Origin of the sequence: Pseudomonas sp., from assembly GCF_030698175.1 — a bacterium.
In the GTDB taxonomy this organism is placed as follows: Bacteria; Pseudomonadota; Gammaproteobacteria; order Pseudomonadales; family Pseudomonadaceae; genus Aquipseudomonas.
Map to the genome: position 1 here is coordinate 1 of NZ_JAUYNT010000028.1, position 227089 is coordinate 227089.

Genomic DNA, 227089 nt, shown 5'->3' on the forward strand with positions numbered 1-227089 from the left:
GATACAGCGCAATGGGGCTGAAGCCGTCATCCCCTCAAGAGGGAGTCGTCTGAAGCCTCGAAAGCTGGATCGACATATCTACAAGGCACGTAATCTGGTGGAGCGTTTTTTCCAGAAACTGAAGCAGTACCGCCGTATCGCTACTAGGTATGAACGACCGGCAAGAAACTACCAGTCGATGCTGAGCCTTGTATCAGTCGTCATATGGCTGGCCTGATTGAGAACGCCCCCTAGGGTCGATTCAGGCATATCGTTTTGATGAGTCAGTGTCGGCGATACACCTAATTAAATGTGACATTCAAGGCGGCTAAATAAATTGACTGCGCCGGCAGTTATTGCCAAGTCATCGCGGAACTCCGCTACCATGGAGATCGATTCAAGCCGACCAGGGTCGGCCAGCGGTAGATCAAGCATATGGGCGTCCGCCAAGCTTCATTTAATACCCGATCCAACAGGCAACTCGACGAACGGCACCCTGTCCTCAATGTCCTGCAACTAACTTGACTTGTATCCTGCGGCCCCTTGATGGGGCGAGCCTGCTCGTTGGACGTGTCTCCGAGGCTGTTGCGGCGCTTACCGCCGAAACGTTACGTCCTTATTCGCGAATGAATTATTGAACTGTGAGGGGGAGCGTTATGCGCTATCCAAAGGAACATAAGGAAGAAACTAGGAACAAGATCCTCAATGCCGCGCTGTCTAGCTTCAGAGCATCTGGCTACAACGGTATTGGCGTTGACAGCATAGCGAAAGCGGCCAACGTAACTTCAGGAGCTTTTTATGGGCATTTCAATTCCAAATCAGAAGCTTTCCGCATGGTCCTCTCCGAGGGCCTTGGCATACTGCGTAACGCTATTGGAGAAAGCCAGCGCGCGAACGGCAATAAGTGGCTAGGCATATTCACAGGCTGGTACTTCAGCTTGCCAAAGCCTACCGCTGAGCCCGAATGCAGCTCCTTACTCCCGATGCAAGGTGGTTGCGCTCTGCCAACGCTGTCATCCGAGGTTCCTCGTACAGATGAAGAAACTCAGCAGCTCTACGAAGTCGAAATACTCAAAATCGTCGACACAATTTCCGACGGTCTGCAAACTCATGGACGGACACGCCGTCGGCTGTCATGGGCGATCATCGCGTTGATGATTGGTGGAGTCGTTTTAGCGAGGTCTGCTCGATCCGAGAAAACCGCGGCAGAGATATCAAAATCCATCCTGGCTAGTATCAAGCAGCTCAGTCATCAGTGAACGTATCCCAAGGCTCACAAAAATCTGAAGGGGAAGGGGAAGGGGGAGATCAAGGACGGGGGCTGTGCAGTCAATAAAGTAATCACATTGTTATGTCTCCGCCCCGGCACTAACTTAGTGTCAACCCAATCCCAGGGCGGGACATATCTCTACTCGGCCAAGTGCATCAGCCCTGAGAGATGGCAACTTTCAGCTGGTCATTGGTCATAGCCTGGCCGGAAATGCCCCAGGCACCATCAACAGCGTGCAACACGTTCACCCAGATGTTTTCCTTGGGCAGCTTACCTTCAGAAATTTCGTGCAAAAGGTCAGTCGCTTCCGAGACATAGCCCTCTTGGATTTCACGGTTCGCAAAAGCGAAGCCCGGTACTTTCCACTCAACGAAAGCCACATGGCTTTGCTCGCCACCGGCGTATGAAAACCCTTGAGGCACGACGTTCAGAGTCCCAACAACGTTTGGGGTCATCACCTTATTGCCGGTCAGACCATGCCATTTCAGCATAGAGTCGCAGAGACCTTTGAAAACCTCGTTCTCTTTGCCTTTCGGAATAACACCTTCAGATACTGTCAATGTAAGCGGCATGGCATATCTCCATTCATGCGTGTGTGTTCGGAACCATTAAGATAGCGATCGTTATCTTAATGGTCAAGCATTCATTCTCGCTGAGGTTCCCTGTTGGTTTTCAGTCGTGATCTACCATCTAGCCTAGAAGAAAGAATGATCAAAAATCACAGAAAATATCTGTCGTCAGGATCTAATCAAGCCTTGGCAAAGAAACTGCCAGCCCTCAATCCTCACTCAATCTTGAAGCCGCTGCGCTTCAGAGAAACCAATCTGCGGATCGTTGAATGAACTCGATGAGGTTTCCATCGGGGTCCTGGACGAAGGCGATAAATTCCTCCCCCCCCTCCAAGGGTCCAGGCTCTCTCACCACAGCCCCCTGACAGTCTCTAACTTGTTCGCAAGCTTTGGCGCAGTCATCTACACCGATGGCTATGTGCCCAAAAACTCGGCCTTTCTCGTAATGAGAAACCCCATAGTTGTAGGTAAGCTCAATCACTGTATTTCGCTCTTCTGGACCGAAGCCCATGAAGGTAAGTTGATACTCTTTCTCAGGGTTGTCGAACTGTCGAATGAGAGACATACCCAGAGCTCGCGTGTAGAAATCAATCGATGCCTGCATATCGCCGACCCGCAACATGGTGTGCAGAATTCGTCGCTTAGCAGTCACCTCATTGGTCGATTGCCTGTCAGTTGTCGTCATACTGCCCCCGTACTTTAGGCACAGGTAGGCATGCTTGGTGCGTGCCTACCTGCGATCAATCACATCGGCTGAACGGCTACCGTCGTGGTGGCAATGGCACTCATGCCATCCTTGTTAAACGCTCGATAGGTAATCGTGTACTTTTGCTCAACGCCACTGAGGTTCTTGAAGTCGAGCTTGAAGTGGTAGTCCTCCTTCCCGTAGTGAGCACCTTTGACTGCGTGCTCGATGATCACACTAGGATCAGAGGAAACGATGGATTCCAGCTTGATTTTCGGTGATGAGTCGCGGAAATCCTTCACGCGCATCTCAACATCGATAGGCACATAAATATGCCGGCGACGGTAGGCCTCCTCGGGCAATAGAGCCTCATCATTACGTTTGACGACATTTGCGTATACGAAGAGTTCAGGACGCGGAGTGAACGTGAGGCCGCGTGACTTGTACATTCCGCTGTCCTTAGCAGTCGCTACAGCACGGACGAAAGCACCTGTCTCGCGGTCAAACTGAAGGACTTCGTTAGTGTTCAGGCTGATTACATAGAGATCGGTATTTGCCCCACCGAAGCGGATCGCCCTAGGACTGCTCATGCCCCCGCTCCCTGCAGGTGCAAACTTGTCTATGAACTCACCGGTCTTGCCATTGAAACGCAAGATCTCATTAGAGTTAGCGCTACTTGCATAGAGGTTGCCGTCAGGCCCAAATTCAAGCCCCACCGGGAGATTCAGCCCACCGCTGCCCGGCTTGGCGAAAGCCCCCATGAACTCCTTTGTTTTCAAGTCATAGCGCAGAATGCTGTTCGTGTAGCCACTAGCAATGAACATCGTATTGGCATCGAACGACATCATGAACGGCCCGTTCAGGTCGCTGGTTGTCCCATCAGCGAATACATCCAAAAACTTACCGTTACTGTCGTACCGCAAGACTCGGTTGGTGGCCAAGTCACCCACATAAACCTTGCCATCAGGGCCGAAGTTTGGGGCTGTAGGGTTCGTCAGACCACCTTCATGGGCCTTGATGAAAACGCCTTTTGACTGACCAGTGATGCTGTCGAAACGTAGTACCTCACCAGTATTGTGGCTAGATAAATAGAGATCGCCTTTAAAGCCAATCTGCGATGCAAACGGACCATTGACGTTCGCAACTACGCCTAGAAACGCGCCGCTGTTTTCGTCAAAGCGCATCAGTTCATTAGTGCCGAAGCTGCTGATGTAAAAGTCAGCGTGACTAGATGCTGCGAATAAAATAGCGCTAGCAGCTGTTAGCGCAAGAACTGCAGAGCGAGAAGCGTGACTCCATGAACGTGCTAGCTGCACGTGCTGGCCTATCAGATTTTTCGACATTCTTGATTCCTTTCTTAGGGGCTGAAAACCGTGAGTCCTAAGCGATTACTACCGCTTAGCCTGTGATAGCGCCTAGAAGGGAATCCCAATAGGTAACGATAGCTATCCAATTTAGACTAATAGTGCCGGACGAAAGAAGTCAATTACAGTCGGGTGACATGCAAGGCCAGGCTGGCCGAAAGTGAACCACTACTCAGTCATCCCCCCCTGTGTGAGTCTCACTCCAGCCCATAGAGAGTCCACACCCTAAACATAGTGACAAGGCCCCTCCTTGTACCTGTCTACGAATAAGCTAATCGCCACTCAATCTGGAATCACACCAAAGGTGTGTCCTGAGAGATTGATCACGGGCTGGACTCCCCTGGTGACTTGAATGTTCACAGAAGATTCATTGACATAGACAAGAGCAATACAGCATGATTGGATAACGATCGATATCTAAAGAGTGAAATGCAGCTTTTTTTGGTTGATGCGGAACGATTGTTAGCTCGGCTGTTGTCGATGCAGCGTGAGCTTCAATGGATGTAAGACTGTTACCCAAATAATCAGGAAGATTATCCATGCCCGTGCACGTACCCCCTCGGAACAAAAGCCACAAATCAGTTTTTTGGTTACCGGTCTGCGCAGTTTTGGCAGCATCAATCTCCACGGTCAGCTCGGCCGCGCAAGATGTCGATACTGGCGATACTTCTGCCAAAGAACCTAGCGACCAGATCGCCTCATACAGTGAGTCAACTAGATCTAGCCCAATCGCTCTAACCGCAGACAACAAGCTACTGTGGGTTGTCAGCCCGGACAACGACTCCGTAACCGTCATTCGCACTGACATCAACCAAGTAGTTTCCAAGCTTAAGGTCGGAGACGAACCACGAAGTCTCGCCATTTCCCCTGATGGAAAGCATGTTTTCGTCGCGAATGCGATTAGCAACTCGGTGTCAGTGATCAAAGTTGATAACAAGAACCCTGATAAGTTCTCAGCGACTCTCGACTCTCAGCTAGGTCGCAAAGGCCAGATCGTGACGGGAGCAGAGCCACGTAGCGTGGTGATCTCGCCCGACGGGAAGCGTGTATTTGTCTCCAATCGAAGCCAGGACACGATCACGGTCATCAATGCACGAAACAGAAAGCTCATAGGGTCTTTCGACCTGAGAAATAGCGCTTGCAACGTGGGCGATAGAGAGCGGCATTTCCAACCAGGTACCCTGGCGGTTTCTTCCGACAGTACGACTCTCTTAGTCACTCGCATGTTCTCGTTCACCACTACGAACGGGGTTCAGCGTGACGATCGAGGAAAAGAGGGGATCGTCTGTAGCCTCGATATCGACACCCGTGTAGCAGGCAGCGTTGGTCTGTTCAATGCCAGGGTTACTCATATTCAGTCTCAAGAGACCGGGGTGACAGATATCAAGGGGCGAACCACCTATGCGTTTCCCAACCAGCTGGAAAACATCAGTATTCGTGACGGCAAGGCTTACCTTCCTAATATCGCGGCATCGCCGACTGGCCCATCGAAGTTCAATACCACTACCCAGGCCTTCGTGAACGTCATCAATGATGTTAGTGGCCAAGGCCAGGACGGGAGCTATATAAACCTTCATTTGGGCGGCCGAAATCCGGAAGACGGAAAGCCAGAGCTCTACTTCGCGAACCCTAGTGCAATTGATTTCACTACCCCAACTGGGGCTGGATACGCATATGTCGCTTCAGCCGGTAGTGACATATTGGTGAAGCTTAAAGTCAACTCCGAGGGCGGCCTCGAATTCACCGTCGACCAAGACACTACCCGCTACATCGATTTGAACGACCCTGACAATCCCGGAACCAGCGGTAAGAGTGCGGGCAAAAACCCCATTGGCATGGTTATCAACAACGCCGGTAACAAGGCATATGTTTACAACTACGTCTCACGGAACGTATCGGTTGTCGATTTACTGAAAGACCGTGTTGCTACCGTAGTCCAGGCCGAAGATTTGCCAGTGCCGAACTCAAAGGAAGAGCGAGTCCTGATCGGGGCCGAGATGTTCTTCTCTTCACGTGGGAATTTCGTTGCTGTCCCTGGAAGCCTGGGATCTAGTCGTAACCGACTTTCAGATAAGGGCCGGCAGAACTGTGCGAGCTGTCATTCCGAGGGCCTGACCGACGGAGTCGTTTGGCAATTCGCTACAGGACCTCGCAAGACGCTTCCAATCAACGGGACATTTGCACACAACAATCCTAAGGATCAGCGAATCATCAACGCCTCCGCGATTTTCGATGAGGTTGAGGACGCTGACTTCAACACGCGACTTGTCTCCAGTGCTGGGCCACTACCGTCACCACAGCCATGTGTGATCACTGAACCTTTCGTGGAAATTCGAGAAAGCACTGTCGACCCTGGTCACGGCTTGATCCTCGGTGAATGGGACAATTTCGAAACGGCTGCATGCGTCCTGACCGCATTCATCATGCCTAATGCACGCCGCCCACAGCCATTCGTTCAGCTTCCAGGCAGCAACGTGAAAGTAAAAGCCCATGATGCCCTGATTGAGTGGCAGCAAAGCGCCGTTCGAACCCCGAACCGCCCAATGACCCGCAACAAACTGTTAGCCGTAGGGGCCGATCCCACCGGTGGAGTTGACGACCAACAGGTCACTGCAGGAAAGCTGATTTTCGAGAATGCAGGCTGCATAAACTGTCATGGCGGTGCGAAGTGGACGACCAGCCGTAAGGACTTCGTGTCGCCCCCAATGCTCGAAGAGATCGCCTCCGAGTTCGGAGCTGCTGGAGTAAACCAAGCACAGTATCTGGCTCGATTCCTTAAGGACATCGGATCCTACAGTCTGAATGTCGATGGCTCAGGCAATTCGATTCCGGGATATCCGCAAATAGGCGGGATCGAACGAGACAATAACGAATTGAAGGCGCTTGGTATTGATCACAACGGTGACGGCAGAGGTAACGGATATAACGTTTCCTCAATCTTGGGTACCTACAGCGTGCAACCTTACTACCACAATGGGGCTTGCGAGACTCTGAGGTGTGTATTGCATGACGAGAAGCATCGTCGTGCAGGGTTAACAGATCAGCCCGACGCGCTTACCTCCGAATACGACAGAACAGCTCTGGTTAAGTACCTAGAGTCCATCGACCTCAAAACCAAAACATTCTGATTTCAATCAGAGTCTCAATCCGGTCAATGACCACTTGGAGATCAAACATGAAATATCCAGTCCTCGTTGCTTCTCTTCTTTTGAGCTCAGTCGCATTGGCAGAAGGGAAAAATCTATCCCTCGAACTTGCTGAGCGAGCAGCTCAAAGCGCGGTCCAACATTGCGAAGCAAGTGGATATCACGTCACCGCTGCAGTGGTTGATGGCGCTGGTGAAATGAAAGTTCTTCTCAAGGGCGATGACAGCACCGTACACACCAAAGATACAGCCTTCCGCAAGGCCTATACCGTGGTAACACTAGGGCCGATCTTCGGCTTCAATACGAGCTCTGAAATTGCCAAAAACTTCAACGGTAAGCCCGCTGAGGCATCATTTCTTACCGTCCCGAATATCGCCCTACTCCCAGGTGCAGCAGCAATCAAAATCGGCGGGGAAATCGTCGGTTCGCTGGGTGTTGGCGGCGCACCAGGTGGTGATAAGGACGAGGCTTGTGCAATTCATGGCGTGGAGTCGATATCTGAACAACTTGCCAAGTCCTGATTCGCGACTGAGTTGACTTGAAAGACCACGATCCAAAGGGACCTGGATATTCGAATGAACAATTCGCACTGCTTTACCAACCTATCACCACTCACCTTCCTCGAAAGGGCTGGACGTTATCGGCCGGGAATGCCGGCTGTAGTCCTGTCAAATCGAACCGTGAGTTTTGGGGAGATGTTGCACCGGTCGCGGCGCATGGCAAGCATGCTCCGTAGCCTGGGCGTCTCCTCCGGAGATCGAGTTGGTTTGTTGGCACATAACTCGTTGCTATCAATCGAAGCTCACTACGGAATCCCGGCTACGGGGGCAATGATTGTCGCTTTCAACCCGTGGTTGCCCAGCAGCGATATTGCCAAGCAAATTACCTTCAGTGGCACTCAAGTCTTGCTGGTGAATACGGATACTTACCAGCAAGCCAGAAGAATCGTAAAGGGCACGAACTGTCGTACGGTACTTATCTTGGACGATGGCAATGAGCCGCTCATCGTTGATCCAGAGACCTTCATCTTTGAATCGACCCAGAATCAGTTCGACTCTGACTTGGCTCTGGATCTATCGATCACTGATGAAAACGCCGGCATTGCGATCAACTTCACCTCTGGAACCACAGGTGAGCCAAAAGGCGTGATGTACAGCCACAGAGCGGCCTACCTGCACGCAATGGGGCAGACCGCAATGCTTGGGCTAACCCGTAAGTCGAGGTATTTCTGGTCACTACCGATGTTCCACGTCAATGGTTGGGGCCATATGTGGGCTGCTGTCGCAGCATCAGCACCACAGGTGGTTGATATCGCCTCAGCTGGACTAGATTACGAAGGTCTTGCTAAACGTGTTGCTGAAGCGGGAGCTACTCACATAGCAGGTGCACCAAGAATACTGCGCCATATTATTGGCCCGGGGCACGAGGATAGTGTGCTCAATGGGCTCACAGTTCTGACCGGTGGATCGGCCCCCACGCCTGACTTGGTTAAATTTGCGATCAAACAAGGCGTAGACCTTATCCACCAGTACGGATTAAGCGAAACATGTGGCCCCTTTGTCGTCTGCGAGCCTGCGGACGAATGGGATGACATCAGTCTTGATCAGCAGGCTGAGAAACGGCTCCGCCAAGGAATACCCGCTCTTCATGCCGGTGTGGGCTTACGCGTTGTTGATGACAACTTTGACGACGTCGGATGGGATGGTCGTTCGCTTGGCGAGGTTGTCATGAGCGGGAACTCAGTAGCACTCGGATACTTCAACAACCCCGAGGCAACAGCCAAGGCCTTCAAACATGGGTGGTTCTGCAGCGGTGATATCGCTGTAATTCACCCAGATGGATACCTTGAGATAAAAGACCGAATCAAGGACCTCATTTTTGTTGAAACCGCGTATGGATGGGAAAACATATCATCAATTGAAATCGAGAACGTGATAGCTCAATTTCCTGGTATTCGGGATATAGCTGTTGTCGGCAAACGTGGGGCTAACCCTGCAATCATTGCTTTCTACGAGAAGGACTCTGCAGCGCTAATCAACCAAGAGGATGTTTCAGCATTCTGTAGAAAAACTCTTCCGGAGTTTAAAGTGCCAGCCTTTTACTTTGAAACTACACTGCCTAAAACTGCGACTGGAAAAGTTAAGAAAAACGTATTGGAAGCAGAAATTCACAAGTTAATATCTGAAATTTAAACCGTCTGCAGGTTGGGAATTTTTGTTGAGCCATGACTTGGCACGTAAGTACCACGAGACTAGCGCTCAATCAACATATGTAATTATCTAACCCCACAACAACAGCCTGAATCGTCCCGGATATCCTAGACATTTTCCAAGTTCAATAAATGTCGCTTCTCAAACTCTACCGGGGATAGCTGGTTGTTGAAACCGTGCCGGCGTTTCGGGTTGTAAAACATCTCGATGTAATCGAACACATCGGCCCGTGCATCCTGCAGTGTGCAGTGTGCAGTGTGCAGTGTGCAGTAGATTTTCCACTCTAGTTTATAGCCTGGAGGGGGTGTACTTATTGTTATATCTACTTACCTTGGATTTAAGTTTCATGCCGAGCAATATATTAAGAAAGTTAATACCTAAAAGTAATGCAGCTAATAAGTAATTCTCTTTTGGTAATTCACCCTAAAATCAGCACTTGTCCGAAGTGGAATTTTCTTCTAATCCACAATCGCTGCTGTTAGTTTTCGTACCACCGGTAAAATCAACAGCAACGTCGGGAAGGCAGCAACCCATGAGAGACCCCATGCCCCCATCCAGATCCGGAAGAACTTGCTAGTAATCTCGACAGTACTCAGCGTACAAATTAACGACACAATGCACGTCATAAATATCGAAAGGATCAGCGGCATTACAAAACCGACGAATCTAGATGGAACCTTAGGTAGCCCAAAAATGCTATGTGAAGTGGTCTTTGTTCGCATTCAAATCTCCAGATAATCAGTGTCGATTTTAGCAGCATAAAAGATATTGCTGCGCCGGCTCACGCAAACGGAAAGAACCAGTTTGAATAAATCAACGTTTTAGCCTGGTGTTCTGTGGAAATAGTGCCTGCAAGGCCTCACTATCCATTTCTTTCTTGAGTGCCGTGCTGTTTGCCAATGCAGTTACTCGTGCAACCGCAGGGCGCTGGTTGATTTCATCAAACAACCGCTTCACATTGGGAAGCAAATTCCAGGCCTCGTCACCGAGGGCAAACGTCGCCGCTCGGCACCAGCCCCATAGAGCTATGTCGACAAAACTATAAGTAGTGCCAATCATATAAGTGCTCTTTGAAAGGCGCTCATCGAGGATCTTCCAATGCCTCCACGCCTCAAAGTCATATCGATTTATCGAGTACTCACACTTTTCTGGCGCGAAGTGCTTGAAGTGAATCGCCTGACCAGTGAACGGGCCGACTCCACTTGCGATGAACATTAGCCAAGAAAGTGCTTCGCCCCGTAATACGGCTGTGTTATCAGGCAGGAACAGACCAGTTTTTTCGGCCAAATACAACAGGATAGCGTTGCTATCGAAAATCGTCACATCGCCATCAATCAACGCAGGAACCTTCGCATTAGGGTTGATGCTTTTGTAATCAAGGGTATGTTGCTCACCTTTACGGGTATCAATCGGTACAGGTAAATAATCAAGACCGCTTTCTTCAAGGAATAGCGCGACCTTCATCGGATTTGGAGCGAGGTTATAATAGAAAGTTAACATTCTGCGACTCCTGCTTTACAGGGAATGATTGGTTATCAGGACAAACAAGATGAATCCACACGAAGAGCCCGCCGCGCGTAATAAGAAAATGTCGCGTTGACACGGTTTTCCTGTAGTAGCCAGTCATGGGCCTCAGCGGCAGGTGTTGATTCGATAGGTACTATCTGTCCGGCGGACATAGCCATTAGCTGGAGTCGTGCGGCTCGCTCGAACTGCAGTGCAAGAATGCAAGCCTCCTCTACATTACGGGCGACAGTAACCAACCCATGATGACCCAGAAGTAGAGCCTTCTTGCTGCCCAGCGCCTTCGTGATTGTCTCTCCCTCAGAATTGCCGACTGGAATGCCATCCCATTTGGGCAGGAAATTGACCTCATCGAACAACACACAGCTATCCGTATGTCCTACGATAAGTGGCACCTCAAGCATGGAGAGCGCAGCGGTATAGATCGGATGGGTGTGGACGATACAATTGACATCAGGTCTTGCCGCATAAATCCAGCTATGAAATCGGTTCGCAGGATTTGGCATGCCTTTGCCTGAAACCACGTTGAGTTCACTGGATACGGTTAACAGATTGGAAACCGAAACCTCATCGAAGCCAACGCCCAAGCTTTGCGTAATGAACTCAGCATTATTCACTCGAGCACTGATCTGTCCAGATAAGCCACTGTCATGACCAGCTTCAAATAAAATCCGACAGACAAGAGCGACCTTTTCGAGGAGACTCCAGTCGCAGCAGGAAATTTCAGTCGCCATTTTGGCTAATTCGAACTGCTTGATTTCATCTTTACTCAAAATCGACTCCATCACTACCTCGTTTTGTCTCACACGCATCTGAATTCATTGCGCAATACATAGAGAAAATCTCGGGAACAAACAAGGCCGTATCTATTATCTTAATAGAACGGCCCCATTCCTTAAAAGATAAACGTCACCCCAATTTCGCAACTAAGTTTGAATCTCTTGCGATCTTGGGGGCAACCATTGGCACTGTGAGCATTGTGCTCGCAACAGCCATGATCAACAGTGCAGTGAAGGTATCCGCCGTGATTATGTTCTTATCGAGAAGAACATTGGAGAAAATGATCATGATCAGTGCCTTGGTCTGCAGCAGCCATCCAATGACCGAAGCCTCCCCTTTTCCCCATCGCAGTATTTTCCCAGCGATACGAACGCCCAGTAGTTTTCCGGATACCGAAGCAATCAGGAGAATCGCTGAAACGAGGAATACAGACATACCACCAACGCCCCAGTGAGTTTTCAGCCCAGTACTGAGGAAGAAAACCGGCATGATGATTAGTAAGACGTTGTGACGCAGGAAGTCCATACGCTTTTGATCGAACATGTGTGCATCAATCACCGCGCCGGCCATGAAAGCTCCTACCATGTAGTGCAATCCTGACCAGTCCGCGGCGAGGGCAACAGCTACCAGCCACATAAGGGAGAAGTACCAACGGTCCGTCTCCTGCATAGATGCCAGAAACTTACGGAACCCCCAAGCAACAACAGCGAAAGTACTAAGAAACATAGCCTGACGACCAATACGCTCCCAGTCGAGTAGTACTACAGCCAAGACGGCCCAAATCAGTATGTCGTCCAGACTGGCGTAGCGCATAATGCGCTGGCCAATCGGCTCTCGAAGCAAATCGAGCTTTTCTAGTAGCAGAATCAGGATGGGCAATGCAGTTACTGCACAAGACATACCAATCCCAACGACGAACTGCCAATCCTTTGCTCCCGAACCAATCCAGCCTGAATACTGGAGCAGTAGCAGCCCAACACCACAACCAAATATAAGCGGCGTGCCCAGAGCGAAACCTGCGGTAATGCCACTTTCGCGACGATATTGCCAAGCCTTCGTTAAGTCCAACTCTAGACCCGCTATGAAGACAAACAGCATAACTGCCCACCAGGCAATTCCATTCAGGCTCTGAAGGATGGTTGGACTAAAAACAAAATTGTAATACTCCGGAAAATGCGCGCCAAGAAGGCCAGGTCCCAGCAAAATCCCCATCACAATCTGCACAACAACCATTGGGGCAAAATAATCAGTTTTAAGGTATCGCCAAACTAGAAAGGGTAAACTTAGGATGATAAGCATCGCTATTAAGAATATTTCTGTTGTTCCCATTGTTTGCATGATCTATACATCCTTATAGTTAATTAGTCGACAATTGTAGAAAGCATGGCTCAGATACAGGCTGAATATTTTCCCACAGAAGATATAACGTCACCATTAGTGACGAACACCTTCACTGTCAAAGCCTATATCAACAAGAGCGAACGATAGTTTCCTTCGAAGAAAACTAAAGGCTCATTTTGCTCTCCGCTTACAAATCGATCTACGCTGCTAACGAAGATGTCGTGATCGCCAGCTTCGTATTTCTGCCACGGCCTACATTCGAAGTGCGCAATCGAACCTCGAATAAACGGAACACCATTCGCTGAAGTTTCATAGTCAGCCTCGCCCAGAAAATGATCTCCAGGTTTTGCATATTGACGTGAAATTTCAAGTTGATTTTCCGAAAGGACGCTGATTGAAAATTCTCGTAAATCCGAGAAAAGTCTATATGCAATGCACTCCTTCCTCAGGCTCCACTGAACTAACGATGGAGACAACGACGCCGAGGAAAACGAATTAATCGTCATCCCGATTGGTTTCCTGTGTTCGCCTACAGCTGCTACGACACAGACCCCTGTTGCAAATCGACCCAGCAGATTCCGAAACAACCGCTGATCTTGAGACATGTCGCTCTTCCCATATTTGAAGTTGATGGCCAAATAATCGACCGCATTGAAAATGAGGCCGATTCGAGAAATTAGCTGACAGCCAGTCCGACCTTGGCTCGAATCTTTGTTTCGTCCATGACTCGGCGAGGATGAACACCGTGCATTTCAGGACGTCCGAAACCACGAAAATTGTAAGGCGCCATATCTTCACGAATGAAAATATTCAGAGCGTCAATTTCAGTTTCGGGAACAGCATCGAGCGTTGAGTACTCGATTACTTTCGAATACACAGCATCAAATTTCTCGACAAATGCAGGGTCGCCAGCACTCAGAAGCAGGAAGTCCATATCCATACCTCGGTAAATTCCGCCATGCTCTAGGTAGTGTTCAGAGCCCATAAAGCACAGGAAGCCGTAGTGCTTGAAAACATCGAAGTGTTTGAAGCTCTTGTATATGCCATGGACCATCTTGGACACATGATTGAACTCTTTCTTCAGAGCTTCTTCATAGTTAATCAGAACGTTGCGTTCAAACCGACGTTTTGGGAAAACATCGTTGTGAAGTATCTCCGCAAGACGATGAATCGCTATGAATGAAACAGCTAGTCCGGTACTGAACCAGGCATCTAAGCCATACGCGGAGGCTGGCAACATCGCCCAACGATCGCCAACCATTTGTTCGTTGAGGAACTGAAGACGTCCTGTCTTGACGAACGGCCTTACAACTTCGCGCCCCTTCAAAAGCTCATGAACGATTGGGTATCGACTCACGATCTCCCAGAACTCTTCAGAAGCATCCTTGGTGTTCATAGGGAACAGGTCCATATCGAGATTGATCCCGACACTGGTGACCCCATCATCAAATGGAATGAACCAAAGCCAACCACCTTCAAAGCAATGATGCTGGGTTGCACGGCAACGCGGAACTGGAGATCTGTCTACGAAAGAAGGACTCGCCTTCAGAACCTCCTCGAAGTCTCCGATATCACGGAAGTGAGTGAAGATACTCCGGCTCTTAAGAGGGGTAGCCAGTTGGTCACCCTGTATTTTCAGATTGAACTTGTTACCGATTATCGAATTGAAACCAGTTCCATCGATCACGAAGTCACAGAAAAAATCCAGAGGTTGCTGATTTCGCAGGCATTTGATGGATACTCCATCATCGCTGAACTCGATATCTTCAACACTTGTGTGATCTAGATAGGTGACACCGTAGCGCTGAGAGACATCAACGAAATACTTATCTGAGTCCGCGCGGAAATATTGGACATCGATCTCCGGTGTTTGCACGATGACTTCAGGTACAGTGCCAAACTGATCTGGCGTGACCTGACCAGCCTTATGCACAAAGTAGTGGAACAGCTCTTTAGGCCCGCAAAGCATTGCGTTGCCCGATTTTTTTATTTTGTCGTAGGTCGAAAGCTCGTCGAACTCCGGAATCCCATAGGCTTCGCCCAGGTAACGGATTTTTTTGCTCATCAGAGGCGTTGCTGACTCACCAATTGCGAATCGGGGGTGACTCCCTCGCTCCAGCATCAGCACTGTGTATCCAAGCTTCGCCAGAACCGTTGCACAGGCACTTCCACCCATGCCGCTTCCAATCACCGCTATATCGTACTTCTCCATACCACGAATCCTTTCTTTCATGAGCCTTTGAGGTCTTTTTGAAGTCCAGGCTGATTAAGAGAATTGTCTGTCGAGGGCCAATATCAGCCTCAACAGACGCCTCCCTATCGGATGCCCTAACCAGGGAACGCTTTATGCTGGGACGGCAACGCTTTGCGGACGGGATTGTTTCTCAAGTTCCAATTTCAGGTTGTTGTTCCGCCGGCGCTTCATGATGCCGTTAAGGATGCCGTCATAGACGCCAGCGCGAGCATCCAGCATGCGAATGGCTGCGATGTAGACTTTCTCGAAATCGTCTCGGGTATTGATGTGTGGCAGGCCCGCTGCAAACCAACCGTCGCCATGAGCTTCGTCCAGCTCGCAATGCACCACAAAGAAATTCACCATCGTCTCGCTCAAGCCACAGCGACGGAGGTGTGCCAAGATGCGGCGCTGCTGAGCGGGGATTGTAAGTTCGAGCGCGCCCATACCACCCAGGCCATATTGCAGCCCATCAGCGAACCAGCACAGGCTCATCTTGGTGTTCAACAGATTGAAAGTTTCTGGATTCCAGTCTTCTTCTTTAGCACCACCGTAATGCTTCATGAGCGGTTCGAAGAGATTCGGATGTGCTTGCGAGAAGTCGCCTTGGCCGAACTCGTCATGCAGATTCTCGTAAAGTTCCTCACGCATTTCGAATGGGACGAACAGGCTGTAGGCCGCTACATGTAGGTGGAAACGCTGCATATTTACTCGGTAGTTCGACAAAAAGTAACGAACTTCTTCATTGCTAAGATCGTCATTATCGAACAGGTAAAACAGCTCATGACTGTTTACACGATGCTCATTGATATGGCCTTTTAGCCAATCAACAAACACTTCAGCCGTTGTGAGATGCTCTGGAATTTGGACTTTTGGCAGATTCAGCTGCTCTGCCTGCTCGACAATATTACGGACCTTCCATTCCAACTCAGCTCGTGACGAACCCAGCGCAAAACCGTTGGTCATTAGGCGGGTGTTCAAACCAAAGATACTTTCTTGGAGAACCTGCCAGAGCGGAGAGCTCTTGCTAGAACAGGCTTCCTTGACGACATCCTCTAGGTTACCGAGGTGTCTAATCGACTTCAGCAAATCCACTTTACTCTGCTGAGACATGTTGTGGTACGTGTTCGAACTTTGCATGGGAACCTCCATATTGTTAACCCTTAACGCAACTCTGTGTGCGGCTATCGATACCTTCAGTCTTGGAGGTAGCATCGCTCGCGCTCATTGATAACGATCGTTATCAATGAGCGCGAATTTATGTGCGGAACCCACGCTCGTCAAGAGGTTTTCCATGAATTTTAATTTTATTATCCGATACTGACTAACGCATCAAGAACACAGGTTGGAGCTGAGTCACTGGACACTCATACGCTATGAATGCGAGCTTTTCATGACTGTTCTGCAACCGAAGTAGTATTCAGCAATGAAGCGGATGGCTTGAAGGGAGGTCTATTTAGCAAGCGAATCAATTTGTCTGATTGGCTCACGGTCTCTCACCTATTCGGTAGATTCCACTGGTGGTCATCAACTTGCCGGCACCACAGAGTTTCCTTTGCGCGACGACCTAATGCTGTTGCTGATAAATGGATTGGGCGGTTGTTGCCTGCCCCTCGTAATCAGTTCACTTCTCACGATATAAAGCTCCTGAGCTGCGCGGATCCGGATGCGAACCTGATTGCTCTTGATCTCCGCAATTTCCAACTCGATGCGGTGATTACGAAGGGCTAAAACTGCCTCGTCTGGAGCATACGAGCCCCTTCGCAGGATTGTGATTTCATCTCCTGCTCGGCGGGACAGTGCAAGGCAGCAGTGTTCTCTATCACTTGAATACGGTACTGCCAGCAGTTCGGCTCGGCTCGCGAGTATGCCCTCTGGGGTACGAATAACGATTCGTGCAAGGTGTCGCCCCACACTGAGAACTCGTATGCGAATTCCCTCGGCCAAGAGGCATCGCATTATTAATTCCGGAGATGCATCTTTCCATTCGAGGACAATTTTTTGTCCCGGCTTTCTAGTTGTGTCAAGAAGCTTCATTTTTCATCCTTAATCCCGAAAATCTTCGATCATCCATGATCATTTCGGCCCATCAGAGGCCTGTATGTGAATCTGACTCGAATGACTACAACCCTCATCCTAAGCGCCAAACCTCCTTAATAACGAAATCACCCGCTTATTTGTTACCCAGCCCGGTCTGATGCAAATGACCTAGTCAGAAATTTTCTGAGAAAGAATCCGCTCGGTTGCCTCTACTATTTTGTTCACGATGATTGGGTCATTAACTGCTCGGCAAAGCGTCACAGCCCCCGCCAAGGTCGCCAGAGCCATAAGGGCCATCTCGACATTTTTAGGTGCCCCCGTCGAAACGGGTCCAGACACTATGATCTCGACCACCTCGCTTAAACTGCTCTCAAAATCAGCCCGTGATGACTCATCAGATCTGGCCATCTCAGGCGCTAGACTTTGCAACCCACAGCTCTCTGAAAGCGCGCACTGTCGCTTCTCACCTAGGTAAAACCTCACAAACTCTGGCCACCAGGCAGAGCCATGAATTGCTTGAAATTGGCGAATCCCCTCCTTGAGATCCTCCATCCCTAAGGTGACAGCGGCGCGAAAAGCTTCAGCTTTGGATGCGAAATGGGTATAGAAAGCACCTGAAGTCACCCCTGCCTCCTTTGCCATGCCATCAACACCAGAACCAGCGAATCCGCCCACCCGAAAACCTCGGCCAGCTGCATCAAGGATTCGCTGGCGGGTATAGATCTTTTGTTCAATACGCTTCATGGGCCTCTCCAGGTCGAGCGAGCTCGATCTTGCATAGACAACGATCGTTACGTACCATAGCATAACGGTCGTTATCTTAACCTTAAAAACCCTTCGACTACGACTGTGTTTTCGCTGACCCCGAACTACCCACTAGCGCTTGCTAAAGCGCTCTTGACCTATTTCATAAGCACAGGAACCCTCCCAGCTTATGGAAGAGGTTTATTCTTGAGGAGATCGTTCATGAAAGACCAAATGACCACACGTAACTTGAGCTACTCGTTATTGCTGCTCTTGATCTCACTGACCGCGACCCAGGTTAGTGCTGGTCAGATGCGTCTAGTTAGTGACTTCGGTAGTGAGCACCTGGGAGGACAGCTCCGTATTGACAGGGCAACAATCGTCAACTCCATAGCTGAGAACGGTAGTGAACGAAGGATCGAACAAACCCGAATAGAAACTCAGAAACGAAGAAGCAAAGTTGCTGAAGGCGGCTCAGATCGTTCAATTAAATCTAAGCGTCGAGCCTAAAAAACGGTGAAGTAAGGTACCTATAGACACATTGTCGATAGGTACTTTTTACACAAAAACCCACTGGTAGTGATCCACTTGTGCCAGAGGTTGTGAGCCACCGGGAGGTGTCCACGCTTCACAAGGAGCATCGCTGACTGAGTGGGAGTACCCCGCGAAACGGACTCGCATTGCGGGGTATAGCGGAGACAGCATTACAACCTCGTAGAGAGATTGTGGACGAGGAAAATCGCCACAAGTACTTACTCGGCGCAGAAAAAGCACCCGTGACAATCTTTATTTATCGTAGGTGATCAGCTGTGGACTTTAGTTCGCCTTATTCCACCGTCACCGACTTGGCCAAGTTGCGTGGCTGGTCGACGTCGGTGCCCTTGAGGATGGCGACGTAGTAGGACAGCAACTGCAGCGGGATGGTGTACAGAATCGGCGCCAGGGCATCGTGGATGTGCGGCATGTTCACCACGTGGGTGCCCTCGCCATTGCGCATGCCGGCCTGCTGGTCGGCAAACACAATCAACTCACCGCCACGGGCGCGCACTTCCTGCAGGTTGGACTTGAGCTTCTCCAGCAACTCGTTGTTTGGCGCCACTGTGACCACCGGCATATCGCTGTCGACCAGGGCCAAGGGGCCATGCTTGAGCTCGCCGGCCGGGTAAGCCTCGGCGTGGATATAGGAGATTTCCTTGAGCTTCAGCGCGCCTTCCATCGCCACCGGGTATTGTGCGCCGCGGCCGAGGAACAGCGTGTGGTGCTTCTCGGCGAACAGCTCGGCGAGCTTCTCGATGGTCTTGTCCATCGCCAGCGCTTCACCCAGACGGGTTGGCAGGCGGCGCAGTTCGGCCACCAGTTCGGCTTCAAGCGCTTTGCTCAGAGTGCCACGCACTTGACCCAGCGACAGGGTCAACAGCATCAACGCCACCAGCTGGGTGGTGAAGGCTTTGGTCGAAGCCACGCCAATTTCCGGGCCGGCTTGGGTCAGCAAAGTGAGAGCCGACTCGCGCACCAAGGAGCTGGTGCCGACGTTGCAAATCGCCAGGCTGCTGAGAAACCCCAGCTCTTTAGCGTTGCGCAGGGCGGCCAAGGTATCGGCGGTTTCGCCGGACTGGGAGATGCTGACGAACAGGCTGTCTGGATGCACCACCACCTTGCGGTAGCGGAACTCGCTGGCCACTTCGATCTGGCAGGGAATCCCGGCCAGTTCTTCCAGCCAGTAACGGGCGACCATGCCGGCGTGATAACTGGTGCCGCAGGCAACTATCTGTACATTCTTGACCTGGGCAAACAGCTCGGCGGCTTGCGGGCCGAAGGCTTGTACGAGCACATGGTCCGCGCCTAAACGGCCTTCCAGCGCGCGTTGCACGACCTTGGGCTGTTCGTGAATTTCCTTGAGCATAAAGTGCCGGAACTCGCCCTTGTCGGCGGCTTCGGCACCTTCGTGGTATTGCACCTGCTCGCGTTGCACGGACTGCCCAGCGGCGTCCCAAATCTGCAGGCTGTCGCGGCGGATTTCGGCGATGTCGCCTTCTTCCAGGTAGACGAACCTGTCGGTCACTTGCCGTAGCGCCAGCTGGTCGGAGGCCAAGAAGTTTTCGCCCATGCCCAAACCAATCACCAGCGGGCTGCCACTGCGGGCCGCCAGCAAGCGGTCCGGCTGCTTGGCGCTGATCACCGCCAGGCCATAAGCGCCGTGCAACTCGGGAATCGCCGCCTTCAGTGCATCGGCCAGATCGGCGTGCGCTTTGAGCTTGTGGTGCAACAAGTGAACGATGGTTTCGGTGTCGGTATCCGAGCTGAACACATAGCCGAGACCTTGCAGGCGCTCGCGCAAGGCTTCGTGGTTTTCGATGATGCCGTTGTGCACCACCGCCAACTCATCGCCGGGCTCTTTACCTGAGAAGTGCGGGTGGGCATTGCGCTCGCAGGGCGCGCCATGGGTGGCCCAGCGGGTGTGGGCAATGCCCAGACGGCCGATCAGCGGTTCGCCGGCCAGGGCTTGCTCCAGCTCGGCGACCTTGCCCGAACGGCGGAGACGCTGCAGCCCATCCTCGGTGAATACCGCCACACCGGCGCTGTCATAACCGCGGTACTCCAGGCGCTTGAGACCTTCGACCAAAATTGCAGTGATATTACGTTCGGCGACTGCGCCAACAATGCCACACATAGCGTTACTCCTTACTTAGCTGGGACTGCGGCGCAGATCAAAATGATCCCGCGCGCGGTTATCTGTGCACGAGCCTCGGGGGCGAGGCGCTCGTCGGTTATCAGGGTATGGATGCTGCTCCAGGGCAGCTCCAGATTAGGAATCTTGCGGCCGATTTTATCCGACTCCAGCAGCACTATGACCTCGCGGGCCACCTCGGCCATCACCCGGCTCAGGCCGAGCAGTTCATTGAAGGTGGTGGTACCACGGGCCAGATCGATACCATCGGCGCCGATAAACAACTGGTCAAAATCGTAGGAGCGCAGCACTTGTTCGGCCACCTGACCTTGGAACGACTCGGAATGCGGGTCCCAAGTGCCGCCAGTCATCAGCAATACCGGCTCATGTTCAAGTTCACTCAGGGCGCGGGCCACATTCAGTGAGTTGGTCATCACCACTAGGCCGGGCTTATGGCCCAGTTGCGGGATCATCGCAGCAGTGGTGCTGCCGCTATCGATAATGATCCGCGCGTGTTCGCGGATACAACCGGCAGCCGCAGTGGCGATTGCTTGCTTATAGGGTGAGAGGGGCTGAGTCGGCTCGCTGATTAACTCGTGCGGCATCGGCACTGCGCCACCGTAGCGGCGCAGCAACAGACCGCTTTTTTCCAGCGCGGTGAGGTCCTTGCGGATGGTGACTTCCGAGGTGTCGAAAGCCTTGGCCAGCTGATCGACACTCACTTCGCCCTGCTCGGCGAGCAGAGCCAAAATGGCATGACGACGTTGCGGTGTGTTGCGCTTGGACATCAGATAGTTTCGATTCGAAAGATAACTGTGCGAATCAAAACCTAATGAAGCTTTTGCGTCAAGCCTGAAAACGACAAAAGGCCGTAGGATTGGTTGAGCGCAGCGATACCCATGCTGTTTGAGCGATCTCGGTGGCCAACAACGCTTCGCGGTTGACCACCCTACCGGCCTATTTCTTGGTTGGGCGCTTCCAGCCTTCGATATTGCGTTGCTTGGCGCGGCCGACGGCCAGGGTGTTGGCCGGCACATCGGCGGTAATCACCGAGCCGGCGCCGGTGGTGGTTTTGTCGCCCAACATCAGGGGCGCAACCAGCGAGCTGTTGGAGCCGATAAACACGTCCTCACCCATAACGGTCTTGAACTTGTTGGCACCGTCATAGTTGCAGGTGATGGTGCCGGCGCCGATGTTAGTTCGCGCGCCTATCACCGCATCGCCGAGATAACTCAGGTGGCCAGCCTTGGCGCCGTCACCTAACTGAGCGTTCTTCAATTCGACGAAGTTACCCACATGGGCCTTGGCGCCCAGCACTGTGCCAGGACGCAAGCGCGCGAAGGGACCGCAATCACTGCCCGCGCCCAGCTCGGCGCCATCCAGATGACTGTTGGCTTTAACCTGCGCACCCTGGCGCAGAATGCTGTCCTTGATCACGCAGTTGGGGCCGATTTGCACATTGTCTTCGATGATGACCCGGCCTTCGAGAATCACGTTCACATCGATCAGCACATCGCGACCGACAGTCACCTCGCCACGCACATCGAAACGCGCCGGATCGCGCAGGGTCACGCCTTGCGCCATCAAGCGCCGTGCCGCGCGGTATTGGTAATGCCGCTCCAACTGCGCCAGTTGCATACGGTCGTTGGCACCCAGCACTTCCATTTCGTCGTTGGCTTGTTCGGTGGCAACCACTAGGCCGTCGGCCACCGCCATGGCGATCACGTCGGTTAAATAGTATTCGCCCTGGGCATTGCTGTTCGACAGCCGGCCCAGCCAGTCGGCCAACAACTTGCCAGGCACCGCCAGAATGCCGGTGTTGCCTTCACAGATGGCGCGCTGCGCGGGCGTGGCATCCTTATGCTCGACTATGGCCAGGACCACAGCCTGATCGTCACGGACGATGCGCCCGTAGCCTGTCGGGTCGAGCAGATCGACCGTCAGCAGCCCAAGCTGTCGTGGCCCGACTTGCTGCAATAAACGCTGCAGGGTTTCCACCTCAATCAGCGGCACGTCACCATAGAGAATCAATACCCGCTCGGCACTCAAGGCCGGCAAGGCTTGCGCCACCGCGTGGCCAGTGCCCAGCTGCTCGCTCTGCAGGACAAAATTCAAATCATCAGCGGCTAAGCGCTCCCGCACCGCCTCGGCGCCGTGGCCAATCACCACTTGAATGCTCTGTGGTTGCAGTTGCCGCGCCGTATCTATCACGTGCCCGAGCATCGATTTACCCGCCACCGGATGCAATACCTTGGGCAGAGCCGAGCGCATGCGAGTGCCTTGGCCGGCGGCGAGAATGATGATATCGAGCGACATTAGGGGCTTCCTGCGGGTGGTTGGCGTTGATGGTGTGATGATTTCGGGCAAAAAATACGGGCAAAAAAAAGGGTAGCCAAGGCTACCCTTTTTCTCTATTGCGCTGAAGCCGTTGGTGATTAACCGCCGAACTTCTTACGCAACTGCTGAACAGTACGCAGCTGGGCTGCAACTTCAGCCAGATGAGCGGCAGCGGAGCCGTAATCGAACTCCGCGCTATGCTCATGCAGAGCCTTTTCAGCGGCCTTAAGGGCCGTCTGAGCAGCTGCTTCATCGATGTCTGCAGCGCGCAACACGGTATCGGCCAAGACCTTAATCATGTTCGGCTGAACTTCCAGGAAGCCACCGGAGATGTAGAACACCTCGGTTTCGCCGCCCTGCTTGATCACCCGAATCGGGCCCGGCTTCAGGTCAGTAATCAGTGGCGCGTGACCCAAAGCAATACCCAGATCACCCAGGTTGCCGTGTGCAACGACCATTTCTACCAGACCGGAAAAAATCTCCGCTTCCGCACTGACGATATCGCAATGGACTGTCATAGACATGTGCTTGCCTCACGAGTCGGGCAGTTGGCAGCTACTGCGCTCGGTCAAGCCGCGTTGAAAGCCGGTTCGGACTGCTCATTTACCGACGTAAACTCCGCGTCCTCACCGACTTTCGCCTTGCCTGTCCGTCGCTCGCGACGCTGTCAACAGCCCTTGACGCGCCCGTTGCCGGGCGCTCGGATTACAGTTTCTTGGCTTTCTCGACGGCTTCTTCGATACCACCAACCATGTAGAACGCTTGTTCTGGCAGATGGTCGTAGTCACCGTTAAGAATGCCTTTGAAGCCTGCGATGGTGTCTTTCAGGGAAACGTATTTGCCCGATGCACCGGTGAAGACTTCAGCCACGAAGAACGGCTGCGACAAGAAGCGCTGGATTTTACGCGCACGGGATACCAACTGCTTGTCGGTTTCCGACAGCTCATCCATACCCAGGATCGCGATGATGTCCTTCAGCTCTTTGTAGCGCTGCAGTACGTACTGAACGCTACGAGCGGTGTCGTAGTGCTCCTGGCCAATCACCATTGGATCCAGCTGACGCGAAGTCGAATCGAGTGGATCGACCGCTGGGTAGATACCCAGAGAGGCGATGTCACGCGACAGAACAACGGTAGCGTCCAAGTGGGCGAAGGTGGTCGCCGGGGACGGGTCAGTCAAGTCATCCGCAGGTACGTAAACGGCCTGGATCGAGGTGATCGAACCATTCTTGGTCGAAGTGATGCGCTCTTGCAGAGTGCCCATTTCTTCGGCCAGAGTCGGCTGATAACCCACGGCAGACGGCATACGGCCGAGCAGTGCAGATACTTCAGTACCGGCCAAGGTGTAACGGTAGATGTTGTCAACGAACAACAGTACGTCGTTACCTTCGTCACGGAACTTCTCGGCCATGGTCAGACCGGTCAAGGCTACGCGCAGACGGTTACCCGGCGGCTCGTTCATCTGACCGTAAACCAGTGCCACTTTGTCCAGAACGTTGGAGTCCTTCATCTCGTGGTAGAAGTCGTTACCCTCACGAGTACGCTCACCCACACCGGCGAACACGGAATAACCGCTGTGCTCGATGGCGATGTTACGGATCAGTTCCATCATGTTTACGGTTTTGCCTACACCGGCACCACCGAACAGACCAACCTTACCGCCTTTGGCGAACGGGCAGATCAGGTCGATAACCTTGATGCCAGTTTCCAACAGGTCGTTGCCGCCGGCTTGTTCAGCGAAAGTTGGCGCAGGACGGTGAATGCCCCAACGCTCTTCTTCGCCAATCGGGCCAGCTTCGTCGATTGGGTTGCCCAGTACGTCCATGATCCGGCCCAGGGTCGCTTTACCGACCGGTACGGAGATGGCTGCGCCAGTGTTTGCAACGTCCAGACCGCGCTTCAAGCCTTCGGTCGAACCCATTGCAATGGTACGTACCACGCCGTCACCCAGCTGTTGCTGAACTTCGAGAGTGGTTTCGGCGCCTTGAACTTTCAGGGCGTCATAAATGCTCGGAACCTGATCGCGCGGAAATTCCACGTCGATCACGGCGCCGATGATTTGAACGATACGTCCGCTACTCATAGCTGGTTCCTCTAAATTAGACCGCGGCTGCGCCGCCGACGATTTCCGAGATCTCTTGGGTGATCGCAGCCTGACGCGCCTTGTTGTAGATCAGCTGCAAATCGCTGATCAGGTCACCGGCGTTATCAGTAGCGTTCTTCATCGCGATCATCCGCGCTGCTTGTTCAGCGGCGTTGTTCTCGATCACCGCCTGGTACACCTGCGACTCCACGTAGCGAACCATCAAGCCGTCCAGCAGCTGTTTGGCGTCGGGTTCGTAGAGATAGTCCCAGTGATGCTTGAGTTCTTGATCAGCGGTAGCTACCAACGGAATCAACTGCTCAACTGTTGGTTGCTGCGTCATGGTGTTAACAAACTTGTTGGAGACTACCGAGAGACGATCAATACGGCTCTCTAAGTAAGCATCCAGCATCACCTTAACGCTACCGATCAGATCATTGATCGACGGTTCTTCACCAAGTTGGCTGATAGCTGCAACGACGTTACCGCCGTAGTTGCGGAAGAATGCCGCACCTTTGCTACCGACCACGCAGAGATCAATCTCCACGCCTTGTTCGCGGTTTACCGCCATGTCACGGACCAATGCCTTGAACAGGTTGGTGTTCAAGCCACCACACAGACCACGGTCACTGCTCACCACTACATAACCAACCCGCTTTACAGCGCGTTCGATCATGAAGCTATGGCGATATTCCGGGTTTGCGTTAGCCAAGTGACCAATCACCTGACGAATCCGCTCAGCATAGGGGCGGCCAGCAGCCATGCGCATTTGTGCCTTGCGCATTTTGCTGACAGCCACCTTTTCCATGGCGCTGGTGATCTTTTGCGTGCTTTTGATGCTCGCAATTTTACTGCGAATCTCTTTTGCGCCTGCCATGTAACACCTATCGGTTTAGCAGGCGGAGGTCTTGCGACCCCCGCTGCGGCTTACCAGGTTTGGGTGGCCTTGAACTTCTCGATACCGGCTTTCATGCCAGCGTCGATTTCGTCATTGAAGTCACCCTTCACGTTGATCTTCGCCATCAAATCGGCGAGATCGCGGTTGAAATAACCAATCAAGGCCTGCTCGAAGCTGCCGATCTTGGTGATTTCGATATCCACCAGGAAGCCGCGTTCTGCGGCGTACAGGGACAACGACATGTCAGCGATCGACATCGGCGCGTATTGCTTCTGCTTCATCAGCTCGGTAACGCGCTGACCATGCTCAAGCTGCTTACGAGTGGCTTCGTCCAGGTCAGAAGCGAACTGGGCGAAAGCCGCCAATTCACGGTACTGAGCCAGAGCGGTACGGATACCACCGGAAAGCTTCTTGATAATCTTGGTCTGCGCAGCGCCACCAACACGCGATACCGAAACACCAGCGTTCACAGCCGGACGAATACCGGAGTTGAACATCGCCGATTCCAGGAAGATCTGACCGTCGGTGATCGAAATCACGTTGGTCGGAACGAACGCGGAAACGTCGCCAGCTTGAGTTTCGATGATCGGCAATGCGGTCAAGGAACCGGTTTTACCAGTCACAGCACCGTTGGTGAACTTCTCAACGTACTCTTCGGATACACGCGATGCGCGCTCCAATAGACGGCTATGGAGATAGAACACGTCGCCTGGGTAAGCTTCACGGCCTGGTGGACGGCGCAGCAGCAGGGAAATCTGGCGATAAGCCACTGCTTGCTTGGACAGATCGTCATAAACGATCAGCGCGTCTTCACCGCGGTCACGGAAGTACTCGCCCATGGTGCAACCGGCGTACGGTGCAATAAATTGCAGCGCAGCAGATTCGGAAGCACTGGCGGCAACGATGATGGTGTTAGCCAAAGCGCCGTTTTCTTCGAGCTTGCGCACTACGTTAGCGATGGTCGATTGCTTCTGACCAATAGCTACGTAAACGCAGTAAATCCCGCTGTTCTTCTGGTTGATGATCGCATCGATCGCCAGAGCGGTTTTACCGATCTGACGGTCGCCGATGATCAATTCACGCTGACCACGGCCAACCGGGATCATGGCATCAACGGCCTTGTAACCTGTTTGCACAGGTTGGTCGACCGACTTACGCCAGATCACGCCCGGAGCAACCTTCTCAACCGCGTCGGTAGCGACGTTGTTCAGAGGGCCTTTACCGTCGACAGGGTTACCCAGAGCATCGACTACGCGACCCAGCAGTTCCGGACCAACCGGTACTTCTAGAACGCGGCCGGTGCACTTGGCACTCATGCCTTCAGCCAGCGACTGGTAAGCACCTAGAACCACGGCGCCGACAGAGTCGCGCTCAAGGTTCATGGCCATACCGTAGACGCCACCCGGGAACTCGATCATTTCGCCGTACATTACGTCGGCGAGACCGTGAATCCGCACAATACCGTCAGACACGCTGACGATAGTGCCTTCGTTGCGGGCTTGGGAACTTACATCGAGTTTCTCGATGCGAGCCTTGATGATTTCACTTATTTCGGAAGGATTGAGTTGCTGCATTGCTCTGCTGCCCCTTCAAACTCAAGATTTCAATGCTTCGGCCAATTTCGCGAGTTTGCCGCGAACTGAGCCATCGATAACCAAGTCGCCAGCGCGGATTACGACGCCACCTATCAGGCTGGCATCCTCCGCAGCGTGCAGACGCACTTCACGACCGAGTCGTGCACTGAGAACCTTGGCGAGTTTGTCTTGCTGTTCATCGTTCAGCGCAAAGGCACTGGTAACGTCCACATCTACCGAGCGTTCTTGTTCTGCTTTATACAGATCGAACAAGGCGGCGATTTCCGGCAACAACTCCAAACGGTTGTTTTCCGAAACGATGATTAGGAAGTTACGCACCTGGGCGCTGAACTTGTCACCACACACCTCAATAAAGGTGGTGGCCTTATCTGTACTCGTCAAACGCGGTGCTTTGAGTACGCGCTGAACCGTGGCGTCTTGCGACACCGCGCCAGCCAAGCCAAGCAACTCAGACCATTGGGTCAATTGCTGATTGGCTTGAGCGTACTCAAAAGCAGCTTTAGCGTAAGGTCGGGCCAACGTGGTCAATTCTGCCATGATAGCCCTCGCTTAAATTTCGGCTGCCAGTTTCGCAACTAGCTCCGCATGAGCGTTTTGGTCGATAGTCGCGCTCAGAATCTTCTCAGCACCGCTGACTGCCAGGCTACCCAATTGGGCGCGCAGCGCATCTTTGACACTGTTAATTTCCTGCTCGATTTCGGCCTGAGCCTGAGCCTTCACACGTTCAGCTTCAACGCGAGCCTGATCACGGGCTTCGTCTACTAACTGAGTGCCGCGTTTCTTGGCTTGCTCGATGATTTCAGCTGCCTGCGTTTTTGCTTCGCGCAGTTGCTGACCCACTTTCTCGTGGGCCAGTTCCAGATCACGAGTAGCTCGGCTGGCAGCGTCCAGACCATCGGCGATCTTCTTTTGCCGTTCACGCATTGCTGTAATGACCGGAGGCCATACAAACTTCATGCAGAACATGACAAAGATGAAGAACGCAACGGACTGACCAATCAGGGTTGCATTAATGTTCACGCCAACACCTCACTCGTTCGTTGTCAGTAACTCTCAAAACGAGATTTACTGGGTAACTTGTGCCAAGAACGGGTTAGCAAAGGTGAAGAACAATGCGATACCAACACCGATCATGGTTACGGCGTCGAGCAGACCGGCAACGATGAACATTTTAACTTGCAGCATTGGAACCATTTCTGGTTGACGCGCGGCGCCTTCCAAGAACTTGCCACCCAACAGGCCAAAGCCAATAGCGGTACCCAAGGCACCCAGGCCAATCAGCAGTGCAACGGCGATCGCGGTTAGACCAACTACAGTTTCCATCTTTCCTCCCGACTTTTTACGTCGTATTGGTTAAAGGTTTTGATAAAGCGGTAAAACGGTGCAGCAAATTCAGTCTCTCGGCCCTTGCGGGCCCCTCTCCCAAGGAGAGGTCATTAACGGCGTTAGACGCTATTAATGGTTATCTTCGTGAGCCATGGCCAAGTAAACGATGGTCAGCATCATGAAGATGAACGCTTGCAGGGTGATGATCAGGATGTGGAACACAGCCCACGCCCATTGCAGCACTACGCCAAGGCCACTCAGCCAAAGCAAGCCACTGCCGAACATCACCGCAATCAAGATAAACACCAGCTCGCCGGCATACATGTTGCCGAACAGTCGCAGTGCCAGGGAAATTGGCTTGGCAACCAGGGTCACGAACTCAAGCAAGAAGTTCAGCGGAATCAGAATAATCTTGACCGCCAAGTTGTTGCTGCTGAACGGGTGCAGGGTGAGTTCGCCGATGAAGCCGCCGATGCCCTTGACCTTGATGCTGTAGAAAATGATCAGTGCAAACACCGACAGGGCCATGCCCAAGGTCGCGTTTGGATCTGTGGTCGGCACGGCGCGGAAGGGTATGTGTTCGTTGCCGGTAAGCAGAATCGCCAATTGAGGAATCCAGTCAACCGGAATCAGGTCGATGGTATTCATCATGAAGATCCAGACAAAAATCGTCAGGGCCAAGGGGGCAATCAGTGGGTTGCGGGCATGGAAGGTATCTTTGACGCTGCCGTCAACGAAATCGACCATCACCTCAACAAAGTTTTGCAGCGCCCCAGGTTGGCCGGAAGTGGCTTTCCTTGCGGCGAGGCGGAAAATCAGGATAAAGATCAGACCCAATGCAACAGACCAGCCGAGGGTATCGACGTGGAATGCCCAAAAGCCCATTTCTTTTGCTTGTGCGGCGGTGTGGGCGAAGCCCCAATCACCACTGGCCAGACGCCCGAAAGTCAGGTTCTGTAAGTGATGCTGGATATAGCCCGAAGCGGTTTCTGCTGCCATGGTTGCCTCAAACGCTCTAAGGTCTCGAATGTTTTGCTCTGATCAACAAGGGTGAAAACCAGCTGACCGACTGGGTCAACACAAACACGCCAAAAACGGCCAGCGCACTGAGTGGTTTTACCCCTGCAAACGTCAATGCAAAAAGCACTGCCGTCAGAATTAACTTGCCCGCTTCACCGGCATAAAAAGACCGGATAATCGCTTGGGCCGCCCGTGCTCCGCTAAAGCGAAACGCCTTGTGGGCGAAATACATATTCGGGAGCCAGGCAATCAAGCCCCCGCACAAACCTGAATAACTTTCTACCGCGCCACGCCAGCCAAACAATATGGCAGCAGCTAACAGTAGTACAACTAATTGAGTCAGCAAGACCGGGAACACCGGTAACTTATGAAATGCTATGCGGTGTGACGTGCGCGCATTCATCTTGCTTACCTCTGGCGTCGGCCGCCTTAACTCAAAAAACTTGGCATATTTTGTGCCGACAAAAAGCGCGCGAATTATAGGGTCCGAGGCTTTTGGGTTCAACCTCTAGCTAGGGATTTCCGACCATACGTCGCCACCCTATGGGATTCAACGTATGTGTGCCAAAACACCCTGTAATTCATCCAGCGAACTGTACTTGATCACCAACTGACCACGGCCTTTCTGACCATGCTTAATCTGTACTGCAGCCCCCAGTTTCTCGGCCAGACGCTGCTCTAAGCGACTGATATCCGGGTCTATTTTTGCCTCAACCGGCGGCTGCTCTTTAGTGTTCAGCCACTGGCGGACCAGGGCCTCGGTTTGCCGCACGGTCAGGCCGCGTGCGACAACGTGTCGCGCCCCCTCAACCTGTTGCGCCGCCGGTAAACCGAGCAAGGCCCGGGCATGGCCCATTTCCAGATCACCGTGGGACAGCAGGGTTTTGATCTCTTCGGGCAGGGCGATCAAACGCAGTAAATTGGTAATGGTGACCCGTGACTTACCAACCGCCTCAGCCACCTGTTGCTGGGTCAGCTGAAACTCTTGCTGCAAACGCTGCAAGGCGACCGCTTCTTCGATCGGATTAAGGTCTTCGCGCTGGATGTTCTCGATCAAGGCCATCGCTATCGCGGCTTGATCGGGCACTTCGCGGACCATCGCCGGGATAGTCTCAAGTCCGGCTTGCTGACTGGCACGCCAGCGCCGCTCACCGGCAATAATTTCGAAACGGCCATTGGCAATCGGGCGCACCACAATCGGCTGCATGACCCCTTGGGCCTTGATCGATTGGGCTAACTCTTCCAATGCCGCCGGGTCCATGTCACGGCGCGGCTGGTATTTGCCGCGCTGGACCAAGTCCAACGGCAGGTACTGAAATTCACGGCTGTCAGCCTTTTGTGCCTGCTCTTCCAGACTCGCGACACTGGTGCTCCCCAACAGGGCATCCAAGCCTCGTCCCAGACCTCGTTTTTTCACGGCCATGCGAATTCCTTAGACGGTTGCGGGTTTAGCGCTGGCACGCTGGCGACGAACCAGTTCGCCAGCCAGGGCCAGATAGGCGATAGCACCACGCGACTGCTTGTCGTAGACCAATGCCGGCATGCCGAAGCTGGGCGCTTCAGCTAAACGCACATTGCGCGGGATAACGGTCTGATACAGCTGATCGGCGAAATGCTCTTTCAGCTGGTTGGAAACATCGTTGGTCAGGCTAATGCGCGGGTCGTACATAGTCCGCAACAAGCCCTCGATTTTCAGCGTCGGGTTGAGCAGCGCGGTAATCCGCTGCACGGTATTGACCAAATCGGACAGGCCCTCGAGCGCGTAGTACTCGCACTGCATGGGGATAATCACGCCATCGGCAGCCACCAAGGCATTCACCGTCAACATGCTCAGGGCCGGTGGGCAGTCGATCAGGATGTAATCGTAATTGTCGCGGATCGGCGCCAAAGCATTACGCAGGCGACTTTCCTTCATGTTCATTTCCAGCAAGCCGACTTCGGCTGCGGTCAGGTCACGGTTGGCCGGCAGCAACTTGTAGCCGCCGTGCTCCGAGACCTGCATGGCATCGGCGATGGTGCATTCACCGATCAGCACATCGTAAATCGAGTGCTCCAGCCCATGCTTGTCGATGCCACTGCCCATGGTGGCGTTGCCTTGCGGGTCAAGGTCTATCAGCAAGACACGGCGCTTGGTCGCCACCAAGGAGGCGGCCAAGTTGATGCAGGTGGTGGTCTTGCCGACCCCGCCCTTCTGATTGGCGATTGCAAATACCTTAGCCATGGCTGCCTGCTTCCCCGGTCATAACGTGCGGCGCAGTATCAGCAGATGACGCTGGCCTTGGCAACCTGGAACCGCCAGGGCGTGCTCACCCTGCAGACTGAAATCACTGGGCAGAACTTGTAATTCATCGCTCGGATGCAGACCTTTCATCGCCAGCCACTGGCTGTGCTGGTTGCCCAGGTGCCGCGTCCAGTTGGCAAAGTCGGCCAAACTGCTGAATGCCCGGGAAACGATGCCGGCAAACGGCTGCTCTGGCTGCAGTGATTCAACCCGCGCGTTAATCACCTGAACATTGCCCAGCTTGAGTTCGAGCTTCACTTGGGTCAGGAAGCGGGTTTTTTTGCCGTTACTGTCGAGCAAGGTGAAGTGTTTGTCTGGAAACACAATCGCCAGCGGAATGCCCGGCATGCCGCCGCCGCTGCCCACATCCAGCCAGCTGTCCCCCTCGATAAAGGGTGCCAGGCTCAGACTGTCGAGCAAATGCCGGGACACCATCTCATCGGGATTGCGCACTGCGGTCAGGTTATAGGCCTTGTTCCACTTGATCAGCAAGGCCAGATACGCCAGCAACTGGCTGTGCTGCAGCGGGCTTAGGCTGACGCCGAGCTGGATTGCACCTTGGCTGAGTTCATCGGCGTGTTGCTGGGTGACCGCAGACATCAGGAACTCTGCTCCAACTGCCGGCCGGCGCCGCGTTTTTTCAGATGAATCAGCAACAGCGAAATCGCCGCCGGCGTAACGCCTGGGATTCTTGAGGCCTGACCCAGAGTCTGCGGGCGGCTCTGACTGAGCTTGTGTTGAATCTCTTTGGACAGCCCGGAAATCCCGACGTAGTCAATATCGTCTGGCAACTGAGTATTTTCACTGGCGCGCAAGCGGACAATTTCGTCCTGCTGGCGGTCGATGTAACCGGCGTATTTGGTCTTGATTTCGACCTGTTCGGCGACTTGCGGGTCGAGTGCCGGGCTGCCGGTCACTGCACTGAGGCCGGCATAATCAATTTCTGGCCGGGTCAGCAAGTTGAGCAAATTGTATTCGTGGGTCAGTGGCGTGCCGAAACGTTCGGCAATCGCATCGCCCTCTGGCGTGCCGGGGCGCACCCAAGTGGATTTCAGCCGTTGCTCTTCCAGCTCGATGGCTTCGCGCTTGGTGCAGAAGGCCGCCCAACGCACGTCATCGACCAGGCCCAGTTCACGGCCTTTCTCGGTCAGACGCAAGTCGGCGTTGTCTTCACGCAGAATCAGCCGGTATTCGGCCCGCGACGTGAACATTCGGTACGGTTCTTGGGTCCCGAGGGTAATCAAGTCGTCGACCAATACGCCTATGTAGGCCTCGTCGCGACGTGGACACCAGCTGTCTTTGCCTTGCGCCCGCAGTGCTGCGTTAGCGCCGGCGAGCAAACCTTGGGCCGCCGCTTCTTCGTAACCGGTGGTGCCGTTGATTTGCCCAGCAAAGAACAAGCCACCGATGACCTTGGTTTCCAGGCTGTACTTCAGATCCCGTGGGTCGAAGTAATCGTATTCGATGGCGTAACCGGGCCGAACGATATGGGCGTTTTCCATGCCAACTATCGAGCGCACAAGTTGCAACTGCACATCGAATGGCAGCGAGGTGGAAATGCCGTTCGGGTACAGCTCGTGGGTGGTCAGGCCCTCGGGCTCGATAAACACCTGATGGCTGTCTTTGTCGGCAAAGCGATGGATTTTGTCTTCAATCGACGGGCAGTAACGCGGGCCAATCCCTTCGATCACGCCCGAGTACATCGGCGAGCGATCGAGATTGGCGGCAATGATCTCGTGGGTACGGGCATTGGTGTGGGTGATCCAGCAACTCACCTGGCGTGGATGCTGAGCATGGTTGCCCAGAAACGACATCACTGGAATAGGTGTATCACCCGGTTGCTCGGTCATCTTGGAAAAATCCACCGAACGACCGTCGATGCGTGGCGGCGTGCCGGTTTTTAAGCGACCCACCCGCAGCGGTAATTCACGCAGCCGTTGCGCCAAGGCAATCGACGGCGGATCACCGGCGCGACCACCGGAGTAGTTCTGCATGCCTATGTGGATAAGTCCACCGAGGAAGGTACCGGTGGTCAGCACTACCGAGTTGGCGTAGATGCGCAGCCCCATCTGGGTGACGACGCCCTTGACCTCGGCATTCTCGACAATCAGGTCATCGCAGGCCTGTTGAAATATCCACAGGTTAGGCTGGTTTTCGATTATTTCCCGCACCGCCGCCTTGTACAGCAAGCGATCCGCCTGAGCACGGGTGGCCCGCACGGCTGGGCCTTTACGACCGTTGAGCACGCGAAACTGAATACCACCCAGGTCGGTGGCGGTGGCCATGGCACCACCGAGTGCATCGATTTCTTTGACCAGATGACTCTTGCCAATACCACCAATGGCCGGATTGCAGCTCATTTGCCCAAGGGTTTCGACGTTATGGGTCAGCAACAGGGTTTTCACCCCCATGCGGGCAGCCGCTAGCGCAGCCTCGGTACCGGCATGGCCACCGCCGATTACGATCACATCAAAACGGGAAGGAAAATCCACCACGCACCTTGTGCCTGTTAGCAAAGAGGGCTTGTGCCGTTAAGCCAAGCTCAGAGCCGATCAGTATAGGGTCTAAGACAGTCTGAAAGAAGCCTTGTGGACAAAATGCCCTGCGCTCTGGCTTGAGCGCTTTGGGCTGTTGATTAATAGAAAATATAAGTATGAATTTATTTAAATCTTTATTTTTATGTTTATAACTACTGAGCCTGTTTTCTGTGGATAGATGGCTACAGCCCTTTAAAATCAATGGACAAAAGCCTGTACAAAACTGTGGCTATGGGCCATTGGGGCTTTTGGATAAGCGCCCTAAGCTTGTGGATGAAATGCCTAGTTATCCACAGAGGCGGTTTTCAACAGCTTCCAAGGCGCTTTATCGACCGCTTTTAAGGCCGCTTTTCCACAGAGCTTAGGGGCGAAAAATAGCGGTTTTGGTCCTTATAACAGGCAGGCAAAAACCTACCGCAGCGGGTTAGCTGCAGCATTATTTTTGCTTTAAGTCGGTTGTGAGGGGCTAGCGGCCGCGCAGATTTACGCGGAGAGAGTTATTTGCCGATGCAAAAGCTGGAGAAAATCCGTCCGAGCAAATCGTCGGAGCTGAAGGCGCCGGTGATCTCGCCCAGCACCTGCTGAGCCTGGCGTAAGTCTTCGGCCAGCAGCTCACCGGCGCCGGCCAGGGTCAGTTGTGCGTGGCCATGCTCGAGGGCCGTGCTGGCTTGTTTTAACGCATCCAGGTGGCGGCGACGGGCACTGAAGCTGCCCTCCAGGGTTTGTTCATAACTCATGCAGGCTTTCAGGTGCTCACGGAGTAAATCCAGGCCCTCGGTGGATTTAGCCGAGAGGCTGATGGTCACATGGCCATCCTCACACACCTGCATTGCCACCGGCTCATTGCTCAGATCGGCCTTGTTGCGGATCAGCGTGAGCTTGGCCGGATCTGGCCGCTGTTGCAGAAACTCCGGCCACAGAGCAAAGGGATCTAGCGCTTCCGGCGCGGTTGCATCGACTACTAATAGGACTCGGTCGGCCTCATGAATGGCTTTGAGGGCGCGTTCGACGCCGATTTTTTCCACCTGGTCATCGGTGTCGCGCAGGCCCGCGGTATCCACCACATGCAGCGGCATGCCATCGATATGAATGTGCTCGCGCAGCACATCGCGGGTGGTGCCTGCGATGGCCGTGACAATCGCCGCCTCGCGCCCGGCCAAGGCATTCAGCAGGCTGGATTTACCGGCGTTCGGCCGCCCGGCAATCACCACGGTCATGCCCTCGCGCAGCAACGCTCCTTGGCCAGCTTGTTTGATCACCCCGGTTAAATCCGCGCGCACCGCATCCAACAGCTTGAGCACGTGACCGTCGGCGAGAAAGTCGATCTCTTCCTCGGGGAAATCAATCGCCGCTTCCACATAGATGCGTAAATTGATCAGGCGCTCGGTCAGCCCATGCACGCGCTTGGAAAACTCGCCCTGCAGCGAGCGCAAGGCATTGCGCGCGGCCTGCTCGGAGCTGGCTTCGATCAGGTCGGCAATCGCCTCGGCTTGGGCCAGGTCGAGCTTGTCGTTAAGAAAGGCTCGCTCACTGAATTCACCTGGGCGAGCCAGTCGCGCGCCCAGTTGTACACAGCGGCGCAGCAGTAAATCCAGTACCACCGGGCCGCCATGGCCTTGCAACTCCAGTACGTCTTCGCCAGTAAAGGAATGCGGCCCTGGGAAGTACAGTGCCAAACCCTGATCCAGCACCTGACCATCGCCATCGTTAAACGGGCCGTAGTGGGCATAGCGAGGTTTTAACTCACGACCACTGACGGCCAGCGCAATACTCTGCGCCAAAGGCCCTGACACCCGCACAATGCCGACCCCACCTCGGCCCTGAGCGGTAGCTACGGCGGCAATGGTCTCGGTGTTTAGGTGCATGGCGGCATTCTCGAGAGGTTTTCTGGCGGCTAAATGGCAGGTAGCAAAACGCCCCACGAGGGGGCGTCTTGTTCAAGCTAAGCGCAAATTAGCGGGCTTAAGCCTTGGCCATCTGAGCTTCGATCTTGCGGGTAATGTACCACTGCTGGGCAATCGACAAGCAGTTGTTGACCACCCAGTACAGCACCAGACCGGCAGGGAACCAGAGGAAGAAGAAGGTGAAGATGATTGGCATCAGCTTCATCACCTTGGCCTGCATCGGGTCCGGCGGCGTTGGGTTGAGCTGCTGCTGAATAAACATGGTGGCGCCCATGATAATCGGCAACAGGAAGAATGGATCTTTAGTCGACAGGTCGGTCAGCCAGAACAGCCAGGGTGCCTGACGCATCTCTACGCTTTCCAGCAGCACCCAATAGAGCGAGAGGAATACCGGCATCTGCACCAGAATTGGCAGGCAGCCGCCAAGGGGATTGATCTTCTCCTTCTTGTACAGCTCCATCATCGCTTGCGACATTTTCTGCCGATCATCACCAAACTGCTCTTTCAGCGCAGCCAGTTTTGGCGACACGGCCCGCATGCGCGCCATCGACTTATAGCTGGCGGCCGATAGTGGGAAAAATGCCAGCTTGATCAGGATGGTCAGAACAATGATCGACCAGCCCCAGTTGCCCAGCAAGTTGTGGATATGTTCCAGCAACCAGAAAATCGGTTCAGCAATAAACCAAAGTACTCCGTAGTCGATGGTTTTATCCAGGCCGGGGGATAGCACCTTCAGGGCTTCCTGGATTTTTGGGCCGGCGTACAGGGTCGCGCTGGTTTCAACGCTGGCACCTGCGGGAATGTTTAGTGCAGGGCCGGTAAAGCCAACGATGTAATTGCCTTGGCTGTCTTTGCGGGTTTGCACCAGATTGCTGGCGTCTTTAGCCGGAATCCAGGCCGTCACGAAGTAGTGCTGCAGCCAGGCAACCCAGCCACCCTGCACGGTTTCCTTGAATGGACCTTTGTCGATATCAGACATCGACACCTTGGTGTAAGGCTTTGCAGCGGTCCAGAGTGCCGCGCCCAAATAGGTCGCCGAGCCCGTTGCGGTGCTTGAGGATGGATCGGCACTGGCATCACGCTTGAGCTGGGCAAACAGGTTGCCGCTCCACGCCTGGCTGCTTTGGTTGTCGATGCGGTAACTCACGGCCAAGTCGTAGATGCCGCGCTTGAAGCTAAAGCTTTTAACGTAGTTGATCCCAGCTTCGCTGAACTTCAACTCGACCACTAACTCGTCTTGACCTTCAGCCAGCTGGTAGCTGGCTTGGCTAGCGCTGTACAGCGGGCGGCCATTGGCGCGGGCATCTGGGCCATTGGCACCGGTCAGGCCACTTTGGGCCATGTATACATGGTTAGCGGAGTTATCAAACAGCGGAAAGGCCACATCAGGCCGATCCTGACGCAGTGGGTATTTGGGCAGACTGAGCTGCACAACATCGCCACCCTTAGGGTCGATGGCCAGATCAAACACATCGGTCTGCACGCGAATCAGCTTGTCGCTGCTGGCTGGCACGGAGCTGATCGCTTCAACGTGTTCACTGCTGCTGGTTGGGACGTCTTCGCTGGTTTTGCTGCTAGCCGGGCTGTCGGTCAAGGTTGACGAAGCTTGGCTACTGGCGGCAGTTGTTGCGGGAGGCAATTGCGCCATGCCGTAGTCAGCGTTCCACTGATAAACCATCAGGTAGGACACGATTGCCAGGGCGACGATCGGGATCGAGCGATGAATTTTCATGATTACTCGGCCAGCGAAGAGGGATGGGGATGTTTAGCCAGGGGTACCGGATCGTAGCCACCGGCGTGCCACGGATGACAGCGACCAAGCCGACGTGCAGTCAGCCAGCCGCCGCGGATAAAACCATGTTGTTCGATGGCTTCATACGCGTAGCAGGAGCAGCTTGGATAGAAACGACAGTGATTTGCCATCATTGGGCTGATGGCAAAGCGGTAGAACTGGATCGACACGAGGGCCAGTTTACGCATTGGGACTGTCTGCCACCCCTGCTTGGCTCTTGCTTTCAGAAACTGTGGTTTCAGGTGCAGTGGTTTCAGGCACAGCTTTACTGCGCGCTAGGCGTTTCCAGAGCTTACCGAACTGCTGAGCGAGTTCAGTGTTTTCCAGATCGCCAAGGCCCTTGCGCGCCACTACGACGATATCCCAACCACTCAAAGCCGCTTGGCTGTGGCGATAGGATTCGCGAATTTGGCGTTTAAGACGATTACGTTCAACGGAGAGCTTGACGCTCTTTTTACCGATCACCAAGCCCAGACGGGGATGATCAAGATTGTTGAGACGAGCAAGGAGTAGAACGTTTTTACCTGGAACCTTACCGCTGGGAGAGTCGAAGACTGCCTTAAATTGCCTGGGAGTTAGCAGACGCTTTTCCCGACAGAAGTCTCGACTCATCACCCGTACCGGGTTTATCAGACTGCCAGACGCTTACGGCCCTTGGCGCGACGACGCGACAGGACGGCACGGCCGTTCTTGGTGGCCATGCGAGCACGGAAACCGTGGGTGCGAGCGCGCTTGATTGTGCTTGGTTGGAATGTACGTTTCATCGTGCGTATACCTGGTGGTCGACTACGGGCCGGAATGGCCCCCGTTTAAAGAGACCGGCAATTCTAGAGAAACTGCAGCCGTAGGTCAATTTCCAACCAGCTTTTTCTTAGAGGTTAATAATATAAAAAAGAAAGAGATTTTAAGAATCTTTATTTTGTTTATAACTATTACTCAGCCGTTTTCCTGTGGAAAACTCGCTGTAGCCCTTTACTTGCAAGGCTTTCAGCGGTTTGAAATGGTGTCAGTAAGACGTGGTTTGACTGTGCGCTGCCTGCGCACAAGCTGGGGATAGAAAGGCTAGTTATCAACAGTTGAGTTATCCGACCGGTTATCCCATGGGTTTTACCCCGGCTTTATGGCTTGTTATGCACAGGCCTCCTGTCGACCTGGGTGAGTTGTGCACTTTCCTCCTTTAGTAGCAGATTATTTTTTGGTTAGGCCTGCTTGTTGTGGATAACACCGGCGCAGATCGTTACAATTGCGCCTGATTTTTGACCTTGTCGCGCCGCGACTTTAGGGGATTTACGTGTCCTTGGACCTTTGGCAGCAGTGTGTCGAGCTGCTTCGCGATGAGCTGCCTGCCCAGCAATTTAATACCTGGATCCGCCCACTACAGATCGAAGCCGAAGGCGATGAGCTGCGCATCTATGCACCCAATCGATTTGTCCTCGATTGGGTCAATGAAAAGTACCTCGGCCGTCTGCTTGAGCTACTCGATGAACGCGGTAATGGCCAAGCACCGGCGCTGTCGCTATTAATAGGCAGTAAGCGCAGTGCTGCGGCTGCCAGACCCGCGCCGAGCCAATCAGTAGTGTTACCGAGCGTAGCTGTAGCTAGCCCTGCGCCTGCTGCCGCGCTGCCGTCGACGGCGCAGATGAACGTGGTCTCATCGGTGGATGAACCGTCGCGCGCCAGCTTCGATCCGATGCGCGGAGCCAGCGGCCAATTACCGCCCGCCCGCACCGAGCGTATGGTGCAGGTTGAGGGCGCGTTAAAGCACACCAGTTATTTGAATCGCACCTTCACCTTCGACAACTTTGTGGAAGGCAAGTCGAACCAGCTGGCCCGCGCGGCGGCTTGGCAGGTCGCGGACAATCCCAAGCATGGCTACAACCCGCTGTTTCTTTATGGTGGGGTTGGCTTGGGTAAGACCCACTTGATGCACGCCGTGGGTAATCACCTATTAAAGAAGAATCCGAATGCCAAGGTGGTTTACCTGCATTCCGAGCGTTTCGTAGCTGACATGGTCAAGGCCCTGCAGCTGAATGCCATCAACGAGTTCAAACGCTTCTACCGCTCGGTGGATGCACTGCTGATCGATGACATTCAGTTCTTCGCCAAGAAGGAACGCTCCCAGGAAGAGTTTTTCCACACCTTCAACGCGCTGCTCGAAGGTGGCCAGCAGGTAATTCTCACCAGCGACCGTTACCCGAAAGAAATCGATGGTCTGGAAGAACGACTGAAATCGCGCTTTGGCTGGGGCCTGACGGTGGCTGTCGAGCCACCGGAGCTGGAAACCCGGGTGGCGATCTTGATGAAGAAGGCTGATCAAGCCAAGGTTGATTTGCCTCACGACGCGGCGTTCTTTATTGCCCAGCGGATTCGCTCCAACGTGCGCGAGCTGGAAGGCGCCCTTAAGCGGGTGATTGCCCATGCACACTTTATGGGCCGCGACATCACCATCGAGCTGATTCGTGAATCGCTAAAAGACCTGCTGGCGTTACAGGACAAACTGGTTAGCATCGACAATATTCAGCGCACCGTGGCTGAGTATTACAAGATCAAAATTTCCGATTTGCTCTCCAAGCGCCGCTCGCGCTCGGTGGCCCGACCCCGTCAGGTGGCCATGGCCTTGTCGAAAGAATTAACCAACCACAGCCTGCCGGAAATCGGCGATGCTTTTGGTGGACGAGACCACACCACTGTTTTGCATGGCTGTCGTAAGATTGCGCAACTGCGCGAGTCTGACGCGGACATCTGTGAAGACTATAAAAACCTGCTGCGCACACTCACTACCTAAGGTTTGCCCGCCGAGGGCAGCAACGCAAACTGATAAGACAAGGACAGACCATGCATTTCACTATTCAACGCGAAGCTCTGTTGAAACCGCTGCAACTGGTCGCCGGCGTTGTCGAGCGGCGTCAAACTTTGCCCGTACTCTCCAACGTGTTGCTGGTGGTGCAAGGCCAGCAGTTGTCCCTGACCGGCACCGACCTCGAAGTTGAACTGGTCGGCCGGGTGACGTTGGAAGAAGCAGCGGAGCCTGGTGAAATTACTGTGCCGGCGCGCAAGTTGATGGATATTTGCAAGAGCCTGCCAAGTGACGCGCTGATCGATATCCGCGTGGATGAGCAAAAACTCATCGTCAAAGCTGGCCGTAGTCGTTTCACCCTGTCGACCTTGCCGGCCAATGATTTCCCCTCGGTTGAAGAGGGTCAGGGTTCACTGACTTTCGTTTTGTCACAGCAAAAATTGCGTCGCCTAATTGAGCGCACCAGTTTCGCCATGGCCCAGCAGGATGTGCGTTATTACCTGAATGGCATGCTGCTGGAAGTCAGCGCCAATGTGCTGCGCGCCGTGGCCACCGACGGCCACCGCCTGGCGATGTGTGCCATGGAAGCCGGCATCGAACACGCCGACAAGCATCAGGTGATAGTGCCGCGTAAAGGCATTCTCGAACTGGCGCGCCTGCTCACCGAGCAAGATGGCACCGTCAGCATCGTACTGGGTCAGCACCATATTCGTGCCACTACCGGCGAGTTCACCTTCACCTCGAAACTGGTCGACGGCAAGTTCCCCGACTACGAACGTGTGCTGCCACGCGGCGGTGACAAGCTGGTATTGGCTGACCGCCAAGGTCTGCGTGAAGCCTTCAGCCGCACCGCGATTTTGTCCAACGAGAAGTACCGTGGTATTCGTCTGCAACTGGCTTCGGGTTTGCTGAAAATGCAGGCCAACAACCCAGAGCAAGAAGAAGCCGAAGAAGAAGTGGCAGTTGATTACAACGGCGGCAGTCTGGAGATTGGCTTCAACGTCAGCTATCTGCTGGATGTGTTGGGCGTGATGAGCACCGATCAAGTACGGCTGATTTTGTCCGACTCCAACAGCAGCGCCCTGGTGCAAGAAGCAGGCAACGACGATTCCTCCTACGTGGTTATGCCGATGCGTCTGTAACCGACAGACCGTTGAATAACTACTACGCTCGGCCATGCCGCGTTGGGATCAGTTTCGGAGTGCTCATGTACTACCCGTACACTGCGCTTCCTCAACAGATCCTGCCTTGCCTGACCTTCGCTCGCTACGTTCTGCAACGGTCTGTTAGCTAATGTCTTTAACCCGCTTTACCGTCACCGCGGTGCGTAATCTGCACCCGGTGACCCTCTCCCCTTCCCCGCGCATTAATATTCTTTCCGGCGACAATGGCAGCGGCAAAACCAGTTTGCTCGAAGCCATTCACCTTCTCGGCCTCGCCCGATCTTTTCGCAGTACCCGCTTGCTGCCGGTTATTCAGTACGAGCAGGCCGAGTGCACGATTTTTGGCCAGGTGCAGTTGACCCAAGGTGGCCAACGCAATCTGGGTATTTCCCGTGATCGGCTGGGACAATTTCAAATTCGCATCGACGGGCAGAATGCACGCAGCGCGGCCCAGCTTGCCGAGACCTTACCGCTGCAGTTGATTAACCCAGACAGCTTTCGTTTGCTCGAAGGGGTGCCTAAGGTGCGTCGGCAGTTTTTGGATTGGGGTGTGTTCCACGTGGAACCACGCTTTCTGCCGGCCTGGCAGCGCCTGCAGAAGGCCTTGCGCCAGCGAAACTCATGGTTGCGCCGTGGTACACTGGACAGTGCTTCACAAGCCGCCTGGGACCGCGAGCTATGCCTTGCCAGCGATGAAATCGATGGCTACCGGCGTAGCTACATACAGGCGCTTAAACCCGAGTTTGAACGGGTATTGCGCGAGCTGTTGGAGTTGCCTGAGCTTAGCCTCAGCTACTCACGTGGCTGGGACAAGGATAGTGCGTTGAGTGATGTACTCAGTGCATCACTGTTGCGCGATCAACAACTCGGACATACCCAAGCAGGACCGCAGCGCGCTGATTTGCGTATTCGTATCGGCGCTCACAATGCAGTGGATATTTTGTCCCGTGGCCAACAGAAGTTGGTGGTCTGTGCCTTGAAGATTGCCCAAGGGCATTTGGTGAATCAGACCAAGCGTGGACAGTGTATTTATCTGGTGGATGACCTGCCGTCCGAGCTCGATCAGCAACATCGTTTGGCGCTGTGCCGTTTATTGGAAGACCTAGACTGCCAGGTATTTATCACCTGTGTAGACCATGAATTATTGAGGGATGGCTGGCAGACGGATACGCCAGTTGCCATGTTCCACGTGGAACATGGCCGCATCACCCAGACCACGACTACCGGGAGCAATGCATGAGCGAGAACAACACGTACGACTCCAACAGTATCAAAGTGCTGAAAGGTCTAGATGCCGTACGCAAACGTCCTGGTATGTACATCGGCGACACCGACGATGGCAGTGGTCTGCACCATATGGTTTTTGAAGTGGTCGATAACTCCATCGACGAAGCCTTGGCCGGTCATTGCAACGACATCACCATCACCATCCACCCGGATGAGTCGATTACCGTGCGTGACAACGGTCGCGGCATTCCGGTGGATGTGCACAAGGAAGAAGGCGTCTCAGCCGCCGAAGTGATCATGACCGTGCTGCACGCCGGCGGTAAGTTCGACGACAACTCCTATAAGGTTTCCGGCGGCCTGCACGGTGTGGGCGTCTCGGTGGTCAACGCCCTCTCCGAGTTACTGCTGCTGACCGTGCGTCGTAGCGGGCATATTTGGGAACAGACTTACGTCCACGGCGTACCCCAAGAACCGATGCGCATCGTTGGCGACAGCGATAGCACCGGCACCCAGATTCACTTCAAGCCGTCACCGGAGACTTTCAAGAACATCCACTTCAGCTGGGAAATTCTGGCTAAGCGGCTGCGTGAATTATCCTTCCTCAACTCCGGTGTCGGCATCGTCCTCAAGGATGAGCGCAGCGGTAAGGAAGAGTTGTTCAAGTACGAAGGCGGCCTGCGGGCTTTCGTTGAATACCTGAACACCAACAAGACCGTGGTTAACCAGATTTTCCACTTCAACGTGCAGCGCGATGATGGCGTCGGCGTTGAGGTTGCCCTGCAGTGGAACGACAGCTTCAACGAGAACCTGTTGTGCTTCACCAACAACATTCCGCAGCGGGATGGCGGCGCGCACTTGGCCGGTTTCCGTTCGGCGTTGACCCGCAACCTGAACAACTACATCGAGCAGGAAGGTCTGGCCAAGAAGCACAAGATCGCCACCACCGGTGACGATGCTCGTGAAGGTTTGACCGCGATCATCTCGGTCAAAGTGCCGGACCCTAAGTTCAGCTCGCAGACCAAAGACAAGCTGGTATCAAGCGAAGTGAAAACTGCGGTCGAGCAGGAGATGGGCAAGTTCTTCTCCGACTTCCTGCTGGAGAATCCCAACGAAGCCAAGGCCATCGTCGGCAAGATGATCGACGCTGCTCGCGCCCGTGAAGCGGCGCGTAAAGCCCGCGAAATGACCCGCCGCAAAGGCGCCTTGGACATTGCCGGGTTGCCGGGCAAATTGGCCGACTGCCAAGAGAAAGACCCTGCCCTTTCCGAGCTTTACCTAGTGGAAGGGGACTCTGCTGGCGGTTCCGCCAAGCAGGGTCGTAACCGCAAAACTCAGGCGATTCTGCCGCTCAAGGGTAAGATTCTTAACGTCGAGCGCGCCCGCTTCGACCGCATGATCTCTTCCCAGGAAGTCGGTACCCTGATCACCGCGTTGGGCTGCGGCATTGGCCGCGATGAATACAACATCGACAAACTGCGTTACCACAACATCATCATCATGACCGACGCCGACGTCGACGGTTCGCACATCCGCACCCTGCTGCTGACCTTCTTCTTCCGCCAGTTGCCGGAGCTGATCGAGCGCGGCTACATCTATATCGCCCAGCCACCGCTGTACAAGGTCAAGAAGGGCAAGCAAGAGCAGTACATCAAGGACGACGAGGCCATGGAGGAATACATGACCCAATCGGCCCTGGAAGACGCCAGCCTGCACGTCAACGAGAACGCCCCAGGCATCTCCGGCGAGGCCTTGGAACGCCTGGTTAACGACTTCCGTATGGTGATGAAGACCCTCAAGCGTTTGTCGCGTCTGTACCCGCTGGAGCTGACCGAGCACTTCGTCTACCTGCCCGCCGTTAGCCTGGCTAACTTGGCCGATGAAGCCTCGATGCAAGGTTGGTTGGAGCTGTTCAACGAGCGCCTGCGGGTCGTTGAGAAGTCCGGTCTGGGCTACAAAACCCGCCTGCGCGAAGACACCGAGCGGCACCTGTGGCTGCCGGAAGTCGAGTTGATTTCCCACGGGGTTTCCAGCTACGTCACTTTCAACCGCGATTTCTTCGGCAGTAACGACTACAAGACCGTGACCAGCCTGGGCGATCAACTCAACAGCCTGCTGGAAGACACCGCCTACGTGAAACGCGGCGAGCGCAAGAAGCCGGTCACCACCTTCAAGGAAGCCTTGAACTGGTTACTGACCGAAAGCACCAAGCGCCACAGCATCCAGCGCTACAAAGGACTGGGCGAAATGAACCCGAGCCAACTGTGGGAAACCACCATGGACCCGGATGCCCGCCGCATGCTCAAGGTCACCATCGAAGACGCCATCAGCGCCGACCAAATCTTCAACTGCCTCATGGGCGATGAAGTAGAGCCGCGCCGTGAGTTCATCGAACGTAATGCCTTGGCGGTTTCCAACCTGGACTTCTGATCAGGTTGTCGATGGGCAGGTTAATTGCCATGGTCGCGCAAGTTATTGTCATGGCAAAAAGCGTCACTACCCCGGCCTAGCGCCGGGGTTTTTCTTTCTGGTTCAGTAGGTTAGAAACAGCTGAGTAGTGTCCTGTAGGTGGTGTATGTAGTGAAGCTACAGGGACAGCCGCAAAATCTCGTTTTGGATGATGCAAAAATCTGGGAGATTTGCGGGGGAAATGCTGTGATGCAATTTACGCCAATCAAAACAGCATCGCCCATCAGCCCTCTCAAAACACCGCTGATGGGTAGGCAGTGCGAGATGCTTCCAAACCCTGTGCTCGCGCAATCCTTCGATTAATAAAGGAATGATGATGACTGACAAACGCATCGCTCAACAGCACCATGAAACCTTTGCAGGCATACGTCAGCTGGATGCCGATGGCAATGAGTTCTGGCTGGCCCGCCAACTGGCCAAGGTGTTGGACTACTCGCAATACCGCCATTTTTTGCCGGTAATTGAGCGTGCAAAAGAGGCCTGCCTCAACAGTGGTCAGCCTGTGATAGACCATATTGAGGATGTCCTCACAATGGTTGATATCGGTTCTGGTGCCAAACGTCAGGTAGAGGACTTCCGCCTTTCCCGCTATGCCTGCTACCTCATCGTGCAAAACGGCGATCCCGGCAAACCGGTGATCGCTAACGGGCAAACCTACTTTGCTATGCAAACGCGGCGACAAGAATTGGCCGATGACGCCAAGTTCAGGCAACTGAGTGAAGATGAAAAACGCATAGCCATTCGCAATGAACTGGCAGCCCACAATAAGTACCTGGCAGCCGCCGCCAAGGAAGCAGGCGTGGAAACCGGTATCGACTTCGCCATCTTCCAAGATCATGGATACAAGGGGCTTTATGGTGGCTTGGGTAATAAGGAAATTCATGCGCGCAAGGGCTTGAAGAAAAGCCAGAAAATCCTCGATCACATGGGCAGTACCGAGCTGGCCGCCAATCTGTTCCGCGCCACGCAAACTGAAGAAAAATTGCGTCGGGATGACGTGAGCGCTAAGTCTCAGGCCAACAAAACTCACTTCGAGGTTGGGCGTAAGGTGCGCGAAACCATTGCTGAGTTGGGCGGCACTATGCCGGAGAGTCTACCTACACCAGATAGCAGCATTCAGCAGCTTGAGTCAGCCAAAAAGAAACTGGCTAAGAATGAAGATGGAAAACTGAACGGATAGCTTGTCCAGGGGAAGATGGTGATAGCACTGATTCAACGCTTTCGATCAATGCGTGGCCGCCCTGCCACTGGTAGGTGGCCAAAGTTAATCGCCACTTCGGTCAAAGTTAAGCGGTTCGGCCAAAGTTAATTGCTACTGCCATGCTGATATAACCCCGTCAGATCGTGAGATCTGGCGGGGTTTTGTCTTTTAGGCGGGGCCGATTTATGGCGGGCTTGGACGGCGCTGTTGGTACAATCGAGGCCAGCTAATTTCTCAGATCGACCACGCTGCCAATACTCCAGCGCTAGCTGTTTAGAGTCGGCAAGCCTGGCGCACCCTTCACAAGGATTGACCCTCGCATGGCGCAGCAACTTTCTCTCGAAACCCTCGAATCTTGGCTTTGGGAATCCGCCAATATCCTGCGTGGCTCCATCGACTCGTCGGACTTCAAGAACTACATCTTTGGCCTGTTATTTCTTAAGCGCTTCAACGATGTGTTCGATGAGCGTGTTGCTCAGCTGATCGAGGCTGATGGGCTTAGCTACGCGGATGCGCAGGAAGAGATTGAAGATAAATGGGGTAGCTTTCCGCAGAGTGCCCGCTGGTTTGAGCTGATTGCCCGTACCGAAAACATTGGTGAGGCGCTGGATAAAGCCTTCGCCACCATCGAAGCGAACAACACCGAGTTGCAACACGTGCTCACCGCCACCCAGTACGGTGACAAGCGCGTGCTGTCGGATGGCACCTTGCAGCGCCTGCTGCGGCACTTCAACCAATACAAGCTGGGCAATGCCGACCTGTACAAGGCCGACATGCTCGGCGATGCCTACGAATACCTGATCAAGCAGTTCGCCGACGACGCCGGCAAAAAAGGCGGCGAGTTCTATACACCCAAGGCGGTGGTACAACTGGTGGTCGAGCTGATCGACCCGCAACCCGGCCACAGCGTGTACGACCCCACCTGCGGCAGCGGCGGCATGTTGGTGGAGAGCGCCCATCACGTTGCCGGCTTAGCCAACGGCACCCTGATGGGCGGCAAGCCGAATGTGCTGCTGTATGGGCAGGAAAAGAACCTCGGCACCTGGGCCATCGCCAAGCTCAACCTGTACCTGCACAACATGCGTGCCGAGATCGAGCGCGGCGATACTTTGGTCGAACCCAGGCATCTCGATGGCGATTACCTGAAAACTTTTGACCGGGTGATTGCCAACCCGCCTTTCTCGGCCAAGTCCTGGTGGACGCCGCTGGAACTGTCCAATGAGTCCGAGCAAGACAGCGACAAGAAGCCCAAAGCGCCGAACTACAAACAGGTCAGTGACCCCTATGGCCGCTTCGTTTATGGCATCCCGCCACGTGGCTATGCCGACCTCGCCTTCGCCCAGCATATGCTGGCCAGTCTCAAGGCCGATGGGCGCATGGGCATTATCCTGCCCCATGGCGTGCTGTTCCGTAGTGGTGAAGAAGGCAAGATTCGCCAGGGCCTGCTGTTCGGCACCGATGCCGCCAGCGGCAACCAGCCCGGCGACCTGATCGAAGCCATAGTCGGCCTGCCCTCGGCGCTGTTCTACAACACCGGCATTCCGGCCTGCGTGCTGATTCTTAACAAGCAGAAACCGGCGAGCCTCAAGGGCAAGGTCATCATCATCGATGCCAGCCGCGACTACCTGGTCGGCAAGGCCCAGAACAGTCTGCGCCCCGAAGACCTCGTGCAGGTTGTCGCTACCCATAAAGCCGCCTTCGAGACCCAGGCCGAAGTCGATAACTACTGCCGAGTGGTCAGCCTGGACGAAATTCGCGGTAACGATGGCAACCTGAATATCTCTCGCTATATCGATAATGGTGAGACCGAAGAAACCGTGGATGTTGCGGCGACCTTGGCGCAACTGGCCACGCTGGCCGAAGAGGAATTGCAGATTGATGCGCGGCTGAATGGCTATCTGGCGGAGCTGGGGTTGCTGGGGTTGCTGGGGACTGAGGCATGAGCTTGGATGGCAAGCCGGGGTATCGCGAAACTGAAGCAGGATGGATACCGTCGGAGTGGAAAGCCAGCAAACTTGGCGAGCATGTTATTAAGGTCGGGAGCGGTATAACCCCTAAAGGAGGAAGCGAATCCTATTTGTCTTCAGGAGTTCCGCTAATTCGAAGCCAGAACGTGTTGTGGGGAAAATTCAGCCTAAAGGAAGTGGCGCATATTTCGAATGACCAGCATGAACGCATGGCTAACTCTGCTCTCCAGCCATTAGATGTACTTTTAAATATCACTGGAGCATCCATTGGTCGTTGTGCTGTATTGCCGGTTGGATTTGGCGAAGGCAATGTCAATCAGCACGTTTGTATTATTCGGCCTACCGACTCATTGAATTCGATGTTCCTTTCTTACTGCTTGAACTCCCCGTTTGGGCAAGGGCAAATCAGCAAACTTCAAGCTGGCGGTAACCGCGAAGGACTTAACTTTCAGCAAATTCGCGGCTTTACAGTTGCACTTCCGTCGCTCCCCGAGCAACAAAAAATCGCCAGCATCCTCACGGCCGTGGACGACAAGCTGGATGTGATTGCTCGCCAGATTGCTGCCACCCAAAGCCTCAAGCAAGGCCTGATGCAAACTCTGTTTAGCCGTGGTGTTGGCACCCAAGACGCCACAGGTCGTTGGCAGGCGCATACCGAGTTCAAGGACAGTGAGTTTGGTGAGATTCCAATCGGATGGGAGTGTCGCCCAATTGGTTCCATCGCGAAAATCGTCAATGGGAACGCTTTCAAAAGTAACTTATTTAACGATACAGGCATTCCAATAATCAGGATCTCAAACATAAAACCAGACTTCACTGTAAGAATAGAAAGTTCTGTTTGTTATGAAGAAGACTTGAAATTAAAGCGATTCATGGTGATGTCTGGTGATGTATTAATTGCAATGTCAGGGGCTACAACAGGGAAAGTTGGGCGGTATTACGGGGAAGAGTTTTGCTATCTAAATCAGCGCGTGGGAAGGTTTGATGTAGACCCGCAGCATGCCTCTAGTGATTTTTTGTTCCATTTTCTTAGAGAGAGCACGACGCAAACCTTACTTCTTGCAACTGCCGCTGGCGGGGCACAGCCAAACATTAGTTCTGGAAATATTGAGTCAATTAGACTGCGAGTTCCACCCCTGAACGAGCAGACGAAAATTGCAGAAATACTAAACGCCTTAGACTCAAAGCTGGAGTGCTTTAAGTCTAAGGAAATGCACTACAAAAATCTAAAGCGCGGCCTGATGCAAAAGCTGCTAACCGGCGAATGGCGGGTCAAACTCGATAGTGCCGCCAGTGCCGCCTGAGTCGTTATTTATGGCTCTGTACCAGTTAGGTGTTGGGTGCGAAACCTAGGGTGGGCTTTAACGCGGTAATTCGTAGGGTGGGTTAGGCGCATGACCACGGGCTATTGGCTGATGCTTATTCAGTTGCGCCGTAACCCACCAGATGGGATCGGCCGATTACCGCTTGGTGGGTTACGTGGCGCACATATTTCGCAGTTGATGTTCTGACTCTGCTCTGCGCCACTAACCCACCCTACAAAAGCTGCGTGCAACACATAACTGGAACAGAACCTTATTTATGGCCGAAACCTCCCCTCAGACGATTTGCCTGTGGCAGTTGGCAAGCTGATACGCGAGTCCAAGCAGTTCGAAATACCTAAGCAAAGCCAAGCAGATCAAGCCGGCTCGATCATTTGCTATCGCAGTCGCCCCGAGGGAAACCTCCAAGGAACAGGAGTAGAACGTGAGACTGTCGCCAGAAAAAATCGGAGTAGAGCTGCCGGCCATCGAGTGGCTGGTGAAGTTGGGCTACACCCATCTTCCCGGCAGCTTGGTGAAGGTTGAGCACCGCCACCTCGCGCCGATGCTGCTGGAGGTTTTGCAGGCACGGCTGCTGGATCTAAATCCATGGCTGGCCAGTGCTCCCGGTGGCGTCGATGCCGCGCTTATCGAGCTGCGCAAAAGGGTTACCGATAAGCTATTGCCTGCGAACAAAGCGTTTTGGGAGCAGGTGGTACATCGCTCGGATATCCAGGTGAAGGATGTCGAGGGCAAGTTGCGCAGCGTGCGGTTTTTCGATGCCAGCACTGCCGGCAACAACGACTTCCATGTGGTCGACCAATACGTGGGCCGCAATGCCGATGGCGGTATATTCCGGCCCGACCTGCTGCTGTTCGTAAATGGTCTGCCGCTGGCCATTATCGAATGCAAGGCCAGCCACCACCGGCTGGATGAAGCCTTGGGTCAGTTGGACGGTTATCAGCGCACTTTCCCGGATCAGTTTGTTTTTAATCAGCTCTGTGTGGGCCTTAATCGACGTGATGGGTTGTATGGGGCCATCCTCAGCAAACCAGCCTTCTATGCACGCTATCGGTTGCAAGACGGCGACCGTGCCACTGTGGCCAGCTTGTTGGGTAATGAGCCAAGCGAGCAAGACCAACTGCTGTGGGCGTTGTTTGAGCCGAATCGCTTCCTAGAGCTAATCACCCATTTCGTATTGTTCGAAACCCGCGACGCTAAGACGGTGAAAAAACTGCCGCGTTATCAGCAATGGCGTGCAGTGCGTAAAGCGGTGGCCAGGTTGTCGGCCCCTAAGCCAATGGGCGGCGTGGTTTGGCACACTCAGGGCAGCGGTAAATCGCTGACCATGGCGCTGCTGGCACGCATGCTAAGGGCTGACAGCACCGGGCTAAATAACCCCACGGTACTGGTGCTAACCGACCGTAAAGACCTCGATAAGCAGATTTTCGATACCTTTCACGCGGTGGGAATCAAGGCCATTCAAGCGGTATCGGTCGAAGGTTTGCTGAAGATGCTATCCAATGATTACGGCAGCATCTTCACCAGCACGGTGCAAAAATTCCAAGAGAATGAACAACCTCAGGCCACGCTGGATAGCACTCCAGATGATGAGGAAGATGACGTCTTGCAAGCAACTCGGCATCGACGGGTGCGTGAGGAGAAAGACTTCTTCATCCTTGAAGAGCGCAATGTTCACTATCGGCAAATGAACGAGCACGGCGTACTGCGCAAACCCAAGTGGGAAGAAGTTAGTCGCGAGAAGGTGAACTTCCGAGTGCTCAGCACTAAGCCGAATTTCTATGTGCTGGTGGATGAAGCGCATCGTAGCCAATACGACTTCTTGGCGGCGTTTATGCGGGCCAGCTTGCCGAATGCCAAGTTCATCGCCTTTACCGGCACCCCGCTGCTGCAAGACGACAAACACACCTTGGGCGAGTTTGGCGGCGGCGAGTACATCGACGAATACCGGCTGCACGAAGCCGTGGCCGATGGCGCTACCCTGCCGATTAAATACCAGGATGCTTGGGTGGCGCTGTCGGCCAATGCCGCGCTGGATCAGGCCTTCAAAAAGCAGTTTGGCGATGCCAGCGAGGGCAAGCAGCTCGCGCTGAAACGCGAACTGCTGTCGAGATGGCGCCAGGCCGGCGACCGCATGGAACAGGTTGCCGAGCATTTGCTTGAGCACTTCATCAGCAACGTCCAGGCCAAGGGCTTGAAGGCCATGCTGGTGTGTGATGGTCGGGATATGGCGGTGCGCTATAAGGACTTGCTCGATGCCAGCATGGCCAAACGAGCCGCGCTGGGCCTGCCAACCTTTGACAGCAAGGTGGTTATTTCACTGGCCAGCATTACCGCCTCCCGTACCGGCGCATCGGTGCAGGAAGAGGCGGCAGAGTACGAGGTGAGCCTCGACCAGATACAGAGCATTGAGGAGCGGGTACGGGCCGAAGTGAAAGCCGGCAAGGTGCCGGTGGCCATGCCATCCGAGCAAATTGCTAATTTCGTCAGCAAGCTCTTCCCCCTGCCCTACGGCGATGAGAGCAAGGGGCTGGATGGTAAGCCGCGTGGTAATAACGTTGGCTTGATCATTGTTTCGGACATGCTGCTCACCGGCTGGGATGCGCCCATTGTTGGCACCATGTACCTGGATAAACCGCTCAAGGAGCACAGCCTGCTGCAAGCCATTGCACGGGTAAACCGCACCTTGGAGGGCAAGAATGCCGGTTATATCGTCGACTACCATGGCGTGGTTGAGCATCTCGACCATGCGCTGAAAATTTACGGCGGTGAGGTTAAACCTTCGCAGGTCTGGGAAGGCGTGCAAACCGAGTTGCCCAAGCTGCAAGCCACCCTTGAACTCATCCTCAAGCTGCTGCCGAGAAAGCATGACCCGGTCAGTCAGCGTGAGGACTATAAGGATGACGCAGAGCGTGCCCTTGACCCAGCTACCAAGCTGGATGTGGTCGAAGAGTTCCTCGACTTGGTGAAGCAGTTCAACCGCTCTATCGACATCATTTTGCCGGATGTTCGCTGCGTGCCGTTCAAACCGTACTTCACCCTGTTCGCTGAAATCCGCCTGATGTTGCGCGATAAATTACCGGGCAACACTTACAACGAACGCATCACCAAACTTGAGTCGGTGCTGTTGCAGCAAATGCTGGATGAGTACATTGCGGCTAGCCCGGCCAAGAGCTTGCTCGGGCGCGATGTGTCGATTTTGGATGCGAGCGACATGGCTCGGCTGAAGAAGCTGGCCAGCCCCGGTAGCCAGGCATTGGTGATGAAGAATCAGCTGAAACACACCATCGCCACTGGCAAAGATAAAGACCCGGCCTTTTTCGACAAGCTGGCGCAGGAGCTGGAAAAGCTTCTGGAAGAAGAAAAAGCTGGGCGCATTACCCAGGCGCAGTTTTTGGAACAGCTGGATTTGTTTACCCAGCGTATCCGCGACAAGGACAACACCGGTTTCAGTAAACCTGCGCATTCGGCGGTGTATCACTATTTGTCGGCATTGCTGGGTGAAGACACCGCCCGAGTGGCAACCAGCAAGCTGTTCGAGGACGCAGAGTTGAACCACACCATGGCTGCCGAAAACTGGAAGAAGATGCCTGATCTTCATCCGGTAATCAGGGAGCACTTACGTAAGCTGCTGATGCCATTGGCCGGCTGGGAGCGCTTGGTGTCGCGTGACCATGCCAAGCGCATCGTTGATATTTTGCTGAAAAACTAACGCGACCCTGACTATGCCTCTGCTGCAATACGGCCAAACGACCATCGAGTGGCACTTCCAGCTCGATACCAACCTTAAACGGCACTACGTGACCGTAGAGCGTGGCCGTGCGGTGTTGTTGCGTGGGCCGCAGGTAGACGAGGCTGCGCAGGAAGCTTTAGTGCTGCGGCGTGCACGTTGGGTTCGCGAGAAGTTGGCCATGGTTAACCTACCCCAGGCCAATGAAGACATCGTTACTGGCAGCCGCCTGCGTTATGCCGGGCGCAGTTACTTCACCGAGGTCAGGCACACCCCTAGCCTGCTCAAGCCCACACTGACCTTCACCGCCTCGCGCTTTGTGATTGAGAACCCTGATGGGCCTAGCCTTTCACCGGAGTCTTTATTGCCGCTGCTGGATCTCTTCTACCGCGAGCGCGCTCAAGAAAAGCTGTTGGTGCGGGTGCGTCACTGGCAACGCCAGACCGGCCTGCAAGCCAATGGCGCGCGCATTCGCCACTTTCAGAGCCGCTGGGCCAGTTGCGATGGACAAAACACCCTGGAGTTCCACCCTCGGGTGATGGAGCTACCCGCCAGCGTGCAGGACTACGTCATAGTCCATGAGCTGTGCCACACGCTGGAGAAGAACCACACCAAAGACTTCTGGGCGCTGGTGGCTAAGCACATGCCTGATTGGCAGAGGCAGCATGAAGTGCTGGAGCGGGCGGTGTTTGGGGATGCGGTGTAGTTACTGAGTTCGGGTTGGCTGTACGGGCATTATGGCTGTTGCAGAGAGTGTCAATACCCACCCGCTTCTGCGACAGGCTGGGTCGTTAGCCGCCAGTCACGAGAGCCAATTTTAGGCCTGCACGGTCGTTCATTTGCCAGTAGTGCAGAAGGTGACGGACGTGCCATTGTTTTTGTGCTTGATCTGGCGCGGCGCGGTCCGGTCGAACCTAGCTAGCCGGGCCGCGTTCTAGTGGGCATTGCAAGAAAGGGGCAAGGTTCTAATGAACGCAGTCTGTTGCCAAACAGGCGCGAGGGTGTCACTGTAATGACAAATGTCATTACAGGTGGTGCCGCCATGGCTTCTATCAATATCCGCATCGACGACGATCTTAAAGCCCGCGCTTACCGTGAGCTGGAGCGGCTCGGCGTCAGCCCTTCCGAACTGATGCGCCAAGCCTTGCAGTATGTGGCTGAGCGAGGCCAGCTCCCCTTTCGGCCCGTCCTGATGACTGAGGACGATGAGGCTTTGATCGCCACCGTGCGCGAGCGGTTGGCCGCTCCGCAGCGCGTGAAGGTTGCGCTGGATGACCTATAGCCTCGAATTCGATGCGCGGGCATTGAAGGAGTGGCACAAGCTGGGCGACACAGTGCGGCAACAGCTGAAGAAAAAGCTGGCCGCTATTCTGGAGAACCCGCGCATCGAAGCCAATCGCCTGCACTCACTGCCCGATTGCTACAAAATCAAGTTGCGTAGCAGCGGCTACCGCTTGGTGTATCAAGTGATCGATCAGGAAGTAGTGGTGTTTGTGGTGGCCGTTGACACGCGTGAGCGTGAGCAGGCTTACCGTAAAGCCGCCGAGCGTCTTAAATAACAGCGGGTTGCGCTTAGGCTAAGCGCGGGACGCTGGATACACGCGTTCTGACAAAATCTGCACGGCTCTAGGTAAAGTAAGCCCGATGAGCGACATAGATCTGCTGGCGAATTTACGCGCCGAGAATGCCCGGTTGATTGCGCTGCTGGAAGCCAACGCTATCGAGTGGCGTGTGCCTGTCGAACCGCTCAAAGATCCCATCTCGTCAGCTGAGTCGGTGGCCCTGGCGCTGGGCACCGAGGCGAAGCTGGCATTGTTCAAGCGGTTGTTCCGAGGCCGGACGGATGTTTTCCCGATTCGCTGGGAAAGTAAGGTCGGCAAATCGGGATATTCGCCTGCCTGCGCCAATGAATGGCGAGCCGGTATTTGCGAGAAGCCGCGCATTAAGTGCGGTGACTGCACCCATCGCCAACTGAGTCCGTTGACCGATCAAGTGCTGTACAGGCACCTCGCCGGAGAGATCGTCATTGGTGTCTATCCCTTGCTGCCTGGCGATACCTGCCATTTTCTCGCGGTGGATTTTGATGAGGCCGATTGGCGGGAAGACGTGCGCGCCTTTGCCCAGTCATGCCATGAGCTGAGTGTGCCGGTGGCCGTGGAGATTTCACGCTCTGGTAACGGTGCGCATGCATGGATTTTCTTCGACAGAAATGTCCCTGCTTATAATGCGCGTCGCCTTGGCACAGCGATCATCAGCCATACCTGTGCCCGTACTCGGCAGTTGACGCTGAGCTCATATGATCGACTCTTTCCGAACCAGGACAACATGCCCAAGGGCGGCTTTGGTAACTTGATTGCCCTGCCCTTGCAGAAGAAAGCCCGCGCGCAAAACAGTAGCGTCTTTGTCGATGAGACGCTTACAGCCTACCCCGATCAGTGGGTGTTTCTGGCCAGCATTCAACCGATGCCTGCGGATGGCATAGAGTCCGTCATCGTTCAGGCCACGGGCCATTGCCACCCACTGGATGTAATCGGTGTTGCTGACGAAGATGAGCGGCAACCCTGGCAAAGCCAAGCGCCGAAGACGCAGAAGCTGGCTTGCCCACTGCCTAAGTCGCTGACTGTGACACTGGCCAATCAGGTCTATTTCAACAAATCCGAATTGCCCCAGCCGTTGGCCAACCAACTCATCCGCCTCGCGGCATTTCAGAACCCGGAGTTCTACAAGGCCCAGGCAATGCGCCTGTCGGTGTGGAACAAGCCCCGGATTATTGGTTGTGCGGAAAACTTCCCCAAACACATTGCGCTGCCGCGTGGCTGTCTTGAGGCTGCGAGGGAACTGCTGAGCGCAAACGAAGTTGAGGTTGTCCTCCACGATGAGCGCTTCGTGGGTGCGCCTATAGATGTCAGTTTTGTGGGCACACTGCGCGCCGATCAAGAGGTCGCACTTGGCGCAATGCTTGCGCATGATACCGGTGTTCTGTGCGCACCCACGGCGTTTGGCAAAACCGTGACGGCAGCTGCGCTGATTGCACGGCGAGGTGTGAATACGCTGGTACTGGTGCATCGCACGGAGTTGCTCCGGCAGTGGCAGGAGCGTTTGCAGGCTTTTCTGGGTGTTGATACAGCTGTTGTCGGCACCATCGGTGGTGGCAAAGCCAAGCCCACTGGGCTCATCGATGTGGCCGTGATGCAGTCATTATCGCGACAGGGTGATGTCAGTGCTCAGGTCAAAAACTACGGACAGATCATCGTCGATGAATGTCATCACCTTTCGGCACTTTCGTTCGAAGCCATCCTGAAGAGCACTAGTGCCAAATATGTGCTGGGTCTGACCGCGACTCCAGTGCGACGAGATGGGCAGCAGCCCATTATCTTTATGCAGTGCGGGCCGATCCGGCATACGGCTACGCGGCCAGCCAGTGCACCAGCGGATCTGCTGGTCATGCCGCAGTGGTTACCTCGCCCGATTGTTATGGCTGAGGACTCTGGCATTCAGGATGTCTTTCGACAGGTCGCCAGTGATACAGAGCGAACCGCGAAGATTATTTCGGCAGCCGAAATAGCATTTAAGCAAGGCCGAAAAGTGCTGCTACTGACGGAGCGAACCGATCACCTGAGCGCTATCGAGGAAGGATTAGTCGGGCGGGTGGACAATCTCTTCACCCTGCATGGGCGGCTTGCAAAGAAGCTGCGCACTGCACTCATGAGTGAGCTGGCAGCCCTTCCACCAGACGCACCCCGTGTGCTCTTGGCTACGGGAAAATTGGTGGGTGAAGGCTTTGATCATCCACCGCTGGATACGCTTATATTGGCCATGCCGATTTCCTGGAAGGGCACCCTTCAGCAGTACGCGGGACGGTTGCACCGTGAGCATGCGAGCAAGACGGATGTGCGCATCATTGACTTCGTTGATGCTGGGCACCCGGCCTTGCTGCGGATGTGGAACAAGCGCCAAGGTGGCTATAAAGCGATGGGCTACCGGCTTGCAGATTCGCTCAGCTCAATGGAGTTGCTTGATGACGCTAAGGCTTAAGCCGCTTCACCGCCCGTCGTAGCTGGCGAAGAGACTTTTTTATTGGTCGAGAAATGATGGCTGGATTTCAAAGCCACACATCATTAGTCGCAGTTCGCCCTCCTCCCTCATGCCCGGTATTCAAGACACCCCGGGGTTCGATCAGCAAGAGTTTGACCTCATGTTCAGCGAAGGGTTTGTGCTCGACGCCTTTGGGGACGATGTACATTTCACCTTGAGACACGAGGACCTGGCCGTCGCGAAAGTCGATGCGCAACTGCCCTTCCAATACGATGAAGGTCTCATCGGTGTCCAGGTGATCGTGCCAGATAAAGTCGCCTTGGAGCTTTACCACCTTGAACTGGTAGTCATTCATCTCAGCGATGACCTTGGGTGACCAGTGTTCATCGAACAGACTGAGCTTCTCGGCAAAATTGAGACTCTGATAGTGACGCTGAGGTGTTGCTAGGGCATCCATCAAATCGCTCCTTATAGGGTGCAGGAGCGTTGAAGATAGCGAGTACAAGGCTGCGGCTCTTGTACGATTGTGCAAGCCTTAAGTCGCAGTCGCCGGGCCGGCGCCACGAATTTTCAGCCAGCGCGCCGGCGACAAGCCGTAGGTTTTGCTGAAGTGGCGGGTCATATGGCTTTGATCGGTAAACCCGGCGATCAGCGCGGCACTGGCGAGGGATTGGCCGTGCAGCAGCAGCGACCTGACCAGGTCGAGACGGCGCATGGTCAGGTAGCGGTAAGGACTGGTGCCGAACAGAACTCGGAAGTCCCGCGATAGACTCCAGCGGTCGCGGCCGCTTTGCTCGGCCAGTTCACTCAGGGTGATAGTGCGATCCAGAGCGCCATGGATAAACTCCCGTGCTCTTTCGGCGGCCAGATAGTCGAAGCTTTGCCTGTGCTTTGGAGCCCCGGCAACCGCACCCAGGGCGTAGGCCAGATCGAACAGTGCGTCCTCTTCTTCCAGCGGTTCGATGGCGCAGTCCATGCTCTGGAGCAACACACTGGTCGCAGCGTGCAGGCGTGGATCGGTGGATATTCCATCTTTGATAAAGGGTAATGGTTTGCCTCCGAGCACCTGTTGAATCAGCGCCGGCTCGATGTAAATCATGCGGTAGTGAAAGCCATCTTCGCTGCCTGCTTGGCCGTCATGAATTTCATCGGGATGCAGGACAATGGTCCCGCCTGGCAAGCTATGGCGCTGCCCTGCTCGATATTGAAAGCTTTGAACCCCCGAGAGCGTTCTGCCTATGGCATAGGTATCGTGGCGATGAAGGTCATAAGCGTATCCAGAGAAGAAGGCTTCGATACGCTCCAGCTGGTTTGAAAGGGGTGCGTGCTGAACCCAGTCAGTGAGATTTTTGCGCTTGCCCATTCCGGCTGTCCTTGCTGATGCCTGTGATGAACACGGTAACTCAGCCGAAATGGACTGTCTGCGACACCGCTGATCAATAAGCTGACAATCAGCTCTCAGCATTTGTAGATTTAGCTCGGCGTGTTACCTTTCAGTCCTCAGCAATTGGAATCACCACCGTGTCTATCGCGCACAACCACTCGCAATCCAAACGCAGCAAGCAGGTCAAACCTGCTGGCGACTTGGTCTTGCGCGTGTAGAAATCAATTGATTGAACACCCACAAACCCGGTCGCGGACTTTGCCACCGGGTTTTTTTGTGCCTAAGTTTTTTATTCAGAAAAGGAGCATCACAATGTTTACCGGCTGTTATACCGCGTTAATTACGCCGTTTTTAGATCAGCAATTGGACGAAGTGGCGCTGCGCAAGTTGCTGCGTTTTCAGCTCGACAATGGCATTCACGGGCTAGTGCCGATGGGCACCACCGGCGAGTCGCCGACCGTAACGGAGCAGGAACACAAGCGCGTGGTCGAGATCGTTGTGCAGGAAACCGCAGGCCAGGTGCCGGTGATTGCCGGTGCGGGTTCAAACAATCCGCGCGAGGCGATTGCCTATGCGCAATACGCGCAGCGCATGGGCGCCGATGCGGTACTGGCGGTGGCGGGTTACTACAATCGGCCCTCGCAGGAAGGGTTGTATCAACACTTCAAAGCGCTGCATGACGCCACCGATATCCCCATCATCATTTACAACATTCCACCGCGCACCATTGTCGATATTCAGCCCGATACCATGGCGCGGCTTGCCGAGTTGCCACGGGTGGTTGGGGTCAAGGATGCCTGCGGCGATCTGGGCCGTATAAGTCACGAACGCAGTCGGATCACTAAGCCTTTTAGTTATTTTTCTGGTGACGATATTACGGCGCTGGCTTACCGCGCTAACGGTGGCGGTGGCTGCATTTCGGTGACCGCCAATGTGCTGCCGGCCGAGTGTGTGCGCTTGCAAAACTTAGCCGCCGCGCAAGACTATGCCGCCGCCCTGGGCGTGCATGAACAACTGGTGCCGCTGCACGCCGCGCTGTTTCGTGAGCCCAATCCGACCGGAGTAAAATTTGCCGCCTCTTTGCTGGGCATCTGCAGCGACGAGTGTCGTTTACCCATGGTGCCGCTGGCGCAAAGCTCCCGAGACGAGATTCGGCAGGCGCTGTTAAAGCTCGGCGCGCTGCTGGCGTGAGGTTGTAGCCGGCGGCGTTACCTCAGCGCCGCAATGCCCAGGCAAAGCGGGTCATGGCGCGGTAAGCTTGGTGGCCAGAAGGCTAAGCGCTGCAGCATGATTGGTCGGCTGCAGCGGTCATTGTTTAATTCAACTAAACGCCGCGTGAGATTAAATGTGTCCATCGTCATCAGTGCTTGAGCCCGCCACCCAGCCGCTGGACGTGACGGCGCATGTGGCGGCCAGCATAGTGCCGGCGGTGTTGGATGTTATAGGTCAGCGTTGGTCGCTGGCGATCATTCAAGCGCTGTTGCTGAGTGCTAAGAGTTTTGGTCAGTTGCTGGCTGAACTACAGATCCCCCGCAGTACCCTCGCCGCTCGGCTCAAACACCTGCAGGCCATGGCTTGCCTTGCCGCATGTGGCGAGGGTTATCAACTGACGCCAGCCGGGCAAGCCTTGTTAGCCGTGGTCAGTTTGGCTCGAGACTGGGATGCGCGGCGCGGCGCACCAGTGGCCCCGGCATTGCTGCATAGCTGTGGTCAGGCATTCCAGCCAAGTTTGCTCTGTGGCTATTGCCTGGTGCCGATAGCGGTACGCGATATTCGCCTGGATTCTGCTGGTTTAGCACCGCAGATGGCGAGCTTGGCTAAACCGCTAAAGCGTGCGCGCGCCGAGTTTGCGGCTGAGCAACAGCTGACGGCGGCGGCGATTCTGAGTGACCGTTGGACGGCGCTGATCGTTGCGCTGATTTATTTTGGCGTGCAGCGCTACGGCGACATCGCCCGCCATCTGCAGATTGCCCCGAATATTCTCGCCGACCGTTTGCTGCGGCTGACCGAGGGTGGCGTGCTGTTGCGCGCAACCGACGGGCAACCCAGTCGGCCGCTGTACCGCTTCAGTGCCGAGGGTTTGCAGTTGTTCCCGCTGATTATTACGCTCACTGGCTGGGGCGACCACTGGCTGCGACCGCACTACCAAGCCTCGACGCAGATGAGTCACCGTACTTGTGGCCAGCCCTTGCAACCGCAATTGCACTGCGCCTCTTGTGGCCAAGGGGTAACGTTGGCGAGTTTGTCGGCCGCCATGAGCTGAGGATTAGTATCAGCGCTATCAATCGGCGCTCAGCAGCTTGATCAATAGTCAGTTCGCCTTACTTGCACAGTGAAACCAATCTGTTAGTTTCACTGTGCAAGCATAAGGAGCTGCGGATGAACACTCAAAGCCACGAAGCCAATCCCTATTTGCTCGGCAGCTACGCGCCGGCCAACGCTGAAATCACTGCTGAGTTGCAGGTTATCGCCGGGCAAATTCCGCTCGATTTAGCCGGTATCTATGTGCGCAATGGACCTAATCCGCAGGCGCAACCGACCGGCCGCCATCACTGGTTTGATGGCGATGGCATGTTGCACGCGGTCGAGTTCAATAACGGCCGCGCCACTTACCGCAATCGCTGGATTGACACCGCCGGGCTGCAGTTGGAAAAAACCAGCGGCCAAGCGCACTGGCAGGGCATCCGCGAGCCGGTGCAGCAACTGACCCTCGGGCGGCCGTACAAGGACACGGCCAATACCGATGTGAAGTTCCACAATGGCGCCCTGCTCGCGCTCTGGTATCAGTGCGGCGAACCCTACCGGGTTGACCCGCTGAGTCTGCAGACGCTGGCGGTCGATGACTTTGCCGGCAAGCGCAGCACGCCGGTGTCGGCCCATGTGAAGGTGGATGGGAAAACTGGCGAGATGATGTTTTTTGAGTATTCGGTGCGCCCGCCCTATATGCACTATGGGGTGGTGAATGCCGCCGGTGAGCAAGTCAGCCTGATCCCAATCGAGCTGCCCGGCCCGCGTTTGCCCCACGACATGGCGATTACCGAGCACTACTCGATCCTCATGGACCTGCCAGTCTGCGTGGATACCGAAGCGTTAAAACGCGGGCGCTGGCGCAGCACCTATCAGCCAGAGCTGGGCTCGCGATTTGCCGTGGTGCCACGGCATGGCACAGCTGCGCAGGTGCGCTGGTTTAGCGCCTCGCCCTGCTACATCTATCACGTGGTGAATGCCTGGGAAGAGGCCGATGAACTGGTGATGGTCGCCCACCGGGTGGCCAATCCGGTGGCGAATCATGCCGAAACCAGCACCAGCGAATTTGAGCGCATGCTGCAAAACCTGCAGATGCACGCCGAACTCTGGGAGTGGCGCTTCAATCTCAGCACCGGCGAAACCGCCGAGCGCTGCCTAGACGTGGCGAACGCCGAGTTCCCCAGCACCAACCCCCGCGAGCTGGGCTATCCGACCCGCTACGGCTATGCGGTGACTATCGGGGCCAGCCAGACCCTGCGCTTTGACGGCATTCGCAAGTACGACCTGCTCACCGGCGAGCATCAGCAGGTGCTGTTTGGCCAGGGCATCTGTGGCAGCGAAAGCCCCTTTGCGCCGAGCAGCGCCGCCAGCAGCGAGGCCTGTGACGAAGACCGCGGCTACTTGCTCAGCTTCGTCCAGGATGAGCCGAACAACAGCTCTGAATTATGGATTTATGACGCGCGCAACATCGAAGCCGGACCCTGCACGCGGCTGGCGATCCCGCAGCGGGTGCCCTTGGGTTTCCATGCCTGCTGGGTGGAGGCCAAGGATCTGCCCGCGCAGCTGCCGGCATGAGTCGGCACGTTTATGTACTGGGCGGCGCGCAGAGTGATTTTGCCCGCCACTGGCAGCGTGAAGGCAGCGACCTCGCTGGCGAGATGCAGCGCTTAGTGCAAACCGCGCTGCACGACTGCGGCTTGGCGGCGGCGCAGGTTGAGGCCGCACATATCGGTAACTTTGCCGCCGAGTTGTTCTGCGGCCAGGGTCTGCTTGGCGGGCTATTGGTTCGTTGCGATCCGGCCTGGGCCGAGTTGCCGGTGATGCGCCACGAGGCGGCCTGCGCCTCGGGCAGCATGGCGATTTTGGCGGCCATGGCCAGCATCGAATCGGGGCGCGCCGAGTGCGTGTGTGTGCTGGGCATCGAGCAGATGCGCAACGTCACAGGCGAGCAAGCCGCCCAGCACCTGGCGACGGCGGCCTGGCAGGGCCATGAAGGGCAATCGGCGAAGTTTCTCTGGCCGTGGATGTTTGAGCAGATTCGCCAGCGTTACAGCGAGCAGCATGGGCTGGACGATGCTTATTTACGGCGGATTGCCGAGATCAATCTGAGCAACGCCAAGCGCAATCCCTGGGCGCAAACCCGTGACTGGCAATGGCAGGCCGAGCACTTCAGCGCCGATGAGCAGTGCAACCCGAGCGTGGAGGGGCAAATCCGCCGGCGCGAATGCGCGCAAATCAGCGATGGCGGCGCCCTGCTGTTTCTTTGTTCGGCCGAGTTCGCTCAGCAACATGCGCGGCAGTTGGGTCGGGTGCGGCCGTTCCCGGCGATTCTCGGCTGGGGCCAACGCAGTTCCCCCTTACCGTTGGCGGAGAAGCTGCCAGCGGCAGATAACCACGGGCTGATGTTTCCCCATTTGGCCCGCACCATCGGCGATGCCCTCGGTCGGGCCGGGCTAAGTAGTGCCTGGCAGTTGGATGCGATCGAAACCCACGACTGCTTCAGCATCAGCGAGTACCTGGCGCTGGAGCACTTTGGCTTAGCGCCGGCGGGCCAAGGCTGGCAGTTGATCGAGGATGGCAGCATCGAGCTGGGCGGGCGTTTGCCGGTCAATCCCAGCGGCGGGCTGATCGGCGGCGGCCATCCGGTCGGCGCCAGTGGCGTGCGCATGCTGCTGGATGCCTGGCGGCAAGTGGAGGGCCAAGCCGGTGGCTATCAGGTGGAGGGCGCGCGCCGGGTGGGCTGTTTGAACTTTGGTGGCAGCTTCAGCGCAGTTGCCAGCTTCGTGCTGGGCACGGCCTGACGGCGGTCACAAAAAGTACTTATGCACGCTCTGCTGCTCGCCCTTGTCGATGTTCAACTGCTGTTAAAACAAGCAGTTAAGTTTTCTGATGGCAGTGTGCCGGTATTTTGCCCACAGTTTTATCCACCGGCTGCTCAAACGGCGGCGGCAGCTTCGCAGGGCGCGCTATCGGCCGGCAAGGCGCCGAGCTCGATCTGGGTTTGTTTCACCCAGGCAAAGGCGCGCTCATTCAGTTCGGCAATCGCCCGTGGGCCGGTACCTTCGGCGTACATAGGTGCGCCTATGACCACGGTGATGGTGCCGGCGCGTTTTGCCCAGCCCTGTTTGGGCCAGTAAGCGCCGGCATTGTGGGCAATTGGCAGCACCGGCAAGTTGGCATTGACTGCCAGCGCGGCGCCACCCCGGGTGAACTTGCCGATCTGGCCCATGGGCATTCGCGTGCCTTCCGGGAAGATCAACACCCAGGCGCCCTGCTCCAGGCATGCTTGGCCTTGTTTGGCCAATTGCTTGAGAGCGGCCTTGGGGTTGCTGCGGTCGATGGCTATGGGTTTCAGCATGGCCATCGCCCAGCCGAAAAATGGGATATACAGCAGCTCGCGCTTGAGCACCTGGCTCAGCGGCTCGAAGTAGCAGGACAGGAAGAAGGTTTCCCAGGTGCTCTGGTGTTTGGCGAGAATTACGCAGGGTTGGCTCGGTACGTTTTCGGCGCCGATCACCTGATAGTCGATGCCCAGCATCAGGCGAGTCAGCCAGACGGCAAACCGGCACCAGTTAACATTGATAAACCGATAGCGCTGACGGAACGGCAAAAACGGCGCGATAAACATGCTCAGGGTGCACCAGAGCAAGGCGCTGAGCGATAACAGCAGGTAGAAGAGAAAGGTTTTAGCCGCCTGCACTATCGACATATGAGCACTAATCCTGCTGAAGGAGATGCGCCGCGACTGCGGCTAGATCCTCGAAAATTAAACTCCCTGCCGGCAAGTCGTTGCCCAGGGTGCGCATGCCCTTACCGGTTTTTACCAATACGGGCTGACAGTCGACGGCCACCGCCGCTTGCAGGTCACCCAAGCTATCGCCGACAAACCATATACCGGCAAGGCTCACGCCGTAATGCGCGGCAATGCTCTGGAGCATACCGGGTTTTGGTTTGCGACAAGCGCAGCCATCATCCGGGCCGTGGGGGCAATAGACGATCAAACCGACTTCCCCGCCCCGCTCGGCCACCAGCTTACGCAACTGTTGGTGCATGGCGTCCAAGGCCGCCAAGTCGTAATAACCACGGGCCAGGCCCGACTGGTTGGTGGCTACCGTTACTGTCCAGCCGGCTTTGCTGAGGTCCGCGATAGCGGTGATGGCGCCGGGCAGCGGAATCCATTCGTCCACCGACTTGATGTAGTCGTCGGAGTCTTGGTTGATCACGCCGTCGCGGTCGAGAATTAGCAGTTTCATAACGATTCCGTAGGATGGGTTAGTCGCAGCGCGACGTAACCCATCGATTGAAAGCGAGCCATGCTTGGCGGCATGGGTATCGCTGCGCTCAACCCATCCTACCTAGTTGGTCCGCTTGCGTTGGCGGCGCTTAACCCAGCAGCGAGATATCGGCCACGCCCAGGAACAGCCCGCGCAGTTGCGCCAGCAGTGCATAACGGTTGGCGCGCACCTCGGCATCCTCAGCATTCACCAGCACCGCCTCGAAGAAGCTGTCCACCGGCTCGCGCAGGCTGGCCAGTTGCTCCAGGGCCTCGCGATACTGCCGACCCTCGGCAAGCGGCGCCACGGCTTGGGCGGCGATAAATACCGCTTGCGCCAGGGCCTGCTCAGCTGGCTCCAGCAGCAGGGCGTTGGCCACCACCAGTGGAATCTCGCCCTCGAACTTACTCAGCAGGTTCGACACGCGCTTGTTGGCGGCGGCCAGGGCGGCGGCTTCGCTACGGGCACGGAAGGCCTGCACGGCTTGCACGCGCTGATCGAAGTCCAACGGTGCGCTGGGCGACAGGGCGCGCACGGCTTGATAGACGCTGACTTCCACACCCTCGTCTTCGTAACGGGCGCGCAGACGGTCGAAGATAAAGTCCTGCACCAAGGCGGCCAGACCCTCGGCTTTGACCTGCTCGGCGAACTGCTCGATGGCGAAGGCGATGGCCTCGGCCAAGTCCAGATCAAGTTGTTTCTCGATCAGGATGCGCAGCACGCCTAAGGCGGCGCGGCGCAGGGCGTAAGGGTCTTTGCTGCCGGTCGGCAGCATGCCGATGCCGAAGATGCCGACCAGGGTGTCGAGCTTGTCGGCCACCGCCACGGCGGCGCCGGTCAGGGTGCTCGGCAACTCGGCGCCGGCACCGCGCGGCATGTATTGCTCATTCAGCGCCAGCGCGACATCGTCGGCTTCGCCGCCATGTTGGGCGTAGTAGTAACCGGCGATGCCCTGCATCTCGGGGAATTCGCCGACCATTTCACTGGCCAGGTCGCACTTGCTCAGCAGGCCGGCGCGGGCCGCACGTTGGCTGTCGCCACCGATGCGCTCGGCGATAAACGCGGCCAGGGCGGCAACCCGCACGGCCTTGTCAAATACCGAGCCGAGCTGGGCCTGGAACACCACATTGGCCAGGCGCTGGTTGAAGTGCTCCAGCGGTTGCTTCTGGTCTTGCTTGAAGAAGAACTCGGCATCGGTCAGGCGCGGCCGCACGACTTTTTCGTTGCCAGAGATGATCTGCTGCGGATCTTTGCTTTCGATGTTGGCCACGGTGATAAAGCGCGGCAGCAACTTGCCCTTGGCATCCAGCAGGCAGAAGTACTTCTGGTTGTCCTGCATGGTGATGATCAGCGCTTCCTGCGGCACGGCCAGGAAGCGCTCCTCGAACGAGCACACCAACGGCACCGGCCACTCGACCAGGCAGCTGACTTCATCCAGCAGCTCGGCCGGCACAATGGCGCTGCCCTGTTGCTCGGCGGCGAGTGTGGCGATACGGGCGCTGATCAGCGCGCGGCGCTCATTCAAATCGGCCAGCACATAGGCGCTGCGCAGGTCTTCCAGATAATTGGCCGGCGAGCTGATGCGCACCTGATCGGGATGATGGAAGCGATGGCCACGGGACAACCGACCGGATTTTTGCGCGAGGATTTCGCAGTCGATCACCGCATCGCCAAACAGCATCACCAGCCACTGGGTTGGGCGGACGAATTCGGTTTTACGTGCGCCCCAGCGCATGCGCTTAGGGATAGGCAAGGCCTGCAGCGAGGCCTCGACGATGCCGGCCAGCAAGCTGACGGCGGCTTGGCCGGGAATGCTTTGGCTGTATTTCAGCTTCGGCCCGCTGCAATCGATTTGTGCCAGCTCAACCCCGCACTTCTTGGCGAAACCCAGGGCGGCTTGGGTCGGCGTGCCGTCGGCGGTGAAGGCCGCTTGCACGGGCGGGCCGTCGAGATTGATGCTGCGATCAGGTTGTTGCTCAGCCAGCTGCTCGACCAACACTGCCAAGCGGCGTGGTGCGGCATACACATGGCTGGCGCGATACTCGAGACCGGCGGCTTTCAGGCCTTTTTCGATGCCGGCCAAGAAGGCTTCACCGAGCAACTTAAGGGATTTCGGTGGCAGCTCTTCGGTGCCCAGTTCGACCAGAAAATCGTGCGCACTCATTGTGCTGCCTCCTGCTTGTTGCTGCTGTTGCTCAGCACTTGATCGTCCAACACTCCGGACTCGGCCAGCTTGGCCAAGACTTCATCGCGTAAATCAGGCGCGGCCATCGGGAAGCCGAGCTTGGCCCGGGCCAGCAGATAGCTTTGCGCCACGGCGCGGGCCAGCGCGCGTACGCGCAGAATGTACTGCTGGCGGGCGGTCACCGAGATGGCGCGGCGGGCATCCAGCAGGTTGAAGGTGTGGGAGGCCTTGAGCACCATTTCATAGGTCGGCAGCGGCAACTGCAGCTCGATCAGGCGGTTGGCTTCGGACTCGTAGAAGTCGAACAGCTCAAACAGCTTCTCTACATTGGCGTGTTCGAAGTTGTAGGTCGATTGCTCCACTTCGTTCTGGTGGAAGACATCGCCGTAGGTGACCTTGCCGAATGGGCCATCGGTCCACACCAGGTCATAGACCGAATCCACGCCTTGCAGGTACATGGCCAGCCGCTCCAGGCCGTAGGTGATCTCGCCGGTGACCGGGTAGCACTCGATGCCGCCGACTTGCTGGAAGTAGGTGAACTGGGTGACTTCCATGCCGTTCAGCCAGATTTCCCAGCCCAGGCCCCAGGCGCCCAGAGTCGGTGACTCCCAGTTGTCTTCGACGAAGCGAATGTCGTGCACCAAAGGATCGAGGCCGATGTGCTTGAGCGAGCCCAGGTACAGCTCCTGGAAGTTCTCCGGGTTGGGCTTCAAGATCACCTGGAACTGGTAGTAATGCTGCAGGCGATTGGGGTTTTCCCCGTAGCGGCCGTCAGCCGGGCGGCGGCTCGGCTGCACATAGGCGGCGTTCCAGGTTTCCGGGCCGATGGCGCGCAGAAAAGTGGCGGTATGGAAGGTGCCGGCACCGACTTCCATATCGTAGGGCTGCAGCACCACGCAGCCTTGTTCGGCCCAGTATTGTTGCAGGGCCAGGATCAAATCTTGGAAGGTGCGCACGGCTGGCGTAGTCTGGGTCACGAAATTCACCGGTTTTGGCGGAGGCGTAAAGCCGGCGAGTATACCCGAAACATTCCCCCCTTCACCGCGCCCGCCCTGCTCCATCTCTGGCAAGGAAAGCTTATGCCCCGCTGCTTCTGGTGTACCGACGATCCGCTGTATAGCGCCTATCACGACCACGAATGGGGCGTGCCATTGCGTGATGCTCAAGGCTTGTTTGAGTTGCTGCTGCTGGAGGGGTTTCAGGCCGGTTTATCCTGGATCACTGTGCTGAAAAAGCGCGAACGCTACCGTCAGGTGCTGTTTGGCTTCGACCCGCAGCGCTTGGCGCAGATGAGTGACGAGGAAATCGAGGATCTGCTGCAAGACCCCGGCATCATTCGCAATCGCTTAAAGCTCAAGGCCGCCCGGCAAAACGCCCAGGCCTGGCTGCAACAGGATGACCCGGTGGCGCTGCTGTGGTCCTTTGTCGATGGCGTGCCGCTGATCAATCACTTCAACGAGCGCAGCCAGGTGCCGGCGATTACCCCCCAGGCCGAGGCGATGAGTAAGGCGCTGAAGAAAGCCGGCTTCACCTTCGTCGGGCCAACCATTTGTTATGCCTTGATGCAGGCCAGCGGCATGGTCATGGACCACACCACTGATTGCGACCGTTATTTGCCCTGCTCGGCGGGTTGAATCGCAGGCTTTAGCCCGGCCGCCGTCGGGGTGAGTTGGTTGTTCAGCACCTGAGCGCTGATTTTCTGCCACTCAGGACCTTCACGTAACCGCTTTATCTCATCCCAAATCTGCTCAGCCAACATGGGATTACGGGCCATAACCCGCTTGCCCATGGCCAAAAATACCGGTGTTTCCAAGAGTGGCGGACTGAGGATCACAAACTGTTCTTGCGGGTCGTTGTCCTTTAGGGCGTAAGCAATGGCCGGCTCCAGCCCGATGGCGATGTCCGCTCGGCCTAGACGCATCATGCCAATCATATGCACCGGGGTTTTCGCGCTAGCCCGTGAAGGCACGCTGAGCTTGTTCATCAGCATCTGCACGACAGGAACACCGGATTCAAATAGCACCGGCAGGGTGAGATGACTGAACTGCTGACCATCCCAGTCGGCCGGATTGCCCTTTATTTTGAAGGCCACCACTCGCATTAAAAGGTAGGCGCGGCTGGTGTCGAGTTGCCCCAGCGGGCCTGCAGGGAAGACGGCGACGTCATTGACCGCGTGGCTCGGAGTAGAGACCAGCAGCGCATCATAATGCCCCTGCGCGACCTCATGTATGCAGCGCGGCTGTGGGTGGTAATCCAGGGTCAGCTTTAGCTGCAAGTTTTCGGCGGCCTTGAGCATGAAGTACTGCGCCGCGCCCAAGCCTTGCGTGTAGATCAGTGGGGGAACATTGCGATAGTCACCACAAACGCGAAACTCCGTAGCCAGGCAAGAAAATGGCAGCAACAGTAGTAGGAGTAGGGCTCGGATCAGCATGGGGCCTTCTGTTTGGTATGGAAGTCGGCTGTCTTTGACTCTAGTCGGCAGGCATGAGCTGTACCAGCACCGCAGTGGACCTATCCCGTACAATGCGCGCAGATATTAATCGGTGGAGCCCTCTTAGTGGAAAAGATCAAAGGTGCATTAGCCGTCGGATTCCTGCGCCTGTTTGCCCTGTTGCCTTGGCGCGCCGTGCAAGCGGTGGGTGCGGCGCTGGGCTGGTTGAGTTGGAAAATTCCCAGCCGTTCGCGCGAGGTGGTGCGGATCAATCTGAGCAAGTGTTTCCCGCAGTTGTCGTCGGCTGAATTTAAACAGCTGGAGTGGCAGACCCATCGCGATATCGGCCGCACCCTGACCGAAAGCGCCTGCGCCTGGATCTGGCCGGCGGAAAAAACCCTGGGCCTGGTGCGTGAAGTCGAAGGCCTCGACGTGCTGCAGGCGGCGCTGGCCTCAGACAAAGGCGTGGTCGGCATCGCCAGCCATCTGGGCAACTGGGAAGTGCTTAATCACTATTTTTGTGCCCAATGTAAGCCGGTGATTTTCTATCGCCCGCCCAAGCTTAAAGCCCTCGACGAACTGTTGAAAAAACAGCGCGCGCAGTTGGGCAATCGGGTCGCCGCCTCGACCAAGGAAGGCATTCTCAGCGTCATTAAAGAGGTGCGCAAAGGCGGTGTGGTGGGGATTCCGGCCGATCCTGAGCCGAGTCTGTCTAGCGGCCTGTTCGTACCCTTTTGCGGCATCCAGGCGCTAACCAGCAAGTTTGTTCCCGGTATGTTGGCCGGTGGTAAGGCGCTTGGCGTGTTTCTTAGCGCCATTCGGCTGGAAGATGGCAGTGGTTTTAAGGTGATTTTTGAGGCGGCCCCAGACGCCATTTATAGCCAGGACACCGAGGTTTCTGCCGCCGCCATGAGCGCGGTGCTGGAAAAGTACGTGCGCGCTTACCCCAGCCAATACCTGTGGAGCATGAAACGTTTCAAGAAACGTCCACCGGGCGAGGCGAAATGGTATTGAGCATTGCGGCGTTTTAAGAAACGTTCATCCGCTGAAGAGGCGAAGCAAAATGCTATTGATGCGCGGCACTTTAGCTATTAACGTCAGAGCTACGCCCATAAATCCTCAACAACAGGCCGTTCATGACTAACCAGCGCGATACTAGCCGTGCGCCTTTAAAGGTTCGCATCCGCATCGATCACCCCGTACATGGTGAGTTACAGGTGATGACCCGGGATATTTCCGACAGTGGTGTGTTTGTGGTCATCGATGATGCGCAACGACGCTTGCTGACTATCGGCGAGGTGGTGAGCGGGCAGGTGCAAGGCCTGCCGATGGAGGCGCCAATTCTGCAGATGCAGGTGGTGCGCTTTGAGCCGGGCGGCGTAGCGCTGCGGTTTAAGCGCGACTGATCAGGCCGGCTAACCCGGCGCAACGGGGTTAAGCCAATTTATCCAGGCGGCGCAGAAATACCCGGATTTCTTTCTCCGCCTGTTTGTCGCCATGGCCGCTGGCCGCCAGCAAGCCCTGCTCCCAGGCATGGCGCGCGGCAGCCGGGTCGCCGGCACCCAGGTAGGCCTTGCCCAATAGTTTCCAGGCCGCCGAATACTGTGGGTCGAAGGCCACACAGCGTTGCAGATGCTCGGCGGCCACGGCGAACTGTCCGCCGTCCAAATAGCCTTTACCCAAGCCAAACCGCAGCAGGGCATTGTCCACCCCCTTGGCCAGCATTCTTTCTAACGGCTCAAGCATGGCTGCTCCTGAATAGAGTGGGGGTCGTCGCGCAGGCTGCGACTGGGCTCAAAAAAAGCTCAAGCCGACATGAAACAGTCGCTCGACGTCGCGAATGTGTTTCTTCTCCAGCACAAACAAAATCACATGGTCGCCCGCCATAATTTGGGTATTGCCGTGGGCGATCAGTACTTCCTCGTCGCGAATAATCGCGCCTATGGTGGTACCTGGCGGCAGCTTGATGTCGGCAACTGCGCGGCCGACCACCTTGCTCGACTTGGCATCACCGTGGGCGATTGCCTCGATCGCCTCGGCCGCGCCACGCCGTAATGAATGCACACTGACGATATCGCCACGCCGCACGTGGGTCAGCAGGGTGCCGATGGTGGCTTGTTGCGGGCTGATGGCGATGTCGATCTCGCCGCCTTGGACCAGATCCACATAGGCCGGATTGTTAATCAGGGTCAGCACCTTGCGCGCGCCCAGGCGCTTGGCCAACAAGGACGCCATGATATTGGCTTCGTCGTCGTTGGTCAGGGCGAGGAAAATATCGGTATCGCCGATGCTCTCTTCCAGCAGCAAATCGCGGTCGGAGGCGCTGCCCTGCAGCACTATGGTGCTTTCCAGTTTGTCGGATAGATGGCGGCAGCGGGCCGGGTTGCGCTCGATGATTTTCACCTGGTAGCGGCTCTCGATGGCTTCGGCCAAGCGTTCGCCAATATTGCCGCCACCGGCAATCACAATGCGTTTGTTGCTGTCTTCCAGGCGGCGCATTTCGCTCATGACGGCGCGGATATTGGCCTTGGCGGCGATAAAGAACACCTCATCGTCGGCCTCAATCACCGTATCGCCTTGCGGAATAATCGGCCGGTCGCGGCGGAAAATCGCGGCCACCCGGGTGTCCACGTTGGGCATATGCTCGCGCAACTGGTTCAGTTGCTGGCCCACCAGCGGCCCGCCGTAATAGGCGCGCACTGCGACCAGCTGGGCCTTGCCGTCGGCGAAATCAATCACTTGCAAGGCGCCGGGGTATTCGATCAGGCGCTTGATGTAGTTGGTGACCACTTGCTCGGGGCTGATCAACACATCGACTGGGATGGCATCGTTGTCGAACAGGCCACTGCGGGTCAGGTAGGCCGATTCGCGCACCCGGGCGATTTTGCGCGGGGTGTGAAACAGGGTGTAAGCCACCTGGCAGGCGAGCATGTTGACCTCGTCGCTGTTGGTTACCGCCACCAGCATGTCGGCATCATCGGCGCCGGCTTGGCGCAACACGGTGGGGAAGGAACCCCGGCCGAGCACGGTGCGGATATCCAGGCGGTCGCTCAGCTCGCGCAAGCGTTCGGCGTCGGTGTCGACCACGGTGATGTCGTTGGCTTCGCCGGCCAGGTGTTCGGCGAGAGTGCCGCCGACTTGACCAGCGCCGAGGATGATAATTTTCACGGGGCTACTCCTGACGCCGGGCCGTGGCCCCGCGCGCGAATTGGCTAGTTACTGGCTGGTGACTTTAGTCAGCTTGGCATAGTAGAAGCCATCGTGGCCGTCGGTTTGTGGCAGTAACTGGCGGCCATGGGCTTGCGGCAGGCCGGCGACGGGCTGATCAGCTTGGCCGGTGATCGCCAGCTCCTTGGCGTTTGCTGTTCTGGCCAAAAAGGCGCCGACAGTGTCGCTGTTTTCGGCCGGCAGAACCGAGCAGGTGGCATATAGCAATACGCCACCGACCTCCAGGGTTGGCCACAGGGCGTCGAGCAATTCGCCTTGCAGGCTGGCCAGCGCGGCGATGTCTTCGGTTTGGCGGGTCAGTTTGATGTCCGGGTGACGGCGGATCACGCCGGTGGCCGAGCAGGGCGCATCGAGTAAAATGCGCTGGAATAATTGCCCATCCCACCAGCTGTCGATGGCGCGCGCGTCGGCGGCGATCAACTCGGCGCTGAGGCCCAGGCGCTCAAGGTTCTCGCGCACCCGCTGCAGGCGCTTGGCTTCCAGATCGACTGCGACCACGTGGGCCAGTTGCGGCTCGACTTCGAGCAGATGGCAGGTCTTGCCGCCGGGCGCGCAGCAGGCATCCAGCACCCGCTGGCCGGGGGCCAATTGCAGCAGCTCGGCGGCCAGTTGCGCGGCCTCGTCTTGCACGCTGACATGCCCAGCGGCGAAGCCCGGCAGGCCGGTGACATCGCAGGCCTCGGCGAGCAAAATACCGTCGGCGCTGAAGGTACAGGCGCTGGCGGCAATACCGCAGTGCTGCAGTTCGGCCAAGTACGCGGCGCGGCTGCGATGGCGGCGATTGACCCGCAGGATCAGCGGCGGATGGGCGTTATTGGCGGCGCAGATGGCTTCCCAGTGTTCGGGCCAGTTGGCCTTCAAGGCTTTTTGCAGCCAGCGCGGGTGGGCGGTGCGCACCACCGGATCATGTTCCAGCTCGGCCAGCAGCGCCGCGCCGTCCCGCTGGGCATTGCGCAGCACGGCGTTGACCAGGCCTTTGAGCGAGGGTTTTTTCAGCTTGTCGATGCAGGCGACCGTCTCGCCAATCGCGGCGTGGGGTGGAATCCGCGTGTAGAGCAGTTGATACAGACCCACCAACAGCAGCGCCTCGACATCTTTATCGGCGGCCTTGAAGGGTTTTTGCAGCAGCTTGGCGGCCAGCGCCGACAAACGCGGCTGCCAGCGGGCGGTGCCGAAGGCCAGCTCTTGGGTGAGGCCACGATCACGGGCGGCGACCTTATCCAGTTGTTGTGGCAGCGAGCTGTTTAGCGAGGCTTTGCCCGACAGCACGGCGGCCAGCGCACGGGCGGCGGCGAGGCGCGGGTTCATGCGTCGGCTCCGAGCAAGCTGCCGACGGCGAATTGTTCGCGGCGGCTGTTAAACAGGTCGGCAAAATTCAAGGCTTTGCCGCCGGGCAATTGCAGCCGGGTCAAGCGCAAGGCGCCGGCGCCGCAGGCCACGGTCAGGCCGTCTTTATTGGCTGCGAGAATTTCGCCGGGGGCGCCACTGCCCTCGCCCAGAGTCGCGGCCAGCACCTTCAAGGGTGCGCCATTCAGGCTGCTGTGGCAGATGGGCCAGGGATTGAAGGCGCGGATCAACGGTTCCAGTTGCTCTGCGGGCCGCGACCAGTCGAGCCAGGCTTCGTCTTTATTGAGCTTGTGGGCGTAGGTGGCGAGGCTGTCGTCCTGGGCTTGCCCGTGCAGCGTGCCCGCGCTCAGGTTGGCAATGGCCTGCAGCACGGCGGGTGGGCCCAGTTCGGCGAGGCGGTCGTGCAGGCTGCCGCCGGTGTCGGCCGGGCTGATTGGGGTGCTGACTTTCAGCAGCATCGGCCCGGTATCCAGGCCTGCCTCCATCTGCATCACGGTCACGCCAGACTCACAGTCGCCGGCTTCGATGGCCCGCTGAATCGGCGCCGCGCCGCGCCAGCGTGGCAACAACGAGGCATGACTGTTGATGCAGCCCAGGCGCGGAATGTCCAGCACCCGTTGCGGCAGAATCAGCCCATAGGCCACCACCATCAGCAGGTCAGGTTGCAAGGCGGCCAGTTCCGCCTGCGCCAGCGGATCGCGCAACGACTGCGGTTGATAGACCGGGATGTCATGCAACTGCGCCAGCTGTTTAACCGGGCTGGGCATCAGCTTTTGCCCACGCCCGGCCGGCCGATCCGGCTGGCTGTAGACGGCAATCAGCTGATGGGGGCTGTCGAGCAGCGCCTTGAGGTGTTCGGCGGCAAATTCTGGGGTGCCGGCGAAAACGATGCGCAGGGGCTGGGTCATATTTTTTCGCCTAATTCACGGGTAAAGAAAAAGGCTTGCCGGACAGATTGCATGAAAGCTACTGCGCTCGATTATACGGCGTTAAAAACAGGCTCAAAATGCTCATTTACAGCACGTAAATTGCGCTTTCTCGCCTGTTTTGACTCGCTGGCGCTCGCCCTTCGGGCCAGCCGGCGGCTGTTACTCCGCTTCGCTGCGTTGCGCCTTGTCTAATCTTCGCTCGTTACGCTCTCACGCAGTCTGTTGCGCAAGCCTTTGTAGTCAGCGCTTAATCTTGTTGTCGATGCTGTTTTTCCAGCTTCTTCTTGATCCGGTCGCGCTTGAGGGTGGACAGGTAATCGACAAACAATTTGCCATTCAGGTGGTCGCATTCGTGCTGGATACACACGGCGAGCAGGCCTTCACAGAGCATTTCGAAGGGTTCGCCATTACGGTCGAGGGCATTCACCTTGACCCGTTGCGGACGCTCAACGGTTTCATAGAAACCCGGCACCGACAGGCAACCTTCCTGATACTCCTCAAGCTCTTCGGTGAGGACTTCAAATTGCGGGTTGATCAATACCAGCGGCTCGGTCTTCTCTTCGCTGACGTCGATCACCACCAAGCGTTGGTGGACGTTGACTTGAGTCGCCGCCAAACCAATACCGGGGGCGTCGTACATGGTCTCGAACATATCGTCGATCAGCAGGCGCAAAGCGTCATCTACTACGGTCACCGGCTTGGCGATGGTACGTAGACGCGAATCGGGAAACTCTAAGATGTTCAGGATTGCCATATGCGTTTGTGATGCACTTGTGGAATAAAGTCAAAAACCGCTGCTAATATGCTGAGCAGCATTGAAAAACACTTTCTGGCTGCGGCTCCCATGGGTTTGGGGGCAGCCCTCAGGCGTTCTGCGCCAAGACATATAATAAAGGGATTCACCGTATGAGGAAATCACTACTCGCCTTGCTGCTGCTTACCGCTGGCGGTTTGGCTCAAGCGCAAGTACAGCTCAAGGATGGCCATCCTGAGACTTATACGGTGGCCAAGGGCGATACCCTCTGGGATATTTCCGGGCGTTTCCTCAGCCAGCCATGGAAATGGCCGGAGCTTTGGCAGGGCAATCCGCAGATCAAAAACCCTGATTTGATCTACCCGGGTGACACCTTGAGCCTGACTTATGTGAATGGCCAGCCGCGTTTGACCCTTAATCGAGGTCAGTCGGGCGGCACTGTCAAGCTGTCGCCGACGGTGCGCAGCACGCCGATGGCCCAGGCGATTCCGACCATTCCGCTGGAAACCATCAACAGCTTTTTGTTTAACAACCGCATCGTCAACGACGAGAAAGAGTTCAGCGCCGCGCCCTATGTATTGGCCGGTGCCGGCGAAAGCGTAGTGATGGGCGCCGGTCAGAGCATCTATGCCCGCGGTAAGTTCGCCGAGCAACAGCCTGCTTACGGAATCTACCGTCAAGGCAAGACCTATACCGATCCAAAGACCAAAGAGTTTCTCGGGATTAACGCCAACGTGATTGGCAACGCCGAAGCTGGCTCGGTCGAGGGCGATATCACCACCCTCAAATTGACTCGCACCAATGAAGAGGTGCGTCTCGGCGATCGGCTGTTCCCAACCGATGAGCGTGCGGTTAACTCAACTTTTAGCCCAAGCGAGCCGGCCAAGCCCATTGATGGCTTGATTATCGATGTACCGCGCGGGGTCAATCAGATCGGTACCATGGACGTGGTGACCATCAACAAGGGCAAGCGCGATGGCCTGGTTGAAGGCAACGTGTTGGCGGTGATGAAAACCGGCGAGACTGTGCGTGATCGGGTTACCGGTGAGTCGGTTAAGGTGCCGGATGAGCGTAGTGGCCTGCTGATGATCTTCAGCACTTTCGACAAGATCAGCTACGGCTTGGTGCTAGTCGCCACTCGTGATCTGGCCTTGCAAGACAAGGTTAAAAATCCTTAAACACTAAACCCCGCGCTGCGGGGTTTTTTATTTCTGCTGCTTATAGGCGCTGCTGCGCGCCGCGCCCGATCAAGGATGATCGCTATGCCCTCTTTTGCGCCCGCTATCTCCCCGGCCGAACTGGAAGCCCGCTTGCGCTTGCATGGCTTGCCGCAACTCGGTCCGCGGCGTTTTCAGCGACTACTCGAAGCCTTTGCCAGCGCCAGCGCCGCCTTGAGTGCGCCGGCGGCGGCTTGGCGCTCCTTGGGTTTGCCGGCCTGTTGCGCCGAGGCGCGGCGCTCGCCCGAGGTCCGTGAGCAGGCCGCCGCTGCCCTGGCCTGGTTGGAGCAACCGCAGCATCAGCTGTTGATGTGGGATGCGCCGACTTACCCGGCGTTATTGGCAGAACTTGAGGATGCCCCGCCGCTGCTGTTTGTAGCGGGTGCAGCGGATATCCTGGAGTCGCCGCAGCTGGCGATAGTCGGCAGCCGGCATGCTTCAAAGCCAGGGCTGGATACTGCCCAAGCTTTTGCCCGCAGCTTGGCGCAAGCCGGCTTTGTGATTACCAGTGGCTTGGCGTTGGGTATCGATGGCGCGGCGCATCAGGGCGCGCTGGATGTCGCCGGTAAAACCGTGGCGGTGCTCGGCACCGGGCTGCAGCGGATTTACCCCGCGCGGCACCAGCGGTTGGCGGCGAGCATTATCGAGCAGGGCGGCGCGCTGGTATCGGAGTTGCCGCTGGATTGTCCGCCGCAAGCCGGCAATTTTCCGCGCCGCAACAGGATTATCAGCGGTTTGTCCTTGGGCGTCTTGGTGGTGGAAGCCAGCCCGTCCAGCGGCTCGTTGATTACCGCGCGTTTGGCCGCCGAACAAGGCCGCGAGGTCTATGCGATTCCCGGCTCTATTCATCATCCGGGCGCCCGTGGCTGTCACCAGTTAATCCGCGATGGGGCGACGCTGGTGGAGTCGGTCGAGGATATTCTGCAGGCGCTGCGGGGTTGGCAGTTGCCGGCGATTAGTCCCTCACCAGCGCCGCCGGCAACCCGCCACCCGTTGCTCGATCTGTTGCATGCGGCACCGCAGAGCAGTGAGGCCTTGGCGCTCGCCAGTGGCTGGGCGCTGCCGGCGGTATTGGTGGCCCTGACTGAGCTTGAGCTCGAGGGTTTGGTCGCCAATCAGGGTGGCCGCTGGCTGGGCCGGGGTTAGCGCCGTTACACTGGGCGTCGCTTTTATCCGGAGTTTAATAATGCTCAGCAGTTGGCGTGTGCAACAGGTGGCGCAAGTGGTGCGTGCCGGTGGGCTTATCGCCTACCCCACCGAGGCCGTATGGGGCCTGGGTTGCGATCCCTGGGACAGTGTGGCGGTGTATCGGTTGCTGGCACTCAAGCAGCGTCCAGTGGCGAAGGGTCTGATCCTGCTGGCCGATAACATCCGCCAGTTCGATTTCCTGCTGGCCGATTTGCCGCAAGTTTGGCAAGACCAACTGGCCAGCACCTGGCCGGGGCCGAACACCTGGCTGGTGCCGCACCAGAACCGCTTGCCAGAGTGGATAGTCGGTAAACACCCCAGTGTCGCCCTGCGGGTCAGCGATCATCCGCTGGTGCGCGACCTCTGTGCGCTGACCGGGCCGCTGGTGTCGACTTCGGCTAATCCAGCCGGCCGGCCACCGGCACTGACCCGGCTGCGCATCGAGCAGTACTTTGCCGGGCAACTGGATGCGGTGCTCACTGGCGCGCTGGGCGGACGGAAGAATCCCAGCTGCATTCGTGACCTGATTAGCGGCCGGGTGCTGCGGCCGGACTAGTCATTGCCGCGCAAGGGCAATGGCTCAAGGCAGCAAAATACTCGAGCCAGTGGTTTGCCGGCTGCTCAGCGCTTGCTGGGCGGCGGCGGCATCGCGCAACGCGAAGCGCTGGCCAATCTCGACCCGCAATTGACCGCTGCCGAGCATGGCAAACAGCTCATCGGCCATCGCCTGCAAGTGCTCGGGGCTGTCGGCATAGCTGGCCAGCGTGGGCCGGGTGACATACAGCGAGCCCTTCTGCGCCAGGATGCCCAGATTTACCCCGCTGACCGGCCCGGAGGCATTGCCAAAACTGACCAGCAGGCCGCGCGGGGCCACACAGTTCAGTGAAGTCTCCCAGGTGTCCTTGCCTACCGAGTCGTAGACCACCGGGCATTTTTTGCCCTCGGTCAGTTCGAGCACTCGCTGCGCCACATCCTCCTGGCTGCTGTTGATACAGGCCCAAGCGCCTAAGGCCAGGGCGTACTCGGCTTTAGCCGCCGAGCTGACCACGCCAATCAGCTTGACCCCCAGGGCCTTGGCCCACTGGCAGGCGAGGCTGCCGACGCCGCCGGCTGCCGCATGGAACAGAATGGTTTCACCGCCTTGCAAGGCAAAGGTCTGGCGCAGCAGGTATTGCGCGGTCAGGCCTTTGAGCATCACCGCAGCGGCCTGTTCGAAGCTGATGCTGTCGGGCAGTTTGACCAGCGTGTCGGCGGGCAGCACATGCAGTTCGCTGTAAGCACCCAACGGCCCGGTGGCATAGGCGACCCGCTCGCCGACCTTGAAGCGGCTGACCGCGCTGCCCACCGCCTCGATCACCCCGGCACCCTCGGTGCCTAAGCCGGACGGTAGGCTGGGCGGGGCATACAGACCACTGCGAAGGTAAGTGTCAATGAAGTTCAGGCCGATAGCCCGGTTCGCCACGCGCACCTCATCGGGGCCCGGCTCGGCGGCGTGATATTCCACCAGTTGCAGCACCTCGGGGCCGCCATGGGCGGTGAACTGGATACGTTGGCTCATCGGGCTCTCCATCGACTGGGCAAACAACTATCCAATCCGCCGGCAGGCGCTGTGTCAACTGTGGCGTCAGCGGGGGCAATGCTATGCTAGCGCCCCGCTCCACTGCCCGCCCGGGTGCCGTGGGCTCTGGCGACCGTCGCCTAAGCCACGACCGGATATCTATGACGACCTGCACGCTGACCCGCAGCGTGGCACTAAGGTGACCCCGTGAGTAAACACACCGAGGCTGTGCAAGCCTATCTGCTCGATCTGCAAGACCGCATCTGCGCCGCCCTGGAAGTCGAGGACGGTCAAAGCCGCTTCTTCGAGGACAGCTGGCAGCGGCCGGCCGGCGGTGGCGGACGCACCCGGGTGATGGAAAACAGCGCGCTGATCGAAAAGGGCGGGGTCAATTTCTCCCACGTGTTTGGCGACTCGCTGCCGCCGTCGGCCAGTGCCCATCGGCCTGAATTGGCCGGGCGTGGCTTCGAGGCCCTGGGCGTGTCGCTGGTGATCCACCCAGAAAACCCCCATGTGCCGACGTCCCACGCCAATGTGCGGTTCTTTAGCGCCGAGAAAGAAGGCGAAGAGCCGGTCTGGTGGTTCGGCGGCGGCTTCGACCTCACGCCTTATTACGGCGTCGAGGAAGACTGCGTGCACTGGCACCGGGTCGCCGAGCAGGCCTGCGCGCCCTTCGGTGCCGACGTCTATCCGCGCTACAAGGCCTGGTGCGACAGTTACTTCCACCTCAAGCATCGCGGTGAGCCGCGCGGCATCGGCGGGCTGTTTTTCGATGACTTGAATGAGTGGGACTTCGACACCTGCTTCGCCTTTATCCGCGCCATCGGCGACGCCTATATCGAGGCCTACTTGCCGATTGTGCGCAAACGCAAAAACACCCCCTTCACCGAACAGCAGCGCGAGTTCCAGGCCTATAGACGCGGTCGTTATGTGGAGTTCAACCTGGTCTACGACCGTGGCACCCTGTTCGGCCTGCAGTCGGGTGGGCGTACCGAGTCGATCCTGATGTCGCTGCCACCGCAAGTGCGTTGGGGCTATGACTGGCAGCCGGTGCCGGGCAGTGAAGAGGCGCGGCTGACCGAGTACTTTCTCACTGATCGCGATTGGCTCGGGCAATAGTAGGATGGGTTAGCCGCCCGCCCAAAGCTCGAATAAATACAGTGGATAGTGGGTGGCGTAACCCATCATGGTGTTGCGTCTGTCGGCGCCCTGTTGGGTTACGCGGCGTTTTGAGTCGTTGTTTTTCTCTGCTATTCGTGTGCGCCGCTAACCCAACCTACGGGACTATCAGCCGAAGCATCGCGGGCGGCAGCCGTTCCATACGGCTCACCGCATTTCCCACATCCATGTGGGGCCTAAAGCCCCTCCTATGCGGCCACCATTGTTTACTTAAGGATGTTCAACCCATGGACCACTACGGCGTCTTCGGCAACCCCATCGGCCATAGCAAATCCCCGCTGATTCACCGCCTGTTTGCCACGCAGACCGGTCAGCTGCTCAGCTACGAGCCGCTACTGGCGCCGCTGGAGGATTTCGTCGGGTTTGCCCGCGCTTTCTTTGTTAATGGCCGCGGCGCGAATGTCACTGTGCCGTTCAAGGAGCAGGCGTTTCGCTTGGCCGATCAGCTGAGTGCCCGTGCGCAACGGGCTGGCGCGGTGAATACCCTGAGCAAGCTCGAAGACGGCCGCCTGCTCGGCGACAACACCGACGGCGCCGGGCTGGTGCGCGATCTCCGGGTGAATGCCGGGTTGAGCCTGGCCGGCAAACGCATCCTCTTGCTCGGCGCTGGCGGTGCGGTGCGTGGGGTGCTCGAACCACTACTGGCTGAGCAACCAGCGGCGTTGGTGATTGCCAATCGCACGGTCGCCAAGGCCGAGCAGCTGGCCCATGAGTTCGCCGATCTGGGTCCGGTCATGGCCAGCGGTTTCGACTGGCTGGATGAGTCGGTCGATCTGATCATCAATGGCACCTCGGCCAGCCTGGCCGGTGAGTTGCCACCGCTTGCCGCCAGCCTGATCCAGCCCGGACACACTCTGTGCTACGACATGATGTACGGCAAGGAGCCGACCGCCTTCAACCGTTGGGCCGAGCAACAAGGTGCCGCGCGCACCCTGGATGGTCTGGGCATGCTGGTCGAACAGGCCGCCGAAGCCTTTCTGCTGTGGCGCGGTGTGCGCCCGGACTCGGCGCCGGTACTGGCGCATTTGCGCCAGTTGCTCGGCGCTGCCTGAGGCCGGTCGCTGGGGTCCGCCGAGCATGCGTCCAGCAGGGCTGCGCTCGCGCCAATCGACCCTAGAGCGTGGTGAACAACTGCGCCAACTCGCGCCGCTGTAACCCCTTGGTGCCACCGCTCGGCACCTTGGGTCTGGCAGTGTTACTGAGGGTTGCAGGGCTTTTGGTCTATACCATCTTTTGGTTGGCTACGACCGGCTTGGCTGTGGGCTCTACTGCACCTTAGTCTGCAACAGAACAGCCATATGGTTGTCTTGTCTGCCGGCAATACTGCGCCACTCCAACAACAATAGAGCGCCCCACCATGAAAAAACGCGTACTTCTGTTAGCTGGTCTAGGCCTGGCATTTTCCGCGGGTCAAGCCGCCGCCTGGTCACAACCCACCCACAAGAACATCGTCAAAGACGCCCTGGCCTTTATGAACTCGGCCTCGGCCACGGCCGAGATGCGCCGGGCCTATCAGTTCTATGTCAACGCCGCCGGCACCGAAGCCAAGGCTGGGGAAATCCTCGGTCAGGCCGCCTACGACGTCGATGACTTCAAAGACACACGCCTGGGCGGCTGGTGGATTGGCTACGAGCATGCGCCGGTGGCGGGTGCTGCCGCATCCTTGGTCAACTACACCTCCTACTGGCACTTCATCAACATGGGCCGCCAGGCCGATAGCCATGGCAACGACCGTGGCGGCTACGACTATCGCTACCACAAGGTAGATGGCACCTGGAGCGGCGACGTCGACTGGTACGCCATGGTCTACCTGTACAACCGTGGCCTGAAAACCTCCGACTACGACAGCACCGAAGCGCATTACCGCCAGGGCAGCAGCTCGAACTGGAGTCAGCATTACGACGACTTCCAGGTCGCGGCCTTCCAGCCGATCGACAACCTCGCCAAGTACTGGTTCGACCAGTTCAAGGCCGCGCCTTCGCTGCAGACCATCGGCTTCGCCCTGCATGCCACCGGCGACGTGGCGCAGCCGCACCACACCTGGATCACCTCGGCCAACGGCCATTCCAGCTGGGAAGGCTGGGTCGATGACCATTACGCCAGTGAAAAGCTGAACAACCCGGTGGCGGTGGCCAACTTGATCGGCAACTACGATGCCCAGAAGCCGGTGCGCGACCTGCTGACCCAGACCGCGCAAGTGGCCTATCAGCACCCGGAGCCGCTGTATGACAGCAGCTACGCGACCCGCTTGCGGGTGGCCAAGGAGCTGATTCCCGAGTCGATTGCCTTGACCGCCACAGTGCTGACCAAGGGTGCCAATAACTTCTACGGCCAGGGCGGTCTCTAAGGTGCGCATGCCATGGCGGGTTCAGGCTTGCCGTGGATTGCTGACGGTCTGGTTGGTGGGCTTCGGCCTGCCGGCCAGCGCCGCGCAGGATCTACGGATCAATGGCGCAGTGCTGCCGGGCAAGAGCATTGGCTTGCTCGAACAGGCGCTGACTCGCATCAAATTCAATACCGACAAGGCCAAGCTGCGCCAGGGACTGGTGGAGAACTATCTGCTGGCGCGCGAGGTGCAAGCCGAACTGACGCCGGTCAATAGTCAGGATTTAGAGGCCTTGGTCGCGGCCGAGGCGGCCAGCCTGATCGAGCAGGTCTACGGCAAGCAGTTGCAGCACGACATAGTGCCCTTTCTGCAAGAGCCCAAGGCCTTGAGCGCCGAGCGCTTGCGTGAGGTGCTGGCACCTAAGGGGCAAGGCGTGGTGCTCAACAGCCTGTGGTTGAGCGCGGCGCAACAAGCCGAAGCGCTCAAAGTCGAGTTGATCAGCTGGCAGTTTCCTGGCCAGCCGCGCCACAGCCTGAATCTGCTGGAGCTGTATCAGGGCACCAGCGTGCAGGGTCAGGTCGAGTTGCAGCAAGGCAATCTGGGCTTTATGGCGCAGTTGGTGCGCGAGCAGGCGCAGCGCGACTACCTCTGGTATCAGCTGGGCGCAAACAAGGGCTTCAGCGTCGCCGAGCAGCAAGGCCTGCACCAGCTGGTGCGTGACAAGCTGATCCGCCACAAGTACCTGCATCAGATCGGTCTGTACAACGACTTCCACCACGAGACCGAGAGCCTCAAACAACTGGCCCGTAGCGTCAGCGACAGCGAAGCTCAGGCCTATTACCAGCAGCATCTGGCCGAGTATCGCAATGTCGCCCAGGTCCAGGCCGCGCATATTCGTCTGGCCGACCAAGCCAGCGCTGATCGGGTGTATGCCGAGTTGCAAGCCGGCCTGGCCTTCGACGAGGCGGTGCGACGCTACTCCGTGAGTGACGACAAAAGCCGTGAACTGCCAGGCGATCTGGGGCTGATTCGCCATGATGATCCGGGCTTAAATTTCCTCCACAAGGCGGCGCTGATTCAGAAGGCCAACACCGTCTCGCAACCGATGCTGATCGACGCCAACTTCGAGATCATCCAGGTGCGCGCGCGCGAGGACCTGCAGTTGCCGCTGAGCGATCCGAGTGTGCGTTTCGAGGTCAATCAGGCGCTGGCGCGGGAGAAACTGGGCAAGCAGTTCGATGCGCGGCTACAGGCATTGCTCAGCGCCGCCAAGGTTGAAGGCGTATGAAACAGGGGCGCTGGGCGCGACAGCAAGAGGCCTTGCTCAGCGTCGCCAAGGTCGAGGGCGTATGAGGCTCTGGTTGGGCGTGGCGCTGCTCAGTAGTGGCGCGGTGGTGGCGGCCAGTCTCTGGTTGGCCGCACCGCCAGAGGTGCCGGTTATTGCCGTAGCGTCGCGTCCGCTCGTCAGCCCGATTGCCGTGGCGCCGTCAGTGACTAAGCCGATGCTGGCGCGAGTAGCATCACCACCCGTGCCGGCACCTCCTGCCGCGCCTGCCGAGAAGCCCGCCTACTCGGTGGCCGAAGCGCAGATGCTGATGCAGGTGATGGCCGAGAGCGGCGATCCGCGCCAGCCAGTGGCGGGTGGGCTGAAACCACGCGAGGCGGCGTCCCCCGCGCAGCTGGCAAGTCCCGAGCAATATGCCGCCTTCGAGGACCAGCACGCGCGCGCGGAAATACAGGCCTGGGCCAGCGGCGTGCAGCAGATCCCGCAGATGCGTGAGCAAATTGAGCAGGCCGCGCAAAGCGGTGAGCGCAGTAGCGTCGAGATCGACGAGGCCCGTGGTGCCCTCGAGCAACTGGAGATGCTGCAGAGTCGTTTGCAGCGCGAAGCGCCTGAGTTGTTGCCCGGCAGCGCGCCCACAGCAAAGCCGTGAGACGAGTGGGTTGTGACTAACTTCGCACTCTGGAGGAGCATTTCGTATACTGCCGCGCAAATAGCCCCCACTTGCTCGGTGCCTGCCCATGAACATTCGTTATCTGCTGGTTTGTCTGTTGTTGGCCGGCAATAGCCTGGTGGTTGCCGCGACTGCGCCCGTGGTGAAGCCGGCGCGGCAACAAGAGCTGGCCTCCGGCAGCGCCTTGCTGGTCGATCTGAAGACCAATGAGGTGCTGTATTCCAGCAACCCCGATCTGGTGGTGCCGATTGCCTCGGTGACCAAGCTGATGACCGCCATGGTCACCCTGGACGCCAAACTGTCCCTGGATGAAGTGCTGGCGGTGCATATCAGCGACACCAAGGAAATGCGCGGGGTCTATTCACGGGTGCGGGTCGGCAGCGAAATCAGCCGCAAGGAGCTGTTGCTGCTGACCCTGATGTCCTCCGAGAACCGTGCCGCCGCCAGTCTGGCGCACCACTATCCAGGCGGCTACAACGCCTTTATCGCCGCCATGAACGCCAAGGCCAAGGCCCTGGGCATGAGCCAGACGCGCTATGTCGAGCCGACTGGGCTGTCACTGAACAACGTCTCTAGCGCCACCGACTTGGTGCGTTTGCTCAAGGCCACCCAGCAATACCCGTTGATGGGTCAACTGAGCAGCACCGCAGAGAAGACCGTGGCCTTTCGCAAACCCAACTACACCCTGGGTTTTCGCAACACCAACCGGTTGGTGCACAAGGCCAACTGGAACATTCAGCTGACCAAAACCGGCTACACCGACGAAGCCGGTCACTGCCTGGTGATGCGCACCCAGATGGCCAATCGGCAGGTGGCCTTCGTGGTGCTCGATGCCTTTGGTAAATACACCCACATGGCCGACGCCAACCGTCTGCGCAGCTGGCTGGAAACCGGCAAGATCACCCCGGTCCCCGCCGCGGCCATCAGCTACAAGCAGCAAAAACACGCGCAACAGAGCCAGACGCAGCTCAGCCAACGCTAAGCCGCCGCCCTGCCCTAATGACCTGGGCCTAGGCGGGCGTCGGACAGACGTAAGACGGACTCAGGAGCGCAGCGAACAGTCCGCCATTCTTCAGCACCTTTGCCACCTGGGCACTGCCGCCGACAAGTACGCCTAGCATCTACAAATAGCGCGTCAGCACATCCCGGGGCGGCGCGCTGCTGCATTGGTGCAACAACTCGCCCACCGCGCCGCGGTGGTAAGTACCGTGATTCACCACATGCAGCAGCATCTCGGCCCGTGACAGGTTGCCAGCAGCGCCGTCGACAAAGACAAACTCCAGGCGTTGCTCCAGCTGCTCGCCGGTCAACCCGCTGGCGTAGTTGAGATACCACTGATCCATTTCCTGCACTGCCGCCCACAGCTCGCTCAAGCTGGGGGTGGCAAGGGTGTTCAGCGCATGGTGGCCGTGTTGGGTCGCACTTAGGTGGGCGCGAAAAATTTGATCCACCACATACACATGGTTGAGCAGGCGAATCATCGTGTGCCGTGGCTCGGCGGCGATGTCTGCCGGCAGCGCCAGCAGGCAATCAAAGAGCTCGCGATTGGCCCAGGTTTTGTAACCGACTAACTTGTTGATCATCGAGTCATCTTCCTCACTTTTAAGTCCAGTTCGCTCAAGCCCCGATGACCAGCTCGTCTGCTGGCAGGATCAAATACTGCCGGCAGACTCAATCACCAGCACGCGTGCCACCCCCAGCGGTTGGGCGAGATGTTCGAGGCCGATGCTGGCGTGAAAAATATCGCCGACCTCCAGCACGCAGGTGCACTCCAGGCCATCTTCGCGATAGTGCATTTCAACCCGGCCATCGAGCACCACAAACACCTCTTCGCCAGTGTTGATGTGCCATTTATACGGCTGGTCGGTCCAGTGCAAGCGTGTGCTGATGCCATTCATGCTGGCGATGTCGAGGGCGCCCCAGGCCCGCTCGGCGGTAAAATTTTTGCTGCGAATAATCTTCATCTAGGTGGCCTGCAATATGGCTAAGTATCCAATACTAGTGTGCCCGCTCTTGCACTGCTGGCGGTAACCGCGCATGCCGCTGCTCGCGGACGCTTGGCCGCAGCACCGGCTCAGGCCCCCCGGAGATCGAGCCGTGCCAGCCGCTGGTCAGCCTCCTCAGGTTGCTCCACGCCGCGCTAACCAGATCAATCCTTGCTAAAGCCACAATCAGTACAACACTGAGTCTGAACCAGCGGTTTTTTAGCGGCGCTGCCGGCATTGGGCTGCTGAGAAAATATGACTCAAAACTAGGGGCGCCAAGCATGTTGTCATTTTTTACCCGCAGTATCGTCCGTGCCTTTAACGCCGTGATACTGCTCGGCATCGTCATCGGTCTGGGCATATTTACCGTGGTCATCGGCATGTATAACTACGATCGCTCGATGACCGATCTGACCCGTAAGGCTACCAATACTGCGGATCTGGCCTCGATCAGCTTGATCGAACCGATCTGGAACTACGATGCCGCCGCGATGGAGGGCATCTTGAATGCAATCCTGCTGGATGCCGATGTGGTGGGCATTCGGGTGGTGAAGACCAACGGCGAACTGGCCGGTGAAAAAATCCGCGAAGCCTTGGCCACAACTGCCTTCGACGAGCTGCTGAAAAACCCGGACTATGTTGAAGCCGGCGCCAAGATCAATCGCGAAGGCGAGGCCATTGCCACGGTGCAGATCCTCACCTCGACCGAAAAAGTCAAAGCCCTGATTCGCTACACCTCCCTGCTGATTGGCTCATTTTCCCTGGTGTTCCTGCTGGTCATCGCCGGTTTTATCTGGCTGCTCGGCAAACGCATTATCCAGCGGCCCATCGATGCCTTGCGCAACAGCGCCGATCAGTTGGCCAGCGGCCACCTCGACTACGAGATCAACACCAAGCGCAACGATGAACTCGGCAGCTTGGCCGTCAGCTTCGATCAAATGCGCAACGCCATCCGTAAAAAATTGGCCGACCTGGCGATTCTCAATCACACCGGCGAAATCATGGCCGGCATCCACGACCAGACCGAAGCGCTGGAGACTGTGATCAAGGTGATGAGTGAGCAAAGCTGTGTGGAGCGCGGCTCGATCTACCTGTTGGACGCCGAGCAAAATCTAACCCTGCACGCCTACTACCCCGAGATGGGCGGCGGAGCCAGTTTCCCCAAGAGTTTCAAATTGTCCGAAGGGGTGGCCGGGCACGTGGCCAGCACCGGCAAGACGTTGTTTTTGCCGGACGTCAGCAAGGCGCCAGATTATGTCGGCATGAGTGCCAACGAGCATTCAAAAGCCCTGCTGTGCGTGCCGATGATGGACGACAAAAGCGTCTTTGGGGTGATGAACTTTGTCGGTGAAGTCGGCAAGGTGAGTTTCGCCGAGGAGGACGAAGGCTTTGCCCTAACCATCGCGCGGATGGCGGTAATCACCACCAAGAACATCCAGATGCTCGAGGTGATTGCCGAGCAAAACCGCACCCTGGAAGAGCGAATTCTGTTGCGCACCAAGGAGCTCAGACAAAAAACCAATGACGTCAGCAATATGCTGCAAAACATGCGGCAGGGGATTTTTACCATCGTCGATGGCTCAGTGATACATGCCGAATACTCGGCCTTCCTGACGGAAATATTTGAAACCAGCGAAGTGGCCAATCAGCGCGTGTCGCCATTCTTGTTTGATCGCAGCAGTGTCGCCGGCGATGTTCTCAATCAGGTAGAAACCACGCTTGAGGCGATGATTGGCGAAGATGCGATGAACTTTCAGTTCAACTCGCATTTGCTGGTGACCGAATATACAAAATTATTTGATGGCGACCGCACCAAGATTCTTGAGTTGGACTGGAATCCGGTACTGGATAGCGATGAGCTGATAGATAAGTTAATGGTCACCGTGCGCGATGTCACCGAATTGAAAGCCCTGCAACTTGAAACGGAAAAGCAAAAAGAACAGCTGGAAATCATTGGGCAAATTCTCTCGGTGTCGAAAGACAAGCTGCTCGAATTTATCAAAAGCTCCTATGAGTTTATGGATGAAAACCAAGCGTTGATTGGTCAGCATGAAGAGAAAGACCCGGAGGTGATTGCCACCCTGTTTCGCAACATGCACACCATTAAAGGCAATGCCCGCACCTATGGTTTGAACTACATCACCGATAGCGTGCATGAGGCCGAAACAACCTACAGCCGGCTGCGTTCTGAAGAAGACTTTCCTTGGGATCAAACCGAGTTGCTTGAACAGTTGCAAGCCGCGCGGCTCTGTGTGGCGCGCTACGAAACCATCTTCAAAGAAAAACTGGCCGGTTTCACCGATGAAGCGAGTATTGATCCGGCCGTCTTGGAGAGCATCAGCAATGCCATCGACGGTATCAATGAAATGTCCCAAGTTAATGAACTCAAGCACTCCATTCAATTGATTCGCAATTCGATCAATACCTTCCGCTATGAGTCGGTTGGCGAAACGCTCAAGGGCATCATTGCCGCCGTGCCCTCGATCGCCAAGCAGCTGGATAAAGAACAGCCAGAAATTCTAATTAACGACAATTTTGTACGGTTATCCCGAGACATAGTACCGATGCTGCGTAATGTCTTTATGCATGTGTTTCGCAATAGCCTCGATCATGGTCTGGAAAGCACCGCCCAGCGTCTCGCGCAGGGTAAGGCGGCCCATGGGCAGATCAACTTGAATGTCAGTCTGGATGCCGATCAAGTGTTGTTCTCGTTTAGCGATGACGGTAAGGGTCTGGCCCTGGAAAGCATTCAGCGCAAAGCCATTGCCAATGGCCAGTTAACCGCAGAACAGGTTGTTAGCGATGAGCAAATTGCCGAGCTGATCTTTTTGTCCGGGCTCTCAACGGCGACCGAGGTGACCAATGTGTCTGGCCGTGGGGTGGGCATGGATGCGATCCGCAAGTTCCTGCAGAAACACCACGGCAACGTGCAAGTGGTGTTTCCGGGGGCGCCGGCAGCCAATGGCTTTCGCCCGTTTGCGCTGTTAATCACGCTGCCGGCAAAGTTTGCTTTGCATCAATCCTAAGGTTTTTGCTCGGTGATGGCCTGACCATTTTCCTAACTGCTTAGCCGTATCTCTCTAAATAGAACAGGAATAACACTATGCGCAAGTTACTGACTGTTGGGCTGCTGGTTATCTTGAGCTGCGGCAAGGCCGTGGCCGCTCCGAATTATGTGCTGGGGGTCGAGGCGCTGAATTATTACCCGCATTACAGCAATGAAGGCGGGCAGTACAACGGTTTTGCCCGTGAGCTATTTGACAGCTTTGCGAAAACTAAAGGCTATAGCTTCGAATACCGAGCGCTACCGGTGGCGCGTCTGTACGAATCTTTTTTTGCCGGTGAGTTGGACTTTAAATATCCGGATAATCTGCAGTGGCAGGATGCCAAGCGTAAAGAACTGACTATTAGTTATTCTGATCCGGTGGTGAGTTATACCGATGGTGTTCTGGTACTGCCGGCCAATAAAGGCAAGGGTGTTGAACAATTAAAGCAGTTGGGCACGGTGCGCGGTTTTACCCCTTGGGATTACCTCGGGATGGTCGATAAAGGCCAAATTAAACTGCAAGAGGTTAACAGCTTTCAGCAGTCACTGCTGCAGGGCATTAATAATCGGGTCAATGGTGTTTATATGAATGCGGAAGTCGGCCGCTATCAACTCAATACAGTCCTTAAGCAGCCGGATGCCTTGGTGTTCGACGAGGCGCTGCCCAATTCAAAAGGTTTTTACACGCTGTCCACTACCAAGCACGCCAAGGTGATTGACGAATTTAATCAGTTTCTTAAGGAGCATAGTGCCGAGGTGACTGCCATGAAAGCCAAGTACGGTCTGCAATAGATACGCATGCCACATGCCCTGCAGTAAAGATTGAGCAGGAGGTTCAGGAGGTTATGGCTCAGAATTAATGCTCGGCCTGCCGTCGGCATAAGGAAAAAGCGAAGCCACGCACTAGCATAAGAGGTTGATTTTATGAATAGGAAGGTATTTCGTCTAACGTTACTCAGTTCCAGCTTACTGGTCTTTGCGCAACTGAGCCAGGCCGAATCAACAGCCCCAGATGTTATTGACAAGCTCATGCTTGAATTCAGTCCTTCGACTTTGAGCAAAGAACAGCAGAGAAAAGAGTTTGAATGGTTTCGCGACGCCGCCAAGCCGTTCAAGGGCATGCAGATCATGGTCGTCTCCGAGACCATTGATACGCATATTTACGAGTCCGAAGTCATTGCCAAGCTGTTCAGTGAGTTAACTGGTATTCAACTGGTTCAGGAGCTGACTGGCGAAGACGATGTGGTCAAGAAAATTGAAACCCAAGTTCGCACCGGGGTACATTTGTATGATGCCTACATTAACGACAGCGACCTGATCGGTTGGCATTATCGGGCCGGCAAAGTACTTAACTTAACCGACTTTATGGCGGGCGAAGGCAAAGCCGTAACCCTGCCGACGCTCGACCTACAAGACTTCATTGGCATCAGCTTTACCACGGCGCCGGACGGCAAGCTGTATCAGTTGCCGGACCAGCAGTTTGCCAACTTGTATTGGTATCGCAAAGACTGGTTTGATCGGCCCGAGCTGCAAAAAAAGTTTATGGATATCTACGGCTATAAACTCGATGTGCCGGTTAACTGGTCGGCTTACGAGGACATTGCCGAGTTCTTCTCTGTGCATGTCAAAGAACTCGACGGGCACAAGGTTTATGGCCATATGGACTATGGCCGTAAAGATCCCTCCTTGGGCTGGCGCTTCTCTGATTCCTGGCTATCCATGGCGGGCAGCGGCGACCCCGGCCTGCCCAATGGCAAGCCGGTGGATGAATGGGGGATACGGGTTGAAGGCTGTTCGCCGGTGGGTGCCTCGGTTGAGCGTGGCGGCGACATGAATGGCCCGGCGGCGGTTTACTCGGTGAACAAGTTCATCGACTGGCTGAATAAATATGCCCCACCCGAAGCCAAGCAAATGGACTTTGGCAGCGCCGGGGCCATCCCCGCCAACGGTAATATCGCTCAGCAGATTTTCTGGTACACGGCGTTTACCGCATCGATGAACAAGCCCAATTTACCGGTGACCAATGCCGATGGCACACCCAAGTGGCGCATGGCCCCTTCGCCCCATGGCGCGTATTGGAAAGCCGGGATGAAGCTGGGATATCAGGATGCCGGAGCCTGGACTTTGGTCCAGGGAACCCCACTGGACAACCAGAAAGCTGCCTGGCTGTATGCGCAGTTTGCGGTGTCCAAGGCGGTTTCGCTGAAGAAGACCTTGGTCGGACTGACGCCGATTCGTGAATCCGACATCAGCTCCCAGGCAATGACCGATGCCGCCCCCAAGCTTGGCGGCTTGGTTGAATTTTACCGCAGCCCAAACCGCAAACTGTGGACGCCCACCGGGACCAATGTGCCCGACTACCCCAGTTTGGCCCCGCTGTGGTGGAGCAATATCGGTGCCGCCATTCGTGGCGAAGTGCCGGTGCAGACCGCCATGGACAACATGGCCGAGCAGGCGGACAGCATCATGGCGCAACTCGAGATGAGCGGCATGAGCACCTGCGCGCCGAAACTCAACCCCAAGCAGCCGGCGGACGTCTGGTACGGCAAGGGCAGCGCTCCAGTGCCTAAGTTGGCCAATGAAAAACCCAAAGGGGAGACACAAAGCTATGAAAGCAGCCTTAAGCAGTCTCTGTAGCATTATGTTGTTGAGCTTGGCCAGCCAGGCGCAAGCCAACATGTACACCCTTGATTTTGCCGATAACCCACCCTTCAGCTCGGTGGAGAACGGTAAGGAGAAGGGCGTGGCCATTAACATCGTCAGCCAGCTATTCGCGCGGGCAAAACTCAGCTACAAGTTGCAAAATGTGCCTTTGGCCCGGGGGATGGAGGAAGCCAAGATCAAAGATTACACCTGCGTGTTTCCGGTCCAGCGTGCGCAGAGTATTGAGGCCGAGTACCAGTGGGTCAGTCCGATTTTTGTAACGTCATCGGGGCTATTTGTGAATCCTGAGTCGACCGTGCAAGTGGCTACCTTGAGTGATGCAAAAAGCATGAAGGTCGGTGCTTTACGCGGCAGTGGCGACTCGGCTTACCTGAAGGGCTTCGGCTTCAAGGTTGAGGAGTCCAACACCCAAGACCAGAATGTTAAAAAACTCCTGGGCAAGCAAATTGATGTGTGGGCCACCGATGTGCTGTCGGCCAAATACTTTGTCGAACAGGTTGAAGCCTATAAGGGTAAAGCCCCAAGAGAAGTGCTCACCTTTCGCAAGTCGCTGGGTTCATTAGCCTGTAATGTAAAAATACCGAAGGCCGAAATTGAATCACTGCAACAAGCGCTCGACGGTATGATCGAGGATGGCAGCCTGCATAAGCTTACTGCCGCGCCCTGACGTAGCGGTCGGGGGCACAGGGTTAACAGGTCGTTGAAAAAGCCAGTGCGCGACGGCTGGAGTAGCGCGTCAAATAGAAGTGTTCTTATTCCTGGCTGCACGGGTGCGGGTGACTTTTGCGAGAATCTCAGTGGCCTTGGCCATCCAAATGAACGGCTTTGGATTGACGTTATGCGCTGTGATCGCTGGGCATCAGCGTCTACTGGCTGGTCTTGCTCGGGGTGGCGATGGCGTATTTAACGCGGCTGTCCAGAGTGTTGTCTGGCGCTGATTGCTCATTCTTGGCTGGCGCAAATTACGTGGCTCAGGGAGCGTGCATGAACCTTAATCAAGTCACCCTGGCGGTCAGCGATGTGCCCCGCGCCATCGATTTTTACCAGCGCCTGGGCTTGCAGTTGATCGTGCAAAACCTACCCGGCTATGCGCGCTTTGGTTGCCCCGATGGACAGGCCAGTTTCTCGTTGAGCCAGGTTGCCCAAGTGACCCCCAGCCAAACGCTGGTCTACTTCGAATGCACCGAACTGGATGCCACAGTGGCGCGCTTGCAGGCCAAGGGGGTGGTCTTCAGCCAGCTGCCTATCGACCAGCCGTGGCTGTGGCGCGAAGCCTATTTGTACGACCCCGACGGCAATCCGCTGTGCCTTTACCATGCTGGCAGCAACCGGCTGAACCCGCCGTGGCGCTTGGCCGATTAGCGCGCAATAACCGCGCCGTCGCCGTCCGTGACTTGCACTGTGGCGCGCCGCCCCGCTACTGTCGCGACCTCTGTCATTTGCGAGCACAGCATGGGGCCTCATTCTTCTGTCACTGCACCGAATATCGAGGCCCGCAGCATCATTTTGTTGGCCTCGTTGTATTGCGCCCAGGGCTTGCCGTCGGGCTTGCTGGCCCATTCGTTGCCGATTTTGTTGCGCCAGCACGGCGTCGATCTGGCCTATATCGGCCTGCTTAAACTCTTGGCGCTGCCGTGGATGCTCAAGGTGCTGTGGGCGCCCTGGGTTGATCGTCTGGCCTCGCGCCGGCTTGGCCATCACCGCGGTTGGATTTTGCCGCTGCAACTGGGCATCACCAGCATCATCGCCGGCATAGCGCTGCTTGAGCCGGCGCTGTTGTTCGGCAGCCAACTGCCCCTGCTGCTCGGTCTGTTGCTGTTGGTGAACCTGGCGGCGGCGACCCAGGACGTCGCCACCGACGGCCTTACCGTGCGGCTGTTGCCCGAGCGCTGGCGCGGCCTGGGCAACAGCCTGCAAGTCGGCGGCTACAAGGTCGGCATGCTGATCAGCGGCAGCGGTTTGCTGTTGGCCATCGACTGGCTCGGCTGGCAGCGCAGTCTGGGCTTGATCGCCCTGTTGCTGGTGCTGATGACACTGCCAATCGGGCTGTTTCGCGAGAATCGGCGCTTGCCCTTTCACCCGGCGCAAGCCGAGCCGGCCGGCCCGCAACTGCTGCTGCGCCACTACCGTGGTTTGCTGGCGCAACCTGGCATGCTGCTCTGGTTGGCGGTGCTGCTGAGCTTCAAACTCGGCGATGCGCTGGGTTCGCCGATGATCAAGCCGATGCTGGTCGATCAAGGCTGGAGCAACGCCGCACTCGGCCAGCTGACCCTGCTCAGCAGCCTGGCCGGGATCGGCGGCGCGCTGCTCGGCGGCCTGCTCTATGCACGACTCGGCGCATTGCGCTCGTTGCTGCTGTTTGGCGCGCTACAAGCCTTGGGCATCGCGGCGATGGCGCTGTTGGTCAGCCGGGGCGCCGAGGTTGGTCTGGTGTACCCGATTGCTTTGTTTGAACAGGTCGCCGACGGCATGTCCACCGTGGCGCTGTTTGCCGTGATGATGGGCCAGTGCCGACCCGAACATGAAGGCGCCGACTTCACCCTGCAAGCCTGCGTGCAACTGCTGCTGGCCGGCATAGTCGGCGCCGCCAGCGGGGTGCTGGCCAAGTGGCTGGGTTATCAAGCGGTGTTTATCGGCGCCGGGGTGCTGGGGCTGCTGGCGTTGGCCGTGGTGCGTTATTACTTCGCCAACCTTAGGCGATTGCCAGCGGCGACCGCGGCTTAGTTCGTAGGATGGGTTGAGCGTAGCGATACCCATCGGCGACATCATGTTCATCGTCAGCGATGGGTTACGCCGCTGCGCGGCTAACCCATCCTACGGCTCGGGTGTTTACCGGCAGCGGCGGCGGCATGGCCACCGCAGTGCATAACTGCGGCACTCATCCCCAATCCGCGTGGACAGAGCTGTGGATAAGCTGTCCACTGCCGGCTCCAGCCCAGTGCCGCTACGGGCTTCTGGCTATTGATCAAATTTCATTCAATTTCAAGCAGTTAGCCGCATAGTTAGCCACAGTAGCTGTGCAGTCTCCTGTGGATAAACTGTGTGGCCATGGCTGCAGCCAAGCGCTGACGCAGCCTGCAGCGAGCTGGTTGTTTTTCATACAGCGGTCTCAGCCGCAAACAGGCTGAGGGTCGCCAGCAGTGACTGCGTTTAAACCGTCTCTGCCGTACCGGTTGCGGCTAGCGGCGTATCGGCGGTCCAGTTCTTCAGCAGTTTCCCGACCCGGTAACCACGCCAGCCAAGCATCCGGCTGGCGGTCAATACGCCGGCCATCAGCGCGCCGCCGACCCCGGCGGTAACGGTGTCGGCGCCGGTCAGGTAGAGGCCCTTGATCGGTGTCTGGCTGTGAATCCAGTGCTGGTCGAAGCGTTTTACCGTGTGGTCGATGCCGTAGATTTCGCCCTGCATGTTCCACTGGAACCATTCGGTGGACAGCGGCGTCGCCAGCTCGCAGAAGTCCAACTGGCCGCGCAGTTGTGGCTGGTGGCGATAGAGGGTTTCCAGCAGGTGTTCGGTGAGCTGCGCTTTGAATGCCTCGTAGTCGTCGCCCCGTTTGCCCCAGGTGCTGCCCTGCCACTGGGCGAACAGCTGTGGTTGGGTCGCGGCGACGATTTCCACCGTGGCCTTGTTGGGAAAGCGCGCTTCCCAGGACGGGTCTTTGGCCGAGGGGAAGGACATGTAGATCAGCGGCATCGGAGCTTTGCTGTCGTGCTTGAAGGCACTGACATTCTGGTCGTGGTCGGCGCTTGGGTAGACCCAATAGTTGGTTTTCGGCAAACCCAGTTCGGCGGCGCTGCCCTTGAAACCGGCATACAGGCACAGGGTCGCGGCTGAGGGTTCGACCTGTTGCAGCGGCGCCAGCAAGTTATGGCGGGCGGCCACTTCGGCCGGAATTAGGCGGGTGTAAGTGGGGATCAGCCCGGCGCAGCTGACGATCTGCGGCGCGCGCAGTTCGACACCGTCTTTGTGCAGGCGCACGCCCACCGCCCGGCCGTTTTCGATGAGGATTTGCTCCACACCGGCATAGGTAAACACCTGGCCGCCGGCCGCTTCGATCACCGGAATGATGGTTTCGGCAATCCGCACCGCGCCGCCCACCGGGTAGTTGCCGCCGGTGATGTAGTGCTTGGCCACCATCGCGTGCATGACGAAGGCGGCTTGTGCCGGTGGCAGGCCGTAGTCGCCCCACTGGGCGGTGAGCAGGCCGATCAGTTCGCGGTTCTGGGTCAGGCCTTCGAGCACTTCCAGGGTGGTCTTGAAGAAGTAGTCCGGCAGCAGGCGGCGGCGCAACTTGCTGTAGAGCACGCCTAGCGTACGCGGCAGAGCTTGCCCGGCGAAGAAGCGCGGGACCTTGGCGCTGACTTCGCTGAGCAAGTCGACATAACGGTCGATGGCCGCCGCCTCCTGGGGGAAGTGGCGCTTCACTTCGGTTTTGAACTCTTCGCGCCCGGCCACGTAATCGTAAGTGGCCTCGCCGAGGATGATGCGGTCGTAGTGGGCATCCATCGGCGCCCAGTGCAGGTTGCCGTCGCTGATCACATCGAACACCCGACGGATCGCCGACCAGGGTTTGTGCACCTCGCCGATGTAGTGCACGCCCACATCCCACTCGTAACCTTCGCGCTCATAGCTGTGGGTGAAGCCGCCGGCGGTGTAGTGCTGCTCCAGCACACAGACCCGTTTACCCAGCTTGGCCAGCAGGGCGGCGGTGGTCAGGCCACCGATACCCGAGCCGATGATGATGACGTCGTAATCGGTGCGGGCCAAGCGAGGGCGAAAGCGGGTGCCGGTGCGTTGCATGGGAGTGCTCCAGTTATTGTTGTTATGCAATTGTTTGCATACTAGATCGGCTTTCTCACCTAATGCAACTTATTGCATAGCCCGTATACTGCGCGGCTCTTCTTTGTCTGCCTCGTGAAACCTGCCCATGTCCCTCAAACACGCCATTCTTATCCTGCTGGAAAGCCAGCCCGGCAGCGGTTATGACCTGCTAAAGCGCTTCAAGGATGGCCTCGGTTATTTCTGGAATGCCAAGCACCAGCAGGTTTATCTGGAGCTGAAAAAACTCAATGAGGCCGGTTGGCTGGAGTTTGAAGCCGAGGCGCAAGACACTCGCCCCGACAAGAAAAACTACCGCCTGACCCCGGCCGGGCATGCCGAGCTGTTGCGCTGGCTGGCGGCGCCGGTGCAGCCGAACAAGATCAACGATGCCTTGCTGGTCAAGCTGTTCGGAGGTGCCCACACCACGCCCGCCAACCTGCGCGAAGAGATGAGCGCCCACGTCGCCGTGCACCGCAAAACCCTGGACAGTCTGCTGAATATCGAACGGGATTACCTGGCCTTGCCAGCCGCCGAACGGCAATCCTGGCGCCTGCCTTATCTGACCCTGCGCCGGGGGATTTTGGGCGAGCAAGCCTGGCTGGCCTGGGCGGATGAAGTGGCAGTGGAGTTGAGTCGGTAGGATGGGTTAGACGCGCAGCGGCATAACCCATCGCGGGTAACCGGCATGATCGCTGCCGATGGGTATCGCTACGCTCAACCCATCCTACGAGCTCCCATGGCCGAGCCCATCACGACAAGCACCAACCTGCCCCGTATGATCGGCGCCGAATCAACATCAACGAGACACCGAGGGCCTTAAGGATGAAGCGATTTATGCCGCAATGGATTTACCTGACGCTGTGCCTGCTGCTGGGCAGCCTGGCTGGTTGCTCCTCAGCGGGCGGTGACAGGTCGGGCGCTGGTGCCGAATCTGCCGAGGCCAGCGCCAGTGCGCCGCTGCAAGGCAAAAGCTCGGGACGGCTGCTGGTCTGGACCGCCAGCTTTACCCTGGAAGTGGCGGACATGGACAAGGCCAAGCTGCAACTCAGTCAGCGCATGCTGGCGCTCGGCGGCTATGTCGAAGAGAAGAGCGATAACGGCGACTACAGCCAGTACTTCGTGTTTCGCGTACCCAAAGATGCGTTCGAAACGGCCCTGGGTGGCATCGAACAGAGCGGCAAGGTGCTGTCGCGCCACGTCAAGGCCGAGGATGTCACCGAGCAGTACGTCGATGTGGAAACCCGCCTGAACAACAACCGCGCCCTGCGCGACCGCCTGAAAGACTTGCTGGGCAAGGCCAAGAGCGTGCAGGACATTCTGCAGATCGAGACTGAGCTGAACCGCATCCAGTCGGAGATCGACTCCATGGAAGCGCGCATGCGCGTGCTCAAGGATCAGATCCAGATGGCCACGCTCAAGGTCGAACTGCGCCAGCAGGCCGAGGAAAAACCGCCAACCATCTATGGCCCGCTGGGTTATGTCTACAAGGGCGCCGAGTGGTTTATCACCAAGCTGTTTATCATTCGCGAGTGATGGGCTGCGGCGCCCTTAGCCTGTTTGCCTTAACTGCCCTGCCGCGCTGAAGTGCTCGCGCTTGGCAGAGTGCCAACCCTTAGGCACTTTGGCGTTTGCATCTGTGACGGGTTCGCCGCTTGTGGCTTTTACGCCTGTGGCAACGGGTGTTGCTGGCGAATAATCCGCCCCCAACCCTGTCGCTCGGTGCCCGCCGTACCGTTTGACCTTTCTACAAACACCTTCGGGTATGAGGTTTTATGGTTCAGCTACGTCGTCTGCTGCTGGCTCTGGCCGCGGCATCTTCCAGCTCAGTTGTCAGTCAGGTCTGGGCCCTCGGGCTTGGCGAGGTGCAGGTGCAATCGGCCCTCAGCCAGCCGCTGCGCGCGCAGATTGCGTTGCATGAGGTGGCCGGGCTGAATCAGGACGAGGTGGTCGTGCGCCTGGCGTCGCCCCAGGCCTACCAGCAGGCCGGACTGCAGCGCGATGATTTCCTCAGCAATGTGCAACTCAGCCCACAGCTGAATGCCCAGGGTGGGGTGATTCGCATCAGTTCCAGCCAGCCGGTGCGTGAGCCCTATCTGACGTTGCTGGTCGAGGTGGTTTGGCCGGCTGGCCGCCAGTTGCGTGAGTACAGCCTGCTGCTGGATCCGCCGAGTTACAGCTACCAAGCCCCCGTTGCACCTGCTGCGCCGGCCAGCAATCTGGCGGCCAACAGCCCGTCCGTGTCGGCCGCACTACCGAGTCGGGTCAGTGCCGCACCTGCGTTGCAAGCCGGTGGCCACTACCAGACCCGTGACAATGACCGCTTGTGGGACATTGCCCAGGACATTCGCGGTGGCGCGACTGCCCAGCAGGCCATGCTGGCGATTCAACAACTGAATGCCGAGGCCTTTGTTGGCGGTAATATCAATCGTTTGCGGTCGCGGCAGACCCTGCAATTGCCGACCGAGCAACAGATGCAGCAAACCGCTGCGGCCCAAGCCCTGGCGCAGGTTGAGCAGCAACAGCAAAGCTGGCGCAGCGGGGCGCCGGCGCAACGTCAGTTGGATGCCCGTGCGCGGACAGCGGCCGCTGCCGCCCCCGTGGCGCCGGTGGCAACCGATAGCCTGAGTTTGCTCGGTGCCAGTGATGGCAAGGGCAATGTCGATAAGGCCAAGGGCACAGCCGAGCAGGTTACGGCCGATCAGCTCAAGGCCGAGCTGGCGCTGACACAAGAGGGGCTGGATCTGGCCCGTCGTGAGGGCGAGGAGCTCAACAGTCGGCTCACCGATTTGCAGTCACAGCTGGATAAATTGCAACGCATAGTGACGCTCAAAGACAACCAACTGGCCCTCTTGCAGGCGCAACTGGCGGCGGCCGAACAGCCGCAAACAGTCACCCAGCAAGCACCAGCGCCGAGCGCCGCGGCGCTGAATTAAAAAGACTAGTGCCCGTAACCGTTGACCGTCGCAAACCTGCGGTGAGGGGTTTTAGCCGCGCTGCCTTTGTGTCAGCCCGCTGGGCGGGAGCGAAATCGGCTGCGCAGTTGCGGCCAGAGCAGATTCAGGGCCAGGCCGCTGATCACCAGGGCGGCGGCGCCGAGCTTCCAGGCCGGCATTCCTTCGTTCAGCCACAGTGCAGCGCCACCCATGCCAAACAGAGGCACCAGCAGGGCCATGGGAGTGATGGTGGCCGCTGGGTGGCGGGCGAGCAGCCAGGCCCAGGCGGCATAACCGAACAGTGAGTTGCCCAGCGCCTGCCAGACCACAGCCAGCCAGGTATAAGCATCGGCCGCCTGTAGACCGGTGCTGATCGCTGGCCAGCCTTCGGTTAGCAGTGACAGCATGAGCAGCGGGGGCGCGGCGAACAGGCTGGACCAGACCACGTAGGCGACCATATTGACCCGTCCCGCCTGCCGCGCCACCAGATTGCCCCCGGCCCAGCACAGGGCCGCCAGTAACATCAGCGCCAGGCCTAGCAGGGTGGTACTGCCATCGGTATGCAGGATGATGATGGCGATGCCGCCGCTGGCCAGCAACAGTGCCAGCCACTGAGCTCGTTGCAGGCGTTCGCCGGAAAAATACATGGCCAGACCGATGGTAAAAAACACTTGTAGCTGGATGACCAGCGAGGCCAGTCCGGGCGATATGTGGCCGTTCATGGCGACGAACATGACACCGAACTGACCGACGCCGATCAGCAGCCCGTAGGCCGCCAGATTGCCCCAGGCAACTGGCGGCCGTGGCAACAGGAACACCGCCGGCAGGGCGGCCAGGGTGAAACGCAAGGTGGCAAACAGCAGCGGCGGCAGGTGGCCGAGGGCCAGTTTTATCACCACGAAGTTGGTGCCCCAAACTGCCACCACGGCCAGGGCCAGTAGCAGGTGCCTGAGGGGCAGGCTAGGGCTCATCGGTGATCTCGCTCATGGGTATCAGTCATGCCATTCCCGTCCACTGCGCTCCAGCAGGTTATGTGCCTGCTCCGGACCGTTGCTGCCGGCCGGGTAAGGCCTTGGGCTTTGGTAGGACTGGTGCCAGCCTTTGATGATCGGGTCGACCCAGCTCCAGGCGGCGTCCACTTCGTCGCGGCGCATAAACAGCGTCGAATCGCCCTCAATCACGTCCAGCAGCAGGCGCTCGTAAGCGTCCCAGCGGCGGTTCTGCGGGAACACTTGGGCCAGGTTCAGGTCCAGTTCCATCGGCGTTAAACGCATGCCGCGACCGGGGCTTTTGCCCATTAGTTGCAGGCTGATGCGCTCTTCGGGTTGCAGGCTAATCAGCAGGCGATTGGCCTGGCTGCCTTCAAATAAACGATGGGGCACCGGTTTGAACTGGATGACGATCTCCGAGTATTTCTTCGCCATGCGCTTGCCGGTGCGCAGGTAAAAGGGCACCCCGGCCCAGCGCCAGTTGTCGATCTCGGCGTGCACGGCGACGAAGGTTTCGGTGTCGCTGTCGTTATCGACATTTTTCTCGAAGTAGTAGGCTGGCACGTCCTGGCCGCCGATCTTGCCGGCGGCGTATTGGCCGCGCACGGTTTTGTCCTGCACATCGAGGCCGCTGATGGGTTTGAGTGCCTGGAGGATTTTGACTTTTTCGTTGCGCACCGCCTCGGCGTCGAAACGCACCGGGGCTTCCATGGCCACCAAACAGAGCAGTTGCAGCAGGTGGTTTTGCAGCATGTCGCGCATGGCGCCGGTGTGGTCGTAGTAGCCGCCGCGGTTTTCCACGCCGAGGGTTTCGCTGACGGTGATCTGCACATGGTCGATGTGCCCGGTGCGCCATACCGGTTCAAACAGGGCGTTGGCAAAGCGCAGCGCCATCAGGTTTTGCACCGTCTCCTTGCCCAGGTAGTGGTCGATGCGAAACACCTGGGATTCGGCGAACACCCGGCCAATCGACTGGTTAATCTCCCGCGCCGACTCCAGGGAGTGGCCGATGGGTTTTTCCAGCACGATGCGGGTGTTGGCACCGGCTAAGCCGGCGTTATGCAAATGCTCGGCAATCGGCTCGAACAGGCCAGGCGCGGTGGCCAGATAGTAGATGCAGCCGCGCTGGCGGCTGTGGCCGAGAAACTTGGCCAGGCGGCCGAAATCGGCGCTCTGGCTGAGGTCCATGCTGATGTAGTCGAGGCGCTCGGCAAAGCTTGCCCAGGTATCGACGGCGAACTCGCTGCGCGCCACCTGGGCGCGGCAATGGCGCTCGGCCAAGGTCAGGTAGGCGCTGCGCTGCAGGTCGTTGATGGCCGCTACATGGATGCGCATATCGGCCGGCAAGCGGCCTTCGCGATGCAGGTGATAGAGCGCTGGCAGCAATTTATGTAGGGCTAAATCGCCAGTGCCGCCAAAAACCAGCATGTCGCAGGGGATGTTCACGGGAGGCTCCGGCGGGCTTTGTCTGTGCGTAAAAGAGGTAGATGTAGTATAACTACAAGCACACTACACAAGTCTGTAACCTCGGCATCGCCGATCATCATTGAGTCTAGCCCTGTGAATCTGTTGCAACACATCGATCAATCCCGTCACCTGCTGCGCAAATCGGAAATCAAGGTCGCCGATCACGTGTTGCTCGACCCGACGGCGGTGATGCACAGCTCCATGGCTGATCTGGCCCATGACGTCGGCATCAGCGAGCCGACCATAGTGCGCTTCTGCCGCGCCATTGGTTGCACCGGGTTCCAGGACTTGAAACTCAAGCTGGCCCAGAGCCTCGCCGCGGGCGCCAGCTTCGGCCAGTTTGCGATCACCGAGACCGATTCGGTGGCCGATTTTAGCCTGAAGATTTTCGATACTACCCTGCACACCCTGATGGAGGTGCGCGAGCGCCTCGACCCGCTGGCGCTGCAACGAGCCATCAACGCCATCGCCCAGGCCCAGCGCGTGGAGTTCTATGGTTTTGGCGCCTCCGGTGCGGTGGCCGCCGATGCCCAGCACAAATTCTTCCGCCTGCTGCTGACCGCCGCCGCCTACTCCGACCCGCATATGCAGGCGATGTCGGCGGTGACTTTGAAACCGACCGATGTGGCGATTTGCATCTCCCAGTCGGGCCGCTCCAAAGACCTGCTGATCACCGCCAATCTGGTCCGCGAAACCGGCGCCACGCTGATCACCCTGTGCCCGAGCCAAACCCCCTTGGCCGAGCTGGCGACCATCAACCTGGCCATCGATGTGGTGGAAGACACCGACATCTACACCCCGCTGACTTCACGGATCGCCCACCTGGTGGTGATCGACGTGCTGGCCATGGGCGTGGCCATGGCCCGCGGCCCGGACCTGGTCAATCACCTGAAAAGCGTTAAACGCAGCCTGCGCAGCTTGCGGCTGTCGCCGAAGTCGGTAAAAGCGCTGGATGATTAAGCGCGGCCACCCCGGGCCTATACAAGGCCCCATCGACATTCAACGGTTACCAAGCTAGCCCTGCCGTCGGCAGCGTCCGGCCTCAGTGTGGCGGGTATTGGCTGAGCAGCTTGCCGACTGTTTCGCGAATTATTGAGTCGCGCTCGGCGGGGGTGGCCGGCTCGCCGCGCATGATCTGCTCGGCACTGCCGCGCCAGACCAGCTTGCCGTCCTTGCCATCGAACAGGTCGAGCTGCAGGGTGGCGACTTGGTAGTCGATTCGGCGCGTCTCGGTGTAGGCCGGGCCAGCCCAATAGCCGTTCCAGTAACCACCCCAGGCGCCGCCGTAGCTGGTGCTGACCTGATCCTGACGATTCTCGACGATCAGCCAGGCCTGGGCCTTAAGGTCTGGCTTGGTGCCGGCCAGCGCCGGGCGCAGACCGCGTTGCTCAAGCTGCTCGCTCACCGCGGCACGGACGCGTTGTTCGGTGAGGTCGCTTTTGACTTGCGGGTCGTCCGGCCGATACTGCAGCGCCGGCTCTCGCCAGCTCCAGCTGCGATAAGCGCCGAAGTCGCGAGTGGCGTCGTAGTCACGACTGAGTTGGGCGGACTGGCAGGCGGTCAGCAGCAACAAGATGGAGGCTAAGAATAGGCGCGAGAACATGCTGGCATCTCCAAAGCTAGAGCCTTAATCCAAGCGCAAGCGCAGGGCCACGGCAAGCGCGAATTGCAACCATTCGGCGGTGGAGTCGGCGCGCATAAAACCGCCGATTTATCCTCCCGGTGGGGCCGCTGCAGTCGTCCAGCATGGCGGCGCGGATTGCCCCACTCGACTAAATGTCACATCGCGGCGATAAATTTTGCCGCGCGCGCTCTATTCCAAGCGAGTAGCCGTGCTTCAGCCCGGCGCCGTGCAACAGTCGGCGCAGCCTCGCTAATCACATCGCCAAAATTAAGAAGTACAGCATGATCGCAATCGATATTCCGGGCTTACGCCTGTTTGAACTTAACCACCTAGTACTCGACTACAACGGCACCCTGGCGCTGGATGGCGTGCTGTTGCCGGGAGTGGCCGATGCGCTGAGCAGTCTCGCGACCCAGCTGCAGATCCATGTCATTACCGCCGATACCTTTGGCCACGCCAAGGCTCAGTTAGCGGGCGTGCCGGTCGAACTTTCGATTGCCCCGCTGCAGGCGCAGACCGACTGGAAGCGGCAATTTGTCAGTGATCTGGGTGCTGATGGGGTGGTGGCCATTGGCAACGGTCGTAACGACAGCAAGATGCTCGCGGCTGCGGCCCTGGGCATCGCCCTGATCCAGCGCGAGGGTGCGGCGGCAGTCACGGTCGCCAGCGCCGATGTGGTTTGCACCCGTGTTTTCGATGCCTTGGCGCTGTTGCAAAACCCCAAACGGTTAATGGCAACGCTGCGCTCATAAACAGTGTAGGGCGAGCGTTTGCCTGCGCCCGTGCAGCCATAGCCTATCGCCGTTAAGCCGCGCGCACGGCGTGTACCTGAATATCAACGCCTAGGCTGGTGCGGATAACCGCGAAGATGGCGGCCAGGTTGTCCATGCTCGGGTTGCCGCTGACCGACAGCATGCGGTGCAGGCTTTTGCTGGGTTTGGCGGTTTCCTTGGCCAGCCCCTCGAAGCCAATGGTGGCGTTAACCAGGTCGCGCAGAATCACCCGCGCGGTTTCTGGCTCGCCATTCAAGAACAGGGTGGCGGCTTCGTCCAGCAAGGCTTGGGCAAAGGCTGGATCACGCTGGGCGCGCTCGGCCAGGGTGTTTTTGAAGCTGCGAGTGAGTGCCATCTGAGTTACCTCGTGTGCTTTGCCGCGCTCTTGCGGCTTTTGTACTCGGCCAGTAGCGCGGTTGCCTGTTTGATATCGGCTTTCTGACTGGCTTTGGTGCCGCCACCGAACAGGATGATTAGCCGCGTGCCCTCTTGTACCAAGTAGATTCGATAACCTGGCCCCCAGTCGATGCGGTACTCGCCAAGGCCATCGAACCACTTGATGTTGGAGGTATTGCCCATTTCCATGCGCACAATGGCAGTGGCGACTTTGGCGGCGGCTTGGGCGTCCAGCGCGGCAAACCAGCGCTCGAAAGGGCTGCTGTGATCGGCGCGCAGATACTCTTCAACGGTTATCGTCATGATCGAATAGTAACTAATAGGTTACTTCTATGCAATAACAATACGGGTTGCCCTGCGCTCCTGCATTCCGCGCATCCCGCTTTCACCCAATCTTCACCCGCCTGCCGCTAAACCGTCATCTTGCTCGCCGATCCTACTGCTCCCCGCATCTCGTCTTGGGAGTTAGGACATGACTCGTATCGTTGATGACGCATCGCACAGCCCCGCCCGTAAACGCCGTGATCTGGAAGATCGCAAGCGCATGGAATATCGACGGGCGATTGAGGATTTCTCCGAGCGGCGCCGCTTGAATTACGAAATCCATGACTACCCCGAATTGGCGGTGGCTAATGCGATGGTCGGTTTGGTCTTACACCGGCACGGCTAGGCTGCCGTTAAAGCCTACGGCGAGGGCGCTGATCTGGGTGCGCTCGCTGCGGATAAAGGCCTGGAACGCCTGCGCCACCGGTGACAGGCGTTTGCCGCGGGCGTGCACCACGCACCAACTGCGGTACAGCGGTAATTCCTCAATCGGCAGTTCGCACAGGCGACCGCTGGCCAGCTCCTGGCAGACGCTATGGCGTGGCAACAAGGCCAGGCCCAACCCCGCCACCACGCATTCGCGTACGCCCTCCAGGGACGACACTTCCAAGGTCTGGGCGAAGTGCGCGCGCTTTTGCTGGAAGAATTCTTCGCAGGCTTTGCGGGTGCCCGAGCCGGGTTCACGCACCAGCAGTGGATAGGCTTCGAGGTCTTTGAGGGTCAGCGGGCCAGCGCTACACAGCGGGTGGTCGGGCGGCGCCACGGCGATGATCGGATAGTTTAAAAAAGGTAAAAACTCCAGCGCCATGTCTTGTGGCACCAGCGACATAATCACCAAATCATCACGGTTTTCACCGAGGCGTTTGATCACCTGGGCGCGGTTGACTACCGTCAGTTGCAGGCTGACATCCGGCTGCTGCTGTTTAAAGGCGGCAAACAAATGCGGCACGAAATACTTGGCGCTGGACTCCACCGCCAGGTGTAACTGACCGCGCAGCGAGCCCTGTAAATCGGTGAGCTGCATGTCGAGGTTTTCCAGGCGCTGGAAAATATCGCCACTGGCACGCCGCAAGGCTTCGGCGGCCTCGGTCAGGTAGAGCTTTTTGCCGACGTACTCAAATAATGGCTGACCAATCAGCCCTTCCAGCTGGCGGATTTGCAAACTAACAGCCGGTTGGGTCAGGGCCATCTCTTCGGCGGCGCGGCTGTAGGAGCGCTGGTCGCAGACCGCGCGAAATACCTGGATCTGGCGTAAGGTCATACGCATCAATGACTTGCGCATAAGTAGTGGCCTCGGTTGATGGCTGGAGCAGGTTCGTGCAGGCGGTTCCGTGAAGCAACTATAAGTTTTAGCTGATGGCTAGCCCAACAATTATTAATTTGGGTTAATCCGCTCTGGCGACTAGGGTGGTTAAGCGATTGGGCCTCAGGCCGTGTGAAAACGTAGCGAGCGAAGGTTAGGCAAGGCAAAAACAGGCGAGGACGCGGAGTTTACGAGTTGTAAATGAGCAGTCCGAGCCTGTTTTTAACGCGGCATAACCGAGCGCAGTAGTTTTCTCACGGCCTGTGCGCCCGCTCAGATGCCGACCGCTGCGAGGGTTGGCCGGTTCATTGCCGAGGAACACTCGTGTGATTAAAAAAATCCTGATCGCCAACCGTGGCGAAATTGCAGTGCGCATTGTGCGTGCCTGCGCCGAGATGGGCATCCGTTCGGTGGCGGTGTATTCCGACGCCGACCGCCATGCCCTGCATGTGAAGCGCGCCGACGAGGCCCACTGCCTCGGTGCCGAGCCGTTGGCCGGCTATTTGAACCCGCGCAAGTTGGTCAATCTGGCGGTGGAAACCGGCTGCGATGCCCTGCACCCCGGTTACGGCTTCTTGTCTGAGAACGCCGAGCTGGCGGATATCTGCGTCGAACGCGGGATCAAGTTTATCGGCCCCTGCGCCGAGGTGATTCGCCGCATGGGCGACAAAACCGAAGCGCGGCGCAGCATGATCAAGGCCGGCGTGCCGGTCACGCCGGGCACCGAGGGCAATGTGGCGGACATGGCCGAGGCGCTGCGCGAAGGTGATCGCATCGGTTACCCGGTGATGCTCAAGGCCACCAACGGTGGCGGCGGCCGTGGCATTCGCCGCTGCAACAGCCGCGAAGAGCTGGAGCAGGCCTACCCACGGGTAATCTCCGAGGCGACCAAGGCCTTTGGCCGCGCCGAGGTGTTTCTGGAAAAATGCATCGTCAATCCCAAACACATCGAGGCGCAGATCCTCGGTGACAGCTTCGGCAACGTGGTGCATCTGTTTGAGCGCGACTGCTCGATCCAGCGGCGCAATCAGAAGCTGATCGAGATCGCCCCCAGCCCGCAGCTGACTCCCGAGCAACGCGCCTATATCGGTGACCTAGCGGTGCGCGCGGCCAAGGCTGTGGGTTACGAGAACGCCGGCACCGTGGAGTTTTTGCTCGCCGAAGGTGGTGAGCTGTACTTTATGGAGATGAACACCCGGGTGCAGGTGGAGCACACCATCAGCGAAGAAATCACCGGCATCGACATCGTCCGCGAGCAGATCCGCATCGCCTCCGGCCTGCCCTTGTCGATGCAGCAGGAAGACATCCAGTACCGGGGGTTTGCCCTGCAGTTTCGGATTAACGCCGAAGACCCGAAGAACAATTTTCTGCCCTCCTTCGGCAAGATCACCCGCTACTACGCCCCCGGCGGTCCCGGCGTGCGCACCGACACGGCGATCTACACCGGCTACACCATCCCGCCCTATTACGACTCCATGTGCTTAAAACTGGTGGTCTGGGCGCTGACCTGGGAAGAGGCGCTGGACCGCGGCCTGCGGGCGCTGGACGACATGCGCGTGCAAGGGGTGAAAACCACCGCCGCCTATTACCAGGAAATTCTGCGTAACCCGGAGTTTCGCAGTGGCCAGTTCAATACCAGCTTCGTTGAGTCGCACCCGGAGCTGACCGAGTACTCGATCAAGCGCAACCCATCGCACCTGGCCCTGGCGATTGCCACGGCTATCGCCGCCCACGCCGGCTTGTGAGGAGCTGAATATGTCTAAGAAGGTCTTTGTTACTGACACCATCCTGCGCGACGCCCATCAGTCGCTGATCGCCACCCGCATGCGCACCGAAGACATGCTGCCGATCTGCCCCAAGCTCGATCAAGTCGGCTACTGGTCGCTGGAAGTCTGGGGCGGCGCCACCTTCGATGCCTGCGTGCGCTTCTTGAAGGAAGATCCCTGGGAGCGTCTGCGCCAGCTCAAAGCTGCGCTGCCCAACACCCGTCTGCAAATGCTCCTGCGCGGGCAGAATCTGCTCGGTTATCGGCACTACAGCGATGACGTGGTGCGCGCCTTCGTGGCCAAGGCGGCGGCGAATGGCATCGACGTATTCCGTATCTTCGACGCCATGAACGATGTGCGTAACCTGCGCGTCTCCATCGAGGCGGTGAAAGCCGCCGGCAAGCACGCCCAGGGTACCCTCTGCTACACCACCAGCCCGGTGCACACGATCAAGGCTTTCGTCGAGCAAGCCAAGCAGATGGAAGCTCTGGGTTGCGACTCGGTGGCGATCAAGGACATGGCCGGTTTGCTCACCCCCTATGTGACCGGCGAGCTGGTCAAGGCCTTGAAGGCCGAACAGTCGCTGCCGATTTTTATTCATAGCCATGACACCGCAGGCTTGGCCGCGATGTGCCAACTCAAGGCCATCGAAAACGGCGCCAGCCATATCGATACCGCGATTTCCAGCTTCGCCTGGGGCACCAGCCACGCCGGCACCGAGTCGATGGTCGCCGCCCTGCGCGGCACTCCTTACGACAGCGGCCTGAACCTGGAGCTGCTGCAAGAGATCGGCCTGTATTTTTATGCCGTGCGCAAAAAGTACCATCAGTTCGAAAGCGAGTTCACCGCGGTGGATACCCGCGTGCAGGTCAATCAGGTGCCGGGCGGGATGATGTCCAACCTGGCCAATCAGCTCAAAGAGCAAGGCGCCTTGAGCCGGATCAACGAAGTGTTTGCCGAGATCCCCAAGGTGCGTGAAGACCTCGGCTTCCCGCCGCTGGTGACCCCGACCTCGCAGATTGTCGGCAGTCAGGCGGTGTTCAACGTGCTGGCCGGCGAGCGCTACAAGACCATCACCAACGAAGTGAAGTTGTACCTGCAAGGTCGTTACGGCAAGGCGCCGGGGGTGGTCAGTGAGACCCTGCGCAAGCAGGCGATTGGCAACGAGGAAGTGATTGAGGTGCGCCCAGCCGACTTGATCAAGCCAGAAATGGCCAAGCTGCGGGCCGAGATCGGCGCGTTGGCGAAATCCGAAGAAGACGTGCTGACCTATGCGATGTTCCCCGACATCGGCCGCAAGTTTCTCGAGGAGCGTGCCGCCGGCACCCTCAAGCCGGAAGCGCTGCTGCCGACCCCTGAGTTTGGCGGCCTGTGTCCGGTGCCGGGCGAGGGTGTGCCGACCGAATTTATCATCGACGTACACGGCGAAACCTATAGGGTCGACATCACCGGTGTGGGGGTTAAGACCGACGGCAAGCGGCACTTCTACCTGTCCCTGGATGGCATGCCGGAAGAGGTGGTGTTCGAGCCCCTTAACCAGTTCGTCAGCGGCGCCAGCAACAAGCGCAAACAAGCCAGCGGGCCGGGGGATGTCAGCACCAGCATGCCGGGCAATATAGTCGACGTGTTGGTCAAGGAAGGCGATGTGGTCAAAGTCGGCCAGGCGCTGCTGATCACCGAAGCGATGAAGATGGAAACCGAGGTGCAGGCACCGATCGCCGGCACGGTGAAAACCATCCACATCGGCAAAGGTGATCGGGTCACACCGGGCGAAGTGCTGATCGAGATCGAAGCCTAAGGGGTAAGAAAGCGCCGCCGGCTTTTGTTCGGCGGTGTTACGGCCCATACGCGCAGGGTAGACCAGAGCGTAGGGCGGACTCAGGAGCGCAGCGAACAGTCCGCCAAGCAGTAACCCCCCCCGGCAGCGCCCGTCCGGCGGTTCGGTCACGGCAATCCGCCGCAACCTGTCCCTGTCAATGCAGTGATGCAGTGGCGTGCTGCCTGCGGCGAGTACGCCCTACGCGAGTGCACCCACGAGTACGCCCTAGCCTGTTCCGGCTAGCCCTTACCAAGCCCAGATCACGAAGGTGAACAGCTTATGCCCGCGGCCCAGGTCGCGGGCATAGACCTCGGTGCGCCCGCCGTGGCGTGAGCGCAGCAACTGGCCCCATTCGCGCTGCGAGTTGAGGTCAACCCCTTGCAGACCCGGCGCCGCCTGCGCGCCGGCCGGGCTGGCAGCCAGGCTGGTGAAGGCATCGAGATGGCTGTAGATCAGCGCCAGCTGCTCATAGTCATGCTGGTTAGGGTGCTGGTTGGGCACGGGATCATTGGAATAATCCATGCATGTACCCAGGTTGGCATTGTTGAAGTCTTCGTCCTGATGATCGAGGCCGAGGGCGTGGCCGACTTCCTGGCACAGCACCAGATTGCGCCAGGCCGGGGTGTTATAGCTGGTGGTGTTGAAGTAGTTGTCGTTCATTTTGACCACGCCCTGGGTGATGTGACTGCCACTCGCCCAGATTTGCGCGATCCCCAGCCAGCCGTTCCAGCCATAGTTGGCATTGCAGGCCTCGACCCGGCCGCTGCTCGGCCGACATACCTTGGGCCTAGTGCTGCCGGCGACTATCAGGGTATTAAGGACATCGGTGGTGGCCGGCACGGTGACGAGGGGCGTGCTCCAGTCGCTCGAAGTGGTGGCCAAATAGGGCTTCCAGGCGCTGGAAAGATTGTCGCCGAGCTTGAGGCTGAAGGGATTTGCTGTGCGCGCCCAGTGGTAGTTACCCCAGGAGTGCGCGGCCTGTGCGCTCACTGGCAGCAGACAGAGCATGGCGCTTAACGCCACGGCCATTACGCGCGGCAGACATTGCAAGGACAGGAACATGCGACACCTCCAACCAGCGGCACTCCCTGGCCGGGCGGATGACCCGGCACCCATTTTGAGTTTAATCGGTGCTGGCGGGGCTGTCAGATTGGGGCGCTGCGGCGCCGCTGATGGTCGGCGGCATAACAAGTTGGGGCGATAGCCGCGCAGGTTATGAAAACCGCGATGATCGACGGCTTTATCCTGACGCGGTCTAAGTCGAGGAACCTTTATTGCTAGCTTGCCTGCGTATAAGCACCCGCTGCGATAACGCCGCAGATGCTAGAAACAACTCGGTTTAACTAAAACCCTGTTGTCGTTATACCTGCGCGTTGTGCGGATAAGGAAAACCACTCGCTGATTTTAGCCCGCGTGCAGCGCCGTCAGGCTCTGTCGTTGCTGGCCCTGGGCATCAAAGTTTTCCGCTGCTAGCCACAGTTCAAAGGTGCGCTGCCTGGCCGGCCATTCGTGGTCGAGCAGCGAGAACCAGGCGGTGTCGCGGTTGCGACCTTTGCGCACCAAGTGTTGGCGAAAAACACCTTCGTGACTGAAACCGAAACGTTCGGCGGCGCGCCTGGAGCGCAGGTTGAGGTTGTCGCACTTCCATTCCAGGCGGCGGTTGCCGAGCTCAAAGGCGTAGCGGGCCAGCAGGTAAATCGTCTCGGTGGCCTGCACGCTGCGCTGCAGGGCGTGGCCAAAACAGACGTGGCCGATCTCGATGCTGCCGTGCTGCGGCGCCAGGCTCAGGTAACTGAGCAGGCCCAGCGCCTTGCCGCTGGCGCGATCAAGCACCGTGTAGAACAGCGGATCGTTGTGCGCCGCATGGCTGGCCAGCCAGCGATCAAATTCCGCGCGTTCGGCGAATGGGCCATAGCCCAGGTACTGCCACATTTGCGGGTCGGCTTCGGGGCCTTGCAAGGCCGGCCAGAGATCATCGCCATGGCGGGTTGGGTCGAGCTGCTCCAGGCGCACATAGTGGCCGACCAGGGTTGCTGCCGAGGGCGATTGCGCCGGTTGCCAGTTGTGTAGCGTGCTGTTGCTCATAGACCTACTCCGGTTAGCCAAATAAGTGCCGGTATTGGATAAAACCCGAGCGCTCGGCGATGCGTTCATACAATAGCCGCGCCTGGGCATTGTCTTCCTGAGTCAGCCAGTGCACCCGCGAGCAGCCGGCGGCTTGCGCATGGGCGTAGACGTATTCGATCAGCTGGCGGCCCACACCGGCGCCGCGCAGACCATCGCTAACGAATAAATCCTGCAGGTAGCAGTAGTCGCCGCTGGTCCAGCAGGAACGGTGGAAAATCCCGTGCACCAAACCCACCGCCACCTCGTCTTGCCAGGCCAGAGCGGCAAACATCGGCTCGGGCGGGTCGAGGAAGCGCTGCCAGGTCAGGGCGCTGGTGGCCGGCTCAATGTCGGCCCGATAGAAGCGTTGATAGCCCTGCCAGAGTGGCAGCCAGGCAGCGTGGTCGGCGGCGCTGATGGGACGTATTTGCAGGTTGGGCATGGGCTTTTCTCGGTGGGGTGACGGTGGACTTGGAGGGGCTTTAGCCGCGATGCTGTTTGACCCAATCGCGGGCAGCAACCGTTCCATACGGCTCGCCGCATTTCCCACATCCTTGTGGGTCCTAAAGCTCTTTCTAGAAAATGTCAGCGCATGGTCTTTATCTGTTGCGCCAGTTCTTGTGCCCCGGCATCCGGGCTGGCGCTGAGGGCTTGCTGCACCCCGGCGCGGTCGGCAGTGTTGCGATTTTGGCTGAGTTTCCACTGCCCCTCTAACCGTTGAATCGGCAAGCTGAAGCCAACAATGGCCTGCAGCATTTTGTCGATGTATGCGTGCGGCGCATCGGCAATCGCCCATGGCTGCGGTTGCGGGCTTTCGTGTTGTGCAGTCAGTCGGCCGAGCAACTGCAGCAGGCGCTCGGCATCGTCGAATACCTCGGCCTGGCCGTAGGCGTGCACGCTCTGGTAATCCCAGGTCGGCACCGCCTTGCCGTGCTCGGCCTTAGTTGGGTACCAGCTTGGGCTGATATAGCCCTCGGCGCCGGTAAAGATCGCCAACACTTCAGCCCCGGCAGCCAGCTCGCGCCACTGCGGATTGGCGCGGGCGCAATGGCCGTACAGGGTGCCATATGCGCCCTCATCCGCCGCTAGCCACAAAGGTAAATGATTGGCCTGCAAACCCTCGCCGCCATGGCTGATCAAGGTCGCCAGCGGTTGTTGGTGGATCAGTCCATGCAACTGGGCAAGGTCGTGTTGTTGAAAGGCGGCGGGAATATACATGGCTGGTACTCGGTGGCGGATGTGAGCATGCTAGGCAAAATATTGGTCTGTTATAAGATCCATTATTGGTCAGTTTAATAGGGCCAATTTATCCGAGTGCATGCCATGTCCACGCCGCCACCCTTGTCTTTCGATTGTTCCGGTATTCAGCTCGATCGCCAGCAGGGGCTGGCGCGGCAGTTGTACCAGGCGCTGCGCGAGCGGATTCTCGACGGGCGCTTGCAGGGCGATACGCGCTTGCCCGCCAGCCGCGAATTGGCCGAGTTGCTGGGGGTCTCGCGCAACACCGTCGGCCGGGCGTTTGATCAGCTGTATGCCGAGGGATATGTGCTCACGCGGGTCGGCGATGGCACCTATGTCGCCGAGCTGGCGGCCAGGGCGCGACCGCCGGCGCCGCTGGTCAGCAGCCCGGCAACCAGTGCGGCCTTGCAACGGGTGCGGGCGCAGCAACTGCGGGTGCCGGCGGAGGGGGCACCACGGGCGTTTCGGGTCGGGGTGCCGGCCTTTGATCTGTTTCCGTTTGAGACCTGGGCGCGGCTGCAGGCGCGCTTCTGGCGCAAGCCATCGCCGGCGTGCCTGGGCTATGGCGATCCGGCAGGGGATGCGCAGTTGCGTGAGCTGGTGGCGGCCTATTTGCGCAACAGTCGCGGCCTGCACTGCGATCCGGCGCAGATCGTCATCACCTGTGGCGCCCAGCAGGCCATCAGCCTGTGCGCGCAATTGCTGGTGGACCCTGGCGACCGGGTGGCGGTCGAGAACCCCGGCTACCGCGCCGCCGGCCATGCCTTTGCAGTGGCAGGCGCCGAACTGTGCGGGGTGCCGGTGGATGGCGACGGGCTGGTCACTGCTGCCTTGGCGCAACTGCCCGATTGCCGCCTGGTCTACCTGACCCCGTCGCACCAGTACCCGACCGGCGTGACCCTCTCCTTGGCGCGGCGACTGGAGTTGCTGGAGTGGGCCGAGCGTAGCGACGGCTGGATAGTCGAGGACGATTACGATGGCGAATATCGCTACAGCGGCACGCCCTTGGCGCCGCTCGCCGCGCTGGATCGTCAGGGCCGGGTGATCTATGTCGGCACCTTCTGCAAAATTGCCTTCCCGGCCCTGCGCCTGGGTTATCTGGTGTTGCCGGCCAAGCTGGCGCCGTTGTTTGCCCAACGCCGCGCGCTGGACATGCGCAATTCGGAGATCGGCACCCAGGTGGTGATGGCCGAATTTATCGCCGGCGGGCATTTCCAACGGCATATCCGCCGCATGCGCAGCGCCGCCCGCAGTCGCCGCGATGCCTTGTTACGCGATTGGCCGCAAAACATTCCCGGCTGTGCACCGCTGCCGGCGGTGGATGCCGGCCTGCACCTGTGCGTGCGGGTCGCGAGCCTGCAGCGCGAGACGCAGCTGATCGCCGCTGCCGCATCTGTGGGGGTGGAGATCAATGCCTTGAGTGGCTATTGGCTGGACGCTACGGCGGGCTCCGCGGATCAGCGCGCCGGGCTGGTGCTGGGTTTCGCCGCAGTGCCCGAGGCGCAGATTGCCGAGGCATTACGCGCGTTGCGCCAGGCTTGGGTGGATTGACCGGCGGCTGTCAGCGAGGCCTTTGAGCCCGACTTCAACGCGGCATGGCCGACGCGCAGCAGATCATGAACAGGTTCTTAGCAGAGCTCGGGGTTCTTGCTGCAGCTGCCGTAACCCTCGCTTTTCATCTGATCCAGGGCTCTTTGCAGGCGCTCGACCACCTCGTCGGGGGTGTCCTTGTGCAGCGCCAGATAGAGTTGGGCAGAGTCGAAACTCAGCACGGTTTCCAGCCCGGTCACGCCTTCCTGCTTGGCGTAATAACGCCAGACCGGGTTCGAGGTGGCCCACAGGTCGATCGTGCCGTTGAGCAGTTTGCGGATGTTTTCCTGGTCGCGCAGGGCGTTGGCCGGGGCCAGCCCTCGGCTTTCCAATAGCTGGCTGACCGCGGCGTTCTTGTAGGCGCCGATTTTATAAGTCTTGGCCTGCTCCAGGCTGCTGAGCTGGATGCCCTTGCCCGGTGCGGCGAGCAGCACGCTCTCATACTGGGCAATCGGGCCGACCCACTTGAACAACGGCTTGCGTTCGGCGGTCAGGGTGGTGGAGAACAGCCCGTGATTGGGCTCCTCCAGGGTCTGGCGGTAAATGCGGTCCCAGGGGAAGCGCAGGGTCAGGTTGTAGGCAATGCCGGCGCGTTTGAACATCTCGCGCACGGTGGTGGCACTGATGCCCTGGATGTTCTCGTCGTGGGCGAAGTTCTTGTCGCCCTGCGCCATATTGAACGGCGGGAAATTTTCGGTCTGCAGGATCACCTGGTAGTTCTCGGGCAGCTCGGCGTGGGCCGTGGCCGCACCCAGAACAAGGCCGAACAGCAGGGTGGCTCTGAGCAATTTACGCATACTGACCGTTCCTCGAAACACTGGATGTTCTTGCTGGCGAGCAGCCGGGTTGCTGCTCCAGCAGGTATAAAAAAGGAGATGAGGGTGGGCCTCATCTCCTAAAGGGCGAGGGGGAGTGACCCCCTCAGCCTGGTGAGCGTGTTCTGTGCTAGAGCCGGTATCTGGACGGCGGTCCGGGTTGGGCAATTGCGGCGGTAGTGCGCAGAGCGGGTTTAACTTAAGCCTTCAGCGGCACCAAGCGCGGGGCGATCATGTTTTCCGGACGCAGGATGTCGGCCAGCAGGGCTTCGTCGAGCAGCTGCTCTTCGCGCACCAGTTCCAGCACGCCACGGCCACTGTCCAGAGCCAGTTTGGCGATGCGCGTGGCATTCTCGTAGCCGATGTAAGGGTTCAGGGCAGTGACCAGGCCAATCGACTGCTCGACCAGGCGGCGGCAATGTTCTTCGTTGGCGGTGATGCCGTCGATGCAGTGCTCGCGCAGCATGTCCATGGCCCGTTGCAGCAGGCGGATCGAGTCGAGAATCTTGTAGGCGATCAGCGGCTCCATCACGTTGAGTTGCAGCTGACCGGCTTCGGCGGCGAGGGTCAGGGCCAGGTCGTTGCCGATCACTTCGAAGGCTACTTGGTTGACCGCTTCCGGGATCACCGGGTTGACCTTGCCGGGCATGATCGAGCTGCCCGGCTGACGCGCCGGCAGGTTGATCTCGTTGATGCCGGTGCGCGGGCCGCTGGAGAGCAGGCGCAGGTCGTTACAGATCTTCGACAGCTTGACCGCGGTGCGCTTGAGCATGCCGGAGAACAGCACGAAGGCGCCCATGTCCGAAGTGGCTTCGATCAGGTCGGCGGCGGCCACTACGGGGTGACCACTGATGATTGCCAAGCGCGCCACGGCCAGGTGCTGGTAGCCGGGGTCGGCGTTGATGCCGGTGCCAATCGCGGTGCCGCCCAGATTCACTTCGGTCAGTAGCAAGGGCGCCAGACGTTTGAGGTGCTGCAGGTCTTCGCCCAGCGTCGTGGCAAAGGCGCGAAACTCCTGACCGAGGGTCATAGGTACGGCGTCTTGCAGCTGGGTGCGGCCCATCTTCAGCACATGGCTGAACTCCAGGCTCTTAGTGGTGAAGGACTGGATCAATTTATCCAGGGCGGTCAGCAGCGTCTCGTGCCCGAGCAGCAGGCCGACGCGGATCGCGGTCGGGTAGGCGTCGTTGGTCGACTGCGCCATGTTCACATCGTTGTTCGGGTGCAGGTGCTGGTACTCGCCTTTCTCGAAGCCCATGGCTTCCAGGGCAATATTGGCGATCACTTCGTTGGCGTTCATATTGGTCGAGGTGCCGGCGCCGCCCTGGATCATGTCGACCACAAACTGCTCATGGAACTCGCCCTGAATGATGCGTGCGCAGGCGGTGCTGATCGCCGTGTGCTTGGCGGCAGACAGATGGCCCAGCTCGCGGTTGGCATCGGCGGCGGCCTGCTTGACCATGGCCAGGGCGATCACCAATTTGGGGTAATGCGCCAGCGGCACGCCCGACAGTCGAAAATTCTGCACGGCGCGCAGGGTCTGGATGCCGTAATAGGCCTCGGAAGGAACCTCAAGGCTGCCGAGCAGGTCTTTTTCGATGCGCGATGATGCAAGGGATGACATGATCTGTATGGCTCTTTGGCTGTACGGCATATGCCGCGATGCCAATAGATTAGGGCTTTAGCCTCAGTCGCGGCCAATGCCGTTAGTTGCTGTGGTATGCGTAATCGGCATAATGTGGCTGTGACTCGTATTCTTGTCGAATCGTATGAGATATCAAACGACCCCGACACTGGTGCGACGCGGTCGATCACCTGGTGGGTTACGCGCCGCACCACAAGCGCATGTGGGATATAGGCCGGTGTACGGCGTCGCTAACCCACCCTACGTATTGTGCAAATCATCAGGAGCAGCGATGAATCTGGAAACCAAATGGCTGGATGATTTCGTGGCGCTGGCTGCCTGCCGCAGTTTCTCGCGGGCGGCGGAAAAACGCTTCGTCACTCAGCCGGCGTTTAGTCGGCGGATTCAAAGCCTGGAGGCGGCGCTGGGGCTGACCTTGGTCAACCGGACGGTCACCCCCATCGAGCTGACTGAGGCCGGGTTGTTGTTCCTCAGCACCGCGCGCAACCTCACCGAGCAGCTCGGCGAAGTGGTCCGCCATCTGCACAATATCGAAGGCCAGCAGGGCGAGGTGCTGCAAATCGCCGCCGCCCACTCGCTGACCCTGGGGTTTTTCCCGGCCTGGATGGCGCGCTTGCGCCGCGAAGGCCTGCCGCTGAATACCCGGCTGGTGGCCAGCAACGTCGGCGAGGCGGTGCATGCGTTGCGCGAAGGCGCCTGCGATCTGATCCTCGCCTACTACGACCCGGACGCGGCGCTGCAACTGGCGCCCGAGCTGTTTCCCTCGCTGCATTTAGGCGAAACCTCGATGCTGCCGGTCTGCGCCGTGGATGCCCAAGGCTTGCCGTTGTTCGATCTGGATGGCGGCCAGAGCGTGCCCTTGCTGGCCTACAGTGCCGGGGCATTTCTCGGTCGTTCGGTGAATATCTTGCTGCGTCAGCGAGCGTTGCGCTCGACCACTGTGTATGAAACGGCGATGGCCGACAGCCTGAAAAGCATGGCCCTACAAGGCCTCGGCGTGGCCTGGGTGCCACGCCTGAGCGTGACCGCCGAACTGGCGCGCGGTGAGCTGCTGGTCTGCGGCGGTGAACACTGGCAAGTGCCGCTGGAGATCCGCCTGTACCGCAGCGCCCTGCAACGCAAGGCGGCGGTACGCTTGCTGTGGCGCAAGCTGGAGGCGGGGGTTGGCGTTGAAGGTTAGGCGTTGGTTCGCGGTACGGCGCTTCACCAAGCTTGGGATGCCTTCCCAGGCATCATTATTCGCTGGGCAGGCTTTCGGCTGGCTGCAGCCTAAGCCAGCCAAGCACTCGCGGATGCTCGATAAACCAGCGCCCCTCTCGCTGCACAAGCGGCAAATGCTCCCTCGAGCTGCCATAGGGGCCTGGATTTTGCTGGGCTATTTCAATCGAAGCGGCATCAATACGGGCAATAATTGCAACGTGACCGTAGCGGTTAAACAGCCATGGACCGAACACCAGCAAGTCATCCGGCTGCGGTTGTTCGGCGCTGCCGTTGGTAAATTGTCGCATCGCCCGTTTGCTATTCAATTCACTGTCGGCGAGTAGTGAGTCGAAGAAGTCTTTGGCATGGCCGAAGGTGTCGGGCATACGGTGATCGTAGCGCTCGAAGTAATAGCGTTTGACGAACTCTACGCATTGATAACGCATGCCCAGGTTGTAACCGTCGCTGGACAGGTTGCGACCTCGAGTCGTATTTACGCCGCCGTTGTAGTAAATGACGACGCCATTCAGTTCATCGAGCGGATCGCCAACCACATGCTGATCGTTGGGGTTGATACGCGTGACGGCCGCATGGAGTACCAGCGTTATTAACGGCAGCAGCAGTGCGCAGGCAGCCACCAGGATGAGTCGGTGTTTGTTCATAGCGAGGGTTTTATCAGCTGTCGAAGTGAGCAACTGACGGAGCTTGTTGTTAGGCTCCGCCAAGGTGCAATTGGAGCTAGCGCGCCTTGCGCTCGGCCTCGTCGATTTCGGTAAAGACTTTGCGATACTCGGCTTGAGCGGCATAGTCGCCGATCACTTCTTTGACCGAGCCACCGGACAAGTCCTCGCCACTCTGGGCATCGCGCGAAAAGCTGATCACAAAGCGCCGGCCGTGCAGTGGCAGGAAGAGGTTGTAGTAGTCCCTAGGTTTATTTGGCTCGGCGAAGGCGCTGTAGGTGTAACGAATGCGCTTGCTCAGATCCGGTGGGTTGAGCAAAAACGCCTGGATATCTGTGCCTGCCAGATGGCTGTAATCGAACGCCCCCGCTGTAACGTAGGGCAGATCGTCTAACTGCTCGTGGGTAAAGCTCATCGGCTTGTTGCGCAGCATGGTCACATTGCTGGCCTCGCCGTTTTCTGCAATGTAGCGGTGCTTGTACATACCACTGGCAAACCACTGGCTGGCATCGAACATCTCTTCGATTTCAACGCCGCCGTAATACATCATGATTTTCTTCGGCATCGCGCTTTCCTTGGCATTGAGATAAACCCCTGCGGTAGCCATGACCGCAATCAGGGCAAGGATCCATAAAGATGTATGCAGGCGTAAGCGCCTCATAGCGGTTTGTATTCCAGCAAGGTTGCTGGCACGCCAGTGGGTGAGTCACCGGCGCGCACGGGGCGAACCGCACCCTCCCCATCGAGCGGATAGCCGATCAGTTGAGCGCTTTCATCACGGCTAGTGGCGTGCCGTACTATGAGTTCATCCTCCGCGCTGGCAGTTTTACGCGGTGGCAATGGGGCTGACTCGTTGGGCAGCTGGGCGCTAACGTCCTTACTCGCCTGCCGGTGAGCGGTTAGGCGCTGCTGGTATTCGTTGAGCCGGCGCCTGTAACTCTTCATCGCCTGCGCATCGGTTTTGATCTTGTCTCTGGCGCTTTCGAGTCCGGCCCGGTCATGTGCATTGCCATAAGTCTGGTCGTAATTACTGCGCCGAGGAAAAGCCCATACCGAGGCCTGGGTAGTGTTGGCCATCAGCTGCGCCAGGCTTTTTTCGTAGTGTGGATCTTCGTCATCATTGATGTGCAGGTCGGCGTGAATACCCAGGCCAGTGCGGCAGGCGTAGGAGTAGATCTTGGCGCCGAGATCAAAAACCTCGGGCTTGAGCATCTGGGCTTGGGCATCGCGTAAACGGTAACTGTCGGCCTTCTCCAACTCATAACCGAACTCGATGGCACCCACCAAGCCATGGGCAAAGACGTCGAGCTGTTTTATCTCGCGCTTTTTAGCGATACGCAGATTGATAAAGTCGAGCAGGTGGGCGATGGAGTCTAACTCCCGGTACTTGGCGCCGTAACGGCTTTCGACTAGATCCTTTACCGCATCAAGCAGTTTGCGTTCGTAGTCCTCGGTAAAAATCAGGAAAATTCGCTGGGTGGAGTCGTTAGCGGTTGCCGGCGGGTACAGGCGTATTTGCCGGATGCCCTGATTGATAAAACGCAGTTTGTTGCCTTGCTGCCCGCGCAGTTTTTCCATGAGGCTCATAGGCGAGGCACCGACTAGGGTGATGAAGTCTTGCTGCCGCGCAATGGGTATCTGGGTGATGGCGTGCTGATTACTGGTTTTTCCCTGATGTGGGGCGGTCATGGCGTCCATTCCTTAGAAGCTGATGCCTTGTTTCTTGAGGTGGTTGGCTGCATCTCGGCCCCAGCGTACGACCACCGACTGTGGCTGATCGGTGAATACCCGTTCGGTGTTGCCGTGGCCATTGGTGTAACCAATAAAGCGCTGGCCATCGCCGCACTCCACACAGTAGAGCGCGGCCTCTACTGGCTGGCCGCCATTTTCGTCGATGAGTTGGTACTGTTCGCTATGGCTGGGCAGTATCTGCGGTGGCGTAAAAGGCGCACTGCCCGATTGTGTGCCGACCAGCACATCGCCCGAGCCGGTAATGATGATACCGCCGTGGGCCGTGGCGCTGCCTTGGAAGGCAATCGGCTTGCCGTTGACCAAGATGCTGCCGATGCCCTCGGTGACAGTATCGCCACAGGCAGTACTGTCACCGACCCTCAGGGTGGGCAGGTTATTAATCAGCACATCGGGCGAGCCGCTGATGGTCGGGTTGGTGCCATGGCCGGGAAGCGGGCAGGCATTTAAGTCACTAAGGCGGGCGGCTGGTTTGGCCATGGGTAACGTCCTTGTTTCGTTGGGAGTGGCATTCTAGTGGGCGGTGGGTATTTTCTGCGCGGCTCAGTTCTCCTTTGTGCGGTTGAGGCGGATGGGCTGTATTGCCGAATACAGCCTTTTCTTGCTGCGAGGCGAAGAGCGGACACAGTCAACGTTAGTCGCCGCCTACATCTCCAGCACCACCCGCCCCTCGATCTGCCCGCCGCGCAGCTGGTCGAGGATCTGGTTGATGTTTTCCAGCTTGCCCGTGTGAATGGTCGCCTTGACCAGGCCTTCGGCGGCGAAGTCCAGCGCCTCCTGCAGGTCGGCGCGGGTGCCGACGATGGAGCCGCTGATGCTGATGGCTTTCAGCACCACGTCGAAGATCGGTGTCGGGAAGTCGCCTGGTGGCAGGCCGACCAACGCGACTGTGCCGTGCCGCCGGGCCATGCCGATGGCTTGGCTGAAGGCGCTGGTGGATACGGCGGTGACCAATACGCCGTGGGCGCCGCCGATTTCGCGCTGAATCACCTCGACCGGATTTTGCTGTTTCGCATTGATGCACAGGCTGGCACCGAGGCTGCGGGCCAGCTCCAGCTTGCTGTCGTCCACGTCGATGGCCGCCACGTGCAGGCCCATGGCGCGGGCGTATTGCACCGCCACATGGCCGAGCCCGCCGATGCCGCTGATCGCCACCCACTGGCCGGGACGCGCGCCGGTGACTTTCAAGCCTTTGTAGACGGTGACGCCGGCGCAGAGGATCGGCGCGATTTCGGCAAAGCCGATGTTCTTTGGCAGGATGCCGACGTAATTGGGATCGGCCAGTACGTATTCGGCGTAGGCGCCGTTGACCGAATAACCGGTGTTTTGCTGGCTCTCGCAGAGGGTTTCCCAACCGGTCAGGCAGTGTTCGCAGCAGCCACAGGCGCTGTACAGCCAGGGCACGCCGACCCGGTCGCCCTCTTTCACCCGAGTTACGCCGCTGCCGACGGCGGCCACATAACCGACCCCTTCGTGACCGGGAATAAACGGCAGCGGCGGTTTGACCGGCCAGTCGCCGTCGGCGGCGTGCAGATCGGTGTGGCAGACGCCACTGGCTTCGATCTTGACCAGAATCTGCCCGGGGCCGGGCAGCGGCACTGTGACTTCTTCAAGCCGTAGTGGCTGGCCGTAAGCGTGGACGACAGCGGCTTGCATAGTCTGCTGCATGAGTGTTCTCCCTGCGTTAGCGAACTCAAAAAATGAACCTTGAGTCTGGCCCGCGTGGGCGGCGTTGCATTGAGCCAGGGCAAGGTTGTGCGCTTTTCCCCTCGCCCGCAGACCAGCGGTCGGTGGCTTACACCGGCAGGCCAAACAGCTCGGTAAGAAACCCGCGGGCCACGCCGAGGTAGGCGTCGATATCCGCCTCGCTATGGGCGAAGGAGACCTGCGGGCCGGCCGACAGGATGCCGTCCCAGATGCCACGGTTGGCCATGTACAGCCGCCGGCAATCGATAAACTCGACGTCCATCGACCGCTGCGCCTCGGCGCCATTGACCGGCAGTGCGGCGCTCAGGCAGTAGCCGCTGCGCGGGCCGAGTTGAAAGGCCTGCCAAGGCAGTTGCTGGGCATTGAAGATGGCTTGCAGGCCGTCGGCCAAGCGCTGGCCGAGTTGTTCGATGCGTTGGAAGTTGGCCTGCGTCAGCACCTGTTCCAAGCTGGCCCGCGCCGCCGTCACGGCCAGCGCCGAGGCATACAAGGTGCCGCCAGTCGCCAAACCGACCGGGCCAATGTCGCTGTCGGTAAAGCGCTCCAGGTGCCGGGCAATGGCGTCGCTCATGCCATACAGGGCAAAGGCGATGCCTGACCCCAAACCTTTGCCGAGCACCACAAAGTCCGCCTCCAGCTGCCACGCCGCAGTCAGGCCGCCGTAGGCAAACTGGAAGGTGTGGGCTTCATCTAGGCACAACAATGTGCCGTATTGCTGGGTTAAGCGGCGCACGCCCTGGAGGAACTCGGCCTGTGGTTGCACCAGCGTGCAGTTGGTCAGCGCCGGCTCGGTCAGCACCAGCGCCACGTCGTTGTGGGCCAGCGCCTGCTCGAGGGCGGGCAAATCGTTGAACGGCAGAATCAGCGTCTGCGCCGCGCTGTTTTTTGGCAGGCCCAGTTGCTCTGGGGTCACCCCGTGCTCGCCCAAGGTGGCTAGGGTTTCGTCGATATGCCCGTGGTAGTGGCCGTCGAACACGATGATTTTCTCTCGCCCGGTAAGGTGCCGGGCGATACGGATCACCTCGGTGTTGGCGCCCGAGGCCGACAGGGTGAACTGCCAGCACGGCAGGCCGACGCGCTCGGCCAGCAGTTTGGCGACCGCGATGGCATCGGCAGTCGGCAGCAAGAACTGCGCACCTGCCCGCACTTGGCGGCTGACGGCTTCGACAATCGGCCCAGGGCCATAACCCATGGTCATGCTCAGGTCGGCGACGTTGAAGTCGAGATAATGATTGCCGTCCACATCGGTAAAGCCACAGCCTTCGGCGTGCTGAATAAACGGCGGGCTAAAGCGATTGAGCGAGACCATCCAGGCCATTGGCACGCCTTGCGGCATATAGGCCCGGGCCTCTTCACGCAGGGCCTGCGAGGCTTGGGTGCGGGCGCTGAAACTGGCGTCTTCGCGCGCGCGCAGTTGCGCCAAGCGTTGGCGGTCAAAACTGAAGGCGGGTGCAGCGGTCATGGGGGAAACTCCGGAGCCTGATAATCTGTGCACTTTAGTCAGCCACAAGGCGGGCGGGAACGTCCGGCGGTGCAGAGCGGTTATGCAGAAAACCATGGATGCCACGATTGACTGGGATATCTATCGCTATTTTCTCGCGGTATTGGACAGCGGCAGCTTGTCGGCGGCGGCGCGCCAGCTGCTCAGCACCCAGTCCACCGTCAGCCGACAAATCGCCCGGCTGGAGCGGCAACTCGGCGTTAGCCTGTTTACCCGCTCGCCTGAGGGTTTGTTACCCACCGCCGCCGCGTTAGGTTTGCGCGAGCCGGCGCAGGCCATGGCCAATGCGGTGGCCGCGCTGCAACGTGGCGTGCAAGACAGCAGCGAGCACAGCGTGCTGCGCATCACCGTGCCCGAGGTGGTCGGTGTCGAGGTACTCACCCCGCTGCTGGCGCGCTACCAGCAGGCGCACCCCGGCGTGCAGTTACAGCTGTCGATTGCCGAGCACAATGAGGACCTGTTGCGCCGTGAGGCCGACCTTGCGGTGCGCATGGCGGCGCCGCAACAAGCGGCGTTATTGGCTCAGCGTTTGGGCAGCAGTCAGGTCAGCTTGTATGCGCACCGCGACTACCTTGAGCGCCACGGCATGCCGCAAACCCGCACCGAGTTAGCCGCGCACCGGTTGATCGGCTACGACCGCCATCTGGCGCTGCACGCGCATTGGCAGGCGCAGGGTTTCCCGTTGCCAGCGCAGGCCTTGGCGTTTCGCTCGGATTGCGCCATGGCGCGGCTGGCCGCCTTGCGCGCCGGTTTAGGCATAGGGCTATGCCATGCCGCCTTGGCCCAGCGCGAGCCGCAATTGCTGGCCTTGCCGGCCGCGCTATTTGCGTTTGAGTTAGAGGTTTGGGTGGTGATGCACGAAGACCAGCGCCAGCACCCGGAACTCAAGCGGCTGTTCGATTATCTGGCCGAGCAATTGCCGCAGAGTTTGCAGTTGCGCTAGGTCGCAATCTGTCAGCGACCGCTGCGTTATGCTGACGCTTAACGTTAAAACCACAAAAGGATGTGCGCGGTGAATCAACAATTTAATCTGAAATCCATCTTCGGCATCGGCGTGCTGTTGGCGGTGCTGGTGACGCTGATGGGCTCTTGGTACACGGTGGATGAAACCGAGCGCGGCGTGCTGCTGCGCAACGGCGCGATTGTGAAGGTGGTGGAGCCGGGGCTGTCGTTCAAGATTCCCTTTATCGAGACGGTAAAATTTATCTCGGTGCAGAGTAATGCCACCACCTATCAGGGCTTGCAGGCCTACAGCAAAGACCAGCAAACCGCCACGCTGAACGTCTCGGTGTCCTGGCATGTGCTGCCGGCCGAGGTCGACAAGGTCTATATGCAGTACCAGGACCTGGACGGCTTGGTTTCGCGCTTGATCAGCCGGCAAGTGCCGACCCAGGTGGAGAATGTCTTCGGTCAATACAACGCAGTCAGCGCGGTGCAGAACCGCGGCAAGTTCGTTAATGACGTGACCAAGGCGATCAAAGAAGCCATCGCCGGGCCGGTGGTGATTGACGGCGTGCAAATCGAAAACATCGATTTTTCCGACGACTACGAGCGCTCAATTGCCCTGCGCATGAAGGCCGAAGTGGAAGTTAAAACCCGCGAACAGATGCTCGCCACCGAGCAAGTGGAAGCGCAGATCGTGGTCACCCGCGCCCAAGCCGAGGCCGACTCACGGGTCGCCCAGGCCAAGGCCGATGCCGAAGCCACGCGCCTGCGCGGGGATGCTGAAGCCGATGCGATCAAGGCCAAGACCCTGGCCCTGAGCAGCAATCCGGCACTGATCGAGTTGACCAAGGCTGAGCGTTGGGACGGCAAATTGCCGACCACCATGCTGCCCAATGGCACCCTGCCGTTTATTGAAGTGGGCAAGTAACTGCGCGCCAGTCGGTGGTTTGCGTCGCTCGGCCTGTGCAGTTGCGCCGCGCTAGTGCACGCGGCGGCGGTCGATGTCGGGCGCTTCCCTTCCGGCCCGACCACGCCACCGGCGCCTTGGCAGTTGCTGCGTTTCGACCCGCAGATCGCGCCGACGCAATTTCGCCTGCGCGAGTGGGACGGTGTGGTCGCGCTGGAGGCCAGTGCCGATGCCAGCATGGCCTTGCTGGCGCGGCCGTTGGCGGTTGAGCTGAGCCGCACGCCGATCTTGTGCTGGCGCTGGCGGATCGATGCGCCGCTGCGTAATGCCGATATGGCGACCAAGGCCGGCGATGATTATGCCGCGCGGGTGTATTTGACCTTTAGCCTGCCCGCCACCGAACTGAGTCTGCTCACCCGCGCCAAGCTGGCGTTGGCTCGTAGCCTGTATGGCCCACAGGTGCCGGATGCGGCGCTGAATTATGTCTGGGATAACCGCTATCCCGTCGGCACCCGGCGGCCTAACGCCTACACCGAGCGGGCGCAGATGTGGGTGCTGCGCAGCGGTGCGGCGGCGGCCGGTGGCTGGGTCAGCGAGCGCCGCGACGTGCTGGCCGATACCCAGCAGACCTTCGGCACCCAGCAGGTGCAGGCCAGTTTGCTGGCGGTGGGCAGCGATACTGACAACACGGGCGAGCAGGCCCATGCCGGCTTTGCCGACTTGCATTTTGTCCCGCGCAACCAGCCTTGCGTGTTTGCTCCGCCGCAGCGCTAACGCGCCGGCCAGAGCCTTGACGCGGCCACGGCTGACGGGCGGTTATCCCAGAGGCGCGCCGGGCGCGGCTTTTCGGTATACTTCGCGACCTTCGCCAGGCTGCTAGCGCTGGTTTGATCTGTACATAACAAGCCACGCCCTCTGCGTGGCTTGTTGGTTTTTGTCGCGCCAGCCGGCGCACCGCATGAGGCAAGACGATGAGTGCATTGGTTGGCGTGATCATGGGTTCCAAGTCGGATTGGAGCACTCTCAGCCATACCGCGCAGATGCTCGACCAGCTCGGCATTGCGTATGAAGTCAAGGTGGTGTCGGCCCATCGCACCCCAGACTTGCTCTTTCAGTACGCTGAAGAAGCCGAAGCCCGTGGCCTGCAAGTGATTATCGCGGGCGCCGGTGGCGCCGCGCATTTACCGGGTATGTGTGCGGCCAAGACCCACTTGCCGGTGCTCGGCGTGCCGGTACAGTCGGCGGTGTTGTCGGGCGTCGACTCCTTGCTGTCGATCGTGCAGATGCCGGCCGGGATTCCGGTTGCCACCCTGGCCATCGGCAAAGCCGGCGCGGTCAATGCGGCGCTGTTGGCGGCCAGTATTCTCGGTCTGCAACACCCGCAGTTCCACGTCGCGCTGAAGAAGTTCCGCCAGGAACAGACCGACGCGGTGCTGGAAAACTTCGATCCGCGCGAGGCTTAAAGCAGATGAAAATCGGTGTAATAGGTGGCGGCCAGCTGGGTCGCATGTTGGCGCTGGCGGGTACACCGCTGGGCATGACGTTCGCCTTCCTCGATCCGGCGCCGGATGCCTGCGCGCAAGCCCTTGGCGAGCACATTCGCGCCGATTACGGTGACCTCGATCACCTGCGTCAGTTGGCCGATGAGGTCGATCTGGTCACCTTCGAGTTCGAGAGCGTGCCGGCCGAGACCGTGGCTTTTCTCTCGCAATTTGTGCCGGTGTATCCGAGTGCCGAAGCCTTGCGGATTGCCCGTGACCGTTGGTTCGAGAAGTCCATGTTCAAGGATCTGGGCATTCCCACACCGGAATTTGCCGACATCCAGTCGCAAGCCGACTTGGACGCCGCAGTTGCCACTATTGGCCTGCCGGCGGTGTTGAAAACCCGCACCCTCGGTTACGACGGCAAGGGCCAAAAAGTCCTGCGCACTGTCGCCGATGTCACTGGCACCTTTGCCGAGCTGGGCAGCGTGCCCTGCTTGCTGGAAGGCTTTGTGCCGTTCAACGGCGAAGTGTCGCTGATTGCCGTGCGCGGCCGCGATGGCGAAACCCGTTTCTATCCGTTGGTGCACAACAGCCACGAGCAGGGGATTTTGCGTCTGTCGATTGCCAGCAGTCAGCATCCGCTGCAAAAGCTCGCCGAAGACTACGCCGGCCGGGTGCTCAAGCAACTCGATTACGTCGGCGTGCTGGCCTTTGAGTTTTTTGAAATCGACGGCGGCCTGAAAGCTAACGAGATCGCTCCACGGGTGCACAACTCCGGGCACTGGACCATCGAAGGCTCCGAGTGCAGCCAGTTCGAGAACCACCTGCGTGCCGTGGCTGGTTTGCCGCTGGGCTCGACCAAGAAGGTCGGCGAAAGCGCCATGCTCAACTTTATCGGCAGCGTGCCGGCGCTGGATAAAGTTATCGCCATCGACGATTGCCACCTGCACCACTACGGCAAGGCCTTCAAGGCCGGCCGTAAAGTCGGCCACGCCACCCTGCGCAGCGCCGACCGCGCCACCCTCGACCGGCAGATCACCGCAGTCGAATCGCTGATCGATCAAGGGTAAAACCGGCGAGCATCTATGCGTCCTTTACTGCTTCTGACCCTATTGCTGCTCAGCAATCTGTCCCGCGCCGAGCTAGCGGAAACCGACTGGCTCAGCTTGCTTTCCGCCCAAGACCGCCAAGCCCTGGAAGAGATGCCGGAAATCAGCCACGACACGGCCGAAGGCGATGGTGTGTTTAGCAACAAGGGCGGCCTCAAGCAGCAAGATAAAAATCTGCCGGCGGTGATGTACTCGAGCAAGACGGTGGCCGCCCTCAACGGCAAGAACATCCGGATTGGCGGCTATCCGGTGCCGCTAGAAAGCAGCGCCAAGGGCAAGAGCACCCTGTTCTTTCTGGTGCCCTACCCGGGCGCCTGCATCCATGTGCCGCCCCCGCCGCCCAATCAGCTGATTCTGGTGCGCTACCCCCACGGCATTAAGCTGGACGATATCTACGCGCCGATCTGGGTCAGTGGCACGCTCAAGGTTGAGCCGGTCAGCAATGACCTGGCCGACGCCGCCTATGCGTTGGACGCCGCGCAGGTGCGGCTGGTGGAAGAGCGCGATCTATAGGCTGGCGACTTAGTCGCTGGCGGTGGCCGCGCTGACATGGCTGAGGGCGCAGTTACGCCCTTGTTGCTTGGCCCGGTAGAGGGCGTTATCGGCTTTGAGTAACAGCCCGATGGGCGTTTCTGGATTACCCGGCAGCCAACTGGCCACGCCCAGGCTGATAGTCACCACCGGCGCGCAGCTGTTATCCGGATGCTCGATGTTTAAGCTTTCAACCTTGCACCGTAGCGACTCGGCAAAAGTTTGCGCGGCCTCGCCATCGGTGTCGGGCAAAATCACGCAAAACTCTTCCCCACCATAACGGGCCAGCAAGTCGCCGGCGCGGCTAACTCGGGCTTGCAGGCTGAGCGCCATGCGAATCAAGCACTCGTCGCCGGCCAAATGGCCGAAGCGGTCGTTGAACAGCTTGAAGTGGTCGATATCGAGCAAGATCACACTCAACGGTCGGTATGAGCGTGCGGCGCGGCGCACCTCTTCTTCCAGATGATTGTTCATCCGCCGCCGATTGGCGATGCCGGTCAGCGCGTCGGTCAGCGATTGGTGGCCGAGTTTTTCCGCCTGGGCTTTGAGCAACCTCTCGCGGCGCATGCTGGAGCTCAGGTCAGTGACGGCAATCAGGCAATGGTGCAAGCCGTCCTGGCGCAGCGGAATAACTTGCAGTGAGTGGGCCAGCGGCTGCGGCTCATCGCTGTCTAGCCCATTGGGCTGCGCATTGAACAACGGTAATGGCTGGGTATTCAGGCTTGGTGAAAGTACTGAGGGCAAGCCGCTTTGCAGCGCTTGGTTGATCGCGCGTAGCAGTCGCGAGCCCTCAAGCTCGGGCAGTAATTCCAGCAAAGGGATTTCGGCACGCCATGGCGATTGGCTGTGCAGCACGCGTTGTAACCATTGGTTAATAAAGCAAATGCGTAGCTGCTCATCGACAATCAGCACGCCGGTGTGCAGTTTGCCTACGACGGCGCTAAGCAGTCTGCAGGTTTGGCTCATGCCGTGCTGGCTCCAGTGAGAAAGCGCGTCACCGCGTTATGCAGGTTAAGCAGTGAGGCGTTACCCATTACGAAGGCGACATAACCCTCAAGATTGCGCTGCTCCAGGGCCAACTGGATCTGCACAAAGAGCACCTGGGCTGGATCGTTTTGGGCATCCAGCAGTTGCTCGGTGGAGCTGATTTGAAAGCGTGGTAATTCGCAGTCGAAGCTTTCATTGAGCATGCAGGCAATGGTGGAGAAGCAGGAGTTGAGGATGATGTTGCCGATTTCGCTCATGGCGTCTTGTTCCATCGCGGTCAGCTGCTCGAGGGGCATCTGCGCGCCGAGCATCAAACGCACCACCTCCAGGCTGCTGGAGCCTGAGAACATCAAAAAGGCCTTGCCGGAAAAGCTGCCGCTAAACTGCTGACTGACACTGGTGATGCGTAGCTTGTGTTCGGGGTCGAGCAGGTCGACGGCTTTTTGTGCTGACAGAATATGCACCACCGGCACACTCATGCTGACCACTTCGTGGGTCAACTCGCTGAGCGCCGCAGCGGCATGGCCGACGCTGATATTGAAAATCTCGCCCAACGCATCCAGCTCAAGCGGGCTCATCTTAAACATGTTCAGAATCCCACAGTGCGATGGTCTGGCGGGCGATCAAGGCGGAAATCGGTTTGGCTAGAAAGTGCACGCCCAGTGCTTCGGCGCGGGTGCGGCTGGAGGCCTGAATATTCGCGCTGATCAGCACCAGCGTGGCGGCGGGGAACTGCGCGCGCAGCAAGGCGGCGGCTTCGAAACCATCCATCAGCGGCATGTTGATATCCAGGGTGATCAGGCTCGGCTGACACTGCTGGGCCATGCTCAGCGCCTCGACGCCATTGGCGGCTTCAAAAATTTGCCAGCTGGGGTCTTCTGTCAGAATCAGGTTGCTGAACATCATCCGCGAAACTTGGCTGTCATCGACGATCAAGACAATCTTGTTCATTGCCGGGGAGTCCGTTGCGAGAAGTGGTGGTTTCAAGCATAGCCGCACGGGCAATAAAGCTCGCTGGCGCTCTATTATCAACCTAGCTCAGTTTGGCGTGACTCGCGCAGGGTTTACAGCGGCTCGCTCCAGAGCGTTACCCCCAAACTATGACTGGCGCCGGGGGCCAGTTGGCGGCAGTCGTCCCAGACATTGGCGGTTTCGATGCAGAGCATCCGTTGCCAGGCATCTGCGGCAAAGCTGCTCAGGCGCGCGGCCTTGTCGATCCAGGGATTCCACAGCACCGCCGAGCGCGAGCCGTGGCTCTCCAGGCAGACGCGCCGTTGCCAGCCAGGATCGCGAATGCTCAAGCGCGCCGGCAGCTCTTGATAGAGGCGGTCGGTCTCGCCGCTAAAGCGCAACGGGCCCTGCTGTTGGCGCGGCTGCCAGTCGTCCAGAGTTTCGATATAGCGGCAACCGGTTAGGCCCTCGACCTCAACCTGATCAATAGCGCTGACGGCAAAGTAGCTGTGCAGCGCCTGGCTGATGGTCAGTGGCGTGCTGCCACGGTTATGGCTGGTCAGGCTGATGCGCAGGCGCTGGTCGAGGCGGATGCTCAGTTGCAGCTCCAGTGCCGCCGGCCAGTTGGCGGCAGAGGCGGGCGGCGGGCAGGCGAACTGCAGGCTGATGCCTTCGGCGTCGGGTTCAATGGCCAGTAACTGCCAGTCGAGGGTGCGCACGCCGCCGTGAAAGGGCGCACCGCTGGGTTCGGCCAGCAAGGCCTGAACGGCCGGCGGGTTGCGCCCGAGGTCGCCAAACCAGGGCCAGCACACCGGCACACCGCCGCGCACGCTTTGCCCGCGCTGGTAGACGGCGTCTTCGCTGAGCCAGATCAACGGTGGCTGTTCGCCGCGCTGATAGCTTAAGACTTGCGCGCCTTGTTGGCTGATCAGCAGTTCGGCATCGGCGTGGCGGATGCGCCAGCACTGCAGCTCGCCGAGCATCAGGGGGTCGATTTGCGCTGCGCTGCTGTTGATCATCAAGGCTGTCCTGCGCTATTAGTTTTTTAACGCCGTGGCGGTAAGGGCCGGGTACGACCACTGCCGTCGATGGCGACGAACACCAGCACCGCTTCGGTGACCTTGCGCCAGTCGCCGGAGGTCGGATCATCGCTCCACACCTCAATCATCAGCTGAATCGAGCTGCGCCCGCTCTCCAGTGCCTGGGTGTAAAACGACAGCTGCGAGCCGACCGCCACTGGCACCAGAAAGGCCATGCGATCAATCGCCACCGTGGCCACCCGGCCACCGGCAATTTTGCTGGCCATGGCGGTGCCGGCGAGGTCCATCTGGGCCACCAGCCAGCCGCCGAAAATATCGCCGAAACCGTTGGTTTCACGGGGCAACGCGGTGATTTGCAAGGCTAAATCGCCTTGTGGGATTGGATCTTCTTGTTCGAGTTCGTGCATGCCTGGGAGCCTCTGCCCCTGATTTTTTATTAAATGGCACGGATAAGCATAAAACCCGACGGTTAACGCAGGTTTCGTCGCCGTCCAGTATATCGAGGCGCGCCCGCAGAAACGATGTGGCTGTGGTTTATTTGCTCCAGTCGGCGGACTAATGGTGTCAGCCTGTGTCGGCAGCGAGCAATTTGCTATGGTGCGGGCCGGTCTGAATTCGTTGAGTGAGAAGTCCATGCCCTCTGTGCTAGCCCCTGAAGCGGTCGTCGCCCGGCCGTTGAACCGCAGTGATTACAAAACCCTGTCGCTGTCGGCCCTCGGCGGGGCGCTGGAGTTTTACGACTTCATCATCTTTGTGTTTTTCGCCGCGGTGGTCGGCAAGTTGTTCTTCCCGGCCGACTTGCCCGAGTGGTTGCGCCAACTACAGACCTTCGGCATCTTCGCCGCCGGCTACCTGGCGCGGCCCTTGGGTGGCATTGTGCTGGCGCATTTTGGCGACCTGCTCGGGCGTAAGCGGATGTTCACCCTGAGCATTTTCATGATGGCGGTGCCGACCCTGCTGATGGGTTTGCTGCCGACCTACGCGCAAATTGGCGTCTGGGCACCGCTCTGCCTGTTGCTGCTGCGCATCGTGCAGGGCGCGGCGATTGGCGGGGAAGTGCCGGGCGCCTGGGTGTTTGTCGCCGAACACGTACCGGCGCGGCGCATCGGCTTTGCCTGCGGGACCCTGACCAGCGGCCTGACCATCGGCATTCTGCTCGGCTCCCTGGTGGCGACCTTGATTAACCGGGTCTTTAGCGCCCAGGAGCTGTTGGACTTCGCCTGGCGCCTGCCGTTTTTGCTCGGCGGTGTGTTTGGCCTGTTCTCGGTGTATTTGCGCCGCTGGCTGGAAGAAACTCCGGTGTTTGCCGAACTGCAACTGCGCCGCGCCCTGGCCGACGAAGTCCCGCTCAAAGCGGTGCTGCGCGACCATCGCCGCGCCATAGTGCTGTCGATGCTGCTGACCTGGGTGCTGTCGGCGGCGATTGTGGTGTTGATTCTGATGACCCCCAGCGTGCTGCAAAGCGCCTACGACTTTGCCCCGGCGCAAACCCTGCAGGCCAACAGCCTGGCGATTGTCTGCCTGAGCTTCGGTTGTGTTGGCGCCGGTTGGTTGGCTGATCGCTTCGGTGCGGGGCGGGTGTTGCTGTGCGGCAGTGTGCTGATGGCCGGTCTGACCTGGAGTTTCTACAGCAATCTGGCGGCCCATCCGGACTGGCTGCTGCCGCTCTACGCCCTGACCGGGCTGAGCGTCGGCATGATTGGCGCCATTCCACGGGTGTTGGTGACGGCGTTTCCGGCGGCGGTGCGCTTTAGCGGCTTGTCGTTTTCCTACAACCTGGCCTACGCGATTTTTGGTGGCTTAACCCCGATGGTGGTGGCCTATTTACTGAAATTCAGCGCCCTGGGCCCGGCCTATTACGTGATCGCGCTGTGTTGCCTGGGCTTGGCGATTGGTCTTTATCTGCGCCGTGCCGAGCGCTTGACGATCTGAGGTTCTGCCCCGCTTGGTCCCCGACACGGCAAAGCCCCGCAGTGCGCTGCGGGGCTTTGCTGATTGCACTTGGGCACCTGACACCGGGTCATTAAGCCGAACGTTGTTGGTGCCAAAGCAGCAGCCGATCACTGCCACCTTCGGCAACGGTTGGCGCCTGCTCGTCGCGCAGTTTGCTGCCCCGCGTCGCCCGCTCAAGGGTACGTTCGCTGCCGTTTTCCACCAGTTGCTGTGGTTGTTTTTCGATCAGTTTGTGGTTGCGGCCTTGGGTGCGTTCACTGCCGTTCTCGGCGAGTTTTTGCGCCAGCTCGGCGCGCAACTTGTCGGCGCGTTCCTGGGCTCGCTCGCTGCCGTTTTCCGCCAATTGCGGTAGCTGGTAGCGCGCTGCAACAGGCTCGGCTTGGGCTTGAATGCCCCCCAGGCTGAGGATGGCGAACAGGCTGAGGGTGCGTAATTGATTAGTGCGTTGCATGTTTGGCTTCCTTCAATGGTTGCCGTTTCCGGCGTTGAAGCAAGTCTCGCAGTAGTCGCCCAGCGAAAAAAATCAGCCGTGGTGATTCCATTTATTGCGTTTATCGATAGCCGCTTGCCTGCTGAAAAAGCCCAGACAGCACAAAGCCGCGGCAACCTGAGGGTGGCAGCGGCTTTGCGGGTGTGGCTTAGGCGGCGGATGCAGCCTTACAGGCGAGCTCCACGTACACCTTCAGCCAGTTGCCGGCACAGGCCCAACACGCCGTCGATGGCTTGCTGCGGTGAGCTGGCGTTGGCGATCTGGTCGATCAACGCCGAGCCGACCACTACACCGTCGGCCAGGCGGGCGATGGTCGCCGCGTGTTCCGGGGTGCGGATGCCGAAGCCGATGCTGATCGGCAGGTCGGTGTGGCGGCGCAGGCGGGCCACGGCCTGTTCGACGTGTTCCAGGGTCGCCGCGCCGGCGCCGGTCACGCCGGCCACCGACACGTAATAGACGAAGCCTGAGCTGCCGTTGAGAACGGTCGGCAGGCGGGCGTCGTCGGTGGTTGGGGTGGTCAGCCGGATAAAGTCCAAGCCAGCCGCTTGCGCCGGGTCGCAGAGGTCTTCGTTATGCTCGGGCGGCAGGTCGACGACGATCAAACCATCGACGCCGGCAGCCTTGGCGTCGGCGATAAAACGCGGCACGCCGTAGTAGTGAATCGGGTTGAAGTAGCCCATCAGCACCAGCGGCGTGTCTTGGTTCTCTTGCCGAAACTCAGCGACCATTTGCAGCGTCTTGGCCAAGGTTTGCTTGGCAGCGAGGGCGCGGATATTGGCCAGTTGAATGGCCGGGCCATCGGCCATCGGGTCGGTGAACGGCATGCCCAACTCGATCACATCGGCGCCGGCCGCTGGCAAGCCTTTGAGGATGCTCAACGAGGTGGCGTAGTCCGGGTCGGCGCTGGTGATAAAGGTCACCAAAGCGGCGCGGTTCTGCTGTTTTAGCTCGGCAAAGCGGCTCTGTAGGCGACTCATGCGTGTTGCTCCTGCTGATCTTGTTCCATGTAGTGCATAACGGTTTGCATGTCTTTGTCGCCGCGCCCGGACAGGTTGACCACCATCAGGTGATCCTTCGGTAGGGTCGGTGCGCGCTTGAACACTTCGGCCAGGGCATGGGCGCTTTCCAGGGCCGGGATGATGCCTTCTAGCCGGCAGCACTGGTGGAAGGCGGCCAGCGCTTCGTCGTCCTTGATCGAGCAGTATTCGACCCGACCGATCTCATGCAACCAGGCGTGTTCCGGGCCGATGCCAGGGTAGTCGAGGCCGGCGGAAATCGAGTGGGCGTCGATGATTTGGCCGTCGTCGTCTTGCAGCAAGAAGGTGCGGTTACCGTGCAATACGCCCGGTACGCCGCCGTTCAGGCTGGCGGCGTGTTTGCCGGTGTCGATGCCTAAACCTGCCGCTTCGACGCCGATCATCTGCACGCTGGCGTCATCCAGAAACGGGTGAAACAGGCCCATGGCATTCGAGCCGCCGCCGATGCAGGCGACCAGGCTGTCGGGCAGTCGGCCTTCTTTTTCGAACAATTGCTCGCGGGTTTCCTTGCCGATAATGGCCTGGAAGTCGCGCACCATCGCCGGGTACGGGTGCGGGCCGGCGACCGTGCCGATCATGTAGAAGGTGCTGTCGACGTTGGTCACCCAATCGCGCAGGGCTTCGTTCATCGCGTCTTTCAGGGTGCCGGTGCCGGCGATTACCGGGATCACAGTGGCGCCCAGCAGCTTCATGCGGAACACGTTGGCTTGCTGCCGATCAATGTCGGTAGTGCCCATGAAGATCACGCATTCCAGGCCGAAACGCGCCGCTACCGTGGCGGTGGCCACGCCATGCATGCCGGCGCCGGTCTCGGCGATGATGCGTTTTTTGCCCATGCGCCGGGCCAGCAACACCTGGCCGATGCAGTTGTTAATCTTGTGCGCGCCGGTGTGGTTGAGCTCTTCGCGCTTGAGGTAAATCTTCGCGCCGCCGCAGTGCTCGGTCAGCCGCTCGGCGAAATACAGCGGGTTGGGCCGGCCGATGTAATCGCGCTGAAAGTAGGCCAGCTCCTCGATAAAGGCCGGATCAACCTTGGCCGCTTCGTACTCGCGGGCCAGGTCGTGGATCAGTGGCATCAAGGTTTCGGCGACGTACTGGCCGCCGAAGTGGCCGAACAGGCCTTTGGCATCTGGGCCATTGCGAAATGAGGTCATCTGGATGCTCCAGGAGTGGGGAATGGGGAATGGGGAATGGGGAATGGGGAGTCGGGATTGGCTATGGGCTCATTCTACCGCTGGCTGGCCCGCTGAAAAGCGATTAGATTGCAGCAATACGTCAGGAAAACTCACAGATACCATGAGCCGCGAACTCCCGCCATTAAATGCCCTGCGTGCCTTCGAGGCAGCGGCACGGCTGCAAAGCATCAGCTTGGCCGCCGACGAACTGCACGTCACCCATGGCGCGGTGAGTCGGCAGATCCGTGCGCTGGAGACACAGCTTGAGCTTGTGCTGTTCGTCAAGGATGGCCGTGGGGTCAAGCTCACTGCCGCCGGCGTGCGGCTGCGGGATGTGGCCTTCGACAGCTTCGAGCGGCTGCGCGATGTCTGCTTTGAACTCAAGCGTCAGAGCAGTGATGCGCCCTTCGTGCTGGGTTGCCCCGGCAGCTTGCTGGCGCGCTGGTTTATCCCGCGGCTGGACCGGCTCAATCGCGAATTGCCGCAGTTGCGCTTGCAGCTGTCCAGCAGTGAGGGCGATCTCGACCCACGCCGGCCTGGGCTGGACGCCACCCTGCTGTTCGCCGAGCCACCCTGGCCGGCGGATATGCAGGTCTATGAGCTGGCTGTCGAGGCCATCGGGCCGGTGCTCAGCCCGCGGTATACGCGAGCTGCTGCGTTGCTCAATGCGCCACCGGTAGCGCTGTTATGTGAGGCGTTGTTGCACACCAGTTCGCGTCCACAAGCGTGGCCGGCATGGGCGCAGCGCAATGGTTTAGCGCCAGCCGAGCTGAACTTGGGCCAAGGCTTCGAGCACCTGTATTACCTGCTGGAAGCCGCAGTTGCTGGTCTGGGGGTGGCCATTGCGCCGCAACAATTGGTGGCCGCCGATCTGGCCGCCGGGCGTCTGATTGCGCCCTGGGGCTTTGCTCAAACCACGGCCCGGCTGGCCTTGTGGGTGCCGGCGCGGGCCGTTGACCCACGCGCGGCACAACTGGCCGAGTGGCTTCGGCGCGAGCAAGTACGGGCCTAAGTGAAAGCCCTTAAGTCGGGTTTCTCGGCTTGCCGCATGGGGGATGCTTGACTAGCGTTGAAGTACACCCCCGTGAGGACAACGCCATGCCTACCCATCACAGCTACAAGAAGATCGAACTGGTCGGTTCTTCTGCCGTCAGCATTGAGGACGCGATCAACAACGCCCTGGCCGAGTGCGCCAAGTCGGTGCGCAACATGGACTGGTTTGAGGTGACCGAAACCCGTGGCCATATCGCCAACGGCAAGGTTGGCCATTATCAGGTCACGCTTAAGGTTGGTTTTCGGCTTGGTGATAGTTAGCGTTTTAATGGTTTCGTTTGTCATGCTTAGGTTTTATGCTCGGGCTCGCCGAAGTTATGGCCTTATTCACAACGAAGGAGCGTTAATGATGAAGAAATTGATTTTGGGTCTGGGCCTATTTTCCTTGGCTGGCGGGTTAATGGCCGCGCCGCTGCCGTGTGCCGATTTACAGGCGCAAATTGAGGCCAAACTGCAGGCTAAAGACGTCAAGTCCTACAGTCTGGAAATCGTCGCCAAGGGCAGTGGCGGCGATAAGCAGGTGGTTGGCAGTTGCGAGGCCGGTAGCAAGGAAGTCGTCTACCAGCGCAATTGATGCATGACCGCGTCCGCTTTGCCGGGCGTCACTAAAACCGGGCCTCGCCCGGTTTTTTTATCGGTACAGCAGCTCGCTGCTGACTCGTTCGTCAGTGGCCCTGCTGGCGCAGATAAGCCTCCAATCCCGCCTTAATGTTGTCCGGCTTGAACAGCTCTTGGGTGAGGGTCAGAGATTTCTTCACCTCCTCCAGCGGCATCTGGTTGGCCAGATCCTGACGGTTCCCCACCGCCGGGACCAGGGCCTTGCCGGCATAGGCCACCGAGAGGTTGTACAGGGCCATGGCCAGCACCTTGTCCTGCGCGACTCCCCGACCGTTCTGATAGAGCGCCCCGAGATTGTTCAATGCATCGATATCGCCCTGATCAGCGGCTTTCAGGTACCAGGCCGCCGCCAGGGGTAAATCCTTGGTCACGCCAAAACCATTCTCGTAGAGCACCCCCATGGAGTACTGGGCACGCGGGTCGCTCTTCTCAAGCAACGGACCCAGTTCCGCCTGGGCCTGGGCATAGTTGCCCGCGGCCAAAGCGGCGGCGGCCTCGTCGAAGCCGGCCAGCAGCGCTGGTGAAATCAGCGCCAGGGCTAGGGCCAGTGTCAGGCTCAGTCGGGTTGCAGGCATGGGTAATCCTTTTATGCAGGGGCAGAAAGGTTCGGTTGCAGTTAGGTGTTGCAGGCCGAATCGTCGGGCGTCAGTTGGGCTCAGGAGGAGCAAACAGTCCGCCGTTTGGCGCCGGTGAGCCGATACTGTACTGCCTGTGGCGAGTGCAACCTAGGCAGGGGGTATTAGTCTGCGTTGGATCAATTTCCTTGCACCAGTTAGAGCGCTCCGCAGCGTAGCTGCCGGCCGCGGACCAGCAGCCGGCGCTGGGCGTCATACAGCCGTACCCAGCCGCGGTAGCCTTGTTGGCCGGCGCTGACCCGGTAGTGCTGCCCGGCCTGGAAGTTGGCGTAGTCAAGGTTGAACAGGCAGGTACGCAGACTGCCGTCGCCCCAGTGGTCCAGGTCATTGCCGCCCGGAAGCTCAAATTGCAGGCGTAGCTGCAGCTGGTGTGGGCCCGGCGTCAGTTGGTAGTAGCGGCCATCCTTGACTGGCAGGTTGTCCAGGCGCTCGGCCAGCAGCGAATTACCGGGCGTGGTGTAAACATCGACCCAGGCATGCTGGGTATCAGGCGCGGGCAAGGGGCCGGCGCAGGCCGCCAGTAGCAGGCAGGCAACCAGCAATGTGCGAGGCATGGGCTTCTCCCACGTTCAGGGCTTGCTTTAAGCCTACCGCACGCTTGTTGGCTTGGGTTAGCCTGCGACCTATGGCAATCCCGGCTGAATTTTATTATCGATGGCTCGTGCTGCTGGCGTTGACTTGGCTGCTGGGCGGCTGCTCGAACCTTAATTACTACCGCCAGCTGGCCGTCGGTCAATTTGAATTACTGCAGGCGCGCCAGCCGATTAGCCAGCTGTTGGCTGACCCGGCCACTCCGCCGCCGTTACAGCAACGCCTGGCGCTAGCCCTGCAGGCGCGGACTTTTGCCAGTGCCCAGTTAAAGCTGCCGGACAACCCTAGCTATCGCCTGTATGCCGATATTCAGCGGCCCTTTGTGCTGTGGAATCTGTTCGCCACCGAGGAGTTTTCCTTGGCGGCGCAGACCTCCTGCTTTCCGATTGCCGGCTGCGTGGCCTATCGCGGTTATTACCAAGTTGAGGATGCCCAGGCGGTCGCGGCCCAGCTTAAACAGCAGGGTTTGGATACCTATGTGGCGGGGGTGGAAGCCTATTCAACCCTGGGCTGGTTCGATGATCCGCTGCTCAGCAGCATGTTGCAGTGGAATGATCAGCGCTTGGCCGGGTTGATTTTCCATGAGCTGGCGCACCAACGGCTGTATGTCAGCGATGACAGCAGTTTTAACGAATCCTTCGCCAGCTTTGTCGAGCAACAGGGGCTGCGAGAGTGGTTGGCCAGCCGTGGCGAGGCGGAGCTGGAGGTGACGGATCGGCGTCAGCGTGAGCAATTTATTGCCCTGCTGCTGGCCTCCCGTGAGCGGCTGGCGGCGCTGTATGCCAGTGACTTGCCGGTGGCGGCGTTACGGGCCGGCAAGCAGGCGGAGTTTGCCCGCTTACGGGCCAATTACCGGCAGTTGCGCGCCGAGCAGTGGGGCGGCCAGGGTCGCTATGATGGCTGGATGAGCGCCCCGCTCAACAACGCCAGGCTGTTACCGTTTGGCTTGTATGAGCGGTGGGTGCCGGCTTTTGCCGCGTTATTTAAGCGCTGTGGTGGCGACTGGGCGCACTTCTACGAGCGCGTCGAGCAACTGGCCGAATTGCCATCGCTTGAGCGCACGGCGGCGTTGCAGGTGTTGCAATCCAAGCCTTAGCGTTCAAGGGTCTTGGCCACGCCACTAAGCAAGGCTTGAAACAGCTGATCTTGCTCGGCGGCGCTTCTAAATAAGGCATGAATACGGTCGCTGGACTCGGTGAGCAGATTGACCAGGATGTTTTCTTCGGTGCCGGTCAGGCTCAGGTTAGAAAAGCCGAATTGCAGGTTGTCGAGCATGCCTTGCAGCTCGGCGGTGCTGGTGCGGGTAACCTCCAGCTTGGCCTGCTCCATCTCGGCGATCATCTGTTGCAGTACCGCGGCGGTGGCCTGAATGCGTACCGTGCGTTCCTTGGCATAGCGCTCGGTGATCATGGCTTGGCAGCGGGCATCCAGAGCATTGCCCAGGTAGCAGATGTGATCCTTGAGAATGCCGTAACGCAATGGATCTTCGAGCGGCATATTGCGGATCAGCAGGCCAAAGTGCGGGTAATTAAGAATGGTCCGCGCGCCGAAATCAGAAATCCGCCCCAGATGACGGGAGTTTTCGATCACCTCCTGCTCGATGGGGCGTTTGATGCCATCGTCGCAAAAGTATTCCAGGCCACGGTTGTGGAAAATTCCCAGACTGGCGTTAAGGCCCAGCTCATTAAGCATTTTCAGGGTCAAGTCGGCCAGCGTGCCGAACTCTTGGCAGGTGAAGCTGGCTTCCATAAATTGCAGGATGCGCCCCAGTTCGGCATTCATGCTCATCGACTGGAAGACGATGGTGGATGATTCGCTGAGCTGCTGGCGGATATTGACGCTGTCGTGCAATTGCACCTGGGCCCGCTTGAGTCGGGCGGCCAGGGCTTCGGGGCTAATGGGCAGGTGCACATAGTCGTCGGCACCGGCAGAAAACGCCCGCATACAGTCTGGCTCGGCGCCGTTATTGACTAAAAAGAACACCGGCGGGCGACGCTGCTCTTCGGCGTTGGGCAGCTGTGCCAATTGTTGCAGGTAATCAGGGCAACGCTCATCGACCAGAATCAGCTGGCAGTCACCGCTTTCTGGCGGGCAAATATGAATGCCGTGCTGTTGCAGTCCATCGCGCCAGAAGGCTTGTTGCTCGCTGGCGGCGATCAGGCAGATGGCCAGAGGAGGCGCCTCGGTGGGGGCGCTGTCACATGCAATGTCGTCATCCCACAGATCGATACCTGACATCTTGCTTCCTTCGCGCAGGCCATAGTGAAGGGGAGCGGCGCGGCGCTGCGCGTATCCAGCGGTTGCCGAGACCGCCGTTGTGCAAGCGTAGTTGAATATTGCTGCTTGCCCAGTCAGCTAATCTTGGCGAGCTTTACTTAACCTGCCGCGCACGCTGCCGAGGAAGCGGCAACGTCCAAGCTGCTGGCGTTACACTGGCACCGACTGGATTGATCCTTTTACGGAGTTTTTATGCACCTACGCCTAAGCGTTTTAGCCCTGATGTTGTTCAGCCCCCCGCTGCTGGCCGCGCCCAAAGACTGCGAGCAGTTGAAGCGCGAGATCGAAATAAAAATCCAGGCCGCCGGGGTCAGCAGTTACACCCTGGAGATAGTCGCCAACGCCGAGGCCACCGACCCGGGCATGGTGGTCGGCAGTTGCGCCTATGGCAGCAAGAAGATCGTTTACCAGAAGAACAACTAGCTACTGATAATCCTCGGCCAGATGCAGGTCCTTGAGTTTTACGTAGTTGGCGGCGCTGTAGCTGAAATAGGCTTGTTCTTTAGCGCTTAGCGCGCGCACTGGCTGCGCGGGCCGACCCACATACAGGTAGCCGCTGGCCAGGCGCTTGCCCGGCGGCACCAGGCTGCCGGCGCCGAGCACTACCTGGTCCTCAATTACCGCGCCATCCATGACGATGCAGGCCATGCCGATCAGCACGCGATTGCCGACCGTGCAACCGTGTAGCAGGGCTTGGTGGCCGATGGTCACGTCGTCGCCGATCAGCAACGGGAAGCCCTCTGGATTGAACGGCCCGGCGTGGGTGATGTGCAGCACGCAGCCGTCTTGCACGCTGGTTCGCGCGCCGATGCGGATGCTGTGCATGTCGCCGCGAATCACCGCCTGCGGCCACACTGAGCTGTCATCGCCCAGCGCCACGTCGCCGAGCACCACGGCCGAGGGGTCGACAAACACCCGGGCGCCGAGCTGCGCGGTCATGCCTTGATACGTTCGAATCGCCACGTTAGAAGCCTCTTAAGCTGCGGTTTGCGCTGATTGTAATTTAAGATGGCAGGCATATAGGTGCGAAAACCGCCCTCAATCAGCCTACAGGTGTCTGCCGTGACCGCCAGTAATCCGCTTCTGCAACACTTCGACCTGCCGCCCTACTCCAGCATCCGCCCTGAGCATGTGGAGCCGGCCATTGATGTGATACTCGCAGACAGCCGTGCGGCGCTGGCCGAGTTATTGGCCAAACAATCCGGCATCCCGACCTGGGATGGTTTGGTGCTGGCGCTGGATGAGTTGGGCGCGCGCCTAGGCCGGGCCTGGAGTCCGGTCAGCCATTTGAATGCGGTGTGCAACAGCCCCGAGTTGCGTGCGGCCTACGAGGCCTGTCTGCCGAAGCTGTCGCAATACTGGACTGAAATCGGCCAGAACAAGCCACTGTTCGAGGCCTATCAAGCGTTGGCCAACAGCCCGGCCGCCGCCGACTTTGAGCTGGCGCAAAGCACCATACTGAAACACGCCCTGCGCGATTTCCGCTTATCCGGCATCGACTTGCCGCCAGCCGAGCAGCAACGCTACGGCGCTATCCAGATGAAGCTGTCGGAGCTGACCAGCAAATTCTCCAACCAACTGCTGGATGCCACCCAGGCCTGGACTAAGCACATCAGCGCCGAGACGGCTTTGGCTGGTCTGCCCGATTCGGCCAAGGCGCAAATGGCTCAAACCGCCCAGGCCAAAGAGCTCGACGGTTGGCTGATTAGCCTGGAGTTCCCCAGCTATTACGCGGTAATGACCTACGCCGACGACCGTGAGCTGCGCGAAGAGCTGTACGCCGCCTACTGTACCCGCGCCTCGGAACAAGGCCCGAACGCCGGCCAGTTTGATAACGGCCCGCTGATGGTCGAGATTCTCGACCTGCGTCAAGAGTTGGCACAGCTGCTGGGCTTTAATGACTATGGCGAGTTGTCACTGGCCAGCAAAATGGCCGACAACAACGCCCAGGTGCTGAGCTTCTTGCGCGATCTCGGTCAGCGCGGCAAGCCGTTCGCCGTGCACGATCTGGCTGAACTACAAGCTTTTGCCGCCGAGCTTGGCTGCGCCGAGTTGCAAAGCTGGGACGCCGGCTACTACGCCGAAAAGATGCGCCAGCAGCGTTACAGCCTGTCCCAGGAACAGGTGCGCGCCTGGTTCCCGATCGACAAGGTGCTGACGGGCCTGTTTGCCATAGTGCAGCAGCTGTACGGCATCGAGATTCAGGAACTTTCGGGTTTCGACAGCTGGCACCCGGACGTGCGTCTGTTCCAGATTAGCGAGCAGGGCCGCCCAGTTGGGCGCTTCTTCTTCGACCTCTACGCGCGTGCCAATAAACGCGGTGGCGCCTGGATGGACGGCGCCCGCGATCAACGCCGCGCCGCCAACGGCGAGCTGATCAGTCCGGTGGCCAATCTGGTGTGTAACTTCACCCCGGCCGTCAACGGTCAGCCGGCGTTGCTGACCCATGATGAAGTCACCACCCTGTTCCACGAGTTCGGCCACGGCCTGCATCATCTGCTGACTCGCGTCGAGCAGGCCGGTGCCTCCGGCATCAACGGCGTGGCCTGGGATGCGGTCGAGCTGCCGAGCCAGTTTATGGAGAACTGGTGTTGGGAACCCCAAGGCCTGGCGCTGATCTCCGGGCATTTCGACACGGGCGAGCCACTGCCGCAAGACCTGCTGGATAAGATGCTGGCGGCGAAGAACTTTCAGTCCGGCATGCAGCTGGTGCGCCAGGTCGAACTGTCGCTGTTTGACTTCGAACTGCACGCCAGCCACGGCGACGGCCGCAGCGTGCTGGAAGTGCTGGAGGCGATCCGCGCCGAGGTGTCGGTCATGCGCCCGCCGGCCTACAACCGTTTCGCCAACAGCTTCGCGCACATTTTTGCCGGTGGTTACGCGGCCGGTTACTACAGCTACAAATGGGCGGAAGTGTTGTCGGCCGATGCCTTCTCCAAGTTCGAGGAAGACGGTGTGCTCAATCCTGCAACCGGCCGGGCCTTTCGTGAGGCGATTCTGGCCCGGGGCGGTTCGCAAGAGCCGATGGCTTTATTCGTGGCCTTCCGTGGTCGCGAGCCGAGCATCGACGCCCTGCTGCGCCATTGTGGCCTAAGCGCGGAGGCGGCATGAACGACGCCCCCAACGACAAACCGGTAAAAATCAGCAAGAAACGCTTTATCGCCGGCGCCGTGTGCCCGGCCTGCAGCGAGCTGGATAAGGTGCAGATGTGGGACGTTGACGGCGTGCCGAACCGTGAGTGTGTGGCTTGCGGCTACGCCGACACCTTGAATGAACAGGGGCAATCGATCCCGAAAGAACTGGGCACCCGGGTCACCGTCAGCGAAGTGAAAAAGCCGACCGACCCCCAGGTGCAGGCGGTGCAGTTCTTCCCCAATCCCAAACTGAAAAAATGACCGGGAGTCATTTTTAACGTCGCGCAGCGACGGCCCGCAGGGTGGCCGCCAGGGATGGCAGACCATAAAAAACCCAGCGACGCCTGAGCTGCGCGAACTGCGACAGGCTATGCCGCTGCAGCAACGCCGGGCCTGTGACCCTCAAAGTCGAAACTGCCTGACCTGTGCTTGCAAGCGCAGAGTCAGGCTTTCCAGTTCATTGCAGGCGGTCATCGCCGCATTGGCCGTGTCAGCATTGGTGATGGTGACATCGCGGATATGCACCACGCTCTGGGCAATGCTACTGGTGACCACGCTTTGCTGTTCGGCGGCGCTGGCGATCTGCACATTGAGATCTTCGATACTGCGCACTGAATGGCTGATTTCGGCCAGTTCCTTGCCTGCCGACTGCACTTGCTCGACCGCGCTCTGCGCCTTGTTGACGCCCTCGGCCATCACCAGCTCCGCTTGGCTGACGCCTTGCTGCAAGTGCTCGATCATGGCATTGATTTCCTGGGTCGACTCCCGGGTGCGCTGGGCCAGGGTGCGTACTTCGTCGGCCACCACGGCAAAGCCTCGCCCGGCTTCGCCGGCGCGCGCGGCCTCGATGGCGGCGTTTAGCGCGAGCAGGTTGGTCTGATCCGAAATGCTCTGAATCACCTCCACCACCCGGCCGATCTGCGCGCTGTCCTGGGCCACCCGGCGTACCACGTCGGCCGCCGCATGCACCTCCTGGGCCAGGGCATTCATGGCATTGACATTGGCGGCCACCACCTGGTTGCCTTTTTCGGTGTTGCGATTGGCCTGGTGCGCCGCTTCCGAGGCCCGTTCGGCGTTCTTCGCGACGTCCTGAATGGTATGGCTCATCTGGGTCACTGCGCAGGACACCTGGTCGGTTTCCTGTTGCTGCGCCTGGATGCCATGGTGGGTGCTGAGCATGCTTTGCCGGGTATTGTTGACCTTGCCCGCGACCAGCCCGGCGATGCTGTCGACCTCCTGAATGATGCCGCGAAATTTCTCCAGCATGCGGTTGATGGCGCTGGCGGTTAGCCCGATCTCGTCGGCACTGAGCACCGGCACTTGATGGGAGAGGTCGGAGTTACGTTCGATCTCGGCGATGCCGTGTTCCAGATCGCGCATCGGCCGCGAGATGGAGCGCACCAACAGCAGGTAGAAGATGCCGAGCACCACCACCACCACCGCCAGTACCCACCACGCCAAGGTGAACAGTTCGGCGTTGCTGGCTTGCATGGTCTTGGCCGCCGCGGCGACTTCTTCCGCCTGGTGCATTGCGCTGCTGGTCTGTTGTTCTTGCAGGGCGGTCAGACGGGCGCCGACTGTGGTGGCAATCTTGCGCGCCTCGGCTACCGTTGCGTTGCCCAACACCCGGTTGTTGTCGACGTAGGCATCCACCGCCAGCAACATCTTGTGGCGAAACTCATCGACCTCGGCGGGCATTGGGCCGACGTCCATACCGTGCTTTTTTAGTTCGTCCAGCCGCGTCTTGAGGCGCTGATGGGCTTCGTTAGCCGCGCTCTCCGATTCGTTCAACCAGCTGACTTGCAGGTCGTACAGCCAGAAGCGCATGGTGGCGAACTCGCCCAGAGTGCTGTCGGCTAGCTGCCAGCGGCCCAGCTCTTCCACTTGTGCGTGCACGGCCTGCTGCTGCGCGGCCACGCGTGTGTTGTTGGCGCCGATCACACTGGTCAAGTAGAACAGCATGGTGGCTAGCAGCAACGCCACCACACTAGAGAGCAGCAGCAGACGGGCGCTGATGCTGAGGTCGGTTAAACGGGGCATACCGACTACTCCACCCAGCCTGCTACTGGTAAATGATCAGGGAGATGGCACCACCCAACTCATCAAGCTTGGCACCTTCTTTCTTGCCGCCAGTGATATCGACTTCACCTTTTGGGTCGCCATGACAGGCCAGGCAAGAGGCGCCGTAATACTCCGGCAGAATATAGCGGTAAGCCGCCCGGCCTTTGACCGGTACGGTCTCGGCGTAGGCCTTGCCTTTTTCGTAGCCGGGCAGCTTGAACATGCTCTCGATAACCTTGTCTTCCCACTCGTCGGGGCGGTTGGCGCGATTGCGCACATAGGCCTTGGGCGCGGTCAGCTTAATGGCGAAGGTGCCAGCCATGGCCGCACTGAAGTTGTTCGCCACGCGCCCGCCGAATACCGCCGGGAGGAAGCCTTTGAAGCCTTTGCCTGGCTCGTTGATCAACGCCTGCGCTTCGTCCATGGTCACCTGCACCGCATTGATCAGCGCGGAACGCGCCTTAGCGGTGGGGCTGCCGTCGTCGGTCAGGTTCAAGTCGGTACCTGTGACAGCCTTGTAATTGGCCTTGGTTTTTTCGATCACTGCGGCTGAGCTCAGGCCTTTATCGCCTTTGCTGGCATCGTTGATCAGATCCTGGCCATCGGAAATTACCTTGCGGGCCGAGCGAAAAATCAGGGTCAGGTCCTTGCCAGTGGCTTCGACGTCGTCAGCGGCGAATGCCGCCGGCAGTCCGGCAGGAAGGGTCAGCAGCACAAGGGTGATAGTGGCCATGCGTAGAGCGGCGTTCATAAAATCTCCTCGCCTGAGTGGCGGCGCGATGCGTAACCATCCATGGAGGAAATCACAGGAACTCGTCCAGGGTGGATATGGGCAAACACACAACAACGGTGTAACGCCCCCTCCAATAGTGATAGCAGAATAATTTGCTTAAGCGATTTTTTTGCTCCCGCCGAGCCAACGCTGCCGGCTCGCGGTAGTCGACAGTGAGGCCCGCGATGCGGGGAATAGTGGAGGTTAGAGAGTCAGGTGGCGCAAGGCGGGCTCGCCGGCGTGTAAATAAACGGTATTAAGGCGGCCTGGTCATGCCCAAACCCACCCAGCACGCGGCCGCGCTACCGCCAACAACTCGCATAGCCGTTTTGCCCTCGCCCGGCGGCCAGCGGTCTTGATTCTTAGCGGCGCTGTGCTTGTTAGCTGGCGGCGCGCTGCTCTTGTCCCAACGTCAACTCAACCCCGAGCTGGCGCGACAGGCATGGCCAGTTTTGCCAGGCGGCGACCACCTGCGGATCGTCCAATTGTTGGCGGTAGGCCTCAAGCAGCTGCTGGTCAAAATGCGCCGGGTTAAGCAGGGCCTCCACGGTTTGATGCACAGCTTCATCGAGCTGATTGGCAAAGCTTTCGCCGATCAGTTGATGGGCAATCAGGTTGGCGACTGTGGTGTCCAGCGGAATCAGTGGTTGGCCGAATTGGCAGATATACAAATCATTCACTTCCTCCACTAGGCGATGGGCCAGATAGGCTTCATCGAGCAGGCCATCGAGGCCGTCGTGGCCATCCATTAAGGCCGGCGGCTGCAAAAAATACTCTTCGGCTATTTTTAGCACCGGTTTGATCTGCGCCTCGATACCGGCTTTTTCGGCCACCGCATGGGCCGCATCCAGTAGCTCGGGCACCTGCGCAATGTAGGCGGCCACGAAGCGCCCGAGCACGCCCTGGGCGTCCTGTACCGGTAGACGAATGGCCGGATGCAGGCGTTCCAGCTGGCCGTCGAGTTGCCGTGCGAGGAGACCGGTGGCGGCTTCGTGTTGATGGGCGCGGTCGATCAGTTGACGCAAGGCGGCAGTATTCATTAATGCTCCTAGTGGCTGGCGGCAGAGGTAAGCCAAGAACTCTAGTTGGTTTTGTCATTTAGCTAAGACCCAATTGTCATAACTTTGTAATTGTTATGCGCGCGCGAAATATCAAGTTGCTGATGGTTTCAGCAGCACTTTTTGCGGTGATCGGCATGGGTCGCCAAGAGAATTTTTAGACTGCGTTGTTATGTCGCAGTTGCTGGCTATACTCAAAACGCAACGCGCGATCTGATGACGTCTGACGGCGCTTTGTGGCTTTGGTATTGCCAGTTGAACCTGGGGCATAGGTTTAGCGGTCGTTGCCTTGGCTGTAAGCACCGCCAGCGGGATAACAAGAACGATAAGGGGAACCCGCAATGATGCAACGTCCACGAATTTGGGTGGGGCTACTGCTATGGGCTGTCTTCAGCCAGGCACAGGCCGCTTGGACTGTAAATATGGCGCCCGGCGCGACTGAAGTCAGCCGCGCCGTGTTTGACTTACACATGATCACCTTCTGGATCTGTGTGGTCATCGGGGTGGTGGTGTTTGGCGCTATGTTCTGGTCAATGCTGATCCATCGGCGCTCGACCGGTCAGCAACCAGCGCACTTCCATGAAAGCACCACGGTGGAAATCCTCTGGACGCTGATCCCGCTGGTGATCCTAGTGGTGATCGCCATTCCAGCGACCAAGACGTTGATCGACATCTACGACACCACCGAGTCTGAGCTGGATATTCAGGTCACCGGTTATCAGTGGAAGTGGCATTACAAATACCTGGGCCAGGAGGTCGAGTTCTTCAGCAATTTGGCCACCCCCCAGAGCCAAATCCAGAACCAAGAGCCTAAGTCGGAGAATTACCTGCTGGAGGTGGATAACCCGCTGGTGGTGCCCATCGGCACCAAGGTGCGGTTTCTCATCACCGGCGCCGATGTCATCCACTCCTGGTGGGTGCCGGCGTTTGCAGTCAAAAAGGACGCCATTCCCGGCTTCGTTAATGAGTCCTGGACCCGTATCGATAAGCCCGGAATCTACCGTGGTCAATGCACCGAGCTGTGCGGCAAAGATCATGGTTTTATGCCCATTGTGGTCGAGGCCAAGTCCAAAGAAGACTTCGCCAAGTGGTTGGCCGTGCGTAAAGACGAGGCCTTGCAGCTCAAAGAGTTGACCAGCAAAGAGTGGACCCGTGAAGAGTTGATCGCCCGCGGCGAGAAGACCTACCAAACCACCTGCGCGGCCTGCCACCAGGCCGAAGGCCAAGGCATGCCGCCGATGTTCCCGGCACTTAAGGGCTCGAAAATCGCTACCGGGCCGCAGAAAGAACACCTCGATATGGTCTTCAACGGCAAGCCCGGCACCGCCATGGCCGCCTTCGGCAAGCAGCTGTCGGAAGTCGATATCGCCGCGGTAATCACCTACGAACGCAACGCTTGGGGTAATGCCATGAACGACATGGTCACGCCTAAAGACGTGCTCGCCCTCAAGCAAGCTCAGGAGTAAGAACATGAGCGCAGTGATCGACTCCAGTCATAAAGGTCATGGCCATGCCGGGCATGACCATCATCACGGCCCAGCCAAAGGTTTGATGCGGTGGGTGTTGACCACCAACCATAAAGACATCGGCACCATGTACCTGTGGTTCAGCTTTGCGATGTTTTTACTCGGTGGCTCTTTTGCCATGGTGATTCGCGCCGAGCTGTTCCAGCCGGGGCTGCAAATAGTCCAGCCGGAATTCTTTAACCAGATGACCACCATGCACGGCCTGATCATGGTCTTTGGCGCGGTGATGCCGGCGTTTGTCGGCCTGGCCAACTGGATGGTGCCGCTGATGATCGGCGCGCCAGATATGGCTTTGCCACGGATGAACAACTTCAGCTTCTGGTTATTGCCGGCGGCCTTCGCCATCATGATTTCGACCCTGTTCAGTGACGGCGGCGGGCCGAACTTTGGCTGGACTTTTTACGCGCCGTTGTCGACCACCTACGCGCCGGAGAGCGTTACCTACTTCATCTTCGCCGTGCACCTGATGGGCATCAGCTCGATCATGGGCGGCATCAATATCATCGCCACCATCCTCAATCTGCGCGCCCCCGGCATGACCTTGATGAAGATGCCGCTGTTCGTCTGGACCTGGTTGATCACCGCCTTCCTGCTGATTGCGGTGATGCCGGTGCTGGCCGGTTGCGTGACCATGATGCTGATGGACATCCACTTTGGCACCAGCTTCTTCAGCGCCGCCGGTGGTGGTGATCCGGTGCTGTTCCAGCATGTGTTCTGGTTCTTCGGCCACCCCGAGGTGTACATCATGATCCTGCCCGCCTTCGGTGCGGTCAGCGCGATCATTCCCGCCTTCTCGCGCAAGCCATTGTTCGGTTACACCTCGATGGTCTATGCCACCTCGAGCATCGCCTTCCTGTCGTTTATCGTCTGGGCTCACCACATGTTCGTGGTCGGTATTCCGCTGGTGGGCGAGCTGTTCTTTATGTACGCCACCATGCTGATCGCGGTGCCGACCGGGGTGAAGGTGTTCAACTGGGCGGCGACCATGTGGCAAGGTTCGTTGACCTTTGAGACGCCGATGCTGTTCGCGGTGGCCTTCGTCATTCTGTTTACCATCGGCGGTTTCTCCGGGCTGATGCTGGCGATGGCGCCGGCGGATTATCAGTACCAAGACACCTACTTTGTGGTCGCGCATTTCCATTACGTGCTGGTGCCGGGGGCCATCTTCGGCATCTTCGCCTCGGTCTATTACTGGCTGCCGAAGTGGACCGGCAACATGTATGACGAAACCCTCGGCAAGCTGCATTTCTGGCTGTCGTTTGTCGGCATGAACCTGGCGTTCTTCCCGATGCACTTCGTCGGTCTGGCCGGCATGCCGCGGCGGATTCCCGACTACAACCTGCAGTTTGCCGACTTCAACATGGTGTCCTCGGTGGGTGCCTTTATGTTTGGCGCCACCCAGCTGTTCTTCCTGTTTATCGTCATCAAGTGTATTCGTGGCGGCCGGCCTGCCGGCGACAAGCCTTGGGACGGTGCCGAAGGCCTGGAGTGGTCGTTGCCATCGCCGGCGCCTTATCACACCTTCCAAACACCACCGGACGTGAAGTAAGGCCGCCGTTATGAGTGAAGCCTCAGCCAATCGCCGTCTGATCCAGCGCCTATTATTGGTAGTGGTGGCAATGTTTGGTTTTGGCTTCGCGCTGGTGCCTATCTATGAGGTGATGTGTCAGGCGCTGGGCATCAATGGCAAGACCGCAGGCGTGGTCTACGAAGGAGTCCAGGTGGTGAACGAAGCCCGCACGGTGCGGGTGCAGTTTCTGGCCACCAACTCGGCAGGGATGGTCTGGGAGTTTCGGCCAAAAAACGATGAGTTGCTGGTGCATCCGGGCGCCGTTAACGAAATGATATTTGTCGCCAGCAACCCCAGCAATAGCATCATGACGGCGCAAGCAGTGCCGAGCATCGCGCCATCAGTGGCGGCGGCGTATTTTCATAAAACCGAATGTTTTTGCTTTACCCAACAAGTGTTACAGCCGGGGCAGCGGATCGAGATGCCAGTGCGTTTTATCGTCGACCGCGACTTACCTGAGGACGTGCATCACCTCACGCTGGCTTACACGCTGTTCGACATCACGGCGACTAAATCGCCTGCTGCAGTAGCAGGCCGATAAGGAGAACAACCATGGCAGATTACGAGCAGTACTACGTTCCCGCCCAAAGCAAATGGCCGATCATTGCCACCATTGGCATGACCACCACGGTCTATGGTTTGGCCACTTGGTTCAATGACATGAGTGCCCAGCGGGCCGAGTCGAATGGGCCACTGATCTTTACCATTGGTGGGCTGTTTCTGGCTTATATGCTGTTCGGCTGGTTCGGTATTGTGATCAAAGAAAGCCGCGCCGGCATGTACAGCGCGCAGATGGATCGCTCATTTCGCTGGGGCATGAGCTGGTTTATTTTCTCGGAGGTGATGTTCTTTGCGGCCTTTTTTGGCGCGCTGTTTTATGTGCGCACCTATGCCGGGCCTTGGCTCGGTGGCGAGGGCGATAAGGGCGTGAGTGACATTCTCTGGCCCAATTTCGAATATGTCTGGCCGCTGCTTAACAACCCCGACCCGAAGCTGTTCCCGGCGCCCAAGGAGATCATCAATCCCTGGCATCTGCCGCTGATCAATACCATCTTGCTCGTCAGTTCCAGCTTCACCGTGACCTTTGCCCACCATGCGCTGAAACACGGCAAGCGTGGTTTGCTCAAGGCTTGGTTGGGGTTGACCATCTTGCTCGGCGCCACCTTCCTGGGCTTTCAGGCAGTGGAATACATCGAGGCCTATCACGAGCTTGGGCTGACCCTGGGGTCGGGCATCTACGGCTCGACCTTCTTTATGCTCACCGGCTTTCACGGTGCTCATGTGACGCTCGGCACCATCATGCTGGCGGTCATGTTCGTCCGTATTTTACGTGGGCATTTTGATGCCGAACATCAGTTCGGTTTCGAGGCGGCCAGTTGGTACTGGCACTTTGTCGATGTGGTGTGGATCGGCTTGTTTGTCTTCGTTTACGTGCTTTGATTAGCAACCGCCCGGCAGCCTAACCCGCTGTCGGGCAAGGCGCTTACCAGGCTACGTGGGAAACCAACTGACCGCTGTAAAAGCCCCAACTAATCAGTGCCACCGTCAGTGCGGCGAGTATTACGCGCACCGTGAGGGCATTTACCACTCGTGAGCCACGGCCCTCATCCTTGACCAGAAAGAACAGGCCGCTGAACAGACTGACCAAGGTGGCCAGTAACAAGATAACGATCGCCGCTTTAAGCATGAAGTAACTCCGGGGGGAGGGGTAATGCCTAGCAGTATAGCCAGCCACAAAACAATATTTTGGCCACGCCGGTGAAACCCTTTCGGCCGGGCCTGCTACCAAGCTTGCTGGTGCTGGCGTTGTTGCCGCTGTTGATCGGCCTGGGCTTTTGGCAGTTGGCGCGGGCCGAACAAAAGCGTGAGTTATTGAGCGCCCAAGAGGCTCGTCGACAAGCGCCGGCGCAAGCGCTTGGTGAGCTGGAACTGAGCGCCGATCCGTCGTTTCGGCGGGTGTTGCTGCAAGGTCACTTTGATGCCGAACACAGCATTTTGTTGGACAACCGTACCCGCGCCGGGCGCGCCGGCGTCGAGTTACTACAACCTTTTTATGATCAACACAGTGGCCTTTGGCTGCTGCTCAATCGCGGCTGGCTGGCCTGGCCAGACCGGCGCATGCCACCCGTATTCACTACGCCAAGCGGCGTTGTGCAGTTGCAGGCCTGGGTCTATGTGCAGTTGGGTGAGAGTTTTCAGTTGCAGCGCGATCAACCCAGCAGCGCCTGGCCGCAATTGCTCACCCGGGTTGATGCGCCGGCGTTATGGCAGCACTTGGGCCGTGGCGGCTGGCCGCATGAGCTACGGTTAGAATCGGGGCCGGCGGCCTATCAAGTGGATTGGCCGGTGGTGAGCATGAGTCCGGCCAAGCATCAGGGCTACGCGGTGCAATGGTTTGCCCTGGCTGCGGCGCTGTGCGTTTTGTTTGTGTACTTCGGCTTTAATTCAACCGCTAACAACCTTCTAAGGAAGCGCAACGATGGATGCAGTGACCCTCAAGTCTGAGCTAAACCCGCGCCGCGGGCGTTTGCAGTTGTTGCTGATTTTAGCCGCGACTATCGGCCCCATTCTGCTGGCCACGGCCATGTATAAATGGCAGTTCTGGGTGCCCGAGTCACGCAGTTACCACGGTGAGTTGCTGGGTAGCGGGCAAAGTCGCAGCGAGTTGGGAGTGATAGCGCAGGATGAAAAGCGCTGGCAGTTGCTGGTGACCGCTCCCGAAGACTGCGCTGCCGATTGCCAGCAGCTGGTGTATCTGGCCCGGCAGATTCAAATTGGTCTGGGTCGTGAGTCCTCGCGGGCCAGTCATGGGCTGGCCAGTGCCGCACCGCTGAGCGAGGCCTACCAGGCGCAATTACAGCGCGAATACCCGCAGCTGGGACGCTTTGAGTTGGAGCGCCAACGTTACGATCAACTGCTCAAAGGCAACCCGGCGGTACAGCTGTGGATTATTGATCCGCATGGCAATCTGGTCCTGCGCTACGACGCCAAGGCCGATGGTAAGCAGGTGCTGACTGACCTGCGCTTGCTGCTAAAACTGTCGAATATCGGTTAAGCACAGCCTTAAGGAGCCGTTATGGTCAAACCCGGATACCGCCTCGCCGTTATCGCCACCGGCCTGGCCTTGCTGGTGGTGCTGCTCGGCGCCTATACCCGGCTGACCCATGCCGGCCTCGGCTGCCCGGATTGGCCGGGTTGCTATGGCTTTATCGGCGTGCCCCAATCCGAGATGCAACTGGCCCACGCCGAATTGAATTACCCCCAGGCACCGGTGGAGGCGCAAAAGGGCTGGAACGAGATGATTCACCGCTATTTCGCCGGCAGCCTCGGCCTGTTGATTCTGGCGTTGGCGATTCAAGCGCTGCGCCGACGCACACAGCCCGAGCAACCGTTGAAATTACCATTGTTGTTGGTCGCGGTAGTCATCGCCCAAGCGGCCTTTGGCATGTGGACGGTGACCCTCAAGCTCTGGCCGCAAGTGGTCACGGCGCACCTGCTCGGCGGTTTTACCACCCTGAGTCTGCTGCTGTTATTGAGTTTGCGCTTGTCGGGGCGCTGGCCGCCGTTGGCCGCGGTGTCCCCATTATTGCGCCGACTGGCAGCGCTGGGCTTGCTGCTGGTAATCGGCCAGGTCGCCCTCGGTGGCTGGGTTAGCAGCAACTATGCGGCGGTGGCCTGTATCGACTTGCCGACCTGCCATGGCCAGTGGTGGCCGGCGATGGATTTTGCCAATGGCTTTCACCTGAGCCAACACATCGGCCCGAACTACCTCGGCGGGCAACTCGACAGCGACGCGCGCACCGCCATTCATATGAGCCATAGACTCGGTGCGCTGCTGGTGACCCTGGCGTTGCTGGCGCTGGCCTGGCGACTGCGTACCGAGGGCTTAAACAAATTGGCCGGCCTGTTGCTGCTGGCGCTGGGGCTGCAAATCAGCCTCGGCGTTAGCAACGTCTTGCTGCATTTACCGCTGTCGGTGGCGGTGGCTCATAACGCCGGTGGCGCGGCCTTGCTGCTAACGCTGGTGCTGATTAATTACCGCCTGCGCGTGCCGGTCCATGCGCGCCAAACCAGCTTCGCCGCCGTGGTCAGTCAGGGGGCGATGTAAATCAACAGGCACACAGGGTTCAGCACGGGGCACAGGCGTTAAGCCTTACCTCGTTATCGAATAACAATAAGGAGACAGCGTATGGCCACTGTTTTAACCGAACGCCACAGCCAAGCCCTCTGGCGCGACTATCTGGAATTGACCAAGCCGAAAGTGGTGGTGCTGATGCTGATCACATCCTTGGTCGGCATGTTCCTCGCCACCCGTGCCGGGGTGCCCTGGACGATTCTAATTTTCGGCAATCTGGGTATCGCCTTCTGCGCCGGCGGCGCGGCCGCGGTCAACCATGTGGTCGACCGGCGCATCGACGCGGTCATGGCCCGCACCCATAAACGCCCGCTGGCCGAAGGGCGGGTGTCGCCGGTGGCGGCGCTGAGCTTTGCCATGTTGCTGTCGGTGGGTGGGCTGGCAATCTTGCTGGTCTTTACCAATCAGCTGACGGCCTGGCTGACCCTGGCGTCCTTGCTTGGCTATGCGGTGCTCTACACCGGCTTCTTGAAGCGTGCGACGCCACAGAACATCGTCATCGGCGGTCTGGCCGGTGCCGCACCGCCGCTGTTGGGTTGGGTGGCGGTGACCGGGCATGTGAGTGCCGAGCCCTTGCTGCTGGTGCTGATTATCTTCGCCTGGACGCCGCCGCACTTCTGGGCGCTGGCCATCCACCGCAAAGAGGAATACGCCAAGGTCGACATCCCGATGCTGCCGGTGACTCACGGCGAGCACTACACCAAAGTACACATTTTGCTCTACACCTGCGTGATGTTCGCCGTTACCCTGCTGCCCTACACCATTCACATGAGCGGCTTGCTGTATTTGGTGTGCGCCGTTGGCCTGGGTGCGCGGTTTTTGCACTGGGCCTGGGTGCTGTACCGTGACAGTAAACCACACGCGGCGATCAACACCTTCAAGTACAGTATTTGGTACTTGTTCTCGCTGTTTATCGCTTTACTAGTCGACCACTACCTACTGCTGAGCCTATGAAGCAGCCCTCAAAGTGGCTGCGCTCGGCCATGGGTTGTTAGAAATGGCTTCGTTCGCCGATTTTAAGGATTGCTTCAATGACCCGTATGCAAACAACCGTATTTATCCTGGTCGCAGTGGTGGCGCTGGTGCTTGGCCTGACGGTCAACAAGGTGCTGACTAACTCGGGCAGGGCCGACCCGGCGATATTGCTGGATGCCGGGATTGTCTTGCTGCCACAAAGCCGTGCCTTACCCTCATTGAGCCTGATCAATCAAGACGGCCAAGCGGTGGCGGTTGATCAACTCAAGGGTAAATGGAGCTTTTTGTTTTTTGGCTACACCTTCTGCCCGGACATCTGCCCGACCACCCTCGCCCAGCTGCGCGAGCTGAAAACCTTGTTGCCTGAGGAGGCGCGCAACAACCTGCAAATCATCTTCGTCAGCGTCGATCCAAACCGCGATACGCCGGCGCAAATCAAGCAATACCTCAGCTATTTCGATCCCGGCTTTCAAGGCTTAACCGGTGATGAAGCGACCCTGCAAAAGTTCGCCAATGGCGTCAGCATTCCCTTTATTCCAGCCGATACCAGCAAAGAAAACTACACCGTCGACCATAGCGGCAACCTAGTTATCCTCGGCCCCGATGGTCGTCAGCAGGGTTTTATTCGCGCGCCGCTGAACAACCAAAAGCTCAAGGAGCATTTGTCGGGGTTGCTCAGCGTTCAGGAGTGAGTGCCGCCAGCCCTAGACCTGAGCAGCTGCGCTAAGAAACTGCCAGACCGCCGGGTCTTCACCAAAGGCCACGTTAAAACGCAGCCAAGGCGTGGTTTGCAAGCCCGGGCGGAAGATGCAGCCGGGTGATAGCAGGATGTTCTGCTTGAGCCCGGCGCGGGTCAGCGCCAGCGGGTCAAAATCGGCTTGGCCACTGCTGATCCACAGGTAAGGCGTTGGCGCTGCAGGGGCCCAACATTGCCAGCCCAACTGTTGCAGTTGTTGGCGGGCGGCCAGTTGTGCGTTTAACAGCCGCTCACGCAACTTCTGACAACGCTTGCGCTGGGTGCCGTCGTTGAGCATCTGCAGCGCCAGCTGTTCGCACAACTGTGAGCTGTACAGGCCGGTGGTCATCTTGTAGTGCAGCAGGGCTTCGGCCACCGCCGGCTCGGCGGTGACAAAGCCAACCCGCAGCGAGGCCGCCAGGCTCTTAGAAAAACTGCCGATGTGGATCACCCGTTGCAGGTTATCCAGCGCCGCCAGTGGTGGCTGGTTGTCCGGCGCTAGCTGTCCAGACACGTCGTCTTCGATAACCCAGCAATCATGGTTGTCGGCCAGTTGCAGCACGCGATGGGCGGTGGCCGGGCTGTAGCTGGCGCCGGTGGGGTTCTGTAGCCAAGGGTTGGTGAAGAACGCCTTGGGCTGGTGCAGTTGCAGCAACTCGGCGAGTTTTTCCACATCCGGGCCTTGCGGAGTCCAGGGCACACCGATGGCTTTGATCTTGTGATCGCGCAAGTTAGCCAGCAGATTGATATAGCCGGGGTCGTCCACCAGCACGCAGTCGCCGGGTTGCAGCAAGGCGCGAATAACCAGATTGAGCGCCTGACTGGCACCGTTGGTGAGGACGATATGCTCGCTCTGGGCCGGCACGCCGCGGTCATTCAGATAACGCTGGATCCAGTTGCGCAAGCCGAGGTTGCCGCGTGACTCGCCGTACTCGGCAATCAGCCCATTGGCCCGGCCGAGGGCGCGTAGGGCCAAGTGCAAACCGGGTTCGTCCAGCCAGGCATCGGGCAGGCCGCCGCTGCCCGGTTGCAAGGCGTCGGCATCGGGGTGAAAGGCGTCATCCAGCAACCAGTAGACGTCCGCGAGGGGCGCCGCGCTAGGTTGGGTCAGTTTGTTTGGCGCGGCTGCCGGGACGAAAAAGCCATCGCCCTTACGCGCATCTACATAGCCCAGCGCCACCAGCCGATCATAGGCTTGGACTACGGTAAAGGTGCTTACTGCGAACTCTTTGGCAGCGGCCCGAATAGAGGGTAAGCGGGCGCCTGGAGTTAGCTTGGCGTGTTCAATCAAGCCGCTGAAATGCTCCACCAACTGGCCGATGCGTGACGATTTTCGTGCAACTTGCATGGCAGGTGTACAGCCTTTTCAACCACTACAGGGGCGGCCATTTTAGGCATCGCTGTGTATGGAATGAAAGCCTAGAACGCGTAAGTTAGCCGGGCGGTCACCGCATTCTTGAGAGGAGCTTGGTCCATGCAAACAATAAAAAAATTACTGCTCAGCGTGCTGGTTCTCGGCAGCTGTACCAGCGCTCAGGCGCAATCGGGCGTGGTGCGGATTGCCACCGAAGGCGCTTACCCACCGTACAACTTCGTCAACCCGGATGGCAGCTTGGGCGGCTTCGATGTGGATATTGCCAATGCCTTATGCGCCGAAATGAAGACCGAGTGCCAGCTGGTCAAGCAGGATTGGGATGGCATTATTCCCGGCCTGATGGCGAAGAAGTACGACGCCATCGTTGCCTCCATGGCCATTACCCCGGAGCGTGAGCAGAAGGTCGCTTTCACGAATAAATACGAAGGTGGATATTCCATGTTGTTCGGCGCTAAAGAGCTGACCGACAGCTCGCCGGCCGCCCTGCAAGGTAAGGTTGTGGCGGTGCAAAAAGGCTCGATCCAGGAAAATTTCGCCAAGGATTATTACGAGAAAGCCGGCGTCAGCGTGCGGCGCTACCCGGACACCCAGACCGTCTTGCTGGACCTGAACGCCGGCCGAGTAGATGCCGTGGTGCTGGAAGTCGGGATCATCTACGAGACCCAGAAAGATCCGAATCTGGCCGCATACCAAGCCTTCGGCGAGCAATTCAAAGACCCTAAATACTTTGGCACCGGCTCCGGGATTGCCGTACGTAAGGCCGATCAAGCCTTGCTGGCTGAGCTGAACAAAGCCTTGGCCAACATTCTTGCCAACGGCACCTACAAGCAGATCAACGACAAGTACTTTCCGTACAACCAGTACGACTGATGCCTGTGTACCTGCTGCGGTCTCACCGCAGCAGGCCGCTCCTTTACTTGGAATATTCTATGTATCAGCAGCATTCGCTCCTGGCCCAGAGTTTGGGTGCGCAACGAGAAGTGCTCAGTCTGCACTTTGGCACGCGCGGCCAAGGGCCGAAAATCTACCTGCAGGCCGGCCTGCATGCCGATGAACATCCAGGCATGCTGGTGCTGCACCATCTGAAAAGTCGCTTGTTGACCCTAGAAGCCGCCGGCCGCCTGACCGGCGAAGTGGTACTGGTGCCGATCGCCAATCCGATCGGCCTGGGTAACTATGTGTGCGGCCGTCAACTGGGACGTTTTGAGTCGTCCAGTCGGGAAAATTTCAATCGTCATTACCTCGACCTCGCCGAGTTGGTGCGCGAGCAGGTGGCTGCGGAGTTGGGCGACGATGCCGCTGCTAACGTGGCACTGATCCGCCGCACCCTGACTACGCGCTTGCAGGCCATAGTGCCGCGCACCGAGCTGGAGTCGCTGCGCCTGACCCTGATGACGCTGGCTTGTGACGCCGATTACGTGCTCGATGTGCACTGCGACAGCGAGGCCATGGTGCACCTCTATGTGCACAGCGAGCAGCAGGCGCAAGGCCGGGTATTGGCTGGTTACATCGGCGCCCATGCCATCTTGCATGCCACCGTGCAGGGCGGTAACTCTTTCGATGAGGCCTTCACCAGCGTGTGGACAGCCTTGCAACAGGCTTTTGCGCAGCAGCCGATTCCCATGGCTACCTTCGCCGCCACTGTTGAGTTGCGCGGCATCAACGATGTTAGCCATGAGCTGGCGCTGGCCGATGCCGAGGCGCTGCTGGCCTATCTGGGCCATCTGGGGCTGATCAGTGGTGCGGTGCCGGCGGTGCCGGAGCTGGTCTGTGAACCGACCCCGTTAGCCGGGGTGGAAGTGCTGAATGCGCCGCATGCCGGGGTGGTGGCCTACCGTGCGCCGATCGGCAGTTGGGTCGCGGCGGGCACGGCGCTGGCCGATGTGATCGACCCGCTCAGTGGTCAGGTCAGCACCCTCACCAGCAGCATCGCCGGGATGTTTTACGCCCGAGTGATCGAACGCTTCACCGAGGCCAATACCGAGCTGACCTTCGTCGCCGGCCGCGAGCCGCTGCGTCAGGGTTGCATGCTCGGCGCCTAACGATTTTCCCGGCCTAGCCGGACAGGTAACAGGAATAAAAATAAGATGAGCATGAAATTTCGTTTCCCGCTGGTACTGATCGGCCAGCACCGGCGCGCGGACACCCGCACCGGCGAGAGCGTGCGCGCCCTGGCCGCCGCCATCGAGCAGGAAGGCGTTGAGGTGCAATGGCTCGATCACTACGCGGATCTGGCCGCGCTGGCGCAGCAGCAGAACCGCGCCAGCGGCTTTGTCGTGGCCCTCAGTGATGCAGAGCTGGCGCCCGACAAGATCGAGGCGGTGATCGCCGGGTTGCGTACTTTCGTCGCCACGGTGCGGCAGCGCAACAACGACATTCCGATCTTCCTCTACGGCCAGACGCGCACTTCGCAGCACCTGCCCAAGGAAATTCTCAAGGAGCTGCATGGCTTCATCCACATGCACGAGGACACCCCGGAGTTCGTCGCGCGCTACATCCTGCGTGAGGCGCGGGCTTATGTGGAGGCGCTGACCCCGCCGTTTTTTCGCGCCTTGCTCAACTATGCCCAGGACGGTTCCTACTCCTGGCACTGTCCGGGCCACTCGGGGGGCGTGGCCTTCCTCAAGAGCCCGGTGGGCCAGGTGTTTCACCAGTTCTTCGGCGAGAACATGCTGCGCGCCGACGTCTGTAACTCGGTCGAAGAACTCGGCCAGCTGCTCGACCACACCGGCCCGGTGGCGGCCAGCGAGCGTAACGCGGCGCGGATCTTCGGCTGCGACCATCTGTTCTTCGTTACCAACGGCACCTCGACCTCGAACAAGATGGTCTGGCACTCGGCGGTGGCCCCCGGCGACATCGTGGTGGTGGACCGTAACTGCCACAAATCGATCCTGCATTCGATCATCATGTGCGGGGCTATTCCGCTATTCCTGATGCCGACGCGCAACCACTACGGCATCATCGGGCCCATCCCCTTGAGTGAATTCGAGCCGGCCAGCATCGCCCGCAAGATCGAAGCCAACCCTTTCGCTCGCGCGGCGCTGGCGGCCAATCCAGGGCGCAAGCCACGTATCCTGACCATCACCCAGAGCACCTACGACGGTGTGCTGTACAACGTCGAGATGATCAAGGCGACCCTGGCCGACAGCATCGACACCTTGCACTTCGACGAGGCCTGGTTGCCCCACGCGACCTTCCACCCGTTCTACCGCGAGATGCACGCCATAGGCGCGGAGCGGCCGCGCAGCGACAACTGCCTGGTGTTCGCCACCCAGTCGACCCACAAGATGCTCGCCGGCCTCAGCCAGGCCTCGCAGATTCTGGTGCAGGAAGCCAAGCACCGTAAGCTCGACCGTTCGCGCTTCAACGAGTCGTACCTGATGCACATCTCCACCAGCCCGCAGTACGCGATCATCGCCAGCTGCGATGTGGCGGCGGCGATGATGGAGGCGCCGGGTGGCACCGCCCTGGTGGAAGAATCGCTGCGCGAAGCCATGGATTTCCGCCGCGCCATGCGCAAGGTGGCCAGCGAATACCAGGATTCCTGGTGGTTCGGCGTGTGGGGGCCGGAGCAGCTGTGTGAGGACGGTATCGGTCGCCGCGAAGACTGGCTGCTGGGCGCCAACGAGCGCTGGCATGGCTTCGGCAATCTGGCCGCAGGCTTCAATCTGCTCGACCCGATTAAGGCCACGCTGATCACCCCCGGCCTGGACGTCAGTGGCGAGTTCGCCGCCGAGGGCATCCCGGCGGCCATAGTCACCAAGTACCTGGCCGAGCACGGCATCATCGTCGAGAAGACCGGGCTCTACTCGTTCTTCATCATGTTCACCATCGGCATCACCAAGGGCCGCTGGAACACTCTGGTCACCGAGCTGGAGCAGTTCAAGGACGCCTATGAGGCCAACAGCCCGCTGTGGCGGGTGATGCCGGCCTTCGTCAGCAAGCAGCCGCACTACGCGCAGGTCGGCCTCAAGGACCTCTGCCAGAAAATCCACAGTGTCTACCGCGAGCACGACGTGGCGCGCCTGACCACCGAGATGTACCTGTCGGCCATGCTGCCGGCGCTCAAGCCCACCGATGCCCATGCCTGCATGGCGCGTGGCGAAGTGGAGCGGGTGGCGTTGGACGAGCTGGAGGGGCGGATCACCGCGATCCTGCTGACGCCTTATCCGCCGGGCATTCCGCTGCTGATTCCGGGCGAGCGCTTTAACCGGGTGATAGTCGACTACCTGCGTTTCGCCCGCGAGTTCAATACCCGCTTCCCGGGCTTCGAGACCGATGTGCATGGCTTGGTCAAGGGCGAGGTGGACGGCCAGCCGGGCTACTACGTCGACTGCGTACGGGCCTAAACGTCGCACCCTCTGCCCGCCGACTGGCGAGGCCTTTTTTGCTCAGTGGCGCGCGCTGCGCGCAGGAGAAAACATGTTTAACGGTTACTTGCCGGCGATTTTCGCCGGCGTCGTCACCACCCTGGAGGTGGCGCTACTGGCGTTGCTGCTGGCGATTGTGCTCGGCCTGATTGGCGCCTGCCTGAAGCTGTCGCCGTTGGCCTGGCTGCGCTGGCCGGCGCAGTTGTACACCACCATCATGCGTGGGGTGCCGGACTTGGTGGCGATGCTGCTGCTGTTCTACGGCATGCAGATTTTCTGCAATGCCTTCACCGAAGCCTACGGGCTGGCGCAATGGGATATCGACCCCTATGTGGCCGGGGTCATCACCCTGGCGCTGATCTACGGCGCGTATTTTTCCGAGACCTTTCGCGGCGCCTTTCTGGCCGTGCCGGCCGGCCAGCTGGAAGCCGGTTACGCCTACGGCATGACGCGGGCCAAGGTGTTTCGCCGGGTGCTGTTCCCGCAAATGATGCGCTTCGCCCTGCCCGGCCTGAGCAATAACTGGCTGGTACTGCTCAAGAGTACGGCGATAGTGACCATGATCGGCCTGCAGGACATGACCTGGATGGCCGATCAGGCCGGCCGCGCCACCCGCCAGCCGTTCCTCTTCTACATGCTGGTATGCCTGTTGTACCTGGCCCTGACCGCCTGTTCGCAATGCGCCCTGGGCGCCTTGAACAAGCGCTATTCCCTTGGCGTGCGACACGCGGAGCTTTGATCGTGATCGACCTACAGCCACAAATCATCCTCGACAACTTGCCGCTGTTTTTTACCGGTTTGCTCATGACCCTCAAGCTCACCGGCTATTCGCTGCTGATCGGCCTGCTGCTGGCCATGCCGCTGGCGCGGCTGCGGGTGTCGCGCAACCGCTGGCTGAGCCAGTCGGTTTGGGCCTACACCTACTTCTTCCGTGGCACGCCGCTGCTGCTGCAACTGCTGGTGCTCTATTACGGCCTGTCGCAGTTCGAGTGGGTGCGGCACAGCCTGTTCTGGCCGTACCTGCGCGAACCTTACTGGTGTGCGCTGATTGCCTTCGCGCTGAACACCTGTGCCTACACCACCGAGATTTTCGCCGGTGCCATGCGCAACATCCCCCACGGCGAGATCGAGGCGGCGCGGGCCTATGGCATGAGTCCGCTGACGCTGCTACGCCGGATCATCCTGCCGTCGGCCTTGCGCCGGGCCATCCCGTCCTACAGCAATGAAGTGATCCTGATGCTGCAGGGTTCTTCGATCGCCAGCGCCGTGACCCTGATGGACCTCACCGGCGCCGGGCGCAGCGTCTACTCGGACTACTACGCGCCCTTCGAGGCCTTCATCTTCATCGGCCTGGTGTACATGGCCATGACCTTCGCGTTGGTGGGGCTCTTCAAGCTCCTGGAACTGCGCTACCTGGCTTATTTGGCGCCGCGCGCGTCGCGTTGAGCCAGCCCGAATCGAGCAAGAGGAATAATAATGACAACCCTAGTAGTCGCCAATATTCACAAGCAATACGGCCACCAGAAGGTGCTCAAGGGCGTGTCGCTGAGCGCCAAAAAGGGTGATGTGATCAGCATCATCGGCTCCTCCGGCTCGGGCAAGAGCACCTTCCTGCGCTGCATTAATTTTCTGGAAAAACCCAATGCCGGGACTATTCGCTTAGGCGACGAAGACATTCGCCTGGGCACTAACAGTCACGGCGAGTTGCAGGTGCTCGACCACAAGCAGCTGCAGCGCATGCGCACCAAACTGGCCATGGTGTTTCAGCATTTCAACCTGTGGTCGCACCTGACAGTGCTGGAGAACGTCATCGAGGCACCGCTGCATGTGCTGGGGTTGAGTCGCGCAGAAGCCGTGAGCCGTGGCGAGAAATACCTGCGGCAGGTGGGCCTAGGCGACTTTGCTGCTGTGTATCCGGCGCATCTGTCCGGCGGTCAGCAACAGCGGGTGGCGATTGCCCGCGCCCTGGCCATGGAGCCGGAGGTGCTGTTGTTTGACGAGCCCACTTCGGCGCTGGACCCCGAGCTGGTCGGCGAGGTGCTCAAGGTCATGCAGGGGCTGGCCGCCGAGGGTCGCACCATGATCGTGGTGACCCACGAAATGGCCTTCGCCCGTGAGGTCTCGACCCAGGTGATCTTCCTGCACAACGGCCAGATCGAGGAGCAGGGCAGTCCCAGCGAAGTCTTTAGCCGAACCAAGAGCGAACGCCTGCGGCAGTTCCTCAGTGGTGCATTGAAGTAAACCGGCCCCGTCGCCGCCATTGCCAAATAACAACAACAGTAAGCAATAGGAGTAAACCCATGCACATCCTTAAATGCAGCGCCCTAGCCTTGGCCATAGGCGCGGCGAGTCAAACGGCGCTGGCGGATAACCCAGAGCCTGCCGCCGCAGACAGTGCCGAACTGCAGGCCACGACTCCAAGCAACCAGGCGCAGTCCAACGGATTAGTGGCGGACAGCAAGCTGAATGTCCTGGCGCGCAACTTCTACTATAAAGACGACGACAAGTCCGCGGGTGCCGAGCAGAGCTATGCGCAGGAGTGGGCGCAGGGGCTGATCAGCAGCTTCGAGTCCGGTTTCACCCAGGGCCGCATCGGCTTTGGCGTCGATGCCCATGGACTGCTCGGCCTGAAACTCGACAGCGGCCGGGGGCGTGCCGGCACCGGCATGCTGCCGAGCAATGCGGGCGACTGCAACGCCGAGGGCCAATGTGGCTCCCAGGACAGTTATGGCGAAGTGCATGGCGCACTGAAGGCGCGGGTCTCGAATACCACGCTGAAATACGGTGAGATGTTCGTGCATACGCCGCTGTTCGACACCGGCGATACGCGCCTGCTGCCGGAGGCCGCCACTGGTTTTCTGCTGACCAGTACGGATGTCGAGAACCTGGAAGTCAACCTCGGCCACTTCACCGCCGCCAACCAGCAAGCCTCGACCAATAGCGATGACGTGTTTAGCGGCTATGCCGGAGTCATGGACGGCGCCATGGACTTTGCCGGCGGCGTTTACAGCTTCAGCGATAGCCTCAGTGCCTCGCTGTATGCCGGTGAGCTGCAAGACTACTGGCGCCAGTACTACGCCAATCTCACCTATGGCATGGCCCTGAGCGATGCGCAGCAGTTGGACTTCAACGTCAATCTCTACCAGAGCTACGATGCCGGTTCGGCCAAGGTCGGCGCGGTGGATAACCGCACCGGCTCGCTGGCGGCCACCTACACCCAGGGCGTGCATGCCCTGACCCTGGCTTATCAGCAGGTCGATGGCGACACGCCGTTTGACTACGTCGGTAACTACTCGATCTACCTGGCCAACAGCTACTACTCGGACTTCAACGGCCCAAATGAAAAGTCCTGGCAGCTGCGCTACGACCTCGATCTGGGCGAGCTGCTGACGCCCGGGCTGACGGCTTTCGCCGCCTACCTCAAGGGCTACGACATCAATGCCCGTGGCATGAGTGCCGACAGTGCCTACCAGGCCGACTGGGGTGCGCGCGACGATCAGGATCACCACGAGCTGGATTTCGGCGCCCGCTATTTGGTCCAGGAAGGCGCCGCCAAAGACCTTAACTTCTATCTGGTGCAGCAAGTGCACCGTGGCTCGCAGCAGCAGTACGACGGCAGCTTCGACCGGGTGCGGCTGATCATCGAGTACCCGCTGGGGCTGCTTTAAACGCCGCTTAAACGGGCGGAGTAAACAGCCCGCGCCATGGCGCAGGCTTTGGCGTTTTCGCGCTCACTCTGCCGCCCCGAGCCTGGTGGGCAGCAGGCTCGGGCGGCGGGCGAGTTTATCCAAGTACATTTGTCGATCGGCGTGCTCCAGTAGCACATCCATATTGGGTTCGGTGATCCCGGGCTGGGCGATGCCGATGCTGGCACCGATCTGCAGGCGCTGCTCGGCAATCGCGAAAGGCACTTGCAGGGCGGCCTGCAGGCGAACTTTCAGCTCTTGCGGCTGGGTGGCGGATTGGTCGGCGGCGAGAATGATGAACTCATCACCGCCCAGGCGCGCGACTATGTCGCCGTCACGACAGCAGTGGCGCAGCCGCTCGGCGACCTGACGCAAGAGTTCATCACCGCACTGATGACCGTAGCTGTCGTTGATCGGCTTGAAGTGATCGAGATCGAGAAACAGCAGCGCAAAGTTCTGCCTGGCATCGCGGCGAAAACGCGCACAGGCGAGCTGCACCTGTTGCATCAAAGCGGCGCGATTAAACAGGCCGGTCAGGCTGTCATGGGCGGCTTGATGCAGAATCTCGGCGTCGCTGCGTTTACGCTCGGTGATGTCGCGGGCGATGGCATACAGCAGCGAACTATCGGCTGCCGGCGCCGGCGTGCACCAGGCCAGCCAGGCGTAGTGACCATCCTTGCAGCGATAGCGATTTTCAAAATTGATGGTGTCGCCTCCGGCGATCAGTGTGGCCAGCACGCCAAGCGTGGCCGCAACATCATCGGGGTGCACAAAATCGATAAAAGGCCGTTGCAGCAGCTCTTCTTTCGCATAGCCGAGCACTCGCATAAACGACGGATTCACGTCGAGAAAATAGCCGCCGGTATGGGCGATGCAGAGCATGTCGAGGGATAGGTCAAAAAAGTTCTGCCACTGGCGTATCTGCTGCCTAGCCTTGTTGAGCTCGTCGAACAGCTCGCTGTTGCTGGCGTCCATGGCCGCAGTCAGCTGTTCAAGCTCGCCGACATGCTTATGCAATTGGGCAAATTCAACTGCGCCGTGGCGCAATAAATCGAGCTTGGCATGGATGAGCTGAAGCTCTTGCATACGACCTCCCACATACAGACGGGTGGAAGTCCTTTTGCTGATGCGCTGCGTCGGATTTTGCCCACACAGGGCGCTCGCCAAGCTCACGGACTATCCGCAGTCGGCACTCCCTCAGTGTAGGTGAAGATATAGAGTGCTGGCGCCGTGATGACCGGGCGCGACGCACGGCGCCAACCGCTGAATAAAATATAAAAAAGCCCGCTCAATCGAGCGGGCTTCTTGGTCTGTGGCACCGGCTTATATCGATTAGAACGCCGGCACTACCGCGCCTTGATATTTCTCGTTGATAAAGGCTTTTACTTCGGCGCTGTTCAGGGCCTTGGCCAGCTTCTGCAAGCCGGCGTCGTCTTTGCGATCGGCGCTGACCACCAGAATATTCACGTAAGGCGAGTCGTTGCCTTCGATCACCAGCGCATCCTTGGTCGGATTGAGTTTGGCTTCCAGGGCGTAGTTGGTGTTGATCAGCGCCAGATCGACCTGATTGAGCACCCGCGGCAAGGTGGCGGCTTCCAGCTCGCGGACCTTGATGGCTTTCGGGTTGCTGGCGATGTCCTTGACCGTGGCGGTGATGCCGGCGCCGTCTTTCAGACTGATGACTCCAGCCTTGGCCAGCAGCAACAGGGCGCGGCCGCCGTTGGTGGCGTCGTTGGGGATTACCACGTTGGCGCCCTGGGACAACTCGGCCAGGCTTTTGATTTTGCTCGAGTAGGCGCCGAAGGGTTCGATATGCACGCCGGCGATGCTGACCAGCTGGCTGCCACGGGCCTTGTTGAACTCATCCAGGTACGGCTGGTGCTGGAAGAAGTTGGCGTCCAGACGGCCTTCGGCCACCTGCACGTTAGGCTGCACGTAGTCGGTGAAGACCTTGATCTTCAGTTCCACGCCCTCTTTGGCTAAAGCCGGCTTAACGAATTCGAGGATTTCCGCATGGGGCACGGCGCTGGCGGCGATGCTCAGGGTTTCGCTGGCCTGAGCGGTAAACACCGTGGCCAGGGCGGCGACGGCGGCAAGGGTGAGAGCATTTTTTTTCATTTTGAGTTCCTTGTGGGACGTACTGCGGGCACCGAGGGTAAGGGCGCCTGCCGGTTTATTTTGGCTCTGTGCCAATTAAGTGTTGAACGCCGCCAATCTCGTGGGAGGGGCTTTAGCCGCGATGCCTTTTGCGCCGCCGGACAGCCGCTGAATCAGCCTGCAGTCTGTCGCGGCTAAAGCCCCTCCTACAAAGAGCTACAGCCTGGCGCAACACATAACGGGTACAGAGCCTTTATTTTCTAGAGCTTTTTATTTCTTGGAGAAGTGCACCACCAGCTTATCGCCAGTGTTTTGCAGAATTTGCACCAGCACCAACAGCAACACCACGGTGACCGCCATCACGTCCGGCTGATAACGCTGATAGCCGTAACGCACGGCCAGGTCACCGAGACCACCGCCGCCGATCAGGCCGGACATGGCGGTATAAGACACCAGGGTAATGGCCGTCACAGTGATGGCAGCGAGGATGCCTGGCAGCGCTTCCGGCAGCAGCGCGCGGGTGATGATTTGCCAGGTGCTGGCGCCCATCGCCTGAGTTGCTTCGATGATGCCGCGATCAACTTCGCGCAAGGCGGTTTCCACCAGCCGGGCGAAGAACGGCGTGGCGCCGACCACTAACGGTGGAATGGCGCCGGCCACGCCCAGCGAGGTGCCGGTCAGCAGCACCGTCAGCGGAATCATCAAGATCAGCAAGATCACGAACGGCACTGAGCGCAACACATTGGCCAGCAACGACAACAGGCCATACAGCGCTGGTTGGGCAAACAGCTGGCGTGGCCCGGTGAGAAACAACAGCACTCCCAGCGGCAGGCCGAGCAACAGGGTGAACAGCAGCGAACCGCCGAGCATGCTCAGGGTGTCGAGGCTGGCGTAGCCGATTTCCGCCCAATCGACGTTCGGTAACAGAGGGTGCAACAGGTTTGCGAGTAAGGCTTCCATTAACGCAGCACCTCCAGGTGCACATCGGCGGCGACAAAGCAGGCTAATGCGGCCTCGACGTCGCCACCGGTCAGCGCCAATGTCAGCTGGCCGTAGGGGGTATCTTTGATCCGGTCGATGCGCCCGGCGAGGATGCTGTAATCAACCCCGGTTTGCCGCGCCACGCTGCCCAGCAGCGGTGCGTAGGTGGCCTCGCCCTGAAAGGTCAGGCGCAAAATCCGCCCGGCCACATGGGCGAAGTCATCGCGCTGACCTTCGGCGTCGACCTGCTCGGACTCCAGCACGAAGTTACGGGTGGTCGGGTGTTGCGGGTGCAAAAACACTTGGGCCACCGGCCCCTGCTCGACTATTACCCCGCCGTCCATGACCGCCACCCGGTCGCAGACCCGGCGAATCACGTCCATCTCATGGGTGATCAGCACTATGGTCAGGTTCAGCTCGCGGTTGATCTCGGCCAGCAGCTGTAGCACTGAGGCGGTGGTTTGCGGATCGAGGGCGCTGGTGGCCTCGTCGCAGAGCAGAATCTTCGGCTCGGTGGCCAGTGCGCGAGCGATACCGACCCGCTGCTTCTGCCCGCCGGAAAGCTGCGCCGGGTATTTGTTGGCGTGCTCGGTCAGGCCGACACGGGCCAGCAAGGCCTCGACCCGCGCGGCGATCTGGCTGGCGCTGAGTTTGCCGGCAAGCTTCAGTGGCAAGGCGATGTTGGCCGCCACGGTTTTGGCCGCGAGCAAATTGAAGTGCTGAAAGATCATCCCGGCTTGCTGGCGGAACTGCCGCAAACCTTCAGGGTTGAGCGCGGTGACATCGATACCGTCGACGATAATCCGCCCTCCCGACGGCTCTTCGAGGCGATTGATCAGCCGCAGCAGGGTGCTTTTGCCAGCGCCGGAGTGGCCGATCAAACCGAACACTTCCCCGCGGGCGATGTGCAGGTCGGTCGGTTGCAGGGCACTGATGTCGCGGCCATTGACGGGATAGGTCTTGTGCACGCGCTGGAATTCGATCACGGGATAAACCTTGTGGGTTTGTTTGGGCTTTATTTAGGCGCTGGGTCGGCGCAAAGCCCGGCAGTTTACCTTGCGCCCGCAAACGCGCAAAAACTTTGCCGATCTAAGCTTATAGCTTGAGTCTTGGCGACTAAGCGCCAGGGCAGCCCAGGGCGGACTCACTTAAGCCCGCGTCGCAGTGCTTAGCCTTTCTTCGGCGTCAGCACCAGTTGCGGCGCTTGCTGCGGGTTGAGCACCTGCTGCAACTGCAGATTGAAGTTGGGATTGAGCTTTTTCACCCGCGCCGACAGCAGCGCGGCAACCCAGGGAAAGTCTTTGCCTTGGCGCACTTCAACGCTGACGGCGCAATTAAAGTTGACCACGTCGCTGGCGACGCTATCGAGCAGTTTGCGCAACGCATCGCGATCTTCTTCATCTAGCATCGGCATGCCGATGGCGCTGCTGGCGGCGTCCGGTTTGATCAGTTTGGCCTGCGGCTGAGCCGGCGCGGCAGCCACCACCGGTACACTGGCGGCTTGTTCGGTGGCGGCTTTTTTCAACGCCGCCTGGCGCTCGGCGGCCAGTTTCAGCTGGCGGGCTTGTTCGGCTTTGGCGGCGGCTTCTTTAGTCGCGGCCTGTTGGGCGACAACCCGGGCTTTCTCGGCGTTGGCCAGCTCAGTGGCGCGGGCGCTGCTGATGGCGCTGTCCAGGCCGCTGGTGAGTGCTGGAGCTTGGGGCAGTAAGCTGCGAGCGTGAGTCAGGGCGGCGGTGGCGGCATTCAAGTCGCCTTTTTGCAGCGCGCCTTGTCCTTGTTGCAAATAAGTTTCGGCTATCTGCCGTTGGTATTGCTCCAGCCGAGTGTCGCCGGCGGCGCGTTGCTTGAGGTTATTCAACTGGCTTTCGGCCTGTTGCAGTTGGCCGTTATTCAGGCTTTGGTCGAGGCTGCGAAAGGCGCTGACCAGGTCATCCACCGGCAATTCGTCGTCGACAGCCAAGGCAACGCCGCTGCCGGCGGCGGTCAAAAGTGAAACCAAAAATAGGACTAGATAGCTGGAAGTGAACGACTTCATTGTGGCGGGTCTCATTTTGCGCAAAAAACGCGCAAGTCTACACCGCGCACCCGATCACAACCAAACCTAGGACTGGTTAGCCGCCGGGCGGCGGATAGCGGCGACTGGTTAAGCGCGGCGTTTCGGGATGGCCAAACTGAGCAAAAACAGCACGGCAGCTGCCACCACAATCGATGGCCCGGCCGGGGTGTCTTGGAACCAGGACAGGCTCAGGCCCGCGCACACCGCCACGACGCCGAGCACGCTGGCAGCCACGGCCATTTGCTCGGGGCTGTGGGAATGGCGCTGGGCCGCCGCCGCCGGAATGATCAGCAAGGAGGTGATCAGCAGCACGCCGACGATCTTCATCGCCAGGGCAATCACCAGGGCAATCAGCAGCACCAGGCACAGCCGTAGCGCCGCCACCGGCAGGCCTTCGACCTGGGCCAGTTGCTCATGCACGGTGATCGCCAGCAGCGGTCGCCACAGCGCCAACAGGGTCAGCAGCACCAGCCCACAGCCGCCGATAATCCACAGCAAATCGCTCGGCCCGACGGCCAGCAGGTCGCCAAACAGATAGCCCATCAGGTCGATGCGTACCTCGCGGTTAAAACTCAGCACCACCAAGCCCAGGGACAGCGTGCTCGGTGCCAGAATTCCCAGCAGGGTGTCGGCGGCCAGGGGTTGACGTTGTTGCAGGGTCACCAGCAGCAAGGCCAGCAACAGGCAACCGAGGGTCACCGCTAGGGTTGGGCTGACATCCAGCAACAGGCCGATGGCCACGCCGAGCAATGCGGCGTGGGACAGGGTGTCGCCGAAATAGGCCATCCGCCGCCAGACCACGAAGGAGCCCAGCGGCCCGGCCACCAGCGCCAGGGCCAAGCCGGCCAGTAAAGCATTGAGTAAGAAGTCAGCCATGCTTGCAGTCGGCTCCGTGGACATGGGGTTTGCCCAGTACCACGCTGCCATGCAGGTCGTGGCCGTGGTCGTGGCGGTGGTGATAGACGGCCAAACTCTTGGCATCTTCGCCAAACATCTCGACAAACACCGGGTCGTTGCTGACCTGTTCCGGATGGCCGGAGCAGCAGACATGGCGGTTCAGGCAAATCACCTGATCGGTGGTGCTCATCACCAGGTGCAGGTCGTGGGAGACCATCAGCACGCCGCAACCGTGACGGTCACGCAGGCGGGTGATCAGGCTGTACAGCTCGGCCTGGCCGCTGACATCGACGCCCTGCACCGGCTCATCCAGCACCAGCAGTTCGGGCTCGCGCAGCAGCGCCCGGGCCAACAACACGCGCTGCAGTTCACCGCCGGAAATGCTTTGCAGCGGGCTGTCGATCACCTGGGTCGCGCCGACTTCTTCCAGCGCCGCCAAGGCCCGCAGACGATCGACGCCGGGCACCAGGCGCAAGAAGCGCAGCACCGACAGCGGCAGCGAGGCATCCACCTGGAGTTTTTGCGGCATATAGCCGATGCGCAGTTTCGGCTGGCGCCAGACGCTGCCGCTGTCGGGTTTGAGCAGGCCCAGCACGGCGCGCACCAGGGTGGTTTTACCGGCGCCGTTGGGGCCGATCAGGGTGACGATTTCACCGGCGTTAACGCTCAGTTGCACGTCCTGCAACACCGTCTGGCCGCCGAAGCCGACGCCGATGCCTTCGAGGCGGATCAGTGCGCCGCTCATGCCGACACCTGACAACTGGCGCAGAGGCCGACCACTTCCACCGTCTGGCCTTCGACGCTAAAGCCCACGCTGGCGGCGCTGCTGACAATCGCCTGGCTGATGCTGCTTTGCTCCAGCTCGATGGAGGTGTGGCATTGCCGGCAAATTAGAAATTGGCCCTGATGGGGCTGCTCGGGTTGATTGCAGCCGACGAAGGCATTCAGCGAGGCAATGCGATGCACCAGGCCGTTTTCCTGGAGAAAATCCAGCGCCCGATAAACGGTCGGCGGCGCGGCGCGGCGGCCATCCGCCTCGCTCAGCACGGCCAAGATGTCATAGGCGCCGAGCGGTTTGTGGCTCTGCCAAACCAGCTCCAAAACCCGCAGGCGCAAGGCGGTCAGACGCACCCCGCGTTGCGCGCAGACGGCCTCGGCCTCGGCCAGCGCGCTGCTGACGCAGTGCGAATGATCGTGGGGTAAACAGGCCAGCGGGGCCTTGGCGGTATAGGGCTTAAGCATGGGGCGGCAGACGTCTGGATGAAGAGACGTTATTCTATAACGCTTTCCACGCCTATTCCTCTCCTCGTGCAGGTGTTATTTCGTGTCCCGTCTCTTGTTTGGCCTTTTTCTCAGTTGCCTTGCCGTTGGTGCCAGTGCCGAGGTGCGCCTGCTCACCAGCATCAAACCGTTGCAGTTGATCGCCGCCGCGGTGCAAGACGGTATCGCCAGCCCGGAAGTGCTGCTGCCGCCCGGCGCCTCGGCGCATAACTATGCGTTGCGGCCCTCTGATGTGCGGCGGGTGCAAGAGGTTACGCTGCTCTATTGGATCGGCCCGGACATGGAAAGCTTTATGCCGCGGGTACTGGCCGGCCGCCGCCTGCCCAGCATCGCCGTGCAAGATTTGCCCGGCCTGCAACTGCGGCATTTTGGTGAAGATGAGTCGGCCGCTGAGCATGAGCATTCGTCAGCTGAGCACGACCACGACCATCGCCCCGGAACCCTGGATGCCCATCTGTGGTTGCTGCCGGCCAATGCCCAGGTGATAGCCACGCGCATGGCCGACGACGTGAGCGCCGCCGACCCAGCCAATGCCGCCCGTTATCAGGCCAATCTGCAGGCCTTCACGGCGCGCTTGCAACTGCTCGATCAGCAGTTGAAAAGCCGCCTGGCCGGGGTCAAGGGCAAGCCGTATTTCGTCTTCCATGAAGCCTTTGACTATTTCGAGGCCGCCTACGGCCTCCAGCATTTGGGCGTGTTTAGTGTCGCCAGCGAAGTGCAGCCGGGTGCCCAGCACGTGGCGCAGATGCGCGCACAGCTGCAGGCCGCCGGGCCGACCTGCGTGTTCAGCGAGCCGCCGCTGCGCCCGCGCTTGGCGCAAACCCTGAGCGCCGGTTTGCCGGTGACCCTGGCTGAGCTGGATGCCATGGGCGGTCAATTGCCGGTCACGGCCGGTGGTTACGAGCAGTTGCTCAACCACTTGGCGGATGGCCTCAGCAGTTGCCTGCAAGCGTTATAAAAGGAGATCGTCATGGCTCGCCAGACGTGGCTGAAAAGTTTCGCGCTACTGCTGTTGCTGGCTGTTTGCAGCCTCGCTAGCTACTCGCTCGGGCGCTGGCACAGTGCGGACTTCGACTTGCTCTGCGGCAGCGATTTTCACGACTACCGCAGCCGCAGCGCCTTGCACGATGCAAGTGGCATTCAAGTGCCCGCGGGCACCCGGTTCAAACTGCGTTTTTGCGAATACAACGCCCAGGCACGGCTGGAAGTGCTGATCGACAAGAGTGAATTCAGCCAGCTGGAGCCTGTGGCTAACCCCGCCGGTGAGCGCTGGTTGTACAACCTGCAGGCTGAGTGAGTGGTGGGTCAGGTCCAGGGTTAGGGTTAAGTTGTTAACTGGCGTAACTGGTGCTGCACGCGGGTAAATGGCGTGCCAAAAAACAACAAATATAGAGGTGCGACGTGACTGAACTGCCTAGCGACATCGCCCTGTTTGAAACCCAGCAGATTCGCCGTGTGTATGACGAGCAGGGTGAGATCTGGTGGTTTTCGGTGATTGACATCATCCAGGTGCTGACCCAGCAGCCGGATTACCAAACAGCGCGCAAGTACTGGAACAAGTTGAAGGAGCGGCTGATTAAGGAAGGCAGCCAACTGGTGACAAATTGTCACCAGTTGAAAATGACCGCCGCCGATGGCAAGCAACGCCTGACCGATGCCGCCAATGCCGAGACCCTGCTGCGCCTGGTGCAGTCGGTTCCCAGCCCCAAGGCGGAGCCGATCAAGTTGTGGTTGGCCAAAGTCGGCTATGAGCGCATGCAGGAGCTGGCCGACCCAGCCCAGGCCGTGGATCGCGCACGCAGCACCTGGCAGCAGCATGGCCGTAGCGAAAAGTGGATTCAGCAGCGCATGCTGGGCCAATCACGAGATCAAGAAAGGTCAGGAATACGCCATTCTGACCAATATCATTCATCAGGAATGGGCCGACCTTGGCGTCAAGGCGCATAAGGATCTCAAGGGGCTAAGCAGTCAGAATCTGCGCGACCATATGAGTGAAGCTGAACTGATTTTCACCGCGCTGGCAGAGCTATCCACCCGGCAGATTGCCGAAAGCGTGGATGCCACCGGCATGACAGCAAACAGTGCCGCGGCCAAAAGCGGTGGCCGTATTGCCCGCAAGGCGCGATTGGAACTAGAAGAGCAGACCGGCAGAAAGGTCGTCAGCGCCGACAATCTGAAACCGCCAGCCAGCAAGCGTCTCAAGCCTTAGGCTGGTTACGCCACTGTGCGACTCAGCCAACCTACAACGCAAACGGCAGCTGCAAACTCACCTGTTGGCGTTGCTGTAGGCGGCGCTGGAACTCGGTGGGGTCTTTGATATGCACGCCGGTGGCGGCGGGTTGGTGGATGGCGATCAGCCGCGACAGCCAAAAGCGCAGGCAGGCGACACGCAGCAAGGTTGGCCATAGGTGCGCCTCGGCGGCGGTGAAGGGCCGCAGGCTGGCGTAAGCACCGAGTAGGGCGCGGGTGCGACTACCATCCAGACGGCCGCTGGCGGTCGAGCACCAGTCATTCACGCTGATCGCCACGTCATACAGCATCGGGCCGGCACAGGCGTTGTGGAAGTCGATCAGTCCACTCAGGTGCGGGCCGTCAAACAGCAGATTGTCGCGAAACAAATCGGCATGCAGATTGGCGCGTGGCAGAGCAAGAATATGTGCGTGCTGCTCAGCCAGTTCGGCCAGGCTATCGCGCAGCAGCGGCAACTGTTCATCGTGCAGTTGCAGCGCCTGCAATGGCCCTTCACTGAGCATCCAGTCGAGGCCGCGATCACTTTGGTGCTCGAGTATCTGCTCGCGGGTGCTCAGGTGCAGGCGCGCCAGCAACTGGCCAACTTCGCGGCAATGCTGGGCGTTGGGTCGGCTGATGTGTTTGCCGGGCAGTCGCGGTTGCAGCAGCGCCGGTTTTTCCGCCAGCTCACGCAGGGTTTCGCCGCTTTGCGTGGCAATTGCGTAAGGCACTGGCAGGCCGGCGGCGTGCAGGCGCTGCAGTAACTCGACGACAAAGAACAGATCGCGACGCCGGCCGCGCTCAACCAGGGTCAGCACATACTCGCCGGCCTCCAGGCTAACGAAGAAGTTGCTGTTTTCCGTGCCTTCGGCAATGCCGTTAAATTCCAGCAGCCGCCCCAGCCCGTAGGGGGCCAGGAAGGCTTCTAGCTCGGCGCGTTCAACCAGGGTGAATACCGACATGGCTGCGACTCCTTAGCGCTTGAGGGCGGACGCTACCAGCTGAAAATTTCCCAGGATGGAATCAGCATGTCGGGCTGGTCAGAGCGGATAAAGTTGCCCTGGGTGCCGTCGGCGCGCACCAGAAAGTACGGTGGCATGCCCTTGGGCGTGATCTTGATGGCATACAGAAAGCCATTCAGGCGGTATTCCTGAATGGTCTTGTCGCCGTCCTGGCGGATGGTCACATCCGGCTCGGCGGTCGGTGCGTCCTCGGCCATCACGGCAAGCGGGCTGAGCGCCAACAAACTGGCCAGCAACAGGCGGTGAAGTGTGCGCATGGTAACCTTGCCTCTTTTTTATTCGTCATTGGTTCGGACATTGTAGCGCCGAGCCGCCAAAGAAGGTTGATCCTGCTCATGAGCCAAGCGCCTTTAGTCCTGGTGGACGGTTCTTCGTACCTGTATCGGGCTTTTCACGCCCTGCCGCCGCTGACCACCTCCAAGGGTTTACCCACTGGCGCGGTGAAGGGCGTGTTGAATATGCTCAAAAGCCTGCGCAAGCAGTATCCCGTGAGCCCTTTTGTGGTGGTGTTCGATGCCAAGGGGCCGACTTTTCGCGATGAGCTGTTTGCCGAGTACAAATCCCATCGCCCGCCGATGCCCGATGAGCTGCGCCTGCAGATCGAGCCACTGCACACCTGCGTGCGCGGCCTGGGTTACCCGCTGCTGTGCATCGAAGGGGTCGAAGCCGATGATGTGATCGGCACCCTGGCCCGGCAAAGTGCGGCACTCGGCCGGCCAGTGGTGATCTCCACTGGCGACAAGGACATGGCCCAGCTGGTCTGCCCGCTGGTGACGCTGGTCAACACCATGACCGGCAGCGTGTACGACGTTGACGGGGTGAAAACCAAGTTTGGCGTCGGCCCCGAGTTGATCATCGATTACCTGGCGCTGATGGGCGACAAGGCCGACAACATCCCAGGCGTCGCCGGGGTCGGCGAGAAAACCGCGCTGGGCTTGCTGGTCGGCATCGGCGGCGGGCTGGATGTGCTCTACGCCAACCTGGATAAAGTCGCCGAACTGCCGATCCGTGGCGCCAAGACCCTGGCCGCCAAGCTGCTTGAGCAGCGCGAGATGGCCTATCTGTCCTATGAGCTGGCGACCATCAAACTGGACGTGCCGCTGGATGTACAGATCGACGATTTACACATGCGGCCGATTGATCCGCTGCTGCTGGCGCCGGTGTACCGCGAGCTGGAGTTCAAGAGCTGGCTGGCGCAACTGCCCAGCCCGCCGTCGGTGCCGGTTGCGGCGAGCGAGCCGGCCGGTGAAGGCGTGTTTGATTTGCGCGCCTCGGCCAGTGCGCCAGTAACTGAGCTTGCTCCGCAGGCGGACAGCGCCGTGGTTGAGGTTGCGCCGCTGGCTGAAGCTGCCGAGGTTGAAGCCATTGCGGGTTTATTCGGCGCGTACGAAACCATTCTCGACCCCGCGCGCTTTGCCGTCTGGCTGGAGAAGTTGCAGCAGGCCGAGCTGATCGCCTTCGACACCGAAACCACCAGCATCGATGCGCAGCAAGCGCAGTTGGTGGGCCTCTCCTTCGCCGTCAGCGCCCATGAGGCGGCCTATGTGCCGCTCACTCACTCCTATATGGGTGTGCCGGCGCAGCTGGACCGCGAGATGGTGCTCAAAGCGCTCAAGCCGCTGCTGGAAGATCCACACAAAGCCAAGGTCGGCCAGAACGCCAAATACGACATCAATATCCTCGCCAATTGCGCCATCGACGGTGACCCGAGTCAGGGCATCCAGCTGCGCGGCGTGGCCTTCGACAGCATGCTTGAGTCCTATGTGCTCAACGCCACCGCCAGCCGCCACAACATGGATGCCTTGGCACTGAAATACCTCGAGCACAGCACCATCGCCTTTGAAGACATTGCCGGCAAGGGCGCCAAGCAGCTGACCTTCGACCAAATCGCCATCGAACAGGCCGGCCCTTACGCCGCCGAAGATGCCGACGTGTGCCTGCGTTTGCACCAGGCGCTGTGGCCGCAACTGCAAGCGGTGCCGAGTTTGGCCAAGGTGCTGAGCGAAATCGAAATGCCGCTGGTGCCGGTGCTGGCGCGCATCGAACGGCAGGGGGCGTTGGTGGACGCCAAGTTGCTCGGCGAGCACAGCGTCGAGTTGGGCGACAAGCTGGTGGAGCTGGAGCGCCAGGCCTTCGCCATCGCCGGTGAGGAGTTCAACCTCGGTTCGCCCAAGCAGCTGGGGGTGATTCTCTATGAAAAGCTCGGGCTGCCGATCCTCAGCAAGACCGCCAAAGGCCAGGCTTCGACCGCCGAAGCGGTGCTGGCCGACTTGGCCGAGCAGGACTACGAGCTGCCCAAGGTGCTGATGCAGTATCGCAGCTTGAGCAAGCTGAAAAGCACCTACACCGACCGCCTGCCGGAGCAGATCAATCCGCGCACCGGGCGCATCCACACCTCTTACCATCAGGCAGTCACGGCCACCGGACGCTTGTCGTCCAGCGATCCGAATCTGCAGAACATCCCGATTCGCAGCGCCGAAGGCCGGCGGATTCGTCAGGCCTTTATCGCCCCGTCTGGCTATCAGCTGGTGGCTGCGGATTATTCGCAGATCGAGCTGCGGATCATGGCCCATCTGGCCCAGGACGAAGGGCTGCTGCACGCCTTCCGGCATAACCTCGACGTGCACAAAGCCACTGCGGCGGAAGTGTTTGCCGTCGAGCTGAGCGAGGTCACTACCGATCAACGCCGCAGCGCCAAGGCGATCAACTTCGGGCTGATTTATGGTATGAGCGCCTTCGGTTTGGCCAAGCAGATTGGCTGTGATCGCAAGCAGGCGCAGGCCTATATCGAGCGCTATTTTGCCCGCTATCCGGGCGTGCTGGCCTATATGGAGCGCACCCGCGAGCAGGCCAGCGAGCAGGGTTATGTCGAGACGTTGTTCGGTCGCCGCCTGTACCTGGCCGACATCCACTCGAAAAACGCCGGCCTGCGCAAAGGCGCCGAACGCACGGCGATCAACGCACCGATGCAAGGCACCGCCGCCGACATCATCAAGCGCGCCATGGTCTTGGTGGATAACTGGCTGAGCGAGTCCGGCGTCGATGCGCGGGTGATCTTGCAGGTCCACGATGAACTGGTGCTGGAGGTGCGTACCGAACTGGTTGCACAGGTTTCAGTGCGGTTACAGGCGTTGATGGGCGCTGCCGCCGAGCTGGCGGTGCCGCTGCTGGTTGAGGTCGGGGTGGGCGCCAACTGGGATGAGGCGCACTAACGAAAAGCCTTAGCGCAGCTGGCGATTAGGCCGGCTGCGCTTGGTCGCAAGTGATTGATCTGCCGCTGAACTTGTCGCCCCAATCGGCGTCAGAACTTATGAATGGCTGGTGTGGCCATTTTGTTTCTTGTTGAGTGTGGCAGATCTCTGGCCTTGTTTTCACGGGCCAGTGTTGAGCCCCGAGCGTCTTCTCCCCTACGAAGCTCGGGGTTTTTTTTGCGTGTTTTTTGGCCTTGTTGGCGATTATTCCTCGGCGGCGTCTGCTTGTTCTTCAGTCACTTCAGCTTCGGGCTCGTCCAGCAGGCCGAGCCATTGCGTCAGCACTGCATAGGCATCTTCAATTCCCATGCGCTTGGGCGCGGAGAACAGTTGGATGCTGATCGCCTCGCCCCAACCTTGGCGAATATCTTGCTGGACTTTGAGCAGGGTGTTCTTGGCGGCGCCAAAGGTCAGTTTGTCGGCCTTGGTCAGCAGAATGTGCATCGGCATCTGGCTGGCGACGGCCCAGTCGAGCATCAACTGGTCGAAGTCGGTCAGGGGCTTGCGGATGTCCATCATCAAAATCAGCCCAGCGAGGCTGTTGCGGCTGCCCAGGTAGGCCTCCAAATGTCGCTGCCAGTGCAGTTTGAGCGGGATTGGCACCTTGGCATAACCGTAGCCGGGCAAGTCGACCAGGCGGTGCTGATCATCCAGGCTGAAGAAGTTAAGCAGCTGCGTGCGCCCCGGAGTCTTCGAGGTGCGCGCCAGGCCCGCGTGGGTCAGTGTGTTCAGTGCGCTGGACTTGCCGGCGTTGGAACGGCCGGCAAAGGCGACTTCACGGCCAACGTCCGGCGGGCATTGATCGACCTTGGCGGCGCTGATAAGAAAAGTAGACTGTTGGCACAGGCCGCGGATCGGGTTTTTGATTGACATTAGCGGTTCCACAGGGCCGGCGGACATTGATCGACCTTGGCGGCGCTGATAAGAAGAATGGACTGTTGGCGCAGGCCGAGAGTTGAGATTTTGACTGACATTAGCGGTTCCACAGGTGCGACGCGGTGTCGCTGGGGCGGTTTCGTTTCAGTTTGCACGGCTGCAGTATATAATGCCGCATATTTAGTGTGCGCTTTGTGCTTTACCCTATGCTGCTTTTAACAATAAAAGTCTTGGGATCGATTAAATAGGCTGCGCGTTAGAACGCAGGACGTTCCCATCCCTGATGAGGTCGACCATGAAACAATTATTTATCGCCGCAAGCATCGCCTTGTGCGCGTTTAACGTGCAAGCCGCCCAAGATCCAGAAGCCGTGTTTAACCGCAGTTGCGGGGCTTGCCACAATGGCCAGTTGCCAATGGCGCCGAAAAAAGGCGATGTGGCTGCTTGGACACCGCGCCTGCAGCAGGGTATGCCGACCATGATTAAGCACGTCACCGAAGGTTTCAATGCCATGCCGCCGCGTGGCATTTGCATGGACTGCACTGCTGAAGATTACCAAGCTGTCATCGAATGGATGAGCAAGTAGTCCGACCGCCCTATCTCAACCCTTAGCCGTATCTGGATTATCGATGAACAAATTACTCGTGAGTCTGCTGTTGACCTTGGGCATTACCGGGATGGCGCATGCCGCTGGCGACGCTGCTGCGGGTCAGGGCAAAGTGGCTGTGTGTGGCGCTTGTCACGGTGCTGACGGTAACAGCCTGGCGCCAACCTTCCCAAAACTGGCTGGCCAAGGTGAGCGTTACCTGCTCAAGCAATTGCGCGACATCAAGTCGGGCGCCCGTGCGGTGGTGCCTATGACAGGCATGCTGAGCAGTCTGAGCGAGCAGGACTTAGCCGACATCGCCGCCTACTTTGCTAGTCAGAATATGAGTGTGGGTGCGGCTGATCCAAAATTAGTCGCCCGTGGCCAAGAGTTGTTCCGTGGCGGCAAGCTCGAGCAAGGCATGCCCGCCTGCACCGGTTGCCACTCACCGACCGGTGCGGGTAATGCCACCGCCGGCTTCCCGAAAATTGGCGGCCAGCACGGGGATTACATCACGCTGCAGTTGACCAGCTTCCGTGAAGGCGAGCGCACCAATGACGGCGACACCAAGATCATGCGCTCGATTGCCGAGAAGCTCAGCAACAAAGATATCGCCGCATTGTCGAGCTACATTCAGGGCCTGCATTGACTGCCGGCTAGCAGTTAGAAAAAGGGTGGCCATGGCCACCCTTTTTCTTTGCGGGCCTGGCTACAATGGCGGAACCTGACGGTGTGATCATGGTCAGAGCCTGGTCCCCAATAGTCCCTTATTTTGCTTGGAGCTAAGTATGCGTAACCTGATTTTGTCTGCTGTATTGGCCGGTACCAGCCTGTTTGGCCTCACGGCGCAGGCTGCGGATGCGCCGGTGCTGCTGGAGGCACCCAAAGCCGCCATGAATTTGGAAGCCGGCAAGCAGTATGTCGAACTGAACACGGCGGTGCCGGTGTCCAAGCCTGGCAAAATCGAAGTGGTTGAGCTGTTTTGGTACGGCTGCCCGCATTGCTATAGCTTTGAACCGACCATCAACCCGTGGGCTGAGAAGCTCCCGGCTGATGTGAACTTTGTCCGCATTCCCGCTATGTTCGGCGGTGTTTGGGATATTCATGGTCAGGCGTTTATCACCCTGGAAACCATGCAAGTTGAACACAAGGTGCACAAGGCGGTATTCGAGGCGATTCAAAAAGAGGGCAAAAAGCTCGCTAACCCAGAAGCGTTCGCCGACTTCGTCGCCACTCAGGGTGTCGATAGAGAGGCCTTCCTGAATACCTACAACTCCTTCGGGGTTAAAGGTCAGGTGGCGAATGCCAAGCGTCTGGCGATGGCCTATCAGATCACTGGCGTGCCAAGCATGATTGTTAACGGTAAGTACCGTTTCGATATCGGCTCATCGGGTGGCCCAGAGCAAACCCTGCAAGTTGCCGATCAATTGATCGCCAAAGAACGCGCCGCTAAATAGCGCGCGACTCACGGCGATGCTGCGACGTTTGCGTGTTCAGCGCACGGTTGACCTGTGTAATCCACAGGTCAACGCGCTGTGCCAAGGCGACAGTGGCTTGCCGGCCGATGGCCGCTTGCGGCTGCTGAGTTTCAATATCCAGGTTGGCATCAGCACTGAGCGTTATCGCCATTACCTGACGCGGGGCTGGCAGCACTTGCTGCCACACCCCGGACGGGCGAGCAATTTGCAAAAAATTGGCGCGCTGATCAACGATTATGATCTGGTCGCGCTGCAGGAAGTCGATGGTGGCAGCCTGCGCTCGGGCTTTATCAATCAGGTCGAGCACCTGGCCCAACTCGGGCGCTTCCCCTTCTGGTATCAGCAGCTCAATCGCAATCTTGGCCATTTTGGGCAGCACAGCAATGGCGTGCTGACCCGCTTGCAGCCCAGCGTGCTGGAAGATCACCCATTGCCCGGGCCGCAGGGCCGTGGGGCAATTCTGTTGCGCTTTGGCGAAGGCAAAGACGCTTTGCTGGTGGTGATGATGCACCTGGCACTCGGGTCACGCACCCGCACGTTACAGCTGGCTTATATCCGTGAACTGATTGTGGGCTATCGACATGTGGTGCTGATGGGCGACATGAACACCCATGCCGTCGACCTGCTGGAGAAGTCGCCGCTGCGCGACCTTGGACTGCTGGCGCCGCAAGTGCAGGCGACCTTCCCCAGCTGGCAACCCCAGCGTTGCTTGGATCATATTTTGCTCAGTCCAGAACTTAGTTTGGTGAAGGTTGAAGTTTTGCCCATGCCGATCTCCGATCATCTACCGGTCGCCGTAGAAATTCATCTGCCTGGGTTTCTGGCTGGCACACTGGGGCCTATGCTCAACACGCCTCCCGGTGGATCGAATCTATGAGTGACGACAGCGAGCGTTGGAAAGCCAAATATCTGCAAGGCTTGGAAGACCAAGAGAAACTTGAACTGCGCTGGGATGCGCGGCTGGATTTACTCCGCCGTGGGTTGGTGCGCAGCAGTTTGGCTGCCGAAGGCACCGATAAAGCCGTCGACCAGTGCATGCAGGAGTTGCGCGATATTTTGCGTCGCGATGATATCGACGCCGGCTTGTCTGGGCTAATTCCGCGGCTGGAAAAAGCCGTGCTCGACTCCGAACACCGCCGCGTCGAGCGGATGGCACAAATATCCGTGGCCCTTGGCGCGCTGGTCGGCCAGCTGCAGGGGTTACCGCTACCACGGGAAATCAGCAAGCCCTTAAAGAGCTTTGCCAAACAGCTGGAGAGTCGTTCTGGCCAGCTGCGTGAACTGCCGGTGTTATTGGGCGAGTTGAGTGCCTTGCAGCGCCAGGCGCTGGCTATTCGTGACGTTGATGAGAGTGCGCGGCCGGGCCTGCTGCAGCGCCTGTTTGGTAGCCGGGATGGCGCCACAGTCGCCGCGCCAGCGTCGACGGCCGATACGTTGCAATCTGCTGTTGTAGAGCCTGCACCAGTGCATGCCACGGCGCAGACCGCCACTTTATCCGAGTCGCCAAGTGCAGCGGTGGGCGAAAGCACCGCAATAGCGCAGTCGGTGACTCTGCCAGTGGTTGAAGCTCCGCGCAGCGTTGTTGCGCCTGAACCTGTTGCGCCTGAATCTGCAACGGCATCCGGCTCGCTGGCTGATGTGGTCGCACCGGCCAACAGTAAACGCCCAGCAGCAACCCTCGACAGTCTGCCGCTGCCTGCTGGTTTGTTCGCTGCTGAGCCAGTACCGGGCGCCGCAACGCCAGCGTTAGCGCCTGCACAGCCTGCGGCAGCACTGGTGGCAACGGAATATGCTTTGCCGGTTTCGCCGGAGCCTGGTTATAGCGTGATTGCCGGGCATGTGGAAAAAACCCTGCTGGGTCTGCTTGACGTGTTGCCGCTGCCGGAGCGCCATCAACCGCAGGCCGAGGAGTTGCGTAACCGCATTACCGGCGGCCTGAATTTTTACGAGCTGGTGCCAGTACTGGATGATTTTGCCGTGCTGATGCTGGCCGTGGCGGACATGGGCCAGCGTGAATTTGAGGGCTACCTCAAGCAGTTGAATGAGCGCTTGGCGACCTTCCAGGGCAGCCTGAAAGATGCTCACGAAGGTTATGCCGACTCCATGAGTGCGGCCCGTGAGCTTGATAGCGCGTTGCGCGAGCAAGTCGGTGGCTTGCACAGCAGCGTCGAGGATGCCACCGAGTTGGATCAACTCAAGCAGGTGGTAGAAGGTCGACTCAATGGTTTGTTGAGCACCATGGATCAATACCAGCGCCAGCGTGGCGGGGTTGAGCAGGTCATGGCTGAGCGCCTGCAAACCTTGGTTGAGCGGGTGGCGAGCATGGAAGTGGAAGCCAAGGGCTTTCGCGATCACCTCGAAGAACAGCGGCAAAAAGCCCTGACCGATCCGCTTACCGGCCTGCCCAATCGCGCGGCCTGGGACGAGCGTCTGGAGCTGGAAATGGCCCGCTGGCAGCGTTACGGCGGTGACTTGCTGCTGGGCATAGTGGACATCGATCATTTCAAGCGGATCAACGATAACTACGGCCATTTGGCCGGCGATAAAGTGCTGAAAATCATCGCCGACGAGTTGTCCAAGCGCTTGCGCAAAACTGATTTTATGGCGCGGTTTGGCGGTGAGGAGTTTGCCTTGCTGATTCCCAGCACGCCGCTGGCCGGTGCCGAGCAGCTGCTGGAAACCCTAAGGGCGGCGATTGAAGCCTGTCCGTTTCACTTCAAGGGTGAGCGGGTGACCATCACCCTGTCGGCCGGGATTAGCGCCTTTGTTAGCGGCGAGCGCAGCGAGGCGGTATTTGAGCGCGCCGATCAGGCGCTGTATCGCGCCAAGCGCGGTGGTCGCAATCGTACCGAACTCGGTTAAAAATCAGGTTCTTAAGCCGCGCTCGGCAGATAGGGCGTCCAGGCCTCGGGAATCTGCTCCAGGCGTGGATAATTAAGTGCGCCTAGCTGCAAGTGGCTCAGCAGAAATGGGGTATGCCGCAGGTGCTGTGGCACGTGGCGTAACTCCGGCAGCCACAGGCTGACGTAAGCGGCTTCAGGGTCATACTGCCGCGCCTGGCGCAGTGCGTTAAACAGGTGGTTATAGCGCGCATCACTGGCGACTCCGGCCAGATAGGCCCAGTTGCCCCAATTACTGGCGGGGTCGTAATCGAGCAAATGCTCCTCGAACCACGCGGCGCCGTGGCGCCAGTCTTGCTGCAGGTCGTTGACCAAATAGCTGGCCACCACTTGCCGGCCGCGGTTCGACATATAACCGGTGGCGGCCAGTTCACGCATACAGGCATCCACCAGTGGCATGCCGGTGCGACCTTGGCACCAGTGCGTCAACCGTTGATCCACTTGTTGTGGTGCGCGAGCTGTGGCTTTCAAACCGCCAGCCTGGAACAACGCGCTGCCATGGCGCACCAGCGTCCAGCGGAAGAACTCACGCCAGAGCAGCTCTACCCACAGGCCGTGGGTGGAATCGTTGCGCCCATATTGCGCCTCATAACGGCGTAATTCGGCGGCGATACGCCGGGGTGACAAGCAACCATTGGCCAGCCAGGGTGAGAATTTTGACGAGTACTCACTGCCGATCAGGCCGTCACGGGTTTGTTGATACTGACGCACATTCTGGCTGTTCCACAGATAGTCACGCAGCCGCGCGCTGCCTGCCGTTTCGCCGCCGGCGAAGGGAAAGGCACTGGCGGCGACGCTCAGCGGCTCACCGAGGCCCAGTTGCGACAAGGTCGGTAATGGCCCCAGCAGTTTTTCCACGCCGGCCGGCAGTGGTGGCAAATGTTCGGGTGCCGGATGCGGCTGGTAGACATGCAGCTGTTGCTCGATTAACTCGCGGAACTGGCTAAATACCTGCGGCAACTCGCTCACGCTGCAGGGCAGTTGCTCGGTGCGCAGCAAGCCATTATTGGGCAGCTCGCGCAGCTCCACCGGGCCCAAGCGCTGGCTGACGCGGTCGAGGCGTTGGCACTCATCGGGGGCGATTTCGCTCAGGGTCAGCACTTCCTGCAGATTAAAGCGCTCAGCCAACTGCGGGAGCAGTTGTTCGGCCGAGCCTTGCAGCACCAGCAGGTGCGAGCCGCGTTGACGCAGGAGGCCATCGAGGGCCGCCAGACTTTCGAGCAAGAACCGCGCGCGATGTACGCCTAGGCGGCGGGCACCGAGCGGGCCAAGCTCCAGTTGGCTGGGTTCGAGGACGTACACGGGCAGCAGGCACTCGACATCCACGCCGGCTTGCAGCGCCGGATGATCATCGAGGCGTAAATCCTGTTTGAACCAAAGCAGAGCGCGGCGCATGGCGAACATCCTTAAAGCCTTGCTCTCACGATACCCCTTGATCGAAAAATTGCATGGCCGTTCATCCAGTTCATTCGGCCCCGTGTCTGGTCTGTGCGTGGCGGCACAGTGCGCAAGGCTCGTTATGGGTAAGGGCTGACGCTTTATCGACAGACGCAGGCTTGGCCGCACTCTAAACTAGGCGGATATTTTCGAGGAGCTGTTGATGGATATTTTGGCCGTGGCGGTGCTGGTGTTTTTGGTCACCGACCCCTTTGGTAACACTGCTATTTATTTAGCCGCGCTGAAGAATGTTGCCCCCGAGCGGCGCTTGCGGGTGACCCTGCGTGAGCTGTTGTTTGCCTTGGCGTTGCTGATGTTGTTTCTCACCTTTGGGGAAAAAATCCTTAGCGGTTTGGGGCTGTCGCGGGAATCGACGGCGATTGCCGGCGGTATCATTTTGTTCGTGATCGCCATGCGCATGATCTTTCCCGGTCCGCAAGGGGTGCTGGGCGACCTACCCGAAGGCGAGCCGATGCTGGTGCCCCTGGCGACTCCGGCACTGGCCGGACCTTCGGCCTTGGCGATGCTGATGACCTTGCGCAACACCTACACCGGCGAGTTGTGGGAGCTGTATGTGGGGGTGTTTTTGGCCTGGGCCGCCACCGCGCTGATTCTGCTGCAAGCGACCGCCTTGCAACGTTATCTCGGCCCGCGGGGGCTGAGCGCCATCGAACGTTTAACCGGCATGTTGTTGATCATGTTGAGTGTCGACATGCTGCTCGACAACCTGCAGAGCATTCTGCACATCAGCCCCTAAGTGGCCCCTAGAAGACGCGCTATGAAAATCCTCTTTTTGGCTTGCTGCGCGGCGCTGTTGGCGGCCTGCAGTCATGGCCCGAGCATCGACCGCAGCATCGTCTCGGCCAACCAAGACAGCCGCGTGCAGTACGTGGTGCTGCACTACACCTCCACCGACCTGGAGCACTCGCTGGCCTTGCTGACCCATGGTGAGGTCAGCAGCCATTACCTGATTGGCGAGGCGCCCGCGACCATTTACCAGCTGGTGGATGAACACCGCCGGGCCTGGCATGCCGGCGACAGTCAGTGGCGCGGCCGCACCTGGTTGAACGCCAGCACCATTGGCATCGAGCTGGTCAATCAGGGCTATCAGGACTCTCCCACTGGCCGCCACTGGCAGCCCTACAGCGAGGCGCAAATTGAGACGCTGATCGACCTGCTCAAGAACATAGTCGCCCGCCATGGTTTGCCGCTGGGCAGCATCATCGGCCACAGCGACATCGCCCCACAGCGCAAGACCGATCCTGGGCCGCTATTTCCCTGGCAGCGGCTGGCGGCAGCCGGCTTGATCCGCTGGCCGGATGCGACGCAAGTGGCGCAGCAGCAGGCGCTGTTCGAGCGTGAGTTGCCGCCACCCAGTTGGTTCGCCGCGCAGTTGCAGCAGCTGGGTTATAGCGTGCCGGGCGATACGCCTGAGCAGTCGCTGCGCAACGTGGTCGCCGCCTTCCAGATGAAATACCGCCAGGCGCGTTTTGATGGCATGCCGGATGCCGAAACAGCAGCGATTTTGCAGGTGCTCAATCGCCCTCAGTAAGGTTCGCGCCACCGGTTAAGCACGGCATTGATGGCCGGCAGGCCCACCGCGCCGTTATGATCGCCGCACTTTAACGGGAGATAACCGATGCTCAATGGCCTGTGGCTGGGGTTTTTTGTGGTCGCGACGCTGGCCGCGCTGTCGCGCTGGCTGCTCGGCGATGACCCGACGGTGTTCGCCGCCATGGTCGAAAGCCTGTTCGCCATGGCCAAGCTGTCGGTCGAGGTGATGGTGCTGCTGTTCGGTACCCTGACCCTGTGGCTGGGCTTCTTGCGCATCGCCGAGCGGGCCGGTTTGGTGGACTTGCTGGCCAGGTTGCTGGGGCCGCTGTTTGCCCGGCTGATGCCGGAGGTGCCACGCGGCCACCCGGCGCTCGGGCTGATTACCCTGAGCTTCACTGCCAACGGCCTGGGCCTGGACAACGCCGCCACGCCGATCGGTTTGAAGGCGATGAAAGCCCTGCAGGAGCTAAACCCCAGTAGCGTCAGCGCCACCAATGCCCAGGTGCTGTTTATGGTGATGAACGCCTCGTCGTTCGTGCTGTTGCCGGTGAGCATCTTTATGTACCGCGCCCAGGCCGGCGCGCCCGACCCGGCCCTGGTGTTTTTGCCGATTCTGCTGGCCAACAGTATTTCCACCCTCAGTGCGCTGCTGTCGGTGGCCTATATGCAGCGGATCAAACTCTGGGACCCGGTGCTGCTGGCCTGGTTCGGCGGCGGCGCGTTGCTGCTCGGCGGTTTTATGGCGATCCTCGCCGGGCTGTCGGCCACGGCACTGACGGCGCTGTCGTCGTTGCTCGGCAATCTCACCCTGTTCGGCATGATTCTCGGTTTTGTGCTGGTCGGCGCTTTGCGCAAGGTGCCGGTCTACGAGGCCTTTATCGAGGGCGCCAAGGAAGGCTTCGAAGTGGCGAAAAACCTGTTGCCCTATCTGGTGGCGATGCTCTGCGCGGTCGGCGTGTTGCGCGCCTCCGGGGCCTTGGACTTGGGCCTGGACGGTATTCGCACGCTGGTCGAGTGGGTTGGCTGGGACACACGCTTTGTCGATGCGCTGCCGACCGGGCTGGTCAAGCCGTTCTCCGGCAGCGCGGCGCGGGCCATGTTGATCGAAACCATGCAGAGTCACGGCGTCGACAGCTTCCCGGCACTGGTGGCGGCGACCATGCAAGGCAGCACCGAAACCACCTTCTATGTGCTGGCGGTGTACTTCGGCTCGGTCGGCCTGCAGCGCGCGCGCCATGCGGTGGGCTGCGCGCTGTTCGCCGATCTGGTCGGGGTGCTGGCCTCGATTGGTGTTTGCTACTGGTTCTTTGGCTGAACCTTGAACGCGGCGCGGGTGGGCTTTTGTAGGAGGGGCTTTAGCCGCGATGGCTATGCGCTGGTCGCGGCTAAAGCCCCTCCTACGAAGTGTGTGGCGTTCAACAGGTAACTGGTGCAGAGCCTTTTTCAAGGCCTGCGGGCACTGGCCTGACTCAGCGTCCACTGCAACACCTGCGCGGCCAGTTGGTCGCTGACCTGGCCGAAGGCGGTTACCACCGCCGGCACTTGCGGGTCGCTGACTGGCTGGCGTACTTCGAAGCGTTGGCTGGCGATAATGCGTTGCGAGCGGCTGTCGATCAGTCGCGCTTGCAGACGCAGCACCACGCTGATCGCCCCCTGTTGATACTCGCTCTGAAACGCCTGCAGCTCGCCGCCGAGGCTGAGGTCCGCCTGCAGGTTGTCGTCATCGCTGCTCAGGGCGCGCACCCGGCCGTCATTCTGGAAGGCATTTAGCAGATGGTTGCGCAGCAGTCGAGGCGCCGGATCGCTCCAGCGGCTATCGGCATAGTTGCTGATCAGATTGTCTTGCGGCAGCACCGCGATGCGGGCGTTATCCAGGGCTTGGCTGGCCTGCGGTTGATTGATTCGCAACGACCAATCGACCGCCGTGCCGGCACTCGGGGCGCCGCTATGGCTGGGCAGCAGATACACCTGTTGCGGGGTGGCGGTGGGCAGGATCGAGCAGCCGCCGAGCAGACTAAGGACGGTGAGCAGAATGAGCAGGCGCTGCGGCCGAGCGAGTCGATTCATGGTTGAAACTCCTGGGCTTGATCGCGGCCGAGTAAATAGCCGGCCGGATTGGCTTCGAGCCGTTGTGAAATGCCTTTCAAGCTGGCCAGGGTCGCGCGCAGTTCGCGCAGCGCCGGGCCCAACTCGGCAAAGCCCTGAGCGCCTTCGCTGAGCGCCGCCTGATTGTTATTGAGCAGTTGTTCAATGCCGCTGCTGCTGCGTTGCAGCGCCGCCATGGCCTGCTCGGCGCTGTGCAAGGTGGCGCTGCCGTGCTGGTCGAGCAGTTTATTGCTGGTGCGCAACAACGTGCTGGTTTGTTCCAGGGCTTGGTTGGCCTGCTTGCTCAGCTGGGCGAGTTGCGCAATGGTCAGGCGCAGGTCGTCGCGCTGGCTGGCAATGGCGCCGGTGGCCAGTTGCAGATTGTTCAGGGTCTGGCTGATGCGCTCGACATTTTCCGGGGAGAACATCCGGTTACTGTTGGCCAGTAGCTCGGTGATGCTGGTCACCAGGTCTTTACCATTGCTCATCAAACGGCTCATGGGCGATGGCTCGGCAATGATCCGCGGCACCTTGCCCGGCGCACTAGGGGTCAAGGGCGGGCTGCCTGGCGCGCCACTGCTGAGCTGGATAAACGAAGTGCCGGTGATGCCGGCCAGGGTCAGTTTGGCCACGGTGTTTTGCCGCACCGGGGTATCGGCGGCCACCTGAATGCGCACCAAGACTTTGCTCGGGTCTTTCGGGTCGAGGCGTAAGCGCTGCACGTCGCCGACCTTGATGCCGCTGAACTGCACCGGACTGCCGATGCTCAGGCCGCTGACGGCCTCGCTAAATACCACTTCGTAGTTGTCGTAGCTGCTATCGAAGCTGGCTTTGCCCAGCCACAGGGCAAACAGCACCGCGCCGCCCGCCGCCAGTAGGCTGAATAGACCAATCAGGACATAACGGGCATTGGTTTCCATCTCAGGACTGCTCCTTTTTGTTGGTCAGCACCGCGACCAGGCCAGTGATGCAGTACATAACGGGCATTGGTTTCCCCATCTTAGGGCTGCTCCTGCAGTCGGCTGGCTGCTTGCTCGGCGGCGCGGCCGCGCGGGCCGTGGAAATAATCGCGAATCCAGGCATCGTCGGTGGCTGCCACACGCTCCAGCGTATCGGCTACCAGCACCTTTTTGTTGGCCAGCACCGCGACCCGGTCGGTGATGCGGTACAGGGTGTCGAGGTCATGGGTGACCAGAAACACGCTCAAGCCCAGCGCATCGCGCAGGGTCAGAATCAGCTGATCGAAGGCCGCCGCGCCAATCGGGTCGAGGCCGGCTGTGGGCTCGTCGAGAAACAAAATATCCGGGTCCAATGCCAGGGCGCGAGCCAAGGCCGCGCGCTTGATCATGCCGCCGGACAGTTGCGCGGGGTATTTATCCGCAGCGCCAGCTGGCAAGCCGGCCAAGGCGATTTTTAGTTGGGCCAGTTGATTGGCCGCCAAGCGCGACAGCCCGGCATGCTCGATCAGCGGCAGGGCGATATTTTCCCGTACCGTCAGCGAGGAGAACAACGCGCCCTGCTGAAACAGCACGCCAAAGCGCCGCTCCAGTTGCCCACGGCGCTGGTTGGACAAGCCCTGCAGGGTTTCGCCGAACACCTGCACCGAGCCGGCATTCGGCTCGCGCAGGCCGACGATGCTGCGTAGCAATACCGATTTACCGGTTCCTGAGCCGCCGACCACGGCGAGGATTTCGCCGCGATAAATATCCAGATCGAGGTTTTCATGCACGCACTGCGAGCCAAAGCTGTTGCTCAGCCCACGGACCTGCACTATGGCCTCAGTTGCCGAGTTCACCCGTCCATCTCCATGCCAAACAAGGCTACGTCCGTTATGGGTTGAAATGCGCTTGTAGGGTGGGCTTCAGCCCATCGCAGCAGGACGAAATGGCCTTGGTGGGCTGAAGCCCACCCTACGCGCTGGCTGTGGGCGCTCACCAGTCCATCTCCATGCAAAACAATGCGGCGGCGGCATCCAGCAAAATCACCACGAAAATTGACTGCACCACGCTGGAGGTGGTGTGGGCGCCCACCGAGGCGGCGCTGCCGCTGACTTTGAAGCCTTCCAAACAGCCAATGGCGGCGATCAAAAAGGCAAACAGCGGCGCTTTGGCCATGCCGACCAGAAAGTGCTGCACCGGTACGTCTTGCAGAATCGACAAGAACAGCGCCGGGGAAATATCCAGGCTCAGGGTGCAGACCAGCGCGCCACCGAAAATCCCCGACAGCATGGCGACAAAAGTCAGCAGCGGCAGGCTGATCAGCAGCGCCAGCACCCGCGGCAACACCAGCAGCTCGATGGGATTGAGGCCGAGGGTGCGGATTGCATCGATCTCTTCATTGGCCTTCATCGAACCGATCTGCGCGGTGAAGGCGCTGGCGGTGCGCCCAGCCAGCAGGATGGCGGTGAGCAGCACGCCGAATTCGCGCAAGAACGAGAAGGCCACCAGCATCACCGTGTAGATGCTGGCGCCGAAGCGGCTGAGCACGGTGGCGCCGAGAAAGGCCACCACCGCGCCGACCAGAAAGGTCAGTAGCGCCACTATCGGCGCGGCGTTCAGGCCGGTTTGCTGGATCTGCGCCACCAGCGCCGTGACCCGCCAGCGCGACGGCTGCAGCAGTGTGCGGGCCAGGGTCACGAGGATCAGCCCGATAAAGCCCAGCAACGCCAGTAGCTGCTGGCCGAAGCCTTCCATGCCACGGCCCAATTGCTCCAGCCACAGGTTCAGGCCGTGCTGCTTGGCGGCCGGGGCGGCGCCGGAAGTCTGCTCCAGGGCGGCGCTTACCGTGGCCAGCAAGGCGCGGCGGGCGGCCGGTAAAACATCCAGCTGCTCACTAAGCTGGCGGCTGCGGTTATTGCCGAGCAACTTGACCAGCAAGGCGGCGCCGGCAGTGTCCAGCGCCTGCAGTTGCTGCAGATCAATCGCCTGGCTGGCCGCAATCGGCAGTGGCAGGCTGGCTAACTGTTGTTCGAGGCGGGCGTAGTTGTGCAGCGTCCAGGCGCCGGCGATGCGCAGGCTGGGCACAGCGCTGGAGCGATCAAGTTGCAGCAGGTCGGTGGACGCAATGTTCATGGCTGTGAGCTTAGAGGAGTTTGCCGCGAGGCCATAGCCGCAGGCGCTGGGGCATGTTGTCGTGATGTGTCGGGGACGGGTTTGATTGAAGTCATCTGGCTGGCGGATAGCCCGCCGGCTGCGACTGCCCAAAGAAAAGGCCATGTACCAGTTACGTGTTGTAACGCGCAAGTCCCACCTTCACCTGGTTCGTGACCCTGATGAAGGTGGGACAAAGAGCGGTAGTGGTCCTGCAGGGTTGCCAGTGTGCTCGCGCTTGCTTCGCGGATGAATCTGCTCCTACACAAGCCCGGCACCTACAATAATTTCATCGGCTGGCCAACCCTGTAGGAGCGGATTTATCCGCGATTGGCCGGTGCAGACAGCACAGGTATCAAGGCTAATTCCCTCTCTCCAAAATTTAGGCTCCTCGCAACGCATAACTGGGACAGAGCCAAAGAAAACCGCCCGCCAGTGCGGCGGGCGGCTGTATAGCCTAGAACGTCACATTGACCCCGGTGTAGAACGAGCGACCCATGCCCGGCACGCCGACACCCCACTCAATGCCATTCATCGACATGGTCCGGCCCTGGGCGGTGTAGGCGCCGCCGGTTGGCAGGTAGTAGAACTTGTCAGCCAGGTTCTCGACGCCAACGTCGACCCGCACTTGCTTCCAGCTGTGGCTGGCGCGCAGGTTAAACAAGGTGTAGCCGGCGGTCTGGATCTCGTTGCGCACGTCCGAGCCTTGGTTTTTGGCATCCACAGCCACCACTTCGAAGCTGTTGCTCCAGCCGCCGATTTCCTGGGTCAGCGCCAGCGTGGCGTTGAGCGGCATGATGTTGTACAGCTCATCGTTGGTATCGTGGTTCTTGCCATCGGTGTAATTGAGCAGGCCATTGACGCCCCAGTTGCCCAGGTCGTTGCTGGCCAGCGGCAGCTTGGCGGAGACGTCCATGCCGTACAGGCGTGCCGACTGGTTGGCGTACTGCAGGACGTTGAACTGATCGGCGGGCACGGCGTTGCCGGTGGCACTGACGGCGTCGATATAGTCGTCGACCAGGGTGTAGAAAGGCGTGACCTTGAGTTCGCGCTGGCGGTCGCTGCTGTGCCAGTCGAAGGTGCTGGAGATTGTGTTGGCGGTTTCCGGTTTGAGGTCGATGTCGCCGACGTAGCCATTACCGTCGCCGGCGAAGTTGTTCATGGTCGCCGCCATGGGCCAGCTCGACCAGGTGTAGCGCTCGTACAGGTTGGGCGAGCGGACTTTGCGTGCGTAGCCGAACTCCACATCCAGCTGCTCGCTGTGGGTGTAGCGGGCCAGGGCGCTAAGGTCCCAGTTATGGTCGGTCTGGCTGCGGTCGGCGGCGTTGAAGGCGGCTGCCTCGACGAGCTGACCTCCCCCCGCATGGCCGTAGCCGTGCACATCGCCGGCGTCGCTCTGCACATGCTCGTAGCGCACCCCGAGCAGGGTCAGCCAGTCGGAGCTGTGCTGCGATTCCCATTCGGAAAACAGCGCGGCACGGTCGCGTTGGCCATCGTTGATGTTCTCGAAGGTATTCGGCCACATGCCGCCCCCCGAGGCAGGCCAGTAGTCATTCAGGCGATAGCGCTGGTATTCGCCGCCGAGCCGCAGCAGGTCCTGCGGGCCCAGATCGATGCTCGCCTTGACGCTGGCGCCGCTGGTCTTGCCCTCACTCGCCATCGGCATGCCGGCGGCGCAGCTGGCGGAGATCGGCGAGCAGGGTTGGCCATCGGCGCTGCCGGCAATGTTGGACTGCATGCCGTACCAGAAGCGCTTGTCCGGGCCGAAGTCCATCTTGTGCTCGACCTTCTCGTGGTACACGCGGGTGTCCAGCTCGCCCCAGTCGAACTGGCTCAGATAACGCAGGCTGATGCGCTGCTGGCTGTTGTCGGTCATGTCCATGCGCTGGTTGGCGAACAGCTCTTGCGGCACCTGTTGATAGCCGAGCTTCAGCTCCAGCAGGTCTTCACCGAGCTTGAGGGCCATGCCCAGGGCGTGGTTTTGCGTCTCGTAGGCCGTGGAGGCCACTTCGTCCAGCGGCGAGCCATTACCGAGCTGGCCGGTGCTGGTGCTGCGCTTGAAGTCGCCGCCGGCACTGTAGTTGTTGGCCTTGCTGGTGCTGCCGTCGTAACGGATGTTGAACAACTCTTCGGCGTGGGTGGCGGAGAAGTTGCCACCACGGGCGTCGTTATTGCTGCGGTAGAAGGCGCCCACTTCACCCTTGTCGATACTCGCCGCACCGGGCGCGGCAAACTCTGGCGCTGCGCTGTCGGCGATGATGGTGCCGCCGATGCTGTCGCCACCGACGCTGACCGGGGTGATGCCGGCGAACACCTGCAGGTTGCCGAGGTTGCTCGGGGCGATATAGGACATTGCCGGGTTCATGTGATTGGGGCAGGAGGCCACCAGGTCCATGCCGTCGATCTTGATCCGCAAACGGTCGTCGGCCAGGCCGCGAATCGCCGGCAGGCTGGAGATGCCGCCGGCGCTGTTGAGGCTGACGCCGGGCACGCCGCGCAGCAGACTGGCGCTGTCACTGGTGGCCGGGCGCAGGCTTTGCAAACGTTGCCCATCGACTGCGGCGGCATTAATCAGGGGGTTGCTGGCCGGCTTGGCCTCAATCACGCTGGGGGCCAGCTGCACGGGCTGACTCGCGCCGCCGGTAATAATCAGGGGCGCGGGTGCAGCGGCGTGCGCCAAGGGGCTGAGCAGTGCGAGCAGGGCCGCGCAGGCCCGTGAATCAGGAAAAGTTGGGTACATGGAGGATGTCTCTGTGCAGAGCTTCAGGTGCCGCACTCACAGCCTGGTGCACGTCCCAAGGACGCCAACGCAGGGTCGAGCAGCGGCGCAGTCGATTGGCAGCCTAGAAGCTGCCACGGCACTAGAGAGCGGGAGGCGCGCGCGGGTTGGCGGCTGCCCAGAGGGTGCGGCTCGGCGTCGCGCTGGCGGCCGCGAAGGCCTGGCGCGGTGCGGGTTGCCAGGCCGCCAGCTGCAGGCTGTAACCGGTCAGACTGGTGGTCAGGGCGGGGCTGGCGCACAGCGGACAGTCGAAGGTGATCGGTGACTGGCTCAGCGCCGGCACCCGCGAATCGCTGGCGCCGCCGATGCTGCACTGCAACTGCTCGATACCGCTCAGTCGCAGGCCGCTGCTTTGCCCATGGCCAATGGCGCAGGCCAAGGTGCTGAACAGCACACAGCTGTACAGCAACCAGGCAATAAGCTTGCGATGGGGCGGGACAAGTTTCATCGCCGCACTCTACCAGCGCCGGCGGGTGCCACCCACTGGTACGGCTGCGCTTGATTGTCGCAGCGCGGCGGCTACCTAAGGGTTAACCGTAAAGCGCAGCACGCCGAGGGTCTGGCCGCCGTCGGTGATCACGTCGACGCGCCACTTGCCGCTCGGCTCGGCGGGGAAGTTTTGCTTGTGGCTCCAGGCGCGGTAGCCGGCCTTGGTGCCGCCCTGAATATCCAGGGCGATGCGGTCGACCTCTTGGCCGTTGTGGCGCCAAACGTGGTAAATCCGCTCAGTCAGGCCGCGTGGCGCATTGATCGCGGTGTAGGCGTACAGGCCCTGTTGCTTGAGCTGGGCGCTGCTGAGCTGTTCGCGGGCTTGGCCGGGGGCGCGCTGGCTGGCGTTCATCTGGGCGCTGACGACCATTTCGCTCAGCCACAGGGTGGCCGGCGGCACCCAGGGCCGCGCCAGCCAGCCGACCCCGAGCAGGGCCAGGCTCAAGCCGGGCAAGGCCAGCCAGCGCCACCAGCGGTTGATCTTCAAGGTGCCGAGCAAACTGGGGAACGACAACAGCACGCTGGCCAACAAGGCCCACTGATAACTCTGCGCCGTGGTCTGGTGCAGGATGATCGGCAGGGCAGTCAGCAACACGGCAAACAGCGTCAGGCTGTGAAAAGCCAGGTACAGCCAGCGGCGTGGCGCCAGCCAGTTGAAGTACAGCGGGTCGATGATGGCGATCAGCGCGCAGAGGCCGAGCAGGCCGGTAAACACCAGCTGGCCACTGTCCCAGGCGGTGGTCAGGGCAAAAAACGGCAAGACGAAAAACAGGCTTTGCTGGTGCACCATCTGGGTGGCAAAACGCAGCAGCCAGGGCGGTATTTGCAGACCAAAACGGCGCGCCAATTGCTGGCTGAGCAGGTTTTCCAGGGCCAGCCAGAGCCAGGTGACCAGCATCAGAATGGCGATAACCTTGGCGAACTCGGCTTGGCGTTTGACTAGGAAGAATCCGGCCAAGCCGGAGACAAAGCCATACAGCGGCATCACCCAGGGAAAACGTTGCAGCAAGGCGTGCAGGCGGAGCAGTAAGTCTTTTAAAAAAATCATCGGCTTGGCTGGGGTTTCGCGGGGAACTGAGCGGGGCTGCGCGGGCAAGGCGTCGGCAGCAATTGCCGCGCAGCATACCGCTCTAGACAAGCAGGCGCAGCCGTATCCAGGGCTTAACAGGTCGTTGAAAAACTACTGCGCTCGGCTATGCGGCGTTGAAATCAGCCTCAAAATGCTCATGTACAGCTCGTACACTGCGCTTTTTCGGCGGATTTCGCCTTGCCTAGCCGTCGCTCGCTACATTTTTCAACAGCCTGTTAACTGCGCAGCGGCGAAGAATCCCGGAGCTGCGCCGACCAGCGGCGGCAGCGCGAGTGCTTAAAACGCCCACAAGGCCCGTAGCGAGCCGCCCAAACCGGCCAGCAGCAGCAACAGAATCGGCGCGAAGCTGAGCAAAAAGCCCAGGCTGCGTTTGCCCGGATCGGCCACATAGGCGCGCAGATACACCACCCGCCCGAGCAGATAAATGCCGCACAGCACCGCCACCCAGACTGCCGGCAGGTATTTGCTGGCCAGCCACACACCCGGCAACAGCAAGATCAGCAGCTCCAGGGTGTTCATCTGCACCCGGTAGTAACGCTCGAAAATTTCATTGCCGCTGGTTGCCGGGGCTTTTACCTCGTAGGTAACCCGGGCTTGAGCCACCAATACAGAAAAGTGCACGTACTGCAGCAAGACCAATACCAGTAATAAATCGACCAGAGCCATAGATCCTCCCAGACCTGTCAGGCCAGCCCGCAATCGAACTGGCGTTTAGCAGGTTAGCTCAGTCGTCCTGATTGACCTCATCGCTGGGGGTGTTTTCCAGCAGCTCGATGCTTTGTTCGACTTCGGCCGGCGACTCGTTGCGAATCTGCTTGGCCTCATCGCTCATCTGCTGATTGGAGGTGGCGCCCTGAAAACTCTTGCAGGCGCTTAAGCCCGCGCCCTCACCGCAGGCGCGGATAACGCCGTTATCGTCGGTAATTCGCTCGGCCACCACATTGCTAGAGTTGCAGCCCAGCAGGGACAGGCAAAGCAGGGCAGGCACAAGCAAGGGGTGGCGCATGGACGTATTCCTCAACGGCAGTGGGTGGGCGTGCACAGGCGTGTGGCCCTTTAAATGGCGACGTTAGTGCAGGGGTTTTGCCGCTGTCCAGCGAATCACGCCTGCCGTTCGCCACCGCCGACTTCCAGCAAGCTGCCAAGGCTGGGCAATTGGGTTTCGCTGGCCATTTGTGTGTCGTGTTCGATCTGGTGACTGAAGCGCTCCAGCGAGTGCTCCTTGGCTGGTTGGGCATCGCTGGCAAACACTGGCGGGCTGAGGATGTAAGCGGCCAACAGGCGGGTGAGCGCCTTCAGGCTGTCGATATGGGTACGCTCGTAGCCGTGGGTGCCGTCGCAGCCGAAGGCCAGCAACGCGGTGCGAATGTCGTAGCCGGCGGTGACCGCCGATTGCGCGTCGCTGTGGTAGTAGCGAAACAGGTCGCGGCGCACTGGGACTTCGTGTTCGGCGGCCAGGCGCAGCAGATGGCGTGACAGGTGATAGTCGTAGGGACCACCGGAATCCTGCATGGCGACGCTGACGCTGTGCTCGTTGGATTGCTGGCCGGTGGCGACCGGGGCGATGTCGATGCCGACAAACTCGCTGACATCCCAGGGCAGCGCGGCGGCGGCGCCGGAGCCGACTTCTTCGGTGATGGTGAACAGCGGGTGGCAGTCGATTTCCGGCTCTATGCCGCTCTCGACAATCACTTTGAGGGCGGTCAGCAGTGCCGCCACGCCGGCTTTGTCGTCCAGGTGGCGGGAGCTGATATGGCCGCTGTCGCAGAACTCCGGCAGCGGGTCGAAGGCGACAAAATCGCCAATCCCGATGCCCAGACTTTCACCATCGGCGCGGGTGCTGCAGTACGCGTCCAGGCGCAACTCGACGTGGTCCCAGCTGATCGGCAACTGATCTACCGCGGTGTTAAACGCATGCCCGGAGGCCAGCAGCGGTAATACGCTGCCACGCAGCACGCCCTGGTCGGTAAACAGGCTGGCACGACTGCCTTCGGCGAAGCGACTGGACCAGCAACCGATGGCAGCCAAGGCCAGGCGACCGTTGTCTTTGATCTCCCGCACGCTGGCGCCGATGGTGTCCAGGTGCGCCGACACCGCTCGGTCGGGGCTCGACTGACGGCCCTTGAGGGTGGCGCGGATGGTGCCCCGGCGGGTCAGTTCGAAGGGGATGCCGAGTTCCTCCAGGCGTTCGACCACGTAGCGCACCAGGGTGTCGGTAAAGCCGGTGGGGCTGGGAATGGCGAGCATTTCCAGCAGCACTTTTTGCAGATACGGCAGATCGGGTTCGGGCAGTGGCGAATGCATAACGACTCCAAAGGCACGGGGGCTTAGCCGAGTGCCTGACTCAGTGGAAATAACAGGTCGAGAAAGCGTTCGGCGACCGGCTGCGGCTGGTGGTTGGCCAACCCGGCGCGCTCATTGGCTTCGATAAACACATGCTCGGGTTGGTCGGCGGCCTGCACCAGCAGGTCGAGGCCGACCATCGGCATGTCCAGCGCCCGGGCGGCGCTGATGGCCGCCTCGCGCAGCTGCGGATGGAGGATCGCGGTGACATCCTGCAGGGTGCCGCCGGTGTGCAGATTGGCGGTTTTGCGCACCGCCAGGCGCTCACCGGCGGGCAGCACGCTCTGGTAGTCGTAGCCGGCGGCGTTGAGGGTGCGCAGGGTTTCGGCGTCCAGCGGGATCTGGCTCTCGCCGCCGGTGGCCGCTTGGCGACGGCGGCTTTGCCCGGCAATCAAGGTCTGGATGCTGTTGCGCCCATCACCGATCACTTCGGCCGGTCGGCGGATGGCGGCGGCGACCACCGCAAAGCCGATCACCAACACGCGCAGGTCAAGGCCGGCATGGAAGCTTTCCAGCAGCACGCGACTGTCGAAGGCGTGGGCCCGTTCAATCGCCGCCGTCACCTCGGCCAGGCTGGTTAAATCCACCGCCACGCCCTGCCCTTGCTCACCGTCCACCGGCTTGACCACCAGGCGGCCATGCTCGGCCAGAAACGCGCCGTTGCTTTCGGCATCGGCGGCCAGGCATTGCGCCGGCTGCTGTAAACCGGCGCGGGCGAAGGCACGGTGGGTCAGGCGTTTGTCTTGGCAGAGGGTCATGCTGACGGCGCTGGTGAGGTCGGACAGCGACTCGCGGCAACGAATCCGCCGCCCGCCCTGGGTCAGGGTGAAGAGCCCGGCTGCGGCGTCGTCGACCTGCACTTCAATGCCGCGCCTATGGGCTTCGTCGACGATGATGCGGGCATAGGGGTTAAGCTCGGCTTCGGGGCCAGGGCCGAGAAACAGCGCCTGGTTGATGCCGTTTTTGCGTTTGAGGGTGAAGGTTTGCAGGTCGCGAAAGCCCAGCTTGGTGTACAGGGCGCGGGCCTGCAGGTTGTCGTGCAGCACCGACAGGTCGAGGTAGTTGAGGGTGCGGCTGAGGTAGTGCTCGATCAGGTGGCGCACCAGCACTTCACCGACGCCGGGGCGCGGGCAGTGCGGGTCAACCGCCAGGCACCAGAGGCTGCTGCCGGCTTCGGGGTCATTGAAGGCTTTGACGTGATTGAGGCCCATGATGCTGCCGATCACCGCGCCGCTGGTGTCATCTTCGGCCAGCCAGTAGCTGGGGCCGCCGTGCTCGAGCGGGGTCAGTTGCTCGACGCTCACCGGCAACATGCCGCGCTGCAGGTACAGGCGGTTGACCGCCGCCCAGTCGGCGGCGTTCTGCACCCGGCGAATATTAAACCCGCGATGGGTGTGATGGGCCGGGCGGTAATCGGTAAACCACAGGCGCAGGGTGTCGCAGGGGTCGAGAAACAGTTGTTGCGGGGCTTGCGCCAGCACCAGTTGCGGCGCGGCCACATACAGGGCGATATCGCGCTGGCCCGGTTGCTCGGCCAGCAAGTCGGCGGTCAGCGCCGCGGCATCCGGGTAGGTATGGCCAATCAGCAGGCGCCCCCAACCACAGTGAATGCTGCGCGGCTGGCTGCACAGCGCGACGCCACCTTCCGCCAGCTGCGCTTGCAGGCGTTGGTAGGAGGGTGACTGGCCGCGCACAAGGCGCTGGTTGAGGGCGATGGTTCGCATGGCAGTAGTCCCGAAGTGGTGGTGCAGCGCGATGGGCTGGGGCGGTGCGGTGCGGTGCGGGTGGCTAGATACCTTGTTCGCTGAGCCACAGGTTGAGCGCCGCCAATTGCCAGAGCTTGGAGCCGCGTAACGGGGTGAGTTGCCCTTGCGGGTCGCTGAGCAACCGGTCGAGCATCACCGGGTTGAACAGGCCACGGTCCTGGCTGGGGTCGAGCAGCAGTTCGCTGACCCAGGCCAGGGTCGCGCCCTCCAGATGCTTGAGGCCGGGCACCGGGAAGTAGCCTTTGGGCCGGTCGATTACTTCTGCCGGGATTAGCTTGCGGGCGGCTTCCTTGAGCACGTGCTTGCCGCCGTTGGGCAGTTTGAAACGCGCCGGAATCCGTGCCGACAGCTCCACCAACCGGTAGTCGAGGAACGGCGTACGCGCCTCCAGACCCCAGGCCATGGTCATGTTGTCGACCCGCTTGACCGGGTCATCGACCAGCATCACCGTGCTGTCCAAACGCAGGGCGCGATCCACCGGCGCGGCCGCTCCGGGCCTGGCGAAATGTTCGCGGACGAACTCGCCGGCGAAGTCTTCACCCTCCCACTGCGGCTGCACCGTGGCCAGGTATTCGGCATGTTCGCGGTCGAAAAACGCCGCGCGATAAGCGGCATAGGGATCGCTGGCGCCATCCACCTGCGGGTACCAGTGGTAACCGGCAAACAGCTCGTCAGCGCCCTGGCCGCTCTGCACCACCTTGCAATGCTTGGCCACTTCGCGCGACAGCAAGTAGAAGGCAATGCAGTCGTGGCTGACCATCGGCTCGCTCATGGCGCGAAACGCCGCCGGCAGTTGCTGGATGATTTCCTGCTCGCCGATGCGCAACTGATGGTGCTGGGTATTGAAGCGCTTGGCGATCAGGTCCGAGTAGTGAAACTCGTCGCCGCGTTCGCCACCGGCATCCTGAAAACCAATCGAGAAGGTCGCCAGGTTTTTCTCCCCGGCCTCGGCCAGCAAACCGACCAGCAAGCTGGAGTCGACGCCGCCGGAGAGCAGCACTCCCACATCCACCGCCGCCCGTTGGCGGATCGATACTGCGCCGCGCATTTCATCGAGCAGGCGTTCGCTCCACTGCGGCAGGTCCAGGTCAATTTCATCGCGCTCGGGGCCGTACTGCAGCTGCCACCAGGTCTGCTGCTCACAGTTGCCCTGCGCATCGATGCGCATCCAGCTGCCGGGCAGGAGTTTTTCAATCCCGGCGAGAATGGTCCGTGGCGCCGGCACTACGGAATGGAAGTTGAGGTAGTAATTGAGCGCCACCGGGTCGAGGGTTTTGCTGATCCCGCCACCCTGCAGCAAAGCCGGCAAGGTCGAGGCAAAACGCAGGCGCCGCGCGGTGCGCGACAGGTACAGCGGCTTGATGCCAAGGCGATCACGGGCCAGAAACAACTGCTGGCTGTCGCGCTCCCAAATGGCGAAGGCGAACATGCCATTGAGCTTTGGTAGCAGCTCTGCGCCCCAGGCGTGATAGCCCTTGAGCAGCACTTCGGTGTCGCCATTGGAGAAAAACTGATAACCCAGGGCTTGCAGTTCGACGCGCAGCTCCGGGTAGTTATAAATCGAGCCGTTGAACACCAGGGACAGGCCGAGCTGGCTGTCGACCATCGGCTGGCCCGAGGCCTCGGCCAGGTCCATGATTTTCAGTCGGCGATGGCCGAAAGCCAACGGGCCTTGGCTGTGCACACCCTGGGCATCGGGGCCGCGGGGGGCCAGATGCTCGGTGATGCGGGCGACGGCGGCCAGGTCGGCCGGTTGTTCATCGAAACGTAATTCTCCAGCGATGCCACACATAGACTGTCCTTGCCGGTTGGGCCGTTGGGGAGGATTTAAGTGATTGCGTGCTGTTTATCTAGAAGCGAATAATTACTTTTAGTTCAAAGTTAAGTTTCTGATTAAATGGGATAAATAGAGACTAATTAGTTACAGGTGAAATTAAATGATCGATATCAGTGGCTTTGAGACGGGGCTGTTCAGTGCCCTGCGGCGCCTGCAGCAAGCCGGCGAAGTGCACGCCAAACGCCTGGCCCGCTTCGGCGGCCTGACGCCGATTCAGCTGTTGATTCTGCGGGTCTTGGCCAATGAGTCGCAGCTCACCGCCAGCGCCTTGAGCCGGCGGGTCAGTCTCAGCGCGGCGACCCTCTCGGGTTTGCTGGAGCGCATGGAAGAGGCCGGTTTACTGATGCGCCAACGCGATGACCAAGACCGTCGCCGCCAGTGGTTACTGCTCAGCGATGCCGGCCGCAACCTGCTGGCCCAGGCCCCGCCATTGCTGCCGCCGACCTTGCGCGCCGCCTTTGCCAGCTTGCCGGAATGGGAACAACACAGCCTGACCGCCGCGCTGCTGCGCACCGCCGAGTTGTGTGGTGAGTTGGAGTAATACTTTCCGCCATTTGAGCGGCAGCTTTAGGGCGGCTAAATAGCGCCTAGGCGCGCCGGTAATGCCTTGTTTGCAGCCATGCCCCAGTTACGTGTTGAGCCCCGCCAAGTTGTTAATTTCCTGAGGCCGGGCATTGGTAGGTTGGGTTAGCGGCACATGGCGCGACCTAAGCAGCGCTACGGTTTAAGCCGCCGCGTAACCCAACACAGGGCCTATGCCGCGCTAATTATGCAAAGGGTCTGAAACCGCTCGGTGGGTTACGCGGTGCCCTGACTGCGAGTAGACGTGTGAGCCTGCGTGGCGCCGCTAACCCACGAGCCCGAGGCGTGGCTCACAGCGCCGGGATTTCGCTCAGGCGCGCTTCGATAAAGTCGAGAAAGCAGCGAATGCGCAAGGCCAGTTCGCTGTTGCGGTAGTACACCGCGTGGATCGGCAGGCGGGCGTTGCTCAGGCTGTCGGCGAGCATGGCTTGCAGGCGGCCGGCGGCTAGGTCCGGGCCGACCAGAAAGCCCGTCAGGCAGGCAATGCCCTGACCATCGATGGCCAGCTGGCGCAGGGTCTCGCCGCTGGAGGCAGCCACGCTCGGCTGGATCGCCAGGCGATCACCTTCAGCATGTTTTAGCGGCCAGTGATTGAGCACCGAAGGTTGGGTAAAACCCAGCAGGCTGTGTTGCGCCAGCTCGGCGGCACTCTGCGGAATGCCGTATTGGGCCAGATACGCCGGGCTGGCCACCAGGTGCTGCTGACCGAAACCCAGGGCGCGGGCGTGCAGGGTCGAATCGTTGAGGGTGCCGATACGAATGGCCACGTCGGTGCGCCGTTCCAGCAGGTCGATAAATTGCTCGTTACTGTTCAGCTCCAGCTGGATTTGCGGGTAGAACCTGCGAAATTCGCTAATGTGCGGCAGGATCACGTGCAGCATAAAGGGCGTGGCGGCGTCGATCCGCAGGCGTCCGCTGGGGCTGGAACGGCGCAGGGCCAGGTCTTCTTCCAGTTGCTCCAGTTCGTGTAGCACCCGCCGGGCGCGGCCGAGAAACAGCCGGCCTTCCTCGCTCAGCTCCATGCGCCGGGTGGTGCGGTTGATCAGGGTGGTCTGAAAGCGCGCCTCCAGTTTGCTCAGGGTGCGGCTAACCGCCGAAGTGGCGGTGCCCAGCTGCACAGCGGCGGCGCTGATGGAACCGCACTCGACCACGCTGACAAACACCAGAAGCTCATCGGAATTGGCTTTCATATTTGCGCCTCAAGCAAGATTGATTTGAGTTTATCTGTCTTTTTCGCAAAAGGCTGTCTGCCGATACTGCGCCGCATCCCGTTATCCCTTTTCTGGAGCTGCGCCATGCCACTTGCCCTTTGGGCGCTGACCATCAGTGCCTTTGCCATCGGCACGACCGAGTTCGTGATCGTTGGCCTGATCCCTACCATCGCCGCCGACCTCGGCGTCAGCCTGCCCTCCGCCGGTCTGCTGGTCAGCCTCTACGCCCTTGGCGTGGCAATCGGTGCGCCGCTGCTTACCGCCCTGACCGGCCGAGTGCCGCGCAAAGCCTTGCTGCTCGGCCTGATGGCGCTGTTCACTGGCGGCAACCTGCTGGCCTGGCTGGCGCCGGACTACGGCTCGCTGATGGTCGCTCGGGTGCTTACCGGTCTGGCCCACGGTGTGTTCTTCGCCATCGGCACCACCATCGCTACCAGCCTGGTGAGCAAGGACAAAGCCGCCGGCGCGATTGCCCTGATGTTCACCGGCTTGACCGTGGCGCTGGTCACCGGGGTGCCGTTGGGCACGCTGATTGGTCAGCACTTCGGCTGGCGTGCAACCTTTCTCGCGGTGTCGGCGTTGGGTGTGCTGGCCTGGTTTGCCAGCCTATTGCTCATCCCCAAAGGCATTGCCCATAACCCGCCGGCATCGTTGCTACGGCAGTTTGCTGTGCTCGGCGAGCCACGCTTGCTGATGGTCTATGCGAAGACTGCGCTGGGTTATGGCGGCACGTTTCTGGCGTTTACCTTTCTCGCCCCGATCCTCACCGATGTCTCAGGTTTCAGCCCGGCTGCGGTCAGTCTGTTGTTGCTGATCTACGGTGTGTCGGTGGCGGCGGGCAATATTTGGGGCGGCCGCTTGGCGGATCGATTGGGGCCGATTCGCGCGTTGCAGATCATCTTCGCCTTGCTCGCGCTGGTGCTGTTTATCTTCACTTTCACGGCAGCCAACCCTTGGCTGGCGGCGTTGACGATGTTGGCGTGGGGCGCGGTGGCGTTCGGTAATGTGCCGGGTTTGCAGGTCTATGTGGTGCAGCAGGCCGAGCGCTACACCCCGGATGCGGTGGAGGTGGCCGCAGGGCTGAACATCGCTGCATTCAACCTCGGCATCGCTGGTGGCGCCTGGGCCGGCGGCCTGGTGGTGGAGCATTTGGGGCTGATGAATACGCCGTGGATTGGTGCGTTGGTGGTGCTCGGTGCCTTGGCGATGACCCGTTGGAGCGGCCACCTCGATCGCCGTCAGCTGGCGCTGGCCTGAGGTGTTTTAGTCAGCCGTCTGGTGCGCCTGGCGGCGGCGGTATTTGCCGGGGGGCGTTGAGCCGTTGCTGATAACTGCTGTCCTCTTTACGCGGTGGCGCCCCGGTCAGTGGCGCCGGCGCTACTGCGTTGCTAAGGTCAAACGAACCATCCGGCACGCCTGCCTGGCAGCGCGTTGACATTATTGGTGGCGGCTGGATAACGCGGTTTCTTGCAACTGGAGGTTCTATGAACAATGCAATCGTTTTGCTCGCACGGCTGCTGCTGGCGCATATTTTCCTGCTCGCCGGTTTGAGCAAGATCAGCGGCTATGCCGCTACCCAAGGCTACATGGAAAGTATGGGCGTGCCCGGAGCGCTGCTGCCGCTGGTGATACTGCTGGAGGTCGGCGGCAGTCTGGCGTTGATCCTCGGCTTTATGACCCGTTGGGCGGCATTGGCACTGGCCGGCTTTTGTGTGGCGGCGGCGCTGATCTTCCACCTTAAACCTGATGATCAGATGCAGATGATCATGCTGATGAAAAACCTCGCCTTGGCCGGCGGTTTCCTGCTGCTCTACGTGCAGGGCGCGGGGGCCTACAGCCTCGATGCAAAGCGCGGCCATTAAGCGCCTTCGATGTGCCGTCGCTAGCCGTCGCGCAGCGCATTGAGCTGTGGATCAATCCCGCTGCTGGCCTGGTTGAGGCGGATCTTCAGGGTTAGATCAGTGCGCGATTCGGCATGGTGGATGGCTTCTTCGAGGCTGATTCGGCCGCTTTGATAGAGGCTTAACAGGTGCTGGTCGAAGGTTTGCAAGCCCTGCTCGGCGCCGTGGCCGATGGCCTCGCGCAGTTCATCGAACAGGCCGCGCTGGATCAGATCGCGGATATGCGCGCTGGTCAGCAGCAGCTCCACCGCGGCCACGCGTTTTTGCGCCACTCCCGGCACCAGCCGTTGGCCAATCATGGCCGCCAGGTTTTGCCCCAGGTCGGCCAGCACCTGCAGGCGCGCCTCTTCCGGGAAGAACCGCACGATCCGCTCCAGGGCATGGGTGGTGCTGGTGGCATGCAGGGTGGCGATGCACAGATGACCGGTTTCGGCATAGTGCAGGGCATGCTGCATGCCGTCGAGGTCGCGGATTTCACCGAGCATGATCACGTCGGGCGCCTCGCGCAGTACGTTGCGCAAGGCGGCGGCAAAACTGTGGGTGTCCAGGCCCACTTCGCGCTGCTCGATGATCGAACGCTGGTGCTGATGGATAAACTCAATCGGGTCTTCGATGCAGAGGATATGCCCGTCGCGGTGCCGATTGCGGTAGTCGAGCATGGCCGCCAGGGTGGTTGATTTACCCGCGCCGGCGGCGCCAATCACCAGGATCAAGCCGCGATCAAGCAACGCCAACTTCTCCAGTTGTGGCGGCAACCCGAGGGCGCTGATGGACGGCACTTCGCGCTTGATCAGGCGGGCGACCATCGACACGTCACCGCGCTGGTAATAAACGTTGATACGAAAGCGCCCGCCGTTTTCGACGCTCACCGCCAGGTTCATCTCTAGCTCCAGTTCAAACTCGGCGGCCTGTTTGGCACTCATCAACTGATAGGCCATATGCCGCACCGCGCCGGGCGCCAGCGCTGGCGTATCGAGCGGCTGGGTGTGGCCCTCAATCTTGACTTGCGCCGGGCTGCCGACGCTGAAAAACATATCCGAACCGCCGAGTTCATACAGCTGTTGCAGCAACGGATAAACGTCCGGCCCGGCGGCCGCAGTGGGTTGTTCGTACATGCTCGCTCCCGAGTTGGCTAGAATACGCTGCTGCCAGCGACACCCTTGGTCGCATGCCACGCTTAAGCTTTAACCCTAGCAGCCTGCCGGACTTAGGTCTGTCCTACTGCGGAAAAGCCGGACTTGGTCATTTTTTGTGCTCTTTCTCGTTGAATAGAATGACTATTCGCCTCAAAAGAGCGCAAAAACTGCCTCAAGCCGATCTTTCCCTCGCTACGGACGCCTAAGCCCGACAGGCTGCTAGTTGGCGCCGGCCTTCGCGTTATGATCCCGGGCAACCAGCTGTCGATTTTTTCACTCCCCGCCCCGAACGGACGCCCATGCTCAGCCTCTATCACGCCCCCGATCTGGAAACCCTTGGCGAGCTGGCTTGCACGCTGCTCGCCCAGCCACTGCGGGAGCCGTTGGCGCCGGCCTTGGTGGTGGTGCCCAGTCAAGGCATCGGTCGTTGGCTGACCCTGCAACTGGCGCGCCGCGAGGGCATCGCCATGCAGCTGGAGGTGCAGCTGCCGGCCAAGTTCGTCTGGGACCTGTCGCGGCTGGTGCTCGGCCAGTTGCCGGAACAGTCGGCGTTCAGCCCCAGCAGCCTGACCTGGCGGCTGTACGACTGGCTTTGCACGCCGGCCAACTGCGCCCAGGCGCCGCGCCTGGAGCATTATCTGCAGGGTGGCGATGAGCGGCGGCGGCTGTCCTTGGCGGCGAAAATTGCCGATGTGTTCGACCAATACCTGTTGTATCGCGACGACTGGCTGGGGGCCTGGGAGCGCGGCGAGCTGCTCGGCCTGGGCCTGGACGAAGGCTGGCAGGCGCTGCTCTGGTGTGAGCTGACCCGCGACGGTCACCCGCACCGGGCGCGTTTGCTGGATGACTTGCTGCAGCGTTTGCATAGCGCCACGGTCATCGCCGGATTGCCCGAGCGGGTGCTGGTGTTTGGCATCAGCAGCCTACCGACTCACCATCTGCGGGTGCTCGACGGGCTGGCCAAACACTGCGAGGTGATCATCTTCGCCCTCAATCCGTGTCGTGAAGTCTGGGGCGATATTCGCGACATCCGTGAGTTGGCCCGCCAGCCGGAACTCAGCCCGGATGAGTGGTATCTGGATGTCGGCCATCCCTTGCTGGCCAGCTTGGGCAAACAAGGCCGAGACTTTTTCGACAGCCTGTTTTCCCTGACCGCCAGCGAAGGCGGGCAAGACTTCGGCATCTACCCCACCGACGCCGAGCTGCAGGACAGCAGCCTGCTGCGGGCCCTGCAAAACGACATTCTACGCCTGCGCACTCGGCTGCCAGAGGAGCGTTTAGTGCTGCGCGACGACGACCGCTCGCTGGAGGTGCACTGCGCCCACTCGCCGTTGCGCGAGGTGGAAATTCTGCATGACCAGCTGCTCGCGCGCTTTGCCGCCAACCCGCAATTAACGCCCGATCAGGTGGTGGTGCTGACCCCGGATATCGAGCGCTATGCACCCTATATCGAAGCAGTGTTTGCGCCGCGTGACGGCGTGCCACGGATTCCTTTCAGCCTGGCCGACCGCAATCAGCGCAGCGAACTGCCGTTGTTGGAGGCTTTTCTCGGTCTGCTCGGCTTGCCCGCCAGCCGCTTCAGTGCCGAAGAAGTGCTCGGCTGGTTGGCCCAGCCGGCAATCGCCAGTCAGGCCGGCATCGACGCCGAAGACTTGCCGTTGCTGCGCGATTGGTTGCGCGCGGCCGGCGTGCGCTGGGGCCGCGATGCCGAGCAGCGCGAGCAGCTGGGCTTGCCGGCGGCGGCCGACTTTACCTGGCGCCAGGGGCTGGACCGCTTGCTGCTGGGCTTTGTCGCGCCACCGCAGCTGGCCGGCAACGCCGCGCCCTTGCTGGGCGACAGCTGGCCGCTGGACGCCATCGAAGGTGCGCGTGGGCAATTGCTCGGCCGTTTGGTCGGCTTCGTTCAGCGCCTGGCGGACTTGGCCCAGGCGCTGCAACGACCGCGTTCCCTTGGCGATTGGGCCGACAGCCTGCAAGCCTTGTTGGACGGTCTGTTCGATGAGCGCGAGGCCGGCGACACCCTGCTACTGCTCACCAAAGCCTGTGCGGCCCTGCGCGAACAAGGGCTGGCGGCCGGCATCGAGCGGCCGCTGGAGCTGGCGCTGATCCACCAACAACTGACCAGTGCGCTGGAGCAAGGCAGCGGCGCCAGCGGGTTTCTCACCGGCGCCGTGACCTTCTGCACCATGGTGCCGATGCGCAGCCTGCCGTTTAAGCAGGTTTGCCTGCTCGGTCTGGACGATGGCGCGCTGCCACGCCGCAGTCCGGCGGTGGGCTTCGATTTAATCAGCCAACAGCCAAGACGCGGCGACCGCGCCCGGCGCCTAGACGACCGTTATCTGCTGCTGGAAACCCTGCTGTCGGCCCGCGAAGGCCTGTACCTCAGCTACGTCGGCCGCGACCCGCGCGACAACGCCGAGCTGCCGCCCTCGGCGTTGCTCAGCGAGCTGTTGGAGACGGTGGATCAAACTTCCGTACTCACGGCCGATGACCGTAGGAGGGGCTTTAGCCGCGACCCCGCAGACAGCGAAGCGTCGCGGCTAAAGCCCCTCCTACAAGAGCCTGCAACCGGCAAAGTCAGCCAGCGCATCTGCATCGAACACCCGCTGCAGCCTTTCGCTGCCGGCAACTTTGCCGCCACGGGCGCCCTGCAAAGCTATGCCAACCAATGGTTTCGCGCAGCCCAGCGCCTGGCCGTCCCGCCAGAGCTAAGCCCGGCGGCCTTTATCGGCACGCTGCCGGCACCGGACAGCGCCGCCCTGTGCATCGAGCCGGGGCAGCTGCTCAAGTGCTTCAAACACCCGGCGCGTTTTCTGCTGGAGCAGCGCCTGGGGGTGCGCATCGCCGAGGCCGAGCAGGCCATCGCCGCCGATGAACCCTTCGCCCTGGAAGGCTCGGCCCGCCGTGGTTTGCGTCAATTGGCCCTGCACGCGGCGGAGCACGGCTGGGGCGAGCAGACCGAACGGCGCATCGCCCGCGCTGCCGGCTGGTTGCCGGTGGGCGAAGTCGGCCTGGCCCTCTGGGGCCAGGTGCGCGGGCCTTTGTTGGCCTTTGCGCCCAAGCTGTTTGCCGCCCGCCCGACGCAAACCCCACAGCCCTTGCACGTCGACATCGAGCTGGGCGGCGTGCGGGTGCTCGGTTGGCTGGACGGCGTCACCGACTGCGGGCTGTTCGACTGGCGCTTGATCGCCCCCGGCGCCTGGGATTTACCCAGTTTCTGGCTGCGCCACCTACTGCTCAACCTCAGTGCCGGCGCCGGCATCGCCCGCCACAGCCAGCTGCTGACCCCGAATGGCGACTGGCAACTGGGCCCGCTGGAGAACGCCGCCGAGCTGCTCGAACCCTGGCTGACGGCCTATCGGCAAGCGCTGTGCACGCCACTGGCGTTTATCCCGCGCAGCAGCCTGGCCTTCGCCACAGCGCTCTGCATGCCGAGTAAAGCCAGCAAAAAAGACCCACTGGAAGCCGCCCGGGAAAAAGCCCGCTTCGCCTGGCTGGGTAGCGAGTTCAGCAACTTCCCGGCTGAAGCCGACGACCCCTGGTACGCCCTGGCTTTCCGCGACCGTGAGCCGCTGGATGAGCGCTTCGAGGCGCTGGCCGAACAGCTGTTAGGCCCGGCGCTACAAGCCCTGGCGGCTGATGATGAGGAAGACGCATGAGTTTTGACCTGCAAAGCTCCTCCTTTCGCGGTCGCTCACTGATCGAAGCCAGTGCCGGCACCGGCAAGACCTGGACCCTGACCGCCCTGTATGCGCGGCTGTTGCTGGAGCAACAACTCAATGTCAGCCAGATTCTGGTGGTCACCTACACCACCGCCGCCACCGCCGAATTGCGCGAGCGCATTCGTTCGCGCTTGGCCGAATTGCTGGCGGTCTATGAGGGCACGCCGAGCGCCGACCAATTCCTCACTGAACTGCACCAGCGCCACCCCGGCGACGCAGCCAAACGCCGGCTGTTGCTGGCGGTGCACGGCTTCGATGAGGCGGCGATTTTCACCATCCACGGCTTTTGCCAGCGCGCCCTGCAAGACGCGACTTTCGAGGCCGGTGGCGACTTTGACAGCGAGCTGACCCAGGACGACCGCGAGGTGCTCGACGCCCTGCTCAGCGATGCCTGGCGCCATGAGTTGGCGGCGGCCGATCCGGCCTGGGCCTGTTACCTGGTCAAACAGAAAATCACCCCGGCCTGGTTGCGCCAGCGCTTGCGCAATCACCTGGGCAAACCCTATCTGCGCATCGAGCCGCGCGGCGCGGTCAGTGATCTGCAGCTGAGCGCCGCCAGTGCTTTATGGCAGCCGGCGGCGCAGCTGTGGCGCGCCGGTGGCCAGGGTTTTATCGAGCTGCTGCTGGCCCATGGCGGCCTCAGTCAGAGCACCCACAAAACGGTTAAATTTGCCCAGTGGGCGGCTGAGCTGGACAGCTACTTCGCCGACCCGGCGGCGCTGTTCGAGGCGCCGGATGCCTTGGCAAAATTCGGCAGTGCAGCGCTGCTGAAAGCCACTAAAAAAGGCCAGGAAGCGCCCACGCATGCCATCGCCGAGGCCTTGGATAGCTTAAGCGCGGCGCTGGAACTGGCCCTGCCCGAGGGCGCCGAGCGGCTGATCGCCCTGCAAGTGCGGCTGCTCGATCAACTGAATAGCGAACTGCCGGCGCGCAAGGCGGCGCAACGTTTGTTGGCCTTCGATGACTTGCTCAATCGCCTCAACGAAGCCCTGCACGGCCTGGTCGGCGTCGACCTGGCCGCCACTTTGCGCAACCGTTACCCGCTGGCGTTGATCGACGAGTTCCAGGACACCGACCCGGTGCAGTACCAGATTTTCGATCATATTTATCCGCGCCCAGATGCTCTGGAAGATGGCGCCGCAACTTCGGAAACTGACGCCACCAATGAGTCGCGCAGTAGCTCCGGAGATTTATGTTTTGTGGGCGACCCCAAGCAGGCCATCTATGGCTTTCGCGGCGCCGACCTCAACACCTACAAGCAAGCCCGTGGCGCCGCCGAACGCCGCTACAACCTGCCGTTCAACTACCGCTCCACTCCCGAACTGATCGGTGCGTTGAACCTGTTGTTCGACCGCCCGCAGCCTTTCGCCGAAGACGGCCTGGACTATCCGCCGGTGAGTGCCGGCGCCAAGTCACGAGCGCAACTGGTGCTGCCCAATCTGCAAGAGGCCGACGGCGCGCCGTTGAGCTTGGTCTGGCTCGGTGATGAGCCCTTGAGCAAGGGCCGCGCCGACCAACTGGTGACGGTCGATTGCGCCCAGCGGATTGCCACACTGCTGGCCGCCAGCGCTCAAGGCACTGCGTATTTTGCCGACGAAGGTAAGCGCACGCCGCTGAAAGGTGGCGACATTGCCGTGCTGGTCGCCAGCCACCGCGAGGCCGCCAGCATCGCCAGCGAACTGGCGGTGCGCGGTGTGCCCAGCGTGCGCCGTGGGCGTGACAGCGTGTGGGCCAGCGCGGAGGCCGGCGAGCTGGCGGCGGTGTTGGCCGCCTACAGTGAGCCTGGCCGCGAGGGCGTGTTGCGCTACGCCCTGGCCACCCGCTTGCTCGGTCACGATGGTGCCTACCTGGCCCGTTGCCTGGACGATGTGGCTTGCTGGGACAGCGAGCGCGACAAGGCCGAAACCTATCACCAGCTCTGGCAACAGCACGGCTTTATGCGCGCCTTCCGGCTCTGGCTGGACAAGGAACGGGTCGCCGAAACCCTGTTGGCCAGCCTCGATGGCGAGCGCCGTTTGACCAATCTGCTGCACCTGGCCGAACTGCTGCAAACCGAGAGCCTGCAACGGCCGGGGTTGGAGGCGCTGCTCAGCTGGTTTAACGCCCAGCGCGGCAGTGAGGGCGCCGGTGAGGACGCGGTGCTGCGCCTGGAGAGCGATGCCGAACGGGTGCAAATCGTCACCATCCACACCAGCAAAGGCCTGGAGTATCCCTTGGTGTTTTGCCCGTTTTTGTGGAACGGCAAGCTGCTGGGCAAGTTCACCGACAGCGCCCGTTGCCACGCCGAAGACGGTCAGCCGCTGCTCGACTTGGGCAGCGCGCAGCTCGAGCAAAATCTGCAGCGGGCGCGCCGCGAGATGTTCGCCGAGAAACTGCGGCTCACCTACGTGGCCCTGACCCGCGCCCGTGACCGGCTGTGGTTGCACTGGGGGCCGGTGGCGGTGCCCAAACCCAATCAGAAAAGCGGCGAACTGCCGGATGAGGGCCTGCACAGCAGCGCCCTGGCCTGGCTGCTGCACGGCCGCGAACTGGCCGGGGTCGATGCCCTAAGGGAACTGGGCGCTTACTTGAGTGAACAGCCCGGCACCGCCCTGGCCGCCGAGCTGGATCAGTTGGTGGCCGCCAGCCAGGGCCTGATCGCCCGCCAACCGCTGCTATTGAGCGAAGCCAGCGCCGGCGGCGAGCAACGGGCGCAGCCCCCGGCGGCGCTGCAAAAATTCAATCGCAGCCTCTCCAGTAGTTGGCGGGTCGGCAGCTTTTCAGGATTAGCTGCAGGCATGCATATGGAAACGGCGGATCGCGATGGCCTGCAAATGCCGGATGCCAGCGAGCCGGGCAGCGGCTTTTTCGGCTTCCCCCGCGGGGCGCGGGCCGGTACCTGCCTGCACGCCATTCTCGAAGACTGGGCCCGCGGCAAGGGCTCGCTGGCGACCCTGGTCGCTCCGGCGCTGACCGCCCATGGCATCGATGCCACGCTCTGGGCCGACATCGCGCTGAGCCAGCTACAGCTGGTGTTGGACAGCGACCTGGATGGTGCCGGCCTGAGCCTGGCCGCGCTGAAACCGGCCCGGCGTTTGCCGGAGCTGGGCTTCACCTTCCCGGTTGGCGAGCTGCAGGTGCAGCGTTTGCGGGCCATCCTCAGCGACCCGGCCCACGGCTTGGCCGAACCGCTGCGCGAGGCCGCCACTCGGCTGGAATTCGACAACCTCAAGGGCTATCTGAAAGGCTTTATCGACCTGACGTTCGAACACGACGGCCGCTGGTACATCCTCGACTACAAGTCCAACTGGCTCGGCCCGGACGCCAGTTATTACGGCGGCGAACGCCTGCTGCAAGCCCTGGCCGGAGAACATTACTACCTGCAATACCTGATCTACCTGGTGGCCTTGCGACGCTTCCTGCGCCAGCGCTTGAGTGATTTTGCCGACGACCAACTAGGCGGCGCCTATTACCTGTTCCTGCGCGGCATGCCGCAGGCCGGGGTGTACTTTGCGCGGCCCAGTGATGCCTTGCTGGATGCTCTGGATCAGCTGTTTGCGGAGGGCCTGTGATGGTTTATTGGCCCGTAGGATGGGTTGAGCCCGCGATACCCATCGATAAGACAACGTGCCCTTGTTGGGTATCGCTGTGCTCAACCCAACCTACGAGAGCTGTCCATGAGTCTTAGCCATCTGCCCCTGGCACCACTGGAACGCGCCTTACTCGACAGCCTGCAACGCCTCGACCCGAGCGCCAGCGAAAGCGTATTGGCCGCCGCCGCCCTGTGCTGTCAGGTGCTCAATAATGGCGACGTCTGCCTGTTGCTGGCGCGCTGGGCCGGGCAGCGGCCGTGGGGTGAAGGCTATGCACTGCCGCCGCTGGCGCAGTGGCGCGCCGAATTGAGCGGCTCAACACTGGTCGGCGCGCCGGGTGACTTTGCGCCGCTGATTCTCGAAGGCGAGCGCCTGTACCTGGCCCGTTATCAAGCTTACGAGGCGCAGTTGGCGGCGCAGTTGCTCAGTCGCGCAGCCGACCTGCCGGCGGTGGACGAGGCGCAGTTGAGCGATAGCTTGAATCGCTTATTTGCCAGCAACCTGCAACAACCCGACTGGCAACGGCTGGCCGCCGCGCAAGCGGTGCGCAAACGGGTGGCGGTGATTTCCGGCGGCCCCGGCACCGGCAAAACCACCACCGTGGTACGGCTGTTGGCGGCCCTGCTCGAGCAGCCGAGCAGCGCGCGCTTGGCGATTGGCCTGGCGGCGCCGACCGGCAAGGCGGCGGCGCGGATGGCCGAGGCGATTCGCCAGGCCAAGGCCAACCTGCCGGTCAGCGACAGCATCAAAGCCGCGTTGCCGGAGCAGGCCAGCACCCTGCACCGTTTGCTCGGCAGTCGCGGTGACCGGCCGCAGGTGCGTCACACTGCGGCCAACCCGCTGGCGCTGGACGTGCTGGTGGTCGATGAAGCCTCGATGGTCGATCTGGCCATGATGGCCAAATTGCTCGAGGCCCTGCCCGCCAATGGCCGGCTGATTCTGCTCGGCGACAAAGACCAGCTGTGCGCCGTGGAAGCCGGCGCGGTGTTTGCCGAACTCTGCGACGGCCGTGGTTTCGACGCTGCTGCTGCGGCCGATTTGCAACGCCTGACCGGGCAGACCGTGCCGGTCGAGTCGCCGACCTCCAAACTGGGCGATGCCGTGGTCTTGCTCACTCACAGCCACCGCTTTGCCAACGACAGCGGCATCGGCGAACTGGCCCGGCGGATCAACGCCGGCGATGCCCGTGGCACCCTGAGTTTGCTGCAGGAAGGCCGCGCCGATCTGCACTGGCAGGCGGCGCCAACGCCGCAGGCCTTGCTGGAGCGGATCGAACAGGGTTACGAGGGTTATCTGGCGACGGCCCAGCAGGGCGAGCCAAGCGCCGCCTTTGCCGCCTTCAATCAATTTCGCTTGCTCACCGCCCAGCGTGAGGGCGCTTACGGCGTGGCCGGCCTGAATGAGGCGTTGGAGGCGCGTTACCGGCGGCGCTTGCGGCTCAATGCCCGCGAGCGCTGGTATGCCGGGCGGGCGGTGATGGTGCAGAGCAACGACTACGCCCTAGGCTTGTTCAACGGTGATATCGGCATTTGCCTGCAAACACCGCAAGGCCTGCGGGTCTGGTTTGAAACCGATGAGGGCCATCGCGCCTTCAGCACCACCCGGCTGCCCAGCCACGACAGCGCCTTCGCCATGACGGTACACAAGAGCCAGGGCTCGGAGTTCAGTGAAGTGCTGCTGGTGCTGCCCGAGCTTCCCAGTCCGCTGCTAAGCCGCAGCCTGTTCTACACCGGCATCACCCGAGCCAAACAGCGAGTAGAAATCTGGGCCCTGGCGCCGCGCATCGGCGAGGCGGTCGCCACCCGCGCCGAGCGGGCGGCGGGATTGGCCGAGCGCCTGGCTGTCGATCCGGCCACGCAGGCCGGGTCTGCGGCGCCGCCCGAGAGCGGCGCCGGTCACGCGCAACTGCCGCTGTTCTAGCCATGATCATCGCGCGCGGCAGTGGCGAATGGCTTTTGTAGGATGTGGTTGAGCGCAGCGATACCCATGCTGGCGCTCAACGCCATCCTACCGACGCATCTATAGGCGCAGTGGGGCACTGCCTGATCAGCAGTCGGCCAATAGCCAATAGGGTTGCATCTGCTGGCCGGCTCGCCAAGAATGCCGCAAGCCCTGGCGCTTATCGCGCCTGGTATCGATGGATCGCACCTAGCTCACCAGGAGACACCATGTTCTTTCGTCTGAAAAACATTCTCAGCGGCATCCTCTCGCTGTTTATCAAAGACCTCGAGCGGCAGAACCCGGAAGCCTTGCTGGAGCTGGAGCAGGAGAACCTGCGCAAGCAGATCGGCAGTTTCAATCAGGGCCTGGCGGCCCATGCCGGGTTGGCCGAGCGGCTGATGAGCCAGGTGCGCAAGCAAGAAACCGAAGAACGTGAGTTGCATGCGCGCACCACCGCCCATCTGCGCGCCGGCAATCAGTCGGCCGCCGCGCAAAACGCCCTGCGCCTGCAGAACCTGGCCCGTGAGCTGGAAGAGAACCGCCGCCAGCTGGCTCAGGCCGAAGAGACCTACCAGAACCTGACCAAGGCCCGCGAAGTGGCGGTGAATGCCGCACGCAGCAAGATCGAGGCACTCAAGGGCGCGATCAACGACCTGCGGATGAAGACCGCCATGGCCGAGATGAACGAGATGGCCGCAGGCATGGTCAGCACCATCGGCGGTTCCGGCGACACCCTCAATCGCCTGCACGAGATGGTCGAGGAGGAGCGCACCAAGGCCGCCGGTCGTGCGCGCATGGCCCGCGACTCGATGGACATGAGCGAAGTGAACCTCAAGGAAGCCGAGCTGGACGCCCTCGCCGATCAGGCCCTGGCGGAGTTCGCCGCCAAAGAAGGCATCAGCCTGAGCGGCCAGCCGGTCAGCGCTGCAGCGCCGGCCGGCGAGCGCAACATGGGCGGTAGCGCACCTGCGGAAAGCCAATAAGCCATGGCGCAGGTTCAGGCAGTACCCAGCTGGATCGCCGAACTGCGCCTGGCCTATGAGAGCGGCGCCCATGGCCAGTTCGTGCTCTATGGCAATGTAGCCGACCGCTTCCCCCTCGAAGGCCGGCTGGTCAGCCTGACCCGCTATCTCGAGGCGCAGTTGCTGAGCCGCTTCGATCTGGTGTTTCTCTACGACCCCGGCAACGGCCTGAGCCTGCTGCGCGGCGGCGAACGTTTTGCCCAGTGGCCGGCCGCCGAGCAGATTCAGCCCTGGCCCCAGGAGCCGCGTGCGGCGGTGGAGCTGATCAGCCGCTACCTGCGTTATCGCGCCAACCTCAAGGCCTTGGGCCGGGGCGACAGCGAGCATGTGGCGGTGATCCTGCGCGGCGCCGAACTGGTGCTGCCGGCCGGCCGCCAGGGCGATTTCGCCACCGCCAGCCTGGCCAGTCTGGTGCGCGACTGGGCCGCCGAACCGCCGTTCAGCGACATGGCCTTCGCCAGTTTGCTGCTGGCCGACAACCTCAATGACCTGCATCCGCTGGTGGCTAATAACCCGCGCGTCGACCGCATCCAGGTGCCGCTGCCGGATGCCGACAGCCTGCAACACTGCCTGGCGCAGCTGCGTCTGGAGCATCCCCAGGCTTTCGCCAGCGACGCCTCAGAGGTGCAGGGCCTCGCCGGAGTCAGCCTCAGCGCCCTGACCAGTCTGGTCAAACGCCGCGCCCACGAAGGCAAGGTGCTCGGCGCGCAAGACTGGCTCGCAGCCAAGAAGGAGTTGGTGGAAGCCGACAGCGCCGGGCTGGTGGAATTTATCGAATCCAAGCGCACCCTCGACGATTATTACGCCCAGGACGCCCTGAAAACCTGGCTGCGTCAGGACATGGCGTTGTGGCAGGCGGCCGATCTGCGCGCCTTGCCCAAGGGCTATATCTTTTGCGGCCCGGTGGGCACCGGTAAAACCTATCTGGTCGAGTGCCTGGCCGGTGAGGCCGGGGTGCCGGTGGTCAAGCTGAAGAACTTTCGCGACCGCTGGGTCGGTTCCAGTGAGGGCAATCTGGAGAAGATCTTCCGGCTGATTCGCGGCCTGGGCCGCTGCATTGTGTTTATCGACGAGGCCGACCAGACCCTCGGCCGCCGCGATTTCGGCAGTGGCGACAGCGGTTTGTCCGGGCGCCTGTACTCGATGATCGCGCAAGAGATGAGCGCGACTGACAATCGCGGCAAGGTGATCTGGATTCTGGCCTCGTCGCGCCCCGATCTGATCGAGGTCGATCTCAAACGTCCCGGCCGGGTCGACGTGAAGATTCCCTTGCTGCCGACTACCAGCCTGGCCGAGAGCGCCGGCTTGCTGCAGGCCTTGCTCAAGCGTTTCGACCTCAACCTGGAGGGCGCCGAGTTGCAGCAATTGCCGCTGCCGCTGCTGCTCACTCCCGGCGCGGCCGAAGCGCTGGCGGTGAAGGTCTATCGGCAGGTGCGCACCAGCCAATTGCCGCCGCTGGCGGCGCTGGCGCATTGCCTGCAGGGCTATCAGCCTCCGGTGCCGGAGCAGGTACTGCGCCAGCAGATGATTATCGCCATCCGCGAGGCCACGGATATCAGCTTCGTGCCGCCGTCCTTGCGTGGCTTGGCCAGCGAGGTGCCCGCGCCATGAGCTTCGCCCGCGCGCTCTGGGCCGCCTTTAACGCCCGGCCACTGGGCATGCCGCTGCCGCCGAACTGGTTCGCGCTGGCCGCCTTCGGCCTGCTGGGACTATTTGTCAGCCCGGGCTTTTGGCTGCTCGGTGCCGGACTGGAATTGGCCTATCTGGGGCTGCTGGCGCGCCAGCCGCGCTTTCGCAACTGGGCAACGGCCACAACCCCACAGACCGACCCGGCCGCGCAGCGTTACGAAGCCACCCTGGCCTTGCTCGACGAGGGCCAGCGGCAGCGCCAGCAACGCATCGAGGCACGCGCCCGTGAAGTACTGCAACTGCTCTCGCGTTCCGCGCTGATGGCCTCCCATGCCTCCAGCCTGGAGCAACTGGTGTGGCTCAACCTGCGCTTGCTCGCCGCCGGCCAGGCGTTGAACGTGGTGGTGCAGACCGCCGCCACGGAAGCGAGCGAGTTGCAGCAACAAGAGCAGCAGATCGACCAACGCCTGGCCGATCAGGACTTGTCCGCCGACCTGCGGCGTAGCCTGGAGCAACAAAAACAGGTGATCGATGCGCGGCAGCTGGCCCACAGCGAAGGCAGCAAACGCAAGGAGCATGTGGATGCCGAGTTGCAGCGCATCGAGCAGCAGATAGCCCTGATCCGCGAGCAGACCCTGCTGGCCACCGACGAAGAACAGATAGGCGTGGCACTCAATGCGCTGACCTCCTCGTTCAACGAGTCGAGCCGCTGGCTGAACAGTCAGCGCGATTTGCTCGGCGTGCTGGAACTCAGCCAGCAGCAGGCGTTGCCCGGCTATGTGCTGCAGGGCCAAGGGCAGAAACCGGCAGTCGCCGAACCTATTCAACACTGATTGGCAGGCGCTGGCCTGCCACCGACAAGGAGACGAGTCATGGCTTTAGCTTCATTCCGAGCGCAGCAGCGCGGCAATGCCGCCGGCATCGTGCTGACCCTAGTGCTGGTGCTCGGCCTGCTGGGCTTGGGTGGCTGGCTAGTCAGTCAGGACTTGCTCAAGCAAGGCGCCGACAGCCCGCTGGCGAGCCTGCCGGCCAGCCTCGGGGTCGCCGCCGGGCCGGACCCGATCGAGCCGGTCATGGGCACCCCGACGCTGCAATCGGCGGCGGCTTATGAGGTGAAGAACAACATCCTCGATATCGACATGAGCGAGTATGCCGGTTATGGCGGCCTGATCGTCGCCAATGGCGGGCTGGCGCCCAACCCCGAGTCGTTTTTCGCCAAAAAATACGGCTTTCAACTGCGCCTGAACAAGGGCGAGGGCGAGGAATGGTCGGCCTTGAACAACGGTCAGCTGGCGGCAGTGGCGACCACCGCCGACGTGCTGGCGGTACTCGGCCGCCAGTTTGAAGTCGCGGTGCCGGTGCAGATCGCCTTCTCCCGTGGCTCAGATCAGGTGGTGGTGGACAGCGGCATTGCCAGCATCAACCAACTCAAGGGCAAGGTGCTCGGTGCTTCGCAGTTCAATGAGAGCGAGTTCTTTATCCGCTACCTGGCCTCCGAGGCCGGTGTGCCGGTGAAAGTGCTGCGCGATTTGGATAGCCGGCCGGGGCCAAATGAGTTGGGCCTGGTGTTTTATGAGGATGCCTTTCTCGCCTGCGACGCCTATGCCGCCGAGTTGCAGGGCCGCAAGCCACGAATGAATGGTTGTGTCGGTTGGTCGCCGCGCACCGATGAGGTGGTCGCCGGTTCTGCGGGCGCCGCGAAGATGCTGGTGTCCAACCGCAACCTGCTGGTGGTGGCCGACATTCTGGCGGTCAACAAGGGCTTCGCCAACGCCCATCCGGAGATGGTCAAAGGCCTGGTGCATGGCGTGCTGGAAGGCAATCGGCTGCTGCGCGATGACCCCCAGGCGCATGCCGACGTGGTCGCCAAGGCCTTCGGCTGGACCCGTGCGGAAACCCTCGACGAGCTGGGCAAGGTGCACCTGAGCAACCTGCCGGAAAACCTGGCGTTCTTCGATGGCAGCATCGACTCGGCTGGCTCCTTCCAGGGCATCTTTCAGTCCTCAGTGCTGGCCTATGGCGCGTTGATTCGCAATCCTGCCGATCCGGCCCGGTTTGCCGACGTGCAGCAACTTAAAGCGCTGGATGCCAGCGGCCAGTTCAAGGGCCAGAGCATCGCCATCGCGCCGATCCGCACCAGCGGTAAGGTGGCGCTGGAAGGCGATGCCCTGCTGAGCAAGGACATCCGCTTCTTCTTCGAGGCCAACTCGGCCGAGCTGGACAAGCAGGCACCGGCCAACCAGGAGTACCTGGACACCATCAAGAAATTTCTGCAGGTCAGCCCCGGCTCCATAGTGCTGCTGCGCGGCCATGTGGATAACGGCATGGTCGCCGACTTCGAGCGCCAAGGCGGCGCCGCTCTGGTGCGCAGCATGTCGCTGAAAGCCATGGAGCTTTCCCGGCAGCGCACCCTGGCGGTGAAAACTGCCCTGCTGGCGCGCCATCCGGGGATCAAGGACGACCGCATCGAACTGGTCGGCCGTGGCTGGGAA

212 protein-coding genes and 3 pseudogenes (1 of these 215 cut by a window edge) are annotated in these 227089 nt (G+C 59.5%); 103 read left to right on the top strand and 112 right to left on the bottom strand.

All coding sequences use genetic code 11. The features are described from left to right. Positions 1 to 217, top strand: a 217-nt coding sequence (locus Q8R10_RS14365; RefSeq protein WP_305654527.1) for a transposase, incomplete at its 5' end; no start/stop codon positions are given. A gap of 418 nt (positions 218 to 635) precedes the next feature. Continuing rightward, positions 636 to 1238 (top strand): TetR/AcrR family transcriptional regulator, encoded by a 603-nt coding sequence (locus Q8R10_RS14370; protein WP_305654528.1) that lies wholly within the window; start codon positions 636 to 638, stop codon positions 1236 to 1238. A 166-nt stretch (positions 1239 to 1404) separates the two neighbouring features. Here Q8R10_RS14370 and Q8R10_RS14375 read toward each other — a convergent pair whose 3' ends face one another. From Q8R10_RS14375 to Q8R10_RS14385, 3 genes are all read right to left on the bottom strand, one after another. After that, positions 1405 to 1821: a 4-oxalocrotonate tautomerase gene (locus Q8R10_RS14375; protein WP_305654529.1), complete on the bottom strand. Its 417-nt coding sequence runs from the start codon at positions 1819 to 1821 to the stop codon at positions 1405 to 1407. A 238-nt stretch (positions 1822 to 2059) separates the two neighbouring features. Next, positions 2060 to 2503, bottom strand: a complete 444-nt coding sequence (gloA, locus tag Q8R10_RS14380) for a lactoylglutathione lyase (protein WP_305654530.1) — start codon at positions 2501 to 2503, stop codon at positions 2060 to 2062. A gap of 59 nt (positions 2504 to 2562) precedes the next feature. Continuing rightward, entirely contained in the window at positions 2563 to 3846 is a 1284-nt protein-coding gene (locus tag Q8R10_RS14385; protein WP_305654531.1) for a hypothetical protein, read from the bottom strand. A gap of 560 nt (positions 3847 to 4406) precedes the next feature. Here Q8R10_RS14385 and Q8R10_RS14390 point away from each other — a divergent pair. From Q8R10_RS14390 to Q8R10_RS14400, 3 genes are read left to right on the top strand one after another with little or no spacing between them, the layout of a single operon-like run. Next, positions 4407 to 6995, top strand: coding sequence for a YncE family protein (locus tag Q8R10_RS14390; protein WP_305654532.1), 2589 nt, complete (start codon positions 4407 to 4409; stop codon positions 6993 to 6995). 47 nt (positions 6996 to 7042) lie between these two features. Next, complete coding sequence (locus tag Q8R10_RS14395) at positions 7043 to 7534, top strand: heme-binding protein (RefSeq protein WP_305654533.1); 492 nt, start codon at positions 7043 to 7045, stop codon at positions 7532 to 7534. Positions 7535 to 7588: 54 nt separating this feature from the next. Further along, the gene (locus tag Q8R10_RS14400) at positions 7589 to 9205 is read left to right on the top strand and encodes an AMP-binding protein (RefSeq protein WP_305654534.1); all 1617 of its coding nucleotides are present in this window, start codon (positions 7589 to 7591) and stop codon (positions 9203 to 9205) included. 125 nt (positions 9206 to 9330) lie between these two features. Here the strand turns inward: Q8R10_RS14400 and Q8R10_RS14405 are convergent. The 31 genes and pseudogenes from Q8R10_RS14405 to rpmH all read right to left on the bottom strand — a co-directional run. Then, positions 9331 to 9462: pseudogene (locus Q8R10_RS14405) on the bottom strand (IS3 family transposase); the annotation flags it as partial. Positions 9463 to 9681: 219 nt separating this feature from the next. After that, the gene (locus Q8R10_RS14410) at positions 9682 to 9945 is read right to left on the bottom strand and encodes a DUF2798 domain-containing protein (RefSeq protein WP_371133345.1); all 264 of its coding nucleotides are present in this window, start codon (positions 9943 to 9945) and stop codon (positions 9682 to 9684) included. Between the two features lie 91 nt (positions 9946 to 10036). Next, positions 10037 to 10723 carry a glutathione S-transferase family protein gene (locus tag Q8R10_RS14415; RefSeq protein ID WP_305654536.1) on the bottom strand — a complete coding sequence of 229 codons (687 nt, stop codon included), beginning with the start codon at positions 10721 to 10723 and terminating at the stop codon, positions 10037 to 10039. 35 nt (positions 10724 to 10758) lie between these two features. After that, positions 10759 to 11520, bottom strand: coding sequence for an aldolase (locus Q8R10_RS14420; protein WP_371133346.1), 762 nt, complete (start codon positions 11518 to 11520; stop codon positions 10759 to 10761). A 136-nt stretch (positions 11521 to 11656) separates the two neighbouring features. Next, positions 11657 to 12865: a cation:proton antiporter gene (locus tag Q8R10_RS14425; RefSeq protein ID WP_305654538.1), complete on the bottom strand. Its 1209-nt coding sequence runs from the start codon at positions 12863 to 12865 to the stop codon at positions 11657 to 11659. Between the two features lie 125 nt (positions 12866 to 12990). After that, positions 12991 to 13473, bottom strand: a complete 483-nt coding sequence (locus Q8R10_RS14430; RefSeq protein WP_305654539.1) for a flavin reductase family protein — start codon at positions 13471 to 13473, stop codon at positions 12991 to 12993. Between the two features lie 71 nt (positions 13474 to 13544). Continuing rightward, the gene (locus Q8R10_RS14435; protein WP_305654540.1) at positions 13545 to 15080 is read right to left on the bottom strand and encodes an NAD(P)/FAD-dependent oxidoreductase; all 1536 of its coding nucleotides are present in this window, start codon (positions 15078 to 15080) and stop codon (positions 13545 to 13547) included. Between the two features lie 132 nt (positions 15081 to 15212). After that, entirely contained in the window at positions 15213 to 16241 is a 1029-nt protein-coding gene (locus Q8R10_RS14440) for an iron-containing redox enzyme family protein (RefSeq protein WP_305654541.1), read from the bottom strand. Between the two features lie 387 nt (positions 16242 to 16628). Further along, positions 16629 to 17138 carry a carbon storage regulator gene (locus Q8R10_RS20915; protein WP_371133347.1) on the bottom strand — a complete coding sequence of 170 codons (510 nt, stop codon included), beginning with the start codon at positions 17136 to 17138 and terminating at the stop codon, positions 16629 to 16631. Between the two features lie 171 nt (positions 17139 to 17309). Then, positions 17310 to 17885 (bottom strand): TetR/AcrR family transcriptional regulator, encoded by a 576-nt coding sequence (locus Q8R10_RS14445; protein ID WP_305654542.1) that lies wholly within the window; start codon positions 17883 to 17885, stop codon positions 17310 to 17312. Between the two features lie 826 nt (positions 17886 to 18711). Next, positions 18712 to 20556, bottom strand: coding sequence for a glutamine--fructose-6-phosphate transaminase (isomerizing) (gene glmS / locus Q8R10_RS14450; protein ID WP_305654543.1), 1845 nt, complete (start codon positions 20554 to 20556; stop codon positions 18712 to 18714). A gap of 11 nt (positions 20557 to 20567) precedes the next feature. After that, complete coding sequence (locus tag Q8R10_RS14455; protein WP_305654735.1) at positions 20568 to 21344, bottom strand: DeoR/GlpR family DNA-binding transcription regulator; 777 nt, start codon at positions 21342 to 21344, stop codon at positions 20568 to 20570. A gap of 166 nt (positions 21345 to 21510) precedes the next feature. Continuing rightward, positions 21511 to 22869, bottom strand: a complete 1359-nt coding sequence (glmU, locus tag Q8R10_RS14460; protein ID WP_305654544.1) for a bifunctional UDP-N-acetylglucosamine diphosphorylase/glucosamine-1-phosphate N-acetyltransferase GlmU — start codon at positions 22867 to 22869, stop codon at positions 21511 to 21513. A gap of 119 nt (positions 22870 to 22988) precedes the next feature. Next, entirely contained in the window at positions 22989 to 23414 is a 426-nt protein-coding gene (locus tag Q8R10_RS14465) for a F0F1 ATP synthase subunit epsilon (RefSeq protein WP_305654545.1), read from the bottom strand. Positions 23415 to 23595: 181 nt separating this feature from the next. Beyond that, entirely contained in the window at positions 23596 to 24972 is a 1377-nt protein-coding gene (gene atpD / locus Q8R10_RS14470) for a F0F1 ATP synthase subunit beta (RefSeq protein WP_305654546.1), read from the bottom strand. 16 nt (positions 24973 to 24988) lie between these two features. After that, positions 24989 to 25849, bottom strand: a complete 861-nt coding sequence (atpG, locus tag Q8R10_RS14475; RefSeq protein WP_305654547.1) for a F0F1 ATP synthase subunit gamma — start codon at positions 25847 to 25849, stop codon at positions 24989 to 24991. Between the two features lie 50 nt (positions 25850 to 25899). Next, positions 25900 to 27444 carry a F0F1 ATP synthase subunit alpha gene (gene atpA / locus Q8R10_RS14480; protein ID WP_305654548.1) on the bottom strand — a complete coding sequence of 515 codons (1545 nt, stop codon included), beginning with the start codon at positions 27442 to 27444 and terminating at the stop codon, positions 25900 to 25902. A gap of 21 nt (positions 27445 to 27465) precedes the next feature. After that, positions 27466 to 28002, bottom strand: coding sequence for a F0F1 ATP synthase subunit delta (locus tag Q8R10_RS14485; protein ID WP_305654549.1), 537 nt, complete (start codon positions 28000 to 28002; stop codon positions 27466 to 27468). A gap of 12 nt (positions 28003 to 28014) precedes the next feature. Beyond that, positions 28015 to 28485, bottom strand: coding sequence for a F0F1 ATP synthase subunit B (locus tag Q8R10_RS14490; protein ID WP_305654550.1), 471 nt, complete (start codon positions 28483 to 28485; stop codon positions 28015 to 28017). Between the two features lie 45 nt (positions 28486 to 28530). Beyond that, complete coding sequence (gene atpE / locus Q8R10_RS14495) at positions 28531 to 28788, bottom strand: F0F1 ATP synthase subunit C (protein ID WP_305654551.1); 258 nt, start codon at positions 28786 to 28788, stop codon at positions 28531 to 28533. A 132-nt stretch (positions 28789 to 28920) separates the two neighbouring features. Beyond that, positions 28921 to 29790, bottom strand: coding sequence for a F0F1 ATP synthase subunit A (atpB, locus tag Q8R10_RS14500; RefSeq protein ID WP_305654552.1), 870 nt, complete (start codon positions 29788 to 29790; stop codon positions 28921 to 28923). Between the two features lie 16 nt (positions 29791 to 29806). Further along, a complete protein-coding gene (locus tag Q8R10_RS14505) occupies positions 29807 to 30214 on the bottom strand; it encodes a F0F1 ATP synthase subunit I (RefSeq protein WP_305654553.1) in 408 nt (135 codons plus the stop codon). A gap of 147 nt (positions 30215 to 30361) precedes the next feature. Then, positions 30362 to 31234: a ParB/RepB/Spo0J family partition protein gene (locus Q8R10_RS14510; RefSeq protein ID WP_305654554.1), complete on the bottom strand. Its 873-nt coding sequence runs from the start codon at positions 31232 to 31234 to the stop codon at positions 30362 to 30364. Positions 31235 to 31243: 9 nt separating this feature from the next. Further along, a complete protein-coding gene (locus tag Q8R10_RS14515) occupies positions 31244 to 32032 on the bottom strand; it encodes a ParA family protein (RefSeq protein WP_305654555.1) in 789 nt (262 codons plus the stop codon). Positions 32033 to 32050: 18 nt separating this feature from the next. Further along, positions 32051 to 32692 carry a 16S rRNA (guanine(527)-N(7))-methyltransferase RsmG gene (gene rsmG, locus Q8R10_RS14520; protein WP_305654556.1) on the bottom strand — a complete coding sequence of 214 codons (642 nt, stop codon included), beginning with the start codon at positions 32690 to 32692 and terminating at the stop codon, positions 32051 to 32053. After that, on the bottom strand, positions 32692 to 34584 hold the full coding sequence (mnmG, locus tag Q8R10_RS14525) for a tRNA uridine-5-carboxymethylaminomethyl(34) synthesis enzyme MnmG (protein WP_305654557.1): 1893 nt from the start codon (positions 34582 to 34584) through the stop codon (positions 32692 to 32694). The genes rsmG and mnmG overlap by 1 nt, the downstream gene beginning before the upstream one ends. Before the next feature lie 542 nt (positions 34585 to 35126). Beyond that, positions 35127 to 36494: a tRNA uridine-5-carboxymethylaminomethyl(34) synthesis GTPase MnmE gene (mnmE, locus tag Q8R10_RS14530; RefSeq protein WP_305654558.1), complete on the bottom strand. Its 1368-nt coding sequence runs from the start codon at positions 36492 to 36494 to the stop codon at positions 35127 to 35129. Between the two features lie 97 nt (positions 36495 to 36591). After that, positions 36592 to 38265 carry a membrane protein insertase YidC gene (gene yidC, locus Q8R10_RS14535; protein WP_305654559.1) on the bottom strand — a complete coding sequence of 558 codons (1674 nt, stop codon included), beginning with the start codon at positions 38263 to 38265 and terminating at the stop codon, positions 36592 to 36594. 2 nt (positions 38266 to 38267) lie between these two features. Further along, complete coding sequence (gene yidD / locus Q8R10_RS14540; protein ID WP_305654560.1) at positions 38268 to 38513, bottom strand: membrane protein insertion efficiency factor YidD; 246 nt, start codon at positions 38511 to 38513, stop codon at positions 38268 to 38270. After that, positions 38506 to 38937, bottom strand: a complete 432-nt coding sequence (gene rnpA, locus Q8R10_RS14545) for a ribonuclease P protein component (protein WP_371133349.1) — start codon at positions 38935 to 38937, stop codon at positions 38506 to 38508. Before rnpA ends, yidD begins: the two co-directional genes overlap by 8 nt. 17 nt (positions 38938 to 38954) lie before the next feature. Beyond that, positions 38955 to 39089 carry a 50S ribosomal protein L34 gene (gene rpmH / locus Q8R10_RS14550; protein ID WP_002551315.1) on the bottom strand — a complete coding sequence of 45 codons (135 nt, stop codon included), beginning with the start codon at positions 39087 to 39089 and terminating at the stop codon, positions 38955 to 38957. 527 nt (positions 39090 to 39616) lie between these two features. On the opposite strand from rpmH, the gene dnaA reads away from it, so the two are divergent. The 12 genes and pseudogenes from dnaA (at position 39617) to Q8R10_RS14610 (ending at position 58233) form a co-directional block, all read left to right on the top strand. Beyond that, positions 39617 to 41110 (top strand): chromosomal replication initiator protein DnaA, encoded by a 1494-nt coding sequence (dnaA, locus tag Q8R10_RS14555; protein WP_305654562.1) that lies wholly within the window; start codon positions 39617 to 39619, stop codon positions 41108 to 41110. 50 nt (positions 41111 to 41160) lie between these two features. Then, positions 41161 to 42264: a DNA polymerase III subunit beta gene (gene dnaN, locus Q8R10_RS14560; RefSeq protein ID WP_305654563.1), complete on the top strand. Its 1104-nt coding sequence runs from the start codon at positions 41161 to 41163 to the stop codon at positions 42262 to 42264. A gap of 151 nt (positions 42265 to 42415) precedes the next feature. Next, a pseudogene (recF, locus tag Q8R10_RS14565) lies at positions 42416 to 43515 on the top strand (DNA replication/repair protein RecF); the annotation flags it as partial. A 6-nt stretch (positions 43516 to 43521) separates the two neighbouring features. Beyond that, a complete protein-coding gene (gene gyrB / locus Q8R10_RS14570) occupies positions 43522 to 45939 on the top strand; it encodes a DNA topoisomerase (ATP-hydrolyzing) subunit B (RefSeq protein WP_305654565.1) in 2418 nt (805 codons plus the stop codon). A 355-nt stretch (positions 45940 to 46294) separates the two neighbouring features. Beyond that, the gene (gene dinD / locus Q8R10_RS14575) at positions 46295 to 47158 is read left to right on the top strand and encodes a DNA damage-inducible protein D (protein ID WP_305654566.1); all 864 of its coding nucleotides are present in this window, start codon (positions 46295 to 46297) and stop codon (positions 47156 to 47158) included. Positions 47159 to 47499: 341 nt separating this feature from the next. Continuing rightward, positions 47500 to 49122 carry a class I SAM-dependent DNA methyltransferase gene (locus tag Q8R10_RS14580; protein ID WP_305654567.1) on the top strand — a complete coding sequence of 541 codons (1623 nt, stop codon included), beginning with the start codon at positions 47500 to 47502 and terminating at the stop codon, positions 49120 to 49122. Continuing rightward, entirely contained in the window at positions 49119 to 50450 is a 1332-nt protein-coding gene (locus tag Q8R10_RS14585; RefSeq protein ID WP_305654568.1) for a restriction endonuclease subunit S, read from the top strand. Before Q8R10_RS14580 ends, Q8R10_RS14585 begins: the two co-directional genes overlap by 4 nt. Positions 50451 to 50892: 442 nt before the next feature. Next, positions 50893 to 54180 carry a type I restriction endonuclease subunit R gene (locus Q8R10_RS14590; RefSeq protein ID WP_305654569.1) on the top strand — a complete coding sequence of 1096 codons (3288 nt, stop codon included), beginning with the start codon at positions 50893 to 50895 and terminating at the stop codon, positions 54178 to 54180. A 13-nt stretch (positions 54181 to 54193) separates the two neighbouring features. Further along, the gene (locus Q8R10_RS14595) at positions 54194 to 54904 is read left to right on the top strand and encodes a SprT family zinc-dependent metalloprotease (protein WP_305654570.1); all 711 of its coding nucleotides are present in this window, start codon (positions 54194 to 54196) and stop codon (positions 54902 to 54904) included. Positions 54905 to 55240: 336 nt separating this feature from the next. Next, positions 55241 to 55480, top strand: coding sequence for a type II toxin-antitoxin system RelB/DinJ family antitoxin (locus Q8R10_RS14600; protein ID WP_305654571.1), 240 nt, complete (start codon positions 55241 to 55243; stop codon positions 55478 to 55480). After that, on the top strand, positions 55470 to 55757 hold the full coding sequence (locus tag Q8R10_RS14605) for a type II toxin-antitoxin system RelE/ParE family toxin (RefSeq protein ID WP_305654572.1): 288 nt from the start codon (positions 55470 to 55472) through the stop codon (positions 55755 to 55757). The genes Q8R10_RS14600 and Q8R10_RS14605 overlap by 11 nt, the downstream gene beginning before the upstream one ends. An 85-nt stretch (positions 55758 to 55842) precedes the next feature. Further along, positions 55843 to 58233 carry a DEAD/DEAH box helicase family protein gene (locus tag Q8R10_RS14610; protein ID WP_305654573.1) on the top strand — a complete coding sequence of 797 codons (2391 nt, stop codon included), beginning with the start codon at positions 55843 to 55845 and terminating at the stop codon, positions 58231 to 58233. 67 nt (positions 58234 to 58300) lie between these two features. Here the strand turns inward: Q8R10_RS14610 and Q8R10_RS14615 are convergent, their stop codons facing one another. Next, complete coding sequence (locus tag Q8R10_RS14615) at positions 58301 to 58690, bottom strand: cupin domain-containing protein (protein WP_305654574.1); 390 nt, start codon at positions 58688 to 58690, stop codon at positions 58301 to 58303. 78 nt (positions 58691 to 58768) lie between these two features. Further along, the gene (locus Q8R10_RS14620; RefSeq protein ID WP_305654575.1) at positions 58769 to 59596 is read right to left on the bottom strand and encodes an AraC family transcriptional regulator; all 828 of its coding nucleotides are present in this window, start codon (positions 59594 to 59596) and stop codon (positions 58769 to 58771) included. 333 nt (positions 59597 to 59929) lie between these two features. Between Q8R10_RS14620 and dapA the strand changes: the two genes are divergently transcribed. The 4 genes from dapA (at position 59930) to Q8R10_RS14640 (ending at position 64665) form a co-directional block, all read left to right on the top strand. Beyond that, the gene (gene dapA, locus Q8R10_RS14625) at positions 59930 to 60808 is read left to right on the top strand and encodes a 4-hydroxy-tetrahydrodipicolinate synthase (RefSeq protein WP_305654576.1); all 879 of its coding nucleotides are present in this window, start codon (positions 59930 to 59932) and stop codon (positions 60806 to 60808) included. Between the two features lie 154 nt (positions 60809 to 60962). Continuing rightward, the gene (locus Q8R10_RS14630) at positions 60963 to 61880 is read left to right on the top strand and encodes a helix-turn-helix domain-containing protein (RefSeq protein ID WP_305654577.1); all 918 of its coding nucleotides are present in this window, start codon (positions 60963 to 60965) and stop codon (positions 61878 to 61880) included. Between the two features lie 116 nt (positions 61881 to 61996). After that, positions 61997 to 63439 (top strand): carotenoid oxygenase family protein, encoded by a 1443-nt coding sequence (locus Q8R10_RS14635; protein ID WP_305654578.1) that lies wholly within the window; start codon positions 61997 to 61999, stop codon positions 63437 to 63439. Continuing rightward, positions 63436 to 64665: an acetyl-CoA acetyltransferase gene (locus tag Q8R10_RS14640; RefSeq protein WP_305654579.1), complete on the top strand. Its 1230-nt coding sequence runs from the start codon at positions 63436 to 63438 to the stop codon at positions 64663 to 64665. Before Q8R10_RS14635 ends, Q8R10_RS14640 begins: the two co-directional genes overlap by 4 nt. Before the next feature lie 134 nt (positions 64666 to 64799). Here the strand turns inward: Q8R10_RS14640 and Q8R10_RS14645 are convergent, their stop codons facing one another. The 4 genes from Q8R10_RS14645 to glyQ form a co-directional block, all read right to left on the bottom strand. Continuing rightward, positions 64800 to 65573, bottom strand: a complete 774-nt coding sequence (locus Q8R10_RS14645; protein ID WP_305654580.1) for a 1-acyl-sn-glycerol-3-phosphate acyltransferase — start codon at positions 65571 to 65573, stop codon at positions 64800 to 64802. A 7-nt stretch (positions 65574 to 65580) separates the two neighbouring features. After that, positions 65581 to 66123, bottom strand: coding sequence for a D-glycero-beta-D-manno-heptose 1,7-bisphosphate 7-phosphatase (gene gmhB / locus Q8R10_RS14650; protein ID WP_305654736.1), 543 nt, complete (start codon positions 66121 to 66123; stop codon positions 65581 to 65583). A gap of 124 nt (positions 66124 to 66247) precedes the next feature. Continuing rightward, positions 66248 to 68302 (bottom strand): glycine--tRNA ligase subunit beta, encoded by a 2055-nt coding sequence (glyS, locus tag Q8R10_RS14655; protein WP_305654581.1) that lies wholly within the window; start codon positions 68300 to 68302, stop codon positions 66248 to 66250. Then, positions 68299 to 69300 (bottom strand): glycine--tRNA ligase subunit alpha, encoded by a 1002-nt coding sequence (gene glyQ / locus Q8R10_RS14660; RefSeq protein ID WP_305654582.1) that lies wholly within the window; start codon positions 69298 to 69300, stop codon positions 68299 to 68301. Before glyQ ends, glyS begins: the two co-directional genes overlap by 4 nt. Before the next feature lie 102 nt (positions 69301 to 69402). Between glyQ and Q8R10_RS14665 the strand changes: the two genes are divergently transcribed. Continuing rightward, a complete protein-coding gene (locus tag Q8R10_RS14665) occupies positions 69403 to 69957 on the top strand; it encodes a DNA-3-methyladenine glycosylase I (protein ID WP_305654583.1) in 555 nt (184 codons plus the stop codon). Here the strand turns inward: Q8R10_RS14665 and Q8R10_RS14670 are convergent. After that, the gene (locus tag Q8R10_RS14670) at positions 69933 to 70754 is read right to left on the bottom strand and encodes a hypothetical protein (protein WP_305654584.1); all 822 of its coding nucleotides are present in this window, start codon (positions 70752 to 70754) and stop codon (positions 69933 to 69935) included. The two genes, Q8R10_RS14665 and Q8R10_RS14670, sit on opposite strands and share 25 nt — an antisense overlap. Positions 70755 to 70880: 126 nt before the next feature. On the opposite strand from Q8R10_RS14670, the gene Q8R10_RS14675 reads away from it, so the two are divergent. Both Q8R10_RS14675 and Q8R10_RS14680 read left to right on the top strand, forming a co-directional pair. Then, positions 70881 to 71768, top strand: coding sequence for a lysophospholipid acyltransferase (locus Q8R10_RS14675; RefSeq protein ID WP_305654585.1), 888 nt, complete (start codon positions 70881 to 70883; stop codon positions 71766 to 71768). A 122-nt stretch (positions 71769 to 71890) separates the two neighbouring features. Next, complete coding sequence (locus Q8R10_RS14680; protein ID WP_305654586.1) at positions 71891 to 72160, top strand: PilZ domain-containing protein; 270 nt, start codon at positions 71891 to 71893, stop codon at positions 72158 to 72160. A gap of 28 nt (positions 72161 to 72188) precedes the next feature. Here Q8R10_RS14680 and Q8R10_RS14685 read toward each other — a convergent pair whose 3' ends face one another. The 4 genes from Q8R10_RS14685 to fmt are packed head-to-tail and all read right to left on the bottom strand — an operon-like array spanning position 72189 to position 76237. Continuing rightward, positions 72189 to 72500, bottom strand: coding sequence for a tetratricopeptide repeat protein (locus Q8R10_RS14685; RefSeq protein WP_305654587.1), 312 nt, complete (start codon positions 72498 to 72500; stop codon positions 72189 to 72191). A gap of 48 nt (positions 72501 to 72548) precedes the next feature. Then, the gene (gene trkA, locus Q8R10_RS14690) at positions 72549 to 73922 is read right to left on the bottom strand and encodes a Trk system potassium transporter TrkA (protein WP_305654588.1); all 1374 of its coding nucleotides are present in this window, start codon (positions 73920 to 73922) and stop codon (positions 72549 to 72551) included. 48 nt (positions 73923 to 73970) lie between these two features. Next, positions 73971 to 75290, bottom strand: a complete 1320-nt coding sequence (gene rsmB / locus Q8R10_RS14695) for a 16S rRNA (cytosine(967)-C(5))-methyltransferase RsmB (RefSeq protein ID WP_305654589.1) — start codon at positions 75288 to 75290, stop codon at positions 73971 to 73973. Then, on the bottom strand, positions 75287 to 76237 hold the full coding sequence (gene fmt / locus Q8R10_RS14700; RefSeq protein WP_305654590.1) for a methionyl-tRNA formyltransferase: 951 nt from the start codon (positions 76235 to 76237) through the stop codon (positions 75287 to 75289). Before fmt ends, rsmB begins: the two co-directional genes overlap by 4 nt. Before the next feature lie 51 nt (positions 76238 to 76288). Here fmt and Q8R10_RS14705 point away from each other — a divergent pair, with 51 nt between their 5' ends. Further along, positions 76289 to 76450 carry a hypothetical protein gene (locus tag Q8R10_RS14705; RefSeq protein WP_305654591.1) on the top strand — a complete coding sequence of 54 codons (162 nt, stop codon included), beginning with the start codon at positions 76289 to 76291 and terminating at the stop codon, positions 76448 to 76450. A 55-nt stretch (positions 76451 to 76505) separates the two neighbouring features. On the opposite strand, the gene def is transcribed toward Q8R10_RS14705, so the two are convergent. Continuing rightward, entirely contained in the window at positions 76506 to 77012 is a 507-nt protein-coding gene (def, locus tag Q8R10_RS14710) for a peptide deformylase (protein WP_305654592.1), read from the bottom strand. A 152-nt stretch (positions 77013 to 77164) separates the two neighbouring features. Between def and Q8R10_RS14715 the strand changes: the two genes are divergently transcribed. From Q8R10_RS14715 to Q8R10_RS14725, 3 genes are all read left to right on the top strand, one after another. Beyond that, complete coding sequence (locus tag Q8R10_RS14715) at positions 77165 to 78190, top strand: LysM peptidoglycan-binding domain-containing protein (protein ID WP_305654593.1); 1026 nt, start codon at positions 77165 to 77167, stop codon at positions 78188 to 78190. An 84-nt stretch (positions 78191 to 78274) separates the two neighbouring features. Continuing rightward, the gene (gene dprA / locus Q8R10_RS14720; RefSeq protein WP_305654594.1) at positions 78275 to 79375 is read left to right on the top strand and encodes a DNA-processing protein DprA; all 1101 of its coding nucleotides are present in this window, start codon (positions 78275 to 78277) and stop codon (positions 79373 to 79375) included. 40 nt (positions 79376 to 79415) lie between these two features. Then, positions 79416 to 79973, top strand: coding sequence for an L-threonylcarbamoyladenylate synthase (locus tag Q8R10_RS14725; protein WP_305654595.1), 558 nt, complete (start codon positions 79416 to 79418; stop codon positions 79971 to 79973). A gap of 24 nt (positions 79974 to 79997) precedes the next feature. On the opposite strand, the gene Q8R10_RS14730 is transcribed toward Q8R10_RS14725, so the two are convergent. Next, positions 79998 to 80975, bottom strand: coding sequence for an NADPH:quinone reductase (locus tag Q8R10_RS14730; protein WP_305654596.1), 978 nt, complete (start codon positions 80973 to 80975; stop codon positions 79998 to 80000). A 207-nt stretch (positions 80976 to 81182) separates the two neighbouring features. On the opposite strand from Q8R10_RS14730, the gene hemF reads away from it, so the two are divergent. The 6 genes from hemF (at position 81183) to pbpG (ending at position 87417) form a co-directional block, all read left to right on the top strand. Then, the gene (gene hemF, locus Q8R10_RS14735; RefSeq protein ID WP_305654597.1) at positions 81183 to 82094 is read left to right on the top strand and encodes an oxygen-dependent coproporphyrinogen oxidase; all 912 of its coding nucleotides are present in this window, start codon (positions 81183 to 81185) and stop codon (positions 82092 to 82094) included. Positions 82095 to 82381: 287 nt separating this feature from the next. Then, positions 82382 to 83206 (top strand): shikimate dehydrogenase, encoded by an 825-nt coding sequence (gene aroE, locus Q8R10_RS14740; protein WP_305654598.1) that lies wholly within the window; start codon positions 82382 to 82384, stop codon positions 83204 to 83206. Positions 83207 to 83511: 305 nt separating this feature from the next. Further along, a complete protein-coding gene (locus tag Q8R10_RS14745) occupies positions 83512 to 84501 on the top strand; it encodes a hypothetical protein (RefSeq protein ID WP_305654599.1) in 990 nt (329 codons plus the stop codon). 7 nt (positions 84502 to 84508) lie between these two features. Beyond that, positions 84509 to 85768, top strand: coding sequence for a peptidylprolyl isomerase (locus Q8R10_RS14750; protein ID WP_305654600.1), 1260 nt, complete (start codon positions 84509 to 84511; stop codon positions 85766 to 85768). A 61-nt stretch (positions 85769 to 85829) separates the two neighbouring features. Next, complete coding sequence (locus tag Q8R10_RS14755; protein WP_305654601.1) at positions 85830 to 86414, top strand: hypothetical protein; 585 nt, start codon at positions 85830 to 85832, stop codon at positions 86412 to 86414. A gap of 88 nt (positions 86415 to 86502) precedes the next feature. Continuing rightward, on the top strand, positions 86503 to 87417 hold the full coding sequence (gene pbpG, locus Q8R10_RS14760; RefSeq protein WP_305654602.1) for a D-alanyl-D-alanine endopeptidase: 915 nt from the start codon (positions 86503 to 86505) through the stop codon (positions 87415 to 87417). 139 nt (positions 87418 to 87556) lie between these two features. Here the strand turns inward: pbpG and Q8R10_RS14765 are convergent, their stop codons facing one another. Further along, positions 87557 to 88018, bottom strand: coding sequence for a DinB family protein (locus Q8R10_RS14765; RefSeq protein WP_305654603.1), 462 nt, complete (start codon positions 88016 to 88018; stop codon positions 87557 to 87559). Between the two features lie 69 nt (positions 88019 to 88087). Further along, complete coding sequence (locus tag Q8R10_RS14770) at positions 88088 to 88399, bottom strand: cupin domain-containing protein (RefSeq protein WP_305654604.1); 312 nt, start codon at positions 88397 to 88399, stop codon at positions 88088 to 88090. A gap of 302 nt (positions 88400 to 88701) precedes the next feature. Between Q8R10_RS14770 and Q8R10_RS14775 the strand changes: the two genes are divergently transcribed. The 6 genes from Q8R10_RS14775 (at position 88702) to Q8R10_RS14800 (ending at position 96854) form a co-directional block, all read left to right on the top strand. Continuing rightward, positions 88702 to 91446 (top strand): HAMP domain-containing protein, encoded by a 2745-nt coding sequence (locus Q8R10_RS14775; protein WP_305654605.1) that lies wholly within the window; start codon positions 88702 to 88704, stop codon positions 91444 to 91446. A gap of 77 nt (positions 91447 to 91523) precedes the next feature. After that, a complete protein-coding gene (locus Q8R10_RS14780; protein WP_305654606.1) occupies positions 91524 to 92258 on the top strand; it encodes a transporter substrate-binding domain-containing protein in 735 nt (244 codons plus the stop codon). Positions 92259 to 92390: 132 nt separating this feature from the next. Beyond that, positions 92391 to 94103: an ABC transporter substrate-binding protein gene (locus Q8R10_RS14785; RefSeq protein ID WP_305654607.1), complete on the top strand. Its 1713-nt coding sequence runs from the start codon at positions 92391 to 92393 to the stop codon at positions 94101 to 94103. Beyond that, on the top strand, positions 94075 to 94797 hold the full coding sequence (locus Q8R10_RS14790) for an ABC transporter substrate-binding protein (RefSeq protein WP_305654608.1): 723 nt from the start codon (positions 94075 to 94077) through the stop codon (positions 94795 to 94797). Before Q8R10_RS14785 ends, Q8R10_RS14790 begins: the two co-directional genes overlap by 29 nt. 317 nt (positions 94798 to 95114) lie before the next feature. Beyond that, entirely contained in the window at positions 95115 to 95492 is a 378-nt protein-coding gene (locus Q8R10_RS14795) for a VOC family protein (protein WP_305654609.1), read from the top strand. 90 nt (positions 95493 to 95582) lie between these two features. After that, the gene (locus Q8R10_RS14800) at positions 95583 to 96854 is read left to right on the top strand and encodes an MFS transporter (RefSeq protein WP_305654610.1); all 1272 of its coding nucleotides are present in this window, start codon (positions 95583 to 95585) and stop codon (positions 96852 to 96854) included. Positions 96855 to 97280: 426 nt separating this feature from the next. On the opposite strand, the gene Q8R10_RS14805 is transcribed toward Q8R10_RS14800, so the two are convergent. Continuing rightward, entirely contained in the window at positions 97281 to 98930 is a 1650-nt protein-coding gene (locus tag Q8R10_RS14805; RefSeq protein WP_305654611.1) for an NAD(P)/FAD-dependent oxidoreductase, read from the bottom strand. 127 nt (positions 98931 to 99057) lie between these two features. Here Q8R10_RS14805 and Q8R10_RS14810 point away from each other — a divergent pair, with 127 nt between their 5' ends. The 3 genes from Q8R10_RS14810 to Q8R10_RS14820 all read left to right on the top strand — a co-directional run bounded on the left by Q8R10_RS14810 (position 99058) and on the right by Q8R10_RS14820 (position 101884). Beyond that, the gene (locus tag Q8R10_RS14810) at positions 99058 to 99591 is read left to right on the top strand and encodes a PadR family transcriptional regulator (RefSeq protein ID WP_305654612.1); all 534 of its coding nucleotides are present in this window, start codon (positions 99058 to 99060) and stop codon (positions 99589 to 99591) included. Positions 99592 to 99785: 194 nt separating this feature from the next. After that, positions 99786 to 100484 (top strand): DUF4349 domain-containing protein, encoded by a 699-nt coding sequence (locus tag Q8R10_RS14815; protein WP_305654613.1) that lies wholly within the window; start codon positions 99786 to 99788, stop codon positions 100482 to 100484. Between the two features lie 239 nt (positions 100485 to 100723). Continuing rightward, on the top strand, positions 100724 to 101884 hold the full coding sequence (locus Q8R10_RS14820) for a FimV family protein (protein ID WP_305654614.1): 1161 nt from the start codon (positions 100724 to 100726) through the stop codon (positions 101882 to 101884). 71 nt (positions 101885 to 101955) lie between these two features. On the opposite strand, the gene Q8R10_RS14825 is transcribed toward Q8R10_RS14820, so the two are convergent. Both Q8R10_RS14825 and zwf read right to left on the bottom strand, forming a co-directional pair. After that, positions 101956 to 102855: an EamA family transporter gene (locus Q8R10_RS14825; protein WP_305654615.1), complete on the bottom strand. Its 900-nt coding sequence runs from the start codon at positions 102853 to 102855 to the stop codon at positions 101956 to 101958. A gap of 21 nt (positions 102856 to 102876) precedes the next feature. Beyond that, a complete protein-coding gene (gene zwf, locus Q8R10_RS14830; protein ID WP_305654737.1) occupies positions 102877 to 104301 on the bottom strand; it encodes a glucose-6-phosphate dehydrogenase in 1425 nt (474 codons plus the stop codon). Positions 104302 to 104433: 132 nt separating this feature from the next. Here zwf and hexR point away from each other — a divergent pair, with 132 nt between their 5' ends. After that, positions 104434 to 105300, top strand: coding sequence for a transcriptional regulator HexR (gene hexR, locus Q8R10_RS14835; protein ID WP_305654616.1), 867 nt, complete (start codon positions 104434 to 104436; stop codon positions 105298 to 105300). An 82-nt stretch (positions 105301 to 105382) separates the two neighbouring features. Here hexR and Q8R10_RS14840 read toward each other — a convergent pair whose 3' ends face one another. After that, on the bottom strand, positions 105383 to 105943 hold the full coding sequence (locus tag Q8R10_RS14840) for a DUF4136 domain-containing protein (RefSeq protein ID WP_305654617.1): 561 nt from the start codon (positions 105941 to 105943) through the stop codon (positions 105383 to 105385). Between the two features lie 302 nt (positions 105944 to 106245). Here Q8R10_RS14840 and Q8R10_RS14845 point away from each other — a divergent pair, with 302 nt between their 5' ends. Then, positions 106246 to 106716 (top strand): HAD family hydrolase, encoded by a 471-nt coding sequence (locus Q8R10_RS14845; protein ID WP_305654618.1) that lies wholly within the window; start codon positions 106246 to 106248, stop codon positions 106714 to 106716. 52 nt (positions 106717 to 106768) lie between these two features. Here the strand turns inward: Q8R10_RS14845 and Q8R10_RS14850 are convergent, their stop codons facing one another. Next, entirely contained in the window at positions 106769 to 107092 is a 324-nt protein-coding gene (locus Q8R10_RS14850) for a DNA-binding protein (protein WP_305654619.1), read from the bottom strand. A gap of 5 nt (positions 107093 to 107097) precedes the next feature. Then, positions 107098 to 107436, bottom strand: a complete 339-nt coding sequence (locus Q8R10_RS14855) for a type II toxin-antitoxin system RelE/ParE family toxin (protein WP_305654620.1) — start codon at positions 107434 to 107436, stop codon at positions 107098 to 107100. A 169-nt stretch (positions 107437 to 107605) separates the two neighbouring features. Here Q8R10_RS14855 and Q8R10_RS14860 point away from each other — a divergent pair, with 169 nt between their 5' ends. After that, positions 107606 to 107803, top strand: a complete 198-nt coding sequence (locus tag Q8R10_RS14860) for a PA3496 family putative envelope integrity protein (protein ID WP_305654621.1) — start codon at positions 107606 to 107608, stop codon at positions 107801 to 107803. Here the strand turns inward: Q8R10_RS14860 and Q8R10_RS14865 are convergent. Further along, positions 107786 to 108724 (bottom strand): LysR family transcriptional regulator, encoded by a 939-nt coding sequence (locus tag Q8R10_RS14865; protein WP_305654738.1) that lies wholly within the window; start codon positions 108722 to 108724, stop codon positions 107786 to 107788. The two genes, Q8R10_RS14860 and Q8R10_RS14865, sit on opposite strands and share 18 nt — an antisense overlap. Before the next feature lie 362 nt (positions 108725 to 109086). Between Q8R10_RS14865 and Q8R10_RS14870 the strand changes: the two genes are divergently transcribed. Further along, a complete protein-coding gene (locus tag Q8R10_RS14870; protein WP_305654622.1) occupies positions 109087 to 110505 on the top strand; it encodes an acetyl-CoA carboxylase biotin carboxylase subunit in 1419 nt (472 codons plus the stop codon). A gap of 10 nt (positions 110506 to 110515) precedes the next feature. Continuing rightward, positions 110516 to 112324, top strand: coding sequence for a sodium-extruding oxaloacetate decarboxylase subunit alpha (gene oadA, locus Q8R10_RS14875; RefSeq protein WP_305654623.1), 1809 nt, complete (start codon positions 110516 to 110518; stop codon positions 112322 to 112324). Positions 112325 to 112591: 267 nt separating this feature from the next. On the opposite strand, the gene Q8R10_RS14880 is transcribed toward oadA, so the two are convergent. The 4 genes from Q8R10_RS14880 to Q8R10_RS14895 all read right to left on the bottom strand — a co-directional run bounded on the left by Q8R10_RS14880 (position 112592) and on the right by Q8R10_RS14895 (position 115669). Continuing rightward, positions 112592 to 113407 carry a hypothetical protein gene (locus Q8R10_RS14880; RefSeq protein ID WP_305654624.1) on the bottom strand — a complete coding sequence of 272 codons (816 nt, stop codon included), beginning with the start codon at positions 113405 to 113407 and terminating at the stop codon, positions 112592 to 112594. A gap of 342 nt (positions 113408 to 113749) precedes the next feature. After that, the gene (locus tag Q8R10_RS14885) at positions 113750 to 114430 is read right to left on the bottom strand and encodes a GNAT family N-acetyltransferase (RefSeq protein WP_305654625.1); all 681 of its coding nucleotides are present in this window, start codon (positions 114428 to 114430) and stop codon (positions 113750 to 113752) included. A 13-nt stretch (positions 114431 to 114443) separates the two neighbouring features. Beyond that, the gene (locus Q8R10_RS14890) at positions 114444 to 114893 is read right to left on the bottom strand and encodes a GNAT family N-acetyltransferase (RefSeq protein ID WP_305654626.1); all 450 of its coding nucleotides are present in this window, start codon (positions 114891 to 114893) and stop codon (positions 114444 to 114446) included. Between the two features lie 143 nt (positions 114894 to 115036). Beyond that, positions 115037 to 115669, bottom strand: a complete 633-nt coding sequence (locus Q8R10_RS14895; protein WP_305654627.1) for an FMN-binding negative transcriptional regulator — start codon at positions 115667 to 115669, stop codon at positions 115037 to 115039. 105 nt (positions 115670 to 115774) lie between these two features. Here Q8R10_RS14895 and Q8R10_RS14900 point away from each other — a divergent pair, with 105 nt between their 5' ends. Next, positions 115775 to 117241, top strand: a complete 1467-nt coding sequence (locus Q8R10_RS14900) for a PLP-dependent aminotransferase family protein (RefSeq protein ID WP_305654628.1) — start codon at positions 115775 to 115777, stop codon at positions 117239 to 117241. A gap of 77 nt (positions 117242 to 117318) precedes the next feature. Here Q8R10_RS14900 and Q8R10_RS14905 read toward each other — a convergent pair whose 3' ends face one another. Both Q8R10_RS14905 and aspA read right to left on the bottom strand, forming a co-directional pair. Further along, positions 117319 to 118077 carry an ABC transporter substrate-binding protein gene (locus Q8R10_RS14905; RefSeq protein WP_305654629.1) on the bottom strand — a complete coding sequence of 253 codons (759 nt, stop codon included), beginning with the start codon at positions 118075 to 118077 and terminating at the stop codon, positions 117319 to 117321. Between the two features lie 217 nt (positions 118078 to 118294). After that, entirely contained in the window at positions 118295 to 119719 is a 1425-nt protein-coding gene (gene aspA / locus Q8R10_RS14910; RefSeq protein WP_305654630.1) for an aspartate ammonia-lyase, read from the bottom strand. A 292-nt stretch (positions 119720 to 120011) separates the two neighbouring features. On the opposite strand from aspA, the gene Q8R10_RS14915 reads away from it, so the two are divergent. Next, complete coding sequence (locus tag Q8R10_RS14915; protein WP_305654631.1) at positions 120012 to 120920, top strand: LysR substrate-binding domain-containing protein; 909 nt, start codon at positions 120012 to 120014, stop codon at positions 120918 to 120920. A 55-nt stretch (positions 120921 to 120975) separates the two neighbouring features. On the opposite strand, the gene Q8R10_RS14920 is transcribed toward Q8R10_RS14915, so the two are convergent. The 6 genes from Q8R10_RS14920 to Q8R10_RS14945 all read right to left on the bottom strand — a co-directional run bounded on the left by Q8R10_RS14920 (position 120976) and on the right by Q8R10_RS14945 (position 126538). Continuing rightward, positions 120976 to 121602, bottom strand: coding sequence for a CHAP domain-containing protein (locus Q8R10_RS14920; RefSeq protein WP_305654632.1), 627 nt, complete (start codon positions 121600 to 121602; stop codon positions 120976 to 120978). A 76-nt stretch (positions 121603 to 121678) separates the two neighbouring features. After that, positions 121679 to 122185: a hypothetical protein gene (locus Q8R10_RS14925; RefSeq protein ID WP_305654633.1), complete on the bottom strand. Its 507-nt coding sequence runs from the start codon at positions 122183 to 122185 to the stop codon at positions 121679 to 121681. A 92-nt stretch (positions 122186 to 122277) separates the two neighbouring features. Beyond that, on the bottom strand, positions 122278 to 123309 hold the full coding sequence (locus Q8R10_RS14930) for a hypothetical protein (RefSeq protein ID WP_305654634.1): 1032 nt from the start codon (positions 123307 to 123309) through the stop codon (positions 122278 to 122280). A 12-nt stretch (positions 123310 to 123321) separates the two neighbouring features. Beyond that, on the bottom strand, positions 123322 to 123849 hold the full coding sequence (locus Q8R10_RS14935; RefSeq protein WP_371133352.1) for a PAAR domain-containing protein: 528 nt from the start codon (positions 123847 to 123849) through the stop codon (positions 123322 to 123324). A 165-nt stretch (positions 123850 to 124014) separates the two neighbouring features. Beyond that, positions 124015 to 125037: an alcohol dehydrogenase AdhP gene (gene adhP / locus Q8R10_RS14940; RefSeq protein ID WP_305654635.1), complete on the bottom strand. Its 1023-nt coding sequence runs from the start codon at positions 125035 to 125037 to the stop codon at positions 124015 to 124017. 127 nt (positions 125038 to 125164) lie between these two features. After that, positions 125165 to 126538 carry an aminotransferase class III-fold pyridoxal phosphate-dependent enzyme gene (locus Q8R10_RS14945; RefSeq protein ID WP_305654636.1) on the bottom strand — a complete coding sequence of 458 codons (1374 nt, stop codon included), beginning with the start codon at positions 126536 to 126538 and terminating at the stop codon, positions 125165 to 125167. A 94-nt stretch (positions 126539 to 126632) separates the two neighbouring features. Here Q8R10_RS14945 and Q8R10_RS14950 point away from each other — a divergent pair, with 94 nt between their 5' ends. The 6 genes from Q8R10_RS14950 to Q8R10_RS14975 all read left to right on the top strand — a co-directional run bounded on the left by Q8R10_RS14950 (position 126633) and on the right by Q8R10_RS14975 (position 131535). Continuing rightward, the gene (locus Q8R10_RS14950; protein ID WP_305654637.1) at positions 126633 to 127520 is read left to right on the top strand and encodes a LysR family transcriptional regulator; all 888 of its coding nucleotides are present in this window, start codon (positions 126633 to 126635) and stop codon (positions 127518 to 127520) included. Between the two features lie 69 nt (positions 127521 to 127589). Then, entirely contained in the window at positions 127590 to 128450 is an 861-nt protein-coding gene (locus tag Q8R10_RS14955; protein WP_371133354.1) for an SPFH domain-containing protein, read from the top strand. Between the two features lie 54 nt (positions 128451 to 128504). Further along, entirely contained in the window at positions 128505 to 129203 is a 699-nt protein-coding gene (locus Q8R10_RS14960; protein WP_305654639.1) for a DUF3047 domain-containing protein, read from the top strand. A gap of 197 nt (positions 129204 to 129400) precedes the next feature. Then, complete coding sequence (purE, locus tag Q8R10_RS14965; protein ID WP_305654640.1) at positions 129401 to 129892, top strand: 5-(carboxyamino)imidazole ribonucleotide mutase; 492 nt, start codon at positions 129401 to 129403, stop codon at positions 129890 to 129892. A gap of 5 nt (positions 129893 to 129897) precedes the next feature. Continuing rightward, the gene (locus Q8R10_RS14970) at positions 129898 to 130983 is read left to right on the top strand and encodes a 5-(carboxyamino)imidazole ribonucleotide synthase (RefSeq protein ID WP_305654641.1); all 1086 of its coding nucleotides are present in this window, start codon (positions 129898 to 129900) and stop codon (positions 130981 to 130983) included. A gap of 15 nt (positions 130984 to 130998) precedes the next feature. Next, positions 130999 to 131535, top strand: a complete 537-nt coding sequence (locus Q8R10_RS14975; protein WP_305654642.1) for a DUF3299 domain-containing protein — start codon at positions 130999 to 131001, stop codon at positions 131533 to 131535. 9 nt (positions 131536 to 131544) lie between these two features. On the opposite strand, the gene Q8R10_RS14980 is transcribed toward Q8R10_RS14975, so the two are convergent. From Q8R10_RS14980 to Q8R10_RS15000, 5 genes are all read right to left on the bottom strand, one after another. Further along, positions 131545 to 132519: a GGDEF domain-containing protein gene (locus Q8R10_RS14980; protein ID WP_305654643.1), complete on the bottom strand. Its 975-nt coding sequence runs from the start codon at positions 132517 to 132519 to the stop codon at positions 131545 to 131547. Further along, positions 132516 to 133127 carry a chemotaxis protein CheX gene (locus Q8R10_RS14985; protein WP_305654644.1) on the bottom strand — a complete coding sequence of 204 codons (612 nt, stop codon included), beginning with the start codon at positions 133125 to 133127 and terminating at the stop codon, positions 132516 to 132518. The genes Q8R10_RS14980 and Q8R10_RS14985 overlap by 4 nt, the downstream gene beginning before the upstream one ends. Then, a complete protein-coding gene (locus Q8R10_RS14990; protein ID WP_305654645.1) occupies positions 133120 to 133491 on the bottom strand; it encodes a response regulator transcription factor in 372 nt (123 codons plus the stop codon). Before Q8R10_RS14990 ends, Q8R10_RS14985 begins: the two co-directional genes overlap by 8 nt. 113 nt (positions 133492 to 133604) lie before the next feature. Continuing rightward, positions 133605 to 134510 carry a D-hexose-6-phosphate mutarotase gene (locus Q8R10_RS14995; RefSeq protein ID WP_305654646.1) on the bottom strand — a complete coding sequence of 302 codons (906 nt, stop codon included), beginning with the start codon at positions 134508 to 134510 and terminating at the stop codon, positions 133605 to 133607. A gap of 26 nt (positions 134511 to 134536) precedes the next feature. Then, positions 134537 to 134938: an acyl-CoA thioesterase gene (locus Q8R10_RS15000; protein ID WP_305654647.1), complete on the bottom strand. Its 402-nt coding sequence runs from the start codon at positions 134936 to 134938 to the stop codon at positions 134537 to 134539. Between the two features lie 226 nt (positions 134939 to 135164). Here Q8R10_RS15000 and Q8R10_RS15005 point away from each other — a divergent pair, with 226 nt between their 5' ends. After that, the gene (locus Q8R10_RS15005) at positions 135165 to 136463 is read left to right on the top strand and encodes an MFS transporter (protein ID WP_305654648.1); all 1299 of its coding nucleotides are present in this window, start codon (positions 135165 to 135167) and stop codon (positions 136461 to 136463) included. A 91-nt stretch (positions 136464 to 136554) separates the two neighbouring features. On the opposite strand, the gene Q8R10_RS15010 is transcribed toward Q8R10_RS15005, so the two are convergent. The 3 genes from Q8R10_RS15010 to trpB all read right to left on the bottom strand — a co-directional run bounded on the left by Q8R10_RS15010 (position 136555) and on the right by trpB (position 139165). Continuing rightward, entirely contained in the window at positions 136555 to 136935 is a 381-nt protein-coding gene (locus tag Q8R10_RS15010) for a hypothetical protein (protein ID WP_305654649.1), read from the bottom strand. 206 nt (positions 136936 to 137141) lie between these two features. Further along, the gene (trpA, locus tag Q8R10_RS15015) at positions 137142 to 137951 is read right to left on the bottom strand and encodes a tryptophan synthase subunit alpha (RefSeq protein ID WP_305654650.1); all 810 of its coding nucleotides are present in this window, start codon (positions 137949 to 137951) and stop codon (positions 137142 to 137144) included. Then, positions 137948 to 139165 (bottom strand): tryptophan synthase subunit beta, encoded by a 1218-nt coding sequence (trpB, locus tag Q8R10_RS15020; protein ID WP_305654651.1) that lies wholly within the window; start codon positions 139163 to 139165, stop codon positions 137948 to 137950. The genes trpA and trpB overlap by 4 nt, the downstream gene beginning before the upstream one ends. A 142-nt stretch (positions 139166 to 139307) precedes the next feature. Between trpB and Q8R10_RS15025 the strand changes: the two genes are divergently transcribed. From Q8R10_RS15025 to Q8R10_RS15035, 3 genes are all read left to right on the top strand, one after another. Next, the gene (locus tag Q8R10_RS15025; protein WP_305654652.1) at positions 139308 to 140198 is read left to right on the top strand and encodes a LysR family transcriptional regulator; all 891 of its coding nucleotides are present in this window, start codon (positions 139308 to 139310) and stop codon (positions 140196 to 140198) included. A gap of 86 nt (positions 140199 to 140284) precedes the next feature. Beyond that, a complete protein-coding gene (locus tag Q8R10_RS15030; protein ID WP_305654653.1) occupies positions 140285 to 140500 on the top strand; it encodes a dodecin in 216 nt (71 codons plus the stop codon). 88 nt (positions 140501 to 140588) lie between these two features. Next, entirely contained in the window at positions 140589 to 140813 is a 225-nt protein-coding gene (locus Q8R10_RS15035) for a DUF1161 domain-containing protein (protein ID WP_305654654.1), read from the top strand. A gap of 91 nt (positions 140814 to 140904) precedes the next feature. On the opposite strand, the gene Q8R10_RS15040 is transcribed toward Q8R10_RS15035, so the two are convergent. Then, positions 140905 to 141432, bottom strand: a complete 528-nt coding sequence (locus Q8R10_RS15040; protein ID WP_305654655.1) for a tetratricopeptide repeat protein — start codon at positions 141430 to 141432, stop codon at positions 140905 to 140907. Positions 141433 to 141629: 197 nt separating this feature from the next. Then, a complete protein-coding gene (locus Q8R10_RS15045; protein WP_305654656.1) occupies positions 141630 to 142046 on the bottom strand; it encodes a hypothetical protein in 417 nt (138 codons plus the stop codon). Between the two features lie 71 nt (positions 142047 to 142117). Between Q8R10_RS15045 and Q8R10_RS15050 the strand changes: the two genes are divergently transcribed. Next, on the top strand, positions 142118 to 143179 hold the full coding sequence (locus Q8R10_RS15050) for an aminopeptidase (protein WP_305654657.1): 1062 nt from the start codon (positions 142118 to 142120) through the stop codon (positions 143177 to 143179). On the opposite strand, the gene Q8R10_RS15055 is transcribed toward Q8R10_RS15050, so the two are convergent. Further along, complete coding sequence (locus tag Q8R10_RS15055; protein WP_305654658.1) at positions 143176 to 144321, bottom strand: two-component system response regulator; 1146 nt, start codon at positions 144319 to 144321, stop codon at positions 143176 to 143178. The genes Q8R10_RS15050 and Q8R10_RS15055 overlap by 4 nt on opposite strands. A 231-nt stretch (positions 144322 to 144552) precedes the next feature. Here Q8R10_RS15055 and Q8R10_RS15060 point away from each other — a divergent pair, with 231 nt between their 5' ends. Next, positions 144553 to 144783, top strand: coding sequence for a DUF1161 domain-containing protein (locus Q8R10_RS15060; protein WP_305654659.1), 231 nt, complete (start codon positions 144553 to 144555; stop codon positions 144781 to 144783). Here Q8R10_RS15060 and Q8R10_RS15065 read toward each other — a convergent pair whose 3' ends face one another. Continuing rightward, positions 144784 to 145323 (bottom strand): gamma carbonic anhydrase family protein, encoded by a 540-nt coding sequence (locus tag Q8R10_RS15065; protein WP_305654660.1) that lies wholly within the window; start codon positions 145321 to 145323, stop codon positions 144784 to 144786. Positions 145324 to 145422: 99 nt separating this feature from the next. Here Q8R10_RS15065 and prlC point away from each other — a divergent pair, with 99 nt between their 5' ends. Beyond that, entirely contained in the window at positions 145423 to 147471 is a 2049-nt protein-coding gene (gene prlC, locus Q8R10_RS15070) for an oligopeptidase A (RefSeq protein WP_305654661.1), read from the top strand. Then, entirely contained in the window at positions 147468 to 147755 is a 288-nt protein-coding gene (locus tag Q8R10_RS15075; protein WP_305654662.1) for a YheV family putative zinc ribbon protein, read from the top strand. Before prlC ends, Q8R10_RS15075 begins: the two co-directional genes overlap by 4 nt. Before the next feature lie 141 nt (positions 147756 to 147896). On the opposite strand, the gene Q8R10_RS20920 is transcribed toward Q8R10_RS15075, so the two are convergent. From Q8R10_RS20920 to Q8R10_RS15090, 4 genes and pseudogenes are all read right to left on the bottom strand, one after another. Then, positions 147897 to 148760 (bottom strand): methyl-accepting chemotaxis protein, encoded by an 864-nt coding sequence (locus Q8R10_RS20920; RefSeq protein ID WP_371133358.1) that lies wholly within the window; start codon positions 148758 to 148760, stop codon positions 147897 to 147899. After that, a pseudogene (locus Q8R10_RS20925) lies at positions 148758 to 149534 on the bottom strand (HAMP domain-containing protein); the annotation flags it as partial. The gene Q8R10_RS20920 and the pseudogene Q8R10_RS20925, both read right to left, overlap by 3 nt. A 22-nt stretch (positions 149535 to 149556) precedes the next feature. Beyond that, the gene (locus tag Q8R10_RS15085; protein ID WP_305654664.1) at positions 149557 to 150306 is read right to left on the bottom strand and encodes a DUF3365 domain-containing protein; all 750 of its coding nucleotides are present in this window, start codon (positions 150304 to 150306) and stop codon (positions 149557 to 149559) included. Positions 150307 to 150707: 401 nt separating this feature from the next. Continuing rightward, positions 150708 to 151367 carry a hypothetical protein gene (locus Q8R10_RS15090; protein ID WP_305654665.1) on the bottom strand — a complete coding sequence of 220 codons (660 nt, stop codon included), beginning with the start codon at positions 151365 to 151367 and terminating at the stop codon, positions 150708 to 150710. A 359-nt stretch (positions 151368 to 151726) separates the two neighbouring features. Here Q8R10_RS15090 and coxB point away from each other — a divergent pair, with 359 nt between their 5' ends. The 4 genes from coxB to Q8R10_RS15110 are packed head-to-tail and all read left to right on the top strand — an operon-like array spanning position 151727 to position 155921. Beyond that, complete coding sequence (gene coxB / locus Q8R10_RS15095; protein WP_305654666.1) at positions 151727 to 152851, top strand: cytochrome c oxidase subunit II; 1125 nt, start codon at positions 151727 to 151729, stop codon at positions 152849 to 152851. 4 nt (positions 152852 to 152855) lie between these two features. Then, positions 152856 to 154460, top strand: a complete 1605-nt coding sequence (gene ctaD / locus Q8R10_RS15100) for a cytochrome c oxidase subunit I (RefSeq protein WP_305654667.1) — start codon at positions 152856 to 152858, stop codon at positions 154458 to 154460. Between the two features lie 10 nt (positions 154461 to 154470). Then, entirely contained in the window at positions 154471 to 155022 is a 552-nt protein-coding gene (locus Q8R10_RS15105) for a cytochrome c oxidase assembly protein (protein WP_305654668.1), read from the top strand. 11 nt (positions 155023 to 155033) lie between these two features. Continuing rightward, positions 155034 to 155921, top strand: coding sequence for a cytochrome c oxidase subunit 3 (locus tag Q8R10_RS15110; protein ID WP_305654669.1), 888 nt, complete (start codon positions 155034 to 155036; stop codon positions 155919 to 155921). Positions 155922 to 155964: 43 nt separating this feature from the next. Here the strand turns inward: Q8R10_RS15110 and Q8R10_RS15115 are convergent, their stop codons facing one another. Further along, a complete protein-coding gene (locus Q8R10_RS15115) occupies positions 155965 to 156168 on the bottom strand; it encodes a twin transmembrane helix small protein (RefSeq protein WP_305654670.1) in 204 nt (67 codons plus the stop codon). A gap of 71 nt (positions 156169 to 156239) precedes the next feature. Between Q8R10_RS15115 and Q8R10_RS15120 the strand changes: the two genes are divergently transcribed. The 5 genes from Q8R10_RS15120 (at position 156240) to Q8R10_RS15140 (ending at position 160283) form a co-directional block, all read left to right on the top strand. Then, the gene (locus Q8R10_RS15120) at positions 156240 to 156986 is read left to right on the top strand and encodes an SURF1 family protein (RefSeq protein WP_305654671.1); all 747 of its coding nucleotides are present in this window, start codon (positions 156240 to 156242) and stop codon (positions 156984 to 156986) included. Next, positions 156961 to 157536 carry a hypothetical protein gene (locus Q8R10_RS15125; protein ID WP_305654672.1) on the top strand — a complete coding sequence of 192 codons (576 nt, stop codon included), beginning with the start codon at positions 156961 to 156963 and terminating at the stop codon, positions 157534 to 157536. Before Q8R10_RS15120 ends, Q8R10_RS15125 begins: the two co-directional genes overlap by 26 nt. 21 nt (positions 157537 to 157557) lie before the next feature. Continuing rightward, entirely contained in the window at positions 157558 to 158589 is a 1032-nt protein-coding gene (locus tag Q8R10_RS15130) for a heme A synthase (RefSeq protein ID WP_305654673.1), read from the top strand. Positions 158590 to 158670: 81 nt separating this feature from the next. Further along, positions 158671 to 159570, top strand: a complete 900-nt coding sequence (cyoE, locus tag Q8R10_RS15135; protein ID WP_305654674.1) for a heme o synthase — start codon at positions 158671 to 158673, stop codon at positions 159568 to 159570. Between the two features lie 77 nt (positions 159571 to 159647). Further along, a complete protein-coding gene (locus Q8R10_RS15140) occupies positions 159648 to 160283 on the top strand; it encodes an SCO family protein (RefSeq protein WP_305654675.1) in 636 nt (211 codons plus the stop codon). A 12-nt stretch (positions 160284 to 160295) separates the two neighbouring features. Here the strand turns inward: Q8R10_RS15140 and Q8R10_RS15145 are convergent, their stop codons facing one another. Beyond that, positions 160296 to 161675 carry a PLP-dependent aminotransferase family protein gene (locus tag Q8R10_RS15145; protein ID WP_305654676.1) on the bottom strand — a complete coding sequence of 460 codons (1380 nt, stop codon included), beginning with the start codon at positions 161673 to 161675 and terminating at the stop codon, positions 160296 to 160298. 126 nt (positions 161676 to 161801) lie between these two features. Here Q8R10_RS15145 and Q8R10_RS15150 point away from each other — a divergent pair, with 126 nt between their 5' ends. The 7 genes from Q8R10_RS15150 (at position 161802) to Q8R10_RS15180 (ending at position 169740) form a co-directional block, all read left to right on the top strand. Further along, on the top strand, positions 161802 to 162572 hold the full coding sequence (locus Q8R10_RS15150) for a transporter substrate-binding domain-containing protein (RefSeq protein ID WP_305654677.1): 771 nt from the start codon (positions 161802 to 161804) through the stop codon (positions 162570 to 162572). Between the two features lie 59 nt (positions 162573 to 162631). Beyond that, positions 162632 to 163744 carry a succinylglutamate desuccinylase/aspartoacylase family protein gene (locus Q8R10_RS15155; RefSeq protein ID WP_305654678.1) on the top strand — a complete coding sequence of 371 codons (1113 nt, stop codon included), beginning with the start codon at positions 162632 to 162634 and terminating at the stop codon, positions 163742 to 163744. A gap of 45 nt (positions 163745 to 163789) precedes the next feature. Beyond that, positions 163790 to 166051, top strand: coding sequence for an arginine/lysine/ornithine decarboxylase (locus Q8R10_RS15160; protein WP_305654679.1), 2262 nt, complete (start codon positions 163790 to 163792; stop codon positions 166049 to 166051). A 73-nt stretch (positions 166052 to 166124) separates the two neighbouring features. Continuing rightward, positions 166125 to 166811: an ABC transporter permease gene (locus tag Q8R10_RS15165; protein ID WP_305654680.1), complete on the top strand. Its 687-nt coding sequence runs from the start codon at positions 166125 to 166127 to the stop codon at positions 166809 to 166811. A gap of 5 nt (positions 166812 to 166816) precedes the next feature. Next, positions 166817 to 167518: an ABC transporter permease gene (locus Q8R10_RS15170; RefSeq protein WP_305654739.1), complete on the top strand. Its 702-nt coding sequence runs from the start codon at positions 166817 to 166819 to the stop codon at positions 167516 to 167518. Positions 167519 to 167548: 30 nt separating this feature from the next. Continuing rightward, positions 167549 to 168313, top strand: coding sequence for an ABC transporter ATP-binding protein (locus tag Q8R10_RS15175; protein WP_305654681.1), 765 nt, complete (start codon positions 167549 to 167551; stop codon positions 168311 to 168313). Between the two features lie 59 nt (positions 168314 to 168372). Further along, on the top strand, positions 168373 to 169740 hold the full coding sequence (locus tag Q8R10_RS15180) for an OprD family porin (protein WP_305654682.1): 1368 nt from the start codon (positions 168373 to 168375) through the stop codon (positions 169738 to 169740). 63 nt (positions 169741 to 169803) lie between these two features. On the opposite strand, the gene Q8R10_RS15185 is transcribed toward Q8R10_RS15180, so the two are convergent. From Q8R10_RS15185 to zur, 8 genes are all read right to left on the bottom strand, one after another. Beyond that, positions 169804 to 170844 (bottom strand): sensor domain-containing diguanylate cyclase, encoded by a 1041-nt coding sequence (locus Q8R10_RS15185; protein ID WP_305654683.1) that lies wholly within the window; start codon positions 170842 to 170844, stop codon positions 169804 to 169806. Positions 170845 to 171090: 246 nt separating this feature from the next. After that, the gene (locus tag Q8R10_RS15190; protein WP_305654684.1) at positions 171091 to 171876 is read right to left on the bottom strand and encodes a MetQ/NlpA family ABC transporter substrate-binding protein; all 786 of its coding nucleotides are present in this window, start codon (positions 171874 to 171876) and stop codon (positions 171091 to 171093) included. A 249-nt stretch (positions 171877 to 172125) separates the two neighbouring features. Continuing rightward, positions 172126 to 172815 (bottom strand): methionine ABC transporter permease, encoded by a 690-nt coding sequence (locus Q8R10_RS15195; RefSeq protein ID WP_305654685.1) that lies wholly within the window; start codon positions 172813 to 172815, stop codon positions 172126 to 172128. Next, on the bottom strand, positions 172815 to 173822 hold the full coding sequence (locus Q8R10_RS15200; RefSeq protein WP_305654686.1) for a methionine ABC transporter ATP-binding protein: 1008 nt from the start codon (positions 173820 to 173822) through the stop codon (positions 172815 to 172817). The genes Q8R10_RS15195 and Q8R10_RS15200 overlap by 1 nt, the downstream gene beginning before the upstream one ends. A 182-nt stretch (positions 173823 to 174004) precedes the next feature. Further along, complete coding sequence (locus tag Q8R10_RS15205; protein WP_305654687.1) at positions 174005 to 174871, bottom strand: hypothetical protein; 867 nt, start codon at positions 174869 to 174871, stop codon at positions 174005 to 174007. A 108-nt stretch (positions 174872 to 174979) separates the two neighbouring features. Beyond that, on the bottom strand, positions 174980 to 175768 hold the full coding sequence (gene znuB / locus Q8R10_RS15210; RefSeq protein ID WP_305654688.1) for a zinc ABC transporter permease subunit ZnuB: 789 nt from the start codon (positions 175766 to 175768) through the stop codon (positions 174980 to 174982). After that, positions 175761 to 176534: a zinc ABC transporter ATP-binding protein ZnuC gene (znuC, locus tag Q8R10_RS15215; RefSeq protein WP_305654689.1), complete on the bottom strand. Its 774-nt coding sequence runs from the start codon at positions 176532 to 176534 to the stop codon at positions 175761 to 175763. The genes znuB and znuC overlap by 8 nt, the downstream gene beginning before the upstream one ends. Next, on the bottom strand, positions 176531 to 177031 hold the full coding sequence (zur, locus tag Q8R10_RS15220; protein ID WP_305654690.1) for a zinc uptake transcriptional repressor Zur: 501 nt from the start codon (positions 177029 to 177031) through the stop codon (positions 176531 to 176533). Before zur ends, znuC begins: the two co-directional genes overlap by 4 nt. A gap of 82 nt (positions 177032 to 177113) precedes the next feature. Here zur and Q8R10_RS15225 point away from each other — a divergent pair, with 82 nt between their 5' ends. The 4 genes from Q8R10_RS15225 to Q8R10_RS15240 all read left to right on the top strand — a co-directional run bounded on the left by Q8R10_RS15225 (position 177114) and on the right by Q8R10_RS15240 (position 179279). Then, positions 177114 to 178028, top strand: coding sequence for a zinc ABC transporter substrate-binding protein (locus tag Q8R10_RS15225; protein WP_305654691.1), 915 nt, complete (start codon positions 177114 to 177116; stop codon positions 178026 to 178028). A gap of 12 nt (positions 178029 to 178040) precedes the next feature. Then, entirely contained in the window at positions 178041 to 178367 is a 327-nt protein-coding gene (locus Q8R10_RS15230; RefSeq protein WP_305654692.1) for a hypothetical protein, read from the top strand. Between the two features lie 104 nt (positions 178368 to 178471). Further along, positions 178472 to 179017 carry a Bro-N domain-containing protein gene (locus tag Q8R10_RS15235; RefSeq protein WP_305654693.1) on the top strand — a complete coding sequence of 182 codons (546 nt, stop codon included), beginning with the start codon at positions 178472 to 178474 and terminating at the stop codon, positions 179015 to 179017. Between the two features lie 40 nt (positions 179018 to 179057). After that, a complete protein-coding gene (locus Q8R10_RS15240; protein ID WP_305654694.1) occupies positions 179058 to 179279 on the top strand; it encodes a hypothetical protein in 222 nt (73 codons plus the stop codon). Between the two features lie 31 nt (positions 179280 to 179310). Here the strand turns inward: Q8R10_RS15240 and Q8R10_RS15245 are convergent, their stop codons facing one another. Both Q8R10_RS15245 and Q8R10_RS15250 read right to left on the bottom strand, forming a co-directional pair. Then, on the bottom strand, positions 179311 to 180261 hold the full coding sequence (locus Q8R10_RS15245; RefSeq protein ID WP_305654695.1) for a homoserine kinase: 951 nt from the start codon (positions 180259 to 180261) through the stop codon (positions 179311 to 179313). Between the two features lie 32 nt (positions 180262 to 180293). Next, positions 180294 to 180578 (bottom strand): DUF2782 domain-containing protein, encoded by a 285-nt coding sequence (locus Q8R10_RS15250; RefSeq protein ID WP_305654696.1) that lies wholly within the window; start codon positions 180576 to 180578, stop codon positions 180294 to 180296. 78 nt (positions 180579 to 180656) lie between these two features. Between Q8R10_RS15250 and polA the strand changes: the two genes are divergently transcribed. Continuing rightward, on the top strand, positions 180657 to 183533 hold the full coding sequence (polA, locus tag Q8R10_RS15255; RefSeq protein ID WP_305654697.1) for a DNA polymerase I: 2877 nt from the start codon (positions 180657 to 180659) through the stop codon (positions 183531 to 183533). Between the two features lie 243 nt (positions 183534 to 183776). Here the strand turns inward: polA and yihA are convergent, their stop codons facing one another. After that, on the bottom strand, positions 183777 to 184445 hold the full coding sequence (gene yihA / locus Q8R10_RS15260) for a ribosome biogenesis GTP-binding protein YihA/YsxC (RefSeq protein ID WP_305654698.1): 669 nt from the start codon (positions 184443 to 184445) through the stop codon (positions 183777 to 183779). 298 nt (positions 184446 to 184743) lie between these two features. On the opposite strand from yihA, the gene Q8R10_RS15265 reads away from it, so the two are divergent. From Q8R10_RS15265 to Q8R10_RS15285, 5 genes are all read left to right on the top strand, one after another. Next, a complete protein-coding gene (locus tag Q8R10_RS15265; RefSeq protein WP_305654699.1) occupies positions 184744 to 185034 on the top strand; it encodes a cytochrome c5 family protein in 291 nt (96 codons plus the stop codon). Between the two features lie 43 nt (positions 185035 to 185077). Further along, on the top strand, positions 185078 to 185683 hold the full coding sequence (locus Q8R10_RS15270; RefSeq protein ID WP_305654700.1) for a cytochrome c: 606 nt from the start codon (positions 185078 to 185080) through the stop codon (positions 185681 to 185683). A gap of 139 nt (positions 185684 to 185822) precedes the next feature. Then, positions 185823 to 186491, top strand: coding sequence for a thiol:disulfide interchange protein DsbA/DsbL (locus Q8R10_RS15275; protein WP_305654701.1), 669 nt, complete (start codon positions 185823 to 185825; stop codon positions 186489 to 186491). Positions 186492 to 186507: 16 nt separating this feature from the next. After that, complete coding sequence (locus Q8R10_RS15280) at positions 186508 to 187389, top strand: endonuclease/exonuclease/phosphatase family protein (protein ID WP_371133355.1); 882 nt, start codon at positions 186508 to 186510, stop codon at positions 187387 to 187389. Continuing rightward, positions 187386 to 189374 (top strand): diguanylate cyclase, encoded by a 1989-nt coding sequence (locus Q8R10_RS15285; RefSeq protein WP_305654702.1) that lies wholly within the window; start codon positions 187386 to 187388, stop codon positions 189372 to 189374. The genes Q8R10_RS15280 and Q8R10_RS15285 overlap by 4 nt, the downstream gene beginning before the upstream one ends. 11 nt (positions 189375 to 189385) lie before the next feature. On the opposite strand, the gene Q8R10_RS15290 is transcribed toward Q8R10_RS15285, so the two are convergent. Then, entirely contained in the window at positions 189386 to 190807 is a 1422-nt protein-coding gene (locus tag Q8R10_RS15290) for a DASH family cryptochrome (protein ID WP_305654703.1), read from the bottom strand. Between the two features lie 205 nt (positions 190808 to 191012). Between Q8R10_RS15290 and Q8R10_RS15295 the strand changes: the two genes are divergently transcribed. The 3 genes from Q8R10_RS15295 to Q8R10_RS15305 all read left to right on the top strand — a co-directional run bounded on the left by Q8R10_RS15295 (position 191013) and on the right by Q8R10_RS15305 (position 193718). After that, the gene (locus Q8R10_RS15295; protein ID WP_305654704.1) at positions 191013 to 191606 is read left to right on the top strand and encodes a MarC family protein; all 594 of its coding nucleotides are present in this window, start codon (positions 191013 to 191015) and stop codon (positions 191604 to 191606) included. Between the two features lie 21 nt (positions 191607 to 191627). Next, positions 191628 to 192401 carry an N-acetylmuramoyl-L-alanine amidase gene (locus tag Q8R10_RS15300; RefSeq protein WP_305654705.1) on the top strand — a complete coding sequence of 258 codons (774 nt, stop codon included), beginning with the start codon at positions 191628 to 191630 and terminating at the stop codon, positions 192399 to 192401. 87 nt (positions 192402 to 192488) lie between these two features. Beyond that, the gene (locus Q8R10_RS15305) at positions 192489 to 193718 is read left to right on the top strand and encodes a nucleoside recognition domain-containing protein (protein ID WP_305654706.1); all 1230 of its coding nucleotides are present in this window, start codon (positions 192489 to 192491) and stop codon (positions 193716 to 193718) included. A gap of 128 nt (positions 193719 to 193846) precedes the next feature. On the opposite strand, the gene Q8R10_RS15310 is transcribed toward Q8R10_RS15305, so the two are convergent. From Q8R10_RS15310 to Q8R10_RS15365, 12 genes are all read right to left on the bottom strand, one after another. Continuing rightward, positions 193847 to 194470: an ABC-type transport auxiliary lipoprotein family protein gene (locus Q8R10_RS15310; protein ID WP_305654707.1), complete on the bottom strand. Its 624-nt coding sequence runs from the start codon at positions 194468 to 194470 to the stop codon at positions 193847 to 193849. Next, positions 194467 to 195408: an MlaD family protein gene (locus Q8R10_RS15315; RefSeq protein ID WP_305654708.1), complete on the bottom strand. Its 942-nt coding sequence runs from the start codon at positions 195406 to 195408 to the stop codon at positions 194467 to 194469. Before Q8R10_RS15315 ends, Q8R10_RS15310 begins: the two co-directional genes overlap by 4 nt. Before the next feature lie 80 nt (positions 195409 to 195488). Beyond that, entirely contained in the window at positions 195489 to 196283 is a 795-nt protein-coding gene (locus tag Q8R10_RS15320) for an ABC transporter ATP-binding protein (protein WP_305654709.1), read from the bottom strand. A gap of 136 nt (positions 196284 to 196419) precedes the next feature. Beyond that, positions 196420 to 197559: an ABC transporter permease gene (locus Q8R10_RS15325; protein WP_305654710.1), complete on the bottom strand. Its 1140-nt coding sequence runs from the start codon at positions 197557 to 197559 to the stop codon at positions 196420 to 196422. A gap of 475 nt (positions 197560 to 198034) precedes the next feature. Then, complete coding sequence (locus Q8R10_RS15330) at positions 198035 to 200317, bottom strand: TonB-dependent siderophore receptor (RefSeq protein ID WP_305654711.1); 2283 nt, start codon at positions 200315 to 200317, stop codon at positions 198035 to 198037. Positions 200318 to 200438: 121 nt separating this feature from the next. Then, entirely contained in the window at positions 200439 to 200804 is a 366-nt protein-coding gene (locus Q8R10_RS15335; protein WP_305654712.1) for a DUF2946 family protein, read from the bottom strand. A 75-nt stretch (positions 200805 to 200879) separates the two neighbouring features. After that, on the bottom strand, positions 200880 to 201893 hold the full coding sequence (locus Q8R10_RS15340) for a DUF5924 family protein (RefSeq protein ID WP_305654713.1): 1014 nt from the start codon (positions 201891 to 201893) through the stop codon (positions 200880 to 200882). A gap of 318 nt (positions 201894 to 202211) precedes the next feature. Beyond that, the gene (locus Q8R10_RS15345) at positions 202212 to 202601 is read right to left on the bottom strand and encodes an MAPEG family protein (RefSeq protein WP_305654714.1); all 390 of its coding nucleotides are present in this window, start codon (positions 202599 to 202601) and stop codon (positions 202212 to 202214) included. A gap of 58 nt (positions 202602 to 202659) precedes the next feature. Continuing rightward, entirely contained in the window at positions 202660 to 202941 is a 282-nt protein-coding gene (locus tag Q8R10_RS15350) for a hypothetical protein (RefSeq protein ID WP_305654715.1), read from the bottom strand. Positions 202942 to 203036: 95 nt separating this feature from the next. Further along, positions 203037 to 204239 carry an osmoprotectant NAGGN system M42 family peptidase gene (locus Q8R10_RS15355; protein ID WP_305654716.1) on the bottom strand — a complete coding sequence of 401 codons (1203 nt, stop codon included), beginning with the start codon at positions 204237 to 204239 and terminating at the stop codon, positions 203037 to 203039. A gap of 23 nt (positions 204240 to 204262) precedes the next feature. Further along, positions 204263 to 206002, bottom strand: a complete 1740-nt coding sequence (gene ngg, locus Q8R10_RS15360; RefSeq protein WP_305654717.1) for an N-acetylglutaminylglutamine synthetase — start codon at positions 206000 to 206002, stop codon at positions 204263 to 204265. A 64-nt stretch (positions 206003 to 206066) separates the two neighbouring features. Next, positions 206067 to 207836: an N-acetylglutaminylglutamine amidotransferase gene (locus Q8R10_RS15365; protein ID WP_305654718.1), complete on the bottom strand. Its 1770-nt coding sequence runs from the start codon at positions 207834 to 207836 to the stop codon at positions 206067 to 206069. A gap of 145 nt (positions 207837 to 207981) precedes the next feature. Here Q8R10_RS15365 and Q8R10_RS15370 point away from each other — a divergent pair, with 145 nt between their 5' ends. Continuing rightward, positions 207982 to 208422 (top strand): MarR family winged helix-turn-helix transcriptional regulator, encoded by a 441-nt coding sequence (locus Q8R10_RS15370; RefSeq protein ID WP_305654719.1) that lies wholly within the window; start codon positions 207982 to 207984, stop codon positions 208420 to 208422. A gap of 331 nt (positions 208423 to 208753) precedes the next feature. On the opposite strand, the gene Q8R10_RS15375 is transcribed toward Q8R10_RS15370, so the two are convergent. Further along, complete coding sequence (locus tag Q8R10_RS15375) at positions 208754 to 209653, bottom strand: LysR family transcriptional regulator (protein ID WP_305654720.1); 900 nt, start codon at positions 209651 to 209653, stop codon at positions 208754 to 208756. 105 nt (positions 209654 to 209758) lie between these two features. On the opposite strand from Q8R10_RS15375, the gene Q8R10_RS15380 reads away from it, so the two are divergent. Both Q8R10_RS15380 and Q8R10_RS15385 read left to right on the top strand, forming a co-directional pair. Then, positions 209759 to 210931, top strand: coding sequence for an MFS transporter (locus tag Q8R10_RS15380; RefSeq protein ID WP_305654721.1), 1173 nt, complete (start codon positions 209759 to 209761; stop codon positions 210929 to 210931). Between the two features lie 227 nt (positions 210932 to 211158). Beyond that, on the top strand, positions 211159 to 211536 hold the full coding sequence (locus tag Q8R10_RS15385; RefSeq protein WP_305654722.1) for a DoxX family protein: 378 nt from the start codon (positions 211159 to 211161) through the stop codon (positions 211534 to 211536). Positions 211537 to 211556: 20 nt separating this feature from the next. On the opposite strand, the gene Q8R10_RS15390 is transcribed toward Q8R10_RS15385, so the two are convergent. Then, positions 211557 to 212690 (bottom strand): PilT/PilU family type 4a pilus ATPase, encoded by a 1134-nt coding sequence (locus Q8R10_RS15390; RefSeq protein WP_305654723.1) that lies wholly within the window; start codon positions 212688 to 212690, stop codon positions 211557 to 211559. A gap of 320 nt (positions 212691 to 213010) precedes the next feature. Between Q8R10_RS15390 and recC the strand changes: the two genes are divergently transcribed. The 7 genes from recC to Q8R10_RS15425 form a co-directional block, all read left to right on the top strand. Beyond that, positions 213011 to 216370, top strand: coding sequence for an exodeoxyribonuclease V subunit gamma (gene recC, locus Q8R10_RS15395; RefSeq protein ID WP_305654724.1), 3360 nt, complete (start codon positions 213011 to 213013; stop codon positions 216368 to 216370). Beyond that, positions 216367 to 219984 (top strand): exodeoxyribonuclease V subunit beta, encoded by a 3618-nt coding sequence (gene recB, locus Q8R10_RS15400; RefSeq protein ID WP_305654725.1) that lies wholly within the window; start codon positions 216367 to 216369, stop codon positions 219982 to 219984. Before recC ends, recB begins: the two co-directional genes overlap by 4 nt. A gap of 105 nt (positions 219985 to 220089) precedes the next feature. Next, the gene (recD, locus tag Q8R10_RS15405; RefSeq protein WP_305654726.1) at positions 220090 to 221925 is read left to right on the top strand and encodes an exodeoxyribonuclease V subunit alpha; all 1836 of its coding nucleotides are present in this window, start codon (positions 220090 to 220092) and stop codon (positions 221923 to 221925) included. 248 nt (positions 221926 to 222173) lie between these two features. Beyond that, complete coding sequence (locus Q8R10_RS15410) at positions 222174 to 222929, top strand: PspA/IM30 family protein (protein ID WP_305654727.1); 756 nt, start codon at positions 222174 to 222176, stop codon at positions 222927 to 222929. A gap of 3 nt (positions 222930 to 222932) precedes the next feature. Next, positions 222933 to 224579 (top strand): ATP-binding protein, encoded by a 1647-nt coding sequence (locus Q8R10_RS15415; RefSeq protein WP_305654728.1) that lies wholly within the window; start codon positions 222933 to 222935, stop codon positions 224577 to 224579. Further along, on the top strand, positions 224576 to 225430 hold the full coding sequence (locus Q8R10_RS15420; RefSeq protein ID WP_305654729.1) for a hypothetical protein: 855 nt from the start codon (positions 224576 to 224578) through the stop codon (positions 225428 to 225430). Before Q8R10_RS15415 ends, Q8R10_RS15420 begins: the two co-directional genes overlap by 4 nt. A 39-nt stretch (positions 225431 to 225469) precedes the next feature. Next, a protein-coding gene (locus Q8R10_RS15425; protein WP_305654730.1) for a phosphate ABC transporter substrate-binding/OmpA family protein crosses the window boundary here: on the top strand, positions 225470 to 227089 show its 5' portion. It continues 66 nt past the right edge of the window; only the first 1620 of its 1686 coding nucleotides appear in the window; its start codon is at positions 225470 to 225472; the stop codon falls past the right edge of the window.

Bases quoted from the DNA above. Each gene is read 5' to 3' on its own strand.
- Q8R10_RS14640 (WP_305654579.1), top strand. From the start codon at position 63,436: ATGAGTCGGCACGTTTATGTACTGGGCGGCGCGCAGAGTGATTTTGCC.
- Q8R10_RS14820 (WP_305654614.1), top strand. From the start codon at position 100,724: ATGGTTCAGCTACGTCGTCTGCTGCTGGCTCTGGCCGCGGCATCTTCC.
- Q8R10_RS15160 (WP_305654679.1), top strand. From the start codon at position 163,790: ATGAGCATGAAATTTCGTTTCCCGCTGGTACTGATCGGCCAGCACCGG.
- Q8R10_RS15345 (WP_305654714.1), bottom strand. From the start codon at position 202,601: ATGGCTCTGGTCGATTTATTACTGGTATTGGTCTTGCTGCAGTACGTG.
- Q8R10_RS15050 (WP_305654657.1), top strand. From the start codon at position 142,118: ATGGCAATCCCGGCTGAATTTTATTATCGATGGCTCGTGCTGCTGGCG.
- atpG (WP_305654547.1), bottom strand. From the start codon at position 25,849: ATGGCAGGCGCAAAAGAGATTCGCAGTAAAATTGCGAGCATCAAAAGC.
- Q8R10_RS14920 (WP_305654632.1), bottom strand. From the start codon at position 121,602: ATGAACAAACACCGACTCATCCTGGTGGCTGCCTGCGCACTGCTGCTG.
- Q8R10_RS14375 (WP_305654529.1), bottom strand. From the start codon at position 1,821: ATGCCGCTTACATTGACAGTATCTGAAGGTGTTATTCCGAAAGGCAAA.
- Q8R10_RS14890 (WP_305654626.1), bottom strand. From the start codon at position 114,893: ATGCCCAACCTGCAAATACGTCCCATCAGCGCCGCCGACCACGCTGCC.
- Q8R10_RS14510 (WP_305654554.1), bottom strand. From the start codon at position 31,234: ATGGCCGTGAAAAAACGAGGTCTGGGACGAGGCTTGGATGCCCTGTTG.
- Q8R10_RS15005 (WP_305654648.1), top strand. From the start codon at position 135,165: ATGCCCTCTGTGCTAGCCCCTGAAGCGGTCGTCGCCCGGCCGTTGAAC.
- def (WP_305654592.1), bottom strand. From the start codon at position 77,012: ATGGCAATCCTGAACATCTTAGAGTTTCCCGATTCGCGTCTACGTACC.
- Q8R10_RS14410 (WP_371133345.1), bottom strand. From the start codon at position 9,945: ATGCGAACAAAGACCACTTCACATAGCATTTTTGGGCTACCTAAGGTT.
- Q8R10_RS14845 (WP_305654618.1), top strand. From the start codon at position 106,246: ATGATCGCAATCGATATTCCGGGCTTACGCCTGTTTGAACTTAACCAC.
- adhP (WP_305654635.1), bottom strand. From the start codon at position 125,037: ATGCAGCAGACTATGCAAGCCGCTGTCGTCCACGCTTACGGCCAGCCA.
- Q8R10_RS14785 (WP_305654607.1), top strand. From the start codon at position 92,391: ATGAATAGGAAGGTATTTCGTCTAACGTTACTCAGTTCCAGCTTACTG.
- Q8R10_RS15150 (WP_305654677.1), top strand. From the start codon at position 161,802: ATGCAAACAATAAAAAAATTACTGCTCAGCGTGCTGGTTCTCGGCAGC.
- glmU (WP_305654544.1), bottom strand. From the start codon at position 22,869: ATGTCGCTCGATATCATCATTCTCGCCGCCGGCCAAGGCACTCGCATG.
- glyS (WP_305654581.1), bottom strand. From the start codon at position 68,302: ATGAGTGCGCACGATTTTCTGGTCGAACTGGGCACCGAAGAGCTGCCA.
- Q8R10_RS14515 (WP_305654555.1), bottom strand. From the start codon at position 32,032: ATGGCTAAGGTATTTGCAATCGCCAATCAGAAGGGCGGGGTCGGCAAG.
- Q8R10_RS14680 (WP_305654586.1), top strand. From the start codon at position 71,891: ATGACTAACCAGCGCGATACTAGCCGTGCGCCTTTAAAGGTTCGCATC.
- Q8R10_RS14995 (WP_305654646.1), bottom strand. From the start codon at position 134,510: ATGATCAACAGCAGCGCAGCGCAAATCGACCCCCTGATGCTCGGCGAG.
- Q8R10_RS15180 (WP_305654682.1), top strand. From the start codon at position 168,373: ATGCACATCCTTAAATGCAGCGCCCTAGCCTTGGCCATAGGCGCGGCG.
- Q8R10_RS15305 (WP_305654706.1), top strand. From the start codon at position 192,489: ATGCTCAATGGCCTGTGGCTGGGGTTTTTTGTGGTCGCGACGCTGGCC.
- znuB (WP_305654688.1), bottom strand. From the start codon at position 175,768: ATGGCTGACTTCTTACTCAATGCTTTACTGGCCGGCTTGGCCCTGGCG.
- Q8R10_RS15155 (WP_305654678.1), top strand. From the start codon at position 162,632: ATGTATCAGCAGCATTCGCTCCTGGCCCAGAGTTTGGGTGCGCAACGA.
- Q8R10_RS14795 (WP_305654609.1), top strand. From the start codon at position 95,115: ATGAACCTTAATCAAGTCACCCTGGCGGTCAGCGATGTGCCCCGCGCC.
- oadA (WP_305654623.1), top strand. From the start codon at position 110,516: ATGTCTAAGAAGGTCTTTGTTACTGACACCATCCTGCGCGACGCCCAT.
- atpD (WP_305654546.1), bottom strand. From the start codon at position 24,972: ATGAGTAGCGGACGTATCGTTCAAATCATCGGCGCCGTGATCGACGTG.
- Q8R10_RS14430 (WP_305654539.1), bottom strand. From the start codon at position 13,473: ATGTCTCAAGATCAGCGGTTGTTTCGGAATCTGCTGGGTCGATTTGCA.
- recD (WP_305654726.1), top strand. From the start codon at position 220,090: ATGAGTCTTAGCCATCTGCCCCTGGCACCACTGGAACGCGCCTTACTC.
- Q8R10_RS14390 (WP_305654532.1), top strand. From the start codon at position 4,407: ATGCCCGTGCACGTACCCCCTCGGAACAAAAGCCACAAATCAGTTTTT.
- Q8R10_RS15025 (WP_305654652.1), top strand. From the start codon at position 139,308: ATGAGCCGCGAACTCCCGCCATTAAATGCCCTGCGTGCCTTCGAGGCA.
- Q8R10_RS15115 (WP_305654670.1), bottom strand. From the start codon at position 156,168: ATGCTTAAAGCGGCGATCGTTATCTTGTTACTGGCCACCTTGGTCAGT.
- Q8R10_RS15355 (WP_305654716.1), bottom strand. From the start codon at position 204,239: ATGCATTCGCCACTGCCCGAACCCGATCTGCCGTATCTGCAAAAAGTG.
- Q8R10_RS14425 (WP_305654538.1), bottom strand. From the start codon at position 12,865: ATGCAAACAATGGGAACAACAGAAATATTCTTAATAGCGATGCTTATC.
- Q8R10_RS14580 (WP_305654567.1), top strand. From the start codon at position 47,500: ATGGCGCAGCAACTTTCTCTCGAAACCCTCGAATCTTGGCTTTGGGAA.
- Q8R10_RS20920 (WP_371133358.1), bottom strand. From the start codon at position 148,760: ATGCTGGAGAAATTTCGCGGCATCATTCAGGAGGTCGACAGCATCGCC.
- Q8R10_RS14930 (WP_305654634.1), bottom strand. From the start codon at position 123,309: ATGACCGCCCCACATCAGGGAAAAACCAGTAATCAGCACGCCATCACC.
- Q8R10_RS15010 (WP_305654649.1), bottom strand. From the start codon at position 136,935: ATGCAACGCACTAATCAATTACGCACCCTCAGCCTGTTCGCCATCCTC.
- Q8R10_RS15030 (WP_305654653.1), top strand. From the start codon at position 140,285: ATGCCTACCCATCACAGCTACAAGAAGATCGAACTGGTCGGTTCTTCT.
- Q8R10_RS15105 (WP_305654668.1), top strand. From the start codon at position 154,471: ATGAGTGAAGCCTCAGCCAATCGCCGTCTGATCCAGCGCCTATTATTG.
- rnpA (WP_371133349.1), bottom strand. From the start codon at position 38,937: ATGAGTCGAGACTTCTGTCGGGAAAAGCGTCTGCTAACTCCCAGGCAA.
- Q8R10_RS15040 (WP_305654655.1), bottom strand. From the start codon at position 141,432: ATGCCTGCAACCCGACTGAGCCTGACACTGGCCCTAGCCCTGGCGCTG.
- Q8R10_RS14825 (WP_305654615.1), bottom strand. From the start codon at position 102,855: ATGAGCCCTAGCCTGCCCCTCAGGCACCTGCTACTGGCCCTGGCCGTG.
- polA (WP_305654697.1), top strand. From the start codon at position 180,657: ATGAGCCAAGCGCCTTTAGTCCTGGTGGACGGTTCTTCGTACCTGTAT.
- Q8R10_RS14855 (WP_305654620.1), bottom strand. From the start codon at position 107,436: ATGACGATAACCGTTGAAGAGTATCTGCGCGCCGATCACAGCAGCCCT.
- Q8R10_RS15250 (WP_305654696.1), bottom strand. From the start codon at position 180,578: ATGCGCACACTTCACCGCCTGTTGCTGGCCAGTTTGTTGGCGCTCAGC.
- cyoE (WP_305654674.1), top strand. From the start codon at position 158,671: ATGGCCACTGTTTTAACCGAACGCCACAGCCAAGCCCTCTGGCGCGAC.
- Q8R10_RS14415 (WP_305654536.1), bottom strand. From the start codon at position 10,723: ATGTTAACTTTCTATTATAACCTCGCTCCAAATCCGATGAAGGTCGCG.
- Q8R10_RS15285 (WP_305654702.1), top strand. From the start codon at position 187,386: ATGAGTGACGACAGCGAGCGTTGGAAAGCCAAATATCTGCAAGGCTTG.
- rsmB (WP_305654589.1), bottom strand. From the start codon at position 75,290: ATGAACCCGCGCCTCGCCGCCGCCCGTGCGCTGGCCGCCGTGCTGTCG.
- glmS (WP_305654543.1), bottom strand. From the start codon at position 20,556: ATGTGTGGCATTGTTGGCGCAGTCGCCGAACGTAATATCACTGCAATT.
- Q8R10_RS14840 (WP_305654617.1), bottom strand. From the start codon at position 105,943: ATGTTCTCGCGCCTATTCTTAGCCTCCATCTTGTTGCTGCTGACCGCC.
- Q8R10_RS14670 (WP_305654584.1), bottom strand. From the start codon at position 70,754: ATGCTGATCCGAGCCCTACTCCTACTACTGTTGCTGCCATTTTCTTGC.
- Q8R10_RS15110 (WP_305654669.1), top strand. From the start codon at position 155,034: ATGGCAGATTACGAGCAGTACTACGTTCCCGCCCAAAGCAAATGGCCG.
- Q8R10_RS14770 (WP_305654604.1), bottom strand. From the start codon at position 88,399: ATGAAGATTATTCGCAGCAAAAATTTTACCGCCGAGCGGGCCTGGGGC.
- Q8R10_RS15375 (WP_305654720.1), bottom strand. From the start codon at position 209,653: ATGAAAGCCAATTCCGATGAGCTTCTGGTGTTTGTCAGCGTGGTCGAG.
- Q8R10_RS14980 (WP_305654643.1), bottom strand. From the start codon at position 132,519: ATGAGCCAAACCTGCAGACTGCTTAGCGCCGTCGTAGGCAAACTGCAC.
- Q8R10_RS14435 (WP_305654540.1), bottom strand. From the start codon at position 15,080: ATGGAGAAGTACGATATAGCGGTGATTGGAAGCGGCATGGGTGGAAGT.
- Q8R10_RS15035 (WP_305654654.1), top strand. From the start codon at position 140,589: ATGAAGAAATTGATTTTGGGTCTGGGCCTATTTTCCTTGGCTGGCGGG.
- Q8R10_RS14635 (WP_305654578.1), top strand. From the start codon at position 61,997: ATGAACACTCAAAGCCACGAAGCCAATCCCTATTTGCTCGGCAGCTAC.
- dinD (WP_305654566.1), top strand. From the start codon at position 46,295: ATGACTGACAAACGCATCGCTCAACAGCACCATGAAACCTTTGCAGGC.
- Q8R10_RS14445 (WP_305654542.1), bottom strand. From the start codon at position 17,885: ATGAAGCGTATTGAACAAAAGATCTATACCCGCCAGCGAATCCTTGAT.
- Q8R10_RS14395 (WP_305654533.1), top strand. From the start codon at position 7,043: ATGAAATATCCAGTCCTCGTTGCTTCTCTTCTTTTGAGCTCAGTCGCA.
- Q8R10_RS14925 (WP_305654633.1), bottom strand. From the start codon at position 122,185: ATGCCGAAGAAAATCATGATGTATTACGGCGGCGTTGAAATCGAAGAG.
- Q8R10_RS14790 (WP_305654608.1), top strand. From the start codon at position 94,075: ATGAAAGCAGCCTTAAGCAGTCTCTGTAGCATTATGTTGTTGAGCTTG.
- Q8R10_RS14585 (WP_305654568.1), top strand. From the start codon at position 49,119: ATGAGCTTGGATGGCAAGCCGGGGTATCGCGAAACTGAAGCAGGATGG.
- aspA (WP_305654630.1), bottom strand. From the start codon at position 119,719: ATGTCATCCCTTGCATCATCGCGCATCGAAAAAGACCTGCTCGGCAGC.
- Q8R10_RS15145 (WP_305654676.1), bottom strand. From the start codon at position 161,675: ATGCAAGTTGCACGAAAATCGTCACGCATCGGCCAGTTGGTGGAGCAT.
- Q8R10_RS14775 (WP_305654605.1), top strand. From the start codon at position 88,702: ATGTTGTCATTTTTTACCCGCAGTATCGTCCGTGCCTTTAACGCCGTG.
- recB (WP_305654725.1), top strand. From the start codon at position 216,367: ATGAGTTTTGACCTGCAAAGCTCCTCCTTTCGCGGTCGCTCACTGATC.
- Q8R10_RS15190 (WP_305654684.1), bottom strand. From the start codon at position 171,876: ATGAAAAAAAATGCTCTCACCCTTGCCGCCGTCGCCGCCCTGGCCACG.
- Q8R10_RS14915 (WP_305654631.1), top strand. From the start codon at position 120,012: ATGAATCTGGAAACCAAATGGCTGGATGATTTCGTGGCGCTGGCTGCC.
- zur (WP_305654690.1), bottom strand. From the start codon at position 177,031: ATGCTTAAGCCCTATACCGCCAAGGCCCCGCTGGCCTGTTTACCCCAC.
- Q8R10_RS14730 (WP_305654596.1), bottom strand. From the start codon at position 80,975: ATGAGCCAACGTATCCAGTTCACCGCCCATGGCGGCCCCGAGGTGCTG.
- Q8R10_RS14615 (WP_305654574.1), bottom strand. From the start codon at position 58,690: ATGGATGCCCTAGCAACACCTCAGCGTCACTATCAGAGTCTCAATTTT.
- Q8R10_RS15270 (WP_305654700.1), top strand. From the start codon at position 185,078: ATGAACAAATTACTCGTGAGTCTGCTGTTGACCTTGGGCATTACCGGG.
- Q8R10_RS15280 (WP_371133355.1), top strand. From the start codon at position 186,508: ATGCTGCGACGTTTGCGTGTTCAGCGCACGGTTGACCTGTGTAATCCA.
- Q8R10_RS15175 (WP_305654681.1), top strand. From the start codon at position 167,549: ATGACAACCCTAGTAGTCGCCAATATTCACAAGCAATACGGCCACCAG.
- mnmE (WP_305654558.1), bottom strand. From the start codon at position 36,494: ATGCACCTAAACACCGAGACCATTGCCGCCGTAGCTACCGCTCAGGGC.
- dnaN (WP_305654563.1), top strand. From the start codon at position 41,161: ATGCATTTCACTATTCAACGCGAAGCTCTGTTGAAACCGCTGCAACTG.
- Q8R10_RS15295 (WP_305654704.1), top strand. From the start codon at position 191,013: ATGGATATTTTGGCCGTGGCGGTGCTGGTGTTTTTGGTCACCGACCCC.
- Q8R10_RS14880 (WP_305654624.1), bottom strand. From the start codon at position 113,407: ATGTTCCTGTCCTTGCAATGTCTGCCGCGCGTAATGGCCGTGGCGTTA.
- Q8R10_RS14950 (WP_305654637.1), top strand. From the start codon at position 126,633: ATGGATGCCACGATTGACTGGGATATCTATCGCTATTTTCTCGCGGTA.
- dprA (WP_305654594.1), top strand. From the start codon at position 78,275: ATGCCCTCTTTTGCGCCCGCTATCTCCCCGGCCGAACTGGAAGCCCGC.
- ctaD (WP_305654667.1), top strand. From the start codon at position 152,856: ATGAGCGCAGTGATCGACTCCAGTCATAAAGGTCATGGCCATGCCGGG.
- recC (WP_305654724.1), top strand. From the start codon at position 213,011: ATGCTCAGCCTCTATCACGCCCCCGATCTGGAAACCCTTGGCGAGCTG.
- Q8R10_RS14810 (WP_305654612.1), top strand. From the start codon at position 99,058: ATGTCCCTCAAACACGCCATTCTTATCCTGCTGGAAAGCCAGCCCGGC.
- znuC (WP_305654689.1), bottom strand. From the start codon at position 176,534: ATGAGCGGCGCACTGATCCGCCTCGAAGGCATCGGCGTCGGCTTCGGC.
- Q8R10_RS14595 (WP_305654570.1), top strand. From the start codon at position 54,194: ATGCCTCTGCTGCAATACGGCCAAACGACCATCGAGTGGCACTTCCAG.
- Q8R10_RS15335 (WP_305654712.1), bottom strand. From the start codon at position 200,804: ATGAAACTTGTCCCGCCCCATCGCAAGCTTATTGCCTGGTTGCTGTAC.
- yihA (WP_305654698.1), bottom strand. From the start codon at position 184,445: ATGTCAATCAAAAACCCGATCCGCGGCCTGTGCCAACAGTCTACTTTT.
- Q8R10_RS15380 (WP_305654721.1), top strand. From the start codon at position 209,759: ATGCCACTTGCCCTTTGGGCGCTGACCATCAGTGCCTTTGCCATCGGC.
- Q8R10_RS15330 (WP_305654711.1), bottom strand. From the start codon at position 200,317: ATGTACCCAACTTTTCCTGATTCACGGGCCTGCGCGGCCCTGCTCGCA.
- atpA (WP_305654548.1), bottom strand. From the start codon at position 27,444: ATGCAGCAACTCAATCCTTCCGAAATAAGTGAAATCATCAAGGCTCGC.
- Q8R10_RS20915 (WP_371133347.1), bottom strand. From the start codon at position 17,138: ATGAAGCTTCTTGACACAACTAGAAAGCCGGGACAAAAAATTGTCCTC.
- ngg (WP_305654717.1), bottom strand. From the start codon at position 206,002: ATGCGAACCATCGCCCTCAACCAGCGCCTTGTGCGCGGCCAGTCACCC.
- Q8R10_RS14725 (WP_305654595.1), top strand. From the start codon at position 79,416: ATGCTCAGCAGTTGGCGTGTGCAACAGGTGGCGCAAGTGGTGCGTGCC.
- Q8R10_RS14865 (WP_305654738.1), bottom strand. From the start codon at position 108,724: ATGCGTATGACCTTACGCCAGATCCAGGTATTTCGCGCGGTCTGCGAC.
- atpE (WP_305654551.1), bottom strand. From the start codon at position 28,788: ATGGAAACTGTAGTTGGTCTAACCGCGATCGCCGTTGCACTGCTGATT.
- Q8R10_RS15140 (WP_305654675.1), top strand. From the start codon at position 159,648: ATGACCCGTATGCAAACAACCGTATTTATCCTGGTCGCAGTGGTGGCG.
- rsmG (WP_305654556.1), bottom strand. From the start codon at position 32,692: ATGTCTGCGGTCACCCAGCAACACGCCGATGAACTCAGCCAAGGTGCA.
- Q8R10_RS14975 (WP_305654642.1), top strand. From the start codon at position 130,999: ATGCGTCCTTTACTGCTTCTGACCCTATTGCTGCTCAGCAATCTGTCC.
- Q8R10_RS14800 (WP_305654610.1), top strand. From the start codon at position 95,583: ATGGGGCCTCATTCTTCTGTCACTGCACCGAATATCGAGGCCCGCAGC.
- Q8R10_RS14905 (WP_305654629.1), bottom strand. From the start codon at position 118,077: ATGCGTAAATTGCTCAGAGCCACCCTGCTGTTCGGCCTTGTTCTGGGT.
- Q8R10_RS14400 (WP_305654534.1), top strand. From the start codon at position 7,589: ATGAACAATTCGCACTGCTTTACCAACCTATCACCACTCACCTTCCTC.
- gyrB (WP_305654565.1), top strand. From the start codon at position 43,522: ATGAGCGAGAACAACACGTACGACTCCAACAGTATCAAAGTGCTGAAA.
- Q8R10_RS14985 (WP_305654644.1), bottom strand. From the start codon at position 133,127: ATGTTTAAGATGAGCCCGCTTGAGCTGGATGCGTTGGGCGAGATTTTC.
- Q8R10_RS15420 (WP_305654729.1), top strand. From the start codon at position 224,576: ATGAGCTTCGCCCGCGCGCTCTGGGCCGCCTTTAACGCCCGGCCACTG.
- Q8R10_RS14945 (WP_305654636.1), bottom strand. From the start codon at position 126,538: ATGACCGCTGCACCCGCCTTCAGTTTTGACCGCCAACGCTTGGCGCAA.
- Q8R10_RS14385 (WP_305654531.1), bottom strand. From the start codon at position 3,846: ATGTCGAAAAATCTGATAGGCCAGCACGTGCAGCTAGCACGTTCATGG.
- Q8R10_RS15055 (WP_305654658.1), bottom strand. From the start codon at position 144,321: ATGTCAGGTATCGATCTGTGGGATGACGACATTGCATGTGACAGCGCC.
- Q8R10_RS15300 (WP_305654705.1), top strand. From the start codon at position 191,628: ATGAAAATCCTCTTTTTGGCTTGCTGCGCGGCGCTGTTGGCGGCCTGC.
- Q8R10_RS15125 (WP_305654672.1), top strand. From the start codon at position 156,961: ATGGATGCAGTGACCCTCAAGTCTGAGCTAAACCCGCGCCGCGGGCGT.
- Q8R10_RS14895 (WP_305654627.1), bottom strand. From the start codon at position 115,669: ATGTATATTCCCGCCGCCTTTCAACAACACGACCTTGCCCAGTTGCAT.
- Q8R10_RS14765 (WP_305654603.1), bottom strand. From the start codon at position 88,018: ATGATCAACAAGTTAGTCGGTTACAAAACCTGGGCCAATCGCGAGCTC.
- Q8R10_RS14600 (WP_305654571.1), top strand. From the start codon at position 55,241: ATGGCTTCTATCAATATCCGCATCGACGACGATCTTAAAGCCCGCGCT.
- Q8R10_RS15265 (WP_305654699.1), top strand. From the start codon at position 184,744: ATGAAACAATTATTTATCGCCGCAAGCATCGCCTTGTGCGCGTTTAAC.
- Q8R10_RS15045 (WP_305654656.1), bottom strand. From the start codon at position 142,046: ATGCCTCGCACATTGCTGGTTGCCTGCCTGCTACTGGCGGCCTGCGCC.
- coxB (WP_305654666.1), top strand. From the start codon at position 151,727: ATGATGCAACGTCCACGAATTTGGGTGGGGCTACTGCTATGGGCTGTC.
- Q8R10_RS14900 (WP_305654628.1), top strand. From the start codon at position 115,775: ATGTCCACGCCGCCACCCTTGTCTTTCGATTGTTCCGGTATTCAGCTC.
- Q8R10_RS14645 (WP_305654580.1), bottom strand. From the start codon at position 65,573: ATGTCGATAGTGCAGGCGGCTAAAACCTTTCTCTTCTACCTGCTGTTA.
- Q8R10_RS15290 (WP_305654703.1), bottom strand. From the start codon at position 190,807: ATGCGCCGCGCTCTGCTTTGGTTCAAACAGGATTTACGCCTCGATGAT.
- Q8R10_RS14935 (WP_371133352.1), bottom strand. From the start codon at position 123,849: ATGGCCAAACCAGCCGCCCGCCTTAGTGACTTAAATGCCTGCCCGCTT.
- Q8R10_RS15085 (WP_305654664.1), bottom strand. From the start codon at position 150,306: ATGAACGCCGCTCTACGCATGGCCACTATCACCCTTGTGCTGCTGACC.
- Q8R10_RS15000 (WP_305654647.1), bottom strand. From the start codon at position 134,938: ATGCACGAACTCGAACAAGAAGATCCAATCCCACAAGGCGATTTAGCC.
- Q8R10_RS15390 (WP_305654723.1), bottom strand. From the start codon at position 212,690: ATGTACGAACAACCCACTGCGGCCGCCGGGCCGGACGTTTATCCGTTG.
- Q8R10_RS15185 (WP_305654683.1), bottom strand. From the start codon at position 170,844: ATGCAAGAGCTTCAGCTCATCCATGCCAAGCTCGATTTATTGCGCCAC.
- Q8R10_RS14805 (WP_305654611.1), bottom strand. From the start codon at position 98,930: ATGCAACGCACCGGCACCCGCTTTCGCCCTCGCTTGGCCCGCACCGAT.
- Q8R10_RS15410 (WP_305654727.1), top strand. From the start codon at position 222,174: ATGTTCTTTCGTCTGAAAAACATTCTCAGCGGCATCCTCTCGCTGTTT.
- pbpG (WP_305654602.1), top strand. From the start codon at position 86,503: ATGAACATTCGTTATCTGCTGGTTTGTCTGTTGTTGGCCGGCAATAGC.
- gloA (WP_305654530.1), bottom strand. From the start codon at position 2,503: ATGACGACAACTGACAGGCAATCGACCAATGAGGTGACTGCTAAGCGA.
- Q8R10_RS14815 (WP_305654613.1), top strand. From the start codon at position 99,786: ATGCCGCAATGGATTTACCTGACGCTGTGCCTGCTGCTGGGCAGCCTG.
- Q8R10_RS15340 (WP_305654713.1), bottom strand. From the start codon at position 201,893: ATGATTTTTTTAAAAGACTTACTGCTCCGCCTGCACGCCTTGCTGCAA.
- Q8R10_RS15205 (WP_305654687.1), bottom strand. From the start codon at position 174,871: ATGAAGTCGTTCACTTCCAGCTATCTAGTCCTATTTTTGGTTTCACTT.
- Q8R10_RS14440 (WP_305654541.1), bottom strand. From the start codon at position 16,241: ATGCAAAGTTCGAACACGTACCACAACATGTCTCAGCAGAGTAAAGTG.
- yidC (WP_305654559.1), bottom strand. From the start codon at position 38,265: ATGAAAATTCATCGCTCGATCCCGATCGTCGCCCTGGCAATCGTGTCC.
- Q8R10_RS14780 (WP_305654606.1), top strand. From the start codon at position 91,524: ATGCGCAAGTTACTGACTGTTGGGCTGCTGGTTATCTTGAGCTGCGGC.
- Q8R10_RS15370 (WP_305654719.1), top strand. From the start codon at position 207,982: ATGATCGATATCAGTGGCTTTGAGACGGGGCTGTTCAGTGCCCTGCGG.
- Q8R10_RS15245 (WP_305654695.1), bottom strand. From the start codon at position 180,261: ATGTCGGTATTCACCCTGGTTGAACGCGCCGAGCTAGAAGCCTTCCTG.
- Q8R10_RS14745 (WP_305654599.1), top strand. From the start codon at position 83,512: ATGAAAAAACGCGTACTTCTGTTAGCTGGTCTAGGCCTGGCATTTTCC.
- Q8R10_RS15060 (WP_305654659.1), top strand. From the start codon at position 144,553: ATGCACCTACGCCTAAGCGTTTTAGCCCTGATGTTGTTCAGCCCCCCG.
- trpA (WP_305654650.1), bottom strand. From the start codon at position 137,951: ATGAGTCGCCTACAGAGCCGCTTTGCCGAGCTAAAACAGCAGAACCGC.
- aroE (WP_305654598.1), top strand. From the start codon at position 82,382: ATGGACCACTACGGCGTCTTCGGCAACCCCATCGGCCATAGCAAATCC.
- Q8R10_RS15275 (WP_305654701.1), top strand. From the start codon at position 185,823: ATGCGTAACCTGATTTTGTCTGCTGTATTGGCCGGTACCAGCCTGTTT.
- Q8R10_RS14885 (WP_305654625.1), bottom strand. From the start codon at position 114,430: ATGAGCAACAGCACGCTACACAACTGGCAACCGGCGCAATCGCCCTCG.
- trpB (WP_305654651.1), bottom strand. From the start codon at position 139,165: ATGACCTCATTTCGCAATGGCCCAGATGCCAAAGGCCTGTTCGGCCAC.
- Q8R10_RS14860 (WP_305654621.1), top strand. From the start codon at position 107,606: ATGACTCGTATCGTTGATGACGCATCGCACAGCCCCGCCCGTAAACGC.
- Q8R10_RS14665 (WP_305654583.1), top strand. From the start codon at position 69,403: ATGCCCCGCTGCTTCTGGTGTACCGACGATCCGCTGTATAGCGCCTAT.
- zwf (WP_305654737.1), bottom strand. From the start codon at position 104,301: ATGCTGGTTTTTGGCGGCACTGGCGATTTAGCCCTACATAAATTGCTG.
- Q8R10_RS14485 (WP_305654549.1), bottom strand. From the start codon at position 28,002: ATGGCAGAATTGACCACGTTGGCCCGACCTTACGCTAAAGCTGCTTTT.
- Q8R10_RS15240 (WP_305654694.1), top strand. From the start codon at position 179,058: ATGAGTGAAGCTGAACTGATTTTCACCGCGCTGGCAGAGCTATCCACC.
- Q8R10_RS15130 (WP_305654673.1), top strand. From the start codon at position 157,558: ATGGTCAAACCCGGATACCGCCTCGCCGTTATCGCCACCGGCCTGGCC.
- Q8R10_RS15415 (WP_305654728.1), top strand. From the start codon at position 222,933: ATGGCGCAGGTTCAGGCAGTACCCAGCTGGATCGCCGAACTGCGCCTG.
- Q8R10_RS14630 (WP_305654577.1), top strand. From the start codon at position 60,963: ATGTGTCCATCGTCATCAGTGCTTGAGCCCGCCACCCAGCCGCTGGAC.
- rpmH (WP_002551315.1), bottom strand. From the start codon at position 39,089: ATGAAACGTACATTCCAACCAAGCACAATCAAGCGCGCTCGCACCCAC.
- Q8R10_RS15090 (WP_305654665.1), bottom strand. From the start codon at position 151,367: ATGAATACTGCCGCCTTGCGTCAACTGATCGACCGCGCCCATCAACAC.
- Q8R10_RS14715 (WP_305654593.1), top strand. From the start codon at position 77,165: ATGAGGAAATCACTACTCGCCTTGCTGCTGCTTACCGCTGGCGGTTTG.
- Q8R10_RS14620 (WP_305654575.1), bottom strand. From the start codon at position 59,596: ATGGGCAAGCGCAAAAATCTCACTGACTGGGTTCAGCACGCACCCCTT.
- Q8R10_RS15230 (WP_305654692.1), top strand. From the start codon at position 178,041: ATGGCTCGCCAGACGTGGCTGAAAAGTTTCGCGCTACTGCTGTTGCTG.
- Q8R10_RS15075 (WP_305654662.1), top strand. From the start codon at position 147,468: ATGAACGACGCCCCCAACGACAAACCGGTAAAAATCAGCAAGAAACGC.
- Q8R10_RS14370 (WP_305654528.1), top strand. From the start codon at position 636: ATGCGCTATCCAAAGGAACATAAGGAAGAAACTAGGAACAAGATCCTC.
- Q8R10_RS14970 (WP_305654641.1), top strand. From the start codon at position 129,898: ATGAAAATCGGTGTAATAGGTGGCGGCCAGCTGGGTCGCATGTTGGCG.
- Q8R10_RS14605 (WP_305654572.1), top strand. From the start codon at position 55,470: ATGACCTATAGCCTCGAATTCGATGCGCGGGCATTGAAGGAGTGGCAC.
- Q8R10_RS14990 (WP_305654645.1), bottom strand. From the start codon at position 133,491: ATGAACAAGATTGTCTTGATCGTCGATGACAGCCAAGTTTCGCGGATG.
- Q8R10_RS15365 (WP_305654718.1), bottom strand. From the start codon at position 207,836: ATGTGTGGCATCGCTGGAGAATTACGTTTCGATGAACAACCGGCCGAC.
- Q8R10_RS14755 (WP_305654601.1), top strand. From the start codon at position 85,830: ATGAGGCTCTGGTTGGGCGTGGCGCTGCTCAGTAGTGGCGCGGTGGTG.
- Q8R10_RS15315 (WP_305654708.1), bottom strand. From the start codon at position 195,408: ATGGAAACCAATGCCCGTTATGTCCTGATTGGTCTATTCAGCCTACTG.
- Q8R10_RS15195 (WP_305654685.1), bottom strand. From the start codon at position 172,815: ATGGAAGCCTTACTCGCAAACCTGTTGCACCCTCTGTTACCGAACGTC.
- Q8R10_RS14750 (WP_305654600.1), top strand. From the start codon at position 84,509: ATGCCATGGCGGGTTCAGGCTTGCCGTGGATTGCTGACGGTCTGGTTG.
- dapA (WP_305654576.1), top strand. From the start codon at position 59,930: ATGTTTACCGGCTGTTATACCGCGTTAATTACGCCGTTTTTAGATCAG.
- Q8R10_RS15385 (WP_305654722.1), top strand. From the start codon at position 211,159: ATGAACAATGCAATCGTTTTGCTCGCACGGCTGCTGCTGGCGCATATT.
- Q8R10_RS15310 (WP_305654707.1), bottom strand. From the start codon at position 194,470: ATGAATCGACTCGCTCGGCCGCAGCGCCTGCTCATTCTGCTCACCGTC.
- Q8R10_RS14610 (WP_305654573.1), top strand. From the start codon at position 55,843: ATGAGCGACATAGATCTGCTGGCGAATTTACGCGCCGAGAATGCCCGG.
- Q8R10_RS15325 (WP_305654710.1), bottom strand. From the start codon at position 197,559: ATGAACATTGCGTCCACCGACCTGCTGCAACTTGATCGCTCCAGCGCT.
- Q8R10_RS14685 (WP_305654587.1), bottom strand. From the start codon at position 72,500: ATGCTTGAGCCGTTAGAAAGAATGCTGGCCAAGGGGGTGGACAATGCC.
- Q8R10_RS14850 (WP_305654619.1), bottom strand. From the start codon at position 107,092: ATGGCACTCACTCGCAGCTTCAAAAACACCCTGGCCGAGCGCGCCCAG.
- Q8R10_RS15350 (WP_305654715.1), bottom strand. From the start codon at position 202,941: ATGCGCCACCCCTTGCTTGTGCCTGCCCTGCTTTGCCTGTCCCTGCTG.
- atpB (WP_305654552.1), bottom strand. From the start codon at position 29,790: ATGGCAGCAGAAACCGCTTCGGGCTATATCCAGCATCACTTACAGAAC.
- fmt (WP_305654590.1), bottom strand. From the start codon at position 76,237: ATGACCCAGCCCCTGCGCATCGTTTTCGCCGGCACCCCAGAATTTGCC.
- Q8R10_RS15165 (WP_305654680.1), top strand. From the start codon at position 166,125: ATGTTTAACGGTTACTTGCCGGCGATTTTCGCCGGCGTCGTCACCACC.
- purE (WP_305654640.1), top strand. From the start codon at position 129,401: ATGAGTGCATTGGTTGGCGTGATCATGGGTTCCAAGTCGGATTGGAGC.
- Q8R10_RS14465 (WP_305654545.1), bottom strand. From the start codon at position 23,414: ATGTCTATGACAGTCCATTGCGATATCGTCAGTGCGGAAGCGGAGATT.
- Q8R10_RS14705 (WP_305654591.1), top strand. From the start codon at position 76,289: ATGAAAGCTACTGCGCTCGATTATACGGCGTTAAAAACAGGCTCAAAA.
- yidD (WP_305654560.1), bottom strand. From the start codon at position 38,513: ATGCGTAAACTGGCCCTCGTGTCGATCCAGTTCTACCGCTTTGCCATC.
- Q8R10_RS14505 (WP_305654553.1), bottom strand. From the start codon at position 30,214: ATGAATGCGCGCACGTCACACCGCATAGCATTTCATAAGTTACCGGTG.